The organism is Paenibacillus stellifer (assembly GCF_000758685.1).
Classification (GTDB): Bacteria; Bacillota; Bacilli; order Paenibacillales; family Paenibacillaceae; genus Paenibacillus_AQ; species Paenibacillus_AQ stellifer.
Genome location: NZ_CP009286.1, coordinates 952,496 through 1,183,181, shown reverse-complemented (window position 1 = coordinate 1,183,181; position 230,686 = coordinate 952,496). Strand labels below are relative to the sequence as shown.

201 protein-coding genes, 3 rRNA genes, 3 pseudogenes, 4 riboswitches and 1 other annotated feature (1 of these 212 only partly in view) are annotated in these 230,686 nt (G+C 52.8%); of the genes and pseudogenes, 54 read left to right on the top strand and 153 right to left on the bottom strand.

The window, feature by feature from the left end:
• Positions 1-144: 144 nt before the first annotated feature.
• Together PSTEL_RS27435 and PSTEL_RS05420 are read right to left on the bottom strand one after the other, a co-directional pair.
• Entirely contained in the window at positions 145-288 is a 144-nt protein-coding gene (locus tag PSTEL_RS27435) for a hypothetical protein (protein ID WP_156995793.1), read from the bottom strand.
• Positions 289-337: 49 nt separating this feature from the next.
• Complete coding sequence (locus PSTEL_RS05420; RefSeq protein ID WP_052098210.1) at positions 338-1,747, bottom strand: sensor histidine kinase; 1,410 nt, start codon at positions 1,745-1,747, stop codon at positions 338-340.
• Between the two features lie 273 nt (positions 1,748-2,020).
• Here PSTEL_RS05420 and PSTEL_RS05415 point away from each other — a divergent pair, with 273 nt between their 5' ends.
• The 3 genes from PSTEL_RS05415 to PSTEL_RS05405 all read left to right on the top strand — a co-directional run bounded on the left by PSTEL_RS05415 (position 2,021) and on the right by PSTEL_RS05405 (position 3,865).
• A complete protein-coding gene (locus tag PSTEL_RS05415) occupies positions 2,021-2,206 on the top strand; it encodes a hypothetical protein (protein WP_156995792.1) in 186 nt (61 codons plus the stop codon).
• A 19-nt stretch (positions 2,207-2,225) separates the two neighbouring features.
• Positions 2,226-2,828: a hypothetical protein gene (locus tag PSTEL_RS05410; protein ID WP_038693998.1), complete on the top strand. Its 603-nt coding sequence runs from the start codon at positions 2,226-2,228 to the stop codon at positions 2,826-2,828.
• A gap of 332 nt (positions 2,829-3,160) precedes the next feature.
• On the top strand, positions 3,161-3,865 hold the full coding sequence (locus PSTEL_RS05405; RefSeq protein WP_425415256.1) for a peptidylprolyl isomerase: 705 nt from the start codon (positions 3,161-3,163) through the stop codon (positions 3,863-3,865).
• Between the two features lie 139 nt (positions 3,866-4,004).
• On the opposite strand, the gene PSTEL_RS05400 is transcribed toward PSTEL_RS05405, so the two are convergent.
• From PSTEL_RS05400 to PSTEL_RS05375, 6 genes are all read right to left on the bottom strand, one after another.
• Entirely contained in the window at positions 4,005-5,105 is a 1,101-nt protein-coding gene (locus PSTEL_RS05400) for a Leu/Phe/Val dehydrogenase (RefSeq protein ID WP_038693996.1), read from the bottom strand.
• Positions 5,106-5,206: 101 nt separating this feature from the next.
• Positions 5,207-5,551: a hypothetical protein gene (locus tag PSTEL_RS05395; protein WP_052098209.1), complete on the bottom strand. Its 345-nt coding sequence runs from the start codon at positions 5,549-5,551 to the stop codon at positions 5,207-5,209.
• 29 nt (positions 5,552-5,580) lie between these two features.
• Positions 5,581-6,282 (bottom strand): pirin family protein, encoded by a 702-nt coding sequence (locus PSTEL_RS05390; RefSeq protein WP_038700185.1) that lies wholly within the window; start codon positions 6,280-6,282, stop codon positions 5,581-5,583.
• Between the two features lie 240 nt (positions 6,283-6,522).
• Positions 6,523-7,170, bottom strand: coding sequence for a nitroreductase family protein (locus PSTEL_RS05385; RefSeq protein WP_038693994.1), 648 nt, complete (start codon positions 7,168-7,170; stop codon positions 6,523-6,525).
• 165 nt (positions 7,171-7,335) lie between these two features.
• On the bottom strand, positions 7,336-7,770 hold the full coding sequence (locus tag PSTEL_RS05380) for an RrF2 family transcriptional regulator (RefSeq protein ID WP_038693993.1): 435 nt from the start codon (positions 7,768-7,770) through the stop codon (positions 7,336-7,338).
• Positions 7,771-7,996: 226 nt separating this feature from the next.
• The gene (locus PSTEL_RS05375) at positions 7,997-8,926 is read right to left on the bottom strand and encodes a manganese-dependent inorganic pyrophosphatase (RefSeq protein ID WP_038693991.1); all 930 of its coding nucleotides are present in this window, start codon (positions 8,924-8,926) and stop codon (positions 7,997-7,999) included.
• 186 nt (positions 8,927-9,112) lie between these two features.
• On the opposite strand from PSTEL_RS05375, the gene PSTEL_RS05370 reads away from it, so the two are divergent.
• Positions 9,113-10,084 (top strand): ring-cleaving dioxygenase, encoded by a 972-nt coding sequence (locus PSTEL_RS05370; RefSeq protein ID WP_038693989.1) that lies wholly within the window; start codon positions 9,113-9,115, stop codon positions 10,082-10,084.
• On the opposite strand, the gene PSTEL_RS05365 is transcribed toward PSTEL_RS05370, so the two are convergent.
• From PSTEL_RS05365 to PSTEL_RS05340, 6 genes are all read right to left on the bottom strand, one after another.
• Positions 10,081-10,788: a YjjG family noncanonical pyrimidine nucleotidase gene (locus tag PSTEL_RS05365; RefSeq protein WP_038693987.1), complete on the bottom strand. Its 708-nt coding sequence runs from the start codon at positions 10,786-10,788 to the stop codon at positions 10,081-10,083. The genes PSTEL_RS05370 and PSTEL_RS05365 overlap by 4 nt on opposite strands.
• A 278-nt stretch (positions 10,789-11,066) precedes the next feature.
• On the bottom strand, positions 11,067-11,615 hold the full coding sequence (locus PSTEL_RS05360) for a mismatch-specific DNA-glycosylase (RefSeq protein ID WP_038693985.1): 549 nt from the start codon (positions 11,613-11,615) through the stop codon (positions 11,067-11,069).
• A gap of 65 nt (positions 11,616-11,680) precedes the next feature.
• The gene (locus tag PSTEL_RS05355; RefSeq protein ID WP_038693983.1) at positions 11,681-13,696 is read right to left on the bottom strand and encodes a DUF6449 domain-containing protein; all 2,016 of its coding nucleotides are present in this window, start codon (positions 13,694-13,696) and stop codon (positions 11,681-11,683) included.
• Positions 13,671-14,573 (bottom strand): ABC transporter ATP-binding protein, encoded by a 903-nt coding sequence (locus PSTEL_RS05350; RefSeq protein WP_038693981.1) that lies wholly within the window; start codon positions 14,571-14,573, stop codon positions 13,671-13,673. Before PSTEL_RS05350 ends, PSTEL_RS05355 begins: the two co-directional genes overlap by 26 nt.
• Positions 14,566-14,955 (bottom strand): GntR family transcriptional regulator, encoded by a 390-nt coding sequence (locus tag PSTEL_RS05345; RefSeq protein WP_038700183.1) that lies wholly within the window; start codon positions 14,953-14,955, stop codon positions 14,566-14,568. The genes PSTEL_RS05350 and PSTEL_RS05345 overlap by 8 nt, the downstream gene beginning before the upstream one ends.
• A 389-nt stretch (positions 14,956-15,344) precedes the next feature.
• Positions 15,345-17,039, bottom strand: coding sequence for an MFS transporter (locus PSTEL_RS05340; protein WP_038693979.1), 1,695 nt, complete (start codon positions 17,037-17,039; stop codon positions 15,345-15,347).
• Between the two features lie 158 nt (positions 17,040-17,197).
• Here PSTEL_RS05340 and PSTEL_RS05335 point away from each other — a divergent pair, with 158 nt between their 5' ends.
• The gene (locus tag PSTEL_RS05335; RefSeq protein ID WP_038693978.1) at positions 17,198-17,830 is read left to right on the top strand and encodes a TetR/AcrR family transcriptional regulator; all 633 of its coding nucleotides are present in this window, start codon (positions 17,198-17,200) and stop codon (positions 17,828-17,830) included.
• A gap of 139 nt (positions 17,831-17,969) precedes the next feature.
• Here PSTEL_RS05335 and PSTEL_RS05330 read toward each other — a convergent pair whose 3' ends face one another.
• The gene (locus PSTEL_RS05330; protein ID WP_052098208.1) at positions 17,970-19,127 is read right to left on the bottom strand and encodes a polysaccharide deacetylase family protein; all 1,158 of its coding nucleotides are present in this window, start codon (positions 19,125-19,127) and stop codon (positions 17,970-17,972) included.
• A gap of 425 nt (positions 19,128-19,552) precedes the next feature.
• Between PSTEL_RS05330 and qoxA the strand changes: the two genes are divergently transcribed.
• The 5 genes from qoxA (at position 19,553) to PSTEL_RS27430 (ending at position 23,748) form a co-directional block, all read left to right on the top strand.
• Positions 19,553-20,572, top strand: a complete 1,020-nt coding sequence (gene qoxA / locus PSTEL_RS05325) for a cytochrome aa3 quinol oxidase subunit II (protein ID WP_038693975.1) — start codon at positions 19,553-19,555, stop codon at positions 20,570-20,572.
• 39 nt (positions 20,573-20,611) lie between these two features.
• Positions 20,612-22,561 (top strand): cytochrome aa3 quinol oxidase subunit I, encoded by a 1,950-nt coding sequence (qoxB, locus tag PSTEL_RS05320; RefSeq protein WP_038693973.1) that lies wholly within the window; start codon positions 20,612-20,614, stop codon positions 22,559-22,561.
• Positions 22,558-23,154 carry a cytochrome aa3 quinol oxidase subunit III gene (qoxC, locus tag PSTEL_RS05315; RefSeq protein ID WP_038693971.1) on the top strand — a complete coding sequence of 199 codons (597 nt, stop codon included), beginning with the start codon at positions 22,558-22,560 and terminating at the stop codon, positions 23,152-23,154. The genes qoxB and qoxC overlap by 4 nt, the downstream gene beginning before the upstream one ends.
• 1 nt (position 23,155) lies before the next feature.
• Positions 23,156-23,449 (top strand): cytochrome aa3 quinol oxidase subunit IV, encoded by a 294-nt coding sequence (gene qoxD / locus PSTEL_RS05310; RefSeq protein ID WP_038693970.1) that lies wholly within the window; start codon positions 23,156-23,158, stop codon positions 23,447-23,449.
• A 128-nt stretch (positions 23,450-23,577) separates the two neighbouring features.
• Positions 23,578-23,748, top strand: coding sequence for a hypothetical protein (locus PSTEL_RS27430; protein WP_156995791.1), 171 nt, complete (start codon positions 23,578-23,580; stop codon positions 23,746-23,748).
• Positions 23,749-23,815: 67 nt separating this feature from the next.
• Here PSTEL_RS27430 and PSTEL_RS05305 read toward each other — a convergent pair whose 3' ends face one another.
• From PSTEL_RS05305 to PSTEL_RS05235, 15 genes are all read right to left on the bottom strand, one after another.
• Complete coding sequence (locus PSTEL_RS05305; RefSeq protein WP_245625086.1) at positions 23,816-24,331, bottom strand: GNAT family N-acetyltransferase; 516 nt, start codon at positions 24,329-24,331, stop codon at positions 23,816-23,818.
• A gap of 30 nt (positions 24,332-24,361) precedes the next feature.
• Positions 24,362-25,360 carry a ketoacyl-ACP synthase III gene (locus tag PSTEL_RS05300; RefSeq protein WP_038693968.1) on the bottom strand — a complete coding sequence of 333 codons (999 nt, stop codon included), beginning with the start codon at positions 25,358-25,360 and terminating at the stop codon, positions 24,362-24,364.
• A 230-nt stretch (positions 25,361-25,590) separates the two neighbouring features.
• A complete protein-coding gene (locus PSTEL_RS05295) occupies positions 25,591-27,297 on the bottom strand; it encodes a methyl-accepting chemotaxis protein (protein ID WP_038693967.1) in 1,707 nt (568 codons plus the stop codon).
• Between the two features lie 197 nt (positions 27,298-27,494).
• Entirely contained in the window at positions 27,495-28,178 is a 684-nt protein-coding gene (locus PSTEL_RS05290; RefSeq protein ID WP_038693965.1) for an ECF transporter S component, read from the bottom strand.
• Complete coding sequence (locus PSTEL_RS05285; RefSeq protein ID WP_038693963.1) at positions 28,172-29,869, bottom strand: ABC transporter ATP-binding protein; 1,698 nt, start codon at positions 29,867-29,869, stop codon at positions 28,172-28,174. The genes PSTEL_RS05290 and PSTEL_RS05285 overlap by 7 nt, the downstream gene beginning before the upstream one ends.
• Positions 29,785-30,726 (bottom strand): energy-coupling factor transporter transmembrane component T, encoded by a 942-nt coding sequence (locus PSTEL_RS05280; RefSeq protein ID WP_052098207.1) that lies wholly within the window; start codon positions 30,724-30,726, stop codon positions 29,785-29,787. Before PSTEL_RS05280 ends, PSTEL_RS05285 begins: the two co-directional genes overlap by 85 nt.
• A complete protein-coding gene (locus tag PSTEL_RS05275) occupies positions 30,723-31,595 on the bottom strand; it encodes a DUF4430 domain-containing protein (RefSeq protein ID WP_052098206.1) in 873 nt (290 codons plus the stop codon). Before PSTEL_RS05275 ends, PSTEL_RS05280 begins: the two co-directional genes overlap by 4 nt.
• 196 nt (positions 31,596-31,791) lie before the next feature.
• Positions 31,792-33,918, bottom strand: coding sequence for an S-layer homology domain-containing protein (locus tag PSTEL_RS26040; protein WP_052098205.1), 2,127 nt, complete (start codon positions 33,916-33,918; stop codon positions 31,792-31,794).
• A 351-nt stretch (positions 33,919-34,269) separates the two neighbouring features.
• Positions 34,270-34,469: riboswitch (cobalamin riboswitch) on the bottom strand.
• A gap of 274 nt (positions 34,470-34,743) precedes the next feature.
• On the bottom strand, positions 34,744-37,827 hold the full coding sequence (locus PSTEL_RS05265; RefSeq protein ID WP_052098204.1) for a GAP1-N2 domain-containing protein: 3,084 nt from the start codon (positions 37,825-37,827) through the stop codon (positions 34,744-34,746).
• Positions 37,828-37,830: 3 nt separating this feature from the next.
• Positions 37,831-39,087 (bottom strand): TRAFAC clade GTPase domain-containing protein, encoded by a 1,257-nt coding sequence (locus PSTEL_RS05260; RefSeq protein ID WP_038693961.1) that lies wholly within the window; start codon positions 39,085-39,087, stop codon positions 37,831-37,833.
• Positions 39,088-39,251: 164 nt separating this feature from the next.
• On the bottom strand, positions 39,252-39,890 hold the full coding sequence (locus PSTEL_RS05255) for a hypothetical protein (protein ID WP_038693960.1): 639 nt from the start codon (positions 39,888-39,890) through the stop codon (positions 39,252-39,254).
• 122 nt (positions 39,891-40,012) lie between these two features.
• Positions 40,013-41,284 (bottom strand): vWA domain-containing protein, encoded by a 1,272-nt coding sequence (locus PSTEL_RS05250; RefSeq protein ID WP_038693958.1) that lies wholly within the window; start codon positions 41,282-41,284, stop codon positions 40,013-40,015.
• A 28-nt stretch (positions 41,285-41,312) separates the two neighbouring features.
• Positions 41,313-43,691 carry a transcription initiation factor TFIID gene (locus PSTEL_RS05245; RefSeq protein ID WP_038693956.1) on the bottom strand — a complete coding sequence of 793 codons (2,379 nt, stop codon included), beginning with the start codon at positions 43,689-43,691 and terminating at the stop codon, positions 41,313-41,315.
• Positions 43,692-43,695: 4 nt separating this feature from the next.
• Positions 43,696-47,085, bottom strand: a complete 3,390-nt coding sequence (locus PSTEL_RS05240; protein WP_038693954.1) for a tubulin-like doman-containing protein — start codon at positions 47,083-47,085, stop codon at positions 43,696-43,698.
• A gap of 145 nt (positions 47,086-47,230) precedes the next feature.
• Positions 47,231-49,096, bottom strand: coding sequence for a vWA domain-containing protein (locus tag PSTEL_RS05235; protein ID WP_084064723.1), 1,866 nt, complete (start codon positions 49,094-49,096; stop codon positions 47,231-47,233).
• A gap of 334 nt (positions 49,097-49,430) precedes the next feature.
• Here PSTEL_RS05235 and PSTEL_RS27425 point away from each other — a divergent pair, with 334 nt between their 5' ends.
• Both PSTEL_RS27425 and PSTEL_RS05230 read left to right on the top strand, forming a co-directional pair.
• Positions 49,431-49,583, top strand: coding sequence for a hypothetical protein (locus PSTEL_RS27425; protein WP_156995790.1), 153 nt, complete (start codon positions 49,431-49,433; stop codon positions 49,581-49,583).
• Complete coding sequence (locus PSTEL_RS05230; protein WP_038693953.1) at positions 49,576-50,520, top strand: hypothetical protein; 945 nt, start codon at positions 49,576-49,578, stop codon at positions 50,518-50,520. The genes PSTEL_RS27425 and PSTEL_RS05230 overlap by 8 nt, the downstream gene beginning before the upstream one ends.
• Before the next feature lie 164 nt (positions 50,521-50,684).
• Here PSTEL_RS05230 and PSTEL_RS26035 read toward each other — a convergent pair whose 3' ends face one another.
• The 3 genes from PSTEL_RS26035 to PSTEL_RS05215 form a co-directional block, all read right to left on the bottom strand.
• Positions 50,685-52,268 (bottom strand): ATP-binding protein, encoded by a 1,584-nt coding sequence (locus PSTEL_RS26035; protein ID WP_052098203.1) that lies wholly within the window; start codon positions 52,266-52,268, stop codon positions 50,685-50,687.
• A gap of 56 nt (positions 52,269-52,324) precedes the next feature.
• The gene (locus PSTEL_RS05220; protein WP_038693951.1) at positions 52,325-52,684 is read right to left on the bottom strand and encodes a hypothetical protein; all 360 of its coding nucleotides are present in this window, start codon (positions 52,682-52,684) and stop codon (positions 52,325-52,327) included.
• A gap of 167 nt (positions 52,685-52,851) precedes the next feature.
• Positions 52,852-53,559, bottom strand: a complete 708-nt coding sequence (locus PSTEL_RS05215) for a YceI family protein (RefSeq protein WP_245625085.1) — start codon at positions 53,557-53,559, stop codon at positions 52,852-52,854.
• Positions 53,560-53,789: 230 nt separating this feature from the next.
• Here PSTEL_RS05215 and PSTEL_RS05210 point away from each other — a divergent pair, with 230 nt between their 5' ends.
• From PSTEL_RS05210 to PSTEL_RS26025, 3 genes are read left to right on the top strand one after another with little or no spacing between them, the layout of a single operon-like run.
• The gene (locus tag PSTEL_RS05210; RefSeq protein WP_038700164.1) at positions 53,790-54,470 is read left to right on the top strand and encodes a response regulator transcription factor; all 681 of its coding nucleotides are present in this window, start codon (positions 53,790-53,792) and stop codon (positions 54,468-54,470) included.
• Positions 54,458-55,246, top strand: coding sequence for a HAMP domain-containing protein (locus tag PSTEL_RS26030; RefSeq protein ID WP_052098202.1), 789 nt, complete (start codon positions 54,458-54,460; stop codon positions 55,244-55,246). Before PSTEL_RS05210 ends, PSTEL_RS26030 begins: the two co-directional genes overlap by 13 nt.
• Positions 55,243-55,995: a sensor histidine kinase gene (locus tag PSTEL_RS26025; RefSeq protein ID WP_052098201.1), complete on the top strand. Its 753-nt coding sequence runs from the start codon at positions 55,243-55,245 to the stop codon at positions 55,993-55,995. The genes PSTEL_RS26030 and PSTEL_RS26025 overlap by 4 nt, the downstream gene beginning before the upstream one ends.
• 205 nt (positions 55,996-56,200) lie before the next feature.
• On the opposite strand, the pseudogene PSTEL_RS28905 reads toward PSTEL_RS26025, so the two are convergent.
• From PSTEL_RS28905 to PSTEL_RS05195, 3 genes and pseudogenes are all read right to left on the bottom strand, one after another.
• Positions 56,201-56,308 (bottom strand): annotated as a pseudogene (locus PSTEL_RS28905) (Gfo/Idh/MocA family protein); the annotation flags it as partial.
• A complete protein-coding gene (locus tag PSTEL_RS27850; RefSeq protein WP_281176779.1) occupies positions 56,298-56,495 on the bottom strand; it encodes a DUF1648 domain-containing protein in 198 nt (65 codons plus the stop codon). The pseudogene PSTEL_RS28905 and the gene PSTEL_RS27850, both read right to left, overlap by 11 nt.
• A gap of 23 nt (positions 56,496-56,518) precedes the next feature.
• Positions 56,519-56,920, bottom strand: coding sequence for a (deoxy)nucleoside triphosphate pyrophosphohydrolase (locus tag PSTEL_RS05195; protein ID WP_245625170.1), 402 nt, complete (start codon positions 56,918-56,920; stop codon positions 56,519-56,521).
• 354 nt (positions 56,921-57,274) lie between these two features.
• Between PSTEL_RS05195 and PSTEL_RS05190 the strand changes: the two genes are divergently transcribed.
• Both PSTEL_RS05190 and PSTEL_RS05185 read left to right on the top strand, forming a co-directional pair.
• Complete coding sequence (locus tag PSTEL_RS05190) at positions 57,275-57,772, top strand: hypothetical protein (protein WP_038693947.1); 498 nt, start codon at positions 57,275-57,277, stop codon at positions 57,770-57,772.
• A gap of 55 nt (positions 57,773-57,827) precedes the next feature.
• A complete protein-coding gene (locus PSTEL_RS05185; RefSeq protein ID WP_038693945.1) occupies positions 57,828-59,285 on the top strand; it encodes an amidase family protein in 1,458 nt (485 codons plus the stop codon).
• A 39-nt stretch (positions 59,286-59,324) separates the two neighbouring features.
• Here the strand turns inward: PSTEL_RS05185 and PSTEL_RS05180 are convergent, their stop codons facing one another.
• The 5 genes from PSTEL_RS05180 to PSTEL_RS05160 all read right to left on the bottom strand — a co-directional run bounded on the left by PSTEL_RS05180 (position 59,325) and on the right by PSTEL_RS05160 (position 66,456).
• Complete coding sequence (locus PSTEL_RS05180; protein ID WP_038693943.1) at positions 59,325-59,900, bottom strand: SLOG family protein; 576 nt, start codon at positions 59,898-59,900, stop codon at positions 59,325-59,327.
• Between the two features lie 300 nt (positions 59,901-60,200).
• Positions 60,201-60,317: ribosomal RNA gene (gene rrf / locus PSTEL_RS05175) — 5S ribosomal RNA — on the bottom strand.
• 74 nt (positions 60,318-60,391) lie between these two features.
• Positions 60,392-63,443 (bottom strand): 23S ribosomal RNA (locus tag PSTEL_RS05170).
• A gap of 322 nt (positions 63,444-63,765) precedes the next feature.
• A 16S ribosomal RNA gene (locus tag PSTEL_RS05165) occupies positions 63,766-65,320 on the bottom strand.
• Together the 16S, 23S and 5S rRNA genes form the textbook arrangement of a ribosomal RNA operon.
• Before the next feature lie 284 nt (positions 65,321-65,604).
• A complete protein-coding gene (locus PSTEL_RS05160) occupies positions 65,605-66,456 on the bottom strand; it encodes a gamma-glutamylcyclotransferase family protein (RefSeq protein ID WP_038693941.1) in 852 nt (283 codons plus the stop codon).
• Between the two features lie 89 nt (positions 66,457-66,545).
• On the opposite strand from PSTEL_RS05160, the gene PSTEL_RS26760 reads away from it, so the two are divergent.
• Positions 66,546-66,674 carry a DUF4023 family protein gene (locus PSTEL_RS26760; RefSeq protein WP_038693939.1) on the top strand — a complete coding sequence of 43 codons (129 nt, stop codon included), beginning with the start codon at positions 66,546-66,548 and terminating at the stop codon, positions 66,672-66,674.
• A 97-nt stretch (positions 66,675-66,771) separates the two neighbouring features.
• Here PSTEL_RS26760 and PSTEL_RS05150 read toward each other — a convergent pair whose 3' ends face one another.
• The 7 genes from PSTEL_RS05150 to htpG form a co-directional block, all read right to left on the bottom strand.
• Positions 66,772-67,242, bottom strand: a complete 471-nt coding sequence (locus PSTEL_RS05150; RefSeq protein WP_038693938.1) for a 2-thiouracil desulfurase family protein — start codon at positions 67,240-67,242, stop codon at positions 66,772-66,774.
• A gap of 47 nt (positions 67,243-67,289) precedes the next feature.
• On the bottom strand, positions 67,290-67,748 hold the full coding sequence (locus PSTEL_RS05145) for a HEAT repeat domain-containing protein (protein WP_245625084.1): 459 nt from the start codon (positions 67,746-67,748) through the stop codon (positions 67,290-67,292).
• Between the two features lie 151 nt (positions 67,749-67,899).
• Positions 67,900-68,232, bottom strand: a complete 333-nt coding sequence (locus tag PSTEL_RS05140) for a nucleotide pyrophosphohydrolase (RefSeq protein WP_038693936.1) — start codon at positions 68,230-68,232, stop codon at positions 67,900-67,902.
• A 236-nt stretch (positions 68,233-68,468) separates the two neighbouring features.
• Positions 68,469-69,581 carry an ABC transporter permease gene (locus PSTEL_RS05135; protein ID WP_038693934.1) on the bottom strand — a complete coding sequence of 371 codons (1,113 nt, stop codon included), beginning with the start codon at positions 69,579-69,581 and terminating at the stop codon, positions 68,469-68,471.
• Between the two features lie 3 nt (positions 69,582-69,584).
• Entirely contained in the window at positions 69,585-70,508 is a 924-nt protein-coding gene (locus PSTEL_RS05130) for an ABC transporter ATP-binding protein (protein WP_245625169.1), read from the bottom strand.
• Between the two features lie 366 nt (positions 70,509-70,874).
• Positions 70,875-72,101, bottom strand: a complete 1,227-nt coding sequence (locus PSTEL_RS05125; protein WP_052098200.1) for a nucleotidyltransferase domain-containing protein — start codon at positions 72,099-72,101, stop codon at positions 70,875-70,877.
• 229 nt (positions 72,102-72,330) lie between these two features.
• Complete coding sequence (gene htpG / locus PSTEL_RS05120) at positions 72,331-74,211, bottom strand: molecular chaperone HtpG (RefSeq protein WP_038693930.1); 1,881 nt, start codon at positions 74,209-74,211, stop codon at positions 72,331-72,333.
• A gap of 280 nt (positions 74,212-74,491) precedes the next feature.
• Between htpG and PSTEL_RS05115 the strand changes: the two genes are divergently transcribed.
• The 4 genes from PSTEL_RS05115 (at position 74,492) to PSTEL_RS05100 (ending at position 77,442) form a co-directional block, all read left to right on the top strand.
• Complete coding sequence (locus PSTEL_RS05115) at positions 74,492-74,788, top strand: lasso peptide biosynthesis PqqD family chaperone (RefSeq protein ID WP_038693928.1); 297 nt, start codon at positions 74,492-74,494, stop codon at positions 74,786-74,788.
• Position 74,789: 1 nt separating this feature from the next.
• Positions 74,790-75,245: a lasso peptide biosynthesis B2 protein gene (locus PSTEL_RS05110; protein ID WP_038693926.1), complete on the top strand. Its 456-nt coding sequence runs from the start codon at positions 74,790-74,792 to the stop codon at positions 75,243-75,245.
• A 42-nt stretch (positions 75,246-75,287) separates the two neighbouring features.
• Positions 75,288-75,617 carry a helix-turn-helix domain-containing protein gene (locus PSTEL_RS05105; protein WP_038693925.1) on the top strand — a complete coding sequence of 110 codons (330 nt, stop codon included), beginning with the start codon at positions 75,288-75,290 and terminating at the stop codon, positions 75,615-75,617.
• Positions 75,618-75,738: 121 nt separating this feature from the next.
• Entirely contained in the window at positions 75,739-77,442 is a 1,704-nt protein-coding gene (locus PSTEL_RS05100; protein WP_038693924.1) for an ABC transporter ATP-binding protein, read from the top strand.
• 169 nt (positions 77,443-77,611) lie between these two features.
• Here PSTEL_RS05100 and PSTEL_RS28675 read toward each other — a convergent pair whose 3' ends face one another.
• The 3 genes from PSTEL_RS28675 to PSTEL_RS05090 form a co-directional block, all read right to left on the bottom strand.
• On the bottom strand, positions 77,612-77,740 hold the full coding sequence (locus PSTEL_RS28675; protein ID WP_281176757.1) for a hypothetical protein: 129 nt from the start codon (positions 77,738-77,740) through the stop codon (positions 77,612-77,614).
• Between the two features lie 186 nt (positions 77,741-77,926).
• Positions 77,927-78,862, bottom strand: coding sequence for a hypothetical protein (locus PSTEL_RS05095; RefSeq protein ID WP_038693922.1), 936 nt, complete (start codon positions 78,860-78,862; stop codon positions 77,927-77,929).
• 10 nt (positions 78,863-78,872) lie between these two features.
• The gene (locus tag PSTEL_RS05090) at positions 78,873-80,855 is read right to left on the bottom strand and encodes an asparagine synthase-related protein (protein ID WP_038693921.1); all 1,983 of its coding nucleotides are present in this window, start codon (positions 80,853-80,855) and stop codon (positions 78,873-78,875) included.
• Positions 80,856-81,281: 426 nt separating this feature from the next.
• Between PSTEL_RS05090 and PSTEL_RS05085 the strand changes: the two genes are divergently transcribed.
• Complete coding sequence (locus PSTEL_RS05085) at positions 81,282-82,829, top strand: acetate--CoA ligase (RefSeq protein ID WP_052099142.1); 1,548 nt, start codon at positions 81,282-81,284, stop codon at positions 82,827-82,829.
• A gap of 439 nt (positions 82,830-83,268) precedes the next feature.
• On the opposite strand, the gene metG is transcribed toward PSTEL_RS05085, so the two are convergent.
• The 6 genes from metG to PSTEL_RS05055 all read right to left on the bottom strand — a co-directional run bounded on the left by metG (position 83,269) and on the right by PSTEL_RS05055 (position 89,723).
• The gene (gene metG / locus PSTEL_RS05080; protein WP_038693917.1) at positions 83,269-84,933 is read right to left on the bottom strand and encodes a methionine--tRNA ligase; all 1,665 of its coding nucleotides are present in this window, start codon (positions 84,931-84,933) and stop codon (positions 83,269-83,271) included.
• A 134-nt stretch (positions 84,934-85,067) separates the two neighbouring features.
• Positions 85,068-85,334: a binding site (T-box leader), on the bottom strand.
• A gap of 241 nt (positions 85,335-85,575) precedes the next feature.
• Entirely contained in the window at positions 85,576-86,715 is a 1,140-nt protein-coding gene (locus PSTEL_RS05075) for a S1C family serine protease (protein WP_052098199.1), read from the bottom strand.
• Between the two features lie 13 nt (positions 86,716-86,728).
• On the bottom strand, positions 86,729-87,985 hold the full coding sequence (locus tag PSTEL_RS05070) for an FxLYD domain-containing protein (protein ID WP_156995788.1): 1,257 nt from the start codon (positions 87,983-87,985) through the stop codon (positions 86,729-86,731).
• A 383-nt stretch (positions 87,986-88,368) separates the two neighbouring features.
• On the bottom strand, positions 88,369-89,022 hold the full coding sequence (locus tag PSTEL_RS05065) for a M48 family metallopeptidase (RefSeq protein ID WP_038693915.1): 654 nt from the start codon (positions 89,020-89,022) through the stop codon (positions 88,369-88,371).
• A gap of 159 nt (positions 89,023-89,181) precedes the next feature.
• On the bottom strand, positions 89,182-89,520 hold the full coding sequence (locus PSTEL_RS05060) for a hypothetical protein (protein ID WP_218917575.1): 339 nt from the start codon (positions 89,518-89,520) through the stop codon (positions 89,182-89,184).
• Entirely contained in the window at positions 89,517-89,723 is a 207-nt protein-coding gene (locus tag PSTEL_RS05055; protein ID WP_038693913.1) for a helix-turn-helix transcriptional regulator, read from the bottom strand. The genes PSTEL_RS05060 and PSTEL_RS05055 overlap by 4 nt, the downstream gene beginning before the upstream one ends.
• A gap of 211 nt (positions 89,724-89,934) precedes the next feature.
• On the opposite strand from PSTEL_RS05055, the gene PSTEL_RS05050 reads away from it, so the two are divergent.
• Positions 89,935-90,693 (top strand): GNAT family N-acetyltransferase, encoded by a 759-nt coding sequence (locus PSTEL_RS05050; RefSeq protein WP_038693912.1) that lies wholly within the window; start codon positions 89,935-89,937, stop codon positions 90,691-90,693.
• A 10-nt stretch (positions 90,694-90,703) separates the two neighbouring features.
• Here the strand turns inward: PSTEL_RS05050 and PSTEL_RS05045 are convergent, their stop codons facing one another.
• A complete protein-coding gene (locus tag PSTEL_RS05045; protein WP_169744539.1) occupies positions 90,704-91,156 on the bottom strand; it encodes a hypothetical protein in 453 nt (150 codons plus the stop codon).
• Positions 91,125-91,460 (bottom strand): hypothetical protein, encoded by a 336-nt coding sequence (locus PSTEL_RS05040; protein ID WP_169744538.1) that lies wholly within the window; start codon positions 91,458-91,460, stop codon positions 91,125-91,127. Before PSTEL_RS05040 ends, PSTEL_RS05045 begins: the two co-directional genes overlap by 32 nt.
• Here PSTEL_RS05040 and PSTEL_RS05030 point away from each other — a divergent pair.
• The 7 genes from PSTEL_RS05030 to PSTEL_RS04995 all read left to right on the top strand — a co-directional run bounded on the left by PSTEL_RS05030 (position 91,459) and on the right by PSTEL_RS04995 (position 104,752).
• Positions 91,459-92,609, top strand: a protein-coding gene (locus PSTEL_RS05030; protein ID WP_281176753.1) for an IS3 family transposase whose coding sequence is annotated in 2 segments (ribosomal slippage) — positions 91,459-91,714 and positions 91,714-92,609 — 1,152 coding nt in all. Because the reading frame shifts where the segments join, the coding sequence is not laid out codon by codon here. The two genes, PSTEL_RS05040 and PSTEL_RS05030, sit on opposite strands and share 2 nt — an antisense overlap.
• Before the next feature lie 102 nt (positions 92,610-92,711).
• A complete protein-coding gene (locus tag PSTEL_RS05025) occupies positions 92,712-93,032 on the top strand; it encodes a DUF1569 domain-containing protein (RefSeq protein ID WP_052098198.1) in 321 nt (106 codons plus the stop codon).
• A gap of 294 nt (positions 93,033-93,326) precedes the next feature.
• Positions 93,327-93,420, top strand: a riboswitch (cyclic di-GMP riboswitch).
• A gap of 46 nt (positions 93,421-93,466) precedes the next feature.
• On the top strand, positions 93,467-95,542 hold the full coding sequence (locus tag PSTEL_RS05020) for an S-layer homology domain-containing protein (protein ID WP_084064720.1): 2,076 nt from the start codon (positions 93,467-93,469) through the stop codon (positions 95,540-95,542).
• Between the two features lie 25 nt (positions 95,543-95,567).
• Positions 95,568-102,527, top strand: a complete 6,960-nt coding sequence (locus tag PSTEL_RS05015; protein WP_084064717.1) for a DUF6531 domain-containing protein — start codon at positions 95,568-95,570, stop codon at positions 102,525-102,527.
• A gap of 4 nt (positions 102,528-102,531) precedes the next feature.
• Positions 102,532-102,963, top strand: a complete 432-nt coding sequence (locus tag PSTEL_RS05010) for a hypothetical protein (RefSeq protein ID WP_038693906.1) — start codon at positions 102,532-102,534, stop codon at positions 102,961-102,963.
• 174 nt (positions 102,964-103,137) lie between these two features.
• Positions 103,138-103,431: an IS200/IS605 family transposase gene (locus PSTEL_RS05005; RefSeq protein WP_038693904.1), complete on the top strand. Its 294-nt coding sequence runs from the start codon at positions 103,138-103,140 to the stop codon at positions 103,429-103,431.
• Positions 103,432-103,601: 170 nt separating this feature from the next.
• A protein-coding gene (locus tag PSTEL_RS04995; protein WP_281176753.1) for an IS3 family transposase occupies positions 103,602-104,752 on the top strand; the annotation gives its coding sequence in 2 pieces (ribosomal slippage) (positions 103,602-103,857 and positions 103,857-104,752; 1,152 coding nt in all).
• Between the two features lie 24 nt (positions 104,753-104,776).
• On the opposite strand, the gene PSTEL_RS04990 is transcribed toward PSTEL_RS04995, so the two are convergent.
• The 8 genes from PSTEL_RS04990 to PSTEL_RS04950 form a co-directional block, all read right to left on the bottom strand.
• On the bottom strand, positions 104,777-105,610 hold the full coding sequence (locus tag PSTEL_RS04990; protein WP_038693902.1) for a DUF4179 domain-containing protein: 834 nt from the start codon (positions 105,608-105,610) through the stop codon (positions 104,777-104,779).
• Entirely contained in the window at positions 105,607-106,122 is a 516-nt protein-coding gene (locus tag PSTEL_RS04985; RefSeq protein ID WP_038693901.1) for a sigma-70 family RNA polymerase sigma factor, read from the bottom strand. Before PSTEL_RS04985 ends, PSTEL_RS04990 begins: the two co-directional genes overlap by 4 nt.
• 50 nt (positions 106,123-106,172) lie before the next feature.
• A protein-coding gene (locus tag PSTEL_RS04980; RefSeq protein ID WP_281176753.1) for an IS3 family transposase occupies positions 106,173-107,323 on the bottom strand; the annotation gives its coding sequence in 2 pieces (ribosomal slippage) (positions 106,173-107,068 and positions 107,068-107,323; 1,152 coding nt in all).
• Positions 107,324-107,390: 67 nt separating this feature from the next.
• Entirely contained in the window at positions 107,391-108,767 is a 1,377-nt protein-coding gene (locus PSTEL_RS04970; RefSeq protein WP_038693899.1) for an aldehyde dehydrogenase, read from the bottom strand.
• Positions 108,768-108,790: 23 nt separating this feature from the next.
• On the bottom strand, positions 108,791-109,093 hold the full coding sequence (locus PSTEL_RS04965) for an ArsR/SmtB family transcription factor (RefSeq protein ID WP_038693897.1): 303 nt from the start codon (positions 109,091-109,093) through the stop codon (positions 108,791-108,793).
• A gap of 131 nt (positions 109,094-109,224) precedes the next feature.
• A complete protein-coding gene (locus PSTEL_RS04960; RefSeq protein WP_038693896.1) occupies positions 109,225-109,683 on the bottom strand; it encodes a signal peptidase II in 459 nt (152 codons plus the stop codon).
• A 96-nt stretch (positions 109,684-109,779) separates the two neighbouring features.
• Complete coding sequence (locus PSTEL_RS04955; protein WP_038693894.1) at positions 109,780-110,592, bottom strand: alpha/beta fold hydrolase; 813 nt, start codon at positions 110,590-110,592, stop codon at positions 109,780-109,782.
• A gap of 117 nt (positions 110,593-110,709) precedes the next feature.
• Positions 110,710-111,645 (bottom strand): oxidoreductase, encoded by a 936-nt coding sequence (locus PSTEL_RS04950; protein WP_245625083.1) that lies wholly within the window; start codon positions 111,643-111,645, stop codon positions 110,710-110,712.
• Between the two features lie 119 nt (positions 111,646-111,764).
• Between PSTEL_RS04950 and PSTEL_RS04945 the strand changes: the two genes are divergently transcribed.
• The 3 genes from PSTEL_RS04945 to PSTEL_RS04935 all read left to right on the top strand — a co-directional run bounded on the left by PSTEL_RS04945 (position 111,765) and on the right by PSTEL_RS04935 (position 114,139).
• Entirely contained in the window at positions 111,765-112,175 is a 411-nt protein-coding gene (locus tag PSTEL_RS04945) for a MerR family transcriptional regulator (protein ID WP_038693891.1), read from the top strand.
• A 290-nt stretch (positions 112,176-112,465) separates the two neighbouring features.
• Positions 112,466-113,128, top strand: coding sequence for a TetR/AcrR family transcriptional regulator (locus PSTEL_RS04940; protein WP_038693888.1), 663 nt, complete (start codon positions 112,466-112,468; stop codon positions 113,126-113,128).
• Between the two features lie 99 nt (positions 113,129-113,227).
• Positions 113,228-114,139 (top strand): oxidoreductase, encoded by a 912-nt coding sequence (locus tag PSTEL_RS04935; RefSeq protein ID WP_038693887.1) that lies wholly within the window; start codon positions 113,228-113,230, stop codon positions 114,137-114,139.
• 215 nt (positions 114,140-114,354) lie between these two features.
• Here the strand turns inward: PSTEL_RS04935 and PSTEL_RS04930 are convergent, their stop codons facing one another.
• On the bottom strand, positions 114,355-116,406 hold the full coding sequence (locus tag PSTEL_RS04930) for an S-layer homology domain-containing protein (RefSeq protein ID WP_245625082.1): 2,052 nt from the start codon (positions 116,404-116,406) through the stop codon (positions 114,355-114,357).
• Between the two features lie 82 nt (positions 116,407-116,488).
• Here PSTEL_RS04930 and PSTEL_RS04925 point away from each other — a divergent pair, with 82 nt between their 5' ends.
• A complete protein-coding gene (locus PSTEL_RS04925; protein ID WP_038693885.1) occupies positions 116,489-117,985 on the top strand; it encodes an extracellular solute-binding protein in 1,497 nt (498 codons plus the stop codon).
• 144 nt (positions 117,986-118,129) lie between these two features.
• On the opposite strand, the gene PSTEL_RS04920 is transcribed toward PSTEL_RS04925, so the two are convergent.
• From PSTEL_RS04920 to PSTEL_RS04870, 11 genes are all read right to left on the bottom strand, one after another.
• Positions 118,130-118,414, bottom strand: coding sequence for a hypothetical protein (locus tag PSTEL_RS04920; RefSeq protein WP_169744537.1), 285 nt, complete (start codon positions 118,412-118,414; stop codon positions 118,130-118,132).
• Between the two features lie 186 nt (positions 118,415-118,600).
• Entirely contained in the window at positions 118,601-119,305 is a 705-nt protein-coding gene (locus PSTEL_RS04915; protein ID WP_038693881.1) for a DNA alkylation repair protein, read from the bottom strand.
• Positions 119,306-119,391: 86 nt separating this feature from the next.
• A complete protein-coding gene (locus PSTEL_RS04910; RefSeq protein WP_038693879.1) occupies positions 119,392-119,928 on the bottom strand; it encodes a VOC family protein in 537 nt (178 codons plus the stop codon).
• 18 nt (positions 119,929-119,946) lie between these two features.
• Positions 119,947-120,573, bottom strand: coding sequence for a type 1 glutamine amidotransferase family protein (locus PSTEL_RS04905; RefSeq protein ID WP_038693878.1), 627 nt, complete (start codon positions 120,571-120,573; stop codon positions 119,947-119,949).
• Between the two features lie 80 nt (positions 120,574-120,653).
• The gene (locus PSTEL_RS04900; protein ID WP_038693876.1) at positions 120,654-121,616 is read right to left on the bottom strand and encodes a helix-turn-helix transcriptional regulator; all 963 of its coding nucleotides are present in this window, start codon (positions 121,614-121,616) and stop codon (positions 120,654-120,656) included.
• Positions 121,617-121,669: 53 nt separating this feature from the next.
• Positions 121,670-122,419 carry a hypothetical protein gene (locus PSTEL_RS04895; RefSeq protein WP_156995783.1) on the bottom strand — a complete coding sequence of 250 codons (750 nt, stop codon included), beginning with the start codon at positions 122,417-122,419 and terminating at the stop codon, positions 121,670-121,672.
• A 400-nt stretch (positions 122,420-122,819) separates the two neighbouring features.
• Positions 122,820-123,692, bottom strand: a complete 873-nt coding sequence (locus PSTEL_RS04890) for an aminoglycoside 6-adenylyltransferase (protein WP_038693872.1) — start codon at positions 123,690-123,692, stop codon at positions 122,820-122,822.
• Between the two features lie 160 nt (positions 123,693-123,852).
• On the bottom strand, positions 123,853-124,542 hold the full coding sequence (locus tag PSTEL_RS04885) for an ABC transporter permease (protein WP_245625081.1): 690 nt from the start codon (positions 124,540-124,542) through the stop codon (positions 123,853-123,855).
• A gap of 127 nt (positions 124,543-124,669) precedes the next feature.
• Positions 124,670-125,470, bottom strand: a complete 801-nt coding sequence (locus tag PSTEL_RS04880) for an ABC transporter permease (RefSeq protein ID WP_038693868.1) — start codon at positions 125,468-125,470, stop codon at positions 124,670-124,672.
• Between the two features lie 4 nt (positions 125,471-125,474).
• Positions 125,475-126,491 carry an ABC transporter ATP-binding protein gene (locus tag PSTEL_RS04875; RefSeq protein WP_218917574.1) on the bottom strand — a complete coding sequence of 339 codons (1,017 nt, stop codon included), beginning with the start codon at positions 126,489-126,491 and terminating at the stop codon, positions 125,475-125,477.
• A gap of 294 nt (positions 126,492-126,785) precedes the next feature.
• Complete coding sequence (locus PSTEL_RS04870; RefSeq protein WP_038693866.1) at positions 126,786-127,436, bottom strand: pentapeptide repeat-containing protein; 651 nt, start codon at positions 127,434-127,436, stop codon at positions 126,786-126,788.
• A gap of 224 nt (positions 127,437-127,660) precedes the next feature.
• Between PSTEL_RS04870 and PSTEL_RS04865 the strand changes: the two genes are divergently transcribed.
• Complete coding sequence (locus PSTEL_RS04865; RefSeq protein WP_038693864.1) at positions 127,661-128,077, top strand: MerR family transcriptional regulator; 417 nt, start codon at positions 127,661-127,663, stop codon at positions 128,075-128,077.
• A 29-nt stretch (positions 128,078-128,106) separates the two neighbouring features.
• Complete coding sequence (locus PSTEL_RS04860) at positions 128,107-128,583, top strand: hypothetical protein (RefSeq protein WP_169744536.1); 477 nt, start codon at positions 128,107-128,109, stop codon at positions 128,581-128,583.
• A gap of 111 nt (positions 128,584-128,694) precedes the next feature.
• On the opposite strand, the gene PSTEL_RS28900 is transcribed toward PSTEL_RS04860, so the two are convergent.
• A complete protein-coding gene (locus tag PSTEL_RS28900) occupies positions 128,695-128,850 on the bottom strand; it encodes a DUF3885 domain-containing protein (protein ID WP_084064712.1) in 156 nt (51 codons plus the stop codon).
• A gap of 115 nt (positions 128,851-128,965) precedes the next feature.
• On the opposite strand from PSTEL_RS28900, the gene PSTEL_RS04855 reads away from it, so the two are divergent.
• Positions 128,966-129,160 (top strand): hypothetical protein, encoded by a 195-nt coding sequence (locus PSTEL_RS04855; protein ID WP_038693860.1) that lies wholly within the window; start codon positions 128,966-128,968, stop codon positions 129,158-129,160.
• 121 nt (positions 129,161-129,281) lie between these two features.
• On the opposite strand, the gene PSTEL_RS04850 is transcribed toward PSTEL_RS04855, so the two are convergent.
• The 3 genes from PSTEL_RS04850 to PSTEL_RS04840 all read right to left on the bottom strand — a co-directional run bounded on the left by PSTEL_RS04850 (position 129,282) and on the right by PSTEL_RS04840 (position 130,858).
• Positions 129,282-130,238 (bottom strand): helix-turn-helix transcriptional regulator, encoded by a 957-nt coding sequence (locus PSTEL_RS04850; protein ID WP_038693858.1) that lies wholly within the window; start codon positions 130,236-130,238, stop codon positions 129,282-129,284.
• An 87-nt stretch (positions 130,239-130,325) separates the two neighbouring features.
• The gene (locus tag PSTEL_RS04845) at positions 130,326-130,589 is read right to left on the bottom strand and encodes a hypothetical protein (protein WP_038693856.1); all 264 of its coding nucleotides are present in this window, start codon (positions 130,587-130,589) and stop codon (positions 130,326-130,328) included.
• Positions 130,590-130,600: 11 nt separating this feature from the next.
• Positions 130,601-130,858 (bottom strand): hypothetical protein, encoded by a 258-nt coding sequence (locus PSTEL_RS04840; RefSeq protein ID WP_038693855.1) that lies wholly within the window; start codon positions 130,856-130,858, stop codon positions 130,601-130,603.
• Positions 130,859-131,595: 737 nt separating this feature from the next.
• On the opposite strand from PSTEL_RS04840, the pseudogene PSTEL_RS26750 reads away from it, so the two are divergent.
• Positions 131,596-131,811: pseudogene (locus tag PSTEL_RS26750) on the top strand (tyrosine-type recombinase/integrase); the annotation flags it as partial.
• Positions 131,812-132,066: 255 nt separating this feature from the next.
• On the opposite strand, the gene PSTEL_RS04835 reads toward PSTEL_RS26750, so the two are convergent.
• Both PSTEL_RS04835 and PSTEL_RS04830 read right to left on the bottom strand, forming a co-directional pair.
• Complete coding sequence (locus tag PSTEL_RS04835; RefSeq protein WP_038693853.1) at positions 132,067-133,680, bottom strand: ABC transporter permease; 1,614 nt, start codon at positions 133,678-133,680, stop codon at positions 132,067-132,069.
• A 23-nt stretch (positions 133,681-133,703) separates the two neighbouring features.
• Positions 133,704-134,585, bottom strand: a complete 882-nt coding sequence (locus PSTEL_RS04830; RefSeq protein WP_038693851.1) for an ABC transporter ATP-binding protein — start codon at positions 134,583-134,585, stop codon at positions 133,704-133,706.
• Positions 134,586-134,905: 320 nt separating this feature from the next.
• Between PSTEL_RS04830 and PSTEL_RS04825 the strand changes: the two genes are divergently transcribed.
• Positions 134,906-135,523 carry a TetR/AcrR family transcriptional regulator gene (locus PSTEL_RS04825; protein ID WP_038693849.1) on the top strand — a complete coding sequence of 206 codons (618 nt, stop codon included), beginning with the start codon at positions 134,906-134,908 and terminating at the stop codon, positions 135,521-135,523.
• Positions 135,524-135,850: 327 nt separating this feature from the next.
• On the opposite strand, the gene PSTEL_RS04820 is transcribed toward PSTEL_RS04825, so the two are convergent.
• The 5 genes from PSTEL_RS04820 to PSTEL_RS26745 all read right to left on the bottom strand — a co-directional run bounded on the left by PSTEL_RS04820 (position 135,851) and on the right by PSTEL_RS26745 (position 139,225).
• Positions 135,851-137,341, bottom strand: a complete 1,491-nt coding sequence (locus PSTEL_RS04820; RefSeq protein ID WP_038693847.1) for a recombinase family protein — start codon at positions 137,339-137,341, stop codon at positions 135,851-135,853.
• A 2-nt stretch (positions 137,342-137,343) separates the two neighbouring features.
• Positions 137,344-137,499, bottom strand: coding sequence for a hypothetical protein (locus tag PSTEL_RS27415; protein WP_156995782.1), 156 nt, complete (start codon positions 137,497-137,499; stop codon positions 137,344-137,346).
• A gap of 980 nt (positions 137,500-138,479) precedes the next feature.
• Positions 138,480-138,668 (bottom strand): helix-turn-helix domain-containing protein, encoded by a 189-nt coding sequence (locus tag PSTEL_RS04815; protein ID WP_038693845.1) that lies wholly within the window; start codon positions 138,666-138,668, stop codon positions 138,480-138,482.
• A gap of 4 nt (positions 138,669-138,672) precedes the next feature.
• A complete protein-coding gene (locus PSTEL_RS04810) occupies positions 138,673-139,047 on the bottom strand; it encodes a hypothetical protein (RefSeq protein ID WP_038693843.1) in 375 nt (124 codons plus the stop codon).
• Entirely contained in the window at positions 139,031-139,225 is a 195-nt protein-coding gene (locus PSTEL_RS26745) for a helix-turn-helix domain-containing protein (protein ID WP_084064706.1), read from the bottom strand. The genes PSTEL_RS04810 and PSTEL_RS26745 overlap by 17 nt, the downstream gene beginning before the upstream one ends.
• A 491-nt stretch (positions 139,226-139,716) precedes the next feature.
• On the opposite strand from PSTEL_RS26745, the gene PSTEL_RS04805 reads away from it, so the two are divergent.
• Positions 139,717-140,361, top strand: coding sequence for a pentapeptide repeat-containing protein (locus PSTEL_RS04805; RefSeq protein WP_052098197.1), 645 nt, complete (start codon positions 139,717-139,719; stop codon positions 140,359-140,361).
• A gap of 447 nt (positions 140,362-140,808) precedes the next feature.
• On the opposite strand, the gene PSTEL_RS04800 is transcribed toward PSTEL_RS04805, so the two are convergent.
• The 13 genes and pseudogenes from PSTEL_RS04800 to PSTEL_RS04740 all read right to left on the bottom strand — a co-directional run bounded on the left by PSTEL_RS04800 (position 140,809) and on the right by PSTEL_RS04740 (position 155,732).
• Positions 140,809-141,498, bottom strand: coding sequence for a hypothetical protein (locus PSTEL_RS04800; RefSeq protein WP_038693841.1), 690 nt, complete (start codon positions 141,496-141,498; stop codon positions 140,809-140,811).
• Between the two features lie 4 nt (positions 141,499-141,502).
• Complete coding sequence (locus PSTEL_RS04795; RefSeq protein WP_052098196.1) at positions 141,503-141,916, bottom strand: hypothetical protein; 414 nt, start codon at positions 141,914-141,916, stop codon at positions 141,503-141,505.
• Positions 141,906-142,769: a ParA family protein gene (locus PSTEL_RS04790; RefSeq protein WP_038693840.1), complete on the bottom strand. Its 864-nt coding sequence runs from the start codon at positions 142,767-142,769 to the stop codon at positions 141,906-141,908. Before PSTEL_RS04790 ends, PSTEL_RS04795 begins: the two co-directional genes overlap by 11 nt.
• An 82-nt stretch (positions 142,770-142,851) precedes the next feature.
• Positions 142,852-144,720, bottom strand: a complete 1,869-nt coding sequence (locus tag PSTEL_RS04785; protein WP_084064704.1) for a recombinase family protein — start codon at positions 144,718-144,720, stop codon at positions 142,852-142,854.
• 71 nt (positions 144,721-144,791) lie between these two features.
• Entirely contained in the window at positions 144,792-144,938 is a 147-nt protein-coding gene (locus tag PSTEL_RS04780; RefSeq protein WP_038693838.1) for an SHOCT domain-containing protein, read from the bottom strand.
• Positions 144,939-145,673: 735 nt separating this feature from the next.
• Positions 145,674-147,611, bottom strand: coding sequence for a C40 family peptidase (locus PSTEL_RS28130; protein WP_052098195.1), 1,938 nt, complete (start codon positions 147,609-147,611; stop codon positions 145,674-145,676).
• 32 nt (positions 147,612-147,643) lie between these two features.
• Positions 147,644-148,048 carry a DUF6075 family protein gene (locus PSTEL_RS04770; protein WP_038693836.1) on the bottom strand — a complete coding sequence of 135 codons (405 nt, stop codon included), beginning with the start codon at positions 148,046-148,048 and terminating at the stop codon, positions 147,644-147,646.
• 124 nt (positions 148,049-148,172) lie between these two features.
• Positions 148,173-148,592, bottom strand: coding sequence for an RNA polymerase sigma factor (locus tag PSTEL_RS04765; RefSeq protein WP_038693834.1), 420 nt, complete (start codon positions 148,590-148,592; stop codon positions 148,173-148,175).
• A 743-nt stretch (positions 148,593-149,335) separates the two neighbouring features.
• Positions 149,336-149,425: riboswitch (cyclic di-GMP riboswitch) on the bottom strand.
• Between the two features lie 45 nt (positions 149,426-149,470).
• A pseudogene (locus PSTEL_RS28895) lies at positions 149,471-150,497 on the bottom strand (ISL3 family transposase); the annotation flags it as partial.
• Between the two features lie 100 nt (positions 150,498-150,597).
• Positions 150,598-150,686, bottom strand: a riboswitch (cyclic di-GMP riboswitch).
• Between the two features lie 704 nt (positions 150,687-151,390).
• Positions 151,391-152,737: a magnesium transporter gene (gene mgtE / locus PSTEL_RS04755; RefSeq protein WP_425415255.1), complete on the bottom strand. Its 1,347-nt coding sequence runs from the start codon at positions 152,735-152,737 to the stop codon at positions 151,391-151,393.
• Positions 152,738-153,396: 659 nt separating this feature from the next.
• Positions 153,397-154,077 (bottom strand): TerC family protein, encoded by a 681-nt coding sequence (locus PSTEL_RS04750; protein WP_038693831.1) that lies wholly within the window; start codon positions 154,075-154,077, stop codon positions 153,397-153,399.
• 183 nt (positions 154,078-154,260) lie between these two features.
• Positions 154,261-155,256, bottom strand: coding sequence for a sodium-dependent bicarbonate transport family permease (locus PSTEL_RS04745; RefSeq protein WP_038693829.1), 996 nt, complete (start codon positions 155,254-155,256; stop codon positions 154,261-154,263).
• A 113-nt stretch (positions 155,257-155,369) separates the two neighbouring features.
• Positions 155,370-155,732: a Na-translocating system protein MpsC family protein gene (locus PSTEL_RS04740; protein ID WP_084065378.1), complete on the bottom strand. Its 363-nt coding sequence runs from the start codon at positions 155,730-155,732 to the stop codon at positions 155,370-155,372.
• 473 nt (positions 155,733-156,205) lie between these two features.
• Between PSTEL_RS04740 and PSTEL_RS28660 the strand changes: the two genes are divergently transcribed.
• The 5 genes from PSTEL_RS28660 to PSTEL_RS04720 all read left to right on the top strand — a co-directional run bounded on the left by PSTEL_RS28660 (position 156,206) and on the right by PSTEL_RS04720 (position 160,584).
• Positions 156,206-156,331, top strand: coding sequence for a hypothetical protein (locus tag PSTEL_RS28660; RefSeq protein WP_281176754.1), 126 nt, complete (start codon positions 156,206-156,208; stop codon positions 156,329-156,331).
• Between the two features lie 12 nt (positions 156,332-156,343).
• A complete protein-coding gene (locus tag PSTEL_RS28330) occupies positions 156,344-156,649 on the top strand; it encodes a class I SAM-dependent methyltransferase (RefSeq protein WP_281176778.1) in 306 nt (101 codons plus the stop codon).
• A gap of 136 nt (positions 156,650-156,785) precedes the next feature.
• On the top strand, positions 156,786-157,859 hold the full coding sequence (locus tag PSTEL_RS04730; RefSeq protein ID WP_038693826.1) for an endospore germination permease: 1,074 nt from the start codon (positions 156,786-156,788) through the stop codon (positions 157,857-157,859).
• Complete coding sequence (locus tag PSTEL_RS04725) at positions 157,826-159,421, top strand: spore germination protein (RefSeq protein ID WP_245625080.1); 1,596 nt, start codon at positions 157,826-157,828, stop codon at positions 159,419-159,421. Before PSTEL_RS04730 ends, PSTEL_RS04725 begins: the two co-directional genes overlap by 34 nt.
• Positions 159,418-160,584 carry a Ger(x)C family spore germination protein gene (locus PSTEL_RS04720; RefSeq protein WP_038693824.1) on the top strand — a complete coding sequence of 389 codons (1,167 nt, stop codon included), beginning with the start codon at positions 159,418-159,420 and terminating at the stop codon, positions 160,582-160,584. Before PSTEL_RS04725 ends, PSTEL_RS04720 begins: the two co-directional genes overlap by 4 nt.
• Positions 160,585-160,672: 88 nt before the next feature.
• Here the strand turns inward: PSTEL_RS04720 and PSTEL_RS04715 are convergent, their stop codons facing one another.
• From PSTEL_RS04715 to PSTEL_RS04705, 3 genes are read right to left on the bottom strand one after another with little or no spacing between them, the layout of a single operon-like run.
• Positions 160,673-161,116: a chromate resistance protein ChrB domain-containing protein gene (locus tag PSTEL_RS04715; RefSeq protein ID WP_038693823.1), complete on the bottom strand. Its 444-nt coding sequence runs from the start codon at positions 161,114-161,116 to the stop codon at positions 160,673-160,675.
• Positions 161,117-161,118: 2 nt separating this feature from the next.
• Positions 161,119-161,544 carry a Chromate resistance protein ChrB gene (locus tag PSTEL_RS04710; RefSeq protein ID WP_038693821.1) on the bottom strand — a complete coding sequence of 142 codons (426 nt, stop codon included), beginning with the start codon at positions 161,542-161,544 and terminating at the stop codon, positions 161,119-161,121.
• Positions 161,545-161,553: 9 nt separating this feature from the next.
• Positions 161,554-162,753: a chromate transporter gene (locus PSTEL_RS04705; RefSeq protein ID WP_038693819.1), complete on the bottom strand. Its 1,200-nt coding sequence runs from the start codon at positions 162,751-162,753 to the stop codon at positions 161,554-161,556.
• A 416-nt stretch (positions 162,754-163,169) separates the two neighbouring features.
• On the opposite strand from PSTEL_RS04705, the gene PSTEL_RS04700 reads away from it, so the two are divergent.
• Entirely contained in the window at positions 163,170-163,760 is a 591-nt protein-coding gene (locus tag PSTEL_RS04700) for a cupin domain-containing protein (protein WP_038700137.1), read from the top strand.
• Positions 163,761-164,110: 350 nt separating this feature from the next.
• Here the strand turns inward: PSTEL_RS04700 and PSTEL_RS04695 are convergent, their stop codons facing one another.
• From PSTEL_RS04695 to PSTEL_RS04680, 4 genes are read right to left on the bottom strand one after another with little or no spacing between them, the layout of a single operon-like run.
• The gene (locus PSTEL_RS04695) at positions 164,111-166,441 is read right to left on the bottom strand and encodes a VirB4-like conjugal transfer ATPase, CD1110 family (RefSeq protein ID WP_038693817.1); all 2,331 of its coding nucleotides are present in this window, start codon (positions 166,439-166,441) and stop codon (positions 164,111-164,113) included.
• A complete protein-coding gene (locus tag PSTEL_RS04690; protein ID WP_038693815.1) occupies positions 166,434-166,799 on the bottom strand; it encodes a PrgI family protein in 366 nt (121 codons plus the stop codon). The genes PSTEL_RS04695 and PSTEL_RS04690 overlap by 8 nt, the downstream gene beginning before the upstream one ends.
• Before the next feature lie 48 nt (positions 166,800-166,847).
• Positions 166,848-167,183, bottom strand: coding sequence for a hypothetical protein (locus PSTEL_RS28325; protein WP_038693813.1), 336 nt, complete (start codon positions 167,181-167,183; stop codon positions 166,848-166,850).
• A 32-nt stretch (positions 167,184-167,215) separates the two neighbouring features.
• Positions 167,216-167,395: a hypothetical protein gene (locus PSTEL_RS04680; protein ID WP_038693811.1), complete on the bottom strand. Its 180-nt coding sequence runs from the start codon at positions 167,393-167,395 to the stop codon at positions 167,216-167,218.
• Positions 167,396-167,560: 165 nt separating this feature from the next.
• Between PSTEL_RS04680 and PSTEL_RS04675 the strand changes: the two genes are divergently transcribed.
• Positions 167,561-167,812 carry a helix-turn-helix domain-containing protein gene (locus tag PSTEL_RS04675; protein WP_038693809.1) on the top strand — a complete coding sequence of 84 codons (252 nt, stop codon included), beginning with the start codon at positions 167,561-167,563 and terminating at the stop codon, positions 167,810-167,812.
• A 42-nt stretch (positions 167,813-167,854) separates the two neighbouring features.
• Here PSTEL_RS04675 and PSTEL_RS04670 read toward each other — a convergent pair whose 3' ends face one another.
• From PSTEL_RS04670 to rlmD, 31 genes are all read right to left on the bottom strand, one after another.
• Positions 167,855-168,694 (bottom strand): VirB6/TrbL-like conjugal transfer protein, CD1112 family, encoded by an 840-nt coding sequence (locus tag PSTEL_RS04670; protein ID WP_038693807.1) that lies wholly within the window; start codon positions 168,692-168,694, stop codon positions 167,855-167,857.
• 65 nt (positions 168,695-168,759) lie between these two features.
• A complete protein-coding gene (locus PSTEL_RS04665) occupies positions 168,760-169,047 on the bottom strand; it encodes a glutamyl-tRNA amidotransferase (protein WP_235613163.1) in 288 nt (95 codons plus the stop codon).
• 17 nt (positions 169,048-169,064) lie between these two features.
• Positions 169,065-170,792 carry a VirD4-like conjugal transfer protein, CD1115 family gene (locus tag PSTEL_RS04660; RefSeq protein ID WP_245625079.1) on the bottom strand — a complete coding sequence of 576 codons (1,728 nt, stop codon included), beginning with the start codon at positions 170,790-170,792 and terminating at the stop codon, positions 169,065-169,067.
• Positions 170,793-170,820: 28 nt separating this feature from the next.
• A complete protein-coding gene (locus PSTEL_RS04655; RefSeq protein WP_038693802.1) occupies positions 170,821-171,012 on the bottom strand; it encodes a hypothetical protein in 192 nt (63 codons plus the stop codon).
• A 43-nt stretch (positions 171,013-171,055) separates the two neighbouring features.
• Positions 171,056-171,958 (bottom strand): hypothetical protein, encoded by a 903-nt coding sequence (locus tag PSTEL_RS04650; protein WP_038693800.1) that lies wholly within the window; start codon positions 171,956-171,958, stop codon positions 171,056-171,058.
• On the bottom strand, positions 171,955-172,914 hold the full coding sequence (locus tag PSTEL_RS04645; RefSeq protein WP_038693799.1) for a PcfB family protein: 960 nt from the start codon (positions 172,912-172,914) through the stop codon (positions 171,955-171,957). The genes PSTEL_RS04650 and PSTEL_RS04645 overlap by 4 nt, the downstream gene beginning before the upstream one ends.
• A complete protein-coding gene (locus tag PSTEL_RS04640) occupies positions 172,856-174,247 on the bottom strand; it encodes a relaxase/mobilization nuclease domain-containing protein (RefSeq protein WP_038693797.1) in 1,392 nt (463 codons plus the stop codon). Before PSTEL_RS04640 ends, PSTEL_RS04645 begins: the two co-directional genes overlap by 59 nt.
• Before the next feature lie 16 nt (positions 174,248-174,263).
• Positions 174,264-174,647 carry a plasmid mobilization protein gene (locus PSTEL_RS04635; RefSeq protein WP_245625078.1) on the bottom strand — a complete coding sequence of 128 codons (384 nt, stop codon included), beginning with the start codon at positions 174,645-174,647 and terminating at the stop codon, positions 174,264-174,266.
• Between the two features lie 320 nt (positions 174,648-174,967).
• Positions 174,968-177,571 (bottom strand): DEAD/DEAH box helicase, encoded by a 2,604-nt coding sequence (locus tag PSTEL_RS04630; RefSeq protein ID WP_038693796.1) that lies wholly within the window; start codon positions 177,569-177,571, stop codon positions 174,968-174,970.
• A 141-nt stretch (positions 177,572-177,712) separates the two neighbouring features.
• On the bottom strand, positions 177,713-178,663 hold the full coding sequence (locus tag PSTEL_RS04625) for a DUF3991 and TOPRIM domain-containing protein (RefSeq protein WP_038693794.1): 951 nt from the start codon (positions 178,661-178,663) through the stop codon (positions 177,713-177,715).
• Positions 178,664-178,762: 99 nt separating this feature from the next.
• Positions 178,763-179,050, bottom strand: coding sequence for a hypothetical protein (locus PSTEL_RS04620; protein WP_038693792.1), 288 nt, complete (start codon positions 179,048-179,050; stop codon positions 178,763-178,765).
• Between the two features lie 79 nt (positions 179,051-179,129).
• Entirely contained in the window at positions 179,130-186,359 is a 7,230-nt protein-coding gene (locus PSTEL_RS28890) for a DEAD/DEAH box helicase family protein (RefSeq protein WP_425415254.1), read from the bottom strand.
• Between the two features lie 4 nt (positions 186,360-186,363).
• On the bottom strand, positions 186,364-186,630 hold the full coding sequence (locus PSTEL_RS04610; protein ID WP_038693791.1) for a helix-turn-helix domain-containing protein: 267 nt from the start codon (positions 186,628-186,630) through the stop codon (positions 186,364-186,366).
• A 14-nt stretch (positions 186,631-186,644) separates the two neighbouring features.
• A complete protein-coding gene (locus PSTEL_RS04605; protein ID WP_052098194.1) occupies positions 186,645-187,127 on the bottom strand; it encodes a hypothetical protein in 483 nt (160 codons plus the stop codon).
• Between the two features lie 24 nt (positions 187,128-187,151).
• Positions 187,152-190,598: a DUF5704 domain-containing protein gene (locus PSTEL_RS04600; protein WP_038693789.1), complete on the bottom strand. Its 3,447-nt coding sequence runs from the start codon at positions 190,596-190,598 to the stop codon at positions 187,152-187,154.
• Between the two features lie 387 nt (positions 190,599-190,985).
• Positions 190,986-192,041, bottom strand: coding sequence for a copper amine oxidase N-terminal domain-containing protein (locus tag PSTEL_RS04595; RefSeq protein WP_245625077.1), 1,056 nt, complete (start codon positions 192,039-192,041; stop codon positions 190,986-190,988).
• A gap of 183 nt (positions 192,042-192,224) precedes the next feature.
• Positions 192,225-193,196, bottom strand: coding sequence for a DUF916 domain-containing protein (locus PSTEL_RS04590; RefSeq protein WP_038693785.1), 972 nt, complete (start codon positions 193,194-193,196; stop codon positions 192,225-192,227).
• Between the two features lie 69 nt (positions 193,197-193,265).
• Positions 193,266-194,249, bottom strand: coding sequence for a hypothetical protein (locus PSTEL_RS04585; RefSeq protein WP_038693784.1), 984 nt, complete (start codon positions 194,247-194,249; stop codon positions 193,266-193,268).
• Positions 194,236-194,784, bottom strand: a complete 549-nt coding sequence (locus PSTEL_RS04580) for a hypothetical protein (protein WP_038693782.1) — start codon at positions 194,782-194,784, stop codon at positions 194,236-194,238. Before PSTEL_RS04580 ends, PSTEL_RS04585 begins: the two co-directional genes overlap by 14 nt.
• Positions 194,781-195,173: a hypothetical protein gene (locus PSTEL_RS04575; protein WP_038693780.1), complete on the bottom strand. Its 393-nt coding sequence runs from the start codon at positions 195,171-195,173 to the stop codon at positions 194,781-194,783. Before PSTEL_RS04575 ends, PSTEL_RS04580 begins: the two co-directional genes overlap by 4 nt.
• Before the next feature lie 67 nt (positions 195,174-195,240).
• Positions 195,241-195,720 carry a hypothetical protein gene (locus PSTEL_RS04570; RefSeq protein WP_028598712.1) on the bottom strand — a complete coding sequence of 160 codons (480 nt, stop codon included), beginning with the start codon at positions 195,718-195,720 and terminating at the stop codon, positions 195,241-195,243.
• Positions 195,721-195,792: 72 nt separating this feature from the next.
• The gene (locus PSTEL_RS04565; protein WP_038693776.1) at positions 195,793-197,862 is read right to left on the bottom strand and encodes a hypothetical protein; all 2,070 of its coding nucleotides are present in this window, start codon (positions 197,860-197,862) and stop codon (positions 195,793-195,795) included.
• Positions 197,859-199,721 (bottom strand): Flp pilus assembly complex ATPase component TadA, encoded by a 1,863-nt coding sequence (locus PSTEL_RS04560; protein WP_038693774.1) that lies wholly within the window; start codon positions 199,719-199,721, stop codon positions 197,859-197,861. Before PSTEL_RS04560 ends, PSTEL_RS04565 begins: the two co-directional genes overlap by 4 nt.
• Positions 199,718-200,557, bottom strand: coding sequence for a CpaE/TadZ family protein (locus PSTEL_RS04555; RefSeq protein WP_038693772.1), 840 nt, complete (start codon positions 200,555-200,557; stop codon positions 199,718-199,720). Before PSTEL_RS04555 ends, PSTEL_RS04560 begins: the two co-directional genes overlap by 4 nt.
• Before the next feature lie 14 nt (positions 200,558-200,571).
• Complete coding sequence (locus PSTEL_RS04550) at positions 200,572-201,279, bottom strand: hypothetical protein (protein WP_038693770.1); 708 nt, start codon at positions 201,277-201,279, stop codon at positions 200,572-200,574.
• Positions 201,280-201,290: 11 nt separating this feature from the next.
• Positions 201,291-202,412 (bottom strand): SAF domain-containing protein, encoded by a 1,122-nt coding sequence (locus PSTEL_RS04545; RefSeq protein ID WP_038693769.1) that lies wholly within the window; start codon positions 202,410-202,412, stop codon positions 201,291-201,293.
• Positions 202,413-202,459: 47 nt separating this feature from the next.
• A complete protein-coding gene (locus tag PSTEL_RS04540; RefSeq protein WP_052098192.1) occupies positions 202,460-203,071 on the bottom strand; it encodes a hypothetical protein in 612 nt (203 codons plus the stop codon).
• 2 nt (positions 203,072-203,073) lie between these two features.
• A complete protein-coding gene (locus PSTEL_RS27400; protein WP_156995780.1) occupies positions 203,074-203,244 on the bottom strand; it encodes a hypothetical protein in 171 nt (56 codons plus the stop codon).
• A gap of 82 nt (positions 203,245-203,326) precedes the next feature.
• Positions 203,327-204,271 (bottom strand): ParB/RepB/Spo0J family partition protein, encoded by a 945-nt coding sequence (locus PSTEL_RS04535; RefSeq protein WP_038693767.1) that lies wholly within the window; start codon positions 204,269-204,271, stop codon positions 203,327-203,329.
• Entirely contained in the window at positions 204,219-205,046 is an 828-nt protein-coding gene (locus tag PSTEL_RS04530; protein ID WP_038693766.1) for a ParA family protein, read from the bottom strand. The genes PSTEL_RS04535 and PSTEL_RS04530 overlap by 53 nt, the downstream gene beginning before the upstream one ends.
• A gap of 283 nt (positions 205,047-205,329) precedes the next feature.
• The gene (gene rlmD / locus PSTEL_RS04525) at positions 205,330-206,973 is read right to left on the bottom strand and encodes a 23S rRNA (uracil(1939)-C(5))-methyltransferase RlmD (protein ID WP_038693764.1); all 1,644 of its coding nucleotides are present in this window, start codon (positions 206,971-206,973) and stop codon (positions 205,330-205,332) included.
• A 303-nt stretch (positions 206,974-207,276) separates the two neighbouring features.
• Between rlmD and PSTEL_RS04520 the strand changes: the two genes are divergently transcribed.
• Both PSTEL_RS04520 and PSTEL_RS04515 read left to right on the top strand, forming a co-directional pair.
• The gene (locus PSTEL_RS04520; RefSeq protein WP_038693762.1) at positions 207,277-207,930 is read left to right on the top strand and encodes an MtnX-like HAD-IB family phosphatase; all 654 of its coding nucleotides are present in this window, start codon (positions 207,277-207,279) and stop codon (positions 207,928-207,930) included.
• Positions 207,927-208,988, top strand: a complete 1,062-nt coding sequence (locus tag PSTEL_RS04515; protein ID WP_038693761.1) for an iron-containing alcohol dehydrogenase family protein — start codon at positions 207,927-207,929, stop codon at positions 208,986-208,988. The genes PSTEL_RS04520 and PSTEL_RS04515 overlap by 4 nt, the downstream gene beginning before the upstream one ends.
• A gap of 216 nt (positions 208,989-209,204) precedes the next feature.
• On the opposite strand, the gene PSTEL_RS04510 is transcribed toward PSTEL_RS04515, so the two are convergent.
• From PSTEL_RS04510 to PSTEL_RS04490, 5 genes are all read right to left on the bottom strand, one after another.
• Complete coding sequence (locus PSTEL_RS04510) at positions 209,205-209,777, bottom strand: YkvA family protein (protein ID WP_245625076.1); 573 nt, start codon at positions 209,775-209,777, stop codon at positions 209,205-209,207.
• A gap of 79 nt (positions 209,778-209,856) precedes the next feature.
• Positions 209,857-210,456: a class I SAM-dependent methyltransferase gene (locus PSTEL_RS04505; protein WP_052098191.1), complete on the bottom strand. Its 600-nt coding sequence runs from the start codon at positions 210,454-210,456 to the stop codon at positions 209,857-209,859.
• Between the two features lie 19 nt (positions 210,457-210,475).
• Complete coding sequence (locus tag PSTEL_RS04500) at positions 210,476-211,489, bottom strand: HD-GYP domain-containing protein (RefSeq protein WP_156995778.1); 1,014 nt, start codon at positions 211,487-211,489, stop codon at positions 210,476-210,478.
• 224 nt (positions 211,490-211,713) lie between these two features.
• Positions 211,714-213,906 carry an alpha-galactosidase gene (locus tag PSTEL_RS04495; RefSeq protein ID WP_038693759.1) on the bottom strand — a complete coding sequence of 731 codons (2,193 nt, stop codon included), beginning with the start codon at positions 213,904-213,906 and terminating at the stop codon, positions 211,714-211,716.
• A 3-nt stretch (positions 213,907-213,909) separates the two neighbouring features.
• Positions 213,910-214,953, bottom strand: coding sequence for a LacI family DNA-binding transcriptional regulator (locus PSTEL_RS04490; RefSeq protein ID WP_038693757.1), 1,044 nt, complete (start codon positions 214,951-214,953; stop codon positions 213,910-213,912).
• A 416-nt stretch (positions 214,954-215,369) separates the two neighbouring features.
• Between PSTEL_RS04490 and PSTEL_RS04485 the strand changes: the two genes are divergently transcribed.
• Complete coding sequence (locus PSTEL_RS04485; RefSeq protein WP_038693755.1) at positions 215,370-217,130, top strand: ABC transporter ATP-binding protein; 1,761 nt, start codon at positions 215,370-215,372, stop codon at positions 217,128-217,130.
• A 1-nt stretch (position 217,131) separates the two neighbouring features.
• Positions 217,132-218,955: an ABC transporter ATP-binding protein gene (locus PSTEL_RS04480; protein ID WP_052098190.1), complete on the top strand. Its 1,824-nt coding sequence runs from the start codon at positions 217,132-217,134 to the stop codon at positions 218,953-218,955.
• A 199-nt stretch (positions 218,956-219,154) separates the two neighbouring features.
• Here PSTEL_RS04480 and PSTEL_RS04475 read toward each other — a convergent pair whose 3' ends face one another.
• Positions 219,155-222,367 (bottom strand): S-layer homology domain-containing protein, encoded by a 3,213-nt coding sequence (locus tag PSTEL_RS04475; RefSeq protein WP_038693754.1) that lies wholly within the window; start codon positions 222,365-222,367, stop codon positions 219,155-219,157.
• Between the two features lie 237 nt (positions 222,368-222,604).
• Positions 222,605-222,847, bottom strand: coding sequence for a hypothetical protein (locus PSTEL_RS04470; RefSeq protein WP_038693752.1), 243 nt, complete (start codon positions 222,845-222,847; stop codon positions 222,605-222,607).
• A 126-nt stretch (positions 222,848-222,973) separates the two neighbouring features.
• Here PSTEL_RS04470 and PSTEL_RS26730 point away from each other — a divergent pair, with 126 nt between their 5' ends.
• Positions 222,974-223,090, top strand: coding sequence for a helix-turn-helix domain-containing protein (locus tag PSTEL_RS26730; RefSeq protein WP_425415274.1), 117 nt, complete (start codon positions 222,974-222,976; stop codon positions 223,088-223,090).
• Positions 223,091-223,259: 169 nt separating this feature from the next.
• Here PSTEL_RS26730 and PSTEL_RS04465 read toward each other — a convergent pair whose 3' ends face one another.
• On the bottom strand, positions 223,260-224,327 hold the full coding sequence (locus tag PSTEL_RS04465; protein ID WP_038693750.1) for a hypothetical protein: 1,068 nt from the start codon (positions 224,325-224,327) through the stop codon (positions 223,260-223,262).
• Positions 224,311-224,844 carry an RNA polymerase sigma factor gene (locus PSTEL_RS04460; protein ID WP_038693749.1) on the bottom strand — a complete coding sequence of 178 codons (534 nt, stop codon included), beginning with the start codon at positions 224,842-224,844 and terminating at the stop codon, positions 224,311-224,313. The genes PSTEL_RS04465 and PSTEL_RS04460 overlap by 17 nt, the downstream gene beginning before the upstream one ends.
• Positions 224,845-225,131: 287 nt before the next feature.
• Between PSTEL_RS04460 and PSTEL_RS04455 the strand changes: the two genes are divergently transcribed.
• A complete protein-coding gene (locus PSTEL_RS04455; RefSeq protein WP_038693747.1) occupies positions 225,132-226,160 on the top strand; it encodes a LacI family DNA-binding transcriptional regulator in 1,029 nt (342 codons plus the stop codon).
• 26 nt (positions 226,161-226,186) lie between these two features.
• Here PSTEL_RS04455 and PSTEL_RS04450 read toward each other — a convergent pair whose 3' ends face one another.
• The 3 genes from PSTEL_RS04450 to PSTEL_RS04440 form a co-directional block, all read right to left on the bottom strand.
• Positions 226,187-229,516, bottom strand: coding sequence for an alpha-amylase family glycosyl hydrolase (locus PSTEL_RS04450; protein WP_156995777.1), 3,330 nt, complete (start codon positions 229,514-229,516; stop codon positions 226,187-226,189).
• Between the two features lie 77 nt (positions 229,517-229,593).
• A complete protein-coding gene (locus PSTEL_RS04445) occupies positions 229,594-229,812 on the bottom strand; it encodes a hypothetical protein (protein ID WP_169744535.1) in 219 nt (72 codons plus the stop codon).
• Positions 229,813-230,128: 316 nt separating this feature from the next.
• Positions 230,129-230,686 carry the 3' end of a glycoside hydrolase family 3 protein gene (locus PSTEL_RS04440; protein ID WP_038693743.1) on the bottom strand. Its footprint extends 2,355 nt past the window's final position, so 558 of the gene's 2,913 nt are visible here — the last part of the coding sequence; its start codon lies beyond the right edge, outside the window — the gene reads right to left on this strand; it ends in the stop codon at positions 230,129-230,131.

Below are 230,686 nucleotides of genomic sequence, written 5' to 3'. Positions count from 1 at the left end.
CCGGTGATCCGGGCCGCTTCCGGCCGCTAAGGCCGCTATGTATGTTATACCCAAGATTGCAGGTGGGATAACAGTCCTATTGGACGAGATATGCCAATAGATTGAATAATAGACCTGAATTCAATCTTCTCCATGCCCCACTCCTTACTGTCGTCCCCGTTCTTCGCGGTAAGCAGCCAGCAGCTCTTCGTATTCCGGCCTTCGGACCAGGGTCCGCCCGTCGGGCGTCGCCGCCTTCTGACCCAGCCGGAGGTGAATCAGCATCTGGCCGAATGTGTACCATTCCATTTCCGTCCCTCTCTTCTTTAGTACTGTCGCTCCGAAAGACCTGCGGCGTTCAGCTTCTCACAGCCGGCAGCTTGATGATGGCTTCGGTTCCTTTCCCTTTGGTGCTCTGGAATTCAATGGACCCCTCCATCGCCTCGATAATACGGAAGGAGACCATAAGCCCAAGGCCCGTTCCTTTTGTTTTGTTGGAGAAATAGGGCTCTCCAAGCCTTGCCAGTTCGCTTGCCGTCATACCTTCTCCCTTGTCGCGGATGCTGACAATGACGAAATTCCCGGATTTCCAGGCGACAATGGTCACGAGTCCGCTATCCTTATGCGCTTCGATCCCGTTCTTGACCACATTGATAAAAGCCTGCTTGAGCTTGGGCGCGCTGACCTTCACATACAGCTCCTCCTCCAGATGCAGCTCGATTCTGCAGCCCTGCGTCTGGGCCAGCGGAAGAAGAATGCCGGCCACATGCCGAAGTTCGCCGCCGAGGTTCACACGGTCCACCTTATCCATCTCCGGCTTGGCGAAGGTAAGGAAATCATTGATGATATGCACCGCCCGGTCCAGCTCCGAGATGGCCAGCTGCAAATATTCCTTCTGCTTGCTGTCCGACCCGTCGCCGATAATCTGCAGGAAGCCCCGGGTAACCTGGAGCGGATTCCGGACCTCATGCGCAACCGAGGCGGCCAGCTCGCTGATGATTTCCATTTTCTCCGAACGCTGAAGATCGTTATTGAACTTCTCCAGCTCCTTGGAGTACTCCACCACCTGCTCGTGAGTCTTCGCAAATTGGCGCCCCAGTATGACGATTAGCGAGATCAGAAAGGCGACAAATCCCCATTTCCACCAGTACAAGTAATAGCGCTCGCCCGATGTATAGAAGATCAACAGTTCAATCAGTGCCGTCATTGCGAATGCCGCAAACCCCGAGGTGAAAATAATCGCTTCAACGTTGTGCCTCACAGCATAACGCACCGCAAGCGTCAACAGAAAGACAAATTGAAGCATCATTAATATTCCCGTGATATAGATCGTGAAAATATTATAGATTCCGTTCAGATGGTAGGAGGACAGGATGTTCAGCAGGCTCAGCGATATACACAAGAGTGAATATCCGATTTGAAATTTCCTCAGCTTGGTCACTAGCCTGTGGCGGCCGGAGCCGAACAGCTTCTCAAAATAGAAGGTGAAGGACGGTAGCAGCGTAAAGAGCGCCAAATCGAAGAAAATATCCTTCCATCGTTCCTTCTGGCCGACCAATAACGAGAAGTAAGGGGAGTAGTAAATGATCAGCACTCCGGACGACAGCATGATCAGCATCAGCAGAAATCCGCTGGCGAACAAGTTTTTCTTAAGAAACATCGCACAGATACCCAGAATAACGGCGGCAAAAATCAGCGATCCGCCGATCACAAGATCCATCAGTGCTTCATTCAAATAATAATTCAGCAACTCGTTGTTGCCGCTCACTTCAAATTCCTCCCCTTGGATATCCAGACGGCTTCCGGGCCAGGGTATGCCTGTCCTGCCGATTAAGCACATCATAATTCAGTATAGGTATAGGGCCATTGTCCCTTTGACAGTGTCGGTCGCTCTTCTCCCGTGGCATAGATCTTCCGGTACGGTGAAAGACTAGTTGGGAATACAGGAACCGGAGGCTGCATGGATTCGCTCGCCTTTGGGAGGGTATACATTAATATAAGCGTTATCTGTACGCTTGAAATACGGAAGGAGGAGCGCTTGATGAAAGACCCCCGGGTCAGGAACGATGCCGAGGACGAAGGCCTCATAACCGAACGCGATATCGATGACAAATTCGGCCTGTTCCGGGAGGGTTCCTTCCCGGATTCCCTGCCGGACGAAGATCAAATAGACGCGATACGCCATGCAATGCCCAAGGATAAACACGCCGGGACGGCGACACCTTGAGATAAGGAGCTGAATAATAATGGCTAACTTCAATAAAACGGAAGCCGACTTCGAGTATGAGCGTTATTCGAAGCTGCGCGACACCTCTCCGGAACAGGATATTCCCGCAGACGATATCCGTCTCGTCGGAACGGAGACGGCCCAGAGCCTGAGCGGGGAAGCATCCGGCAGCATGCGGACCCCCATCGAATCGGCCTTTGCCAGCCATGACCGGACGGGAAGCGGCGCACCCGATGAAATCGGCCTGTTCGCCCCGGATGATGAGGTTCTCGCGCTGGACCGCGAAATGGCGGAGGATGTCGGCTTAAGCGCTCCCGCCGCTGCCAGCTTGGCGTCTGATTCTCCCCTGGACGACGGGATACTGAAAGGGCCTGCCCCCGGAAGAGACGAGCTTTTAAGCTCGGATACTTCCTTCGCGGCCGCCGCGGCCGGGCTGACCCAGGGGACCCTGGATTACGCCGACGACGAAGCGGCATATGAGGATGGGACAGATCCTCTGCAGGATGTCCCGGACGCCGAGACAATCGCGCCGGGAAGCCCGGTTGACCCGTCCTCCCCTCCGATTGACGTTATGCCGGGCACGGATTTGCTCAATGGGTCAACAGGCGGGGAAGACGATTAGGGCGGGCCTCCCTGTTGCTTCCGCTTTCCTGAAGCGTATAAGCATTCCCCAGAACTAGGTTTAGCCGCCGGATACAGGTCCGGCGGCCTTTTTTTTTTGGAATAAAAGAATTTTAAGTTTCGGGTCGCGGCAAAGTATCCAGGCTTGGCTATCGAAGCTAAGGCCCACAGAGCGGGGCCATGATACCCAGTAACATCCTATTATTGTAAACCTGTTTAGAGTCTCTGCCAATCCCGATTCTTCATTTAATTTTACAAAGTTGAACCGGACAGGTTATGATGACTTCGATAGTACGATTATAACCAAAGATTTATAAGGAGAGAGATGAACAAGTGAAAACAACGCGTCCGACACGCACCCGATTATTTGCCATTTGGGCGTTTCTGGGACTGGCTCTGCTCGTGCTGATGGCAGGCTGCGGCAGCAAGCCCGAGGCTTCCGGCGGGGCGTCGGCTTCCCCTTCCCCGGCTTCCTCTGCAAAAGGCAGCAGTTCCGCAGATCAGCCTTCGGCGAGCGCCAGCCATCCCATCGTAACGTTCGAGATGCAGAATGGCGGCATCATCAAAGCCGAACTGTACCCCGAAGTCGCGCCCAATACGGTCAATAACTTCATATCCCTGATCAACAAGGGATTCTATGACGGCCTTATTTTCCACCGGGTGATCCCTGGCTTCATGATACAGGGCGGCGATCCGGAGGGGACAGGCACCGGGGGACCCGGATACAGCATTAAAGGCGAGTTCCTCGCCAACGGCTTCACCAATGATCTCAAGCATACGCGCGGCGTGCTGTCGATGGCCCGGGCGAATGATCCCGATTCCGCCGGCTCCCAATTCTTCATTATGACCGATGCGGCGGAGTCTCTTGATGGAAGCTACGCGGCATTCGGCAAGGTAACCGAGGGAATGGATGTCGTAGACGCCATCGCCGCGCTGGAGCGTGACAGTAACGACCGTCCCAAAGAGCCGCCTGTTATCAAAAAGGTGACGGTGGATACGCTGGGCGTGAGCTACCCCGAGCCCGTGAAGGTACAGTAGAAGGTTCAAAAGAAGTTTCAATAGAATCATCAAATTAAAAAAGCCTCCTGATTTCAATCCGGCACAGCCGGCAGTGAACAGGGGGCTTTTGGTGCTTGTTCAGCTTTCAACTTTGACGTGACATGATCCGGCGATGACTTTAGGGCCGCTTTCTGCTGATGATGTGATGGCCGTCGCGCAGGAAGGTGCTGCGGCTGTTCTTCAGCAGGGCGATCCGTTCCTCGGCCAGATGGTCGGCCGCCGCGTGCGGCGGAATGCCCTTCTGCCGGGAAATATCAAGCACACGCGTAATGTTGTCGTAAATTTTCGACACCTGCTTCAGCGCGCGCTCTTTGTTGTAGCCGTTCAGCTCGTCGGCAATGTTGATCACGCCGCCCGCGTTGATCACATAGTCCGGAGCATAGACGATGCCGCGTTCATAGAGCGCGTCGCCGTGGCGCGGCTCTTTGAGCTGGTTGTTGGCGGCGCCTGCGACGACTTTCGCCTTGATAAGCGGCAGCGTCTTGTCGTTAATGACCGCTCCGAGCGCACAGGGCGCATAAATATCGCATCCTACCGAAGCGATATCCTTCGGATCGACCGCCTTCGCTCCGTAAGCCTCTTCGGCCCGCTGTACCGCTTCCTTGTTGATATCGGTCACGATCAGTTTCGCGCCTTCTTCCTTTAAATAGCCGCACAGCGCGAAGGCTACGTTGCCGACACCTTGAACCGCGATGGTCCGCCCTTCGAGCGAATCGCTTCCGAAAGCCACCTTCGCCGCAGCCTTCATTCCGCGATATACGCCGAAGGCCGTAACTGGCGAGGGATTGCCCGAAGAACCGTACGACTGGGAGATCCCCGTCACATAATCGGTCTCCTGGTGGATGATATCCATATCGTCTTCCGTCGTGCCGACATCCTCCGCCGTAATATACCGTCCGCCGAGTCCCTGCACATATCGGCCAAAGGCGCGGAACATCGCTTCGTTCTTGTCTTTTCTAGGATCGCCGATGATGACGGTCTTGCCGCCTCCCAGGTTAAGCCCGGACACCGCATTCTTGTATGTCATGCCCTTGGCCAGACGAAGCGCGTCCACAATCGCTTCTTCCTCCGTGGCATATGTCCACATCCGGGTTCCGCCCAGAGCCGGCCCCAGCGTTGTATCGTGTATCGCGATAATGGCTTTCAGTCCGGACGCCCGGTCCTGGCAGAACACCAGCTCCTCGTAGTCAGCCTGTCCCATCGCCGTGAAAATATCCATATTCTCCAAATCTCCCGTCATCTAAAAATCCGGCATATCCATTTGGCAGCCATACCCAAATTAGTACACCGGAGCACAAAAGTCAAACGCCCGCCTGGAGCCTATTCCCAATACTGGTCGGGCCGGTATTCGATTTCCCGTTCAGCCGTGACGGTCAGACTGCCTGTGCTCTCGTCATATTCAACCGGGTTGTCTCCGACATAGTACCAATGCTTCACGACCGGCGCGCCTTCCGGCTCCTCGAACCGGAACACGTTAAGCTCGGACTTCAGCTCCAGCACCTGACGGCCCTGGTCCGGCGTTACGCCCCGGATGGTCAAGCGCGTCAGACCGCCGTTCTGCTCGAAGCTGTACGCCAGTCCGTACTCGCTGCTCAGCAGCGTCCGTCCCGTTACGGCATGCTTGACCAATACTCTCTCCTGCTGGCTCATCTTCTGTTCCTCCATTCAGACGGTTTCCTTATCAAGACGGCTGCTTATGGCAGATCAATCAGCATGATAAAAGCGGGCTCCTCCGCTTCAAGCCTGAGCTGCTCCTCGCCTGAAATCCGGGCGGAATCTCCATAGCGCAGTCTGGCTTCTCCTGCCGAGAGCGTTCCTTCTATAACATATACAAAAATACGCCGGTCCGGCCGCTGCCGAAAGATCTCGCTCTGGCCGGCGTGCAGGCGTCCCAGATAAATGGTCAAATCCTGTCCGATATCCACTGCGCTGCCTTCGCCGCCGTCCGGAGTGACCACCGGCAGCAGCGCGCCATCCAGCCTCTCCGCCGGGAATTTTCCCGCCCGGTAGGATGGCTCCTTGCCGCGAACTGCGGGCATGAACCAGAGCTGCAGCAGGCGCACCGGCTCGTCCTGTGAAGGGTTATGCTCGGTATGAATGACGCCCGTTCCGGCCGACATGCGCTGGATACCGCCGAAGGTGCTCTCCGCCACATTCCCGAGATTATCCTCATGACGGAGCACGCCGGACAGAATGATCGAGACGATCTCCATATCGCTGTGAGGATGGGCGCCGAACCCTCTCCCCGGGAAAATAGTATCGTCATTGCATACGCGCATCGGACCGAATGCGGTATTATCGGGATCGTAGTACTCGCCGAAAGAGAAAATATGGCTGCCTCTCAGCCATCCGTGATCGAACCGGTGGGCCGACTCGGCCGGGTATACCTGGATCATCGTCATCATCGCCTCCTGTTGATTGGTCTGGAATTTCTCGCTTATGGGCTGCGAACGGCCCAAGGCCGTTTCACACCGATTGTAGCACGCAGCGGAGTCCTGTTCCAAACCGGCGGGCGAAAGGCGGTCTTAACCGCTCGGGAAGTTCGCAGACGCTAATGAACCCCCGCCGGCCGGCGGGGGTTCATGATTAACCAGGCGCCGTTTGAGCGTCCGGGAATTATATACGATTCAGAGGAATCAGCCTTTGAATTCATTGTAGAAAGTCACGTCTGACAGCGGGAGCCGGGTGGTGCGCCGGCCTTCACCAGCGGCATAGCCCACGGCAATCAGCATGACGTTGACATAACGATCCGGAATCCGGAACAACTCACGGAAATCCTGCACATTGTATCCGCCCATGGGAACCGTATCATAGCCTCTCGCCTTGGCGGCAAGCATCAGCTGCATGGAGATCAGCCCGCCGTCCACCAGCGCGATGTCCTTTTGAATTTCCGGACCGAAGCTGGAATAAGCGTTCCAGCTGTTCTCCGTCATACGGTTGCGGATCTCCGTAGTGGCGTAGCCCGCTTCAACGGCGGAATCCCAGATTTGATCGACATTGCGATAGGCTTCGCGGTCGCCCAGAACAGCGATGACGGCGGAAGCGTCCACAACCTGCTGCTGGTTTTTCGCGATCGGCAGCAGCTGCTCCTTCAACGCCTGATCCGTGATCACGAGAAACCGCCACGGCTGCAGATTGGAGGAAGACGGCGCCAGAATGGCATCGCTGAGCAGCTCGTTGATCTCCTGCTCGGAGATTTTCCGGCTTGGGTCATAACTTCTCACCGAATGACGCTCATGAATAACTTCTTGAAAAGATGGAGCAACTTGAACTTGATTTTCCATTGGATTCAGCCTCCCGGGATTCCCTTATATTCTGTGTAGTTAATAACACAGTTAACAACAAAAAAAATCTTTCGCCAACCTATCGCCAAATCACAATGTTCAATTTCCAGTTACAGCCTTAACTGTTGCGTAATAAGCACAGTATAGGGCGCCAGAACACAGTTGTCAATATCCGGCCCTTGCCGCCATATCGGCAACCGTATATTTCTTCAGCACACCAAGAACGCTGCTGTCCACCTCATCCAGAATATCGCCGAAAGCCGTCTTCATCTGTCTGCCGAATTCGTTCGTGCATGCCGTTCCGCTGACCACTTCGTGCCGGGCTTCGCCCACTTCAAGCGCACGGTACACCTCTGCCAGGGTAAGCTGGTCAGCCGCCATGTTCAGCATGTAGCCGCCATCTCTTCCTTCCCGGGTCACCAGAATCGATTCTTTGGCCAGCTTGGCCAGAATACGGCGCAGAAGCGTAGGCTCGGAAGACATCAGCTTGGCGATTTCACAGCTCGGGCACGTTCCGCCTTCCTTGGTCAGCACTACCAGCGCTTGGAGAGCAAGACCGAAAGATTTGTACTGCAGGGAGCCTATATTGCGCTTTGTCATTTGAGTCTCCTCCCTTCCATCATTCCCTTCATTGTAACAACGGTTATCCTTGCAGGCAACAGCTGAAGTTCATAAATCCGTAGCCGCTCCAAGTCCCGTATATAAAAGAGCGCCGCCGCCATTTCAGACGGTGGCGCTCTTCTGCGCTTACAGGGACAAGCTCCTTCGGACCCTTCCGGCCCTTTGGAGAGTATCCCGGCTGCTTCCTTGTAGGATGCCGCTCTTCTTACTTGGACAACGTTTCGGTCAGCACCGGAACGATCTGCGATTTGCGGGAGACAACGCCCTTCAGAAGGGCCTTGTTGCCGTCCAGCTTCACATTGTAGGCCTGCTCCACAGCTCCGGCCGCGCTGCCCAGCGCGATGCCGACGGAATCGCTGTTCAGAATGTCCGTGATGACGAACAGGAACAGGTCGAGGCCCTTCTCGTCGATGATGCTCTGAAGAGCAGCTTCAACTTCAGCCTGGCGGGACAGAACGTCGTTCGTATCCACGGCATTGACCTGGGCGATTACGACTTTCTTGCCGCCCATCGAGAATTCCTTCGCATCCAGATTAAGCAGTGTATCGATGCTCTTGTCGAGCAGGGAAGCGCCGGCTTTCAGCATGTCCAGCCCGTATACATCGGTATTCACGCCTGCGATTTCGGCCAGTTCCTTGGCTGCAGCTACATCCTCTTCCGTGCAGGTCGGGGATTTGAACAGCAGGGAGTCGGAGACGATGGCGGACAGCATAAGCCCGGCAACCGGCTTGCTGATTTCCACGCCGTTCTCCTTGTACAGCTTCTTCAGAATCGTTGCTGTACAGCCTACCGGCTCGGCACGGTAGTAGAGCGGATGAGCCGTTTCGAAATTCGCGATCCGGTGGTGGTCGATGACTTCTACGACGCGCACTTGATCGATATCGCTTGCGCTCTGCTGGCGTTCGTTATGATCGACGAGAATAACCTGCTTGGCTTCGCCTGCCACTTGCTCAACCAGGCGGGGAGCTTCGACTCCGAAGTAGTCCAGCGCAAATTTCGTCTCGGCGCCAACTTCGCCAAGGCGAACAGCCTCCACGTCCCAGCCCAGCTCTTTCTTGAGTGCGGCATAGGCGATAGCGGAACAAATCGTATCGGTGTCGGGATTTTTGTGCCCAAAGATCAATGTTTTTTCCATTTCCAAGCTCCTTACTTTGGTTTTTGTTCATTTAATATATCACATAATGATAGGGACAGGCCACAATCCGTGGAGCCAAATGGCATCGTTCCGAAGTATGAAAAAGACTTGAATACTTTGTATGTTACTGTTAAAATTATAGTAACTTAAGTTTAGTTAAAAACAAACGATTTGGAGGCATACGCCATGGAACTGAAAGGACTGCACCACGTATCCGCATTAACGGCCAAGGCTCCCGAGAATTATAAATTCTACACCGAAGTGCTTGGACTCCGGCTGATTAAGAAGACAGTCAACCAGGATGATATTTCGGTCTATCACCTGTTCTACGGAGATGAACGGGGAAATCCCGGCACCGAGGTCACCTTCTTCGAAATCCCGAACGCGGGCCGCAACCGCGACGGCAACAACAGCATATCCGCCCTGTCTCTGCGCGTTCCGTCGGATGCGGCACTGGCCTATTGGAAGGAGCGGCTGACGCAATTTGGAACGGAACACGGCGATATTGAGGAGCGCGGCGGCCGCCTGACGCTGTTCTTCCGCGATCCCGAAGGCCAACGTTTCTTCCTGGTCTCGGACGAGCATAACCGGGGCGTCGCCGCCGGGCAGCCCTGGGAGAAGAGCCCCGTTCCCCATGAGTTTGCCATAACCGGCCTCGGCCCCGCCTACCTTACGGTGGAGAGCGCCGATCTGACGGCCACAGTGCTGGAGCAGCTGCTCGGCTTCCGCCGGAAGGGAACCTATCCTTCAACCACCTTGGGCCAGCCGGATGTCATCGTCTTCGAAACCGGTGAAGGCGGCTCCGGAGCGGAGGTGCATGTTGAGGAACGAAACGATCTGCCGGGTGAGCGTCTGGGCCGCGGCGGCGTTCATCATGTCGCCTTCCGTGTAGACAACGAGGAGGAACTGCGGCGCTGGGTCGAACGCGTCCGCACCGTCCGGCTGCCCAATTCCGGCTTCGTCGACCGGTACTATTTCCGTTCTCTGTACTTCCGGGAGCCGAACGGCATTCTGTTCGAGCTGGCAACGGACGGCCCGGGCTTTGCTACGGATGAGCCGTTCGAGAGTCTGGGCGAAGCGCTGGCCCTCCCTCCGTTCCTTGAGCCGAAGCGCAGCGAGATTGAGGGGATGCTGAAGCCGCTGGATACGCGGCACTAAGCCTGTCCGACCTCTCCGCTGACGATCGGAACCAGCTCTGACAGCGAGCGGATTTCATAAGTCGGAACAATGCCGAGATCGGCCGGCTGAAGCCGTACGTTGAACCAGCAGGTGTCGATCCCGTAGGCATTGCCCCCCTTGATGTCGGACGAAAGCGTATCTCCGATAATGAGCACTTTGGATTTGTCCTCGGGACCAAGCCCGAGCCGGTTAAAGGCATAATCGAATATGCCCGGCTCGGGCTTTTGGCTGCCCACTTCCTCCGAAATGATAATATGCGAGAATGCGTCGTGCAGCTGGGAGCCCCGGATTCGCGAATATTGAACCTCCTTGATCCCGTTCGTAATGACGGCAAGCGTACAATCCGGAAGTGCAGCGCACAGTTCCAATGCCCCTTCCATCAGAAAGGACGCTGCGCAGAGATGTTTTAAGTAAGAATCGCTAAAGGCCCCCGGGTCCAGCTTGTACCCGTGCTCCGCAAAGAGCCGGGCGAAGCGCTCCACACGCAGATCGGCCGACGAAACCAGACCAAGCTCCATGTCTTTCCAGAGTGCCTTGTTAATCCGCTGATACGTGGTCAAGCAGGCTTCAAAGCACTCGGGCTTGCCGAACTCCCGAAAAGCCTCCTGAAGCGCATAGCTCTCTCCCATTTTGTAATCAAACAGCGTATCGTCCGCATCGAACAACAGAACCTCATACTTCATTCATGAAACCCTCCCGGCTTGAATGGAAATAACAGCAGACCCGCCGGCAAGCATTGGACAGGCAATACCCGGCAGAGCGATATGATAAGTCATGATATCTTTGTACATTGTAGCTTTCATCCGGTGAACCGGCAATGAAGGATAGCCCTGAATGGAGCATTAACGGCAAAACGGTAAAAAACCTTCAGCCCGCACAAGATGCGGTCTGAAGGTTCTAATCTTTAAGAGCAGGCGCTTAACAGCAGGGGCTTATCCGGAGATTTGATCCGGCCAAAGTGCTATTCCTCCGCGAAACCTGCGGCTTCCTCATCCGGCTGCTCCTGAATTTCGCAGGCCAGGCGGCGGTAAATTCCGATGATTTCCTCCATCGGCATCCGCACCAGTCCGCTTGAGGACGGCGCGACGAACTCGCGGACACCATCCACCACAGGCGCTGCGCCGGTTTGGAATCCCCAGTCAGCCTGTCCCCGGCGGCTGAACTCCGTGTAGACGCCTTTTCCTACGAAGCAGGCGATCTTCGGCCTGAAGCGTTCCAGCTTCACGCGGAGTTCTTCCCTTCCCCGGTTGTACTCCTCGCGGGTAATTTCCTCCGCAGCCCGGGTTGGACGGGCGACAATATTGGTGAAGCCGTAGCCCAGCTTCAGCAGCTCCCCGTCTTCGGCGGCTTCGTACAGCCGCGGAGTCAGCCCGCTTTTTTCGAGGATGCGCCAGAAGTTATTTCGCGGGTTCGCGTAATGATGTCCCTCTTCTCCCGACTTCAGACTCGGATTGAATCCGATAAACACAATCTGCAGGCCAACATCCAGATGATCCTCTACCGGATTCATTTCGCTTCCTCCTTCGCCTCACATCGCCCGATTGTCTGCCCCGCGCCGAATTTCTTGTCATACGATCAGGACTGCTTCAAAATCCCGGGAGGCAGCTCGGTTTTATTAATGCGGAAATACTCACTGTTGCCATTTGTATATTTCACCTTAATTATACAGCTGTTCGTGGTCGGCCTAAAGGAACGCCGCACCTTCAGAAGCTCGCTTATCTGCGCCTTATCCGTGACGGTCACCGTCTGATCCAGTGATTCGGCCTCCGCAAGGTAGGACTCAGGATCATAATTCCGAACAATGTTCGGCGAAATCCGGGCCTGATCGGCAAGCTCGACGGAGACCACATCCTTCGCCTTGATCAGCACACGGTCCGCGTACCCCTTCTCTTCCAGCCATGTGCCGAGCACCCGGTAGGAAGGCCTCCAGTCATACCAGTAGAATGAATAATTGCGTCCGATTGATTCATCCGGAAAGACCTGTATGTTAGCCAGCGAAGCCCGGTCATCTCTCTGATAATCGTCAAAGCTCATATGCAGGATATCCTGCTTCAGCAGCTTTTTAAACTCGTCCATATCCTCATCGGCGATCGTTGCGGTATGCAGCCCTGAATTCAGTTCAATCCGGGAATTCGGCTGATCGAGCTGGTCCAGTACAAATTCCTTGCTCTTATAGTCCTTCGATTCCATAACCGCCTTCAGCTCTGGCTCAAGACCCGCAACAGGAACCGCATACTGTCTCGAGAGGCGCTTGCCGTCCTTCAACTCATACACAATCGTAAATGCGATACTCGAACGCTCATACCAGGCCTTAGACGGATCGTCTTTCGGCTTTGTCTGCACCACCGCCTCATGCAGCTTGCGGACGGCTGATATATAGCCCGAATCGGAGACAAACGGATCAACGTCGTCAAAAGGGCTGCGGGCCCGGTTCATGTCAGCTGCGTCATTCCGGGAATCAAAATACTCCCAGTAATGTCCCCCCGCGTAGACGCCCTTGATTTGGTCCGAGGATGGAATCCGGTTCTCAAACCCGGTTAAAGGCGATACCGGCACATACAGGAGCACGCCGATAACTGCGGCATATCCAGCAAGCCGGATGGGGAGATTTCGGCTCCAGATTTGCCAGGTTTTACGGATGACCATTTCCGCTGCCGTATAGCCGGCCAATGCGCCGAGAGCATATCCGGCAAGGGCCCATCCGATCTGGCCTGCGCGCATTTGCGCGAAGTAGGTGCCGGCAATCAGCATGGCGCAGAGCATGACACCGCCCTTGAACAGCGGATTGAAATAGGTGAACGCCATCGCCTGTCCGGATGTCTCCGATGAGCGCTTGCGGTACAGCACAAAGGACAGCGCGGCGAAGACAAGCGTTAATCCGGCGTACAGGGCGGTTTCTCCTCCCTGGAATGGCGAGCCGCTTACGTTCATCATATGGAGAAGAAGCGACCAGTTATCTACACTGCGAGTATTCGATAATGACAGGAAACCGTACAGGTATAGATTCAGGTGGAACAGCACCATCTGCGACAGCAGGGAAGGCAGAATAAGCAAAATATAGGCCACAATTCCCTGGAGAACCGTCTGTCCGATGCAAATGCCGACAAATGCGGTAAAGACGAACAGGAACAGCGTCAGCACACTGACGGTCAACCCCCACCACCAAACTTCGGAAGCCCCATACTGGAACGGGTTGTCGCTCCAGAGCGACAGAAGCCCCGCAATGAGCGCCGTCAGCCATACCGGAATCAGCAGCAGAGCCGCCCCGCTCGCCAAATGATTGGCAAGGAGATGGTCCCGGCGCAGCGGCAGGCTGTGGGCGGCGTCCGCCGCTCCCTTATTCTGGAGATACCGGAACAGAAGCAGACCTGCACCGACCGGCAGCGTAGCGGTGAACAGCATCGTCAGAGCCCCGTTCACCATAAACAGGCTGGTGATTTCCCGTGCCGGGTTATCGGGATTTGCGGTCAGCAGCATTTGCAGCGGCAGCGAGAACAGCAGCCCGAGCAAGTAGATGACTGAAATCCAGCTGTGCTGCTTCACATCCTGCCGGATAACGCCCCGGTTAAAGAAGTATCGGCGAGATGTCATAGCCGGCTCCCTCCATTTCGTAAATAAAGATTTCCTCAAGCGTTAACGGAAGCAGGTCCAGCACATAGGGCTGGTAAGCGGCAAAAGCCTGTCGGGTCCGGGCCTGCTCTCCTTTTACAATGTAGAGACAGACGCTCCCCCGTTTCTCCTGATGTAGGATCGTCAGCCTGGATGTGATCGCGCTCTCATGGCGCTCGTCCCGGAACGCGACCTGCACCTTATGCGTATCGCTCTTCAGTTCATCCAGCTCCTTCTCGATCAACAGCTCGCCGTTGTGCATGATGCCGACATGATCGCACAGATCCTCCAGCTCGCGCAGATTATGCGAGGATATAACGGCGGTCAGCCCGCGCTCCGCAACCTCTTGAAAAAGCACGTTCTTGACCAGTCTGCGCATCACCGGATCGAGACCGTCCAGCGGCTCATCCATGATCAGCACATCGGGCATGCAGCTCAGCGCAAGCCAGAACGCCGCCTGCTGGCGCATTCCTTTGGACATGCGGTTCAGCTTGCGCTTGACGTCCAGCGGGAACAGCTCCCCAAGCTCTCTGAAGCGATTGCCGTTCCAGCCCTCATAGACCGATTCGTAGAACCGGGCCATCTGATGAATTGTAGCCTGCGGAAAAAAATAAGGATAATCGGGCATAAACCACAGTCTGCGCTTGATATCCGGGTTCTCGTACACCGGCGCTCCATCCATCAGCACGGTTCCCGTGTCCGGCCGGTAAATGCCTGCAGCAGTCTTCAGCAGCGTCGTCTTGCCTGCGCCGTTCGAGCCGAGCAGTCCGAATATGCTCCCTTTATGTATGTTCAAAGTGACGCCGGCGACCGCCTGACGGTCCTGAAATCTTTTGCTGACTTCACGAATTTCAATCATCTCCGCTCTCCTCTCCTCTCTTCTCCGACGCTTCCCGGTACAGCTCCCCGATCTCCGCATCTGTAAAGCCCAGGTAGACGGCTTCCGCCATCAGGCGCAGCAGCTCGCCCCGCAGCTCGGCCCGCTTGATTGCAAGACTTCCCTGCTGTGCCGGGGAGACGAAGCTTCCTTTGCCCGGACGGGAGTAAGTATAGCCTTCCCGCTCCAGCTCCCGGTAAGCCTTCTGGATCGTATTCGGGTTGACGGTGAGCTGCGCCGACAGCGTCCGCACCGACGGCAGCTGCTCGTCGGGTCTCAGAATGCCGTACAGGATCATTTCCTTAATCTTGTCCGTGAGCTGCTCGTAAATTGGCTTCCGGCTGCGGATATCCAGCTCGAACACGGTCAATTCCCCCTTCCTCTCATCTGCAGGACCGTATCGGACCCGCGGAGCAAGTGTGTTAACTGTACTATATTAAATAATACAGTTGTCCGTCAAGAAAAAATCCCCGTCTGCGCAATCCTGCGCTTACGGGGATGGAATCCTACGATATAACTGGTGATCAATCGGGAGCAGCCGTGCGGCGCCCTTTGCCCGCCGCACGGCTGCTCACCGGCATGGCTGGTTCTGGTTGTTAGCCAACAGATCCTTACTGCCGGCTGCTGGAAAAGCCAATGCGCTGTGCTATATGCTTTATGCCTCATGCGCTGTGTTTCACGCTCTATGCTTCATGCTCTATGCTCCATGCTCCATGCTCTGTGCTCCATGCTTCATGCTATATGCTTCATGCTCTATGATATCTCGCTCTCTGCGGCGGGGTTGATCTCACGGCGGCCCCGGCGGTATGGCCGGTCGCTGATCAGCGCAAACGCGATGCCGGGAAGCAGCAGCAGCGAAGCGAAAGCGAAGGTGCGGCCGAAGCCTTGGACGGCCGCTTCCTTCAGCCCGGTCGAGACCCGGCCGGTGAGCTTCTCCGCATCCGCCGCCTGGGCGGGGATCGCCTGCTCCAGAGCGGCCCGCTGCGCAGGCGCAAGGCTGGCGGCAGCGCTTCGCAACTGCTTCTCGACCGCCTGCGCGGTCTGCCCCGGCGACGGAGCAGCGGAGGCATCCGCCGCGGCGGCGCCGGCGTCCTTCAGCGAAGCCAGCAGCGCCTCCTTCACAGGAGGAAGCAGAACGGTGTCCTCGCTGACGATCCGGACCGCGCTGGCCTGTGCCGGCTTCATCTCATCCGCAATATTCTGCTGCAGGAGAGTGACGACGATGGCAACGCCGAGCACGCTGCCCAGCGCCTTGGTCATATTCGTTACGCCGGAGGCGATGCCGACCTTGTCCTCCGGCACATTCCGGACTGCGGACGACATGACCGGCGCCATCGTCAGCCCTATGCCGAGCCCTGCGAAGGCAAGCCGCAGCAGAACGGCGCCTACCGGCGAATTCGCCTCAAGTCCGCTAAGCGAGTACGTGGCGCCGGCTATAACGGCCACACCCGCGGCGGCAAACCACCGGCTGCCGTACTTTCCGGACAGCGGGCCGCACAGCGCCGAGGTCAGCGTGGAGCCGATGGCCATCATCGACAGAATCAGTCCGGCCTTCAGCTCCGTCATTCCCATCATCCTCGTCAGGAAGAACGAGGTCAGCAGCGAAACGTTCATCAGTCCCGCTCCGACGATCAGCAGGGTAAGCGATGCACCATTGAACGACTTGATCTTCAGCAGCTCAAGCGGGAGCATTGGCTCCTTCCTTCTACGCTCGGCCAGCAGGAAGAACAGCAGGCTGAGCAGTCCGGCGGCGAACAGAATGAGGATGGCAGGCGAGGTCCAGCCCCAGTCCGATACCCGGATCAGTCCATATACGATACAGAACAGGCTGGCCGTAATCCAGAAGGTTCCCGCAAGGTCAATCCGCCGCCCGGCCGTTTCATCCTTCGATTCCCGGATGAACAGCGGCGTCAGAATGAGGCTCAGTACCCCGAGAGGCACATTGACGTAGAATATCCACTGCCACCCCAACTGGTCCATCAGCAGTCCGCCTAGCGCCGGTCCGCTGGCCGCAGCAAGCCCCGATACCGCGCCCCATATGCCGATGATCGCACCATGCATCTCCTTGGGAAACGTCGTCGTTGTGAGCGGAATCGTCACCGGCACAATGATCGCCCCGGCCAGCCCCTGGACAACCCGCAGCGCGATCAGAATACCGAGAGTCGGCGCAAATCCTGCAAGCAGTGAGGTTAGCGTGAATAGCGCGATGCCGATCATGAATACCTTGCGCCGCCCGAACTGGTCCGCCAGCCGGGACGCCGTCAGGATGAGTACGGCGAACGCCAGATTGTAGCCGTTCATCACCCAGGAAATGTCGCTGACATTTCCGCCGAAATAACGCGTCATCTCCGGCAGGGCGATATTGACGATTGTCGTGTCCAGCAGCGCCATAAAAAAACCGAGTATGATGGCGGTGAACGCCATCACTCTGGCTGTCTTCTCATTCATTTTCATAATCACTCCTCAAATAAATGTGAACTATAGTTCATGTTCTTGATTATATGAACCTTAGTTCATGTTTGTCAACGATAAATATGAACTTCAGTTCAACTTTTATTGACAGCGGTTGCTTCCATACTTAAAATCGAATCAAGGAGGGTTTGAACGTGAAGGACAGCGAAGAACTCATACAGGACAAGACGAGACAACCGCAGCAGGACCGCAGCATCCGCACCAAGGAAGCGATCGTGCAGGCGGCGTCCCGGCTTTTTTCGGAGAAGGGGTATCACGGAACCAATACGAAGCAGATTGCCGCTGCTGCAGGCGTATCCACCGGCAGCTTCTATTCCTACTATACGGATAAGCGCGCCGTCTTCATGGAAGTGCTGAAGATCAACGGCGAGGCTATTCATGCGCATGTTGATGAGACAGTCGCGAAGCTCAATCTTCATCATGCGGACAAACGGGAGATCATTTCCGGGTTGATCGACGCTCTCGTTAAGGCTCATGCTCCCTATATCACCTTCCACCGTGAGCTGTCAGCCATGACGGCATCGGACGTGGAAGTCCAGGAAATTATGGAGATTCAGTACGATCAGGCCAGACGCAAGACGCTGGAGGTGTTGAAGATGAGCGAGCCGGAGCTTCGCGTTCGCGATCTGGAGGCTGCGGCCGCCGTTATGTTCGAAGCGGTGAACAGCGCCGTTGACCGCATGGTTTTCTTCCGGAGCGGCATCGACCCGGAACGGATCAAAGCCGAGCTGACCGATATGCTGGTCATTTATGCTTTCGGGGAATAGGGCCCTTGCCGGAGCCATGCCGGTTACGGTCAGGCGGGTAGCTTATCCCCTCTCTCATTGGCGGTACACACAAAAAACGTTCCCGAACCGCATAGCGGCCGGGAACGTTTTTTGTGCTGCAAATTATTATACATCCAAATTATCGTACATCTTTCCAGAAGTTAACCGGGGTGAGATCGGATGTGATGATTTCGAATTGATACCCATGGGATTGGAGATAATCCAGTATACGAGGCAGAACGTTAGGAGTGGTCTTCTGATCATGCATCAGAATGACCGGCGCCGTTCCGCTCTTCTGGAGCTTAGTCAGCTGGTTGACCACCCCCCGGTAGATCGATCCGCTGTCGCTCTTGTACTTCCAGTCAAGGGAGTCGATGTTCCAGTCCCACAGACGGTAACCATCAGACAGCACCTTGTCGCGAAACGCGCTCGTGAAATAGGGCTTGCTGCCGTAAGGCGTCCGGATCAGCCGGGTCGTTACGCCCGCAGCCTTCTTCAGAGCAGCGTTGTCCTGATTCATTTCATTCAGAGCCGCTGCTGGCGAAGCATAGAACTTGTTCTTCACATGGCTCATGCCGTGAAGGCCGAGCCCATGATCGCCTGCGACCATGCGCTTAACCTGTGACGGATATTTCCCGATGTTCGGACCCAGCATGAAGAATGTTGCCTTCGCTCCATGCTTATCCAGAATATCGAGCAGCCTGCCTGTGTTGGCGGACGGTCCGTCGTCGAATGTCAGATAGACGGTCTTGGCTGTCGGCTTCGGGGTACTTGGCTTCGGAGTGCTCGGCTTCGGCTGCGCAGCACCTGCGGATGGCAGTGTCGGAGCTTTAGGCTTCAATTTATCCTGATACTTCGAAGCGAAAGCTTTGTCATCCAGCTTCTGAGAACCGTCCATCAGCCTAAGCACATACAATTCGGGCTTGTAGGATACGGAATACCCAAGCAGCGTCGCTGCTTTGAGCGGGACCATAAGACTGCCGCCGCGCACAAAGGTAGTCACCGCCATCTCCGTTCCGTTACCGGCGATCGCCTTGTTTCCTCCGGTGATCCTCAGACTGCCGGAATCTCCGGACAGCAGCAGATCTTGAGGCGTCCCCCCCAGCTTCAGCTTCAACTGCTCCGCCATCGACCGAAGCGGGATGTAGTAGGTGTTGTCCACGGCCGTTGCTTCCACATCGGTCAGCGTGTCATTGATCCCAAGCTTCAGACCCGTGCTCCCGACGGCCCAGGCGGAGGATGCCATTCCCAGCAGCAGCATACAAATAAGTGCGGTAATTCCAAACTTCCTGAACAATTTCGGCAAATCTCCTGTCTATGTAGTTTTGATCTCTCCTCCACCTACGATATCACAAATGAAAAGTGGTAAATTTGAGAGAATGTAACCGACAGGGCAAAATTTTGTTACTTTTCCGTATGAAAAAGCGATGGTCCTCCGGCTGATATTTGTGACAAAGTTAGCAACAATTTTAGAATTATGAACAAAATATGAACGATATAAAATTGCCGCAATATAGCGCTTTTCGAGTGATTTATATCATATTTTTATTGTTTTTGTGATACAATTTACACAGAATGTTAACACAACGTTCATTTTATTGGATTTATATAGGAATAAAAAGATAATTTGGTTTTTGCATTGTGTTTAAGGAATTTTTAATATAGATACAGGTTGATGTTTTCCGGTTAATTAGAACCAGTATTAAAGGAAAGGAGTTCATCATGAACAAAAAGGGGCCGTTATACGCATTGCTTTTCAGCCTTGTTCTGCTGCTTCCCGGATGCAGCTCGCTTACGGTGCTGAATCCGAAGGGGCCGGCGGCTAGAACGCTGTCCGACACGATCATCCTGTCCATCCTCACGATGCTCGGAGTCCTGGCTGTGGTCTACATCCTCTACATTATCATGTTAGTGAAGTATCGTGCAAAAAAGAGCAACGAAGGATACATTCCACCGCATGAGGAAGGAAATAAATGGCTGGAGACGCTCTGGATCGCCATCCCGGTCATTATCGTCGCATTCCTGTCGGTTGTAACCGTTAAAACGACGAACGCCGTGGAAAATGTGCCTGCGGATTACAAAGACCAGAAGCCGCTTGTCATTTATGCGTCAGCTTCGAACTGGAAATGGCATTTCAGCTATCCGGAGGAAGACATTGAGACCGTCAATTACGTCAACTTCCCCGTGAACCGTCCGGTAGAGTTCCGGCTCTATTCCTTCGGACCGATCGCGAGCTTCTGGATTCCGCAGCTTGGCGGACAGAAGTACGCCATGAGCGACATGGTCACTTACCTGAATCTCGCTGCTGACGTCCAGGGGGATTTCCTGGGAAGAAACACGAACTTCAGCGGTAAAGGCTACGCCCAAATGGAATTCACCGCCCGCTCCATGAGCAGCGATGATTACGACAAGTGGGTGAAGGATGTTAAGGGAACCGCTCAACCACTGACTGAAGACCGGTTCAAGACGCTGCTGGCAACCGCCCATGTCGGGCAGGAAACCTACTCGTCGAATCACCTGAGCTTCAGCCCGCCTCCTGGCGAGCACAGCGAGCATATGGACGGAGATCACAGTGGTATGGATATGGATAACGGCAGTATGGAGCATCAGGACAATAAGGATGTACATCCTTCTCCCGCTACAACCGAAGATTCCGAATTCGACAGCAGCCCGGCTCCCGTATTGAGTTCTCCACTGCCCAGCTCTCCAGTAGATGAGCAGACTCATCAGGATCACAACTAGCATTAGACTTACTCGAACAACCCGAAAGGAGTCCTCCCAATGAATTTTGATTTGGAGAAATTCAAGGTTCACGGCGAGCCCCTGATCTACGGTGCGATGGTCAGCATTGCACTCGCATCGATCGCGATCGTCGTCGGTTTAACCGTTACCAAAAGATGGGGCTGGCTATGGCGGGAATGGCTGACAACCGTTGACCATAAACGGATCGGCGTCATGTACATTCTGTCCGCCCTGCTCATGCTCTTCCGCGGAGGCGTCGACGCTCTGATGATGCGTCTGCAGACCGCCGCCCCAGATATGAAGTTTTTGGACGCCCAGCACTATAATGAGGTGTTTACGACTCATGGCCTTATTATGATTTTGTTCATGGCGATGCCTTTTATCATCGGCCTTATGAACGTTGTCATTCCGCTGCAGATCGGCGCCCGCGACGTGGCTTTCCCGCGTCTGAACGCGGTCAGCTTCTGGCTCTTCTTCTTCGGCGCGATGCTGCTGAACATTTCGTTCGTCATCGGCGGATCGCCTGACGCTGGCTGGTCGGCTTACTTCCCTTTGGCGAGCAATGAATTCAGCCCGACCGTCGGCAACAACTATTATGCCATCGCCCTGCAGATTGCCGGTATCGGTACGCTGATGACAGGCGTCAACTTCATCGTGACAATCCTGAAGATGCGCGCCCCTGGCATGACGCTGATGAAAATGCCGATGTTCACCTGGTCCATTCTCATCACCAGCGTAATCATCGTCTTCGCCTTCCCGGTTCTGACCGTTGCTCTGGCGCTGATGATGTTCGACAGGCTGTTCGGCTCCCAATTCTTCACAATGGCCAACGGCGGCATGGATATGCTGTGGGCGAACCTGTTCTGGGTATGGGGCCATCCGGAGGTCTACATCGTTATTCTGCCGGCCTTCGGTATATACAGTGAAATTATCGCAACCTTCTCGAAAAAGAACCTGTACGGCTACACCTCGATGGTTGCCAGTATGCTGCTCATCTCTCTCTTGTCCTTTGTCGTGTGGGCGCATCACTTCTACACGATGGGTCAAGGCGTTATGGTCAACGGCTTCTTCTCCATCACCACGATGGCGATCGCCGTGCCGACAGGGGTTAAGATATTCAACTGGCTCTTTACCTTGCGAAAAGGGCGAATCAGCTTCACGACGCCGATGCTGTACTCGCTTGCCTTTATCCCGATTTTTACAATCGGCGGTGTAACAGGCGTCATGCTGGCTATGGCCAGCGCCGATTATCAGTACCATAACACGATGTTCCTTGTAGCGCATTTCCACTACGTTCTGATTCCGGGCGCGGTGTTCGCCGTTATCGCCGGTTTCCACTACTGGTGGCCGAAGGTTTTCGGCTTCCGTCTGAACGAACGGATTGGCAGACATTCCTTCTGGTGGATCGTGGTATCCTTCAACGTCACCTTCTTCCCGCTGTTCATTCTCGGCCTGAAGGGCATGACGCGCCGGATGTACACGTATTCGCCGGAGACCGGCTTCGGTCCGCTTAACATGCTTTCTTTTGTCGGAGCGCTCGGCCTTGCCATCGGCTTTGTCCTTCTCGTCTACAATATTTACTGGAGCACACGCTATATGCCGCGCGACGAGAACGGAGATCCGTGGGGTGCCCGTACGCTCGAATGGGCGACGCACAGCCCGGTTCCGGAATACAACTTCGCGATTGAGCCAAAAGTCAGCACCCGCGATCCGTTCTGGGCAGCCAAGATCGACAAGAAGCCTTTGTTCGAAGGCCAGATTACGAAGATTCACATGCCGAACAACACCGGCAAACCGTTTGTACTCGGCGTCATCTTTTTCCTGGCCGGATTCTTCATGGTATTCAGCATGTGGATCCCGGCAATCGTTACCGGCGTGGCCATCCTGATTACACTGGCCGCCATGTCCTTTGAACAGGATCACGGCCGTTATATTTCCGCAGCCGAGGTCACGCGGACAGAACAGAAATTGGGGGGGAGAACGGTATGAAAGTAGACGCCTCCAAACCGCTTGAATACTCAACACATGAGAACAGCAACCGCATTTTCGGCTTCTGGGTGTTCCTGGGAGCGGAAATTGCGCTGTTCGCCACTCTCTTTACCGTATACTTCGTTCTGGTGAACCGCTTCGCGTCGGGACCGAACGGCGCCGAGCTGTTCGAGATCGGACCGGTGCTTATTGAGACGTTCTTGCTGCTCACCAGTTCCTTTACCATCGGCCTGGCCATCCACGCGATGCGCCACGGCTACAAGCGTGCCGTGATTGTGTTCTTCGCCATCACGCTGCTGATGGGTCTCGGCTTCCTGGGCATCGAAATCTCGGAATTCGTCACCTATGTGAACGAAGGCGCCACGCTGCAGACCAGCGCTTTCCTGTCCAGCCTGTTCGTGCTTCTCGGCACTCACGGCGCTCACGTAACCTTCGGCTTCCTGTGGGGAACCGGCATCTTGATTCAGATTTGGCGCAGAGGCCTCAACCCGGCTGTCGCCAACAAATCGTTTATCTTCTCGCTGTACTGGCACTATTTGGACGTTGTCTGGATCTTCATCTTCAGCTTCGTCTACCTGAAAGGACTGATGTAACATGTTGAAGACGTTGTTTCCCATTCGCCATGTGATAGGCTACATCGCCTCTTTGGTCCTTTCCGCCGCCGCGTTGGCCGTCATCTATGGCGATTTCTCCCATGGGACCAACATGGCGATTCTCATCATTACAGCGGTAATCCAGGCTTCCCTGCAGCTCTTCCTCTTCATGCATATCGGCGAATCCGCCGACACCAAGAAAGAGCTGTACATCAACATCGCGTACGCCTTGTTCGTTGGCCTGGTCACCATCTTCGGAACCATGTTCATCTTCGTATGGGGCTGGTACAAGTAAGGTGCAGCTTCATTTCTCAGCAACAAGCGTCCCTTCCGCTTCGGCGGGGGGACGCTTTTTTTGTGGAGCACCGGATAAACAGGCAACCGTCTCCCTATACTAAAGGAACATTACAGGAGGTGAATGGCATGCCCAAGAATAGCGCCGATCCCAAGAAGGACCGCTCAAATAACCGGGCCGACGTCAAGGACAGCCCGCATAACTACGACCATTTTACCGAGGAGCATCCGACGCTGAAAGGCAGCAAGTCAGCCGATTATCCGGCCAGCCTGAACGGCTTCCCGAAGAATGAAAGTTAGCTTCTGAGTTGAATGGCGGGCCGTCTTCCGGAGCGTGGTACCTTAAGGGAGCGGCTCCGCTCTAAGGCTATTGGCCAAGCTCAAGCACCATCAAATCCTCATCGTAGTAAATGCCGCCCGTCTTCAGCGCCTTCCGTTCCACTCCGTACACTTGAAAGCCGACCGACCGGTACAACCGGCGCGCTGGCTCATTGTCCGACACCACAGTTAGATTCAGGCGTTCCACGCCTTCGCAATCCTCCGCTCTTGTGATCAACTCCAGCAGCAGTGACTTGCCGATTCCATGTCCCCGAACCTCCGGTGAGGTGTACATGCCATACAGATTGGCTTTATGAGAAGTCTTGGTGCCGGGTTCCCGCACAAAGGTAACGATGGCGGCGAGCCGACTCTCTGCAAAAGCGCCCAGTACAAATTTCTCGGTGGATGGGGCGATTCGTTCTCTTACGGTATCCATGGAAAAAGCCGCTTCCCGCTCATAGGTCGAGCCGAAGGCCGCAGGGCTGAGAGTCAAAGCGCGCAGCCGCAATTCCTGATACGCTCCAGCATCCGATTCGTCAAGAACCCGGATATTCAGGTTATTCATTGTTGCCATGCCCCCTTTCGTTACTCCGCTTTACAAAGACCAGCGAATGACCGCTCCCGCGTAGACAAGGCCTCCTCCGAAGCCGAACAGCAGCAGCTTGTCATCCTGCTTAACGCGTCCGTCCTTGACGGCCAAATCCAGCGCAAGCGGTATGGACGCCGCCGACGTATTCCCGAAGAGCTCCAGACTCAGCAGCGTGCGTTCAAGCGGAAATCCGCTGCGCTCGCAGATGGATTCGATCATCCGCAGATTGGAGCTGTGCGGCACGAACCAGTCGATTCCGTCTACGGCTGTTCCCGCAGCTTCAGCAAGCCGCTTCGTTCCCGCCGTAACCGTCTGAACAGCCCAGCGGTATACCTCACGGCCGTTCTGATAGAAATATCCGGCCGGATCAAAATCGATTCCGTCGAGCGACTTCGCCAGCCCGGCGCGGCGGATGACCGTTCCGCCCGAGCCGTCCGAGCCGAGATCGCTGGCCAGTACGCAGGAGGCGTCCGGAGCAAGTGTCCGCTCCATCAGCACGGCCCCGGCACCGTCGCCGAACAGAATACAGGAAGAGCGGTCGGTATAGTCCGTAATTTTGCTCATGCTATCGCCGGCGGCCACCAGAATTTTGCGGAAGGCTCCGGAGCGGAGCAGGCCGTCTGCCATAACAAGCCCGTACACAAAGCCTGCGCAGGTCGCATTGAGGTCAACGGCGCCCGCCTTCTCGATCCCGAAATGGCGCTGAAGCAGGCAAGCTGTTCCCGGGAAGGGAAAATCGGGAGTATGAGTGCACATCAAAATCAGATCGGCGTCGGTCACATCCACTCCGAAGCGGTCAATCATATTTTGCACGGCGGCAGCGGCCATATGGCTCGTAAACTCCTGTTCTCCGGTAATCCGGCGTTCACGGATTCCGGTCCGTGTGACAATCCATTCATCATTGGTATCTACCATAGCCTCCAGATCGGCATTGGTCAATTTTCTCTCGGGTACATAGGTTCCGATTCCCGTAATGGCGGAGCCAAATGGACTAAATGCTTGCATGAGTTCTCCTCCTGTTCACGATTTGCCAAATCATCCTCAAAGATATTGATACTTGATATTAGTACCTGGTACTAATTCTAACAACCTCAATTTACACCGCTTATGAGGCTCTGTCAAGCTGCTAGTTCAAATGCAAAAAGCCTGCTGAAAACAGGTTTCAGCAGGCTTTTGTGAATTTCGATTTTTCTCCGGAATGAGATACCCCATGGGCCCCCGGAAGTACATGCAGTCTACAGCTTGAATTCCGAAAGCTCCTTCTGCAGTCCCTCGGCGACTGTCGCCACATAGCGGGCGGAACTGGACATCTCCTCCATGGCCGACATCTGTTCCTGGCTGGACGCGCTGACATCCTCGACGCCTGCCGCCCCTTTCTGGGTGACCTCATTTACCATGTTCATGACTTCGACCAGATCGCCGCATTCGCTGTACACATGGGAGACCGATTTGTTCATCTTCTCCATCTGGCGGATGGCATCCTCAATGGAGGCGACGATTTGAGCGAAGGCTTCCGCAATCTCGCGGCTTCCCTCCACACCTTCCGACGCCAGCCTTGCCCCGCCAGCCATCGACTCCACTGCTTCGCGGGTCTGCTGCTGGATCTGAGTAATGATGTCGGTAATATGCAGAGAGCTGTTGGCGGTCTCTTCGGACAGCTTGCGAATTTCTCCCGCCACGACAGCGAAGCCCCGGCCCGCTTCGCCCGCTCTGGCCGCCTCAATGGAGGCATTGAGCGAGAGCAGGCTTGTCTGTCCCGCGATACCGTTAATAGTCGTAATGATCTCGCTGATTTGATCGGACAGCCTCGCCAGTGAAACGATGGTGTCCTGCGACTGTATCATGCTCGTATTGATCTCGGTCATCTGCTCCGACACCCAGGCAACCTTCTCCGCCCCCCGGTCGGCAGAATTCGAAGCCAGCGCCATCAGCTCCGACATCTGCCCCGTACCTGTCTGGACCGAATCGATATCCTCCGCCATTGCCTGGACAGATGCGTTGGTCTCTGCGATGGCGTTCACCTGGACCTCAAAGCCCGTTGCAAGCTCGGAAGCGGTCGAAGCAATCAAATTGGATGCAAGCGACGTCTGTTCGGAGCTAGCGCTCATCTGCTCGGATGAGGCGGACAAGGTCTCGGCGCTCTCCGAAACGCTGTGAAGCATCCGGCGCAGACTCTCCATCATCGTATTGTAAGACTGGATAATCTGGCCGATTTCATCTCTCGACGAATACGACGACATAGCCGTAAGATCGCCCTTCTCCGCCCGGCTCATCAAGTTCCGCAGTTCAGCCAGCGGCTTGGTGATAAGCCCCAAGATGAGACGGGAGGCCGCCATGCTGATCAGCACATACACCGCGATCATAATGATATTGATGTTCCTCGCCCGTTCAGCCTGTGAGGAAGCAGCCTCATACGTATTCTCCGCAGCCTGCTGAAGCTGGCTGCCGATATCGTTCAGGAGACCGAACATTTTGTCATTCAGCGTGTTGAACTCGCCCGAGTACAGCTTGTAAGCCTGGGCATTCTGATTGGCCTTGCCGAATACGATAATCTGCTCCCGCTTGGCGCGGTATTCCGGCAGCAGAGATTCATATTCCTTCAGCTTCTGCGAGATGACCGCATTGTCCCAGCTGAGCTGCTTCAGCTTCTTGGTCACTTCGTCGTTGCCCGCTATCTTGGCTTCGATATCATTCGTAAGCTTATCATTGGTTGCCAGATCCTCGGTCAGCAGAAGCGCCAGTACATCGGACTTAATCATTTCATTGTTCAGACGAATCTGTGAAACCCACTGTGCAGGCAGCAAGTTATGCTGATATATATCCTTGGAACGGCCGGCCAGCTGTTGGCCTGTGAGCGTGCCCGATATTCCCACACTGAGCAGAGACAGCAGCACAATGATCGTGAGCAGCCACATTTTTGTTCTTAATTTTAAATTTTTCATAGTTTGCCTGATCCTCGCCTTCCCGGATGAACTTTTCTCCTTTCTTTTTTATCGGCGATTGAGACAGTTTAAATGAATGATACTAAAATTTGGATAATATCAGGAAATATAACACGATTTTTAAGGGAAGATTTGACATTCTCATCATCAAAAAAACCGGGAGAACCTCTCCCGGCTTGCACACTATGGCTCCCGTTTTAACGCAGCAGCCCGTATTTTTGGCGAAAACGCTCCAGCACCTTGATCCACCCTCCCGCCAAAATGGACAGGAAGATGACGTTCGATATCGCATGCGCCAAGTCAAAATAAAAACTCTGGGCATATACCGTCAGCACCAGCCCCCAGCTGAACGCATCCGGGAGCCCGATCAGGGTCCAGATATTCATAATCCAGCCGAACAGAAATCCCCATACAAAACCGAATGTCAAAAGTCCAAGGCGGCTTCTCATAAATCCGGTATTCCGCAGCCAGCCGGCGGTCAGCCCGACCATGCCCCAGGCGAACATCTGCCAAGGCGTCCAGGGTCCCTGTCCGAAATACAGATTGGAGACGAGTGCCGACACCGCCCCGATCACAAAGCCCGCCTCAGCTCCAAATACATAAGCGGATAAAATAACAATGGCCGATACCGGCTTGACGCTCGGCAGGGCGGCGAACGGAATGCGGCTTACAGCGGCGACTGCTGCGAGAACCGCAAGGAGAACCAGCTCGCGGGGCTCCAGCTTGCGGCGCTCCAGCCGAAGGAACAGCGGCAGCATGGCTGCGATTAGCAGCACGAAGCTGAGCAGGAGATAATGCCGGTCCTTCAGTGCAGAGGAGAGCGCCAGACCTCCGATGAACAGTCCCAGGCCGATCAGAAGCGGCAGGCGGAGCTTCACCATCGCGCCATCACATCCTCAACCGTCAGCGCTTCAGGCAGCCAGTCGCGCACGATCCGGCCAACGGCTGTCGTGTAGAAATAATTGGCGCCGAAAAAAGCGGACGGCGTTCCTTCCGCCGCTATACCGCCGTCAAACAGCATGGCACAGCGTGTGGCGCAGCGGGCCGCGAATTCGACATCATGCGTAACTATAGTAACATTCCGGCCCTCCAAGGCGAGAGCGCCCAGCAGCTCCGCCAGCTCCTCCTTGGCTGACGGGTCCAGCCCTTTGGTCGGCTCATCCAGCAGCAGAATATCCGGACGCAGCAGCAGCACCAGGGCAAGCGCAGTCCGCTGCTGCTCGCCCCCGCTAATATCCTGCGGATGGCTGTCCAGCACGCCGCCAAGCCCCAGCTTATCCGTCAAAGCACTGATTTCCCGTTCCCCCTCCGCCGCCGACAGACCCGCATAGCGGGCCATATGCACCAGCTCCTCCGCCACCGTATCGTGGCTGAAGTAGAGCAGCGGGTTCTGCGCCAGATAGCCCGCCGTCATGCCGCTCCCCGGCTTCAGACGTCCGCGCTGCGGCTTAAGCAGACCGGCCATTACTTGAAGCAGTGTCGATTTGCCGGCCCCGTTGCCGCCGAGAATTGCGGTGAGCTCGCTTCTGTATAGGGAGAAATCCAGCTTCCGCAGAACCTCAGGGCCGTCCTTCTCATAGCGGAACGAAATTCCCCGGCATTCGAGCAGCGGCTTCGAAGCAGTGATGCCCCTATCCGCACTTCCGGCCGCGCCATGAAGTGCGGCGGGTCCGGGCGAAGATAGGCTGATGGCCGAAGCCGCTTCCGGCTGGAGACGGCGGCTTACGGCGGCTTCGCCAAGCCAGCGTTTGCCTTCGCGGACGGTCAATGGAACCTGATCCGGCCGACGGTCGTCCGGCTCTGGAGACAGCGCCAGGAACAGGCGCGACGCCGACGGAAGGTACGGCTCCAGCCCCTTCCCTGCCTCCCGGCCGCTGGCAAGCACCAGCTCCCGGGGAGTGCCGCAGGCGGCAAGCCTGCCTTCCTCCATGACCAGAACCCGGTCTGCGAGCGGCATCGCCTCCTCCAGGCGGTGTTCGCTCAGGATAATCGTCATCGACAATTCCTCGTTCAGCCTCCGCAGCAGATGGATGAACTCCCGGGACGCCACAGGATCGAGCTGGGATGTCGGTTCATCGAGCAGCAGCAGCCGGGGGTGAAGCAGCAGCACGGAAGCAAGATTGACCAGCTGCTTCTGGCCGCCAGACAGCTCGTGAACCGGCTTATAGAGCAGCGGCTCCAGATTGAACAATCCGGCGAACTCCGCCAGTCTGCTGCGCATCACGGAAGGCGGCAGCCCCATATTTTCCATAGAGAAAGCCAGCTCCTGCCATACGGTCTCCATGACAATCTGCGCATCCGGATTCTGAAAGACCATGCCAATCTCGCCGGCGGCCGTCTCGGGCGGAAGCTCGCCAAGCTCCATCCCCCTGTACAGCACGGTTCCGCTCTTCTCCCCGACCGGTGCAAGCTCCCGTTTGAGATGCCGAAGGAGCGTCGTCTTCCCGCTGCCCGAAGGCCCGCAGAGAACGATGAACTCCCCTTCCTCTATTCCGAACGATATTCGGTCCAATGAAGGCCGGGACGCTTCGGGATAGCGGAACGAAAGCTCCTGCGCCCGGAGTATTTCCATAACCAGATCTCCTTCCCTTCCACCCACAGCGGAAGCATCGTAAATAAGCAAAAGGCGGCGTACATCCCCGCTTCGGCATATGTAAACATATGGGGACGCATCCGGGGATAGATCATGATATATCCGAATCCTTCGTACCAGCCCCACACAATGCCGGCAGCCGTGGCTCCCAGCACGATCAGAGCCGCCCGGTCCCGGCGCTCCAGCCGGTGAACCGAATAGGAGCTGCGGCGGCGTATTCCATAGCCGCGGGCTTTCATGGAGTCCGCAGTCTGCAGCGCCTCCTCCAGCGACCAGCTCAGGAGCGTCTTCAGCAGCGTCATGCCGCTTGACATGCGGGCGCGGAGGCTGCCTTTAGCCACAGTAATCCCCCGCGCTCCCTGAATAAGCGTGATCTTCGCAAGCCGCCGCTGAAAGAGCGGCACGAAGCGGAGCGTCATCAGCGCGAGCAGGGCGGTTGTGGGGGCCGCCGAGCCGAACAAATACAGGAAACGGTCCGGTGTCACCGTGTAGTTGTAAGACAGAAACAAAATAACCACCGACAGCAGCACAAGCATCATCATGAGCCCGTAGAGCACAGCCTCAAGCGTAATGGGCTGGTCCATAAAATAGAACAGAATGACGGCGCCCCGATGCGAGAACAGCGGATTGAGCAGCGCGGCAGGTACTGCGACGATCAGGACAAAGGGAAGACTCCGTACCAGCGTTCTCCCCTGCCCCTGTAGAACGAGCAGCCCGGTCAGAGCTGCGATTTCCGTAACCAGAAACAGCGGGTGGAAGAGCAGCAGCGTGAACGCCAGCAGACCGGCGTAGTAGACGATCGTCACCGCCGGGTGCATAGACCGGAAGCCGCTCATCTTGGAGCTCCCAGGTCTTTGCCCATATCCAGCGTGTACAGCCAGTCGAGCTTATCCCCCGGAGAGAGGCGGTACGCCCCTGCGCTTTCGCTCGGGAATTCACCGTTCACCCGGTACATCCAGCCGCTCTCCGCACCCCGGTCCTGCTCATACAGATTATCGATCCCCCGGACATAGCTGAAGGCCTTGGCTCCGCTGTACTCCATCTGGATTTTGCGGGCGCGGGTGGCCCGCTTCAGTACCTCCAGTGCCGTATCTCCCTCCTGCACATCGACTGCGGTCGGCGGCAGAATCGTTCCGGTCTGGTCGTCGCCTATGATCGACATGGTAACGGACGTCGCCTTGGGCGAGGGGGATGGCGCCGGAGCCTGGGACGGCTTGGCCGTGGCCGCCGGCTTCACGGTGCCGGCGGAAGCTTGCGCCGAGGCGGCGGGCTTCGCCGCCGCCGATGCCTTGGGCGCCGCGCTGCCGGCCGGCGCGCTCTTGCCCGGGCCGTCAGTTCCGGCCCGGAGGGATGCCGCCGGCGCTGTGCCTGCGGCGGCGGTTCCGACTCCCGGCTGCGCAGCGCCGGGAGCTGATGACGGCCGGGCGGTCGCCGCCCCGGCCGAGGCTTCTGCGGCCGCTGGCGTTCCGGCGGCCGCTGTCACGCCCGGCGAGGCATCCGCGCCGGGCACGGAGCCGGCTTCCGGCGAAGCGGAAGCCGGCTCCAATGCGCCGCCGATATCCTCGGCGGCGGCGGTCTGGGCGGCGGGCGGCGCACTGCCCGCCGGGGCCGCGCCGCGGTCCGAAGCGCAGCCGGACAGCAGGGCGGCGGACAGCAGCAGCACCGGGAGCAGTCTTGCACTGGCTTGACGGAACGTAATCCTCATCGTTGACCTGCACCTCCATTAAACGGGAAAGAACGGGGGCACTCTTGCCTCCCCCGTTCGATGTGGAATGTAATTGGCGCGCGGGCGCCGCCAAGGTTCCGGCGGCGATCCGCACCTTCGAATATTTGAATACTCCTGCTCGGAAGAGCGGGACTGCCCTGAGCTTAAAGTTTGACTTCTTGCTTAAGGTTAAGGCTTAAGGCAATCTGGAGGCTACAACAGCCGCCATTTCGCGCGTCACCAGACCCTGCGGATCAAAGGCCGAGCCGATGCCGGTCATGTAGCCTTTTTCCGTCATGGCGTTCACGGCGTTCAGCGCGTACGAACTGATTTTGCCGCTGTCGGTGAAAGTGGTCTTCGTCAAAGGAGACAGCTTGTAAGCCCGCGCAATCATGACCGCCATATCCTGGCGGGTAATGTACGCGTCCGGCTTGAAGGATGTCGTGGTTACGCCGCCGATCAGGCCGAGCGCTTTCGCTTTCACAACATAACCATAATACCACGAACCGGCCTTCACGTCGCTGAAGCTTGCGGTGCCGGAAGCTGACGGTTCATTGCCCGTAAGACGAAGCAGCAGGGCTGCGAACTGGGCGCGGGTGATCTTCGCCTTCGGAGCGAAGGTCGGCTTGCCGCTGCCTACGCCTTCCATCAGCTTGCTGTTATATACGGCATGTACGGATGCCACCGCCCAAGGCGAAATCTGCTTCTCGTCGGTGAAAATCGTCAGAGCGGTCACCTTCACGGAGCCCGTATACCGGACCACTGATGGTACTGCATTCTCCTTATAGCCCGTAATCTCCACCGTCTGGCTGCCTGGAGGCAGATCAGAGCCAAACGATGCGACGCCCTTGCCGTCGGTCACTGCCGTCTTCCCGCCGATGGAGACGGTAACGCCTGCTGCGCCCGCAGTTACGGGATTGCCGTCAAAGTCCCAGGCGAGACTGCTCACAGTGACTTGAAGCGGTGTGCCCTCCTTCGGTTCAGCCGGTTGATAGGTGACGGAATCCACCAGCTTCGTTACGCCATAATCCCCGTAGTAGAACACGAGATGATCGCCTGCCTGCAGCGTAAGCTGGTCAACCGCGTCATAGACGTTAAGCCACTTGCCTCCGCGCTGAATCGTGTACATCCATCCGTCATATCCGCCGAATCTTGCCGAACCCACACCGCCTATGCCGGCAACGAAGATGCCGAACGAGCTGGATTTCGTCTCAACGGCGAAGCCTTCGGCCTGGGCCAGCTTGTTCAACGCGTCCAGGGCAATGCCGCTATAGACCGTGCCGCCGCCGATGGAAGCTGTCGGTCCTTCTACGTCAACCCTTACCTGCACCTTCGGCTTTGCAGCCAGCGGGTTAGCGGTAAAGTCATACAGATTGCCGTTGCCTTTGGCATACAGGCCATATGCCGCGAGCGCTTCAAGCGCCTGCTCGGTCGCCAGCACATTGCTGCCGCCGCCCAGTGTGTGCGAGAAGCTGCCGTCCGCGAGACGGAAGCTCAGCAGGCGGCTGACCAGCGTCGCGCCGTTCTTGGTGAAATCGGCTCCGGCAGGGTCAATGCCATAGGCCGACAGTGCGATAACTGCCTGCGCTGCGCTCTCACTGCTCGCGCCATAGCCGCCGTTCGATGACTGCTGCTTGGACAGCCAGGCTACTGCCTTTTTACCAGCTGCGTCCACATCGGCTTGTCCTTTATAAGGCGACAGCGCGGTAAGCGCCATGGCCGTCATGTCGGGATCGCTTGCGCTTCCGGCAATCAGCGTGAAGCCGCCGTCACTGTTCTGGCTCTTCAGAATCCGCTGAACGAGCTTGTCTTTGGTCCACACCGCGCCGGCCGGGATGCTGTAATCCCCGGAGCCGAGAGCGATCAGGCTGAACACATAGCCGTTGAGCGTTCCCTTCAGTCCGGTGTTGCCGTATACCTTCTCAACCAGATTGACTCCGGCAAAAGAAGTCGGGTCCTGACCGGCCGCTTTAACCGCCAGCACCGTGCGCGCATAATCCGTTGCCGAGAACTTGGCGGCGCCAGTCTTAACCTGGCTTTCCAGAGACGTTACATAGGAAGCGGGGAGTTGATATCCCGCCTGCGCCAGTCCGATTGCCTGCCAATCGGAAGTTACGCCCTGGCTCAGCACATACTCGGCGGCCGAATAGACCGCCTCGGTTGCGCTGACAGAGCTGCTGGAAGCTGCCGCCGAAGCGGAGCTGCCGGATGCAGCAGCCGCTGCCGTGCCTGCTCCTGAGGAGAAAGATCCGCCAACCAGTGAAATAACTAACAATAATGCCATTCCGAGCGCGCTTGCTCTCGAATAAACTCTGTGCAGCATTGCCTCATCCTCTTTCCTGTAAAAATAGTCGGGAGTCGTTCATCAAGGATAATCGCGAAGTCCGCATCCTAAAGACGTCAAGCGTACATGGGAAATATCGGGCCGGTTACACGGTGAGGCTTGTAGGCCCTTCTATTCCCGGGAAAAAAAGACCACCCCCAAGAGGGAGCGGTCTTCTCATAGAGCCGGAAACGATGCAGCATCGATTCCGGATATCGGCCGGTTCTTCCGCGCAGATGCCCTCACCCCCCGAAGGACATCCGCTCCTGATCCGGGCGGAGCGGACCGCAATCTCTGTCCGCCGCCCGAATAACATACGCCGCGAAGCGAAGTCGTCTGGCGCTTCGCGCTGCCGTATGTGACAAAAAGGCAGGTCTCCTGGCTTATGCCTCACCGCTTCCCTCCGGCCTTCCCGCTCCATCAAGAGAGCAGTGGCCAGCTAACTCGGAGGGACGCTCCGCAATTACAGTGGCGGGACCGCGCCGGATTTCAACCGGCTTCCCTTTTAAGCGGGCCCGCAAGGGACCCGCACCTTTTTTAAGACGTATTCATTTTTAAACATCATTTATCATATCGGTAATTGTGAAGGTTGTCCATATCCTAAAGTCTTACAGTGCGAAGAATATGCCCGCGGCATCCCTCTATCGCAAAAATAACCCCGTATGACGGACCTCGCAGCTCGAAATAGAAGAATGTATAAGCTGAGCGCTTATCATGGTCTTCTATTTCCCGGTAAACGCATGGCGTCAGAAGACACCATAAGGCGTTTATCCTTGGGAGGCGAAGGCGCCGTGCAGGGTTATGGTATCACGGGGCAGTCTCCCGCTATTCCGCAGACGGCTCTGCGGTTTCGCCCGCAGATGGCGACGGTGAAGGCGACGCAGATGCCGCCAGCGGGTTGTCCATCAGGACGAGCGTGTAGTCCTCCGCCTTGATCGTGCTTCCGGCTGTCAGCGTCGGAGTTGAGGCGAGCGTCACGGTCACCTGGTAAGGCGCGACTGCGTTTCCCGCCGCGCCCTGGCCGCCGGCCGGAGCGGGCGAAGCCGTTCCGCCCGGCGACGCGGACGCCGCTGCCGCTCCGCTTGCAGCGGTAGCGCCATCCCCGGAAACAGCCGGGGATGCTGATGTACCATCTCCCCCGGCTGCGGGAGATGGTGAAGCGCCGCCCGCCGCGTTATCTGCGGCGGCTGCGCTGTTGTCCGCTCCCGCGCTTGACGCCGGGAGCGCGCTGCCTTCCGGCGCGGCCGTGCCGGATGCCGCGCCGGAGCCTGGCTCGCCGCTTGCGGCAGGCGAGCCGCCGGGCAGCGAGCAGCCGTGGGACAGGCTGCTCACCTTATAGATAACGGGCTCGCCCGCGCCCGTATCCACCGTGACTTCCGCCGGGTTGAACTGGCGGCAGTCATCCGCGCTCGCGAAGGCGAACAGCAGCGAGCGTCCGTCTTCGCCGCCGCCGAGATATACGGCGGCCGGGAGATAGGCCGGGGCCGACGGCATCGCGGCCCCGGTAGGCGCCGGCGAAGCGGCCGGCGCCGCTTCGTTGCCGGCGCCTCTCGTCAGCAGGAAGACGAGCAGCGTCGCGGCCAGCAGCACAATCACCGCCGTCCCGAGGAGAAAGGGAAAGCGGCGGGACGCCCATTTCCGGAGCGGCGGCGCCAATTGATTGCGGGCCTCCGTGTAGACTCCCTGCAGGGCGGGGCCTGCGGCGGCCAGCTCGTTTTTGCGGAAATCGCGGTTCTTGAACGCTTCACGGTCATGAGCCGCAAAATGCTTCAAAATCGCCCGCCGGTAGCCTGGATACAGCTTCTTGGACGAGACGGCGAACAGAGGCTTGTCCTGCGACCAGGCGAGGAAGCGGTACACGGTCTCCTTGTCGCCAGCCTTGCGCCGCACATGATCCAGCACGGATTCATATTCCAGCGGTCCGCCTTCGCGGTTCATGCTGTGATAGAAGGCGAGCGGAATCCGGGCAAACGGCTCCGCTCCCCGGCTCTCTTTCAGCCAGCGCTGCCCCAGGAGCTGTACATCGTCCAGCTCCTGCGGCGCGAGCTTCTCGAAAATCCCGGCATCCGGGTCTTCCTCGCCGAACCAGCGGTAAGCGGCCCGCAGCACATTCGCCTTCCGTCTGCTCTGAAGATCAAGCGGCGGGTCCCACTCGCCCATATCGAGCGAGTAGCGTACGAAAGTAAGCTCAAGCAGCTGCTCCTGCGTAATCTCCTCAAGCGACAGCCGGGTCAGCAGATAACGGTCAGCCGAAGCCGCCAGCTCCTTCATCAGTGCCAGCGCGTCCAGGCCGATGCCGGCTCCCCGGCGGCGGCTCTTCTCCGCCTGCTCGATATAGTCGTGGATCGCGGCCACCGCCAAGACGGAATCCTCTTCCCTCTCCAGCTTCTCGGGCAAATAATCCCGCAGCCCGTCCCGGAGCGCGGGCAGCCGGAGCGCTTCCGGCATGAACCGGTCCCAGTCTGCCACAAACTCCATCAAATCCGCGGTCTGTTCGGCAGAAGCCAGCCGGGCATCCACATACGGCTGGAACAGCAGGCGCGCGAATACCGGCGTACTGAGCAGCTTGCCGAAGAACGCGGCCGCCAGTTCGCTGCTGCCCTCCACTACCCGAAATGCCGCCGCCAGCGCGTCGTCCCGTCCGGCGTTTTGCGCGTTCAGCATGCCATTGATGAAATAATCGACGATGCGCGTCCGATAATTGTGGCCCTTCAGCGAGAAATAATCCCGGAAGCTCTCCAGCACAGCTGGCTCCGGTACGCCCTTCTGCCGGATCTCGTCGAACTCCCGGTCGAACCGTTCCAGGAACAGATCGTTAAGCCGGATTTTCGACTCCAACGCGCCTTCCCGTTCCAGATAGCTCAGCAGCCCGCCGAGCACGGCAGCCTTGTTCTCCCGGTACAGTCCCTCGTCACCCTGTTCGATCCGGTAGAACGCTGCCAGCTCGTTGTACGCCGCAAGCGACAGCTTCCGCTCGAAGCCTTCTCCCTGGAGCATCCCGTCCGCGAATGCACCGAAGTCATCCATGGCATCTCTGCCCCGGTGGAGCAGCTCCCACGCCAGATCGAGGAAAGGGCTAGGAGTATTGGGAGCCAGATCCGTATTTTGCGTCCGCCCGGCGGCCAGATCAAAGAGATAATCCTTCTCGATTTCCCGGTCGCCGGGACGCAGCGAGCCGGATTCCACGAAGGTCAGGTGGATGTACTTCCGGCTCTGCGGCTCCGCCGCGTATGTAAGCACGCCCAGTCTGCGCCGGAACTCGAACGGCAGCGCGCCCAGCAGCACCCATGTAAGGTCTGCCGCCGCCTTGGGCAGCCGCGCCACCGGCACGTTCAGCGTGACGTATATTTTCTTTTTGCCGGCTATGGACTGCATCGCGGAATGCAACAGGCTTTTGAATATATCCTCGCCAATGCCAAGCGTTCGCAGCACCTCTTCCGGACGGGGACGGGAACTTCTTGAAGCGGGAACGGCGGCCAGCTCCGGCAGCGCTTCTCCCGGCTCTCCGGAGAACCCCTCCGCAAACTCCGCGTCCAGATAATCACTGAATCGGGTGACGATTTCATCGGCCCGCGAAGAAGGAAGAACATAGTTATGCGTGAAAAAAGCGCTTCGCAGTCCCGTGAAATCCGCGGATTGAAACCGGCTCTGTCCCAGCACCGTCTCCCCGCTCTCCAAATGGAACAAATGCAGGGCTTGCGGGTACTGCGACTCGTCCTTCTCTCCCTTGGATGCAAGCTCCGCCGGAGCGTCGTAGAAGCAGAAGGGATGGAGAACTTTTTTGATAAAATTATTGTCGAGACCGCCTGACTTCGCCACCGTATCGAAGCCTTCCGTTGACCGGAAAATCCCGCTCCGCTGGCGCGTATACATCTGCTGCTGGACGGCCGTCTCCATTTGAATGCCCACCGTTTAATCGCCTCCCTCGATGAACTTCAGCTTATGCAGCAGCCACAGGAAAGGCTCGTCCACGCGGATCGGGCTGACGACGCCCTCGATCTTCTGATTCACCGGATTGCTGCCCAGTGCCGACACCGCGAAATAGGCCGTATCCGAAAAATACACGTCCATCGTATCCTTGAACGGACGGTCCACCTTGGCGAGAAACCGGCTGATTTCCCCGTCGATATTGTCCACTTCGCTGAGGTTCAGTGTGCCGCGGTGCACATAGTTGTTGAATACGTTGCTGTTCGCCTTGATATAGTCCCCGTCCTCGTCCTTCAGGGAATACAGCATATCGCTCTTGGTCAGCACGACCGCTGTGGGAATGTCGGTTCTGCTCTTCTCCTGATAGGCGATGAAATCGCCGAACAGCGTCAGCACCACATCGCGCGGCTCGTCGTATTGGGATACCCATTCACCTGGACGGTCGCCGATGTTGATGCGGATTTTATCCCGGATGGACCGGATCTGCAGCGGATCGACCATGAACAGAATGCCAGCCGAGTTCTTGATATGCTGCCCGTGCAGCCCGAGATAGTCCTGATCGACCATGCCTTCGCCCGCCACGTCGAAGAAGACGAGCGTCAGCGGCGGCTTCTCTTCATCCTTGAACACGAACTGGAAAATAAAAGGCTCCTGCATTTTCTCCTTCTGGGTGGAGGACAGCAGATCGCCCCGCTGGAACAGCGGATCTTCGTACAGAGAGCGGAATTTCTGGCTGATCTTGGCGTTCAGCGGCATGCAGGCGGCGTCGAAATGACCGGCCGTCGTGTGCTGGAGCGTGTGGATCAGCGAGGTCATATAGACGGATTTGCCGACCTGGGATGCGCCGATGATGGAAATGATGTTGCTCGGCACCTTGCCCGCCGTCACCGGCAGCTCGTTGTGGCAGTACGGGCAGAGCCGCTTGCGCGTCAGGACGCCGTAGCGGTCGGTCAGCCCGGTCAGCACGTTGTCGCTGTAGTGGTGGTATTCCTCAGGGATGTCGGCCGGCACCAGGATCGCTTCCAGATCGTCTACCGAATCGAGGCCGAAGCGCTCGCGGTACCGGTTCAGCGCGTCATCTTCGCCGAGCGCGTAGTCCTCGTCATCCTCCCGGCTGTGCGCCGCGCGGAAGACGGTCTGCGAGGGCTCGAATTTGCTGAAGCAGTAGGGACATACGATATCGTAGAACAGCGGCCGCTGCTGCGGCTGGCTCTTCTTCAGAAACCTGCTGAAAAATGACATGATTATTCCTCCTAAGAAGAAACGGCTGCGCCGTCCTATGGAGGACGGTACCCGTTTCTCGGAAAAATTCAGGGCCTATTTAAGCGTATAGCTTATAATCCATAACTTTAAGGATAACGCCCGGATGCGTCCTTTGACACCGGACAGCGGGCGTCCATCAACATTTAACGCACCGGCACCAGCTCGTAATAGCGGCCGTAGCGGGGGCCGTCGGTGAAGAAAATCCGGACGTAGTCATCCCGGCCGACCTCGATCGGCGGAAGCTCGTTGCGTCCCGGCGCGAAATCCTTCACGAACGGGAACAGCGTCCCGTCCTCCTTCGCGGCGGGATAGCCGCCGCGCTTCTTGACATAGCACAGCACATCCTTGCCGACGGGCACTTCGGCCGTTATCGTCATCCGGATGCTCTGCTCCTTGCGGAACAGGCCGCGCTTGCGGTCAATATCCACATAGATCCGGGCCTTGCCCGCGCTGACCGTAATCCGGTTGGCTCCGTCATCCTGCCGGACGAGCACTGTCTCTCCGTCCTCCGTATGACGGGCGAGCACGGTGTAGACCACCGGTCCGATCTCCTCGAGCCGGTCCTGAAAGCCCGAGCCCGCCTTGTACTCTTCCCGGGTGTACAGCTTCAGACCGGAGAGAGCGGCGGATTCCGCAGGATCTCCGCCTTCAGGGCTTTTGTGAATATATACGGCCTGGAGCCCTTCCGGCCAATGCCATCTCAGCATGCAGATCCGGTCCTCCACGCGGGAGGTAAGGCCTCCGATGGCGGGAAGACCTGGCGATTGCTCGATGTACCTCATCGCCGCCAAGCTCCTTTCCTTATTGTTGGGGCGCATTTAATGCGGTCTTGCCCCGGGCGCCCGGGCTAAACCCGGGCGCTCGGGCTAAACCCGGGCGCTCGGGCTAAACCCGGGCGCTCGGGCTAAAAGCCCTTGCTGCCCTTGCCTCCGCGTGACGGGAAGCCTCGCGTCGGGCGTGCCGGCTGCTGCGCGGCTCTGCTTCCCCGGCGGGTCAGGCGTCCTTCGCCGACTGGAACAACTCCGGTGAACAGAGCCATCACGCCGGCGAGCAGAAGCACAGCCAGCAGCCGGACCATAACGTCAAGCACCGCTTCCCCGCCAAGCCCGTATTCCAGAGTCAGGCCCGCAAGCAGGCCGGACACGAGGCCGCCGAGCCCGAAGCTCCGGGCCAAATGACGGTTGTCGAACAGGATGCCGAGCCCAAGGCCCAGCGCCCCGCCGATCAGAAGAAGCGAAATAATGCGAACGACTGCATAATAAGGGCTGTTCTGCGCGGCGTCCGTCCGCTCGGTCAGCAGCGTCCGGTCGCCGAGCCGGTCATAGATCTGCCGGAACACATCAGCCAGCCGGTCCGCGTCCGATACATCGTAATACTGTCCGCCCGTCACCGAAGCGATATCCTTCAGCAGGGTCGATCCGTCAGAACCGCTGAGACCCAGTCCGACCGTGTTCACGGCAACTCCCTGGTCCAAGTACGGCTGAAGCTCCGTGGCGGTATCCAGCTGGCTCACTCCGTCCGACAGCAGAATGACCATCGCTCCCCGGCCGGAGCCGCCGCCGCTCAGCACATCCAGCGCGGCCGTCAGCGCGCCGCTGAGGTTCGTTCCGCCTGTGGTCGTCTGAAGACCCTGAATGGCCTTCACGACCTGCTCCCGCTTATCCGTTCCCGACAGCGGGGTCAGCGGCTGCGCCACGGAAGCCTTGTCGCTGAACGTCAGCACTGCAACGCGATTGTCGTTGTCCATCCGTCCGACAAGCTCGCTTGCGGCTGCGTAGCGCCGGTTGTTCGGATCATTCGTTCCCATGCTGCCGGAATCGTCAATCACCATGACGATATCCTTGACCGGCCTCAGACCGCCGAAATTCAGCTCGTAGATAAATTCGGTCAGCACGCCGGCGCCGAGCACAATCGCCACAGTCAGCGGAAGCAGCTTCCACGATAACCCGAGATAGCGCTGCTTCCAGGAGAAGCCGTTAAGCCTCGGCGAGATAATCTCCGCCAGAAGGCAGCCAAGACCGACGCCCAGCGCCACAATGGCGAAGTACACGCCGATCGCGAGAATAGAAGGCCAATTCTCCAGCAGGCTGCCGAGCAGAGCCTCGCCGATGATCCAAGCAACTGCTCCGCCAATCAGACTGAACAACAAGAGTAGCAGATTCACCTTTCGCTGCATATCCATCCATCATCCTTTCGGCAGGCTTCTAGCGCAGAGCGGGAAGCGACGCTTCGTCCACACCGTGCAGCCCATAGCCGTTCTTCAAATACGTTTCATAATAAATCCTGCCGTTCCGGTAGTAGAGCAGGTCCTCCAGATGGAAGCCGCCCATCAGATTCAGCTTCTCCACCCCGCTGCGCCGCCGTTCGTGCACGAAGCCCAGCCGGTAGATGCGAGTCGTCTCGTCTGCGGACAGGGCGTAGCGCATAAACTCGGAGGCGCTGTCGCCGAAGAAGTATTTTTCCTCATGCCGATGCTCCTGGGTGTACTCAAACAGCCGGACATTGATGGACGCTTCCTCCTCCAGCAGACGGTACAGCCGCCGGAACAGCTCTTCCTTCGTAAGAACCTCACGGTTCTCATACGCCGCCGCGACATTCGCCCGCCGCAGCAGCTCCTCCTCAAAGGACAACGTGAAAAGCTCCTTCGTCAAAATCTCGCGTCCACACACCAAGGTCAGCCTGGACAGAACCTCCTCGGACCCCCGGTCCAGCAGTTCCGTCAGATCGCCCAGATAGCGTTCGCTCTGCAGCGCATCATGCCCGCGGCGTGTCTCAATGTCGCTGATCACCTCATCGGTCACGGCCCGGTAATACTCCATGATATTCCGGCCGACATCGCCCTCCGCACGGCCGATGCTGTCCAGCGCCGCCGCTTTCAGTTCTTCCTCCAGCCGCTCCATGGTGCGCAGCCGCCGGATGCTGGATTCATGCAGCGACTCCAGCGCGGCTTCGATCCGAAGGCAAAGGGCAAGCTCCGTCTCAAGCAGCAGCAGCTCGTATTTCAGGCCATAGCCTTCCGCAAAAAGATAATGAATCAAATTCCGGACCGTCCGTTTATCCATCAGCGGAACACGGGGGAACGGCAGCGACTCCACACGCTCGCCGAACAATCGGCTGATTTCTTCCCGCGATGAGGCGATCCCGGCTCTAAGGCCGGCCATATGCTGCCGCAGGCCGTGCAGAACGCTTCCGGCGTTCTCCTTATCGGCCGTCCATTCGGCCAGCTGAACGAACGTCACCCGCGGTCCGGCTACGTCTCCCGCCGCCAGCAGCGGCTTCCAATCCGTCAGCGGATTGACAGTCTCCAGCAGACGGGACGACGGCTCGGTGAAATTGCTGCGGAAATAAGCCTCCCCTCCAGAGCCGAAGAGCATATCCTCCGCCTCGCTCAGCGTCAGGCGCTTGAGCTCGCCGTAGGACGGGCGACCGTAGCTCATCAGCCCGGTCATCTCATTCAGCCCTTCCTTGTCCGGAAGGAGCCGCATTGCCGCTTCCCGCAGCCTGCCCGGCGTCAAGCCCATCAGCTCCATCCGCTCGCGCGGAGCGGGGCCGCTTCCCGTGAGCAGCTTCTCCCGGAAACGCTTGAACGTATGGTACAGCACTGCCAGCGCAATCTGCCGGTTCGGCCGCCGGACACCGGAGAAGCCGGCGGAAGCGTATCCCTGCCGGCCCGTGCTGCCCCTTATGCCGCTTTTGAACGCCATGTTGTTATAGCCGCCTTGATCCGGACCGGAATCGCCGGCAGGCCGCATGACGTTCTTCAGCAGACTGATGTGGGAAATAATCTCGTAGTTGTCCTGCATGCCGTTCACCGGCGAGGTTCCACGCTCGTTCTTGTCCGACAGCACGTAGACCAAATCGAACAGCGGCGATGGCCCATGCGATACCGGGATGGAAAGCCCGTCTTCGGTTACGAGCAGCGGGGCCTCCATTCTGTAGTCCGGCGCCTGCATGCCGTCCAGCTCGCGCAGGAAGGCGAGGCCCTCCGAGCTGGACAGCCCGTAGCTCTCGGCCTGCTCTCGCTCGCTGATCAGCGCGAACAGATCGGTCTGCACCGATTTGAACGACTGCCCGAGAATCGCCCGGGCGAGCAGCGCAATTTCCGGCAGCAGCACATTGCAGGGGTCGTCGACCCGGGTGACGACGGATAGATGGACGACATCGAAGGACGAATACATCCGGCCGAAATCGGCCATGCTTCCCGTCAGGCGGCGGAGCGAGGTGTTCATCTCCGCCAGATAGCGGCTGTCCCCGTGGAATGCCCGGTACAAATCCCGGCGCACGGTCTTCGGGTCCAGGCCCGATACCGCCGGAAGGGTCAGGGTCCGGAGAGATTCTCCAAACCCTTCTTCCGGTCTTCCACCGCCTTCGGGCGCGGCGTAAATGCCGAGCACGCCGCCGGCGTTATCCCATTTGCGGCGGCAGCTCTCAAGCACGGGCAGAACGGCGGAGGCGCATTTATCCCCGACGAAGAGGAACAGAGCCGGGTAGTGGATGCTGCTGCGGCCGTCTCCCAAATCCTGCAGCCTCTCCTCCCGGGCGGCATATTCCTCCGCGAACGATAAGGCCTGCGAATGTATCATAGGCTTACTTCAGCTTTCTGCGGATGCTGCCGAGCTTGCCAGTCATCGCTTTATAGAAGGCATACATGTCGTCGCCGTCCGCATGCTCGACCTTCTCGTATTCCAGGGCATCGCGCGATTCAAGGAAGCTGACGTACAGGCTCTCCAGCCTGTAGAGCAGCGGCGAGACATCCTCAGCCGAGGTCATCTCACCCGCGCGCCGCGCCGCCTTGCGCAGCAGAAGGCTGCGGCTCTTCTCATCCAGCCCGCGGAAGTGGCGGTACACCGCATACTCCACATAGTTCCGTTCCTTCATGAGGTTGGCGAACGGCTCCCAGGACTCCTCTTCTTCATCCTTGTCGTAGACATACAGGGCACCCTTCTTCACAATGGTGTCCGTATAGAGGGCCTCAAGGAACTGATCCATCCACTTCTCTTCATCCAGGAACCGGCCGAGCACCGTGTCCAGCTCTGCGGCCTTGGCGGCCAGCGCTTCGTATTTCGCCAGCTCTTCCCGCACTCTGGCGGTGAGAAGCGGCGTGCGGATCAGGTTCTCCTGAGCCAGCTCCCGGTTGATGCTGCCGAAAATATCCTTCGACTCCTCGCGCTCCAGCCCGTTCTCCCGAAGCCGGCGCAGCTCGTCGGCCGCCTTCTTCACCTCGCCCAGATTCGGACGCGGCGATTCCAGTTGAAGATCGAAGCTCTTCAGGAACGATTCGAGATCGAACGGCTTGGTGAATACGACCGTATAGCGGTTGCTTGTATTCTCGTCCAGACCTTTTTCCACAATGACCCCGGTTTCCAGCGCTTTAGCAAACTCGCTGCGCACTCTTGCGTTATACTCACGGACGCGCGCGTTGCTGTACGTATCGCCCCAGGACTGCTCCGGAATCGGCGAAGGCAGATAAGTCCAGTTGTTCTTGTCCGTCATCACAAGATGGCGTCCGATGCCTTCCTTATCCAGAATTGTACGCTCATAGTTCTCCTCATAGACGCGGAGCGGCGTATAGACGAACAGCGGCACGCCGTTGCGCGTGTTCAGCCAGAAAATCCGGTTCTTGACCTCGCTCTCCTTGACGGTGAACTGGGATTTGCCGAGGGCGTTGTTCTGATAGTTGCGAATGCCCTTCAGGATGCCGGGCGCCTTGACCGGAACGGATACGAAGCCCCAGGACGGGAAGTGCAGACTGCCCGAGCTGTTGCTGAGATGGAAGACCGGAACGGCTTCCTCGTCGAGCTTGCCGGCGATCGTGCGCTCCACGAGCTTGTCGAGCGGCTCTTCACTGCCGTACTTCATGACCAGGAACTCCTCCATCGACCGGGTAATAAGATCCCCGAATTTGTCGCTCAGGAATTCCGAAATGGAGCGGACGATGTCGATCTCCTGCTCCCTCACCCAGCGGCTGGAATTGCGCAGCATTTCCCGGGCGAAGTCGCGAATCAGGTCATCGCCGTCTTTTTGATCCATAATCTTCGAAATCGTCTTGGAGATATCCGGCACGCTGACGATGTTCCAGTAATACGTCTTGTTGCCCTTATGGTCGGTCTGCTCTTCGCTGCTTGTCAGAATGTCTCCGTTCTTCTCAAAAATAGAGCTCAGCGCGTTCAGAATCTCCGTGAATACGCCGTAAATCCGGCTGTTCTCCTCGTTCAGCAGCTCGAACAGATCCTCGTAGAATTCGATCATGCGCTCGGTGCGCTCCGTATCGGCGTGGAGCCAGTACTCATTGATTTTGGCTTCGATGTAGGCGTTCTTCTTCTTCTCCTTGGAGACAAAAGCGCTCCGCGCGTCGCCCAGCTTATCCTCCGCCGCTTCGCGCGCCGTTTCGATATCACGCGGCAGACGGAGCAAATTCTCGCGCAGCGCTTCGATATACGACTGGATCAATTTCAGGAGGCAGAAGCCTTTTTCCGTAAAAATCAGCCGCGATACGTAGAACGGACCTTGCTCGGGATGCAGGAACGTCCGCTCCATCTCCTCGCCGAAGCGGCCAACGATATCGCCGGGCAGCTGCTTGCTTACCTTGATGTACTCCTCGCGCACACGGGCCAGGAAATTCTGCTCCAGCTCGGTGTCCATATCGACCACCTGTTGCTTGATGACATTGCCGTGGCTCAGGCGTTCGCTGTTCTCATAACCCGGCAGCGGCTCCGGAACGCGGGCCTCGAACGTCTTGATGACGCTCTCCAGGTCGATGCCGAGCTTGCGCGCCAGCTTCTCGATATCCTCCTGGCCGGGGGCCTGGTGGAACATTTTGTCCATTTTGTCGAAGAGGCGATACGCCAGATAGGTCGTCATTTCCTCGATCGGCAGCACGGCGGACGATGCCCCGATAATGTTGTATTCGTAGTTGGCGGGATAGCTCTTGTGCATCTGCGCAATGTTCGTGCGGATGTTGCTGATATAATCGTGGATCGCGAATTCCTCTCCCGACTGCTTCTCCTCGCTCGCCATGAAGTTCGTAATATTCTCTGCCGTCACATTCATGCAGTAATCGTAGGCGCTCTCCAGCAGCTTGCCTTCCGTGTTCGTCGCCGAGATCAGATGGCACAGGTTGAACGGAGGCAGCGGCGAATTGACCGTGAGAATGTTGCCGTACTGCTGGCGGAACCGCTCGCCCCGGCTGTCCACGTTCATCCAGTAATCCAGCTCTTTCAGCGCCGCATAGCCGTTCTTGCGGATGTATTCGCGGGTATGCTCGCTGAGACTCTTGTTGGAGAGGTTGACGTCAGGCGTGAACAAATAGCCGAGCGTGCTGACCCGGTCGATGCCGGCAGAGCCGTAATCGCGCTCGATGATGCCGCGGACAATATAGGCGATGTCCAGAAAAGCGCCGCTGCCCGTGCCGCCCGACAGACCTGTCAGCAGGAAGACCATCAGCTTCTTGTTCGTGCCTACGCTCAGCGTCTTGATCTTCTTATCGATCGCGCCGACAACCTGATTGATCTTCGTGAACAGCAGCAGCCGTCCCGCCTGGCGCACGCCGGCGGCGCCGTTCATGCCGTCCGTAATGCTGAGCTCCGGCGACAGCCAATCGGTAATGTAGGGATCGAGGATGCTGCGGTTCTGCAGCAGGCCGCCGATTTCCGCGTTGGCCAGCAGCACGAATTCGTTCTGCGGATCAAGGCCGATGCCTTTGTAACGCTTGCCGCGGTCCTGCTCGTTCGTCTCAAAAGCCAGGAACTCAACGTTGTCCGGCTTGTCGCGTTTTTTCTTCGAGATCGGGTCTTCCGGCAGCTTGAACCTGCGGTTAATCTGATATTTAAGACGGAGAAGCGCGTCGATCCCGGTACCGCCCAGACCGATAATAAGTATCGGATTGTCGATAGTGTCGACCCTGATTTTGTCGCTGACAATGCCTCCTCCGAGTGATACGTCGAGCTGTTGGATATGTTCTCTTACGACCGGTTTCATGTTCTCAACTCCTAAAAGTTTTACGGTGAGTAGACTTCATTGCTTATGCTTCAGTAAAACTGGCTTCGGAAGCATACACTAAGTTTTGCGATGATTAAGCTTCTTGAATGAACTCCAGCAAAACTGGCTTCGAAAGCATACGCTCCTACACCAGATATTCCAGCAAAATCGTTTTGTCCACGCTGCGCAGCGGCACCGAAATCCGGTCCCCGCTCTTCAGCTCCAGCCCCCGGGAGGCGTCGGCCGCACGGCCCGACTTCTCGACCGCGATGTCGCTGCCCCGAAGCACCAGTCTGTCGCCCGCGCCGGGCGTGAAGACCAGCTTCTCCGACTCCTTAAGTTCAGGGGCCAGCTGAAGCAGCTGGTGCAGATTGAATTTACCCCGGAAGCCGTTCAGCTTCTTGTACTGCGGGTACGTCTTCTCTCCCGTGTTGGCGTCGAGCACTTCAACAACAAGCTGGCCGACAAAGCCCTTGTTCGCTTTCTTCAGGAACATCCAGACAGCCGCAGCGACTGCCAGAATCAGAATCGCCGCCGCAATCAGCACGATCTTCGTCCAACTGAGGCCGCCGCCCGTTCCGGCTTGTTCCAGCGGTGCCTGACTCGCACTTGGCGCCGGTGTACCGGAACCGCCGGCCTTGACCTCCACCGCATTGCTCTCCCTGTAGAAGCTGCTCTCTTCGGCCCGCACCTTTACTTGATAATTATGATTGTCCTTGACTTCAAAATTCCCTTTGAATTCGCCGCCGCTGTTATCCAGCGGAAGCTCCTCGGTCTTCCCGGTGTCCAGGTCGGTTGCAAGCAGCACGGCCTTCATCTGTCCGTACAGCTCCTGCTCCGTTACCTGCGTCCCGTTGCTGAACAAATGTGCCGAGACCGGAATCGTGTCGCCCTTCTTGTATGTCTTGGAAGGAATAGCCTCCAGCTGCAAATCGAGATCGTAGTTAAAAATCAGATTGATGTCAATCTTATCCTTCGGAACGCCCTTGACCTGCAGCTTCCAGTCTCCTTCCTGCGGTGACAGCAGCTTCAGCAGGCTGTAGGTCGACGATTTTGACAAAAGGACATTGTTCGACGGGATCGCTACCTCCTTGCCCGAAGGATCGGTCAGCTTCGCCGTAACCGGCTGCGAGGAGATAATGGAAATGTTGGCCTCCAGCACGCTGGCGTTCGGTACATTTACCGTGACCTCCTGATAGGCGCCGTTCGCGGTAATGGACTGCACCGGAACAACCTTAAGCTTCAGATGGTCGGCGAAAATCTCGCTCAGAATCTGCGGAAGATCATCCGCCGAATCCGTCACGAACGCTTTGCCGCCCGTTTCGGTGGACAGGGCAGACAGGCTGTTCTTGTTCAGCTTGCCGTCCGCGTTCAGCCCGATTGTGTAGATCGGGTAGCCGTTCTTCTTCGCGGTTTGCACCGCTGCATCCAGTTCCTGGCTGGACTGGCTCTCGGTGCGCCCAGTTGATTCATTGAAGTCGTTATTGCCGTCCGCCAGCAGTACGATCATCGGCTCATGGCTCGGATCGCTGCCGTTCTGGAGCACTTTCACCGCTTCGTCCACGCCAACGGCGATATCCGTATAGGGACCCTTGTCGAGTCCGTCGATGAAATTCTTCAAATCCTGCTTGTCCGAAGCCGAATTGATGGTCAGGAGCGCCTTCTCGCGCTGAACTTTGTCGGTATAGGCGACGACACCGACCTTGTCTCCCTTCGTTGAGAGCATGTCGATGAACATCTTCATCGCCTCGTCCGCGATGCCGCCCGGATCGCTCTTCTTCATCGAATTGCTGACATCCAGGACGAGAACGGCATCGATCTGCGACGAAGCTCCGGCGGAAGCGGCCGATCCCGAGCCTGCCGCATAGGCGGAAGGCACAGCTGCCGGAACCAGAAGCACGAGAACGGCCAGCAGCGGAACCAGCACCCGTCCCAGCAATGTCAGAAATCTTCTATTAGTGTGAATGGAACGCACTTCAATTCCCTTGGTGTGAACCTCATTACAACGCATGACATGACTCCTCTTGTGATTGGATTAGCGGCATGAGGGCCTATTCTAATTTCTGTCAATAGCATGCCATTATGATATAATTAAACCCTGTAAACTTCAACTTAAGGAACGCTGAGCAGCATACGCCAAGCTTCCTCCCCCGGAGCGGGATTCCTTCTGCGAGGCGGGATTCCTTCTGCGAGGCGGGTTTCCATCTACAAAGGGAGATTTCTTTGGAAGAAACAGGATACCTGGCCTAAGCGGACTTAGGGCGCTTCATACTGCGATGTTCCCGGTTCTGGGGACCGCCGAGCGCTTCCCGAACAAGTAGAATCTTTTCAGAAAGGATCATTCCATGATTTCATACGTGATACTCGCCGCTGCGTTTCTTTATACATGCATCCATATTCTCCGGCTCTTTATCCGGGGACGCCGACCGCTGTCCAAAGAGGAGATCGACGAGAAGCTGCTGGCCACGCTGAACGGAGGCGACCGGACCCATGGCTAAGAAGAAACCGGCCGTACTGCGCCCATTCCGCCGGCCGCTCCATTCCTTCGACCGGCTGCGCGTCTGTACCCGCTGCGGAACCTACACCGCGCTTCCCGGAGACCGCTGCGGACACTGCGGCCGCTCCGCTCTGGCCCTGGTGGAAGCCCGGGCCGCGGCCCTTGTCGGCCGCCGCATGATGTACACCAGGCTGCTCGTCGCGCTCCTGGCACTGGCCGCGGCCTATTTCGCCGCGGATACGCTGCAGCTATCGCTCAGCCTGGCAGCCGGCGTCATTCTGCTGCTGGCGCTCTCCGCCGCCCAGCGCAGGGCAAGACCGGCCGAGAATGTGCGCCGCCTGGACGAGCTGTTCCGCCGGAATATCGACCGGATCAGGGAAGGCCTGGAGCTTAACCGGCAGGAGGCCGTCTCCGTTCTTCGCGAGAACGATACGCTGGCCTACGAGAAGCTGCGCGAAATCGCCGTGCTGCTGCGCGGCGACCGCGTGGCGAGACAGCGCATCGCCCTGCTGCATGGCTTCCGCCTGCGCAAGGACATGGATCTGGAAATGGAGAGTCTGCTTCTGAAGGATTTCGAGCCTCTGCTCGCCGAGTATATCGGCGAAGTCGCCCGGCTGCGGCGGGAGCTGATCAAGGACCGCACCTTCCGGTACGTGATCAGATACGAAGCGCAAATAGCGGAAATGAAGGAGGGCGCGGCGATCCTCGCGCTGGTCGCCGGAGCGGCCGTACGGCTCAAACGCTACGCCCTGTTGTATTCCGGCTTCATCGGCCGTTACGTCCACCTGCTGCCGCGCGACCGCTTCCTCAGACTGCATCAGCTGATTTCATCCAATCCTCACGAGGCGTGGAACGGACTGGATGCTAAAGTCATGCATATTGCGGATGCCAAGTACCGCTGGGACCCTGAGCTCGGGAGCAGCATCTCCGATACCTAATTAAAGCCCGCTTCTATATGACGTACGTTTCGCGGCGAATCCTGCAGGTAATTGTGAACTTTTTGGGACCGGAAGCTTGTTACCGGAGATTTAAATGCTGTGAACTTCGATCTGAGAGAATGGGTGGAACGATTCTATGTATAATGGGCAGGCCATGCTTGAGTTTAGATGAGATTGACCCTGAACCGGACAAAAAACGTCGTCCCTTCCGGTCCCGTAACAACGTCGATCTTGGCGCCATGCTTGTCCGCCACATTAAAGCAGACGGCCAGCCCCAGCCCCGATCCGCCGTCCTTGGTCGTATAAAAAGGCTTCCAGATATGCTCGATCTGGTCGGCGGGAATTCCCTTTCCGCTGTCCTCGACTGCCAGAACGACGAATTCGTCCTCCGTATAAGTACGAATGACAAGCTTCCCGTCCGGCGGCATCGCTTCCAGCCCGTTGCGGACCATGTTCAGCATCAGCTGGCGGATCAGCTTCTCGTCGATGAACAGCAGCGGGATTTCGCCGAGCTCGGCGATTACCGACTTCCCTCCAACCGTCGCATCCGCCTGGATCAGCGGAAGAATTTTGCCGATAAGCGAATTCAGCTGGGCATACCTCATATCCAGCCTTTGATTTTTGGCAAGTCCGAGAAACTCGGAAATAATGGAATTCGCGCGGTCCAGCTCCTCGATCATCACATCGATGTAAGCGGAACTTCCAATATCCTTCTTCTGCATTAACTGCAGAAATCCCCGGACGGTCGTAAGCGGATTTCTCACCTCATGGCCGATTCCGGCCGCCATTTCCCCGATCAGATGAAGCTGGTCCAGCCGCACCATCTCTTTCTCATACTCTTTATGTTCGGTTAGGTCGCTAAAGACAGTCAGCATGCAGGGCTTCTGATTCAGTTCAAGCGTGACGGCGTGGCACAGGCAGATTTTGGGCCTTCCATAGGCGGTCAACAGCGCGATTTCTACATTACCGCCCTGCTGGAGCGATTGCAGCGACCCCTCCAGAATCCGCATGAACAGCGATCCCGGCTCGCTGCGCTGCGGCCAGTAGCATTCCTCCAGCTCTTCGCTTCCGATCTCCAGCAGGGACAACAACGCCTCGTTCGAAGCGACAATCTTCTGATCCACCAGCGATATGACAAGCACCGGACTCGGGATGACGGCAAAGATTGAGGCCAACTGCTCCTCCGAATGCCTGAGCTCCCTGTTCTTCTGGGCCAGCTCATGGTTCTTGGTCTTTAGCGCCGAAATCAGCGTAATGCGTTCCAGCACGATCGACACCTGGCTGACGATGGTGTGTATAATATCCAGCTCCAGATCGGAGAAGGCCGTCCGCTTGCGGGAGCCGAACGATAGTGTACCCACCAGTTTGCCGTACGAGATAAGGGGATACGCAACATAGGCCTGCAGGCCGAAGCGCTTGATCATAGCGAACCGGGAGTCAGAAGAATGGGCGACATCCGTAACGATAATCCGGGTCATCTTCTGGGCTGCGCCGCCGCAGATCCCTTCGCCAAGATGAATCCATTCAATCAGCGGATACTCCTCATCGGGAATCCCATGGTAGTTTATCAAATGAAGACGTGACGTGTCCTCGTCAAAAATGTAATTCAGGTAAATATCGAGATCCAGATAGGCTGAGAGCTTTTGGAACAGATTGTCCAGCAGCTTCTGAGGGTCCTCGTTCAAAATCAGCTCCTGCGCAGCCTCCGACAAGACCATGAGCTTAAACCGGCTTTCTTCCTTATCCAACTTGACTCCTTCTTCCGCTTAAAAATAACTCGGGCCGCTCTGTACGACCGCTCTATTCATTTATTTCGTCCCGTTATCGTTCGGAGAAGCGCGCCTACCGCATTCCCGGCCAGTGAGATCAGACCGTAAGCCGCGGCATAGAGTAGGCCGGTTGCGTTCCCGTAGAACACCGTGTACACCGCCAGCACGAACAACAGTGCCGGAAGCAGCGCTGGCAGCGGAGTGAAGCCGCAGCGGAAGCCCAGCTCAGCCGACAGCAGAAGCACGGCCAGCGGGCAGACAATCAGCAGCAGAGTAACCAGAGCGCCCAGATCGCTCATCGTCCCGGTGAGATTCCGGAGCAACGGCGGCATTGCGTAGAACAGTACGGCATATACGGCGGAATGACCCGCCAGTCGTTTATATAAAGGGGTCACATGGCTCCTCTCCCATAATTAAACTATTTTCCAATCCCCATCATAACCTGCTCCAAGAACAAATCCAATATAAAAAAAACGGCCTCTTTCTCAGCAGAAAGGAGGCCGTTATAAGAAGTTTTGGTATTCTGCTCGAACTGTAGCGAAAAAGTCGGAAATCTGTCTGCTTAGGATTTCGTTAGTACTAATTCGAGACGGACCTCGAATTCATTTTCCGTCTCAAGCACCACGTTATGCGGGTTGGTCATGCCGAAGTCGGAGAAGGTCACCTGCGTCGTTCCGGAGAGCAGCAGCTGTCCACCACTGTATGCCGCTTCGCTCTTGAACACAACTTCCTTCGAGATGCCTTTTACAGTCAAATTCCCCTTGATTTCAACCGGTACGGAAGTACCCTCCGTCCACTCCTTCGGAAGTTCCGAGAACGAAGCAGCGGTAAATGTTGACTCAGGATAAGTGCCAATGGCCAGGAAATCATCACTCTTCACATGCTCGTCCCTCTGTCCGTTCCCGGAATCGAGTGCGCTCATATCCACCTTGCCCTCGCCCTTCATGGCGGAAGGGTCGTTCAGATCCACCGTCCAGCTTCCCGTTACGGCGTCATCGACGAAGTTGACCGTTTCCCGTGAGGTCGTCACCGACCAATAGACTTTGGAAGCATCCGCGATCGTCCACTGGCCATTGAGCTGGTCCTCGCCTGCGGCCGCTCCTGTGGCGGACGTCGTACCGCCCCCTGCTGAAGGCGACGCGCTCTGCGATGGAATGACGGACTCAATCTCCACGTTGTTGCCGAGCGAGCGCTCCATAATCATGTAGCCGATGATAACCGCCACCACGGCGATTCCGGCAATCCACCATATCCATTTTCTTGTTTTCAATGTTGGTTCCTCCATTTCCATTTGTCTTCCAGATCTCTTCATAGGCCATTCTATCAGGCTAATATGTCGGGAAGAAGTCAAAGCGGAGGCAGGGTTCCTGTGGTACACTACCTGTATGGCATGTCTACAATTTAAGCATTCCAAAATTTATATTTCAAAGGCCAACCGTCTGCGCTTCTTTCCGATCCCGGACGTTGCCTTTTACTAGAAGGAGGCTCCAGGCTATGAATATGAAACCGATTCTGATTGTCGAAGATGAAGAGGCTATTTCCAGAGTACTGGCGGCCTATCTCAAAAAAGCGGGCTTCAACGTCAATCGTGCAGCCGACGGCGTGGCGGCGGTGGAGTCCTTTGCGCTTTCTCCGCCCTCTCTCGTGCTGCTGGATGTCATGCTTCCGGGAGCTGGCGGCTTTGAGCTGCTGGAACATATCCGCAGCAGAAGCAGCTGCCCCGTCATCATGCTGACTGCAAGGGACGGCATTGACGACCGGCTTGCGGGGCTGGACGGCGGGGCCGACGACTATATGACCAAGCCTTTTGTGCCGGAGGAGGTCGTCGCCCGCGTCAAAGCTGTACTGCGGCGTCCTTCCGTATGGTCGGACGGCAGCCGAAAGCGCCACTTCGGCAGCCTGCTCATCGACTATACGTCAGGCCGGATTTTCCTTAGCGGCGTAGAGGTCAGCCTCTCTCCCCGCGACCAGTCTCTGCTTCTCTTCCTTGCCGAGCATCCAAACCGGATGTTCACCCGGGAGCAGCTGATCGAGCAGGTCTGGGGAATGGATTACGATGGCAGCGACCGGGCCGTAGACCTATCGGTCAAGCGGCTGCGGCAGGCGCTGTTAGGATGGCCGGCAGATGAGGGCGAAATCCGAACGCTGCGGGGAACGGGGTATCAGCTATGCTCCAGCTAAAGCGCATGAAGCTTCGCAGCGCGGAGCGCCGGACCTCCATCCTGACCTATTGGACGGTCCGCTATCTGATCCTTATCAGCGTCGGTCTGGTGGCCGCTGCGCTGCTGACCTTCTGGTGGATTCGCCAGGAGGCGACCTCGAACCGGCTGCAGACCGCCGGACTGCTCGCTCAGGAAATTGCCGATCAGGTGAATGACAGCGGCGTCCTGGCGGTTCCCCCGAATCTCGGGCCGCTGATCGAGGACCGCAAACGGTTCTTCAACCTGACCAATGATATGTGCGTCATCGTTACAGGCAAGGATGGCGGGCTCCTGTATTCGTCCCCTTCAATGGACGAACAGCGGATGCGGCAGGAGCTGAATGAGGACCTGACCGATGCCCGAAGTCCGGAATTCAAAGCGGCTTCCGCTCCGGTATCTTCCGGAGGGAAGCTTCTAGGCAAGGTGTTCGTCCTTCAGTCCAAGAAGTCGCTGTCCTACATTCCCAGGGAGGAGGTCATCTTCTTCTCCGTCCTGCTGCTTGCTCTGATCGGCCTAAGCTGGCTGACGATCTATCTGCTGTCCCGCAAGCTGGCCCGCCCGATCCAGCGGGTGGCCGCCGCCGCTTCCGAGATCAGCCTCGGCCGCTACGACGTTACGCTGAATGCGGAGGCGAAGGAAAGGGGAATCCATGAGCTGCTCGGCTCCTTCCGCGAAATGGCGGGCCGGCTTCATCAATTGGAGCATTCCCGCAGTCTCATGCTGGCCGGTGTATCCATGAGCTTAAGACGCCGGTGACCTCGATCAAGGGATTGGTCCACGCCGTCCGTGAGAAGGTTGTTGAGGCGGACGAAGCCGAGGAATTTCTGGACATCGCGCTGCTGGAGGCGGAGCGGCTACAGCGGATGGTCGCGGACCTGCTCGATTACAACGCGCTTGCAGCCGGCATGGTCGGTGTCCGCCATGAGCGGCTGGAAGCCTCGCGCCTGCTGTCCGAAATTATGTACCAATGGATGCTGACGAAGCATGAAGACATGGAAGAACCGGAGCTCGTTCTTCCCGCTGCGCCGGTCTATCTGTCCGGCGATCCCCTTCGCATTCAGCAGATAGTGACCAATCTGCTGAACAACAGCCTGCAGGCGAAGCGCAGGGAGGCTCCGCTGCGGCTGTCCGTCCGGCTGACAGCCCGGGACGGACAGGCCGAAATCGCCCTCGCGGACAACGGCGAGGGCATTCCCGAAGACCGGCGCGGCAGGGTATTCGAGCCTTTCTTCCGCAGCAGCGAGCGCCAGACAACCGCCATGCGCGGCCTTGGGCTCGGGCTGACCTTCAGCCGTCTGCTGGCCGAGGCTATGCACGGCTCGCTGGAGCTGTCCGAGCATCCCCAGGACTTCGGCTGCACCATCATGCTCAAGCTGCCGCTCTGGGACATGCCGGTCCAGGCCGCTGCCGCCGCCAAGCCTAAGAGCGCCCAGCTCAAGGGCGCTCTGCCGGGCCTGGCGGCACAGGAACCTCTCCGGCAGACGACCTTGAGGCAGACGACCTGACCAGGTACGCCGGTCCAGGTTCGCCGGTCCATGGAGCAGTGAGCTTTCTCCGGGCCGGGGAAAGCACCGGGATGTTCAGGGAATCAATCACCAATTATCCTGGTGGGCAGTGCAGGCTAAAATCCATCATTGTCGAAACAACAAAGGCGTCCCCGCCGGCTGCAAACTGCGCAGCTCCGCCGAGGACGCCTATGTCCATTTATGCTTATTTCTCTCCGGGATATTTCAATCCCCATTCAGAGCGGATCTTATCCAGCAGCTTCATGATCTCGATGGATTCGTCCAGCGGCATTACCGGGCTCTCAGTCAGCCCAGCAGATCAGCAGCATCAAGGCTAGTCCAACCTCGCCCAACCCGGCGAGCAACAGCGGCTCGAAGCCCCATTTTCCGGTAAAACGGTCCGCCGTCCCTCCAGTGAAATGAATGGGAACCTGACTCGGCATTTTCGGGAACAACACAGCATAGACAATAACGGGAATGAGGCCGATGGCAGCGCTCACTGCCACGATTAATCTTCCTTTCCTCAACAGCTGCTTTCCTCCCCTGCGCGAGACTCCAGGACCAACTTCCGGACAAACGGAACATCTGCCGCCGCAAAAGGATAGGCCTCCAGCCGGCCCGCCTCCTCCCAACGGAAATCGTCATGATCAGTCAGGCGGATGACTCCGCCGACGTAGCGTGCCTTCCACGCCGTGAGCCGGATATGCAGGGCTCCGTAAGCGTGCTCATTTTCCCCGAAAAAAGCGTATGGCTCCACCTCGATGTCCATCTCCTCAACCAGCTCACGCCGTAGACAATCGCAGATGTTCTCCCCCTCTTCAAGCTTGCCGCCGGGGAATTCCCACATTCCCGCCTGTGCCTTCCCTTCTCGCCGGCGGGCGATCAGAATCCGTCCCTCTGCATTATATATCACGGCCGCAGCCACATGAATCAATGTCGTCACCTCCGGACCTACGGGCTGTTTATGAGAAATATAACGTTCCCATTCTCGAAAGGCAAGCGGCTGTCCGCCGAAAGAGCAGCGGCTGTATCCGGGGCATGCTATAATCAGACGAGGAGAAACGGAGGGTTCGTCCTTCTGCGAGGAAGCCTATCCGTACCGGGCGTTAACCTTGCCGTTGCTTTACATCGAAGATGCCCGGTCTGCCTGATCCAACCGTTCCTGACGAACCGTGCTGGATTTTCTGGTTCCATTTACAGGCCCAGATTTTCTCACTCAAGTTTTCTCACCCAAGTTTTCTTATCCAGGTTTCCCTATCCAACTTACCGGAGGCTGATTATGCTTACTTTTGAACAAAAAATTCAAATTCTGGACTCTTATCCGCAGCTTGAGCGCAAAAATGTCTCGCTCGGCAGAGTCAATTACCACTTCGAAGGAAGTCTTCATGAGAAAAAGACCGTCGCTTATCATCTCCATCCGAACGGCAACGGTTATGTATATGGCGGCTTGCTTCAGGGTTATGATGTCGACGCCAAGGGCTTCGTCAATATCCGGGAATTCACGGAGGTTGAACTTCGCGGTCTGGTGGACGCCTCGATCGCTTCGCTCTCCGAGCCCGCTCCCGAAGCTCCGGCTCCCTCGCGCAAGAAGGCTAAACGGCTCCCGGCCGAGAGTGAATGGGTTAATGCCAAGGGAGAGAAGCTTGTTCTTCGGGCTGAAGACGATCTCTGGTATCTCTACTCCGGACTGAGCCTGGAGATGGCGTTCGATACACCGGACGAAGCTAAGGAATATTTGGCCGAGGAGGGCTTCTCACCGGCAGTTCCCGGCGTATAATTATTATAGAAGAAAACGATTACAAAAGTGTAACCAGGAAGGATGCGTGCCGCCCATGTCATTTGACATTGTGGATGCAACAATCGACGATCTTCAAAAGGCCATGAACGCCGGCGGGCTTACTTCACGCGAACTGGTGCTGACCTATCTTGAGCGGATTGCCGAGCATGACAAGAACGGCTTGACCGTCAACTCCGTGATCGAAATCAATCCCGACGCGCTGTTCCTCGCGGAAGCGATGGACCAGGAGCGCAAGCTTCTCGGTGCCCGCGGTCCTCTTCACGGAATTCCGGTCCTTCTCAAGGACAACATCAATACGGGAGACCGTATGCATACAAGTGCCGGCTCGCTGGCGCTTGCGGATTCGTATGCCGGAGAGGATGCATTCATCGTAGCCCGGCTCCGCGAAGCCGGAGCGGTCATTCTTGGGAAGGCGAACATGACGGAGTTCGCCAATTTCATGACCTCCGGGATGCCCTCCGGCTACAGTTCACGCGGCGGACAGACCCTGAATCCCTACAACGTCCTGATGCCGACGGGGGGTTCAAGTGCCGGCTCCGCCGTGGCGGTAGCCTGCAATTTTTGTACCGTGTCTGTCGGTACGGAAACGTCCGGCTCCATCCTGAATCCCTCAAGCCTCGGCTCCATCGTCGGCATTAAGCCGACAGTCGGCCTCCTTAGCCGATCAGGGATTCTGCCGCTCTCCTCCTCCCAGGATACAGCCGGGCCTATGGCGAGAACGGTCCGCGACGCTGCCCTGCTGTTGAATGCCATGCTCGGCCTCGACGATTCCGATGCCGCGATGGGCGCCGGGGCCGGCAGAAAGTACGGCGATTATACCGCCTTTCTCGACGAGAACGGGCTGAAGGGCGCCCGCATCGGCGTTCCCCGCGACTATTACTTCGAGGAAGTCGGGGAAGCACGGACGGAGATCTTCAATGCCGCCGTCCGCCTTATGAAAGAGCGCGGTGCCGTCATAGTGGACCCGGCCGACATTCCCACAGCGCGGGAGATCCGTTATTCGTCCGTACTGCTGAACGAATTCAAGACCGCGCTGAACGGCTACCTGGCCAAGCTCGGCCCGGGCGCGCCCATGCGCACTTTGAAGGATATTATCCGCTTCAACGACGCCCACCCGATGGAGACGCTCCGCTACGGCCAGTCCACTCTGCTCGACGCCGAATACCGGACATCGGGGGCCTTAACGGAGCCGCAGTATTTGCGCGACCGGGCCCTCGATCTGAAGCTGTGCAAGGAGGAAGGTATCGACGCCGTCATGCGGGAGCACCGCCTGGACGCGCTGCTGTTCCCTGCCGACTTCGGCTCACGCATCTCCGCCCGCGCAGGCTATCCGTCGGTCATCGTGCCCGCCGGCTACACCTCTGAGAACGAGCCGCTCGGTGTCACATTCTGCGGCCCTGCCTACAGCGAGCCTACACTCATCCGGCTGGCCTACGCCTACGAGCGGCATTCGAGGGCCCGCCGGGCGCCATCGCTGCGCAGCCTGATCTAAGCACCGCCCTGTCCCGGACAGGGCTTTTTCGTTGTCCAGTTACTCCGGTTGCTGGGAATCATAGTCTGCCATCTGCCGCTCCTCGTCCGCCATGCTCTGGATATCCTCCATTGTGACGATCAGGAGCGCATAGCCCGACTCCTCATGCAGCTTGAGCGCTTCTTCCTTGATGTATTTCGGGCTTCCCTGCGCCGCCTCCTCGTCATAGACGAGCAGGATGCCGTCGCTTTTGCGCATGAGAAGCTCATCTCTGGCCCTGAATTGCCAGCTTCCCTCGAAAGGACGCTTGCTGATCGAGCCGTAATAATCCGCTCTGGCTACAATCCGGCGGAATTCCTCTTGCTTCTCTTCCTTCCAGCGGCTCTCCGGCTCAGCATGGGCGGCAATGATGCCCAGCCTAAGCTCCGGATAGAGAGCTTTCAGTTCAAGCGCCGTCTCGCATGCCCATAGATCAACGCCGTACTGTCCGGGCGTAATGATCCACTCCAGCCCTTCATCCAACAGCGGCGTGATTCGGGCGGCCAGCGCTTTTTTAATATAAGGAATGCCGGGATGCTTGCTGCTGAAAATGCCGATCTCATGTGCCCGGTAGCCTGTAACGAGCAAGGTCTTCACTGCTGTTCCTCCTCCTTCCGTTAATCAGATGTTCATCAGGCTGATGTCCGCCTAATCCGCGCTGTAATCCGCGCCTTCACACTCGCTTAAATTATTTAAAATCAAACCATGTAGACAGCACGCTGCCGGTGCTTTCGGTTTCCGATTTTCCCGTCATTTCCGCTAAGCTTCTTTGCTCTTCTCATTGACGCACTTTATCTATTATAGCGCAAATATGTAGTCCGGACGGCTTTCTTCGGTCGTTTCTTGAAGTGTCCGAATACAAAAAACCACTGCTGAATACTCAGCAGTGGTTCATGTGCTTGGCAGCGTCCTACTCTCCCAGGACCCTTCGGTCCAAGTACCATCGGCGCTGGAGGGCTTAACGGTCGTGTTCGGGATGGGTACGCGTGGAACCCCTCCGCCATCGCCACCAAACGGGCATTTGCGGTACAAATGCATATTCAGGCTTGATCACCTGAAAACTGGATCGAAACGAATCTTGCGTTCTTTTGGATAAGCCCTCGACCGATTAGTACTGGTCAGCTCCATGCATTGCTGCACTTCCACCCCCAGCCTATCAACCTTGTCGTCTTCAAGGGGTCTTACGTATTGGGAAATCTCATCTTGAGGGGGGCTTCACGCTTAGATGCTTTCAGCGCTTATCCCGTCCGTACATAGCTACCCAGCCGTGCTCCTGGCGGAACAACTGGTGCACCAGCGGTACGTCCATCCCGGTCCTCTCGTACTAAGGACAGCTCCTCTCAAATTTCCTGCGCCCACGACAGATAGGGACCGAACTGTCTCACGACGTTCTGAACCCAGCTCGCGTACCGCTTTAATGGGCGAACAGCCCAACCCTTGGGACCTACTTCAGCCCCAGGATGCGATGAGCCGACATCGAGGTGCCAAACCTCCCCGTCGATGTGGACTCTTGGGGGAGATAAGCCTGTTATCCCCAGGGTAGCTTTTATCCGTTGAGCGATGGCCCTTCCATGCGGTACCACCGGATCACTAAGCCCGACTTTCGTCCCTGCTCGACTTGTGGGTCTCGCAGTCAAGCTCCCTTCTGCCTTTGCACTCTTCGAATGATTTCCAACCATTCTGAGGGAACCTTGGGACGCCTCCGTTACGCTTTAGGAGGCGACCGCCCCAGTCAAACTGCCCGCCTGACACGGTCCCCGTACCGGATTACGGTACCAGGTTAGAACCTAGATACGATCAGGGTGGTATCCCAACGTCGCCTCCACCGAAGCTGGCGCTCCGGCTTCCAAGGCTCCCACCTATCCTGTACAGATCGTACCCAAGTTCAATATCAAGCTGCAGTAAAGCTCCATGGGGTCTTTCCGTCTTGTCGCGGGTAACCTGCATCTTCACAGGTATTAAAATTTCACCGGATCTCTCGTTGAGACAGCGCCCAAGTCGTTACGCCATTCGTGCGGGTCAGAATTTACCTGACAAGGAATTTCGCTACCTTAGGACCGTTATAGTTACGGCCGCCGTTTACTGGGGCTTCGGTTCACAGCTTCGGGTTACCCCTAACCGCTCCCCTTAACCTTCCAGCACCGGGCAGGCGTCAGCCCGTATACTTCGCCTTGCGGCTTCGCACAGACCTGTGTTTTTGCTAAACAGTCGCTTGGGCCTTTTCACTGCGGCCCCCTCGGGCTATTCACCCTACCGAGGCACCCCTTCTCCCGAAGTTACGGGGTCATTTTGCCGAGTTCCTTAACGAGAGTTCTTCCGCGCGCCTTAGAATTCTCTTCTCGCCTACCTGTGTCGGTTTGCGGTACGGGCACCTTCTCCTGGCTAGAGGCTTTTCTTGGCAGTGTGAGATCATGACCTTCGCTACTGTAAGTTTCGCTCCCCATCACAGCCCAGCCTTATGGTGTACGGATTTGCCTATACACCAGCCTCGCTGCTTGGACGGACATCCATCAGTCCGCGTCACTACCCTCCTGCGTCCCCCCATTGCTCATAACGGATTATGGTGGTACAGGAATATCAACCTGTTGTCCTTCGACTACGCCTTTCGGCCTCGCCTTAGGTCCCGACTGACCCTGAGCGGACGAGCCTTCCTCAGGAAACCTTGGGCTTTCGGCGGATCAGATTCTCACTGATCTTTTCGTTACTCATACCGGCATTCTCACTTGTATGAAGTCCAGCTGTCCTCTCGGTCAACCTTCAATCCGCATACAACGCTCCCCTACCCCTGGATCGACTTCACTCCTGCCTCGAAGCCTTGTGTTTATCCCCTGGGAACCATTTGGCCTCAAGCCTGGATAACCGGCTCTTCGGCAAATATGTTCTTGTGATAAACACCGCCTCAAAGAAGCAGTGAAGTCGATCCAAGCCATAGCTTCGGTGGTGTGTTTAGCCCCGTTACATTTTCGGCGCAGAGTCACTCGACCAGTGAGCTATTACGCACTCTTTAAATGGTGGCTGCTTCTAAGCCAACATCCTGGTTGTCTGTGCAACTCCACATCCTTTCCCACTTAACACACACTTGGGGACCTTAGCTGATGGTCTGGGCTGTTTCCCTTTTGACAATGGATCTTAGCACTCACTGTCTGACTCCCGGTTAATCAGTCTATGGCATTCGGAGTTTGACTGAGCTTGGTAACCCTTGCGGGCCCCGCACCCAATCAGTGCTCTACCTCCACGACTGTCATTTCCGAGGCTAGCCCTAAAGCTATTTCGGGGAGAACCAGCTATCTCCGAGTTCGATTGGAATTTCTCCGCTACCCCCACCTCATCCCCGAACTTTTCAACGTTCGTGGGTTCGGGCCTCCAGTGCGTGTTACCGCACCTTCACCCTGGACAGGGGTAGATCACACGGTTTCGGGTCTACGTCCACGTACTCAAGTCGCCCTATTCAGACTCGCTTTCGCTGCGGCTCCGGCTCCTCGCCTTAACCTTGCACGTTAAACGTAACTCGCCGGTTCATTCTACAAAAGGCACGCCATCACCCCTAAAATGGGCTCTGACTTCTTGTAAGCACACGGTTTCAGGTACTCTTTCACTCCCCTTCCGGGGTGCTTTTCACCTTTCCCTCACGGTACTGTTTCACTATCGGTCGCCAGGGAGTATTTAGCCTTGGCAGATGGTCCTGCCGGATTCATACGGGGTTTCACGTGCCCCGCACTACTCGGGATCCGTCTCGGAGGGAACAGACTTTCAACTACAGGGCTTTTACCTTATCCGGCGGGCCTTTCCAGACCTCTTCGTCTACCCTGTTCCTTTGTAACTCCATGTGAGACGTCCCACAACCCCAGGGAGCAAGCTCCCTGGTTTAGGCTGTTCCGCGTTCGCTCGCCGCTACTGACGGAATCACTCTTGTTTTCTCTTCCTCAGGGTACTTAGATGTTTCAGTTCCCCTGGTCTGCCTCTTCATTGCCTATGTATTCAGCAATGAGTGACTGTGCATTACCACAGCCGGGTTTCCCCATTCGGACACCCCCGGATCAACGCTTGCTTACAGCTCCCCGAGGCGTTTTCGTTGTTCGCCACGTCCTTCTTCGGCTCCTGGCGCCTAGGCATCCTCCGTGTGCTCTTACTAGCTTAACCAACGCTCCGGCGTTTGGCTGTTTCTGCTCCGCTTGGTGGAACCTCTTCTCCGCCGCTTACGCTGCTTCGAACACCGTTTCCATCCAAATTCGCTCCAACATCCAAACCCCTTCGCTCTAAGCATCACTTACTTCAACTTGCTAGACACAAGTTTCAGCTAAAAGATGTTCTAAAACGCAATTTTCGTTTCGGTATCCAGTTTTCAAGGATCAAGGTTCTTGCTGTTGAGAGCTTGAACTCTCAAAACTGACCAACGAGTGAGCAAGTTGGAAGCTAAGCTTCCGATTTGAATGTTTCCGCTACGGGAAACGATTCTCCATAGAAAGGAGGTGATCCAGCCGCACCTTCCGATACGGCTACCTTGTTACGACTTCACCCCAATCATCTACCCCACCTTCGGCGGCTGGCTCCCTTACGGGTTACCCCACCGACTTCGGGTGTTGTAAACTCTCGTGGTGTGACGGGCGGTGTGTACAAGACCCGGGAACGTATTCACCGCGGCATGCTGATCCGCGATTACTAGCAATTCCGACTTCATGCAGGCGAGTTGCAGCCTGCAATCCGAACTGAGACCGGCTTTATAAGATTGGCTCCACCTCGCGGTTTCGCTTCCCGTTGTACCGGCCATTGTAGTACGTGTGTAGCCCAGGTCATAAGGGGCATGATGATTTGACGTCATCCCCACCTTCCTCCGGTTTGTCACCGGCAGTCACTCTAGAGTGCCCAGCCTGACCTGCTGGCAACTAAAGTCAAGGGTTGCGCTCGTTGCGGGACTTAACCCAACATCTCACGACACGAGCTGACGACAACCATGCACCACCTGTCTCCCCTGTCCCGAAGGCCTACGCTATCTCTAACGTATTCAGGGGGATGTCAAGACCTGGTAAGGTTCTTCGCGTTGCTTCGAATTAAACCACATACTCCACTGCTTGTGCGGGTCCCCGTCAATTCCTTTGAGTTTCAGTCTTGCGACCGTACTCCCCAGGCGGAGTGCTTACTGTGTTAACTTCGGCACCAAGGGTATCGAAACCCCTAACACCTAGCACTCATCGTTTACGGCGTGGACTACCAGGGTATCTAATCCTGTTTGCTCCCCACGCTTTCGCGCCTCAGCGTCAGTTACAGCCCAGAAAGTCGCCTTCGCCACTGGTGTTCCTCCACATCTCTACGCATTTCACCGCTACACGTGGAATTCCACTTTCCTCTTCTGCACTCAAGCCATCCAGTTTCCGATGCGACCACAGGTTGAGCCCATGGTTTAAACACCAGACTTAAATCGCCGCCTGCGCGCGCTTTACGCCCAATAATTCCGGACAACGCTTGCCCCCTACGTATTACCGCGGCTGCTGGCACGTAGTTAGCCGGGGCTTTCTTCTCAGGTACCGTCACTTCTCTAGCAGTTACTCTAGAGAACGTTCTTCCCTGGCAACAGAGCTTTACGATCCGAAAACCTTCATCACTCACGCGGCGTTGCTCCGTCAGGCTTTCGCCCATTGCGGAAGATTCCCTACTGCTGCCTCCCGTAGGAGTCTGGGCCGTGTCTCAGTCCCAGTGTGGCCGTTCACCCTCTCAGGTCGGCTACGCATCGTCGCCTTGGTGAGCCGTTACCCCACCAACTAGCTAATGCGCCGCAGGCCCATCCCTCAGTAACAGATTGCTCCGTCTTTCATCCTTCCTTCAGGCGAAGAAAGGAATTATCCGGTATTAGCTACCGTTTCCGGTAGTTATCCCAGTCTGAAGGGCAGGTTGCCTACGTGTTACTCACCCGTCCGCCGCTAAGTTAATCCGGAGCAAGCTCCTTCATAACTCCGCTCGACTTGCATGTATTAGGCACGCCGCCAGCGTTCGTCCTGAGCCAGGATCAAACTCTCCATTAATGAAAAGCTGATTTGCTCATTTTGAATCTGACGAGAATTAAATTCTCTTTAAATACTCACTCGTTGTTCAGTTTTCAAAGATCAAGCTTCATAAGACTTTCATCGTCGCTTATCTTTCGCATCAGCAACTTTTATATCTTACCACAACCAAGTGATTCATGCAAGCTTTTTTATTTCTTTTTTTGAATCAGCAGCTCGTATTTCTTGGCCGGAATAAGAATATAACATATCATCCTAGCAGATAGCAAGAATTTTTTTAGAAGAGTAAAAAGATCAGCAGTTATTCAATCCAGACAATAACCGAACTCCTTGAAGAAATGTTCTGTAAGCCTCGCATAGTACTCGGCGCTGACCTTATGCCGGGCTCCTCGGAGGATTTCTTTCATATAATGAGCCGGAGGCGCCGTTTCTTCCTTTTTATCCACCACAACAAAGCACACCGCATCGACGATGCTGTCATCCATCCGTACAGGCACAACTGCAGGGCGATAGATCCCTTCCTCTACACCCTCTCTTTGGTATAAATATCCTTCCAGACACTCTTCGGGGATACGGTACAGTATGCCTTCGACGCTCCCTCCCGTCTCAACGATATCGGCCCGGCTGCCATCCGCCAACGGGAGTGTAAACTGCAGGCTAAAACCAGGCAGCACAGCCGCGCCTTCCACAGGCCGAAACCAGCCGGCGACTCCAGCCGCTTCAATGCGCTCCGTATCCATACAGCTTCCATAGGCAAAGTAATACAGTTCCTTTTCCTTCCTCAGCCTGTACAGCTTCCAGTCTCCGCCGGAAATAAGTGGATAAATATGATCCCGCCTGTACACGTAGATCCAAGCCGGAATCTGCCCAAGATCGGTCTGAACCTGTGTCCGGACCCGCTCGTACTCGTTGTTGTCCGCATCAGGACCATAATAATCCTCCAATTCATCCAGAGCGGCGAGGACGTCATCCGTCACTTCATATACTTCACCGGCAACTGATCCGCTGCTAACCTCCACCAGTGCAGGATATCCAAGCCCCGTATCGACGATGATGCCCTCCACCCGGGCCAGCATGGCGACAGGACGGCTGTTCTCAAGCAGGTGGTGATATCTCTCCCCTTGACGCAGCGTTCCATATACAAAGACAAGCTCCATTTCTTCCCCTCTCCTCTCATTTCACATACATAGTTACAAATCCATCGGGTTACATTAAGCTTAACTTTTGCCCGAAAAGGAGGCCCATCATGGACAGCACCGGACAATATGTGAAAAAGCTGAATGAGAACCAGGAAAAAGCCGAGAAGAACAGAGCTCGCGCCAAAGGCAGTCCCGGCACCAAAACCCAGAACAAGCAGCACAGCACCAATAAATAGAACAACGCCCATCCATAAAAAATAGGCAAAAACGCCCCCTTTGACAAGGCAGGGCGCTTTTGTGCTTGAACTTGTTGTTGTTTACAGCCAAGGCTTATTACAACCAGGAATCATACGCTCCCGATGCAAGCTCGTTCTCCGAAATAACGGTATAGCCCTCCCGTCTAAGAAGAGCCGCCGTCACGCCGTCACCGGAAACCTTCGTTCCCTCGAAGCGTCCGTTATAAATCATGCTGCTGCCGCAGGAAGGACTGTTCTCCTTCAGCACAATCAGCTTGGCGCCGTGCATGTGGGCTATCTCCAGCGCTCGATAAGCGCCGCTGACAAACGCCTCCGTCACATCATGTCCGGAACGGTCGATGACCTTGGCGTTGCCTTCGAGCACATCTTCCCCGGTCCCTCCTACAATCTCGGCAGGTTCGCGGGGAGTCGGGCAGCCGCCGAACACCTCCGGACAGACGAGCACCGCCTTCTGGTCACGGGCCAGCTTCCGGATTCGCTCAACGATATTATGCGAGCCGTCATAGCGGCATTCCACACCGGCCAGGCAAGAGCTGACGATGATCACGCAGGTACCCTCCTTTGGCCGAAAGCGCGGCAGACCGTTTCCTTGTCCTATTTGACCGAAGACCACTTGCTCTCCAGCCACTTGTCGAAATCGTCGCCTTTAACGCCTTCATAGGTGTCATAGATGTCGATTCTCATCTTCTTCAGCTTCTCCTTGAACTCCTCGTAGGAGTGGTCACGGGGAAGGCTCTTCTTGATCCGGAGCAAAATTTTGGATAAACCCTTGAACAGCTCGGGCTTGTCCTTCGAAGGGGCCTGCACCTGCTCGCCGAACGCAAGCAGCTTGCGGTATGCAGCTTCCTGTACGGTGTAGACCGGATCGCTCTCAGCCAGACGCGTCAGGATGTCGATCACCTGCTTGTGAGGATGCTTGCCCAGTTCCTCCACGGCAGACAGGCGCGCGCGCCAATCGGCGGATCGTCCTGCGGCTTTTTTGAGTTCGGCATAATTCTCCGGAAGTCCATCTTCGGCCCCGGTCTGTTCCACTTTGGATTCTTCAGTATTCAAACGGCAAAATTCCCTTCTGTTATCGGCTTGTGATAGGGATATTGTAGCGCAAGCGGCAGGGTGAACTCAATGTCCGGGAAAATCCCTATGCTTTTCAAGGCTTTCAGCCGCCGTACAATCGCCGCTGTGTGATATGGAATATCTAAACCCACTACTCGGCTTCGTTATACTTCCGGGACGATCCTTTAAACCTGTCAACCGGATACTTGGCCTCATTCTTCTCGATTTTGTTCAGAATCATCTGCTCAATGGGGATGCCCAGATTATCGGCCAGCAGTACTGCATATATCATAACGTCCGCCAATTCATCCTCGATGTTCGTCATATTTTTGGCAATCGCCTCGTCGCTGGTCTTCCATTGAAAATTCTCCAGCAGTTCAGCCGCTTCAAGCATCAGGGAAATCGCGAGGTCCTTCGGGTTGTGAAATTGTTTCCAGTCTCTCTCATCACGAAATTGAATAATTTTCTCGATTGTTTGGTTCATAACAAATCCTCCCAAATCTTAATGCTGCTGCACTTATTATAAAGCAATTCACAGCTGACAAGGGCGGCTTGCACAAGAAAAAAAGCACATCCCCAAGGAAGTGCCTTTGATCACTTATTTCGTAAAAAGCGTTATTGGACGCTTATCCTTTCTGACATTCAGCACATGGTTCACGGACTCAATAGTAATGTCCATGTCATAATGGCGTCCAGACAGGACGCCATTGGGTTGCAGCTCTAGCGTACCTCAATCTTGCCCTTCCGGTAGAACATGGCGCCCACCGCGAAGGCCACGGCACCCCAGAGGGCGAGAATTCCGATGCCGCTCCAGAAATCAGGGCTGGTAATGCCCGAGCCGTACACCATGCCGTCCCGCATGCCCTCAACGAAGTAGGTCAGCGGAATAAAGCGGGTCACCGGCTTAAGCCAATCCGGCAGACTGCTGGTGGCGAAGAAGACGCCGCTGATGAACATCATCAGGAAGCTCGTCAAGTTCGCGACGCCCATATAGGATTCGATCGATTTGCTGAAGGAGGAGATCAGATAGCCGATTGCATTGAACGCCAGAACGCCGATGAAGAAGGCGATGATGAGCACCGGGATGTTGATATCGAGACTGGCGCCAAAGCCGTACACACCGATCACCGTCAGCAGCACGATCTGCACAAAACTGAGAACGAAGCGTACCAGCATCCCTCCCATCCCGTACAGCCCCATCCGCAGAGGCGTCATACGCAGGCGCTTCAGCAGGCCGGATCTGCGGATCTCAACCATATCCACCATGCCGAACAATCCGGCCTGGGCCACCGAAAGAGCGATCATTCCCGTCAGCAGAAAATCGGCGCTCCCAAGCTCCCGGTCCGCGCTCGTGACAGAAGAGGTCTGCAGATGATAGGCCGGTTCCACCCCGGCTGCTTTAAAGCTGGCGCTTGTCGTATATTGGTCCAGGATGCCGCGGATCGCCTGAGTCGTCGCACTGCTTGCGTTCTCGGCGTTCACGACCAGCTTGATGTCTCCGGTCCCGCTCTCCGGAAGAATGATGGCCGCGTCAATATCTTTCTTTTTCACCCATTCATCGGCCTGATTAGCGCTTACCGGGGCATCGGATTTCCACTCGAAGACCGGGATTTGCTTAAGTCCGGCAGCCAAAGATTCTCCGGCGCTCCCCGCCGGATTTACCAGAGCGACCTTGGCTTTGAAATCATCGCTGCTTCCGGCCCCAAAGATCACCATGAACAGTACCATCAGAATGACTGGAAAGAACAAATTCCAGAACCAGACGGCCTTCTCGCGGAACATCGTTTTGAGCTGGGCGACGAACAGCTTCCACAACTGTGTGCCTGTGCTCATCGGTCAGTCCCTCCATTCCTTGCCCGTGAAGGCGATGAATACGTCCTCCAGGCTCATTTCCCGAATCGATACATGCTGGGTCCGGAAGCCTTGCTCCTTCGTGAAGCCAAGCAATATGTACAGCGCCTGTTCCGGCTCCGGCGACCACAGGGTCAGCTTCTCACCTTCCCGCTCCAACCGAAGAATCTCCGGCACTCCCCGAAGTGCTTCCTCTGTCCGGGCAGCGGCGTCCGCGCCCTCCAGAAAGCTGAGGCGTACCTCCCGCTCCCGGGTAAGCCGTCCGATCAGCGCCTCCGGGGTGTCGAGCGTAACGACCCGGCCGGCATCCACAATGCAGACGCGGTCGCTAAGCTTCTCCGCTTCCTCCATATAATGGGTCGTCAGAATAACGGTCTTCCCGATCTCCTTCAGCTGGAGCACGATGTCCCAAATATTCCGCCGGGCCTGAGGGTCCAGTCCGGTTGTCGGCTCGTCCAGAAAAATGATCTCCGGATCGTTGATCATCGCTAGACCGATCGCCAGCCGCTGCCGCTGACCGCCGGACATTGACTTAACCCGCTTGTTCCGGTGCTCGGTCAGATTGATCATGCCGAGCACCTCTTCAACCGGCTTGCTGCGCGGATAGAAGGACGCGAACAGATCCAGGTTCTCCTCAGCGGTCAGCAGATCGAACAGCGCGCTCGACTGCGGCTGTACGCCGATCTTCGTCTTGATTTCGCCTGCATTCCGGCTCCAGGACAACCCCGAAACGGTTATTGTTCCCGAATCGGGCGGCAGAAGGCCTTCGATCATTTCCAACGTCGTCGTTTTGCCCGCTCCGTTCGGACCGATAATGGTGAAGACCTCCCCCCGGTTCACCATGAAGCTGATGTCTTCAACCGCACGCACTTCACCGAACGCCTTCTTTAATTGATTGACTTCAAGCACCGTCAAACGGTATCCCTCCCAAGCTCCGTTTCTCTTGACACAGGTCCATTATATGCCAGGGGTCGCCGGAACAGGGACGGTCCTTGAACCGATTTTGCCCTAGGTCCCGGGATGTAGGTGACAGATGTCTGGAGAGGCCATGATGGAAGGAAACGCGAAATGAACGGGATCGCTTAATATGCGAATCGCGCGATGAGCGGAAACACGCAGGAAAGTCCGGTTCGGCCGGGGAGTGGAAGAAATACGAAGAAGTCCGTTCTGGCCGGAGAATCGGCTGAAATACGAAGAAGTCCGTTCTGGCCGGAGAATCGGCCAGAGCGGACCTTCAAGTGAAGCGCCGGAGCCGACTGGACGGTGGACTTCGCTTCATACCGTATGCTTCTTGGGCTGCTGCTCGCTGCCGGCCGGAGCTTCTTCCTGCCGCTCAGTTGCCTTCCTCCATACCCACAGGAACGGACGAAGAGGGAAATACAGGAAGTACAGACCCTTGGGCAGCGGAAGGGTCTTGGCATCGGCGGCATATGGATGCAGAAAGCCGAGAGCGTAGATCACCCGCTGCTTAAAGGGCAGGATGGCGGGCTGGTAACGCTTGTAATGCCTATCTACGCCAGGCGGAAGCGGCGGGTGATGGAGATTGACGGTCCGCACGATATAGAACATGGCTAGGTTCGCGAGCCTTGCCGCCTTAGGCCGCTGCGTCAGGACCGTGAAGCCGGCAGCCACCGGAGCGTTCAGCGGCCCGGCCGCAAGAATCAGCGTCTGGCCTCCCACGTCGCTGTAATCATAACGCTGGAGCAGCCGGACTATCCGGTCGGCGTCAGGTTCGCGAAGCAGCATCTGCCTGATGTCGAGCAGCCATCTCAGCCTTGACCAGCCATGTCTCGCTCCGTGCGCCGCCAAATACAGGAACAGATCCTCATCGCCAAGAAAGTGGATATTCTGCCCCAGCAAAGCGCTCGTTCTCCTACGCTCCCACAGCTCGTCGAAGCCCGGTTCTTGGTAAGGCGCCGGATTCATCCGCCAATGGATCTCGGCCGTGATCTTCCGCTCGGGATGGTTGAAGGTCGTATGATGCTGCCTCCATTTCCAGTCCCCCAGAATCGATTCGAACTCTTCTTCCTTGACGTAGCCCTGTGCGACCAGCAGCGCCTCCGCCTTCTCCAGCCCAGTGATCGGCACAACGAAATCAAGGTCCCGTGAAGTGCGCAGCGAGAGGTCGCCGTAGAGCTCCTGGGCCAGAACGGGGCCTTTCAGGAAGAGCGCACGGATATCCGCCGCCGCCAGTTCGTCCGCCAGCTTCCTCATCTCCGCGCAAAGCTTAAGCATCTGAACGGTGTTGCGCCGGTATTCCGCCTGCAGCACCTGAACAGCTTCGGGCGGAACCCCCGGTCCGAGGAGGCTCATTCTCGGGTAAATATACGGAAACACCCGGTGATGCACGGCAAGCTGGATAAATACCTTCCAGTCAATGCCTGCCAACATCTCCGGCTCCCCCACCTTATCTTCGGATGCCGCGTCCGATTGCAGCAGCTTCAGAAGAAGCTTCAGTTCCTCGGATAGTTCCTCCTGATTCAAGGCGTAACGCTCAGTCATGGGCTCTCTCCTTCATCGGGTGCAGCATATTCTACAGGTCCTTCTCAAACAATGATTACCCGTATGCCTCAAGTTTGAAGAGAGCGTACCACCGGACTCCGATTTTTGTCAATTGCTTACATTCACGGTTAAGGATAACGACGGAGAAGTTAATCAATATCAATTCCTACATATATCAAATATCAAAAAATCCCGCCCCGGCGATATGCCGGAAGCGGGATGCACTCTTTTACACCATAATCTTGCAGATATCATTCGTGAACTCGACAGGATCGCCGACCGGCAGCCCTTCGATCAGCAGCGCCTGGTTGAACAGCAGATTCGTGTACAGCGCGAGCTTCTCCTTGTCGGTCTCCGCCGCATTCTTAAGCGAATGGAAGACATCGTGATTCACGTTGATTTCCAGTACCTTGTCGGCCTGGACGTCGCCGCCGTTCGGCATCGCGCGCAGCGTCTTCTCCATCTCGATCGACAGATCGCCCTCTGCAGACAGACATACCGGATGGGACTTCAGACGCTTGGACGCCTTGACGCTCTTGACCTTGCCGCCAAGAATATCCTTCATCGACTCGAACAAACCCTTGTTCTCGTTGTCCGCGTTCTCCGCTTCCTTCGTCTCTTCGTCCAGGTCGATGCCGAGATCGCCGCCGGAAACGGAACGGAATTCCTTATCCTTGTAGCTCATCAGCATCTTGATTGCGAATTCGTCGATATCGTCGGTGAAGTACAGAATCTCATAGCCCTTGTCGGCGACAAGCTCCGTCTGCGGCAGCTTCTCGATCCGTTCGATGGATTCGCCGGAAGCATAATAAATATACTTCTGGTCCTCCGGCATTCCGGAGACGTACTCGTCCAGGCTGACCAGCTTCTTCTCCTTCGAGGAGTGGAACAGCAGCAGATCCTGGAGCGTATCCTTGTCCGCACCGTAATTGTTGTACACACCGAACTTCAGACCGCGTCCAAACGCCTGGTAGAACGTTTCGTACTTCTCACGCTCGTCCTTCAGCAACGTCTGCAGCGCGCCCTTGATCTTGTTCTTGATGTTCTTGGCGATCAGGCTCAGCTGGCGGTCATGCTGAAGCAGCTCGCGGGAAATGTTCAGCGACAGGTCCTCGGAATCGACCATACCCTTGACGAAGCTGAAATAGTCAGGCAGCAGATCACCGCATTTGTTCATGATCAGGACGCCGTTCGAGTACAGCTCCAGGCCTTTCTCGTATTCCTTCGTATAGTAGTCGAAAGGCGTATTCTCGGGAATGAACAAAATCGCGTTGTAGACGACAGCACCGTCAGCGCTGATATGAATATGCTTCAGAGGCTTATCGAAGCCGTACCGCTTCTCCTGGTAGAAGTTCTCGTAATCTTCATCTGTAAGCTCACTCTTGTTCTTGCGCCAGATCGGAACCATACTGTTGACGGTCTGCTCTTCCTTAACCTCTTCGTATTCGTTCTCGGCTCCTTCCTTCGGCTTGCTCCGTGTGACATCCATCTTGATCGGATAGCGGATGAAGTCGGAGTATTTCTTGACGATCGTGCGCAGACGGTATTCCTCCAGGAATTCGTCGTAGCTGTCATCTTCCGTATTGGCTTTGATTTTGAGGATAATGTCGGTGCCTATAGCATCCTTCTCCGCAGCCTCGATCGAGTAGCCGTCGGCTCCTTCGGACTCCCACTTGAAGGCGGTGTCGCTGCCGAGCGCGCGGCTGATGACGGTTACCGTATCCGCTACCATGAAGGCGGAGTAGAAGCCTACGCCGAACTGGCCGATAATGTTGTGGCCGTCCTTCGCCTCGTTCTCCTTCTTGAAGGCAAGCGAGCCGCTCTTGGCGATCACGCCGAGATTGTTCTCCAGCTCTTCCTGAGTCATGCCGATGCCCGTATCGGTTAAAGTCAGGGTCCGGTTCTCCTTATCGGCGGTGATTCTAATGAAGTAATCCTCTTTGTTAAACGTCAGCGAATCGTCGGTCAGCGCCTTGTAATAGATCTTGTCGATGGCGTCGCTGGAATTGGAAATCAGTTCGCGCAGGAAAATTTCACGCTGGGTGTAGATGGAATTGATCATCATCTCCAGCAGCCGTTTGGATTCGGCCTGAAATTGTTTCTTGGCCATGATTAGTCTCCTTCCCAATCAATCTTTCATTTTCGTATATCGCATATAATTAGCACTCATCATCACTGAGTGCTAATCCCTACTTTTATATACCATATCTGGATTTCCAGGTCAATATCCCAAAGTCGAATGCCGTGAGTGTCCTTGGGCGGTTGACAATCATTTTTCAGAATGTTAATTTATACTTATCATTGTTGTTCTTTATTAAGAACATATGTTGCTCCGCGGTTTTTGCCCGGTTGCAGGATTTCCTATCCCTAGATAAGGAGTGGATTAACGAATGAAGACCAAGAGTTTATCCATGGACACTGTCCTGGTACAATGCGAGGGCAATATCGTCAGCGATATGGACGGGGAGAAGGTCATGCTGAGCATCGAACGGGGCAAATATTTCAACCTGGGACAGGTTGGAGGCGATATTTGGGAGCTGATCGGAACCCCGCGTTCCGTCAAGGAAATCGTCGAGGAGCTCCGCAAGAGCTACGAAATCGACCTCGAAATTTGCGAACAGGACGTCATTCCTTTTCTGCAGAATCTGCTGCAGGAAGATTTGATACGCATATCCGGAGATAAATAACATGGTCAGAAAAATCAGACGTCTGGCCGGCCTCGACAGGACGACGCTTCGCTTCTATATAGAAGCTTTTGTTCTGCTCGGCTGGGCGCGCACCCTGCTCTACTACAAGTTCTCCAGAGTAGCTCCTCAGCTCGGCAGACGCGGAGAGGAGACGGCGATGCAGGCCGATCCGCAGCATCTCGCCTTCCTGAATCACATTGCAAATTCCATCAATACGATCAGCAGATATACGCCGTGGCAGAGCAAATGTCTGGTCAGAGCCATCGCCGGTATGAAAATGCTGGAGCGTCGCGGAATCGACAGCACACTCTATCTGGGAACGGGCAAAGATGAGAACGGAATGCTGATTGCGCATGCCTGGCTGCGCAGCGGCCCCTATTATATTTCCGGCGCTGAAGTCATGGACCGTTTCGTTACGGTCGACAAATTCGCCAAATCCGCTTTGAATAACCGGTAAGCGCCAAGCCGCATGCTTGTCCGGTTGCGACGGAGGTTAGCCATGATCGGTAAAAAGATTCAACAGCTTCGCAAGAAGAAAAACTACTCCCTGACCGAGCTGTCCGAACGGGCCGGAGTAGCCAAATCGTACCTGAGCTCGATCGAACGGGGCATCCAGCAGAACCCCTCCATTCAATTTCTGGAGAAGGTCGGAGCCGTCCTCGGCATTCCGGTGGAGGAGTTCCTCCAGCCGGAGCAGCGCAGGGGAAGCGCGGAGCAGACGGACCAGGAATGGGACGAACTCGTTCAGGAAGCGATGCGATCGGGAATCAGCAAGCGGGAGTTCCGCGATTTCCTGGAGTACAACAAATGGAAGATGGAACGGCGCTGAGCTTGATGCTCCCCGTCTCCTGCCGCATTAGAATCGGACATCCAAAGCCGCATCTTTACGCAGGTTCGCCTCTAAAGACGGCTTTATTTTTGTATTCATTTACAGATCGGAGTCGACCCGGATGAACAAGTTGAAGACCCTCTTCAATACCGAAGTGATAGCCTGGCTTAAACTGTGCATGAAGGGAAAATGGAGCGCGCTCACCGTCATCATTCTGCTGAACGTCATTCTGTCGCTGGGCGGCGCTGCCCAGGCCATCGTCTCCAAGCAGGTCATCGATCATGCGGTGAATGACAGTCTGAAGCAGAGCGCGATGTACGCCGTCTCTTTTGCCCTGATCATGATCGCCCAGCTCGTGCTGTCCTCCCTCCTCACGCTGCGGACTGTTAAGCTGAAGGAGGCCATGAACAACGATCTTCAACGGAACTTCATGGACCGTCTGTACAAGACGGAATGGAAGGCGGTAGGACGGTACCACAGCGGCGATCTGCTGACCCATCTCACCAGCGACGTTGCCAGCGTAACCGATGGGCTGATCGCCACGCTCCCCGGCATACTCTCGCTTGTCGTCCAGTTCGCCACGGCGTTTCTGACCCTTCTGTATTTTGACAAAACACTGGCGCTCTTCGCCTTCCTGCTCGGTCCCGTCTCGGTTGTGATCAGCTGGTTCATCGGAAGGAAGCTGAAGAAGATGCAGCATCAGATTCAGGCCGCGGAGAGCCGTTACCGTTCGCTGCTGCATGAGTGCATCCAGAACTTTCTGATCGTCAAAACCTTTGAGCATGAAGACGACAGCCTGCAAAAAGTCCGGGGCGCCCAGCAGAACCGGCTGTTCTGGGTGCTGAAGCGCACCCGCTTCAACGTCGCCGCCGATCTGACGATGGGTACCGGCTACCGGCTCGGGTTCTTTCTCGCCTTCATCTGGGGAGCCTATCGTATCTCCACCGGAGCGGCCAGCTTCGGCATGTTCACCGCCTTCCTCCAGCTGGTGGGGCAAATTCAGGGGCCGCTGGAGGGGCTGGCACGCTCCTTCCCGATCCTGATCGCCATGGTGACCTCGGCCGAGCGTCTGATCGTCTTCCAGCAGCTGACTCCGGAGAACAAGAAGGCCATTCCTCCCATGCCTGCGGACCGGGTTACCGGACTGCGGCTGGATCATGTCGCCTATAGCTATGAGCCAGGCAAGCCGATTCTGACCGATGCCTCCCTGACCATCCAGCCCGGCGAGCTGATCGCCCTGATCGGAACGTCCGGCGAGGGCAAGACGACGCTGCTGCGCCTGCTGCTCGCGCTGATCAAGCCGAGTCACGGCGACATTTCCCTTACCGCATTAGGCCGGGAGCGCATCGCGCTGTCAGCCGATACCCGGCCGTATTTCTCCTATGTGCCCCAGGGGAACACGCTGTTCTCCGGCACAATCGCGGATAATCTGAAGATAGGCCATCCCTCCGCCACCGAGAAGGAGATGAACGACGCGCTGGAGGCCGCCTGCGCCCGGAGCTTCGTAGAGAAGCTGCCCGAAGGCCTCCATACCGTGATCGGCGAGCATGGCTCCGGGCTGTCCGAAGGCCAGGCCCAGCGCATCGCCATCGCCCGCGCGCTGCTGCGGCCCGCGCCGATTCTGCTGCTGGACGAAGCCACCTCGGCGCTCGATATGGACACGGAGTGGGCGGTTCTCCAGAACATACGAAGCTTCCAGCCGCGCCGCACCTGCATCGCCATCACCCATCGGCTGTCTGTCTTCGACGTATGCGACCACATTTACAGATTGTCCGAAGGCAGACTGTACCGGGAGCAGAAGGAGCTGGCTGTCCGCAGCGAGTAGGCAGGGGCCGCAGCCCGGGCAGCATACGGTCCATTCGGCTCTCCGCACATGAAACAGGCCGGGCACTTCGGCGCCGCTCCCGAAGGAACAGCGCCGAAGTGCCCGGCCTGCCGCATTTCAAAGCCCCGGGCGAACCGCCGGGGCTTCTGTCCGTTGAATGAATCTGATCTTAGGAGAAGGAATACCAGGTATGCTTACCGTCGCTGTAGCTTGCATCCGGAACAGCTTTCAATTGAGTTCCGTATTCCGTTCCGCTAACCTTCAATTCTTTCAATTCCGGCTTTTCCCAAACTTTCATGTATTCCACCTCCTGATAATATAAAACATTGACCATCGCCCTTATTCTATGCGTTGAGTGTGGGCAATATTTGTAAACTACAATACACGATTTTTTGGAAGAAATCAAGAAGTTCGATCGTTATAAAGAACAGTTTCTCTCTAAATCTGTCTTTTCTGTTTCTTTTTGTTACTTTCTATTATCGTGTCAAACCCGGATTTCGTTCAGCCTTTGAGTCATGGCCTGTATTTGCTCGTCAACCGAGAAACCGTGCTCCGGACGCTCAAGATGAAATACAGGAAGCTGCGCGCCGAGCCGTGAGCAGCGCATGAAATGCTCCTGACGCTTGCCCATGAATTCGATCAGCTCCGGCCGGTAGACATTGCGCATGATGGTCATCAGCTTGCCCGGCCCCCTCACCTCCGAGATCATTACTTCATTACCCGGAGAGGCCGTCAGTTCAAACAGGGCAGCCAGCTTTTGGGGAGATCGGATGAAGCCGCCTTCCATCGGAACATGGTACTTATCCCGGATTCCGGGAATCCGGGTGAAATCCCCGACGCCGCCGAAGATCCGCTCCGCCGTATCCCGCCACAGCTTCTGGCGGGGAAAAGCCGGGAGAATCCGGAAAGCGCCGTCCGCATCTTCCCGCAGCGCCGCCACATCGTCGGCGAGAAAGGCGCTGCCCCGTTTGTTCAGAGCGGCGGCCAGCGTTGACTTGCCCGCTCCCGAGCAGCCCGTAATAATGATATGCCGGCCCCCCAGCTCCAGAGCACTGCCATGAATGGGGAGCAGTCCCCGCTGCATGAGCAGCGCGCCCATGCAGGTTCCCAGAATGAACAGCGTATGGGCCTCCGGCTCGCAAGCATCGCTTGGCTCCGCGATGATCTCCCGTCCTCCCCTTACCAGAAAGCAGCCGATATCCTGCACGCGAAAGGCGAAGCCGTCCTCGCCGACCATAATATAGGCATGGGAATTCTCCGGGCCGGGAATCTGGACGGGAACCTTCCCTTCCCTGATCCATACGTCCGGTACTCCATCCGCCGGCAGCAGCCCTTCCAGGGGAAAGGCGGAAGCGATGTTGCATCCGAAGGCTTTATAATGAAATTCCAGGTTCTGAACATCCGAATTGCGGTCGTGCATGTCTACCACCTCAGCTGGGAATGTAGTGTTTCGTATGCCGGGAAATGCGCTCCCGCTTATAACTGTCGACAAATCGGGCGAAGATCACAGCAGTCAGAATATAGGCCACCCGGTCCTCATCCACTTTCGCCACATCCCGGCTGACTTCATCCAGAAGCTCTCTCAACTGCTCTGTCTCCAGATAGCGCTCGCTGTCCTCCCTGTCCAGAATCTTGCGGGCTTCCGCCAGCAAACTCGGCCATTCCGGAACGAGCCGATGAATCCAGTCGGCGCTCTGAAGGCCCTTCTTGATGATATTCAGGCGGATCGGATCGGGCAATATGCCCTTCATAGCCCGGCGTAGCAAATATCTCTCCTGGCCATGGCGCACGAACTGCCCGGACGGGATCGCCATGCAGAATTCGAAGACGCGCCGGTCCCTGGACGGGTCACGGATCGTAATGCCGTTCGCGAGTGAGAGCTTCGTCTCCACTGCGCCGATATGCACAAGCGGCAGCGGACTCGTTCTGGATTTCAAATCCTCCCGGTAATCGGGATAACGCTGAACCGGCACATTGGTGCCGATGGCATCCAAACGGCTCTCTACCTTCCACTTGCGGGCCAGCGAGCGATTGACCGGCACGCCCCGGAATCGGTCGTAGCCGCGAAGCTCCCTGCGGCTGCGCCACAGCTTCAATCGGTAGGGAGTTACGACCGGAATCGCGCTTTTGAATACTTTGGAGATCGGCTCGTTCACAAGCCGGCTGAAGCCCAGCAGCTCCCTGACGGCCGAGAATGCCCTGCCCCTTTTCCACAATGTCATTAAATGAACAGCGAAATTCCCGTAAGAGATCGTGTTGTTCCCGCTCTGCCCGTTCAGCATCACCGTACAGTTCCGCTCCGCGGCCAGCTTCAGGAAGGAATGATACCAGGTCATGTTCCGGAAAATTTTATAGGGCTGCTCGAAAATGCGGATCAGCTCGTCAATGTCGGTTGTACAGTTCTTCTCCGCGAAGCTGCTGTACGTAATCTCCACATTGGGATAAGCCTCGGCGATCAAATCCACCTCCGGCGCTTCGTTATAGACCCGCATCCGAGGAGGCTTCTTGTCAAAATCCGGCACAGGGACGGAGGTGAAGCCATGCAGCTTCCTGCCCTGCGCCTCAAGCAGGGGGGCCGCAACACAGGCGATGGAGCCGGAATCCATTCCGCCGCTGAGGAAGATGCCCGTCTCGCCAGCGCTGCGCAGGCGGCAGGCTACCGCCTCCTTGAAGATCCGGTTGAAGGCCTCTTCGTACTCTTCATCCGAGGCAAAACGGACCGGCTTGATGTCCTTCAGCGGGTCCCAATATCGGTTCTTCAGGAATTCCCCCGCCCGGACAACGGCCGTGTGCGCGGGCGGAAGCTGGTAAATGTCCCGATACACGGTTTCTTCAGGGTCCGTCTCATGCTGAATGCCTTCGATCGACAGAAAATCCGCGATCCACTTCTCGTTCAGCTCCGCCTCCTCGCCGCGCAGCGCAACCAAGGGCTTCTCCACCGTGCAAAAAGCGAAATAATCCGCGCCTTGAGTATAATAGAGGGTTCTTGAGCCCATGGCATCGCGGACCAGAAACAACTCCCTCCGTTCCTTGTCCCACACGGCAAAAGCGTAGTCCCCGATCAAATGGTTCGGGCAGGCATGTCCCCATTTCTCATACGCTTTCAGAATAAGAGTGCCGTCGGTGACAACCTGCGTCTCATCCAGCCCCAATTGCTCCAGCAGTTCGGCGCGGTTGTCGATAATGGCGTCGGCCGCAAGCACCAGACTGCCACTTTCGTTCTCTCCCGGCAGTTCTTCCAGCTTCGATTCGGGCGTATGATGGAAAACGCCGCAGCCCAGATGAACGGACCCGTCGGTCCATTCGCCCGTTCCCTGAAACGAATAAATTTTCAGTTGCCCGAACAACGCGGGGCCGGCCGAAACAGCCTTCCGGTCGCCTCCAAAAACGCATATCCCGCTGATTGCACCCATCTGCCCTTTCTCCTCTCTTTTCCCCGATGCATGCTAGGTTGCTAGATCCCAGGTGGTTAGGTGGATCAAAAGGCAAAATTCCTGCGTCTATCCTGGATTAACAGCGACCCGGCAGGGGCAGCGTTATGGATGCCTCGAATATTAGTCAAAGCCAAGTTCAGAGCCCCCCTATGTATTTCATTCTTGTCGGCTGCCTATGGCAGTATGTATGTCTAATTTACCATTTTTGCCGTGCTTAATAAAGAACGGTTTCCACCCGCTTCCAAATATGCCGTCCTCTTCTGTAAAAAGGATTGGAATCTTTTATGGTTTTAGAATCAGGTACTAAGAGTTCGTGCTATAATAGGGGAGCAATACGAATAGCTTGTGTATAGGAGATGGATCAAGTTGGGTAAAGAGCAATGGATCGCGCCGGAGCGCTACAATATGACGTCGGAGATGGAACGCCATCCCGCCGGGAAGCTTGCGCTGAAATGGTTAAGCGATAAAGGCGAATACGAGGAAATCACGTACGGAGAGCTGCTGAAGCTTGCAGGCCGCCTTGCAGGCGGCCTTGCCGAGCTGGGGCTGCGCCAGGGCGACCGGGTGCTCGTCATGGTCCCCCGCCGCATCATCGCCTATGTTATATATCTGGCCTGCCTGAAGCTCGGGCTGGTCATCATCCCGTCCTCGGAGATGCTGCGGGCGAAGGACTTGTCCTACCGTCTCCGCCATTCTGAGGCGCGGGCCGTCATCTGCTGGTCCGAGGTAACCGGCGAGGTCAACAAGATTGCTGAGGATCTGCCCGCGCTGGATTACCGCCTGTCCGTCACTCCGGACGATGGCGAGGCGGAAGCCGGCTGGACATCGCTGCAGTCGCTGATGGAAGGCCGGGACAGCTCCTATCCGACCGCCGACACCGGCCGGGACGACATGGCGATTCTGGCTTACACTTCGGGTACGACCGGCAATCCGAAAGCGGTGGTGCATACACACGGCTGGGGGTACGCACATCTGCGCATCACCTCGATGTGGCTTGATATCCGGGAGGAGGATACGGTCTGGGCGACCGCCGCTCCCGGCTGGCAGAAATGGATCTGGAGCCCGTTCCTGTCCGTGCTCGGCCACGGCGCTACCGGCTTCGTCTACCACGGCTCCTTCCATCCGCACCGCTATCTGCAGCTCATTCAGGACCAGAATATCCACGTCCTGTGCTGTACGCCGACCGAATACCGCCTGATGGCGAAGATCGACGGACTCGGCCGCTATGACCTGTCCCGCCTCCGCTCCGCCGTCTCTGCCGGCGAGCCGCTGAATCAGGAGGTCATCCATGAATTCCAGCGCATGTTCAGCCTGACGATCCGCGACGGCTACGGCCAGACGGAGAGCACGCTGCTCATCGGCACGCTGAAGGATGCCGAAATCCGGCTCGGCTCGATGGGCAAAGCAACCGCCGAGGGCATGATCGAGGTCGTGGATGAGAACGGCGTTCCGCTTCCTCCGGGAGAGGTAGGCGACATCGCCGTCCATGTGAACATGCCGGCGCTGTTCCAGACCTACTACAAGGACCCGGAGCGCAAGGCGGCTGCAGTACACGGCGAGTATTTCATTACCGGCGACCGGGCCGAGAAGGATGAGGACGGCTATTTCTGGTTCGAAGGCCGCGGCGACGATATCATCATCAGCTCGGGCTATACGATCGGCCCGTTCGAGGTGGAAGAAGCGCTGATGAAGCATCCGCTGGTCAAGGAATGCGCCGTCGTCGCCAGCCCCGATGAAATCCGGGGCCATGTGGTCAAGGCCTTCATCGTGCTGAAGGATGGCTGCGAAGGCACACCGGAATTGGCCAAGGAACTCCAGGCCCATACGAAGGAGATTACCGCACCGTATAAGTATCCGCGCAGAATCGAGTTCATCTCCGATCTCCCCAAGACAAGCTCCGGCAAAATCCGCCGGGTCGAGCTGCGGGAACGCGAACGGGCGGCCAAACGATAAGATCAGGGCGCTCAATTGATCTGCGCTGAGAGAGATTGAAGGTTGAAAGACCCCTGCCCGCTTGCATGCGGTGCAGGGGTCTTTTGCTTTTGGCGACGCCTAGCAATCGGAGGTGTAGCCCGGGCGGCTGGGCGCCGGGTAGTTGCGCGCTTCGCGTCAGCTGCCGGATAGACAGCCGGGCAGCCGGTGCAGCCCGGACGGCTGGGCGCCGGGCAAGATGCGCGCCTCGCGTCGGCCGCCTGATAGCGGCCGGGCAGCCGGTGTGCCACGCGGCTGGGCGCAGGGCTAGTTGCGCGCCTCGCGTCAGCTGCCGGATAGCCGGCTGGCCAGCTGGTGTAGCCCGGGCGGCTGGGCGCCGGGCAAGATGCGCGCCTCGCGTCAGCTGCCGGATAGCCGGCTGGTGCGTCCGGCCACCTCGCTTAGTTGCTCTATCCGCCTGTCACTCCTGACGCTCTGCGGCCGCCGCCTGATCGTTCAACCGTTCCCGCTCCTCCTCAATCACCCCGGGATCGATCCGCTCGAAGAGCAGCCGCAGCTCTGTAATTTCGCGCCCCGCAGGCACGAGTTCAAGCTGCCAGCTCGGAGCCCCAAGCGCCAGGAAGCGGCGGATTTGGCCGCAGGCGAACGGAATGAACGGCTCCAGCAGGTTAGCGAAATTGGCGATAATCTGGACACATTCGTACAGAATGGCGCCGCACGCCGCACGGTCTTCCTTCAGCACAGCCCATGGCTGCTGCTCATCAAAAAAGTGATTGCCTTCCCTCACCACGGCAAAAATACGCTCCAGCGCCCGTTTGAAATGGCCGTCTTCGATCAGTGTTCCCGCCTCCGTATACAGCCGCTCCAGGCGAAGCCTCCATTCGTCTCCAAGCTTTCCCGCCGGCACACGCCCTTCGAATGATCGGTTCAGAAACGCGAGCGTCCGGTTAACGAAATTGCCGAATGCCCCCAGCAGCTCGCCGTTATGGCTGTAAATGAATTCCCGCCAGGAGAAATCCGTATCCCGCTTCTCCGGCCCGTTCGCCAGCAGGAAATAGCGGATGGAGTCCGGATCATACCGGCTTAGCAGATCGGGCACCCACACGGCCCAGTTCCGGCTCGTGGAGAACTTCTGGCCCTCCAGCGTCAAATACTCGCAGGATATGATCCGGTCGGGCAGATGATAGCCCCCTCCGGAGCCTAACAGAATCGCCGGCCAGATCAGCGTGTGAAACGGGATATTATCTTTCCCGTGGACATAGTAGGCGGTGATCGGCTCGCCCCCGTCCCGCCAGAAGGCCTCCCAGTCCCCGCCCTTCTCCGCAGCCCATTGCCGGCTTGCCGACAAATAACCAATGACGGCATCCAGCCAGACATAAATCTTCTTGTCCCGGAATCCCGGAACCGGAACGTCCACTCCCCAATCCAAATCCCGCGTCGCTGCCCGGTCCTGCAAGCCTTCCTTCAAATAACGGGAAGTCAGCTTGACCGCATTGTCTCCCCAGTTCCCGGAGCGCCCTTCTGAATAGGCCTTCAGATCCTGCTGCAGCGAGGACAGCTCCAGATACAAATGCTCAGCCGGCCGCTCCGCCGGGGGATTCCCGCAAATTTTGCAGATCCGGTCCAGCAGATCGGCGGGATCGAGCAGCGCCGAGCAGGCATCGCATTGATCGCCTCGGGCGCGGCTTCCGCAGAAGGGACAGATGCCCTCCACATAACGGTCGGGCAGAAACCTGCGGTCGGTCTCGCAGTAGGTCTGCGTGACTGTCTTCCTGTACAGCCTGCCTTCCTTATGCAGGCCGAGGAACAGCTCCTGTACGACCTGATGATGGAACGCCTGATCGGTCCGGGTGTACAGATCGTAGGTGAATCCCAGCCGGTCGAAGCAATCCGCGAACTCCCGGTGATAGCGGTCCGCGATTACTCCCGGAGTTACGCCCTCCTTCATTGCCTGGACGGCGACCGGTGTGCCGTGGCAGTCGCTGCCGGACACATACAGCACCTCCTCGCCTTTGGCCCGGTAATAGCGCGCAAGCACATCGCCGGGCAGCACGCTGGCCAGCCTCCCGAGGTGCAGCGAGCCGTTGGCATACGGCCAGGCGCCTCCGATGAATATTTTGCCCATGTTCATTCATCCTTCCCATGTATGATTCCCTGGCTACACCAAAGCCAAATCCCCCGGCCAAGCGGCGGGACTTGCTTAGAAGCGAATTCCGGCACTGAGCGAACTCCCCCGAACGCAAAAAAGCCCTCATCCCACAAAGGGACGAGAGCTTAAGCTCACGCGGTACCACCCAATTTCATTTCCGCCTTGCGGCGGTCACCTCTTCAGGTACGGCGAAAATTATCGCTTATACCCTAGCACGTTAACGGGTGCGGGTTCCGGCGCAGCCTACGGCCCTTGAAAAGGCTTCGGTGCGCAGCTCAGAGACCATGTTCCCAAGACTCTTCTTCTCCCCTTCTCAGCTCCCGGGGCTCTCTGTCGGAAGATATCCGCTTGGTACTCTTTCTCTTCAAAGCTTTTGGCATATGTCAGGTTACGGGCATTATATGTCCATCTCTTCATCAGCGCAACCTCTTACATCACGCCCCTAAATCACGCTGCCTTAAATACGCCGATCACACTGCCTTAAATACACCGATCACGCCGCCTTCACCGGATTCGGCTTTTCCGGATTCGCCTTTTCCGACGGTCCTCCCGGAGCGTGCCTCACACGCATGAGGATCAACAACGCCGGCCGGGCTGCTCCGAACTAACGAATGGCTGCTACTTGATCTTTTCACCCTTGCCGTGCAGAATTTTCAGTTCTCCGTTCTCATACCCGACCGAATAATTCATGCTGTAAGACTGATACACGGTGCCACTGTCCTTCCGCTCTTCGGCTGTAATATCGACAGTCACCTGAGCGCCATCCTCCAGCTTCTTCAGCGACAAGGTTCCCAGCGTGATGTAACCCGTCTTCAGATAACCGCTGCGGAAATCCTCGTAGCTGATCTTGCCCTGCCACTCGCTGCCCAGCAGTGAATAAGCGGAGACATAGTCGCCCGTGTTCAGACTCTCGTAAAAATAAGCCACGATATCACGCTCATCCGCGTACCCGTCTCCGCCGTCATCGTCCTCGCCTCCGGCACTCACGTCCGGCAGCTTGGACATAGGCTGGGCGGACCATTCCCGCGCCTGGGCGATGATGCTGGAAATCGGGATGCTGAAGCCGATGCCCGACTCTTCCGTAGCGGCGGCGGAGTTGATGCCCAGCACCTCGCCCGTCTCTGCGTTCACCAGCGGTCCCCCGCTGTTGCCGTGGGTAATCGGAGCCGAAATCTGGTACAGATTGCTGTAGGTGTAAGGATCAATATCGAAGCTCCGGTTCAGGCCGCTGATGATTCCCGTCGTCACCGTGTTCTCCAGTCCAAGCGGACTGCCGAGCGCCAAAATCTCGTCACCGGCCTCCGCTTTATAGCCTTCCGCCAGCGGCAGCGGCTCCAGTTCCTTAAGCTCCGGAACCCGGACAACCGCCACATCCGTCTCCGTTCCGATGCCGATGACCTGGCCCTTGTATTCCTTATGATTCAGCGTCCGCACAGTCACCTCCCGGGAGCCGGACACGACATGGGCGTTGGTGAGCAGGTCGCCCTGCTTGTTGTAGAGGAAGCCCGAGCCCAGTCCATCCCCGCTCTCAATCGTGACCACCCGTTTCTGGCTGTCTTCAATAATGGCCTTGCGTGTCTTCGGGGCCGCAGCTTTCACAGCCCCCTTATCGTCCTGCGCAGAAGTCTTGGCTGCGGCAAGCAGCGGCTGTCCGTCCAGGCTGGACTCGGCGGATTGATGGATCAGATAGGCGCCAGCCGTACCCGATCCCAGAATAATCAGGCATGCGGCTGCGCTGATCCATGTTCCCTTGCTCATCTCTCATGCCCTCCTATTCCAGATACCAGGTGGCATTAGCGACCGATACCGTGGCCTGGTCGTACACCCCGTAGTAATATGTCGAGAAACTGCCCGATTCTCCCGGCTCCAGCCGGAACGGCGAGACATCGGCGTAAGTTTCTCCGAGATACGCGCCCGAGCTGTCGTAAATGGAGAGATTGACGCTGATCGAATAGATCGCCCGGGTCGCCTTATTGGTGGCCGTTCCGCTGATCATCAGATCGCCGTATTCATCCAGAACCGCCTGAAGCCCGGTCACATCGACAGCGGCCGTCCGGTTCTTCATGTCCTCCTCCGCTGCCTGCTGCTGGGCAAGCTGAATGCGCTCTGCTTCGGCCTTCTCGAACTCGCGCTTGGCTTCCTCGACCTGCTTCCGGTACGCGGTCAGCTTCTCATTGTCCGCGTCATAGGAGAGGCCCGTGTCGACCTCCTCCAGCGCTCCAGCGAAATCCTTCTTCCGCAGCTTCTGCTCGGCCGCCGAATAGCTGATCGAGGCGATTTTGCCGATAATCTGCTTCTTCACCGCAGCCGCCTCCGTTCCGGACAGCCCTTTCAGCGTATCCAGCTTCGCGGCCAGTGCGTCGACCGTGCTCAGCTTGTCCAGCTCGCTCTTGATTTTGAGCACGGTCAGCAGCACCTGATCTGCCGCCAGCTCCTTCTTGAGCGGCGCGAAGAGCGGCTCCTCCCGCTTGCCGATCAGCCCTTCTACCGCGTTCAGCTCCTTCTCGCCTTCGCTCAGCTTCTTCGCCTTAAGAAGTCCGGCGGCGCTGTCCAGCCGGGTCTGAAGCTGGGCGGCCTTCGCCGCAAGCTCCAGGTCCCGGGCCAGCGCGGCATAGCCCGGCCGCGCATTCCCGGCGCGATCCAGGAGCGAGACGGCGGAGTCATACTTGCCCGCCAGCGCCTCCGTCTTGGCCTGCTGCTGCAGCGCCAGCACCTCCAGGTTCACCGATTGCTCATGCTGATGCAGCAGCGTGAGCCCAAGAGCCGTACATCCCGCCAGCAGAAGCGGAATCACCCACTGGAATACCCGCCCGGCTCCGCGCTTCTTGACGGGAGCCTGCTCCCTTGGGGAGCGCGCGCCCCCCGCCTCCGGGCGAATGAACGACGATCCCGGTTTCCGGACTGCTTCCGCTCCCGCAGCGACCTCCAGCACAGCCTGACGAACCTCCTCCGTCAACAGCCTGGCGCCGCATTTCCCGCATACCTTCTGTTCCGGGGCACATTTCTCCCCGCACTGATGACAATACACCTTGCTCCCCCCAGAGTCCCTTGATGCTGCTACTCGAACTTGCAGCCGATTATATGGATGCCGCCGGAAGACCCGGATCAGCCTTGCGATCCGGGTCTTCCGGCATGTTATTTTTCACTATACCATATTGTGGGTCCCGTTGAGTCCGCCTGCCTGGAAAAAAATCAGCTCAACCCAAGCCGTATCTCCCTTTCAGCCGCATATCAAGACGCTCTCTCAGCCCGGTTAGCCATTCAGGCTCATGCTCCCAGACTTCGGCGGCGGCTCTTCGCACACGGGCATAGTTCGCATGATCTCCCTTTCGCCGATTTGACTGCGTTATTCCAGGGCGTACTTGCTCTGTGTATATGCGGACATCAGAACGCTGCGTCGATCCGCAGAGCTTACATCGTCATAGCGCCTCCGAACCTTGCCAGATACGCTTCCTTCTCCTTATAGTCGGGCATGACGCCGCCCACCCGTCTCCAGAACGAACGGTCGTGATTCATATGGAGCAGGTGGCACAGCTCATGGACGATGACATAATCGATCACCTGCGGCGGAGCCATGGCCAGCAAATAGTTGAAGGTCAGCTTCTTGTCCGAGCTGCAGCTGCCCCATTTGGTGCGGGATTCGACGATTTCGACCGACTTCGGCTTCACCTTCAACTGCTTCTGGTACGCGCCAATCCGTTCCTCGACAACCTTCCGGCAGCTGGCAAAATAAAACCGCTTCAGCCGTACCCTCAGCTCCTCCTCTGTTCCTTCATCCGTACCGATCAGCTCGCGCAGACTGCAAGGTCTGCCGAGGTACAGAAACTTTCCCTCTTCGGTATACTCCTTGGCCTTGAACAAATCCTTGGCCTTCTCCAGCTGATCCAGCTTCTCCGCAATATAGGAGGCATGTCTGCCGACAGCCTCCAGAATCGTCTCCTCTTCGGTATTCTTCGGCGCTTTTACCGTAATGAAGCCGGTGGAGTCGATATGAAGCAGAATTTTTCGGCCTTTGCCGTACTGGACGTGGAATTCAATGATTCGATCCCCGATGTTGATTTTCATAATGTCCTCCCCTGGGAATCCCCCATCGGCTTATCTGAATGTACACATCTGTGTTAAAAATGCGCTAATTACATTTCACGTTCGTATTTGACGCGGCAGAAGACACCATATCCCACGACGAACAGATAAGAAGCTGTCAGCAGCAGAATCTCCGCCAGATCAGTACCCATTAACGCAAAAAGCAAGCAGCAAAGCGCCGAACACGTATATCATCACATCATAGGCTTTGGCCTTCGCCCGGTTTCCAACTGCAATGTTGCGTTCATCCTTCTCTGCGATCTCGATTTCCCTCTGCAGATCCGGCCGGTTCTTAAGCGACCGCTTACGCAGGATCTCCCCCATCCCGTGTCCAAACATGCCGCTGCCGATACCGACCAGCACATAGGGAAGCGCCTGCGCGGCATCCGGCAGCAAATCAATCTTCACCGCAACCAGCCCCGAGGCAAGCAGGATAATCCCCAAAATAGCCGCTCCGAACGAATAAGCGCGTTTGCTCATCTCGATTCTTCCTCCTCGTAAATAAATATCTCCTCAATGCTCATGCCGAAATATTTGGCGATTTTGAAGGCAAGCAGGATGGACGGATTGTATCTGCCGTTCTCCAGAGACCCTATAGTCTGCCTGGACACTTCCAGCGCGGACGCCAGCTCCTCCTGCTTAATTCCCTTCTCTTTGCGAATTTGCTCCAGCCTGTTCTTCAAAAGCTCCCTCCTCACATGGAAAGTATCCTTTCCACGATTCCATCATACCACGTTCCCCCTCAATGTAAAGCCTACTTTCCATTTCGTTCATCAAATAGACGCTTATATCCTGCTTTAGTCATCCTTCTCGTTGTATGTATACGATCAAATGAATTGTATTTTTATTAATAATATCGTATTATTATTCAAAAAAAAGTGGCGGTGATTATCCTTGGATTACCGATTTATTGAAGAATTATCTCTGAACAACTGGCCTTCCCTCTCAACCCTTCTATACGACAACTGGGTGCTGCGCTTCGCGGACGGTTACACCAAGCGGGCCAACTCCATCAATCCGATTCACCCTTCCACCCAGGATTTGAGTTCCAAGATCAAAGAGTGCGAAAGCCTCTACTTCTCGAACCGGCTGCCCGCCATTTACAAAATAACGCCTTTTGTCCACCCTGCCAATCTGGATGACATTCTGGCAGATCAAGGCTATTCCCTGATTGATCACACAAGCGTCCGGACCTTGAATCTGGATCAAATCCGCGAACCCGCTGGGAACGCTTCGGCCCAAATTTATGAGCGCCCCACCGCCGAATGGCTGGAAGCTTTTTGCCGGATTAATGAGGTTCCTGACAAGTACATTAACGTGATGAAACGGATGTTAGGCAATATCCGGACGAGAACGGGGTTCATATCGCTGAATTGCGGGGAACAAGCTGTCGCCTGCGGTCTTGGGGTGCTTGAGAGAGGTTACATCGGGCTGTATGATATCGTGACGGATGCCAGCTTTCGAAATCGGGGCTTCGGCGAGCAGATGCTCTTGCATTTGCTGAAATGGGGAAAAGATAACGGAGCCGCGCACAGCTATCTGGCCGTGGTTCTGAACAATGCGCCGGCGCTGCGGCTCTACTCCAAAGTCGGGTTCTCCGAAGTTTATACATACTGGTATCGAGTCAAGGAGCTTCCGCAAGCATTGGGCTGACGACGGGGATTCAGATGTTGAGATAGCTCTTAGGCGTTATGTATTGTCTAATCGATGCTCTATTGATCGGATAGATGATATCCCATTTGTTTAGGTCGAAGTCTTTCTCAGACAAATAGTTGTTAGGGCTATCTCCAGATACCCTGACGGGAAGGTCCTTCACTATATGCGGATTAATAGTTACTTCAGCAATCCATCCTGTATCAACCACATATTTAGACTCTGTTACACAGATGTATTTGCCGGTCTCTACATTTTGCTGTACGTTTTCGAGCTTAACCGCAAACTTAATAGGAATGAAATTTAATAGAATGGGAGTAAGTACAACAAATAGCGTGAACACACCAAGCAATATTGCTATTCGCTTCAACCCCGGACTTCCCCCATTTTCTTCATCCTCAGCTTCACTACTTAAGCGAATTGCGGCAGAATTATTTTTCGACTTCAAAGTAAACCAGCTCATTTCTGACATCGAAATAAAACTTCCCAATGTAATCAGAAGACTTCACATATTCATTGAACTCTTCATTAAATGCCCAAGAATGCTCTTTTCCCTCATCTGTATCTAATTGCATTGATGGATTTAGCGTTACATCGCGCCAAGCATAAGAGTCCTTGAATTTCTCAGCGACACCAGGCTCCAGATACACAAATCCTTTCATCCAGTAAGAGGAAGGGCCAAAACTATTTGCTGTTAGGCTAAAAAGTAGACATGGAGAACCGAGAATCGGGTAGAATGAACATAACCAAATTCGAGGTGCTAACATGACGAAAAAATACGATAAAGAATTTAAACTGCAAACGATTCAGATGATCCAAGAAGAGGGTAAGCCGGTGGCACAGGTCGCTCGCGAGTTGGGGATCAGCGACAACACCTTGTACCGCTGGATGGCGGAATACAAACAAGACGGTGCACAGGCTTTTCCAGGCAGTGGGCAACTGAAAGCTGACGACAAGGCAATGAGAGACCTCCAAAAGCGTATCCGTGATCTGGAGGAGGAGAACGACATCTTAAAAAAGGCGATGCACTACTTCGCCAAAGACCGGCGCTGATCTATGCCTTCATCCACGATCATCGCTTCAAGTGCCGAGTCTCGAAGATGTGCGAAGCCTTTGAAGTGTCCCGAAGCGGCTATTACAAATGGACGAAACGAAAAGTCAGCAAGCGTGAAAAACGACGGCGCAAGCTGGAGCGGCATATCCGCCGTATCTTTCTGGAATCCCGCCGGTTATATGGAAGTCCCAAAATCGCTAAAATGCTTCATAAGCAAGGCGTACCCGTGTCGGAGAAATTAGTCGCCCGAATCATGAAGGAACTGGGATTGCGCTCCCGTACGGTGAAGAAATACAAGGCCACGACGAATTCGAAGCACAACTTGCCTGTTCATGAGAACGTGTTGAACCGTCAGTTTAGGCCGTCCGCTCCAAATGAGGCCTGGGTGGCTGACATTACGTACATTCCAACGAATGAAGGCTGGCTCTATCTGGCAAGTATAATGGATTTGTACAGCCGTAAAATCATTGGGTTTCACATGGACGAGCGGATGACCAAAGAACTGGTGTTAACGGCACTGGATCGAGCCTACAGCCAGCAACAACCATGCGGAGAGGTCCTGCATCACTCCGACCGTGGCAGCCAGTATGCTTCCCACGACTACCAGGAACGACTGCGCACCTACAAGATGAACGGCAGTATGAGCCGAAAAGGGAACTGCTACGATAATGCTTGTATCGAATCGTTCCACAGTGTGCTGAAGAAAGAACTCGTGTACTTGGAAAAATTCACAACACGCAAGCAAGCCAAGAAACGCATTTTTGAATACATTACCTGCTTCTACAATGGAAAACGAATCCATTCAGCGATTGGGTATTTTACACCCAATGAATACGAACGTATGTACCGAAATGCTGTGTGATTTTCTCGATTCTGCGTGTCTACTCTATTGACAGAGGTACAGAAGTGGGTTAGAAAAATAATGCGATAACGCCGCGCCGCGGCAGTTAGGAGGATTCTACTTATGAGCAAGGTGGCATTTACTTCATTGCAAGATGTGAATAAAGAGCTGCTGAACATGTACGAATATGACGTCATTCAGACCAAGCAATGGCCGGTGTATGAAATTCTGGCGCATTGCGCGCAGACTATCGAATATTCCATGACCGGTTATCCGCAAATGAAGCCCAAAGTGGTGAGAAATACAATCGGACGCGTGGTGATCAAGCGATTTTTGAAGCAGGGGTTTATGAAGCATGATCTGACGGCCCATGTTCCGGATAGCGTCTCTGCACAGCTACCGATCTCTGGTACAAGAACGCATTTTCTGAATAATGGGTTGTAACGCTCGGCCTGTGTAGTCCCCCCTTGTGGGGGATTTCTTTTTTATGCGCAAAATCAGACGCTGTCCTGCATGGCATTTCAAGCATTTCAGATGCCGGATACCGCGTCCATAGGATTCATTTGCATAGGTAGTTGTACAGAAGCATCTCTGAATTGCCTTTGGCATCCAACAGGATACCCCTGTTCCGGGAATATCTAGTATTTATTAATTAAACAGGATATTAATCCGATATTAAGGATAAGAGTCCTATACATACGACAGTTGAATACAGGCATTAAGGACCAATAACCAAGTACCGAACCAAGGCAAATCCGTACGAAAGTCGGAGACGCAAAGCCACGGGTCTACTTCATCCCCTGCGGGATGTTAGGACAGCCGGGCCGCTCAAGGGCTTGTTTTTTTGTGCAATTAAACAGCAGCGGGGGGAGAAACGAATGCATTTCAGAAGGAGAATGAAATTCCCGCAGATCGGCCGTCTGCTGCTGGCAGCAGTATGTGCGCTGGGCAGCGTATCTGCGGGCGGAACGATCACGGGGACAGCGGTTGCCGCCGGAGCCGATCCGGGAAGGACGGATTACAGCGTGTCCGGAGAGCGGGTCATCTGGATGGAGCCCGATTCCGCCGGAGTGAAGCAGGTGCATGCGCTGGACCGCAACAGCGGGGCGAGCCTGACGCTTACGACCAATTCATCGGCCAAGGACGCGCCGGCTGTTGGAGGCCTGGTTGTCGTGTGGGCTGACAAGGGGAACGAGCAGGACAGCTCTTTGAACTGGGATATTTACAGTTTCGATCTGGAGAAGGGCACCCGCACCAAGCTCAACAAGCAGCCCGGACAGTACGGCAACCCGACGACTGACGGGGTGGGCGTTGTCTGGTATGAACGCAGCAATTACGGCAGCATGATGTATCACGATCTGGCTTCGGGAGTCGAGGCGGATTTGGGCGAGGGCCGATTCCCAGAGCTGGCGGACGGCAAGGTCGTGTATAAAAATGCGCGTGACGGCGGGCTTAGCCTGCTCGATTTAAGCAGCGGAGTTACACGTCCTTTAATTAGTCTGGGCGGTGCCAACTATGTGGACTGGTTCGTTTTTAACGGCAGCCATGTTCTTCTTAAGCAAAAGAACGGGTCATCGCAGAGCAAATTCGTGCTTCTGTCCATCAATGATCTGACGGCCGAGCCAGTCGATCTTACCGAGATGAAGGCGGCCGGAGCGCAGTATGCGTTCATGTCCATCGGAGATGGAGAGGCGGTATTTCAGGACGAATCCGGCGGCGCCTCCGTCTTGAAGCAGGTGAATCTCTCAACCTATCAGGTCACGACGCTTCCTGCGCTGCCTGCGGGGTCGAAGCTGATCGGCATCAGCGGGAACAAGCTGCTCTACAGCACAAGCGATAACTCTATCGAAGCAATTGCGCTGGAAGGGACTGGTACAGATCCGGGGACGGGGACCGGTACAAATTCGGGGACGGGGACCGGTACGAATTCGGGAACCGGTTCGAGTGCCGGAGGAAGCGCGCCGGTTGTAACCGGGGCCAAGGATAGCCAGACGATCGGAGCCGCAGGCGGAACGCTGACCGCAGCGGACGGCTGGGCACGGCTGGAGATTTCGGCAGGAACCTTCCCGGATAATACGGCTGTGAGTCTGGCGCAAGCGGAGCTAGAGTCGCAGAAGCCGGTGGATCAGGACGGCAGGAAGCTGCAGAAGGCCGGCTCGATCTGGCAGGTACAGGCGGGCGCTCCATTCCAGCTGCCGGCGCTGCTCGCGATCCGTTACCCGAAGGAAGAGCCTTGGACATCGAGCCGGGAGAAGCTCGGGATTTATCAGTATGACTCCACAGCAGGGGTGTGGACTTACATTGGCGGTGTAACAGCGGCGGAAGAAGATTATGTCCGGGCCAAGATTACGGCTTCCGGATTGTATGCGGTCATGCTGCGCGATGTCGAGTTCCCGGATATGGCGAACCATTGGGCGCGGCAGGAGGTCGAGGTACTGGCGGCCAGAGGAATAGTGAACGGCATGAACGGAGTCAGCTATGCGCCTAAGGGCACGCTCACTCGCGCCCAGTTCACGAAGCTGCTGGCAGCGGCGCTTCAATTGAAGCTGCTCCGGCCGGATGCTCCGACATTCCGCGATGTCTCGTCCGCGAACTGGTCCTATGGCTGGGTGGAAGCGGCAGCCTCCGCAGGAATCGTTACCGGTGACGCCGGATTGTTCCGGGGTGATGATCCGCTGACGCGTGAGCAGATGATGACCATGCTGATGCGGGCCATCACAGCCTCTTACGGATCAGCGAAGGTCACTTCGGACGCGAAGAAGGTTGAGACCGAACTCGCGGCCTTCAAGGACAGCGGCAGCATTAGCTCCTGGGCGCGCGAATCGGTAGCCGGAGCGGTAGAACTGAAGCTGGTACAAGGTTCGAATCAGATGCTGCATCCCGCTCAATCCTCGACGCGGGCCGAAGCCGCAGTTCTGATCTACAAGCTGCTGGCGCAACTGAAACTACTGTAATCCATTCATGGAAGGAGAACTATAAATGAATCTTCGAGCGTTGACAAGGAGACGGCGCCGCGGCGGCCTGAAAGCGAATATTTGTCTTATGCTGGCGGTTATGCTGCTCGTTTCGTATATTCCTGTTTTTCCGGGAGCGAACCTGTTCGTATCCCCGACTTATGCCGCTACCAATATGCGGATTGAACCGAGTGAGATTAATCCGGAGGCCGGGGAGACGGCCAAGATTATTTTCAGCTTCAATGCAGCGGATGACGGACAGACCGAGCATGAGGTGAAGATCAATCTCTGTACTCCACAGAGAGATGGATCGGCCCCGCTGCTCGGACCGCTCATTACAAGCGGGGTCTACCAGACGAAATCGGGAGACGACTATCTCGTTCATGAATATGAATGGGATGGCAAAATCAATGGTGTGCCGCTGGAGGAAGGACGATACAACGTATGTATCTCCCCGGTCGATTATAACGGTGTCGGAGTCTATTACGGCCAAATCGCCAGCTTCGAAATTGTCGGCAGCGATGAATTGACTCCTCCCAAGGCGCTTCAGATCAAGCCTGCAGCTTCGGGACAGTCAATCGTCTCAGGAACCGCCAAGCCGGGAGAGACGTTGGAAGTTGAAGTCTATTATCCATCCACAGGCGAAGAGAGCCTGTATTCCGGCATCACGGCCAACAGTGAAGGCCAGTGGACGAAGCAGCTCAGCATTACGGCGGGACAGACAGCTCAGATTACGGCGAGAATCAAGAAGGACAGCCGATTCTCGGGATACTCCGAGCCGCTCACGTTGCTTCGGATTCCGCTGCCTGCCTTTCCCGTAACCTGGGAGGCGCTCGCGGCCTATTATTACAAGCTGGATTCGGCCAGCCTGGCACAGGAGAAGGCCGAAGAGCTTGCCGTATTGAATCAGTCCGCAGCATCCTCGGGAACGGTCAGCGGCCTGACCTCCCTCTTGCTGACGAATCCGCAGACAAGCGGGAGTATTGCCAGCGCCGACCTGCCGCAATTTACGGAAGCGGCCCTTCAGGACCGGCTGAGGATCGTCAATCCATCCGGCCAGGCGCCGGTTGATCCGGCGCGGGGCGACTTTGTCTACTCCACCGATTCGATCACTTTGCAGGCGCTGATGCCGCTTCAGTTCGGGTTGAACTATTTGAGCCGCGATCCCTATACGGGCGTGAATGGGCTTGGCTGGCATCATAGCTATGAATGGAAGCTGACCCCGATCAATGACGGGAAGGTAGAGATTATGAGCCCGGACGGCTCACGCTTCGAATATGTGCCCTTGTCCGGCGGGCGTTATCTGACTCCGCGCGGCACGGACTGGACATTAACCGCTCCGTCATCCGGAGCCTATACCTTGACGAACCCGCAGGGAGACAAATACCAGTTCAACGCGGCGGGCTATCTGCAATCCATTACGGATCTGAACGGGAACCAGATCTCGCTTGCTTACCAGGGAACCAAGCTGGAGGCTGTCCAGACGATCGGCGCTTCCCTGAGCTTGAGCTATGACGGCGCAGGCAAGCTGACATCTGTCCGAGATTCCGCAGACCGCAGCATGACTTTTCATTACGATTCGGCGGGAGACATGACTTCGATCAAGGATGTCGACGGCGCTGAGACCGGACTTGCTTATGATGACAGCCATCATCTGCTTGGCGTGACGGATGCCAAGGGAACGGCGACCATGAGCGTAACCTATGATGCGAAGCAGCGCGTAACCGGAATAACCGACTTCTACGGCGCGGAGAGCTCCTCCAGCTATGAGGGCCGTGTGGCCCCTGTTGTCCGGGGAGAAGAGGACGAAGATGTCGGGACGGGGATTTACCCGGACCGGGGACGGGACCTGCCGGATTCGGAGGAAGTGATTCTGTCCGGCACGATGCACAATCTGGCTCACGCGCCGGCTTACCGGCAGGTGGCGGGTCTGCAGCCGGTCATTGGCGATTATCTCTCAAGCAGCATCTCCGAGATTGAAGGGAAGCAAAATCTCTTCGCCGCTTCCGCAGTATCGGTCGGCGGCGACATTGCCGCCATACAGAACGCGATATCATCCAGCGGGTCATCGCCTGTCGTCGTCAGAGCGGGCCAACTGAATGTTGAAGACAGTGTTACATTCGGTTCACCAAGCAAGCCGGCAGTTCTGATTGTTGACGGAATGAACACCAACCGCGACATTACGGTGCGCGTGTACGGTAATCTCATCCTCAAGAACGGACTGAACGCCAACACCAAACTGGCGCTCGATGTACAGAAGGTCGGAGGATCTTACGGCAATCTGTGGTCCGGCGGAGCCATTCATCTGAACAATGATTCTTCCGTAACCGTCGGGGATACGCTGCAGAGCGGCACTCTGACGTACAACAGCGGAAGTCTGACCATTGATGCGAAGCGGGTTCTGCTCGCGGGAGACCTGAATATCAACACCCGGGTTGAGATGAACATCGCACAGGAAATGGTCGTGGGCGGCATTGTCTCCAACAATCAGACCGCCAATCTGAACATTACCGGAGGCGACTTGTTCGTTCGGGATAATGTCAGCGTCAATAATAACCTGAATGTGCAGACGGGCGGATTGTTCGCCATTGGCGGAGATATGACTCCGAATCAGACGCCGGTCGTTCATACAGGCGTCGGGTCCGGCAAGACCATTCTCATCTATTCAGAGAACGGCACGGTTTCCGGGAACGCCGGATTGGCCCGCGCCGCAGGGCTGGCTTCTTCCATAACAACCACATCGAACAAGACGGTATGGACGAACGCGCTCAATCAGAGCACCACCTATGTGTGGAACAATAACTTCCAGGTCGCGCAGCGCCTGGCTGCCAACGGCTCAACCGTCAAATACAGCTATGACAACAGCGACCGCCTCATCGGCGTTACAGACGGCAACGGCAACAAGAGCAAGCAGGCGTATGACGAGCGGGGCAATGTGATCCAGAGCACCGATGGGAACGGGTACTCCACGCTTGCCCGCTATAATACGCTGAACCGTCCGGCCCTTGAGGTGGATGAACGGGGCAATCGCAGCTCCTATGAATACGACGCCGCCGGCAATCTGGCCAGCAGCACGGATGCCTTGGGCAACACAGTGACCATTGCAAGAGACAATAAAGGGGTTCCGGTCTCCGTAACCGATGCCGAAGGCCATGTCACGGCATACACCAATGATGCGGCAGGCTTCGCCCGCGAGATCAAGGACCCGAGCGGCTACACGACGGTCATTGACCGCGATTCGCTGCACCGGACGGTGAAGGTTGCCGACGTTGAAGGCGAGCTTCAGCAAATCCAATATGACGCGAAGGACCGCGCCGTGGCCGTCACCGATGCTTTGGGCCAGACCCGCAGCTCCTTCTATGATGCCAATGGCAATCTGGAGGAGCAGACGGATGAAGCCGGAGTGAAGACCACTCATTCCTATCAGGTCTACCGCCTGACCGGCACAGAGGACGCGCTGAATAACAGCACTGGCAGCACCTATGACGCGCTTGGCAACATTACCGAAGCCCGGGATGAATCCGGGGGAATAACCTCGTACAAGTACGACAATGTGGGACAGCTCAAGGAAGTTACCGATCCGGAGGGACAGAAGACCTCTTACACCTACGACGCCAACGGTAACATGCTCACCCAGACAGACAGCGAAGGCAATGTGACCACCTATACCTATAGCAAGCGCAACGAGCTGCTCAGCGTGACCGACCCGCTCGGCGCGAAGACACGGTACCGCTACGATGCAGCGGGCAACAAGATCAAAGAGACCGATGCGCTTGGCAACAGCACCTGGTACGACTATAATGCGCTCGGTCAAATGGTCTCGGTGACCGATGCGCTTGGCGCAGTGACCACGTATGAATATGACAAGAACGGCAATCAGATCGCAACCGAGGATGCCAACCATTCCGTCTGGAAGACGAAGTACGACAGCCGTGGACTGGAGATCGGAACGATCAATCCGCTGAACGAAGAGACCACCGTTACCCGCAATGCGCGCGGGCTGATGACGGAATCCACGGACGCAGAGGGACAGAAGACTTTTTACGAATATGATGCATTGGGACGCAATACGCTGGTGCGCAACGCCCTGGGGTATGAAACCTCATATGTCTATGACGCCAAGGGGAATTTGAAAAAAGTCACAGACCCGAACCATCACGAGACTTCCTTCAACTATGATGTGCTGGGCCGGTTGACGGGTGTGGATGATGCGGCAGGCAGCTCCACCCACTACTCCTATGATGCCACCGGCAATTTGCTGGACAAGACCAACGCTCTGGGAGCCGTGACCTCTTACAAGTACGATGCTTCGGACCGGGTCATCGAGTCGGTGAATCCGCTGCTTGAGAAGACCCGTATGTCCTATGACGAGAACGGCAATCTGCTGCAGGTCGTTGAGCCGGATAACAACACAACCGATTACGCCTATGATGCGGCTAACCAACTGAAGCAGACGAAGTATGGGGACGGAAGTACCGTCAAGTATGAATACGATCTGGCGGGACGCCGGATCAAGATGACAGACGGTACCGGCGAGACGCGGTATACGTATGACGCCCTGAATCGGCCGACATCGGTCATTGATCCGCGCGGCAATAATGTGCGCTATGAATGGACCGTAACGGGACAGCGCAGCCGGGTCATCTACCCGGACAATACGACCGTCAGCTATTCGTATGACGCAATGGACCGGATCACGCAGGTGACGGACACGCAGAACCAGACGACCAACTACCGCTATGATGCCAATGGCCGTCTGATCGAGAAGCAGCTGCCGAATGGAGGGCTGAGCAGCTATACGTATGACGGAGTCGGCCAACTGCTGGAGCTGAAGCATCAGTCGCCGGGCGGCAGCCTGCTGGAGCAGCTGACTTACGTCTACGATCCGGCAGGGAACAAGACTCGCACCGAACGCCAGGAATACGGCAGCGATGAAGACAATCCATCCGGAACACAGCGTCCTGCGGACATCTCGGATTATGCCTATGATGCGCTCAATCAACTGACTCAGGTGCAGAAGCAGAACGGCTCGAAGACCGTCTACTCCTATGACGTCGCCGGCAACCGCCTGGGCAAAGAGGTGACGGATGGAGGCATTACCGCCTCGGAGCAGTATACCTATGATGCGGCGAACAAGCTGGTCCATTTTGAAAAAGGCAGCGACTACAAGGACTACACGTATGACCTTCGCGGCAATCTGCTGAAAGTCACCGGCATAGACAGCGAAGCGGCGCTGCGTTCGTTCACAGCCGGTGCAAGCGCGTTGAAGACGACCGTGCCGGGAACGGTCTATGGAGATGAATCTGGTACGGGTACGGATGGTACAGATCCGCTGGCCTTCAGTCTGCCGGATGAGGATCTGCTGACCGGTGCAACAGAGGATGTGTACGGAGCGGATGGTAACGGAACGGATGCCACGCTTGCCCCGGAAGCGAGAGTCGCGGCACTGACGGCAGGTCCGCAGGTGCTGGAGAGCAACGAGTGGAGTGCGTCGAACCGCCTGATCCAGAGCACCAACACGTTCGGCGATGTGACCACCTATCAATATGATGGAGACGGCAACCGTGTCAGCATGCGGACCACCGTAGGAGACGATACGATCCCGAATGCGTATCCGTCCGGCAACCCAGCTGGAACGCGAGATGGCTGGGAGTCGCAGTACAAGAAGCGTCAACTGGACATCTATTTTACCAATGACATCACTTTGAGCAATCCGCAGCCCCTGATGGCCACAGGAGATACCGGCCAGAGCTGGAAGCAGTCGTATGTGTACGGCGCAGGAGAAGAGCGGATCAGCATGACCTACCGGGTCAGCGGCGATGCGAGCAACGACTGGGAGCCGACAGAAGGCGCCAGCGGAGCGCACGCGGACGGCACAACGAAGACGCTCTACTACCTGAGCGATGCACTGGGAAGCGTCATAGGCCTGGAAGGCCAGGACGGCAGCGTATCGGCGCGGTACCGCTACGATGAATTCGGCGTAGCCGAGAATCCGGAGAAATTCGACCTGAACTGGTCCGGCCCGGACAACCTGTTCGGCTACACCAGCCTGGGGTATGATTACTACAGCGGCTACTCCTACGCGCAGGCGCGTGATTTTGACTCGAGTGTCGGGCGGTTTATTAGTGAGGATACGTATGAGGGGGAAATGGAAGATCCGCTGAGTCTGAACCTTTATACGTATGTGCGTAATAATCCGTTGATTTATACGGACCCCACGGGACATACTTCAGATGCGAATGGAGCAACTGGAGGCGACCCGTTTGCATTCACTAATCTATCTACTACAAAGTCAGTAGATCGAATTATCGCAGCACGTTCTTTAGGGACTGCGGCTCAAAAGAAGCTCTTAAAAGAACTTTTAAAAGGAACTAACGGTACGCAGACTGGATTTTTTAATACAGATTCTGCTGGTATGACTCGCAATCAGTTTGAGTACTTATTTTGGTTAGCGATGATTGATGATAGTTCGAAGGCAGGACAAGTAAAGTGGGCGCTTTCTCAACTGGATAATTATTATCTGTATGGGGAGGGTGATTGGTGGTCAGCCGCAGCACCAGAAATGGTAATGGGGATGGCAAGTGGAGGTATAGGTGGTCGTGCAGGTAAGGGGAGAGGTGCCCCAGTAATTACTAATGGAAAGATTACTATCAAATCTGCTAGGGCAAACCCAAACCACTTTAACGATATGTCAGTTGATGAAGTTGCACAAATGCTACAAGGACAAGGTTATGATCTTACTGTTCAACCTTCAACTAAATCACGTTCAGGAGCAGTAATAATTAAAATAAATAACACAGGAGGTGAAAGAAATATTACCCAAGTACAAGTATCACCAGGTGGAGGTAGACATGGGGAAAGTCCATATGTAAAGATTAGTACTAGTAACCAAGGAACTATCAAGATTGTTGACGGTAAATCAAAGAATTATCTTTATCAAGGAAAAGAGAGAGAGACTACGACTATTATTTTTACTGAGAGGTGATAAGATGGTTAATCTCGATGCCCCCATACTTCCATGGGTGGGAATGGGGGGGATAAATCTCTACAGTCACATAAGTGACAGTTACCCCTTATTAGCAAGCGAAGGTGTAAAAGCATATCTTCTAGGTAAATTTTTGATTAGATATGAAATAAATGATTCAGTTGATCTATGGTTCAACTTAATCAATGGTAAACTGTTCAAGATAACGGCATTGAGTAAATATGTGGGGACACTTTTTGGGAAAATTAGAATCGGGATGCACATTAACGAAGTCTTAAGTATTGAACCAAGTTTTGAATATGATGATTTTGAGGAAGTTTACTGCAGCAGTAAAGGTATATACATCGAGACTGACCCTGTTAGTGATACTGTCCTATGGATATCGGTTTTTGTAAAAGAGAGTGAAAAACAAGACTTTGAAAATGGAAACTGGTAATAATCCTAAACCGCATCAGCTTTTGGCTGTTGCGGTTTCTTTTTGTCAAAAGAAAACCATACGCTATGCGTATGGTTCGGGAGAGCTTTCAGCGATGTATCAAAAAAATTCCTCCCAGTGTTACAATAAATTTGGTTCGCCAACCGAATTTATCGCACAATAGGAGGAATACAGATGTCATCTGATGTGAACAGTTTAGCACATACAAAATGGAATTGTAAGTATCACATCGTGTTTGCCCCAAAGTACAGACGCCAGGTGATTTATGGAAAGTTGAAGCAAGATATCGGAAAAATATTGCGACAATTATGCGAAAGAAAGACGGTAGGAAGAAACAAGAAAGTGATTGAAGAATATATCCGCAATCAATTGCAGGAAGATATCGTCGCGGAACAAATAACGATGGAGGAATACATCGATCCGTTTACAGGAGAAGAAACCAAAGATAGACGAAAGAAGAAGAACTAGAAGAACCCCTTTAGGGGTAGCCGAAAAAGTAGTGCGGTTGGCGAATCACTCAACGCCCTTTTAGGGCTCCTTTCGTTGCTCAGCCAGCTGTCTATGCTGTTAGGCTAAAAAGTAGACATGGAGAACCGAGAATCGGGTAGAATGAACATAACCAAATTCGAGGTGCTAACATGACGAAAAAATACGATAAAGAATTTAAACTGCAAACGATTCAGATGATCCAAGAAGAGGGTAAGCCGGTGGCACAGGTCGCTCGCGAGTTGGGGATCAGCGACAACACCTTGTACCGCTGGATGGCGGAATACAAACAAGACGGTGCACAGGCTTTTCCAGGCAGTGGGCAACTGAAAGCTGACGACAAGGCAATGAGAGACCTCCAAAAGCGTATCCGTGATCTGGAGGAGGAGAACGACATCTTAAAAAAGGCGATGCACTACTTCGCCAAAGACCGGCGCTGATCTATGCCTTCATCCACGATCATCGCTTCAAGTGCCGAGTCTCGAAGATGTGCGAAGCCTTTGAAGTGTCCCGAAGCGGCTATTACAAATGGACGAAACGAAAAGTCAGCAAGCGTGAAAAACGACGGCGCAAGCTGGAGCGGCATATCCGCCGTATCTTTCTGGAATCCCGCCGGTTATATGGAAGTCCCAAAATCGCTAAAATGCTTCATAAGCAAGGCGTACCCGTGTCGGAGAAATTAGTCGCCCGAATCATGAAGGAACTGGGATTGCGCTCCCGTACGGTGAAGAAATACAAGGCCACGACGAATTCGAAGCACAACTTGCCTGTTCATGAGAACGTGTTGAACCGTCAGTTTAGGCCGTCCGCTCCAAATGAGGCCTGGGTGGCTGACATTACGTACATTCCAACGAATGAAGGCTGGCTCTATCTGGCAAGTATAATGGATTTGTACAGCCGTAAAATCATTGGGTTTCACATGGACGAGCGGATGACCAAAGAACTGGTGTTAACGGCACTGGATCGAGCCTACAGCCAGCAACAACCATGCGGAGAGGTCCTGCATCACTCCGACCGTGGCAGCCAGTATGCTTCCCACGACTACCAGGAACGACTGCGCACCTACAAGATGAACGGCAGTATGAGCCGAAAAGGGAACTGCTACGATAATGCTTGTATCGAATCGTTCCACAGTGTGCTGAAGAAAGAACTCGTGTACTTGGAAAAATTCACAACACGCAAGCAAGCCAAGAAACGCATTTTTGAATACATTACCTGCTTCTACAATGGAAAACGAATCCATTCAGCGATTGGGTATTTTACACCCAATGAATACGAACGTATGTACCGAAATGCTGTGTGATTTTCTCGATTCTGCGTGTCTACTCTATTGACAGAGGTACACTACATAAAATTCGCCGTTATAAGACTCATGTTTTGAAATCTCGTTGAGCTTGTTCTTGGCCTCGTCAACCGTATCATATTCACCAATGACTGCGATAAATTTACCGGAGGCTGTTTTTATAAATGAGATGTCCTCTTCAGGATATTGCTCTTCGAGCATACCCATTTCCTCTCCTGGTACCATTTCTCCCGTCCGAATAGAAAATACCTCATGAGGCGGCGCCGATTCGTCGGTTGGAGTAAGCTTCAGTTCAAGATATCCAGGATCTTTATATTCAGATATGGAATGTTTTACACCATCTTTCAGTTCAACAACGAAACGCATGGCCGAGTCATCCAAAATAATATTTCGATAAACATCCTTCACCATGGGAAGGGTAAGCAGGTCTTTTTCGATCGTGTCATAATCAAATTGGCGGGTGCCATTGAACGTAAAGATTAGGCGGTTAGGTGCACTTTTCTGCTCAACTGTATAGAAAGGTACATTGGCAGCGGGCTCATTCCCGGAACTAAAATGAATTTTAAGTGTATTCTCCGCTGCTTCCGTACCAACACTCGCGCCGTCTGTTATCTCGCCCCCTTCGCCAAATTGCAGGACCTGAACAATCTTCCCGAAGACAGGTATTTTGGACATGGCATTTGCTACACTCGGGATGTTAACGACGAAGAGAAGCACGACACATGCTGCAATAACAGATGCGAAGCGCATTACCCGAAGCGAGTGCTTGCGAGCGGTTGCTCTCTTCTGAGCATGATGAATGACGCTGGCAAGCTCGTCAGGAACTTTTATCTTATCGTAACGATCTTTTCCCATCATACGTGTTCAACCTCTCCCTCAAGCAAATCATTTTTAAGTTTTTTAACAATCCGATAAAGTCTGGTCTTGACCGTATTTTCCGACAGAGAGAGAACCTGTGCCATTTCCTTAAAGGAAAGACTCACAAAGAATTTCAAAATAATATAGGTTCTCTCTTCCGGCGCGAGTCGGTCCAGCGCATCATACAAATCCATTTTTTCTTCCAGGGTTGCTCCCTGCCCGGGAGCAGCAAGCTCTTTGCCCTGGTCCTCGATATAGGTCATCCGCTTGTTGCGGCGCAAATGATCGATAGCTGTGTTAATCACAATACGCGACATCCAGGTATCAAAATAGGTCATGGACTGCATCCTGCCATAAGCGAGGTAACCTTTGTAAGTAGCTTCGGATACGATGTCTAGCGCTTCTTGCTCATTTTTCACATAGCAGAAGGCGAGGCGATATAGCTTATCCCGGATGACTCCGAGCTTTTCGCTGAACTGCGCTTCTTTTAATTTTTTGCTGTGAAGTCGCATTACTCTTCGTGTACCTCTGTCAATAGAGTAGACACGCAGAATCGAGAAAATCACACAGCATTTCGGTACATACGTTCGTATTCATTGGGTGTAAAATACCCAATCGCTGAATGGATTCGTTTTCCATTGTAGAAGCAGGTAATGTATTCAAAAATGCGTTTCTTGGCTTGCTTGCGTGTTGTGAATTTTTCCAAGTACACGAGTTCTTTCTTCAGCACACTGTGGAACGATTCGATACAAGCATTATCGTAGCAGTTCCCTTTTCGGCTCATACTGCCGTTCATCTTGTAGGTGCGCAGTCGTTCCTGGTAGTCGTGGGAAGCATACTGGCTGCCACGGTCGGAGTGATGCAGGACCTCTCCGCATGGTTGTTGCTGGCTGTAGGCTCGATCCAGTGCCGTTAACACCAGTTCTTTGGTCATCCGCTCGTCCATGTGAAACCCAATGATTTTACGGCTGTACAAATCCATTATACTTGCCAGATAGAGCCAGCCTTCATTCGTTGGAATGTACGTAATGTCAGCCACCCAGGCCTCATTTGGAGCGGACGGCCTAAACTGACGGTTCAACACGTTCTCATGAACAGGCAAGTTGTGCTTCGAATTCGTCGTGGCCTTGTATTTCTTCACCGTACGGGAGCGCAATCCCAGTTCCTTCATGATTCGGGCGACTAATTTCTCCGACACGGGTACGCCTTGCTTATGAAGCATTTTAGCGATTTTGGGACTTCCATATAACCGGCGGGATTCCAGAAAGATACGGCGGATATGCCGCTCCAGCTTGCGCCGTCGTTTTTCACGCTTGCTGACTTTTCGTTTCGTCCATTTGTAATAGCCGCTTCGGGACACTTCAAAGGCTTCGCACATCTTCGAGACTCGGCACTTGAAGCGATGATCGTGGATGAAGGCATAGATCAGCGCCGGTCTTTGGCGAAGTAGTGCATCGCCTTTTTTAAGATGTCGTTCTCCTCCTCCAGATCACGGATACGCTTTTGGAGGTCTCTCATTGCCTTGTCGTCAGCTTTCAGTTGCCCACTGCCTGGAAAAGCCTGTGCACCGTCTTGTTTGTATTCCGCCATCCAGCGGTACAAGGTGTTGTCGCTGATCCCCAACTCGCGAGCGACCTGTGCCACCGGCTTACCCTCTTCTTGGATCATCTGAATCGTTTGCAGTTTAAATTCTTTATCGTATTTTTTCGTCATGTTAGCACCTCGAATTTGGTTATGTTCATTCTACCCGATTCTCGGTTCTCCATGTCTACTTTTTAGCCTAACAGCACTTCACCTTGTCCCGATAGGGCGGAAATAAGAAAGAAATGTCCATTCTGGTGCTCTTGGTCATCACACTCTTCGTATGGGAGAACTGGTCGAAGCTGAATTTCCCATGGTAGGCGCCGATCCCGGCGTGGCCGACTCCCCCGAAGGGCAGATGGTGATTGGCAACATGGCTGATCGTATCGTTCACACAGCCTCCGCCGAACGGTACGCGGGCAAGCACTTCCTCTTGGACATGGCGCTGTTCGCTGAACAGGTATAACGCAAGCGGCTTCGGGCGGCTGTTCACCGTCTCAATAACTTCCTCCAGTTGGCTGTAGCCCATGATCGGCAAAATCGGTCCGAAAATTTCGTCCTGCATGGCAGCGTCACTCCAGGAAACCGTGTCAAGCAGCGTCGGCTCGATGTACAGCTCCTCTCTGATCTTCTTGCCGCCGAACAGCACATGCTCCTGGTCACTTTCCAAAATGGAGGCGAGCCGGTCGAACTGGCGTTCATTGACGATCCGGCCAAAATCCCCGCTCTGCCGCGCATCCGGTCCGTAGAAGCTTGTAAGAGCCGTCTTCATCTTCTCGATTAGCTCCGCTCGGATATCCTCATGCGCCAGTACATAATCCGGGGCTATGCATGTCTGGCCAGCGTTCATCATCTTTCCCCAAATAATCCTCTTGGCTGCAACCCCGATATTCGCAGTCTTGTCCACAATGGCAGGACTCTTCCCTCCAAGCTCAAGGGTGACGGGAACGAGGTTCCGCGCCGCGGCTTCCATGACGATTTTGCCGACAGGCACGCTTCCTGTGAAAAAGATGTAATCGAACGGGGCGTTAATCAGCGCCGAGGTTGTCTCCTTCTCTCCTTCGATCACCCGAATGTAAGTCTCATCAAAGGTGTCCCGGATCAGCTTCCTGACGGCGGCGGCAACCGTGGGCGTATTCTCGGAAGGCTTCAGGATCACGCTGTTCCCTGCCGCAATGGCGCCGATCAGAGGCTCAATCAGCAATTGGAACGGATAATTAAACGGTCCGATAATGAGGACAGTTCCATAAGGCTCTTTATACATGCGGCTTGTCGAGGGCACATGATAGAACGGGGTTTTTACCTTTTGCGGTTTCACCCATCGCTTCAAGTTACTTCTCATGTACCTTATGCTGTCCAGCGTATAGCCGATCTCCGTCGAGTAGGCTTCGAATTCATTTTTGTGCAGATCCTCATATAAAGCCGACAGCAATTGCTGCTCATTCCTTCTGATCGCATCCGCCAGCTTCCCAAGCTGCTCCAGCCGGAAGTTTACATCCCGTGTATAGCCAGTGTTGAATTTCTTGCGATGCTCTTGCAGAATTTGATCAACCTGTTCAGATGTCCACTGCTCCATTCATCATTCTCCTTCCCGTATTTCTATAGACAATCCCGCTCCAGCGCGGCTAACAGTCTCCTTAACAAGTCAACCGAGTCCTGCATCGACAAAAAATAATAGCGCAGCGTGCCCAGTTGTTCGACACCCACGACTCCCGCATTCTTAAGCAGCTTCAAATGATGAGAAACCGCAGGCCGCGACAGTGGCAGTTGTTCCGTTATTTCATTCACCGTCATCTTGCCGTTCTCGGAGAGCAGCAGCAGAATATCCTGACGATTCGGATCGCTTAATACTTGAAGAACCGGAAGGCTTTCACGAAAAATCTCCAGTGCCTGCTTCCCCATGTGGGCAATCACCTTCTCTTCTCTTGTGTGATCAAATGTTTAAACATTTAAACCAATGACTTATAGAAATCATACACCTTTCTTGACCGGCAATCAAGTTCAGGAAGAGAAAAGCACAGAAAGAGAGAAGCTCAGGAAGTGCAGCTCCTCGCTTTTTTCCGCTTCAGCGGGCATATAATCAAATGATGAATAAAGATGAACAGCACGCCCAAAGTAATCGCATGATCCGCCAAATTGGAAATGCCTCTGCCGAAATCCAGGAAATCCGTTACCCAGCCGAAAAAGCTGCGATCGATCGCATTGCCGATAGCGCCGCCGACAAACAACGCCACACCGCCCTTCAGCATTATACCGTTCAGCATGCCTTTATGCAGATAGTAAATGGCCCAGATGACGACCAGAATGGCCGGGATAATGAAGAGTCTTCCGTACCCTTCAAAGCTGCTTCCCATTGCGCCTGAGTTGCGGAAATACGTCAGCTGAAACCCTTCCCACATCGGAATGGATTGTCCTACTTCCATATGGAATCGAACCCACAGCTTGGCGGCCTGATCAAGCAGGACGACGAATATCACAATGATGTAGAACATTAGGCTCACCTCGGATGCTTGTTTTTATTTCAGTTACGTGACCCTGCCTCGGTGATGGCCGCAAAATAATAGAATAATATCCTATACCCTATAATGCTATTCCTGCAATTCCTGCTGCAAGATTTCATAGAATATGTCCTTAGCCATTTGTTCTTTCCAAGGGGTGTGCCCGCAGTTCTGCAATTTCATATATTTCAGGTTCCCGATGACCGAACGGAGCGGCTCTATAACCCCTTCAGCCGGATGCGGATCATAATCACCGTGGATCACGGTTACTGGACATGAAATCCGCGGTCCAAACTTCAATAATTCACCACTGCTTCTTAATAGGGCGGCTTCGCTCCATACACTCTGAAAGGCCGCAACATCGACCTGAACATCCTCATTGGCATCCGGCAAAATAGGTGCATATGAGTCTGCCTGCGACATCAGCTTGCCATACTGCATCAGAACGTCATTTCGGGCTGGGCCTTCTTCGGCCAATTGCTGCTCAAGCGCCTCAACCTGCTTTTTCTCATGATCGTTTAATCGGGATAGCCGGGTCTTCATTATTTCGGCAGCATAGGAGGCTTCAAATGGACCGCTGCTAACGAGGATGATTTTTCTGACAAGACGGGGATATTCAGCGGCAAAAATATAACTTAACCACGCTCCCCACGAGTATCCGACCAGCACGACCGGCCCGGTGCTATGTTCCACGGTTCCATGATCCACGGTACTATGATCCTCTATGTCTCCCTTTAGCTCCTCCAGCAGGCCAGACAGGCTGCGCTTGCTTTGCAGCTGCTCGGCTACTCCCATCGAGTCGCCTAACCGCCGGGCAACGGGAGACATTTCACCCGGGGCGCCGGGACCGCCATGTACAAGGAAGACCTGGTGCGGCGGGGTTCCATACAATCTTGCAGACATCTATACGCTCCCTTTCCGAAGCATTCGGGTTATTGGGTATTTCATAACATAACGGTAGCAAATGCCGCAAACCATTTCAAGATAAATGAAAATGTGGCTGCTGAAACAAAAAACACGCTAGACAAATTTCACTTGAGTCAACCTTTCAGATTCTTCCCAAAGCTTAGAAGCACCCTTAACATCAGTGGCCTGCGGCGCAATTTTAGCTACCGTTGGATACCCTCTCATCTCATTCATTCTGGAAGGCCCGTAATAGGTGCCTTTTGTTGCTTCTTTAGCTGTCGCGGCATAGAGTGACGGCCATGCTCCATGGGCTGCCGGTTGGAAAAGAATCGGTCCAAACACACGCCGAACGATACCCGCCGGGCTGTTTTTCCCCGATCCATTGGGGATTAATTCCGTCCTTGAGATTCCCGGATGTGCAGCCATACTGCATATTCCCCAGCCTGCAGCATCACTTCGCCGTTGCAGTTCAAGCGAGAACATCAGACAAGCGAGCTTTGACTGGGCATAGGCAGCCATTGGTTTGTATTGGTGCTCCGATTGTAAATCATCGAAATGGATTACTCCGGAACGATGAGCTATACTGCTCAAAGTGACTACCCGAGGCTTGTTTGCTTTTAGCAGAAGGGAGAGCAATTGTCCTGTTAATGCAAAATGTCCAAGATAATTTGTACCCATCTGCAGTTCAAATCCATCTTTTGTAACCCTGCGTTGAGGCGGATTCATGATCGCGGCATTGTTAATCAAGATATCCAAGCTTTTGCGTTGCGCCCTCATCCGTTCACCAAATGCTGTAACCGATTCAAGATCCGCCAGGTCAAGTTTTTCAAAACGTATATTCCCAGCAGGAATTAGCTTGTTGATCTTCTTTATAGCCTCTTCTCCCTTATCCTTGTTTCGACCAGCCATAATAACCTCGGCTCCTGCGCGAGTCATCTCCAATGCTGTTTCATATCCAATTCCGCCAGTTCCTGTAATAACAACCGAGACGCCTTTTTGTGAGGGAATATCAAGTGCGGTCCAATCACGCTTCATATTTTCTGCCATCATCAATGCTCCTTATCATGTGATTTGTGTAAACTTGGATTGTACTTTATACTCATGGTAGCACTTAGAGTTCTATCTAAGTCAAATGTGCTTGCCCATCTTAATTTAAGGAGATTTTGGCCATGTATACCATTAATGAAGTTGCAACAGCATGCAACGTTTCTGCGCATACTATCCGCTTTTATGATAAAGAAGGACTTCTGCCCTTTGTCACTCGAAATAGCACCAGAAACCGGCAGTTTAGTGAAGCCGATCTGGAAATGATGAAGCTGATCTGCTGCCTTAAAAACTCCGGGATGCAAGTCAAGGAAATTAAGCAATATATCGATTTATGCATGCAAGGGGAAGAAACCGCTCAAGCAAGGAGAGAGTTGATGGTTGACCATCGTAAGGCAATCCTCAAGCAGATTGATGATTACAAAAAGAATTTGAATATTGTTGATTTAAAAATCGCCTTCTATGATTCTTATCTCGCTGCTCCACAGGCTGGTTATGATCCGATAAAATTCATGATGGATAATAAAAAATCATAATTGCCAAACAAAGAAAGAAGCAGGAAAACACTTAGAGTTATGTCCAAGTGTTTTCCTGCTTCTTTTTTAAGAAATGGATACAGCAGCCAAAATTCCGCCTTATTTGTGATACACTTTTTTCATGCATAAAATAAATATCAATACTAAAAATACAATCCCCTGAGCCCTCCCTCCGTAAAAATCACGCATGAAGGCAAACCGACCACTAGAGAAAACAGATTATCTATTCCATCACTGCCAAGCGGCAGATATGCTATATTTTATATAACTATTACTTGCGAGGTGGTCCAATGGACTGGAAAAGAGCACGGTCAACGGAGCAAATCGAATCCAGAAAGCAAGAGATTCTGGACGTAGCCTATAGGCTGTTCGAAGAAACCGAATACGACCACATTACATTAAATGGTATTTCTAGAGAGCTTCAGATTAGCAAGCCCAGCATCTACAGGTATTTTAGCAGCCGTGAAGAAATTTTTCTGGACATATATGGTCAAGAGTACGAACACTTCACCAAGCAACTAATTGAAGCGTTAATGGAATTGAGGAGTGATCCGCTGCCGACAGAAGTGAGCCTTATATGGGTGAGAATATACCGCAATCACCCCAAGCTACTAAAGCTGATGCCGTATCTCGGGATTGCTCTAGAAAAGAATAGTTCGGAATCCTCCTTGAGAAGCTTCAAGGCGGCGAACATCGGCTTACAGGAACAGCTTGCAAAACAACTCACGGTCCTCTACCCGATTTTGACGATACAGGACGGCTTTTATATCCAATACTATGTTTTCCTTATTGCTTCTTCACTATGGACCTTATCCAATCCGACGGAACCGTTGCAGAAGATATTAGGCGACTACCAGCATTTAAACATCGACTACAGCTTCAACTACGTTCTGACCCAAGGAATAGAAGCCCACATAAATGATTCTCTTCAAAAAAAACAGAAGGATGCCTAAAATTTTTGGTGCATCCATTTTTATGTTTTACAAGTTACCAGTGGTATGTTATTTTTATTGTACCATCGGTAACTTATTTTCAGGGGGAGGAGAATTACTATGAATCATCCTAAATGGAGCAAAGAACAGATCAAGGATCTGCATCATGCTGTTGTGATCATTACCGGAGGTAACTCGGGGCTTGGGTTGGAGCAAGCGAAAGTACTTGCCAGCAAAGGTGCAGCCGTAATATTAGCGGTAAGAGATACCGAGCGGGGTCATGCCGCTGCACTCGAAATACGCAACGCAACTCCTGAATCAACTGTAGCAACCATGAAGTTGGACCTCGCAGACTTGGAATCTGTCAGAACCTTCAGCAGCATGTTTCAGGAGAAATACAGTCGGCTCGATATTCTGATCAATAATGCAGGGGTGATGATGCCGCCGCACAGCTTGACCAAAGATGGGTTTGAATCGCAATTCGGCGTGAACCATCTGGGCCATTTTGCCCTAACGGGGCTGCTCCTGCCGTTAATCCAAAAGACTGAATACGCCAGGGTTGTGACTGTAAGCAGTCTGGCGAATGTATGGAAGGGTGCTAATATATTTTTTCAGGATCTGCAATGGAACACCCATTACGATAAACAACAGGCTTATTCCCAGAGCAAGCTTGCCAATATTCTATTCGCCTATGAGCTGGATAGACGATGGAAGGCTGAGGGGGTTCATAATCTATCATTATGTGCGCACCCCGGCTGGTCGGTGACGAATCTGCAGAATCATCTGAATGGGGTGATGAAGCGAATCACTCATTTCATGTCGCAGCCGGCAGAAATGGGCGCCCTACCGATACTAAGAGCCGCCACCGACCCTACTGTACACGGCGGAGAATACTTCGGACCCTCCGGCAAAAGTCAGCGCAAAGGCGACCCGGTACAAGTGGAATCCAGCGGCCTTGCACATGATCGCCTGCTCGCGGAGCGTTTATGGCAAGTGTCTGAGGAATTAACCGGGGTCACCTATCCTGTATGAAGGAGATTTATCATAAACCTTGAAAAGCTCCTATAGCAGAAACTTGCCCCTACTTATGATACGGTTCACCGCGCTGCTTTTGCACCGGGGCACCTGAATTAAAAAAGGCGAAATGGCCCTCCGCTAACGAAGAACCATTTCGCCCTTATGCTCAATATGAAAGACTCCGCCCTAAAGATGAGCCCCACACTGATGTTCAATCGCTCAATTCGCTCTTACAATCCTGCGATTAACTCCTTGACCTGGCTGTCGCTCTCCAGAGCACGGATAATGAGCGTCACGGCTTCAGCGCGGGTCGCCTTATTCTGGGGAGCGAATGCAGAGGAAGATACCCCTTGAATCAGCTTGGCCGACGATGCCTGCTTGATCGCATCCGCAGACCAGTACCCGCTGCCCACATCGGTGAAGCCGGCTGGTGCGCCCTCCGAAATCACGCCAAGATTCAACACGCGTCCGATAATCGCCACCATCTCGGCACGGGAGATTGCCGCATTCGGCTTAAAGCTGCCGTCGCCATAGCCGGACAGAACCCCCTTGTCCGCCAGTGCGCCTATATAACCGGCGGCCCAGTTCGAGCGTGTATCCTGGAATGCAGCCGAACCGGCGCTTTCGGTCAGGCCGAAGGCACGGGCGATCATGGCTGCAAATTCCGCTCTGGTAACAGGCGCATCCGGACGGAACGTACCGTCCTTATAGCCGTCGACAATCCGCAGCTTCACGGCTGCCGCAATCATACTGCCGCCCCAATGACTGGCGGTATCGCTGAACGTTCTGTTCACGTTCTTCGTTGCGGCAATCGAGTCGCTGACCGTCTTCAGAACCGTTTCCCGGCTGACTACATTCGATTGGAACGGATTCACTCCGGCCGCCGGCTCTTGCTGGCCCTGCTGTTCGGTTGGAGCCGCTAAAGTCGCAGCCGTAGGAGTCGTGCTGCCGCTTGATGTTCCGCCTGTGGAAGAGCTCGAACCGCTTGAATTACTTGAACCGCCTGTGTTTGAATTGCCGCCAGTGCTTGTCGTGTCGGTGATGGACAGTACGATCTGATTGTTCTGATAGATCACCTGGGTGCTGTACTTGCTCGGCAGCCCGTCAACCTGGACAGAGGCGAACGCCCCGCTCAGCTGATTGGCGCCATAGGTCACAAGCGGAAGCAGACCGGTGCCGGGCACATAGTTATTGGCAAAATTCACATGCAGCTTCCCGTTCGGATTCACAGCGCCTTTAATTTCAAGCACGTCATTGGCGCCGGTAAGGTTAAGCTCCAGCGTTCCGCTCGGAGACTGCGTGAAGCTGCCGCCAATGGTCATTTTGCCATACACATTCTCTACTACGGAGCCGCCGGTATTCACCACATCGCCGCTTCCGAAAGCTGTTGCCGAGTCGCCTTCAAGTGTGCCGCCGCCCACCGCGGTGCCGCCGGAATACGTGTTGCTGCCCTGGAGCTTCAGGGTGCCGGTGCCTTCCTTCGTCAGCTTGCCGGTGCCGGAGATGTCGTTCCGCCAGCGGTCCGACGCGTTAAAGCCGCCTTTGCCGGCATCCATCGTCACCGTTACATCGCTGCCAAATGCGCCATAGCCGTCCGCTGCGGCAAACAGATTCAGCCGTCCCCATCCTTCCGGGTCATCCAGCAGCGGGTAGCCGGACGGAAGCCCGGTCGTAGCCAGAACCGCACGGCGCTGTTCGGCGCTCAAATACGGCTGCCGGGTCTCCAGCAGAACTTCGGCGCCCTTAGGGACAGCCATAGGCTTAGCCGTAGAATTGATCTGCGGGAATCCGTAAGTCAGCCGCTGGACATATTGCGCTTTATTCTTTTGATAATCGCTGAAACGGTCTTCCGCCGTACCGGTCTGCTTCAGCAGGACATCATGGGCCTGGTTATATGCGTCCTGCTTAAGCTGTGCGTTATCCGGATCAGCCAGGGTTGCTGCGGCCAGAGCGGTTGCCATGACCCGTCCGCCCATGACATCAAGAGGCGAATGCATACCGGCTACGATCCGGTTGTTCCCCATTTCCGAAGCCCGGGTCAGCAGCTCCTGGAAGCGTTCGGGCACTGCATAGGCAAGAGACAGCGCAGCGAGATACGAAGCATTCGTATGTCCGCTCGGGAAGCCGCCGTCCGTCTCAGGAGTAGTGCTGATTGCAGGAACCAGAGCAGGCACAATAACAGAGGTATCCAGCCAGCGGAACGGACGCATATAGTTGTAATAATTTTTGGCCGGAGTCGTTGAGGCATAGTTGCCCCGGACTTTTCCGATCAGGTCCACCATTTTGCCCAGCTCGGAATTCGAATCGCCGCCTTTGTTCTCGCCATTGCCATCGTTGTACTTGACTGTGGTGGCGTCAGCCGGAATGCTGGTGATTGTCGTGTATCATCAGAACCTGCCAGTGCCGGAGGATGCGGTGATGGTGCGGTATTTGGAGGATAAGTTTAACGTTGACCTTAACGTCTGGAATCTGGAGAACAATAAATATGAATCGCTTCTGGACCTGAAGCTGGCGCAGGGAGTCATCCCCGATCTGTTCCGGGTCAGACAGCCGCAGGATCTTCTGAAATATCAACAGCAGGGCCTGCTATCCGAAGTTCCCGAGGACATGCTGAATAAGTACGCCCCCCATATTATGGCAGCCATTAGAGAGAACGAGCCCGCCTATGTGGATTACGGCAAAATCGACGTGAAGTACTACGGCATTCCGGTTGTCAATCCCACCAATATTTATCGCATTCCGGTCGTCTATCGGATGGACTGGCTGGATAAGCTCGGTCTTCAAGTGCCGCAGACGCTGGCCGATTTTGAAAAAGTCATCTACGCCTTCGCCAATGATGATCCCGACGGCAACGGCATCAAAGATACGTATGGCTTATCTCTTGAAGGAATGAATGTTGTCTTCGGCGCATTCGGGCAGATCGTCTTCGACGACCAGCTCTACTTCGGGATGAAGGACGAGAATCTGGTTATCGGCGCGCTGCAGCCGGAAATGAAGAAAGCTCTGCAATATCTTCGCAAGTGGTACCGGGATGGGGTCATCGATCCGGAGTTCGTTACCGGGGAGAATAAAGGCGGGTACAAGCATTTGTCCCATTCCTTTATAAATGGAAGAATCGGTATGACCTCCATGGGCAATTATTATCACTGGATTCAGGATGGGGATTACACTGCATGGACTTACGATAGCACTAGGAAGAGCAAAGAGACTCCGGTAGAGGCCACCTTTAATGTGAAGGAATTAACCGCCAAGAATCCGGACGCCCGGGTTGAGTTCGGACGGCCTTTCGCCGGACCAGAGGGACTGCGAGGCTCCAAAGCCTATGATATGCTGATGAGCTTCACTGCGATCGGCGCGAACGCCGCCAAAGAGCCGGGCAAGCTGGAGACGATCCTGCAGATCCTTGATTACGTTAGCGCCAATCCTAACCTGGATGAAGAAGCTTCCATGAAGTACGGGGTTCAGGGGAAGCACTGGATATGGGCGGAGCCGTCGAAGAAGGATGTTATCCTGCTGCCTCCTTATGACAAAATGTTCAGCTATCCGGATACAATCGGCGCGGATCTCGGCATGACCGTGCCCTTGATGCCTGAAGAACGCAGAGAGCAGTGGGCATCGACTCTGGGGCTCGACCGGGACGGCATCTACAATGCCCTGGAGGTCGCGACTCCCTCTCTGGTCAAGAATGGACCCGAGCTCGTCAAGCTGAGAGACAAAGCCTATATCGCCTTCATCACCGGCGAGCAGCCTTTGGAGAAGTTCGACGATTTCGTCAAGGAGTTTATGGCCACCGGCGGAACTGAGGTGCTGCAGGAAGCCAATGAGTGGTATCGGCAGCACACAGCTACGTCCGCTAAATGATTTCTAATGCGGCCTAGTCTCGCCTCGCCTCTCAGGCATGTAAGCTATGTTTTAGCTGTTGGTATATACGACAAACGATACGGTAGTCCCGCGGCCCGGACTCGCGATCTTAATTCCAACGCGTCCACCGGCTTCATCTCATAATCATTCGCACCTGCTCGAAATCCGTTCTCGATGTCTTCGGGCTGGCTTCTGGAAATAACGTCCGAACCAGACGGATGCCAGGCAGCCCGTCGATACAATGAGATCGAACGGATAATAGACGGTTTTGATTCCCGTTATCAAGAAGATGCCCCACCACATGAAGTTGCTCGCGAACGCGACAAGGGACAGGAGCAATAACAAATTATCCTGAAGCTGCTTCACGGACGAACGAACTATCGTCACCATCGTTACGACAACAGAAGTCCCGGTTATCAGCACATACAAGGGCAGAATCGTTAAGGGCCAATATAAAACACTTGGAATAACTGGAACAATCAATGTTCAGGTAATCGAAAAAGATCGCCTCTATCATCCTGCCCGCTTGGCAAGGATAATGGCGATCTTCTTATGTTCAGGCATCAAGTCATGCGGCACTGGCATACATTCGGCGCACCGTCTTCAATCAAACTTTTAACACCTTACATGTTTGCGTTTGAACCCAAGCTGCCCTCTATCAACGGCCTTTCGAATATTATCGGACGCATTCAGGAAACTGCTTTTCTTCCCTCCCTGGATTTCTACCGGGCCTACTGTCTTGGCGGTCTCGACCGCCTTATCATGGAGCGGCAAATAGGATACCGCAACTGTATATATAAAATTATTCATCGCATACTTCGTCCGTTCGGGAGACTCATGAATCGTTCGTTCTGCAAGTTCAAGCATATCGGCTATTTTGCTTAAGGAGAATTCATTGTCCGGGCGATTCCCCAGAAGCCAGCAATAACAGCTCCAGCCGGCTGACATCCGCAGCTCTTCGCCGCTTGCGATCCATTTATCGGCAACTTCTTGGGCAATATCGGTCTCTGACAAAGTTACGGCAACCACAAAATCGGACAGCATATAAAAATAGGCCGCATCTATCCATCGCTCGAAATCCGCTTCGGTCATAGCCTCCGGATCTGCAATTACACCTGCAAAATACATAGCGTCATAGTTTCCCGTGCGGTATAGCTGCTCAGCCAACAGCTGATCTTTCTTGATCCTCTTGGCGATGGGCTTCATTTGACCGGTAGCCACGCCAAAGAGTGGTTCATGGGCGCCGTTGGAGATGTAAATTTTCTTGGTCCGTTCCTTGCTGAGAGCCTCAAGCTCCTGCATGACCATTTCCAGATTCATAGCTGATCACTCCTTCTTCTGCCTTCATGCTGTTATTATTTTAACATGATTATTTGCAAGACATACAGAAGTCGAAGGAATTCAGCTTACTGTGATTGTTCCGCCGCGCTTAAACCCTTGGCCCACTCTCTTACTCTCTGACTGCTTTCTTCTTCCGATAAATCCTCAACCCGGGTCATTAATGACCATCTCACTCCAAAAGGGTCCAAAATACTTGCGTATCTATCACCTGACACAAAGTTGCTAACCGGCTCTCTCACTTTTGCCCCTCTTGCCACTGCATTTTCAAATACCTGATCAACATTCTCAACGTAAATAGCCAAAGAATAACAGGCATTGTCCTCAGTCGGCGGCAAGACCAATTTATACGACGGATTCGCTGCTCCCAGCTGCAAAATGCCATTTCCGAAATCCAATTCAGCATGAACAATGATTGGATTGCCGCTATCATCAACAAATTCAGTAATATCCCTAACTCTTGCATTAAAAACAGCCTTATAGAATTCTATTGCTTCAGCAGGATTCTTCAATACGATGAATGGAGTTATCGTTGTAAATCCGTTAGGCATTCCATTCCTTGTATACTTACCCGTCACTGCTGTATATTTATTGCTTTCGGTCATCTTGATCTCTCCTTGTCTTCATTGGATTGAATTTATCAGCTCATTGAAATATTGAGGCTCTTGAGTTTTATTCAGATTAAACCAGGCGCTTAATGTTTGTGGCGTAAATACGTCCAAAGCCTCCAAGACATGCCGAGCAAATTCCAAAGGAGCAACTCCGGAAGCCGTTACCAGCTTTCCATCCGTTACAGCAGATTCCTTCTTGTAGTACCTTTCTCCGTTATAAGCAGGACATATCTTTTTAAGATAATCCAGGTCATTGCTTGTATGCCATCTTGAATCCAGCAATCCGTTCTGGGCAAGCGCTATTGTTGCTCCGCAAATGGCCGCCACCAGAATATTATCCTTTAAACACTGCTCTACCGTTCTCAATACAGGCTCATGCATCGCCTCCCCCCACGTATTTCCACCCGGCAGGATCAAGGCATCTCCGTTCTCAAAGCTGCACTCACGCAGTTCAATATCCGGTAATAGAGTCAAACCTCCCATTGTAGTAATAGGGATCTTTTCAATTCCCACGGTAACTATTTGGGATGGTGGCAATCCTTTCTTGTACCATCTTCCGGAGTTCAGTTCAGCGGTTAAATAACCCACTTCCCAGTCTGCCATCGTATCGAACACATAGAGATATCCAGTATGATTCATTCGCTTAGCCTCCAACATTGGGATTGATACTTGTTCCTATTATAAAAAAGCTTCACTGACAACTACGGTCAGTGAAGCGATCAAACTTGATAATATTCCATTAATTCCGCCGCCAAAGAAACAAGCTTCTTCTTCATGCTCTGCGGTTCAATGACTTGAATGGCCTTTCCGTAGGATAAGAGGAAATAAGGCACATAAGCATGAACGGCTCTTACGTCGAGTAAAAATACGGCCTGATTGGTCGTCCTCTCTTTCAGATGATGGCCTAAATACCAATGAATGCACAAATCGTCCAAAGCCTCTGATCGGCCATTGATAATTAATGAAGTCAGCTCATCCTTGCTTGCCGGTTCAGGCAAAAGACTCTGCAAAAAAAACGCCCTGGCGGAAAAGGCTTCCGGCCGTTTAAACCTCATTTCCAACCGCCTTATCTGTAATATTCGTTCAGCCCGAAAGCTTCTGATTTCATTCCGCAGATGGCAAAATCCAACCGTATACCATTTATTGTTCCAATACAGCATGCCATACGCATCAACTACTCTTGGCCCGGATCGCTCTGCATGGCTTGCGTGGTATTCAATCTCGACAGAGCATTCGTTAGCCACAGCCCACTCCAGTTCTTCCAATGTAGTCTTAACAGAAGGGGCAATATCACGGTTGATCACTTCGAAACCGGCTAAATGGCGATTGAGCGTGTCTTCCTGCTCCCGGTTGGAATACATTTTTAATTTTTCAGTTGCTCTGTTTAATGCCTCGCTAAAAGGATAGCCTGCTTCTTCTGCAAATACAGCAGCATGAAGAAGCGCTTTTTGCTCCTCAACATCAAAAAACAAAGGCGCACTGATAAAATGATGCAATAAGCTGTACCCGCCATTATGGCCTGCATCGGATATGATCGGCACCCCGCTGGAACAAAGTGCGTCGATATACCGATATACCGTCCTTATATTGATTTCCAGCTTTTCAGCGATCTCTTTGGCGGTCACCTTTGCGCCTGAATTCAGCATCCACAGGATAGCCAGCATATTATCGTTTTTGGGCATATGTCCCCCTTCTCAATCCTTCCGCACGATCATGGGGAGGAGCAGGTTAACTATTAATTCCCTATAGCATATTCCAGAATCTCTTCCCTGACATTCTTGGGTAATTCATATCGATCATACCTCAAGGCGTGCGGGTTGATCTCAACCTTTCTGCCCGCATCTGCCTCTTTTTTCACAAAGTATGCCACCGCATCCAATGGATTCGACGACTCCTTTAACAGCGAAGCCTTCAATGCTTCCAATAATTGATCCTGATTGACGTTCTGGAACTGCAGCAGTCCAGTAGTGCTTCTACATTGTGCCTCATAATTACTGTAATGACCGATGACTTCCCAGCCGGACCATTTGGATTGAAGCTCATAAGAGATGTTCGGAATATCATTGGCATGCCAAAACTCTAATCTTCTCGCGGGGATATCAATATGGAAGCCTCCCACAGGGAAATCCGCAGACCATTCATCCAGGGAAATATTTCTGTACCCATAGGATTTATCAATCTTGTCAATCAAATCAGATCCATACATTAGGTAAACGTCAATTCCTCCATATAACGGAAACAGCAGCAAATCATTTTGAGAGAACTTCACGCTTGCCACCGTGTTAACCAAGTCTCTCTCTTCCGGAGGTGCTAAACTTGCATCTTTTAGATCATCATCGAAGCCTGTTAGTACTTTCTCTTTAGGGTAACCGACATATGCCGCCAAATCAGCTATCCCTTCATAAGCCCATTGGATGTCCCATCCATACCAAATCAAGTACTGCTCCGCCCTCTGCCCAGACATCATCCAGCCATCCTGATTCATCAACTTTAGTCTGCATCTCGATAAATTTAAGGGCATACTGTTCTCCCCAGAATAAATCGGTAGGCAGCGTATTCGCACACCAATGGCTGTAATACAACTCGTACGATTTATTTCTAACGATAATTAAATTCGCTCGCTGTCCGATATTCCCACTCCCTTTGGAATGTTCATTCTGGTCCTGCTGAGTTACCTCTGAAGGAAATAGACCGCCCTGGACAAGCATAAATAACGGTCTATTTCTCAAGGGCTGCCATATAAGCCGCCGCTCTTAAAAAGCGGCTATTGCTCGGAGAGCCGCGTGTTAGCGCACGGCTCTCCGAGCATTGTACACTGTTTCTGCGCTCATTTTACCACATTACAGCAGGCCAGGTCGTCATTAGCCCCTCAGAAATGTTATACGTTAAGCGCTCACATTCCAGCCGGAATCCGGACTCGTATCGTCCTCGGACAGCCGCCGTCCGAAATAAGCCATCACCTGCCGGGGAACGGATTCCGGATAGGCAATGCCCAGCTCCCGGCAAATATCCACCGGATCCTCATGGAACAGCACCATCGCCTTGCGGATAGCAGCTTCCAGCTCCCCGTACTCCGCAGGGACGAAATACGCCTTCAGATGCTCCTGCTTCTCCTCCGGCACACAATGCTTCACTCTGCTCTCCCACGCGCCCCAATCCAGATTGTCATACCGGCTCAAGAGCAAATCCACATGGGCATGGAACAGCACATCCACATTTTTGATCAGCTTGAACAAGTCACGCCGATTGAAGTACTTGATCAGCATTTCCGTATGAAACCAGTATGTATCCATAGCCCTTACAGCATCGGGAATATTGTTGTCCGGGCGGTAGCCCCGGCTGAGAAACTCCCCCACCTCTCCCGTTCTGTCGAAAATAATATGATCCCTGGTACAGCCTTTGCAGTGCTGCCTGCACATCCAGGCCTCCGGATAACCGGCATTAATGATGAAAAAATCAAATTGGTGCAGATTTTCTCCCAGTCGCATAATGCTGCAGTAATTTTTGAAATGGGCGTCGTTAAAGCTCTCTCCCCAGAATACCAGCAGCTCGTCGGCAGCAGCCGCCAGCACCTTGGGCACATCTGCCGCAAATGCTTCGAAATCCCGGTCCTCCACCAGAAACACGGGATCAAAATCCGAGTATCCGTCCTCCCCTCCCCTGGTGGCCGAACCGTAATGCCAGCCGCCCTTGCAGCGCTCATCGCGCTTCAGTATGTCTACAACTTTACCGAACGCAGATACCAGATCCTTATGCATAAGCACTCTTCCCTTCCCGGAATATAGGGTCATCGTACTGCATTTTTCCGGGAAAGTATTGCTCGATCCTGACAGTTTATGACAAAAAAACGATCTTCTCAGCCCTTTCTATAAGTCGTTGAACCGTCCCTGTTATCCCCCCTTTGCCGCCTTCCGGACCTTAATTACCTGCGCTTTCGTATCTTTTGAGACCATAATTAAAAATCGTTGCAGCTCCGACTGCGCAATATACAGTAACCAGAGGTGTCATCAGCCCCCAGTATTTAAAAGCCTCCTTATCAAAAAGATAGGCTGCGGGATAGAAGCTTACGAACGCAAACGGGACTACAAACGTGACAACCCCTTGAATCACCGCACTGTAAATGGAAATGGGATACTTCGCGAACTCGCCAATGCTATGGATCATAAAAGGAAACGAGCTTCCGGGATTTTGGGTCCAGAATACAGACGAATTGGAAGCCAGCTTAATGGATGATCTGATGACAATGGCCGAAACCAGCATGACGATCGCCATTATGACTTTTGACACCGACCAGTGCATGGAGATATGGCCGACGGCCTGTATAAGAATAACCGATCCTATCAGAATGTTGCCGATTCCGTTTACGCCGATTCGTGAAGAGAGTATTTGCAGAATTGGAGACAAGGGCCGGACCAGATAATTATCCAACAGCCCTTTATTCACCAGGGAATTCATCAGCCAGCTTCCTTCAAACAGGAAAGAGGATATGCCTTCCGAAAAATAGACCATAGCATACACCGCAATTACTTCCCAAAATCCCCAGCCGTTAATATCCGGAACTCTTTGATAGAGAACCCAGAGAAATACAAGACCCAGCAAGTGTGTCATTGCGGATGAGAAGATCATAATCAACATATCCAGCCGATATTCCATTAACGCTATCAAATTCGCTTTCATAAATCTGAAATACAGCGATATATATTTGACCGACTTGGTAATTATCTTCATACCCGCCTTACCCTCCATAGATCGTGATTTGCCGAACCGCTCTGCTCCAGATCGCCCTGCCCGCAAGCCATAGCAACACCGCCCAAATGAACTGCACAGCGATTTCCTGGACGGCTGCTTGCCCGTTAATCCGATTCAGAAATATGGTAGCGGGAACGAACACAATCCCTCTGAATGGCAGATACGCAGTTAGGGTCTCCAGCCACTTCGGAAATAAGGACAGCGGAACGAGCGCCCCCGACAGCAGATTGGTTATGGCGGCCCGTACCCAGGCAACTCCATATGGATTGGATGTCCAGAAGCAGAATAAGCCCGCAATATATATGATGCCGAATTTAGTCCAGGCGGAGATCAGCAGGCTTGATACAAATAATAGCCAGGTGGCAAGATTCGTGGGGGAAGTGATGCCTTCAAAAATAATAATGATGACGGAAGCCACTAAAGTGCCCAATATACTTTCAAAAATACTTGCTCCAACGGTTTCGGCCAGGCGGGCTTTCTGGAAGTCCAACGGTTTTAGCAAATCCATAGCCACGCTGCCGTCCAGTATTTTCTGGGAGATCGCCATCTCCGAATACCAGGACAACAAAGAGTTGGTAATGAACATAATGAGCAGATAGGACTTCATTTCGTCCCAAGAATACCCTCCTATTTCACTATGCTTGGAGTAAATGGCGTTCCAGATATAGAACTGGGAGATGACGAGCACGAAACCGCCCATCATGCTGATAATGAACGTTCCCCGGTAGGCCATAGCGTTCTTAAGGGATACCTTGCCAATAATCAGATACTTTCTGTTCGATTTCATACGATTATCCTCTGAAGGTTAGAATTACTTCATAAATCTGTCTGATTACAAGCTCAATGCTTGGCTCATCAATATGGATATCGACAATCTCATTTCGCTTCGTCACGAAGTCGATAATATCGCCCGCTGAATAATAAAAACGATTAAACCGAACGGAGAAGCCGCTTCCTTCACTTGGAATATGCAGGACTGCCCCCGGAAATTGAGCGGCTAGCTCTTCTTCTCCTACATGCAGAGGAGCCCGGACTTCAAAATGAATCGTCCTTTCCTGGGCAAAAGCATCCTTTACCGCCTGCAATTCGCCGTCAAAGATAACCCGGCCCCGGTCAATAATCAGAAGTCTTTTGCAAATATCCTCAATATCCTCCATATCATGCGTGGTCAATAAAATGGTTGTGCCGCTCTCTCTATTAACTTCTCTGATAAACTGGCGAATTCGCGCCTTAACCGAAACGTCCAAACCAATGGTCGGTTCATCCAGGTACAGCACCTTGGGGTTATGCAATAACGAAGCGGCCAAATCGGCTCGCATCCTCTGCCCAAGGGATATTTTTCTCGCCGGAAGATGCAGGAACTCTCCCAAATGAAGAATATCTTCAAAGAGCTCCATACGTTTCTTGTATTCCCGGTCGGGGATTTCATATATTTCCTTAAGCAGGGTTAGGGATTCCAGCACCGGCAAGTCCCACCACAGCTGTGTTCTTTGCCCGAAGACCGCACCGATATTCCTGGCGTTCTCGATCCGGTTCTTATAGGGAATGACTCCATCCACAAGGACCTGTCCGCCGGTCGGTACGAGAATGCCTGTCAGCATTTTGATGGTTGTCGATTTACCAGCCCCATTCGGTCCCACATAGGCGACTGACTCTCCTCGTTCAATGGAGAAGCTAATGCGATCCACTGCCGTCTTCTTCTCATACTCGGGATTCAGCAAATGGCGAATCGAGCCGGTCAAACCCGGTTTTTTAACCGCATGACGAAACTCTTTGGTCAGGTTGTCCGCGACTATTAAGGATGCCAATTATCCGTCCTCCTAACTTATTGCCGTGAACAGCAAAATTCTTCTGTAACTCAGGAACAGGTTTAACTGCTTGATCCAGTACGCATCGATTCTATTCTTATAGAGCTTTCGGCGAGACGAAAAAGAGGCGGTCTGCACTGTTACATGCAGTCCGCCTCCACATTCATGGTCAGCTCCAATCTCAAATCAGATTGGGTAATATATCAATATAATAACAGTATTTTCCTTGTTGTCAATCTTTGTTAGAGAAATATTAACATTTATGTGAGTAAGCGACTTCTCCAGGAAGCAGGTTTATTCGTTCAGAATAAGACCAAACATACTTACAAATATGTAGGCTTGCTCACGAGAAATAATGCAACCTTTCAAATCCTCCACTCCTACGCCTAATCCATTGAAATCACAATCACTTAAATCAATTCCTTCTAATTTTGTACCCGACAGTTGAGCCAAATCAATTTTAGAACGGTATAGTTCAAACTTTTGTAATTTAGAAAAACTAAAATCTGACTTGCACAAAGAACTATCTTGAATGATAACTTGTTTTATACTTGAAGATCTGAATGTTGCATAATCGGCTATACAACTATCAAATAGAACATTTCTCAGAGTCACACCTGCTAAATTAATGCCAACCATTTTGCATCCTTCAAACTTTGTTCTGTGGATAATGGCTTCACCAAAATCGACATTAGATAAATCGCATTTTTCAAATATCACATCTGTAAGTTCAACCTTTGTTAATGATGTTTCTGTAAAAGTTACATTTTTAAAAATGATTTTATCAAATGCAACTTTATTAGCCACTTGATTGTCAATCACACAGTTTTTAAACATTTTCATTTCTAAAAAATCATTGGACTGCAGCATATCGAGTTGCATGTGCACAGGTAGTTCCTCTGGAAATATTTTAGGCGATTCTATTTTCAACATTTTTTTACTCATATGCGTAATACCCTTCTCCTTTTCCCTAGAGTTAAAATTGCTTTCGACTAGAACATTAGTTCTTATTATATAGTATGATTATGACCACTTCTACTTTGGAAGCAAAACATACCACAGTATTCAGTCTGAGCAACAACCCCTTGCCAAACGAATATCATTACAGTAAACTGTAAACAATACAGCAAAGTGTAACACATACAGTCGAGTGTAATTGGAGGTGTGCCATGAATAGCTATACTGCCAAACAAATAGCTGAAATTCTGCAGCAAGATGACCCGCGCATGAATCTGCGAACGGTAAGGTACTACACTCAAATTGGTATGGTACCGCCTCTTGAATTAGTGGGTAACAAAAGGGTTTACACAGATAACCACATCCATTACTTTCGTGCAATTATTACCTTATCAAGAACCGGAGAAACATTGGCTTCCATTCAGGAAACATTGAAAAAACTTTCCCTGGAGGACATCGAAAAAGTAAGTCAGCAATTAACATTGTATGAACCTAGCCGAATTATAGAAAACGAAACTCTAAAGATAACGGATGATGTCATTATTACGATTAGCCCTCGAATTTCTGCAGAGTTAAAACAAAGAGTTATTGATTCCGTAGCTGAAGTACTAAGGGGTGAAAATGAGTAATGCTTGACATTAAGTTAGCCAAGTCAAAGATGGAGAACGAAGAAGGAATGAATCATTTATGGATTCAGCTGCTTCAAGATGAGAAAACTCAACCCCAAAAGTCGGAAATCCAAATACGACTACCAAAAGGAATCTACCGCTCGAATAACCTCAATGGTTTTGTAGAGAATGAACGAGAACATATTGTAGTTGATGCCCCCGACCAAGATGTAATCGTAGAAATCTTCACCCAAGATGCCATTCAATGCGGCGAAATGACAATCGTAGTAAGCTTACTGACAGCCGAGACCACGGTAAGCCAAGAAATTTCGATTCAAATAGTCGAAGAAGATGAAATGGACAGGGTTGAGATTGACGAACAAGTTGTCGAACGAATCAAAGAGTTAAGGAATACCGCTCCACCCTATGATGCAGGAACAGATATTATATCAATTCGACCAAGGATACTGGAGAAAAGGGATAATGAATTTTCGTACTTAGAGAAGAAATATCGTGTTGACTACTGAAGTTGGATTGGGGGTGAAGTGGGTCTGAATGTTCCCCGATGTTACGATTCGAGCAGTTACCGTTGTTCCACACAATAATTGAGATGGCCAGCAGTGTTCACCTAAATCAATTTAATTAAATATTGAGTCGATTCTCTCTCGGTCGTAATTCAGTATCCACTCATTTCGTTTCAAATAAAGTTCTTTTAGCGCTTCCTTGGAATTGGATACAATATCTAATCCCCGACTATCGTAAAAATGAAAAATTGTATTTCTGGAAACTCCCAACGATCGACCTCGTCATCATAATTTCGAAGATTTTTACAGCTAAGACTACGGATAACTTTTTGATTCTTCAATGCATGCGTTTTAAATAGTTACATTCGATTACCTGGACAGAGTGATGGATCCTTCCAATCGCATTTACCGGTTGAATGACCGCGAGGATGCTTTTGTCATTGTAGATCTGGAGAAGCCCCAATACGTATATAACAGCACGGATCTCTCCACTGCCTTCTTTAGGGCGCTGATTACGCGAAGAGACGGTATCTATCCGCTGGCGTATCTGCTGAGGCCGCAGTTCTTTTTTCTATCCTAGCCAGGGCAAAAAAAGAACCAGGAAGCTGATAGCTCCCTGGTAGATTTGGACCCATTATTCGCCGCTGTATTTGATCCCGGTAATCGGGTCACCCTTCATCCCTGAATAGGTATGCTTTGACTCATGACCAGCTATACATGCCTGCCCACTGACTCAGCTTCTGCTTCATCTGTTCCCTTACCGCTTGGGGCTCCAGAATTTCGGCGTCCGGTCCGTACTGCTGCACCCACTTCAGGAACTCCTTCTCGTTATTAATCGTTACTTCAAAGATAAGGCTTCCGTCCTTCTCGTCCACCATCCGGGGATGCACGAACAATTCTTCCTCTCTGATGTACCTTGCCACTTCCGGGCCGAAACGGACGACAAAGCGGGTATTCTTCTCTCCCCGGTCGATGGACCAGGTATTCTTGAGATACTGCTTGATGTTGAAGTCGCCCTTGTCAAAGGTCTCGCCCGTTATGCTCACCTGCTGGAACCGGCTAATGCGGAACGTACGGATTGCTTGCTTAAGGTGGCAGTAGCCGATTAAATAGAAGCGCTGGTCACGCGGGACCAGATAGTATGGGTCGATCCTGCGCTCCGTCGTTTCGTTCCGATACTGGGTATGGTAAATCGCTTGTATGGTCTTATGATCGAGAATCGCCTGAATCACCGGCTGCAAATAATTCGGACTCTCCGGCCGGTAGGCCGGCGTACCCATCTGAATAATATCCGCGATGTTCTCCACAATGCTGTTCTGCCTAGATTTCTCGCGGTAATGGGTCGCCATCACCTTATCATAGGCGGTTTCAAATTCCTTCGGCAGCTTGTCCTTGTCGATCACGGAGGGGAGCAGAGAGAAGACAGTTTCTTCCTGTTCGGAGAAATTCAGCGGGTACAGAAAAAACTTCCCCATAAACCGGTAGCCTGTCCCCCGGCCCTCATTGGTGATCGGGGCAAACAGGCTGATCGCGTCCAGGTCCCGGTATATGGTTCTTACGGCTACTTCGCATTTCAGGGCGAGGTCCGAAGCCGAGATGCCCGGATGTGCCTGAATCGCATTGACAATTTTGAAAATGCGTATGACCTTGTCAATCATGTCCTTAATCCCCTTGTCTTGGCAGTTATATTTTACCTAATTCGACTGCCAGGGGGTAAATCCTTCCATCCTTTATGATGATGAAAATTAGAAGTCGTAAAAACGAAAGGTTTGTTCCAAGTAATCCCCTACCGCCGTGCTCAGCATTTCACCCCAGCCGCTAAATCCGGTGCTTCCGGAGATAAAGCGGTCCAGTGCCTCTCCTTCGTAATCCGCCACGTCATCCAGCTTCTTGATCACAAACCCACCGGAAGCCATGAAATCAATCAGGTTATCGTAAGCCGTATGTTTCTTCATGAACGCTGGAGTCATGATGGACTTCCAGTTTATCGAAGCTTTCCGTCTGTCCAAGATCATCCCTCCTAACGCTTCCGCTTCATCTGTCTGTACTTCTGCTCATGCAGCTGCTTTCGTGTGATGCTGTTATATTCAAAGTTCTTCAGCTGGCTATACAGCCGCTCAGACTCCTGGCGGAGAACCTCGTCATCCGTATGGATCGCGGCGGTCAACAGGCGGTCGGCCTGCTGTTTCAGCATCTGTTTTCCGAGAGGGACATACAGGTACACTTTTCCCGCGCCTCCAGTCGGCAGATAGGGACGGTTCCAGGCATGTGAGAACATCACCGGATGCTAATTCATACTTCATTTCTCCTTTGGCTGCTTGATAGGAATACTGTACCAAAGGCAAAGGAATGCAGAGTGTCAGTGAACATGTGTTTGGGCTATCATGGTTCAAAATTCCGTGAAAACAAATGTTCGCTGACTAGTTATTGACCGTTCGTTTTTTTACCTTTATATAAAACCCAAGAAGGAGATGTGAATTTGCTTAATGTTCTTATTGTTTTTGTGATGGATCAGACTACATTGAATTACATATTGATAACAATTAGTGTATTAGGGTGTATATTCGGGTTAGCTTTACATATAAGATGGCTTAAGCGCCATTGATTATGAAGTGTTTATCGTCACTTAACATTACCGCCCTGGTGCCTCAGCGATAAACATTAGCTTCGTCGCTATAGTGGGTGCCTGATGACTGCTTAGTAGAGAAATAGTCAATACTGCCAAGTAAGAACATTACTAGGGCGGCAGACGATCAGGCTTTCAGCGTCGCTGTTAAGATCATTGACCCGCTCGGGCACATCGGCAGGGCTTCAGCCAATGTCCCGCCTCTCTCTTAACACAACAATCCGGGGCTGGTTGGATGAAAACGGGGATCGATAGTTCTTCAAAACATGGCCTGTCTGGCTCAAAACCGAGATTAATGGCACAGTATTACCCACAGGTGTCTATAGCTTGCTCTTTGGTAATATTGATTCTATACCGCTCCTTGAGACAGCAGCTTCTACCAGAATTTCCGGTTCCATGATCTACGACATACTTCAGCAACGCTGCTAATTAACCAAGGCGTTCATGCGAAGATTATCTCGGAGCGGCTCGGTCACGGCGACATAACAACGACGATGAACATTCACGGCCATGCCCCCCGTTCCGCTGACCAGGCAGCAGCCGACATTCTGGAACAACTGTTTGCTCCGCGCAAAGAGAAGCACGACAAAAAGACACTCGGTTGAATCGCTGGAGCGTCTTTTCTTAATGTCGAATTATCACCATTTATTGGCGCTTATTTAGCTTTTTTACACCAGATTCACAGCAATGTCCGAAATCCACCGCTGTTACTATCAATTTCGGCAAGCTGTATTATCACCAAACCCCTTGATATATAAGGAAATCTCAGACTGTATCAATCCCCCACCAACAACACACAGCACTCCACATGTGTGGAGTCGGCAGCGTCAACACATAAAAACTACAAAACAATTTCTACTTTAAGCTCCTTCAACCATATCCCTTTTGCGATATCCAATAGAGCCAAATACCATCAAGGCAATGCTAAGCACTGTCATAGTAATAAAGGTTGCTCCATCAAACTTATCTATTGGCATCCGTGGAATCCAACTTTGAACGGCTGTTTTTGAAAACCATTCCGGCAAATCTAAAATTCCGCCAAAGTAGTTTAAAGCAAAAGAATAGCCAAGATAAGCATAAATAGCTTTACCCAGTTTTGGTGCCCAACCTAAAGCCAAAGCTGCAAGTCCGGTAAAGAACAACACAGAAGGCAGGAAGTTATAGCCCGCGGCGAAGAAGTCTCCCATATTCATAGATGAGCTGTCACCCATTGCGGAGATTGCTGTACCGCCAAGTCCGCCTGAAGCCAGCAATACTCCAACGACTCCAGCAGCAATTGCCAAAATGACACTCGTCCAATAGAGCTGGGTCCGAGTCACTTTTGTAGAATAAAGCTGGCTCAAATGCAGGCGCAATTCTTCCGAGAAAAGTTTATTAACGATAGCAATGGGCAAAATGGAAACCAAGCCGATCATGACCATCATGATGGTCCCCGTGAACGATTCTTCGATTGAAACCCCTGCTATCGTAAACATTTGACTCATCATTTCATTGCTTCCAAGGAAGGTCTGCATATCTCCATAAATCGAACCATAGGCTGCTCCCATGATTACGAAAGCAATCAACCAGCTAATCATTATGCCTTTGTTAAGCTTGATAAACAAGCCAGGTACGGACAACAATGATTTTTTCGCTGCCTCACGCCCTTCTCTTTCTGGTAAATAACCAGCCCCCATATCCCGACCGCCCTCAAGGGCAAAAGCAATGATCACCACAATAACACTGAAGGCTACGGCCAAAATCAGGGGAACCCAATTATTTTCAGTAAATGGATAAGTCAGATAGGTCCAACTCATAGGATTGATCATTGAGAAATCAACATTCGATACATCCGTACCAGCACGGACAATGTATAGTAAACCTACAATTCCCAGCGATGAACCCGTTGCACCGGATGAAGTTGGCATAATTTGCGCCATGACTAATGCAATCACAGCTCCCAAAATACCAGCTAACCCGATTGATGCGCCAAACAGGAATGATCCTTCGGCCGAAATCGTATCTACACCAAAGCTAGTCATAACCCCGCCAATAAAAAGCGCCATTAAAATATTGATAAGCACTACTTCGGCAATCACAGCAAACGAATTGGCTTGACGACCTACTTGAAAGGAGCGCACCAGTTCAGTAAGCCCTTGATCTTCTTCTTTACGAGTATGGCTCACAACATGCAAAGCAGCTATAATCATCGCAAACAAACCACAGAATAACAACATTTCGTGCGCATACATTGCACCCAAAGTATAATCAGCTGCGGTGTCAACCGGTGTCGGCCCTACCATTGAGATCATTGCGGGATTTTGCAAGGTCTCATACATCCCCAGCAAACCTTGCCCCTTGCCGATTTCTTCAAAAGCTGGAACATAAGCAGCTGAAAATAAACCCAGACCTAAAATCCAGATCATTATTTTTTTCCAATCACGTTTCAGATACTGCACAAATAGTACATTCCAACGTGCAAATTTTTCTTTCATCGCATTTTCCTCCGTTCCAACTCTTAGACTTCATAATGCCGCATGAATAAGTCTTCAAGCGTTGGCGGTACAGATTCAAACTTCTTAACACCCAATTTTGCCGCTTCGGTCAAAATATCATTGATATATTCATTATCCGCAGAGAATGTCGCTTGATTGTCCTTTTGTTTGAAATCATGGACACCGTTAACAGATGCCATCCTAACCACATCGCCTTCAGTTACCAAAGTAACAGTAGAACGTGTTAAGTGACGTAATTCATCCAATGTCCCGGTTTCAACGACTTTTCCTTGACGAATGATAACCACCTTATCTGCTAAACGTTCCACTTCACTCAAAATATGAGAAGATAGTAAGATCGCTTTCCCTGCATGCTTAATTTTTTCAACTTCATCTTGAAAGACAGCTTCCATTAATGGGTCAAGGCCAGAAGTCGGTTCATCGAAAATATACAAATCGGAGTCAACGGACAAAGCCGCAATCAAGCCGACCTTTTGCCGATTTCCTTTTGAATAGCCTTTGGCCTTCTTCTTAGGATCCAATTCAAAACGTTTAATCAAATAGTCACGTTTATTCTTGTCTCCGCCGCCATGTAATTTAATAAACAGATCAATAATTTCGCCACCTGTTAAGCTGCCCCAAAGAGCCACATCCCCTGGAACATAAGAAATTCGCTTATGAATCTCAAGGCTGTCCTTCCATACATCCTTGCCAAAGATTTTCACGTCCCCGGCATCACGATTGATAATTCCCAGCAAAGTACGAATCGTTGTTGACTTACCAGCGCCATTTGGCCCAATAAAGCCCACAACCTCCCCAGCATTTACTGTGAATGTCACATCATGCAGTGCTTTAAATTTCCCGAACTTTTTTTGCAAGCCTTGCACATTTACAATTTTATCCATAGCACTAAAACTCCCTTTAAACAGTTTTAGTAACGTGCTTTCCAGTTTAAAGCAAAGTTAATCCCGGATAAAATACGAACCGTTAACTATATTGAAGTTCACATTTTTCGAATATAAGCTTTGTTTTAAACCAAAGTTCATTTACAGTTTCAGTTATATACCTTTTCATTAGCTTAGTCAATTTAAAAATCGTTAGTTTTGAACTATCATACGCTTGATAACCCATAACTAGTGCTATATAATTAATATGAAAGAAAAATATGAACTAAACAACCCAATAATATTTTTTATTCACTTAATATAGAAGGCAGGAACGATAAATGAATGGTTTTGAAAAGCGGACTCAGGAGAAGAAAAATCAAGTATTAGAAGCAACTTTTAACTTGATGAATACAGAGGCCGGTATTGAGAAATTAACAATGGATGAGATTGCTGAACACTCCAATGTAGGAAAAACAACGATTTTCAAATATTTCGGGAGTAAAGAAAATCTTATCCACGAGGTTTTTAAGTATTTTCTGAATAAAATGGGGGATACTGCCCGAGATATCATGGCCGAAAATAAACCCTTTGAAGAAACCCTTATCGCAATGAGTCAGAACAAGATTCAATATCTGGATAAAATCAAAAAAGAGTTTTATTTAGACCTGATGGATTTTTTCACCAAGAAGGGTGATGATGGCTTATCTTTGATGATGCAGCAATACGCTAAGGAAAGCTTTAATATTATGCTGGATTTATTCCATCGCGGACGTAAAGAAGGCAAGGTTGATCTGAAATATTCAGATGAATTTCTTTTGATTTATTTCCAAGCCTTAGTTGAAGGGATTTCCAGCCCACACATCTACTCAAAGATTATCCCTTATACCGCCCAATGGACAGAATTGCTGATTAAAGGTATTGCGCCAAGTCCGCAGTCTGGTTCAGCCCATAAATAAGACAAACCGCCAATCCAGTGATGTCACTGTGTATTGGCGGTCAGTTATAGTTTTTATAAAATATTAGAACCAACGACAGGTTCACTCCATCAAAAATTGCTTTTTTCCGATTGTTGGTCCCCCTGAGAACACATGAGATACGCTTAAAAGCTGGAGGAAATCCCGAAAATCGGCTCTGCGCAACACATGGTACACCGTGCTCCATTTAACGATTTGATGGTTTTATCACGGATTTAATCGATTTTTAACTCGGCTTTATTTGTTGGCTACAACTCCTCACCAACACCGCTACGCTTTCCACATGGCTGGAGTGTCGGTCACTGTATATTAAGCCGTAAGAAAAGCGGTGGGAGTGAACTTGTAATGAATGTTCACCGAGCCATCCGCTTGAACTTCAATCTTATCAACCAAACGATGTACCATTTCAAAAGTCAGTTCTTCTAACTTCATGAACTGTTTAAGTTCCTTCTTTAATCTAACGATACTTTCTCCTGCGCTATTACCTACCTGTAGAGATTGAAAGGCTTTTAACTGGCCTTGAAGATTAAAAAGTTCTGCATTGCCACTCTCCGTTGCTGCCTTATAATCGGTCTCATTAATCGTACCGCTTGCCAACAGTCTGATTAACCCTGTCTTTTGTTCCTTCAGTTTTTCAATGCGCCTTTGTAAAGCAAGTAGTTGCTTCTCTGCTTTCTTTCTTGCTTGTAGAGTCTTCGCCTCTAGCCGCCCCATTACTTCATTTTCATTGAGAGTTTCAGCCATGTTACGAATATCTGTTAGGATTACGCCTTTGAGTTCTTTTTCCTTAACGCTATGCTGACTGCAAACATGCTTTCCATGCTTGTAATAGTTTCCACATACATAGCCCTTACGATAATGGACATACCATAAAGCCTTTCCACAATCGGCACAGTATAAGTAGTTTGTAAAAAGGTGCTTCTTAGCCTTGGGTTTTTCTTTTTGCTGCTTTCGTGCTTCCATGTACTGCTGTACGGCTTCGAAGTCTTCTCTAGTGATAATAGCACTGTGAGCGTCTTCAGTAATAATTTGCTTATCTTTTGGTATTTCTTCACGTACTTTTGATGTAACGCTTACTGTTGTCTGCCGCCCTTGAACTAAGTCGCCAACATAATGCGGGTTAGTTAGAATTTTTTTAATTGACGTTCCATGCCAGTACAGCCCTGCATTTTTCTTACCGATAACTTGGGCAGGCGTTGGGCAACCTTCACGGGTTAAAGTACGTGCTATTGCATCAAAACCCTTGCCTTCTAGGTACATTCGAAATATCCGTTTTACATTATTCGGTGTCTCGTCCTCAGCAATAACAAGTTTACCGCTATTCAGTCTGTAACCATATGGCGGTACTGAGCCTTTAAACTCGCCTTTTTTTGCCTTGCTGCTAAGTGCCGCTTTAATTCTTGTGGATGTGCGCTGTGATTCCTGTTCATATATCCAAGCGTACAATCCAAACATTTCATTTCTTCGCTCAAGTGTGTTAATGGCATTGTCCAGCGTGACGATATGAACGCTGTTATCTGTAGCCATATCCCGAATTTGGTAAGACAGTGCCCCATTACGAGCAAGCCGTGAAAGTTCTTTAGCAACAATAACATCAAACTTTCGAGCCTTAGCATCCTGTATCAATCGTTGCAGGTGTTCTCTCTTACCAGTTGTCCCACTCTCAACATCGACATAGAAATCAAAAACATCCCACCCTCTATCTTCTAGATACTGGTAGAATAAACTTCTCTGATTTTCTAATGACAATTTTTGTTCGTCTTTGTCTGTCGAAACTCGTATATATACTGCGCATCTCATAGTTACGCAACCCCTTCACTATGAGATGTATTGGCGTTACAATCATTATACTTTAAGTCGTCCTGTTGTTCCATAATTCTGTCAATCTCAGCGTCAATCAACGGCATTAGTAGACTTATAAATTGCTCTTCTCCATTAAAGCTTCTTTCTACTTTCATTATTATCATCTCCCTTACTCTAAATAGTCGCTCCATGTAGCGGAAAAGGTGCGGACTAAAAAGGAAGGTTGTAGGGGAGGGTGAATAATTTTACCGAACAGTTCTGTATATTAGGAAGGATTCAAAAGAAGTGCAACTTACTACTAAACCATCAGTCAGTCCAATTACATCATCATTGACCCACTAACTTTACACAAGGTAACAAGAAGAACTAATAAGGCGAGCGAAGCGAAGCCTATGGGGAAGGCCGAGCAAAGCGAGGACTTTCACATCAATGTATACTCTATTTAATTTTATTTTGGTGGGGTAGCCTCCGCTTCGCTTCGTTCTACTCCCACGGGCTTCGCTTTGCTCGCCCTCTTCTTTAGCACTATAACTTATAGTTAGAGTGCAAGACTTTAAAACTCCCCCCCCACAGAGGAAAAGAGTAAAAGGAAGCATAGCTCAAGGCTTCCTACATGACATCTGACGTGCTCAGGTACGGCTTTACCACGTTTATATTAAATATAAGTCTGTCATGACTCCCTCGCCTTACGGCGACCGTGACGGGGCTACTAAAAAGTAGAATCTGAGGGTGAGTTACTAACTCATATAAATAACTAACCATCTAACGGGGCTACATCGGCTGGTGAAAGCCGAGCCAGTATTTTTACGTGTTCTCCTGTAACCACGGTCAACCCGATATGAAGTTTCAATCTCATTATAAACATTATCTTGATTTATATACCTACTACTATGTACCCCGCCAAACAACTCGACGGGTCAACTCTACCGATATTTCACCCTACTAAAGTCTTCCAACGTCTCGCAATCAAAAAATTTCAATAAATCATCTTCATGAATTCGGTAAGCGTAGAGCGAGTGCAAACCATCACTAGAAGTCTTGTAGCAAGGTATTTTTTCGAAGTCACAATATCGTTTAACTTGCTGCGGGCTACATTCAATGGAGCGGGCTACACGTTCACAAGTCCATATTTTCATTATTTCCACCCCCACTCTTGCGAACGTCTGTAGAAGAATTGAAGTTCTGACTCAGGGATACGAATTGTTGTTCCTGCCAATTGTACGGCAAATAATTTCCCTTCATTAATCCACTTACGCACGGTCTTATCTTCAACATTAAACATCTCTGTAATCTCATTTACTGTATAGTGTCTGCTATCTATCATTGTGTCACGCTCCTAGTATATAGTTTCTAACGCTTTCTGCATCGACTTTGTAAATACTGCTTTCCATTTGTGCTTTCAGCTTTCCCGCCTGTATCAAACTGTGTACCGCCGCTTCAGTACGCAGTCCTAACTTAGTCATTGTCTCTTGAACAGAAAGGCTTTTAAAACGCTTTAGAAAGGGCTTTAGCGCTTCTTGATGGGCTATCCCGCTTCTAGCAGCGTACTTATTAAGACTGCTCATGATTATTCGGGTCTTGCCGTTCTCAGATTTGCCTTGCTCCAAGTATCCGTATTGGCTGAGTCGTAAAACCTCCTGTTCGGACTTGCCTAGCTTTATAGCGGCTTCAGTGAGTGAGATAGCCTTACTGTTGATAATCATTGACTCTACCTCCCGACGCATCTTCAAAAATAAACTTCCTAAGTGCCACTTGCGGGATTCTGATAACTCGCCCGACTTTTACGGACGGGATAGAGCCATTCGAAATCAGACGGTGCAGAGTTCGATAGGAAATCCGCAACAGGTCTTTAGCTTCTTGCATTGTTAACAGTTGTTCCACCTCATCCAACTCCTTTCAATTTGTGTCTACATACAATATAAGGATTTCTGTCATCGGCTGAACAAGAAGGGCGTAAAGAACTACAACCGTACATAATAAGTCCGACGAAGTATGAGACTAATCTTTTGCACTTTGAAAGACGGTGGCAAAGGAAAGCTAAGGAAAAACGGACTTGTTACGATGGTATCTAGGAATAACAAGTCAATTGGGCCAGATAACACTTGTGAAGAGTAGGGTACTTTTTACAGCATTTCATTTGATATAGTTAGGTGTACTAGCAATCTTCATGTTAATACTAGAACCATCACGATTCCTATCTCACCCCGCAGATGTGGTGCGACTTCTTTGTGCGTACAAAAGATTATTTAAAATGTTCGGACGGGTGGAACAAGACTTAACTTTAGGGAAAGTATAATAGCCTTTTCGCTAGGCACTGGGTAGGGGTATAATGAACATCAGAGGATATTCCCTATGTGAATGGAGGGGAGTAAGTGGCAGAAACATCAACTAAATCGAAGTTGAATACATTTTATGGTCAAAAAATGAACCGGAAGTTTAACCACAAGTATTTATGTAAGAGCAGGTCTTTTCGGGCAGTATTCAGAGAAAGTGAATTTAATCATGTTAATTTTAGAGGTGCAATAATTACTTCAAGCAGTTTTAAAAAATGTAAATTTAACGGAGTAGAGTTTCTTGGTACGAACCTAAAGAGGTGTAATTTTGAGGGAGCACATTTCAAGAACACCATTTTTGTTGGGGCTTTATTAGAAGGTTGTAAATTCAAGAATGCTACTTTTGAAAATGTTATTTTTGTTAATATGAACTTTGAAAATGTAAAATTCTTGAATTTAAGTAACCCTCAAATTAAAATATTAAAAGAATATCCTAAAATTGTGGCAAGTGTTGACTTGCAAACAATTCTTGATGACCTAATTGGTAATCGCTTTATATCAACCTATAAAGTTTTGCATACAAGCACTAAAAAAATCAATCATCTAAACTTGAAAATATTGTTAGAAACATTTTCGGAAGAGAACCTAATAAAAGGTTTGGAGATTCTTAAGGTGAAAAACACCAAGGATATTTATACTGTCAGTTCTCTTATAAATTATTTGAAACGAGAACTATGCGTATGATATATTTTTATTGTCCGGCCTCAGCAATCGGAAGATTGTTAAGCTAATGTCAATAGCGGACAGGACGTAATAGCTGGCATTCGGGAGGTGGTGTCTATGGTAGGAGACGTAGCAACTGTAACAGGTTTTACTGCTTTGGTTATAGTGAAGCTTATCAATTACTTATGCACTAACTTCCGATTGTTTGAGGTAGATATCTGAATATAGCTAACAAGCACCCTTCTTCTGAGGATGGGTGCTTTTTGTTTTACTAAGTAAGTATACTAAACAAATGAGCCTAGATAAGAAGTATAATCAAAAGAAGCTCAAGCTCAACTACCTCCTATCGTACAGTTATAAAAAATAAGCGGAACTTCACCCGCCCTATTACTGTCCGCTACTATATCTTATCTATTAGCATTTCCAGACCAATGTGAGAACTATCATTTTTAACTTATTACTTTAAAATTAGATACCTGAGGAATATAAAGAATCACTAAATTTTTTGTATCTTTTTGAGGATAAGTTATGAATCAATCTTAGATTTTCAGAAGATGAGAATTGGCTTTGTGTTATTCTAAAAGCACTACATATTAAAACATAATAATTATTCAATAGTGTAATTAATTCGTCAACAATGCCTGTGAGATAATTATTTTTAGTGGTGATAATATTCTCAATAAAGTCTAGTTCTTTTGAGTCAACGTCTTCCTTATCATGAATATAATTAGAATACCGACTATATAAAGAGAACAAAATATTGAGAGCATTCTGATTCATGCTTGTTTTCATTAATTCTTCTTTCATAATTCTAAACTTAGTTTTTTTTATAGTTTCAACGTCTAGAGAATTATTTATTGAATATAAGAATTTGAGAAGACTCTCTGTTATCAATCGAATATTAGAATAAATTGCTTGAGCTTCATTCAACGGGTATGTTACAAGGAGTTTATTAAAGTTCTTTCTATAGTACACTAGAAATTCAATTGATCCACCTTGACTAGTTATATGCTTCTCAAGTATAGATGTAACAACAGAATTTTCATGTACTCTAGAAAAAAGCACACCTAAAACATCTTCATTTCCCAGTAATAAAGTGTTAGGGAAATATTTTTTTGTAAAGTCGATATAACGTTGCTTTTCTTGATTTACTCTCATAAGTTCAGTCTCTATTTCTTGAGTATTTTTTCAAGATCTCCTCAATGTAATTGTTGGTACTGTTTTTTTCATTCCGTTGTTTTGTCTCCTTGTTCTGAACTTCTTCAGTGTCTTCTGTTTTCCTAATTAGCATATTTTCTAAGATATTCATATACATCTCCAGCATACTTTCATCTAAGTTTTCAACAGTTCTAAGTACCCTTGCTAAGATTAATGTACGACTTTTAAATACATATTCTTTGAACTCTATATTTAAACTAGATAAAAATGAAACAATTTCTGAGTTGTTTTTAAACACGTTTTTGGATAAAAGTAGCGATGTTAAAATAGAAAAAAGTTCAAATCTTATTAGCTCGGGATTCTTTATCTTTCTCAAGCCTTCTATCTTCTTATAAATTATTTCTTCATTACCTTTCACTCAACCTCACCACTCTTTCCTCAAATTCCATACATATACTTCTAACATCATCTAGTAGGAGGCTATCATCTCTGTCAACTATAAAGGTTGAGAGTTTACCAGTAGCTAACCTATCTATTTTTCGAAATTCATTTGTAAAGAAATAAATATCTTTACTTGCAAAACTGCTTTTAATAGACTCAATATTACGCCTAAATCCTTGAATTGATGTTCCCCCAACCATAGTAAAAATTACACCTAAATTTGTAATTGGCTTATGTTCGAAGAATATTCTATAGCCTTTTTTCAACTCCCGCACAACTCGTTCTAATAAATCTAATCCCAATACGGAATATGCGTCTGGCTTAACAGGAACAAAATAATAATCCGAACTTAATAAAGCTGAGACTGTATAAAACGAATAGGTCGGAGGGCAATCAATAAATATGTAATCGTACTTTTCTTTAAGTTTGTTTTCCATAATAAAATTTAACAGTTTTTGTTCCGCAGCGCCTGTTGAGGTTTCTCTCTCCATAAAAACAGTGTCTAGGTCTCCAGGGAGTAGATGCAATGTGTCAGTTAGTTTAATAATCACTTCGTCGAGAGTAGATTGCCTAGTAACTGAACTTGAAAAAACCTTGCTAATTGAAGGTAGCTTATCTTTCTCAAAAAGAGAATCATCTATTTGCATAATGTTATACTTCTCAAAAAAAGATTGTGTACAGTTAGATTGAGGGTCAATATCTATCACCAATATTTTATTATTGTCTTTATTAAACTCAGATAGAAAAAGCGCCATCTCTTTACAAAGAGTTGTTTTACCAACTCCCCCCTTCATATTTAGAAACGAGATAACTGAACCCCTTTTATCCATGAAAATAGCCTCTTTCTCTTATTTATTTGAACTTACAAATACGAATACTTAACTTTTTCGACAAGTTCCTAGCATTCTCCTACTAGTTCTTCGAATACACGCGAGAAATTCCTAAACTGTAAGCTGTCTTTATTAAAATAAAACTAAAAAGAAGCGGAATTACCCGCTTCTTTACATATATCATACGCCAATACATCTCATCTATTAGTCTTTTCTTACCAACAGTGAACAGCACTCCACATGTATCGTTCTCGGAATAGGAACACAATCCACTCCCTTCATTTTTCTGCAACTTCTTTTGAGATTGATTGCGCGTTTTTCCTTGAACGCTGTTATGAAAACCGGTTTTGTATACGAAGGTCAGCTTGTACGGATTAGGCTTCTCTGGATCGGTGTCCGTACCGATGATAATTTTATCAACAATGCTTTCAAATACGTTGCGATCAAAGGATGGCAGGAGCTCGTTCGTGCGAAGCACTTTGCGAAAATGCTCCAGTCGCTTGCCCAAGTCAATTTCTTCTTGTTCGGATTGCTCCAACTGCGCTTTTTCTTCGAGCAATGCAGTAAGCGACGTATCCAGTTCCGCATACTTCTGCTCGTAAGTTGCCTGGTCGATTTTTTCATCCAGACACAAATCGATCAGCTTGCACCGTTTTTGTTCCAATGCCTGAATGTCGCCGATCAATTTGTTCAGCCGTCTTTGACTGTTCTGTTCGCTGAACACGGACTCCATCCTTTTAATCAGCTCATCAATAATGTCCGTATGATTGCGGCATGCCAATTTGTACGATTCCACAAAAGCGTCCTCGATCATTTTCTCATCCAATCCCTTGCTGTGAGGACAGAGCTTCTTTCCCTTTTTTGTAGAGGTAACGCACTGCCAAACCGTCTTTTCGTGTGGAGTTCCGCTATGCCAACTCCGCCGCGAGAAATTACTTTTACAAAACGCACATTCCAGCATGCTGCTGAATGCAAATTTCCTGCTGTATTTGTCACGTTTGCCTTTCATACCGCGACGGCGATTCTCGCCCCTTCTATGCAGGATAGTCTGCGCCCTCTCAAAGACTTCTTCGCTGACAATCGGCTCGTGATGATTTTTGACATAAAACTGATCTTCCTCGCCATAATTCTCAAGTCTTCTCTTGGAAATCGGATCGACGGTAAAGGTCTTTCCCTGCAACAAGTCGCCTTTGTATTTCTCATTTTTGATGATACCAAGAATGCTCGTATCTTGCCATTCGATTCTTCCGTTTTTGGTTTTACGGCCTGCCTCGGTTAACTCCTTAGCAATAACGTAAGCACCCATTCCATCAACGTAACGCTGAAAAATATAGCGGACAAGCTCCGCTTCTTCTTGGTTGATGGAAATCTTCTTCGTGCTCGGATCGTAATCGTACCCCAAACAGCTTTGGAAGCCGACCAACTCGCCGCGCTTCATTTTCATCTTCAAGCCTTTCTTGACGTTGGCGGAGATATTCTCGACTTCTTGTTGCGCTACGGAACTCAAGATGACAAGCAACAGCTCACCATCCATCGTCAGCGTATTGATATTCTCGTCTTCAAAAAATACAGCGACGCTCTTTTCCTTCAACATGCGGACGTACTTCAAGGTGTCGAGCGTGTTTCTGGCAAATCGGGAGATGGACTTCGTAATGACCATGTCGATCTTTCCGTCCATGCAATCATTAATCATACGCTGAAAATCCTCGCGCTTCGTCACCTGTGTGCCGGTAATCGCTTCGTCCGCATACATGTCAACCAGCACCCAGTCGCTACGCTTGTTTACGAGTTCTGTATAATAGACAACCTGCGACTTGTAGCTGTTCAACTGCTCCTCTGAGTCGGTACTTACGCGGGCATACGGAGCAACGCGAAGAATGTCCGATGATTTTCCGCCCTTCCGATCAGTTATTTTCCGGCTTGCTTTAATCACTTCCACTTCAAGAGCCATAGATTCGTCCTCCATTCTTATTAACCCGCCATCAGTATAATAAGAGCTGGGCGGACCGACAAATCTGCAAATTAAGAAGTCAGGTCCGAAATGATGCCGTATTCTCGCATGGTTTTGCTCTTGATCTGATTGAATTCGCTTTCGGTAATCAATGAGAGCGCCAACAACTGTTTCATCATCGCAATTTGCATGCTGTACCGGATCAGCTTTTGGTTCATAACTAGCCTCCCGATCATTCTGACATGCCGAAAAGCAGAGATGCGCACCGCAGCGCATCTCCGTTTCCGCCTCTGTTTTGGTTGCGTATCTGAAAATCTTATCCGGCGGACGGTGGTTGTCCGTCCTCATAGGCTTCAAGCCTCTTCCAGGATCGCTGCAAGTCGCCCCCATTGCGATGAACTGTGGCTGGACGGAAGTATCATTATCCCTCCGCATGGGTCTTCGCCCTAAATGGCACCGCCATTTATTTATTGCATGGGCAAAATCGCTCGCATTCCGCCGGTTCTGCTAACAAGGCATGCAAAAACAAGAACCGGCAAAATGGTCATGGCGCTCCTGCAACGCGGCTATCCTTCATGGCCATGCGGGGAACGTACCGGATAAGATTGTATTTGGTTGTCAAAGAGCGATGAGGGCGATCAATTTGTCCCTCTACTATCCGCTACATTTTCGGGGTAAAATCGGACTCTGGTTTGCAAGATTTCGAGAAAAATATTTTCCGGGACGGAAAGCGAGGGATTGGTAGGGGGGCGATAAAACAAAAAGACGGTGCAGGAAAATTCCCTGATCACCGCTTTTTGTCAACTCCCAATGCAATTTTGAATTAATTAAATTGACGGTGAAACCCTACCCTGCGGAACAGATGCGAGTGTATCCGTTTCACAGCGGTAGGGTATTGGGGGAATGTTACGAAGGCGTGCATAGAACCTGTGTAGTATGCAAATGGGCAGCGTTCACTTCTCACTCGCTAGTTGCGGTCTGCCAAACAGCACTTGCTTGTCCGCATCGAACAAAGTGCGGTACACCACTTGCCCCCGACTGGAGGAAGCGTCCACCACTTTTCCGTCGCCTGCGTAAATCCCGACGTGCGTTATATCCATAAATCTACCGTTGCGCTCATAGCTCCAAAATACAAGGTCACCCGGAATCAAATCCGCCGCGCTTACGGCCAGGTCATTCTCAACGCAGAATCTGGCCTGTTCCGCTGCGGTTCGTGGCTGCTCGATGCCAAGCTGCCGATAAACCCATTGAACGAGATAGCTGCAATCCGTAAAGTTGTCCTGACCGGCTTTCGGTTGGCTGTACGGATCGCCTAGACGAGTCAGCGCCAATTTGACGGCTTCACTGCCCAGTTCGCCTTCGAGCAAATGCTGTTGAACCAATTCAAGCTGCTCCGGCGTTAAGCCACTATCCGCTTCTTTGCCGAGTATTGCGAACATCATCGGTCGGAACTCTGCGGACAGCATTTCCTTCATCAAATCCATCTGCTCGTTTGTAAAATGGTATGCTTCTGCTTGTCGCTCCGCAGTTCTACTATTGACGGTAATATGCAAAATGCGCTCATAGGTTGTCGTCGTCTCTTTGCTGGAGCTTCCGTCCTCATGCTGAACCGTAACCATTTCCGTATGTTCAATCGTTTCAACATGGGATTCCACCTGATTTATCTCCCAGAATACCTCATGGATGATACCAATTCTTGTTGCATCAAGCGTAACTACATCCATTCCGTTTTCTGTATCCATTACCGTCTTCACCGCAAAGACGGCTATAATGTCCGCCCAATTATCGATTCGCGTGTTGTCTGCACTATCAGTATAATGGATCTCCACCCGGTCTACGTTTCCAGCTGACTGCTGGATTTCTTCCAGCTTTGACTCAAATTCAGCGTCCATCTCCTGAACGATTCGAGAAAGCGGCTTTACATCAGCATCCGTATTTTCGCCGGATACGAAAATACCAAATGGAGAGGAAATGACGGCGGCTATCGCCATCACTATGCACAGCAATACAATCACTGTACTGCTGATCCCCAAAAGCGCCGTCAATCCTTTGACAAGCATCGCGGCGGCTTTTACAACCATTTTAATGATACGAAGATTCAGTCTCGCGGCAGCTTGCGCCCTTTGAAGGGTGCGGCGAGTTGTCATCGCCATTTGCGCAGCCCGCTTTGCTGTCTCTACGGCGTTCATTTTCGGTTCCGCGCGATCCGCTTTTTGAGCCTGTCCCAGCCGCTGCCCCGTTTTGATAAACGGCGACAATGTTTTGAACGTTCGTTCTTTTCGCTTGATCGTTTGACCTGCTATTTCAGATACGAGCGCATTACGACGAGGCGCACGTACATTTGCTGTATGCGACGGCGCGGCGGCGCGTGTCTTTTTCCTGGCTGGTTTAACGTCCCGTTTCGAAACCAGGTCGAGAATCCTGTCCTTGCGAGAACGATGCGAAAGCCGGGCATTGGCCCGGCTCCGAATAAAGCGTTGTTTTCCTGATCGTTGATCTGAACGCAAGAGATATTTGCCATCAATCGGCTTATAAAGACGAAGCCTGCGTGCTTGCCGCGATGTGGGCGTAACCGAAGGCTCAGGATTCGTGTCAACGGGGGTGTTTCCTGAGACAGTATCTCCAATCGGTAATGTCTGCTTTTTTTGAATGTGTCGAATCAATCTACTGCTGACACTCATGCTCATTCCCATTTGAGTTCGCACCATTTTCTTCATGGTCGATTCGGAGCGGTGCTGTGCATATGCTACGGGAGTTTGAGCATGTGCTTTGTCATGATCTGCCTGCCGCTTAGCGCGAACGCTTGAACGCTTCACGCGCTCCATCACTTTGGGGAGCTTGTCCAACTGTTTGATGTCCCTTGCCACAGTACTCATTTTGATTTTCTTCATTATCCGACTTCACTCCCGTCAAAAGCAGTCAATTAGCGAATTTGCTCCGTCCGCCGTTTCAAAATCTGATCATGACTGCGGCATTCCGGATAACGAAGGTGGATCGCTTCAAAAAAATAAGGGGTGTAACCGCATGCAAACAACTCGTTAGGAGCGGAATAGCGTTCCGCGCCTTCTTCCGTCCAGCCGTTCCAAAGATTAAAGGCAAGTCGGCTCACGCGAATGGAACTGCTCGTCTGCCAAGAGGCCGCGAGACCTTCGGGCTTAATGCCCCCCTGAGAAAAATCGAACAAATCGCGGATATGCTTGCGGGTTTCTTGGGAAATGCCAAGCGTATAGAAAAGTGCACGGTGGTAGCTGTCGCTGCATTCCCTTTCATTTAACATCTGATAGTAGAAGCATTCGTGCTCTGCAGCGTAAAATCGACCAGGATTCATCCTTACATGCCCCTCTCATGGAAAATGAGCGGCTGGCAACAACCAGACCAGCCGCCGTCGGAACAAGTCCCTCTACCTATCTGTTCATTTCTCATTCAAAATCGTACCCTCGAACGAACCGCGATCACATGTTTTTGAGAGTTCGCTCCATTTGCTTCAAGCTACGCTCAATCGACTTGCGAACCGCCCGCTCATTCACCTGCTCCGCCTCGGCAATCGCCACCTTGCTCATACCCAAGAAGAAGTGAGCGTAGATGCGCCTGAACGATTTTTCCGGCAACTCACACATAGCCGCATAAAGCTGCTGATTCGTCAGCTTGCGCTCGTAATATTCCTCTGGGGAAATTGAGAAGAAAAGGGCATCATGCTCGATCCCGTCGTTACAATCCAGCGAGTAGTACGCCCGATGGCGATACGTGCGTAGTCTATATGCATTTTCATTCAGATCAAACCGGCGGATTTCCTGCGCCACTTCTTCATCGAGATCGACCCACACGTCCGTGTTCAAAAAGGGATACATATCCCGTAAATTCATCCGTTTCATTCTCGTCCCTCCGTTCTGGTTTGTTGGCAAACCAAAACAGAGGGAGGAGAGCGGCAGCCGACGCTTCCTAATAAACGCTGGCGTACAGCTTCAAGAGAACCAAAAAAGACTTTGCCGCAGAGCATAGCAGTGCTCAATCGCGGCAAAGTCCCAAAGTAAATTGCGTTGTTGAATTGTTCGTAGCCACACCAATAAACGACCGATCAATCGTTCGTAATCGTATATATCATACGACAAAGGATGCTGCATACCGATGCCCTCCTCACAGGGCAACACCTTTCGTGAGGAACATCATCTGGTTGTTTTGGTGTTGTCACTCGTCAGTTCGTTGTTAGCTCAAATAAAACGCTCCTTTAATTTCAGGGTTTTGCAGGTCATCATCACGTTCATCTAACAAATGAGAAAATTGCTCTGGTGTCAGCGGCTCGTAGAATAGATAGCCTTGCACGACATCGCAGTTCCAACGGTTAAGCTATTCAAGCTGTTTCTTCGTTTCTACGCCTTCCGCCACAACGGACAAGCCAAAGCGTATGTAGCAAACTGAGAGAGGAATAGCTTGTTCCGAAATCGTCCAGTGAAATTCAGAAGCCCATGTTTTTCATGATGATCAAATTGTCCTGCACCTTCTGAAAATCCTGAATGGCGATACTTTCTGTCATTTCCAACGTCAACGTGAATCTCCCATCCTAATTGAATGACAAAAAGGACACCACCCTATAACGGCAGTGTCCAATTTCTGTCGATAGGGTAACCCGGCGATCATCGCATGTTATCATACATTAGATCCGTGGCTTTGCGTCCCTGTCTTTCGAGCAGGTTTGCCTTTTTCCATATTTATTTTAGAATTCTGGCTCAACCTAAAAATCAGTGTTTGAAAGTTAGCCCAGCATCCTATGACGGTTACATTCAATAAGAATACCAGCTTTATAGCGATTGCGGTTTCGAGTGAAATAGTGGCGGCGCCGAAAAGCTTTAATGCGATTATGACGACCTTCTACAGTCGCATTCGTCCACCGGCATTGATGATAATTCGTGATTTCCTCTTTCCAGTTACGCATGGTTGTAAGGGTGTTTCGAACAGCGGGATGATCAATTAGATCGCCCTGCGCGCACCAACGTTCAAATCCCAGTTTGGCAATGTTAAAGCTCGGCGAACAGTCGTACCAGGTCGTAAACGCTTCTTTCCATTCCCATACGCTGCGAAGTAACGGAGCGTAGTTCAGCAACACTTCCAGCCGCTTTCTACTTTCCGCACCGAGCGATTCCATAGGCGGATTAAGCAAGCGATGGTTAGCTTTCAAGTGGGCTTTCGCCCGCGGGGATAATGTCCGCTGCACGGATTTCCGTACTTCCTGTACGCTTTCGATCACATAACCGTGAACATGAAATCGGATCTGCGATGCGAATCGCATTTGGAAAACATTCGCTGATCCAAGTATGGTAAGCCTGAGCCAAATCCATGACCACCGCTTTGGGCTGAAGCATCAGGAAGTCCGGATGCCCCCTGGCATATGTCCGCAGGTCATCCAGCTTGCGGCCGGGCAGCAGGTCCAGCATCGTCTCGCCCTTGAGGTTGTGAATGCCGGTATTGTAGGTATGCCCTTTCTTGATGGCGAAGTCATCGACACCCAGAACCAATTCTGACATTTCTCCCGCCTCGTTCCACACTTGTTCGTAAATCCTCTCCGACACTTTAGGAACCGCTTCGTTATGGATATACTGCACCGTACTCGCGGGTGCTTGCTGGATACGCGCACTGTGCGCTGCCGTAGAACCAAGCGCGTGTTCAACCGTAGCTGCACGGAAGAACGCGCTGTACTGCTGCTTGGTCCCAGCAAAATCATAAGCCCATACGAATCCAGCGTCGCAGCGTTTGCAATACATGCGAATGGTTGGTAGATGCAGATTTTTGTAATTGAAATGCAGGACTGACCTCCTATTCTTCGACATCTAGCAAAACAAAAAGACACATCCCCCAAGAGGTAGTGTCTCGCTGCGAAAACATTAGGGTAACCCGGCGATCATCGCATTAATAATGCTTTAGACCCGTAGCTTTGCGTCCCTGTCTTTCGATCAGGTTTGCCATTTTTCCTATTTGTTTGCCGTTTGTGTATAGGAGTATTGTATCACATCGCTCATCGAAATGACAAATAATGGACACCCAGTATGACGGGACGAGTTGGCGGTTGTGGTCGACGTATGGGGCAAGCGGAAAAAGTATACTCCAATCTTTGCAGCCCTGCGCTTTTTAACGGAGAAGTACCCGGCCCCCCATTTTTTCTATTTGTCCGGAACGGTTTGCGAATTTGTTTGCATCGTATGCGGTTTTTGAGGATTGGATCAGGAAGATTCTCCTGTTTGTGGTGCCGCGGCAGTCTGCTGAACCTCCGGATTGCGGAAATTCCAAGCCAAACTGCCTCGCGCCGAATCCTTCAAGGCGGTATTCGACGATTCTCCCGGTTATAAAAGTAGACCACAGGATTATAACAGTTCCTGTGGTCTACTTCTTATTTCAGCAAGGAGAGGAGACTGTATCCCCAATGAATATTATACTGCAGAAGTTGTTGTATAGGGTTACGTAGCGATCCCATAATTTCAGGCGGTATTTTTCTATTTCATTACTTCGCTCTATGATATTGGACGTTGCAGCAAATGGAAACAATCTTCAATTGCCAAGAGATGGAAGTTGAAATGTGTCTCTAATAACTTGGATTCCTCATCTGTCGGAGAATTGAAGTCAACCCAGTACCGGGATGGTTCATTTTTTTCACCCGATTCTCGTTCATTAATGCATTCACCTACATCAAATGGGAAATAAACAGGGAGGCAATGCTGAAATATACCGTTAGCGAAAAGATATCATTTAATGTCGTAATCAACGGGCCGGAAGCGACAGCCGGATCGACCTTAAAATAATAGAGCAGCAAGGGAATGACCGTCCCGGCCACGGTGCCGATGACCAGCGTCGCAAACAAAGTGCTGCCGACCACCAATCCAAGCATGGGATCTGCTTGCCAGATCGAAGCCACAATGGTGATTAATGCACCGCAAACGATACCGATAATTAGGCCTACTCCCAGTTCACGGAAGATTAGGCGAATGGCGCTTTTGAGGTTTTTCCCGCTGGACGCCATCCCGCGAACCACGACCACAAGCGACTGGGTCCCCGTATTTCCCGTCATTCCTGCGATCATCGGCATAAAATAAGTCAGCGCCACCACTTGGGTTAGCGTGTCCTCAAAGCCGCTGAGGATACTGCCCGTCAAGACTCCAAGCCCTAACAATAAAATAAGCCAGGGCAACCGGCGGAGGGCAGCCGTGAACGGCCTTGTATTCCAATCGATGGTTTTTCCCGAGGCCGATAATTTGGCGATGTCTTCATTGGCTTCTTCGATGATGACATCCAACACATCGTCAACCGTAACGATCCCGACCAGGCGATGCTGTCCGTCCACAACCGGGACGGCAATAAAATCATACTGTTGGATAACCTGGGCCACTTTCTCCTGGTCCATGTCGACCGGAACGGAGATGACGCGGGTAAACATTATGTCTTCGATCTTATCGGTTGCGTCCGCCATTATCAAATCGCGATAAGAGACAACCCCCACCAGCTTTTTATCTTCATCGAGCACATAAAGGTAGTAAATATTTTCGGCGATTTCCGCAAACAATTTGAGCTTGTCCACTGCTACCCTGACCGCATAGGTTTGCCGGATCCAAACATACCGGTTCGTCATGATCCCCCCCGCGGTGTCAGGGGGATACCGCATGAGATCCTTCACGCTGTTCGACTCTTCGGTTCGCATGGCCGCCAAGAACTCTTCAATCTTGCCGGCGGATAATTGGTTCAGCAAATCCGCCAAATCGTCATTCTCCATTAAATCCATGATATTGGATGATTGCTGGACGCCAAGCTTGTGCAAAATATCAATTTGCATCGGAGGATCAAGTTCTTGAAGGAGAATGGCAACTTGTTTGGGCTGCAGCATCCCGAGAAATTTAAGGCGATGTTTGTCGGGCAGGGTGATATACAATGTCGCTATATCGTAAGGCTGCAATTCTGCGACAATCTTTTGAAGCTCCTCCCGTTTTTGTTCTTTTACGCATTTGATGGCGGAAAGCAGAATTTGTTCTTGTGACATCGTATGCAACATGGCCTCGCACCTCCATTTCCATTCTACCCCTCAAGGCCCTTAATAATCCAGGTACCACATAATGTTTGGATCATTGAGGCTTGGAATACTTATATTATATTTTTTATCACTTTCAAGTCTTTTGTAACAGCAATTGATCGCAGCAATTCAAAGCCACCTTTTTGGAGAAATCCAGATCAAGGCTATATAACATTTCCTGTTCGCTATCGTCATTTGGAGAGGGAACGTGGGCAACCCGTCCTGAATACGATAAGTTGGTACAGTCACCATTTTCTGCCCATTTCCCTCTTGCCCTTGGGCGCTTGGGTACGCCGCCGGCGCGATGGAAGATGAGCATGAGCCCCTGACAGAGGCACGAACGCCGTTCAGAATGCCGTCGCATTCGCCGAAGTCGGCTTGCCTCAATGGTCGCTATGTACGGACGAGCTTGAAGGCTCGCTGCTCTATGGACGGCGCCTTTGGGGGAAAGTCCTCCTGCTCCATGTACTTGCCCACCGTCTTCGGATCCATGCCCACCTCTCCTTGGCGATTTGGTACGGACCCACCTGTTCTCGGCTATGGTGCGATGATGCTTTTTCCAAGCTTGGTTCGGCAGTGCTTTTTTGTGCCGGAAACTTACTACAGATGTCCTTGAAACAACAATGAGCCTATACTTTTTCAGATTGCATTTTTTTGTTTTTTAATTTTATTCTCCCTAATAATAAAACACCAATTACAATAACGAAACTCAGTCCCCACTGCATCCATGGATTTACTGCAAAAAATTCCTTTATAATCGGCTCATCGACAATCATCTTCGATGCAGTCCAAGCCAATACACCCGAACCGATGTAAATAATAATCGGGAAACGTTCAACCCACTTTATTATGAGGGTGCTTCCCCAAACAATTATTGGAACACTAATCAGTAATCCTGCTACAACCAAAATAAAGTTACCGTGCGCTGCCCCCGCTACGGCAAGTACATTATCCATTCCCATTACCGTATCTGCAATGACAATTGTCTTTATTGCCGACAACAAATTGCCAGCGGATTTTACATCATGTTTCTTCTCTTCCACAAGAAGTTTATAGGCTATCCAAATCAGAAGCACTCCGCCAATCAGGAGGAGGCCAGGAATTTTTAGCAACCAGACGGCAATCAAAGTTAGCAGCGAACGAATCGCTATTGCCCCGAAAGTTCCCCAAAAAACAACTTTTTTTTGTAAGTCTCTAGGCAGATTCCTTGCAGATAAGCCTATAACAATCGCATTATCGCCAGCTAAAACCAGATCGATAATGACAATGGCCAATAATGCCGTCCAAAATTCCGGAGTAAAGAAATCCATTTTCCGCCAACTCCTTTTAAGATATACTTGCCAACCAACAAATGACCTTCATTTAAAATTTGCGACCTTGAGAATCGCGTGCTTTCCTCCGTTGCTCGCTGCTACTTAACGTTTGCCAATGACACCTACCTTATTCAGTATGCCTGCACCATATGACGTTGACAAAAATGGATTTGATCCCGCTTAGTTCATCCATTGAGCAAGATAAAAATATAAGGGTATCCCGGCAATTAAATTGAAAGGAAACGTAACTCCAAGGGATAGTCCCAAATAAATGGACGGATTGGCTTCCGGTACGGAGCCTCTCATCGCCGCAGGCGCGGCTATATACGATGAACTCCCGGCCAAAACTCCCATGAGTGTGGCGCTTCCGACGGACAACCCGATATGCGAACCTGCCAAAACTCCTAAGCTTCCCCACATAATGGGCATCATGACAGCGAATAGAAACAGCCTGACTCCCTGTTTTCCTATTTCCGGAAGACGGCGTCCGGCAATTATGCCCATGTTCAACAAAAAAAGCATTAAAATACCGGGGTATAAATCAACAAAAAGGGACTCGATCAGCGGTTGGCCTGATTCCCCAACGACCAAACCGATGAGCAAACTACCGAGCAGAAGGAACACACTCTTTCCGAGGAGACCTTCCTTCAAGACTGATTTATCGAACAGAGATTTGATGGTATACAAGGACAATGCCTTTTGTGACGTGTTTCTCTCCGCAATTCTCAAGAGCATTAACGAAACAATGATAGCAGGGCTCTCCATGATGACGACGAGCGCGCTCATGAATCCGTCATACCCGATACTTTTCTCTTCCAAAAACGCAAGGGCCGCCCCAAAAGTCACAATGCTGACGGAGCCGTATGTAGCTGCCAGGGCGACAGAATTTTTTAAATCCATTTTCATAAATCTGCTTGACAAAATCAACAGTGTTACAACAGGAATGAGTATCCCAAGCATGACTCCCCCCATAATGGGGCGCACCAATACCGCCAACGAGTAATGCGACAATTCCATTCCCCCTTTGACGCCGATGGCAATGAGCAAATAGATGCTGAGGGCTTCGCTTAGATCGTTTGGAAATTTCAAATCGGTCTTGAAAAATGCGGCGGTCAGCCCCAATACGAAAAAAAGTACAATTGGGGACAATAAATTCCCGACAACGATATCGAACATGATGCAAATTCAACTCCTCGCAAAAAAATAACCGGTAACTTCAGGGTGTCCTGAATTACCGGCTTATCTTCAACGGATCCTCTCGGATCTTTCGATTCATCTGCCAATACGCATTATCCAATTAATTTATTCTCCAGATTATCGGAGAGCACGAACACCATTACTCTTTCCCCCGTACGCGTGCTGATATCGGTGTGGAAGCTGACGACTTGTTCCCCCGTCAACTCAAGGATCATCTTTCCAAGCTGTTCTCTTCCCGATTCCACCAAATCTGCCCTGATGCGCTTCACAGACAGCATACCCTCCGATGTCCCGGCCAATTTTTGTTCAGCGGGAGTTAATATCCCTTTAAGTCCCACAATAATCATATTGCGCATGATGTCCGTTTTGACCAATACCGACCCCCGTCCCAAATATTCCTTCTCCCATTGCGTTAAAATTCTGCTTATCTTGTCTTCCAATTCCCCTTTTGACATGGAACGGAGCATTCCAATCCCTCCAATAAAAAACGGTACTTCATATGGGCGAATGTGATCCCAATGAACATACCGATTTATCTTCAACTTATTTAGCAAAATGAAATTACTTTTTCATCCTGTCATTGCACATAACAGCATGCGAAAGCAACGAGTCGGCAAAATTGTTTGAAGATCGTTCATTTTATGATTGAACCTTACATTTAGTATACATAACTCCGTTCCTCTCTGTCAATGGCAATTCATTTTTTTGTATTTTTTCCGATTCGAATGGTAAAACTATTCTCGATTGACTTCTTAGAGGAAAGACGGTGATCTCCTTTAACACTTTATTTTCGCCCCGGTTTTATCATTGGTTTGTACGTCCGAAATGGTTTACCAAAATATATATCCACGATCGCGTTCAATCCCGGTTTCGATTTAACGGAAAAGCGGTAGCGGACTTTGGTTCGGGTACGGGAGCCAACTGTTCGATGTTTCAGCCGAACCAGTATCGCGGATTTGACCCGGACGCCAAACGGATTGATTATGCGAAGCGTCTGTTTCCGAACCATACGTTCCATGTTCTGGCAAACAACAAGCTGCCCGTCGAAAATTAGTCTGTCGATTACATTCTCATCATCGCTGTACTGCATCATATTTCGTCTGATGAAATTGGAAATTACATGAAGGAATTTAAGCGAATTTTAAAACCGGACGGAACCATTATCGTGATGGAACCCTGCATATGCAAGAACAAACCGGTATCCAATTGGTTTATGAATTTGTATGACAATGGGAACTATATCCGTAATGAAGTCGGATACCTTCAATTGTTTCGAGACAATGGATATCACACCCAAGTCATCGACCGATTTCGAAAATGTTTCTTGTATCATGAGTTGTTTTTCTCGGCAAGTCTCAAATCCATAACATAAGCTAGAGCGGTAATTTGTCAACTGCTGATTCGAAGGATTTGATATTTATCAGGCGCATCGGGCATGATCATGATCGCGTTTATTCCGACGATTTCATGGACAAAATGTCAGGCGATGATCGGGAGGTGACGATTAAATGCAAAATAATATTTCTGCGTTGCAAGGTTACTCCATTCTTTTACTTTCGATCGGCCTTCTCAATCATGTGATCTTGATTCCCATATTGTTGGACGCAGCGGGAAGAGATGCTGTAGTCTCCGTTGGGATGGTATTGGCATTGTTGCCTGTTTGGGGGGCGTGCCTAGTCTATATCATGAAACACAAGGGTCAACAGCCGTTCCGTGATTGGTTGCAGCACCATTTCGGCAAAGGCTTATCCGTCATTATCCTTGCGGCAGTCAGCATCTACATATGGCTGCAGGGTTACGTTTCCCTCTTTAATTTCAATGTATGGACCCATTCGACCTATATGCCGCATACACCCAGATACGTGCTTGCTCTTCTCGCATTAGCCTGCTGTTTCTTTCTTGCAACCAGGGGCCTTAGTTCCATCGCGATTACGTCGGGTATTTTGCTGCCATTTGTGGTGATTCTCGGAGTATTTGTTATGACCTTCAACTTCAAGCATAAAGACTACAGTCTGGTTCTCCCCCTCCTTGCCGATGGATTCGCTCCCGTTTGGCGGGGCAGCCTATATGCGGCGAGCGGAATTTTCGAGCTTGTGCTTCTTCTTTTTTTTCAACATCGTCTGATCCATCGCCCTTCATTCGCCGGCGTGCTGTTCATGATTTTTTCGCTCGCCGGATTGACAATAGGCCCTTTAATGGGAGCGATTTCGATTTATGGGGCAGAGGAAGCTGCTTTACAGAGATATCCGGCATTTGAACAGTGGCGTGTTCTCGAACTGGGAAAGTACATAGAGCATTTGGATGTTTTTGCAATCTATCAGTGGGTATCCGGAGAATTCATTCGCCTTTCGCTTTCCCTCTTCATCATTGCGGATGTGTGGAAACCGAAAAACAGAACGCCGCTTCTGCTGCTTGCGACCGGAACTCTGCTTATTGCCATTTTGGCGCCGATAAGCGACGTGCGGTTTTTGCAATTTCTAAAAACGATGTATTTCCCATCCACCTTCGTCCTGGTGATCGGACTCACCTTCTTGTTTGCGGGAAAAACATGGATTTCAAGATGGAGGATGAGGGGATCATGAAGAACTGGTTGATGCAATGGTTCCGAAAGCGGTCTTATCCATCTGCTTCGTTGCCTGCGGAACAGCGAATCGGGCATTCCAACGATGCTTGCGCGAATGACCTGGGCTTGACCGAACAGGAGATCACCGGTTTATTTCAACATTCCGCCGATGTCAAATCTGTTTCTTGCCTGTGTGACAGGCAGAATCCGAACTCCTCTGTTTTATTGCTTTATTGCGAGGGGTTGACGGATCCAATGGAATGGAAAGACATCGTTCTGCCGCGTTTAAGGCGGCTCTTTAGAACAACAGGCTTCAATGGCGACTCCATGACCCGCAATGATGAGCTGCCGCTAGAGAAGGTAACGGGCGACGGGCTGATGTTGAGACGGCAAATCGTACAGCATGTGCTGGATGGAAAACTCATTATTTTTACGCCTGTTCAACAGTGCGTGTATGCATGGGATATGGCCAAAGTGCCTCAGCGAAAACCGGAAGAATCCAGTATCGAGGTGTCGGTCAAAGGTCCTAAAGACGGTTTTGTGGAAGAGATTGCGACCAATGTCGCTTTAATTCGCAAGCGCATGAGAACAGGCTCCTTATGTTATGAACAGGTAACGGTCGGACAGCGCACGCAAACCCGAATCGGATTGCTTTATTTGCAAGATGTTGCGAACGCGGCGCTGGTTGACAATCTTCGAACGAAACTGCAGGGTATCAAATATGACGGGATATGCAGCGCCGGGCAGCTGCAAGAAATGCTATCGACTCCGAAATCCATATTCCCGATGATGGCCTATACAGGACGGCCCGATTTCGCCGTGGCCTCGCTGCTGAGCGGTCGTTGCGTCGTTCTGACGGAGGGTACGCCCAGCGCCCTGATTGCGCCGGCCGACGTCTTCTTACTGTTGAAGACCGCGGAAGATATCCATTATCCCGCGCTGAGCGTTGCTGTAGCAAGTGGGCTCAGAATCGTCGGGCTTTTGATAGCTCTGTTATTGCCCGCGCTATGGACTGCGCTGCTAAGCTTTCACATCGAACAAATACCTGTGTTGCTATTGGCTACCATTGCGGTGCAGCGGCTGGGCCTCCCATTCTCTGTCGCTCAAGAAATGTTTCTGACGCTGATTTTCCTGGAAGCTTTTCGTGAGGCGGGAGCGCGGTTGCCTGCTTCGTTAGGACAAACGATGACTGTCGTAGGAGGATTGATTATTGGCGACGCCGCGATTCGGGCAGGGTTTATGTCGCCCAGTGTTCTGGTTATTGGCGCTGTTACCCATGTATTCGGCTCTATGGTGCCAAATCATTCGTTGAATGCTACGGTCAGTATACTGCGATTTGGCATTTTCTTTGTTTCTGCCGCCTTCGGTTTATACGGTTTTTTTTGCGGAGTGGTATTGCTGCTTTCCTATCTTTCCACCCTGCAGTCTTTCGGATTGCCTTATTTATCTCCTTTGTCGCCGCTGGACAGGGCAGACTTGCCTCACGCCCTGTTCAATCTACCATGGGCTTGGCGGCGGAAACGTCCGAATACCGTGAATACGCAAGATTCAACCCGGAAAGCAGAGGAGGACTCATCATGAAGGCGATTTTAATCTTGGTCGCGGGAGCGAGCTTGCTTCTGACGACAGGATGCTGGGGCTCGTTAGAAATCCAAACGATCCATTATGTTACGGCTATTGGAGCCGACTACAAGGATGGAGAGTTTGTTCTTTATGCTCAGATGTTAGACTTTTCGGATGCAGCCAAATTGGAAGGGCAGGCAAAAACAAAAAAACCAACCGTATATGTGGGGAAAGCGGCGGGGAAAAGCGCTTGGGATGCGGCCAACAAACTGCAAGCTTCAGCTCAACAACAGCTTTTTTGGGAACAGGTATCGACGATCATTGTTACCGAAAATGTATTGAAGGCAGACAAACATCTGGAATTTCTGGAGTTTACGAATCGCTATAAAGAAATACGGTACAATACATGGATATTCAGCACAAAAGAAAATATCGAAGATATCTTCAAAGCCCAAACCTTTTTCAAATTTTCTCCGCTTTACACCCTGTTGCATGAACCGAAAGAACAGTATCGCCAAAACTCCTCGATTTCCCCCGTCCGCTTGTATCAATTTATACGTTCATTAAAAGATAAGGCCAGGTCAAGTTATTTGCCGTCATTGACATTTAACGCCGCTTTTTGGAGAGAGAACGGTAAAAACATGAAGCTTTTGGAAATTGATGGCGCGGATCTGTTCCAAACGAAACGATGGAACGGCTGGATCAGTCGAACCGATCTGACGGGCTGGCAATGGGTGAATCCAAAGACGCAAAGCTATCCCGTCGCTTTATTGGCCGACGATGATATATCGGCCGTCATGCTGTTTAAAAAACCGCGCATCCATATTCGACCTCAGGCGAAATGGGACAAAGCCTATTTTGACATGACGATTACATTGGACGCGTATCTTGTCGAACTGCGCGAAGCCATGACGGAAAATGAGTTGATGGAACGATATACAAAACTTTTGGAAGGTCAAATCCTTCATGTTTTTCGCGAAGGTATCCGCATCCATACCGACGTGTTGAACCTGGGAGATACCCTGTATCGATCCAATCCGCGTGTATGGCAACAGATGGCCGATGACCATTCATTCGTTCTTCATAATGACGCAATTCGTCATTTGAAAATCAATATTCATTTCAATGATACGGGCGAATATAAGTTTGTGCCGCAAAAACAAAAAGATGAGGATAAATAACCAGAAGTCAGCGGCAGCACATGGAGCGTTTTACCAGGACGCAGAGACAAAGGCTAGGCTTCGATCATAACCTCGTTGTCATGCCGGCTTATACGCGGCTTCTCCCGGGCGCTGGAAGATCTTCAACAGCCAGTTGTACATAGAGGGCCTCGCAGATCATATATCCTTTCTCTAACGCCTCATGATCATTGTCACTTGTCATCCTTAATCCCTGGCATATTGCATCTAATCCGGCAGCAATCGGCTCTAGCATGATCTCTTGGAGTGTATCTGCTTCGTCGACAATTCGGGAGAGTCGGTGCAAGACCGGATCTTTCAAACCAAACGAATGCAGCAACGTATGAAAGCTGCAATGGCCACGGTAATGACTGTATGGGGTGCCGGGAATATCAAACCCTTCAGCATCTTGCGGAAGTTGGTCGGAACCCGCAGGAACGAAGAGAAATTGAGCATTTTCATCAATAAACCGCCTGATCAGCCAAGCGCAGGCCATACGGTCGACACCAACATTTTCCCATGTTACCCATTTCATACTTAACCACCTCGTACCTGCAGTAGTAATTCACGAACCTGCTTGCCTGCCTCGGATTGAAAAAAATCTTGTTGTACTGCGTGCTGATACATTCGCGATAAAACGGCAAAATCCGCTCCCGGCTTTGATAATTCCTCTAAAATACCCTTGTAAGTTTCATCCGCTTGCTCTTTAAACTGATGGATCAGTGATTCTTCTTGTCCAAATAAGAGAGTATCGGCCTTCCAAACTTGGGCTTCGCCTTTTAGCTCCATGATTTCCGCCGCAAGCCATTGAAGATGTTCCATTGTCTTAGGGGTTGCTGGAAGAATCCAGACAGCATCATGCCATAAAACAGCGCCCAATCGTTTTAACTTTCGCCATATATACACACGGCTGGATGTAGGTTTTGACGGAATCTTATAAATTAGCAGCACCCATTGCTTCATCCGATCACCTCAATGCATAAGTGGATACACGATTAAACCAAGAATCGCCGCGCCTAGGACAATGACCGGTTCGGATACCTTTTTCACCCGCCATAAAAGGAGTAACGCTGCCACAGCGAAAAATAATGTGGGAATGTCTACAATAGAACGTTTGCCAAGTACGATGACAGCACCCGTAATGGCCCCAGTCGCTGCTGCCGTTACGCCGGTGACAAAATGGGCGATTCCCGGTCGTTTTCCGTATTTTTTGAAAAATGGAGCCGGGATGATCGTCAGCAAGTACGCCGGAAGGAACGTTGCTAGCGCGGCGATAGACGCGCCTGAGAAACCTGCAATGAGATAACCGATAAAACCCGTCGTAATGACAACCGGTCCCGGGGTGATCATGGCCACAGCCACCGCATCAAGGAACTGATTATCGGTAAGCCATTGATGCTCCTTCACGACACCGGAATACAAGAACGGCACGATCGCCAGTCCACTGCCGAATACGAATGCACCCGCCTTCGCAAAGAAGAAGAGTATATTCCATAGCGTGCTCGAGTCCGATGCCACGGCTGCTGCGGCGACTTGACCAACCGGATCTGATGCTAAGGCTGCAATGGATGCGTTCGTTTTGTTGACCCATTTCGGAGGCGATTTTATGAACCAATAGAGCAACCCGGCACCGATGAACATGAGAATCTCTTCCGATTCCGTCCAAACCGTGTATGCGGCCACAATAACAAAGATCGCCCACAACAGCTTATCCTTGCCGACTGACTTGTTCGTAAGTTTATACGCACTAAAAGCAATAATCCCAATGACGCTGGAGCCTACCGCATAAAATACAGCCTGCATCCAGGCCAATCCCCCAAAAGCCTGATACGCCCAGCCAAGAGCGACAACCATCAGAAAAGACGGCAGCACAAACGCGAGCCCGACCAAAGTCGCACCTAATACCCCGTAATGAACGTACCCAAGATAAAACCCGAGTTGTGCGGCCAGAGGACCGGGAGCAAGCTGTGAAAGAGCGAGTCCATCTTTATAATCATTGTTCGATATCCATTTTCGCCTTTCAACGAGATCGCGAAACATATACCCGACGAGCGCAACCGGTCCGCCAAAACCGATGGTTCCCAGCTTCAGAAAATACAATACCAACTGCCAAAGCGTATACGGGGTTGTTTCCTCTTGTGGTACTCCTTTCTCCAAAGACGATTCTGACATGAAGTTTGCCTCCCCGCATCAATGTAACAATGGTTACATTGTACATGGAAAAGCGTGTTTGAGCAATAGTTTCTTGGATATTTAGGGTTTGCTGAGCGCTCGAATACTCGCAAAAAAACCGCATAGAAACAATGGATTTGAGCTCATCCTGTCGAATTCATTTGTATGCTTTTCCACCACGCTTGTTGTGAGCGAAAGCTTTGTGTGGAAGGAAGACGAGGCGGCAACCCATAACGTCTTCCTTTTATTTTCGCTTTCGCCATTCATTGTCTCCTGTCACCGTCCAATCTTGGTAAGAACAACCCGCTCGTTCCCCGACAGGGAAACTGAGCGGCAACAACAAAGTACATTCCCCCTAGGTCAAGGTACCGCCTCCTAGAACTAGGCATACGATGGAGTACTTAATTATGGAGGGAATGAAAAAGATGAATGCTTTACCTTTGCCTCAAGCCTTCGTAAGCCCATCGTATCCTTATTACCCTTGGCAACCCTATCAGCCTTATCGATTTCACACATATTACGTTATGGGTTACCCGCCATTGTATCCGTCCTACTATAGCTATGAGCGGTTTGGTTCGTTGCATGGTCAGGTAATTAAGGACCACGGAAGAGAGCCGTTTGTAGTCAACATCGATCAAGTAACGAAACAGAACAACACGTACCGTACCGCTTTGTGGACAGGGGAACATTTCCAAGTCACCGTGATGAGCATTCCAGTTGGGGGAGACATAGGTTTAGAGGTACATCCTGCTACGGACCAATTCATTCGAATCGAAGAGGGGCAAGCACTCGTTCAAATGGGGGATTCCAAAGATAGTTTAGATTTCGTAGCAACTGCTTTTGATGATTATGCAATTATGATCCCTGCCGGAAAGTGGCATAATCTAACTAATACCGGAGATAAGTCGTTAAAAGTTTACGTCATTTATGCGCCCCCGGAGCATCCGTTTGGTACCATTCATGCAGCGAAAGCGGACGCAATGGCGTCCCATGATCATCTACGTTAGTAATTAAGCTGTCGACGCAGATGGTTTATTGTCCTTCCTAGCGTCGATCAACACTATGTGCTGAGATCCGTGTAAACCTAATTCATTCAGTGTCGACACACCAACACGAGCCGCGTCAATCTATTTACCGCGCTAATCTTAGGTTTAGTGAGGTAAAGAAAGTTGGGTTGAAAAAGTCAAGGTTTGATGTTACTGGTCAAAGATTAGTGCGGTAATTTTATCACAGAAACCCTTATACATCAAGGGCTGAGGCCCACTCAGCGTGACGTTCCTCCTATTGCTGACGGAGAAAAAGGTTTAGTGCAGAAGCGGCTGATCTTGTTGCAGCAATCAGCCTCCTTCTGCTGTGATTACTCCCCAGGCTTCGTTGTCATTAAGCTATACAATTTTGTGTGTGGCGGAAACTTGTCAGTAAATGGCACAAGGGAACTGCCGACCTTCATCAGACCATTCCCGGCGTCAACATTAGTGATATAGGAGAGTTGCGGGTCGGAAATATTGAGAAGCTCTGCAAGTTCCATCCGGTCGGTGCTGGCCTGATTCAGCATGACAATAAATTCACTATTCGCAAGCATGGTGCGGGCCGTATGACTTTGCAGCAGGTCGTCCACATTTTGTGTAATCCCCGTACAAAAAGCGCCATATTTTCGGACTCGCTTCCAGAGCGTGAACAGAAAGTTGGCGCTGTATTCATGTTGAAACAATAGATAAATTTCGTCGATGAAAATGAACGTATTTTTGCCTCTCGCACGATTTTGCGAAATCCGATTCAGGATGTTATCCAGTACCACCAGCATGCCCATCGGAAGAAGCTGTTTGCCAAGATCAAGAATATCGTAGCAAATGAGCCGATTATGAACATTGACGTTAGTCGGCTTGGCGAACGTATTCAAACTGCCAGAGGTAAACAGTTCGATGGCTAGCGCGATGTCCTGCGACTCCGGTTCTGCTTGCTTGAGCAGTTCCGCGCGAAAATCCTGCAATGTCGGCGGCTGTCCCTTATAGTTGCTCTGCAAATACTTGCGGTACACAGCAGCGGTACAGCGGTCGATGAGCGACTTCTCCTTGGCTCCAAGCTGATGTCCTCCGATCAACTGCTCGCACAACGATAGGACGAATTCCGATTTAAGAATGATTGGATTGGCTCCGTCGCCATAATCCCGGTTCATATCCATCGCATTGATATGGTTCGGCGAAGTCGCTGAGATATGAATCGTCTCGCCGCCCAGCGCATTCACCAGCGCCGAATACTCGCGTTCCGGATCGATCAGGATGATGTCGTCATCGCTCGCCAGTATCTGGTTGACGATTTCTCGCTTCGCGGTGAAGCTCTTGCCGGAACCGGATACGCCAAGGATAAAACTATTTCCGTTCAGCAGTTGCTTTCGATTGGCGACGATCATATTTTTGCTGATGACGTTTTGCCCGTAATAAATGCCGTCTGGATGCATGATCTCCTGCGCCCGAAACGGGATAAAGACAGCCGTACTTTCGGTCGTGAGCGTCCGCAAAGCATGAACCTTTCGCAACCCATACGGCAGCACCGTATTCAGACCTTCCATTTGCTGATAAGAGAGCGTGGAAAACTGGCACAAATGCTTGCGGGCCGTAGTGAGCAATGTCTCCGTATCGCTATCGAGTTGTTCTTTACTGTCCGCGACATGCACCATCGTAAGTAGTCCGAACATCATCCGCTGGTCGCGCGTGGTCAGGTCGCTGAGAAATTCTTTGCTCTCTTTGCGCTGCTGCTCCATGTCGTAAGGGACGACAGCAGAAAAGTTGTTGTTGCGATTTTGCCGCCGCTGCCAATTTGTAATGTTCGTCTCCACGCCGAGCAGGCGGTTTTCCACCTCGCGGACAGCTTCATCAGTCGGGATCGGGATGACATCAAGCGACAGCAGCAAGTTGCGGTTCAAGTCGCACAGTTCGGCTACCATGCTGTCCTTGATGTAGCTGGCGTAATCGCGGAGAAAGATGACCCGACCGTAGTAATGGCCCATCCGAAAATGATCTTTTGCAAACTCGAACGTGTCCGGGCAAATATAATCTTTGAAGTCGTGCCCTTTGCGCATCATCTCCTGCATGTCAAATCGAAAATCGGCTTCCTCGCCAATCCGAAAGAAGTCATGCAGAATACGCAGGCGGTCAGTCGCATCAAGTTCGGTACATTTCGAACCGAGACGGGAGAAATGCGCAGTCAACTCCGTGCCGACCCGCGCGAAGTAATGGCGGGCTTCATCCACGTTCTTTTTAAAGACGGAAATGGTGATGTATTTCTCTTGAATCGTTCCATTGGTGTTGCCGCCTGTCGCTTTGCCCAGTAACATATCGTTGTACTCTTGCCGATACGCATCCAGCTCGTCGTGCTGGAGCGGAATGAAAACAGAACGTTCCACATCTGCCTGATTAAGCCGACGATTGTGAATCGTAATCTTCGTCGTCGCGCCGCTGTCAAACGAATTGAGCAGTTCGGAGTAGGAGAGGAACATCGTCTCCTTGTCCTCTCGCGATGCGACAGCGTAGTTGATGTCCGCGAAACGGAACGACTTCGAGAATTTGTTACCGACAGCAAAAATCCCGTCCAGCCAGATGACGCGAATCGGGATCGCTTGTTGCACGCTTTTCGGGATAACGAATCGTTCCTTGTCCTGCTTCATGGTGCGCTTGAGCGTCTTAATCATTGCGCTTCATCCTTTCTTGCTCGTGCTTGTGCAGTCTTCCTTTCAGCGCTTCGTAGTACATGTTGGTCGAGCGGAAAACGAGCCGCCTTGGCATCAGGAACTCCGACTTCACATATGCCCACAATAGTTGCTCCGCCGTCATACCGTGATAGCGGATAAATCCGAGCGCGGCACAAGGGGCCGCTCCCAAAATGCACATCCAACTGAGCGTTTCCAGCCCGAAATGACTGCGCAGCCCGAAGTACAGTCCAATCGCCGCGGCGACCGCCAGAACAGAAAAAAAGAACTGCCGCAAGGACAGTCCGAAGAACAAGCTTTCCGTATAGTCCCGGATTTCCCGGTTAATTTTCACTTCCATTTAACCACATCCTCCGTTTGAGGTGTTCCGATTCGGCTGCCGCTTGTCTTAGCCCTCCGATTTGCATGATGCCGACTTTTTCGATGTTGAGAGCGATTCATCGGCGGGAAGAGGATCGGTCAGCAGCGCCATGACCAGTTGCGCGCCATCCCGCATGCCTTGCAAATACATGCGTTCATTTTCCATCGCCCGTGTTAAATGAGCCTTGTCCTCCCATTCCAGAAACACCGGGTGGGGCATGTTGCCGCTACAATCGACCATCGCTTGATTAGCCCTACTCTCTTCCTTGCGATACATGTTCAGTTCGGGGTCTCTTTCAAGTTGAGCCGCGACATGATCCAATCTCCGCTGAATCGCTTGTTGAAACCAAGACGGGAATACCATCGCCTTCTTCCTCCTTCGCCTCTGCGTTATCGCTAATGCTGCCCGCGTCCAGCGTTCTTTTCATGCAGTCGGACGATCAATTGATCGATCGTTCGGCTTTGCGCCTGAACCGCCTCATTTTCAGCCAGAGGGATTCCTTTTTCTAACGATTCGATCCCAAGTTCGTTTAATCTTCGGCGTTCCGCTTCCAATTGCGCCAGTAATCGATTCATCGGTTAGCCCTCCATGTCTGCGTGGAGTGGTGTCTTACGATGACTGACAAGTTGAATGCCCTCCATTTTAATGCGAAAATCGGTTTATTTTATTTTAATTCGAGTTTCGCATTAAAACAACGATGCACTCACGTACAATTTGGCTTGTAAGGTGGGTGCATGTCCATGAAGCATCGTAAAGAACCGCCGGGCGACAAAAATATAATCGGAACCCGTGTCGTCGCCCTTCGCAAAGCGAAGAAGATGAAACAGAAAGAATTTCTCGCCAGATTGCAAACGGTGGGGCTCGATATCAGCCCGACCAGTCTGTCACGGCTGGAAGGGCAATACCGACTTGTCCAAGATTACGAAGTCGTGGCGATCGCCAAAGCGCTGGACGTGTCTGTGCGAGAACTGCTGGGCGAAGCGTCGGAATAAGCCAATCAACGAATGAAGAAGATGCGCGAAGGTGTTGCGGCGTTACAGTCCCATCATTTCGCGCACGATGCGATCCGCCATTTTCACCGTACCGACGAGAACGAGCATGTTGAAAATGAGTTCCCCGATATAGGTCCATACCATTGTGACCGCACCTGCCCCCTCATCGACAGCCGGGGGAGCGGTGGCGAAGGCGGAGTAGATGATGCACGCCAGTACAATAATCGCGCCTTCCAGACAAGCTGCCGCGTATCCTTTCAGGAACGACTTGCCGATGTTTTGGCTTGGCTCCCCCGCGAATGCGGACAGCGGAACGGGGGCAATTGCCGTATATAAATAGATACGGAAAAAGCGCCCATACACCGAAAGGATCATCACAAAGGATAGTACTGTAATGAACAGACTACCAAGAATGGTGACGATCCACAGCGGAATGCTTTGCCAGAAGCCAACGTCTTCAATCGCTTGCGCAATCGTATCCGGCAAGGCCATTGCCTCTGACGTTCCGAACCCGGAACGTCCCATCATCGTCGAGATGATCCCCTGTACAATCGTAAATAGAGCCATCATCAACTCCAGCCCATAGGTTACGACCGCTTTCGCTAGCACAAAGCGGATAAACAGCTTTACGGCCATCTCCGGCTTTTTCACTTCCGCAAAACTGCCGGTCATCTTCACAACGCCAATCACAAAAAACAAGACCAAAAGCGCCAGTCCCGTAGCTTGCAGCGCACCGTGAATATCGATAATCACACGCCATACGCCGCCGCCCTTGAAATCCACTGGCGATTGGGTAACAAGGTGCCAGATTTCATTCATCTTATCGTTCCAGGTATCCAAGGCATTTTCGAGATTGTCGATAACCCAACTGTTTTTTGCCATATTCTCACCCCTTCCGTAAACGGGGAACAGACGAATCGTCCGCCCCCTTATGCAAAGCTTCAAGCTCATCCGGCAATCAGGGTAAGAATTTCCTTCGTAAACGTAATAATGACCCCTCCAGCGAGCGTCAGAAACCCGTTTGCACGCTGGGACGGGTCATGAGACTTTAGCGACAACCCAATCTGAACAATGCCAAAACCGAGAATAATCATGCCGATCGCACGGATTAAACCGAATATGAAGGTGGATAGGTTGTTGATTGTCGTCATCGGATCGCCCTCTGCATAAGCGGTAGAGATGAATACGGTTCCCGTTAAGATCAGCATGACGTACAGGGCCAGCAGCCGTTTCATTTTGAATTTCAAGTTCATCATTCCCCTCGTAAAAATAGCGCCTCCACTTCTTCTTCCGACAGAAGCTCGTAATCCCCGTTTTCATGGAGGAACACGGATCGCCAATCCAGAGCCTGTTCCGTTCCGCCATGCTGGTAGGGAAGACCGTTGCCATCTGTCGTGAGCGAGACGTGGGGATGCCTTAGCAAATCATATTTGTCGTCCTGGACTGGACGTTCGCCACGGATAAAGAGCAGGGCATAGCGGTTATCCAGCAACCTCACCTCATCAGGCGTGAGCAATTCACGGCCTGACTGCTGGTAATTGATCGAATAACTGCCGCTTCGCCCCTTGCTCTGGCCGTAGGTATTGGTGTCAATCGTTTCCTTGCCGAGCAACTCGGAGACGTATTTGTGGGTGGACTGTTCGTTGCCGCCCAAGTACAAAAATTCATCGCAGTTGCCCACAATCGATTCCCATGCGTCCTTGTACAGCGCCTTGAGCTGCGCTAAATTTTGCAAAATGATGGAGACGGAAATTTCCCGGCTGCGCATCGTGGAGAGCAGCTTATCAAATTCGTCGGGAAGCGCCACATTGGCGAACTCGTCCATGACAAAGTGAACATGAATCGGGAGACGTCCGCCATGCCGATAGTCCGCCTCGTACATCAGGCATTGAAAAAGCTGCGTATACAGCATGCCGACAATGAAGTTGAAACTACTGTCGTTATCGGGAATGACGGCAAACATCGCTGTCTTCCTCTCACCCATAACAGGCAGTTCCATTTCGTCGAACATGCTCATCCCCGCAATCGAATGCAAGTTGAACTTCTCCAACCGAACGCCGAGGCCAATTAAAATGGACTTGGCCGTCTTGCCCGCCGCCAGCTTGAAAATGTTGTACTGCTTGACGGCCAAATGCTCCGGGTCGCGCATGGCCAGCCTTTCAAACAACTCGTCGAGCGGGCTTTGGTACGTTTCGTCCTCCTCCCGCACCTCCGCAGCAGCAATCATTTCCATGACCATTGGGAAATTTTGCTCCTCGGGCGGCGCTTCATATAGAAGGTACAGCACAAGCGCTTCCAGCAAAGCTGTCTCGGAACGCTCCCAAAAGGGGTCGTTTGTATTACTGCCCTTCGGTGTCGTATTGCGAATTAGATTGGTGACCAGTTTGAGAACGTCCTTGTCGTCTTGCAAATAGGCAAAGGGATTGTAGCCATGCGAACGGTGCGGATTGATTAGGTCCAGCACCTTGATATCGTAGCCTTTGGACTTGAGCAGATGCCCGGTATCGCGCAAAATCTCGCCCTTGGGATCGAGCACGACAAAGGACGTATGCGCCTGCATCACGTTCGGCTTGGCGTAAAACCGCGTTTTGCCGGACCCGGAGCCGCCCACGACGAGAACGTTCAGGTTTCGGCGGTGCTTGCGGCCGTCCAAGCCGATGCGAACCTGCTGTGTCAATATTTTGTTTTGCTCCGGCTGTTTGCTTCGGTATTTTGAATGAATCTGTCTGGCTTTGCCCCATCGCGCGCTGCCGTGCTCTTCGCGCCGCCGATAGTTGCGCGGCGACGCCAAATAGATGCCGACCGAAACGGCGTAAATGAGCGTAAACAGCAACAAGCTTCGTGGCGTATCATCGGCCCATTGAATCTGAAAGGGATGATAGATCGCTTCGCTGAGATACAGCAGAAGTACGGGTAATCCCTTGGACAAAGCAGGAGCGGCAAGCAGCGCCGCCCATACGACCGGAATATAAAAAACCACAAAGAGTAAAAGATTACTCCTTGCGGTTTCAGCGCGCCGCATGATGACTCCGGCGCTTTATCTTTCGATATGGGGCGTCAATCGCTTTCAGCAGTAAATCGTCAACAGGATCGGTCGACCGCTGCTTGCCGATCAAATCGTTGCGCAGCGCATTCAAGGCGTTGATGACAATGCCATGCTCGTAATGATCCATGCTCAGAATACGTTCTTCCTCTTTCATCGTCCTTCCTCCCAAGAAAAAATGAAGGTAGCTCCATGCGCCATTAACGGGCCGAATCGCTTCGACTCGGTTGCTGCTGCCGCTGCTGGGCCAGCATACGGTGCATACGACGGGAAATGTCGTGCGCCGCATCCTTCATCACCGTCAGCTCGGCGCGGATTTGCTGCGGCTCCATATCCTTGAGCCGTTCGGACACCCGGCCAAAGCGAAAGGAAGCCGTCTCGACGCCAAACTTTTTGCTAAGCATATACGCGGCGCAGTAAGCTTGAAAGTTAGTATCAGAACGGCTGTAGTTGTTATGGCCGCGATCGATTTCCGCATGCACCAGTTCCTGTGCGAGTGCTCGAAAAATATCACCGGCCCCAAGTCCACGGCGTATCACGATGTTTCGCGTATCCGGCTGATAAAGCGCATGTACTTCCGCAGGCAGGGCATCTCCAATCGTAATCGGCACAGGTGAGCGGTCCATCAACGCCTTTATGCGTGTGCGATCATCCGGGTAGATTGGCGGCTCCTTTTTCTGCGCGGTTGTTTGCGCAACGTCGAACATCTTCTTGGGGTTGTAGCTGATCGCGGTACTCCCATCTTCCCGCTTGTATTCCTCACCTGGCTCCATGATGTAAAAGCCGGTTTCCTTGCGACGGATATAGACGCCTTGTTCCTTCCAGCTATCAAAATCGGCAATGCGGGTGGCATCCGGGCGCTGCACCAGAATAAGCAGCGCATTAGCGACGCTGTAGAGATCAAAACGGCTTTGTACGTCCAGATAATGCTGAAATTGTTCGCCGTTTTGCGCAATGGCGGCTGTGGTAGCGTCAATCGTCTCATACGTCCACTGCCGCAGTTCTTGCTTTTTTTGCGCCCACGCTTCTTTGTCGAACGGCTGCTCACGCTGAGCGGAGGTAGTAGTGACTTGAGGCTGGAATAACTCGTCCAGTTCGCTCATTTCGATTTCCCTCGCTTTCGACTCCCTGTCGTCGGGACGGACGCTTTACTGCTGGACGCCGCCTTCCCGCGATCTCTGCGCTTAGGCAACGGCGGCTCCTGCTCCCGTTGCCGCCGTCTTGTCTCTGCTGCCCGGTTTTCCTCCCGAATTTCACGCAGCAATTGGCGGACGGACACTTTTTCCTTTGGCTTTTCGGGGTTAATCGTAACCTTTTCGTATGCCGCGCTGCGCCCGGAGGTAGGCGCGGACGGAGAGGACTGTTCCGTTGTCCTCTCCTCCTGTGTCGGCGGGAGGGGAAGCGGACGATCCGGTTCCGTTCGCTCGGCCTCCCGCTCCTCGACCGCCGGATGATCGGTTCCCTGCTGCTCGTTTACCGGAGGAACCCCCTCCGGCGGTTCGGGCTTTCCCAGCAGTTCGTCCAAAAAATCTTCGTTCACTGCCCCCTCGTTTGATGCCGGAGATTCGCTGGTCCCACCCTCGGGCCCTGCCAAGACTTGCTCCAGCTCTTGCACCGCCCCTTTACTCTCGTCCGACTGCTTCTCGCTGCGGGACTTCACAATCTCCTGCTTGATACTGGCCGTATCTACGGTCGCCAGCTTGAAGCGCTCAACGATCCGGTTGATCTTGGACGCATCCTCGGCCCGCACCATTACGTCGCACAGCCCGTCCACATTTTTCTTGTCACGCAGCGCGCAATAGAGGACACCATACCGCTTAGCTTCTTTGCAAAAAGTCGGCAAGTCTTCATTTCGTACTGCAAACACCTTCAGTTCCTTGCCGCTGCGCAGCAAGCTTTCCAGACGAATGCGGCCTCTTGTTCGCTTTTGCCCTTGCAGGGCGGCGAACAAATAAACGGCCAGATGCTTCGCGCCTTCGCCGGAAATTTTCGCCATGACTTCAATGCCACGGAGACTCATGCTGACGACCTGATCGGCCGCCTCGGTTCCGCTGCTCATGGACATTTGCCTCCCTTCGTGTCGATTGGTCTTCCTCGTTACGTTGCAGCTTGTTTACCAGTTCGTCGGATCGGGCAAGAATGCCCGTACAAAGCCTCACCTCCTTTCGGAGCTTCGCAAGCTGACGGGAAAGCTCGGCGATTTGCGATTTATACGACTCGATTTGCTCGGGATGTTGGCAGCGGCGAAGCCGGTTGTACAGTATTTTGCGGGAGCCGTATCCTTGTTTCAACTCCGCTTGCAGCCCAGCATGATAAGCTGTCAATTGCGCCGTACTGGAAATGCGATGGCGACATAACAGCTTGGTTTGCTCCGTGATGGCCGTCAGGTGTCGCAAGTCTTCACGCAATAAAAAAGACGTCCGTTTGAGGGACACGCGGGAACGGGGTAGAATACCCATCTTGAATAAGTAACGCAGATACAAGGCTTGCAGACCACTAAATCTACGTCCGATGTGTAGGGTGCTGCGAACGATGACGGCTCGCCTGCGCCGCGGCAACGGCACTGGTGGCTGACGCTGCGGTAACTGGTTTTGCAGAATGCGTTGCTTTATCGCATGCTCCGTGTATTCGTCGCCAAGACTGCGCAATCGAACAAACCGCTCTTTGCCCGGCGGGCGTACAGCCAAATGCTTTACGGTCGACTTCATTTCATAACCCTGCTTTTGAAGGATCGCGAAGAATTGCGTCATCGTCATGGCAGCGACGATAGCGGCGTCGATGTCCTCGCGAATCAAGCCGCGCCAGGTCGGCTTGTTTTCCTGTTCCGCTCGCCACTCGCCATAATGCTTGGTCTTGCCCGGTTCCGGCTGCTCGATCACCGATAAGGCATGCTCCCGGCACAGTCGATCGGATGTTTGCCGCATAAGAGCGTAAGAGGCTTTGTTATCGTAGTAGCGCTTACCGTCCAGAAACGACACCGCATTAAGTACGAAATGATTGTGCAAATGCTCCTTGTCCAAATGGGTCGATACAATGACCTCAAAGCGCTCTCCCCATAGCTCCCGCGCCAGCTTGACGCCAATGGCATGCGCCATTTCCGGCGTCGTTTCGCCCGGTGCAAACGCCTGATACCCGTGAAAAGCCACAATGCCATCGGTCTTTTGAAATTGTCGTTTGGTTCGCTGCATTTGCTCATAAGCGGTAAGAGGATCGCAATTGATCCCGCTCACGTAAAGCTGCCTTTCCGTTTTGGCATCCGCGCTGGTATAGGCGAGCACCTGCTGCAAACCCTCATTCTCGACGCGCCTTTCATCAGTCTTTTCAGGATTAGTCGCGTAATCCAGCACGCGCTTGAGGCGGTCGGTAACGTCCCATATTGCGGTTGTCGCCATGTGTGCTGTGTCCCCTTCACGGTGGATGTACGTTAGGATTTCCTTGCGGCTCGGTTCTTGGTTCCGGTGCTGTCACGGCCTGCTGAATCTGCTGGACAGCGCGGCGCAAGTGGTCTGCTTCCTGCTGAAATGCTGTTCGATCCAGATGACCGGTCGCATGGGCCTTCGCGGCCAATTGATTAAGGTTATTGCCAATAGCGTGCAGCTCACGCATCAGCGCGAAATAGTCCGGTGGCGGCATCGCCTTCGGGACATAGCCATTAATCAGAGATCGAATATAACCTTCCTGTGAAAGTCCGGATTTTTTCGCACTCGCTTGGAGTCTTGCGTTTTCATCATTGTTCACCCATACCTGAATGCGAACCGCTCGTCTTCTCATCATTTTCACTTCTTTCTTCAAAAGAAATGGCCCGAATGAAAATGCAAAATGGCTTCTGCCGTTTCTGAAAAATACCGGTCATTGTTGGAACCTATATTCTTGATAAAACAGCGTGTTGTTGAGGTAGGGGTATTAGGGGCTTGCCCCTAACAAGCGAATTTGGGAGACCAAATTCAGTGCTTGCTGCAACACGAGACATTCGTCTCGCGTCGCCCTGAAAGGCACCTGCCGGGAATAAAGAGGAGACCCCTGAAAACAAAAAAAGACGCCGATTCACTCAGCGCCTTTCATAGTCCGTTTTCATCTTAACAATACACCGACGTCATAATGACTAGTTACGATCATTGTGATTTTAATTTTGTAAGGGGAGATGCCGCAAGAAGTTTCTGGATAGAGGTAGGATCAAGTCCTGCATCTCGGTAAGCATGCATTGCTTTCACCCTCCAATTCTCATTCCCCACACCAGTAAAATCAAGACGTAAAGTACGTAATACCTGAGCGGCTTTGTGCGCCCATTGAACGAAATCTGATTGATTCCAGTAAGCGATATCCTGGGCGATATTCAGAGCACTGGCTTCTACAGTAACTGAAGGAGTGATGATAACACGAACATATGTCGTACTCGCTGAAAGCCCCTCAACTTTGCGTGAAATCCACGTAGGATGGTCGTTCGCCTGTCGAACTTTGTATGCAGGAATAGGTTTTGTTCCGTCCGTTTCTGTGTAGTCTTCAGCCGCTAAACAAAAATTATTACCTGCTATCCACCAAGGGTCAGGCGCTGTCCTTTCGTCAGAGTTTCCTGCGAGATATCCGAGTAATTTCCCTAAATCTTCATGTGCACGTTCAAAAAGATTGCCATCGGTGTTATTGCTAATTCCTTCAAGTATATTCTTAACTCGCTTTTCAAACTTTGCATCACTGGTCGTTCCCATAGTAGTTAGTTCCATTTCTAATCTCTCGATTATAAATGGAAGATAAGGATCGTCTACGATTTGTTGCCCAGAAGCTGATTCGGATTCCACCAAGTTTCTTAACCAAGTAACCGATAATGTACACGCCGCAGCTTGTTGAAAACGTTGACGAGAAATGGATGAATAATCGTTAGTGTTTAGATTCAATGTTCCAGCAAGCCATGCAGCACTACCTGCAAGATAATACCAGAATCCACGATAACCTTTGAGTTCATCCCCACTTAGCAAGCTCGCAACTCTATTCGCTTTCTCAAGAGCACCAACATAATTACCTGCCCAGATTGCCTGCTGGTAATCAAGTTCAAACGTTACCGCATCTTCCAGTACCTTCATAAGAGGATCTGGCGTTTGATTGGCATCATTACGTCTCGCAATAATTTCTTTATCTGCATTGCGCCATTCCGGACTGCTCTGATTTAGAAAGTATCGATACAACTCAACAAATTCATCCACTGATTGAGTCTGTTTGGATTCCTCATTTCCAAATGTTAGTTCAGCTTGAAGCTCGGGATGGTAGAGCCTTAGGTTTTCTTTCTGTAATAAGCGATCCTGCAAATCATCCCCTAAAATACATACTGCGGAGTAATCGGTAGCGCTTCTTGTGCAACGGCCTATGGCTTGCACAACTCTCGTACGAACTCGATCCTGTAAGAGGATACTTGCTACCATTCTGGTTTCCAGAAACCTTTCTTGCAGATTAGCTGCCGTGGGCAATCCTAACATAATTTCAAGCCTACATTCATCACCTGCTAGGTTTATGCCGTCATAGCGATTTGCCAAAATAGCAACAGCATTTTCATCACCGATAAAACCTGCCTTTGTTTTTTCTATATCCTCTGCTTGGTATACGTTTTTGTTTGTATGATTAGCAAAAAATTCGATCCAGTTATTGGCTGTTTGATCATCGGGTACTAGCAATAATGTTCGTGGTGATTCATGAGCCAACTTGACTGCCACAAGGCTACTTTCTTCCTCTTTTAATGCAGTTCCAGGAAAAAAGAACAATCTACGTCCAACACTATGTTTCTCCCATCCTTCGGGTGCTTTAATACGCTCAATTTTTCTTCGTCCTGTGATACGTTCAAGTTCACCGCCAAGTCCCAGTGTCGCAGACATATAGAGACGCTGTTTTGCCATCGAAAAAGGACGATGTGTTTCAGATGGCGGAATTATCGGGCGAATTAATATGCCACTCCAGTTGAGATAAACATGACATGATTTAAGGTGATCTCTGATAACACTCCAAGTGTACATGAGATCCCTAATACCTGAAGTGAATTGGTCCAGAAACGGTATTATTTTATTAATTCGCTCAACAAAATAAGGAGTAGGGAGCTTTTCCACCCATGATCGATCTGAAGGTGAAGGAGAGTCCGTGGTCATCCGTTGGTACTGCTCTTGTGGGAGACCATCTTTAATAATCTCTAGTAATTGTCTATACACAGCTTCATGATTGAATCGAGAAATGGATAATGACCAGTACTTCACTAGGTAATTTTCTGAAGCATGCGCATCATCAAGAATGATGAACTGTGGATTATGGAAAAAAGGATTCGTATTAAATAGGCTACTGTACGTTGTAACCGCAATTGCTTCACCATCGTTGTATTTGGATTTGTCGCTAGGCAAGTAATCTTTTTGTGATCCTGTAAACGCAATTGGATGAATATCGTATTTATGCTTGGCTTCCTCAACAACTTGGTGCACAAGCTGCCGTGTGGGACACAGAAATACAACTCGTTCTTGCCGTGTAATGCGCCGGTATTCTCCGGCGAGTAGGCCGACCAAAGTTTTCCCACTTCCTGTTGGGAGTTCCATAGCAATGTCGGGGGATTCTAACTTTTCGTTATAAACGCGTAATACGTCAGCCTGATGGGCTAATAGACCTTCGACTTTTCGATTTCGTAGATCATAAAAAAGAGACTCCGGACTCTTTATTTCAGAATGTCCTTGATACCTTGATTTGAACCCCATAGTACAAACCCCTTTTCCGGAAATTTATACTGTTAATTATATACAAAAAGAGCTTTCTATGAACAGCAAATACTAGCTAGAGTTCCAAATAAGATATTACCTTCGAAAACGATCAGATTCATCATTTAGAAAGCTCGATTATTACCTAGAACGGTATTTGTTTTGGCGAAGAAAGCCCATTAACTCTTCGTTTACATCCTTACCATTCTTGGGAGGTTTATCATAAATAGAAAGTACTGAAGAAAGTTGATGGTGAATCGTTGTCGCCGCCAACCGCCCCGGTTCATCATTGTCCAAATGCAGTATTAGTTGATTCACCTGCGGAAAGCTCCGCAAGTATTGTACTAGAGCGGCAGGCGGAATACTTTGCGCTTCAACTGCTTTAGGCCTATAAATGCCAGCCAGTGATAGGTTATGCGTCTGCCGCCAATCGCGGCCAGCGAGATGCTCCGGCGTGCAGTAAGATAACAGATCAATGGCGCTCTCAAACAGGTGCAACTCCGTACTGTATTCCATAGCCGGAATCGCAAACGAATACCGCTTGTCGCTGCCAGTGGCCTCCCCCATATAGCGGGTGCTCGTCGTACCGCGTATCGCCGCATATCGTGGAGTCCCATGTTGATCAAAGCCGACGAATACCACGTTGTGGTAGCGGCGGCTTTCATACAGTCGTCCTGTTTTGAGACAAAAATCTATTACATCGCGAGAAATGCCGCGTTTGGAGAGATAAGCGACGACGCGATTCGAAGTCTCATACGGTTCGGGAAGCTCCAGCCGCGTATTTGAACCATCCTGCTGGATGGCAGGAGTAGTTGGAGCCATGTGAACGGGTGGATTACCGCCAATTTGCAGCACCGCATCGGGAAATGACATGCCTCTTACTTTAATAAGGTAGTCTAGCGCAGAACGTCCTCCGATCCCCCTCGACCACCAGAACCATTTACCGTTGGAGATTTTAAGGCTGTCGTGGGTTCGGGTCGAATAGGCATTGCGCGAGCACCGCACCAGTTCGTATGGCTCGAAGCATTGCAAATAGGTGAGCAGGTCCAATTGCTTTGCACGTTCGATTTGTTCCTTGCTTACGTAGCTCATTGACGTAGTTCCTTTCAGAAAATGTAATAAGAAACGACATATTTACAAGTTGCTTCTCTTAATCGCAAGGCTGATTTTCTTTCATCCTGCCGCACTTGTTCATCGTGCCTTACCCTTCTTTTTGGGATACAGATAAGCTCTTCTTTCCCTCAACTCTGTAGCGCCTTTCTTTTTCATGAATGCGTCTAACTCGCTTTCATAGACTTGACTGGTCACCCCGTTCGAATCACGGATGTAATAATACGAGTCGCCAAATCCGTTCTTCCCTTTGGATATCAATTCCAATGCTGGCACGGTTTCTCCCTCCTCGGTCGGATCGGTTCCGTAACAAATAGGCGGTAGAATCGGGCAAAAGCATCCGCCGCCGCTTGGGATGGCATACAACATGTGCGTTCCTCCAGAAATGCGAAAAGGACCCCAAAGCTGGAGTCCGTTTCGTCCTTTGATTTATACCTTTCCATTGCCGTTATCGCTCTCGATCCGCAACCCGCCGTTCGGGTGCTTCCGGTTCCTCATCCGACACGCTGTCCACGGCCTCGTTTTCCCGTTTGTCCATGTTCAGCAGCACATTTAGCTCCGCGAGCCGCGCGGACTTCGTTTGCAGTTCCTGTTCTTGCTTGAACGGTGCCTCGATCTGCTCCTTCGCCGTTACCATCTGTTGCTTGAGTGTTGCGAGCTGGTCACGGCAATAGGCGAGCTTATTCGGCAAATCCGACAATGTATTGTTTATTCGACTCATATTGCCGCCTGCATCCGGTCCTAACGTAATCGTATGGCCCAATACTCCACGCAGCGTCACCTTGTATTCCTTTGCAAAGCTATCAAAAGATAGCCATAAAGAAAAGCCCATGTAACTGCCTGCTTCCTGCTGATCGGGAGAGGTCATACCCTTGCAGGCTTCCAGCAGGGCAGCGCCCGCCGCAGCACGTTCCGAGTACGTGTAGTCTTTGATGGTCATACCAGGAAAACGGGAATCGTCGCTGCAAGCCTTTTCCGACGCTTTGGCGCGCATGAACAAGGCTACGTCCTGCTCATACCCAGCAATACGTTCCTCCGTAGACTTGAATTGCTGCGGCAGCATTTTGAGCAACCGATCCTCCAGCGCATAACGCTGGCTCAAGTGGTTGGCTTTAAGCAGCTTGAGTTTGGATACCTGAATGTCGAGATCCATTTTTTCCTTGATGTACGGATTTCCAGTCGCAAGCGCTTTAACCTCGGCATAGGACAAAGCCGTTTCATCAATGTCCTCGGCAGACCGAACCGGCGATTTACTGGTCATGATCTGAGAGATAAACCGTTGCTTGTTTTCGAGCGTTTGATATAGGTAAGCGTCAAACGTGTTCTCTGTGACATAGCGGAAGATGTGAACCTCGCTGTTCTGGTTGCCTTGCCGAATAATTCGCCCGCTGCGCTGCTCCAAGTCACGCGGACGCCACGGACAGTCGAGGTCATGAAGCGCGATCAACTTGGTCTGAACATTCGTTCCCGCGCCCATCTTAAACGTCGATCCGAGCAATATGCGAATCTGTCCCGTTCGAACCTTGGCAAACAGTTCTTTCTTCTTCACTTCTGTGTTGGCGTCGTGAATGAAGGCGATCTCCTCTGCCGGAACGCCTTTCTCTGTCAGTTTGCGTCTCAGCTCGTCATACACATTAAAGGTGCCATCCTGCTTAGGGATAGAAAGGTCGCAAAAGACCAACTGCGCGAGCCGCTGCTCCTGACTGTCGGCCCATTGCCGAAAGACGTTATCCGCGCAGGCGCTCACCTTACTGCCTTCGTCATCGGGTAGCATGGCGTTTGCAAGACGCTGATCGAGGGCCAGCTTGCGTCCGTCGTTGGTGATCTTGAGCATGTTGTCTTCATGTGGCTCTACTCGCTTCGCTCGCACCTGTTCGGCGCGGCTGGCGAGATCCGCGACCATCTCACGCTGAAAATCGCTCGGCGGCACAGCGACGTTGTGGAAGTGGGCTTTGGGAACCGGAAGCTGGAGCATATCCGCTGTCTGAATGTCCGCCACTTCCTTAAAGACGTTCATCAGCTCCGGCAAATTATAAAAACGGGCAAACCGCGTTTTCGCGCGATAGCCCGTTCCTTCCGGTGCCAGCTCAATTGCCGTGACCGTCTCTCCAAATGTTGAAGCCCATGAATCAAAGTGCTGCAAGCCTTGCCCGCGGAGCCGCTCGTATTGCAAGTAGCGCTGCATCGTGTACATTTCGGTGATGGAGTTGGAGATCGGCGTACCCGTGGCAAAAATAATGCCCCGTCCTTCGGTCAATTCATCCAAATAGCGGCACTTGGCAAACATGTCCGATGACTTTTGCGCTTCGGTTTGCGACAACCCGGCGACATTGCGCATTTTCGTATAAAGGAACAGATTTTTATACGAGTCTGCTTCGTCGACGAATAATCGATCTATGCCAAGTTCCTCGAAGGTGACCACATCATCCTTACGGCTCGTGTCGCTCAACTTCTCCAGCTTGACCTGCAGCGTCTTCTTTGTCCGCTCAAGCTGCTTGATGGCGTACCGCTCGCCCTTGGCTTCCTTAAGCTCGCGGATGCCGCTTGTGATCTCGGAGATTTGCTCGTAAAGCTGCTGCCGCTGGCCCTCCGCCGAGATCGGAATTTTTTCAAATTGCGAGTGGCCGATAATAATCGCGTCGTAATCGCCGGTGGCAATCCGTGCGCAGAACGTCTTCCGGTTCTTCGTTTCAAAATCCTTCTTGGTGGCGACCAGTACGTTTGCGGACGGATAAAGCTGCAAAAATTCCGCCGCCCATTGCTCGGTCAGATGATTAGGAACAACCAGCATGCTTTTGTTGCACAGACCCAAATGCTTGCTTTCCATGGCCGCTGCGGTCATCGCAAAGGTTTTGCCCGCGCCGACGCAATGGGCGAACAGGGAATTGCCGCCATAGAGCGTTCGGGCAACCGCATTGACCTGATGCTGCCGCAACCGGATTTCCGGGTTCATCCCGGCGAAGCGAATATGACTTCCATCATATTCGCGCGGACGGATGGAATTGAATCGATCATTGTACAGTCGCGTGAGCCGCTCCCGGCGCTGCGGATCTTGCCATATCCAGTCCCGAAACGCTTCCTTCATGGCTTCCTGCTTTTGCTGTGCGATAGCCGTTTCCTGCTTGTTCAGCACCCGTTTTTCTACGCCGTTTTCAACAGCCGTATCGAATATTCGAACATCCCGCAGATTCAGTGTATCTTCGAGAATTTTGTACGCATTGATGCGATTCGTACCGTAGGTGACATTTGCCTTAATATTGTTACTGCGATCATCGCTTTTGCCTTTGACGTTCCAGGCTGCTGTGTAACCGGAATACATCACGTTGATGGAGGTTTGGTACATATACGGCGTATCTACCAGTTCGAAAATGAATGCCCGAATGACTTCCGGCGGCAGCCAGGTTGCGCCCAGTCGTACATCAATCTCGGAAGCGTCCAAGTCCTTCGGCTGCACGGCTTCCAGCGCTCTAACATTTTCAGCGTACCGCTCGGCGTCATAAGCAGCAAACTGTTTGGCAGCGCGCAGCTTTTCACGCACATTGCCCGATAGATACGCATCCGCTGTTTCGTATATCGGTTGTCCTTCTTCGTCCATATTTTCAGGATTCGGGAAGATCACGCCGCGAAGCTCCTGTACAAGCAGTTCCTGCGCGAGTCCGGTCAACTCTACCATATACGGCAGATCGACGCGAGCTTTCGTACCGATGGAAACCGCCAGCACCTCCGAAGCCGTATCCACCTGTTTTATGTTGGCGCGTTGCCGAATGGTACGCTTCGTGAACATATCCGCCTTGCGCAGCAACTGTCCTTCCTCATCTATGACTTCCAACGAACAGAGAAGGAAGTACGAGCTGTCATCCGAAAAGGCAAGGCTATTAGCGCGACTGTTAATCAGGCCGTATTGCGCTGTGAACAATTCATATTGCGTATCCAGCTTGCGCTGCTGCTCCCTTATCGCTTCGTCGCTGTAATCCTCGGTCTGGTATTCGATCAGTTCGCGCACCGTGTCCCGAAGCTGAATCATGCCCTTGATACGGCCTGCCGCAGTTGCTGATGTTTCAACCAGTCGCATCCGGCTGTTTTCCCGAAAATAGATGCGTCCTTCGACCAGTGCAAAGCTGAAATTACGAACGGACGGGTCGGCAGGCAGGGAGACCTCTTCCTCCTCCGGCTGTTCCTCCCGTTCCAACTCGACCCACTCCGCATGGATGTTCGCCAGTGCCTCACGCAACAGCTCGTCCAAAGGAGCGTCCGGGTAGGGCCAGCAGGTCGTTTCCTGTTGATTGCCGTACATCCGGTCATCAAAGGCCATCGTACCAAGCACCATTTCGGGGCGGGCTGCAAAGTAGCTATTCACCGGCACATCCTCTGCCGTAACGCCGAGCGAAAGCCATTCCTCGGTTTGCTCGCTGACAGCCACCATCCGGTCCCGTTTTTGCAAAAACAAAATGTCGGCGGTCACTTCGGTTCCGGCATTCGCCAGGAACGCATTGTTAGGCAGACGCACCGCGCCGAGCAGCGCGGCCCGTTCCGCGATGTATTTTCGGACGGTTGGGTTTTGTTTGTCCATCGTCCCTTTCGACGTAATGAAGGCGACAATTCCACCTGGACGAACCTTATCCAGCGTCTTCGCAAAAAAGTAGTCGTGAATCAGAAACTTGTGCTTATCGTATTTTTTGTCGGCCACGCCGTAGCTGCCGAACGGCACGTTGCCAACCACGAGGTCAAAAAAGCTGTCCGGCAAGCTGGTCTGCTCGTAGCCGCTGACAGCAATCGATACTTGCGGATAAAGCTGCCGCGCGATGCGCCCGGTGATGCTGTCCAACTCCACGCCAAACAGCCGAGCGTCCTGAAATGACTCCGGCATTAGACCGAAAAAATTGCCGATGCCGCAAGACGGCTCCAAAATATTACCGCTGCGGAAGCCCATCCTCTCCAGGCATTCGTACATCGCCTTGATGACGGTCGGAGATGTATAATGTGCATTCAGCGTGGAGGCGCGGGCGGACGCATATTCCTCCGAGTCCAGTAAATCCCGAAGCTCCGCATATTCCGCTCCCCATTGCGGATTCCCATCATCAAACGCTTGCGGAATCCCGCCCCAGCCTACATAACGGGCAAGCACAGCCTGCTCGTCCGCAGCCGCCTGACGGTTATCCTTCTCCAATTGCCTGAGCAGCCGGATCGCTTCCACGTTCCACTTGTACTTGGTTTTCGCGCCACCATGTCCCAATTCGTTGTCCGTGATCCGATAGTTACTGGTAGGGGTCGATTCACGCCGAAGCTCGGGGATATCGGAAGGAGGAGAGGGAGCCAATCCCTCACCTTCATCAAGTGCCGCTTGCTCCGATTCGTCCACCAGTTCCGTATCCCATTCCGCGTGTTCCGAATCCGATTCCTGATGGCCGGAAATCAGATGATCGTTCAGTGGATTCTCGCGCAGCATGCGCTCGAAATCCCGGCGATTCATTTCTTGCATGAATAACGGAAATTGAACGTCCTGCAGCACAACCTTTCGCGGCTCCAGTTGCGCGATTTCGTATTCGTCCGCACCGATAAAGACTTTGCTGCCCTCGGCATACCCATAGTGCGCTCGAACCCGGTTGGGCATTTGCTGTGATTCATCCGGCTGCAATTCCGATAGCGGCAGATTGTGTTCCGTCTTTTCCGCCGCGCGCTGCCTGCGCTGCTCCTCCCGCTGCTCGGCATAGGCAGGCAATCGTTCTTCTTCCTGACGGTTCAGATAGCGGCCCGCCGCCAGCAGCTCGCCAATGCGCTTTTGCACCTTGATCCACGGCAACACAACCCGAATATCCGGGTTCATAATGGAACCGCGTGTCAGCGTAATCCCCTTGCTATCGTGATTTTCATGAATATCTGTGCCGATCAGGGCAGGTAGGCGTCCGCCTGTGCCATATTCCCGTTTTAGAAAATCAGCGTTCTCCTGCGCCGATAACGACTGTTGGAAAAATAGCGCGATGCGAAGTTTTCCGCTCTCAAAACCACTTCCACCTTGCAGAACAGCGTCGATGGCCGCTTGAGGAAGTGAAAAAGCGGAGGATTTTTCGTCCTCCGCTTGCTTCATCCATAAGGTCTGTTGCTGAATAGAAGGCACCGATGTACGAGCAGGATCAAACTCGTTAAGGATCATCATGCTGGCGATATTCCCGGCAATCACCGACCAATCGTAAAAGCTCTGCGCCGTCCGCTGCTCCGCCGCTCCCGTCCAAAGATGCAGTACGTTTGCATACGGCTCAAAACCGGCCTTTATGTCATCATCTAGCGTTAACTCCGTAATTCCCGGAGGGAACAGACTGCGTATATACAGCGTCCGTTCCCGATCTTCCTTATGCACGTCGAAAAAGGCTTCGATAGCCGCCTTGCTCTCGGAAAGCGGCGCGGCGCGAAGCATGTCGTTGATGATCGCCCGGTCATGAAAAAACGGAAGACTCCTGTCTTCCGTCGATCGGTCATACCATTTTAGTGATAGATCAGTTCCGTGAGAATCAGTTCCTCGACCTGTTGTTTCAGGCTGTTCATGTGACTCGTCCAGCCCATCGGGTCGGTCGCCTTGTCCGGGGCCGGGTGCTGCCGAATCAGTTCCTGCATCGTCAGGTCGATCTGCTCCCGCGCTGTCCGGTCGATGTCCGCCAAATGCCGGGTCAGTTGCTCCGACAGCATCAGGTGGGCGTAGGTTCCTTTCCGCTGCTCCTTCAGAAACGTCTTGCGCAACATCCCATATTTCCTGATGCTCATCGGTTCGGCCAACGTCAGGTCGGGCAGCAGGTAATCCCCGCTCGGCGTGTAGGTCAGTTCCATGCTCCATCATCCTTTCACGTGTTTTAGCTTCATTGTGCGGCAAGGATGCTGGCCTTGCAACGGTACGGCTCGCATGACGCTCTTTTTTTCGCTGCTCATCGCGGCGCATCGCCCGAACGGTGGATTCAATCTCGCGCAACATCGTTTCCGCTACGTCGCTGATCGCCGCGCCCAAATGTGACAGCGCAGGGAGTGTATTGAAATAGCCGACGCCCGACAGGTCGTCAACGCTGATGTAATGGGAGGGTTCCAGACCGCAACGTGTCAGCGCCATAAAGGCGACCGCGTGTTGAGCGGCTTCCTTGAATAGCAGTTCCACATGCGGCTCATCCAGTTCTTCCAGCAGGCTGTTGTCGCGTTCGGCCAGCAGCATCCGCACGTAATCGGCGCTATGGTCCTCCACCGCGTTTCGGGCAGCGGACAACAGCGTGTCAACCAGTTCCATGCCTGGCCCTCGTTCACTACCAAACGCATTTTCCAGCGTTTCGATGACGGCCTCCGTGTCCGGTTCCTCCATGCGCCATAGGGAGATGGGTTGTTGGCTTCGGCTCTGCGTGTCCAACACATCGAAGACATGACGCAGCCCCAAATGACTGCCCCGATCCTCGATTAGCGCGATGCCTTTTGCGCCGCGTTTTACCCAACGGTTCAACCGCTTGTTCCATATTTCAATTGTAGCACAGGCCGTAGCATCGGGGCGCTGCGCGTAGATCAAAAGTTGATCCTGAAACGGATACTTGTAGTTCCAGGCCGCCGTCCGCAGAAAATCGGCCCAGCGCTCGGGATCATCCGAAACCGCGTGGGCCGTACCGGCGGCAAGCTCGGCCATTCGCTGCAACTTGGCTGTCAAAGGTCGCACCTCCTCATACGAAGGTAATGTGGTTCGTCAGACGAATGCCTTCCTCGGAATATCGGGGGGTGAGCCGGATAAGTCCGTTTTGCTGAAGCCGATGCAGATTGCGACGGACAGCAGAAGCGGAAAGACCCACCTCTGCCGCAAGCCGTCTGGATGAAAGCAATACCGTGCCGTTTCGTCCGCCAGCGCGATCCAGCAAATAGCTGTACAGCAGCTTCGCCGCAGGCGGAACCGATACGCCGGCCAGCAGCCGGTAACGGGCCAGATCATTCATAAAAGTGCGTCCTCCTATCGTTCCGGCTCCTGCTTTTTCTTTGGCGCGGCGGGAGTTGAGGGCTGCTGTCGATGCTGCTCGGTCAGGCGCTCGGGGCGGGCATAGCAATAAACGTAAAAGTTATAATCTCCGGCAAAGGGAAAGCAGCGCAAATAGTAACGATGTTCCTGTGTTTGCATGCAGAAACCATACACATCCGTACTCCGACTGCCTTGAATACGCGCCTCCGAGTGTTGACTACAAAATCTGAGCATATCTTTGCGGCTTTTCAGCACACCTTGATCCCCAATGGCTTGCATGACTTTTCCCAGTTCCGCTTCAAAATCCGGCGTCTGTAATGGAGAGTTCCGGCTGAACCAGCTCATCCAAAATTCTTCGCCTGAACGACCAAAATCGCCGCGAAGATGGCCAATGCAGCCACGTTGTACATTCTCCTCCGCAGAACCGGAATAAAATAGCGCCGCATCCTCGGGTGCGGCGCTTCGCAGCTTCTCCATCTCTATTCCTCCCGGCTGGTGAATTTAATGCGTTCCTCCCGTTCCGAAATCATCGTAACTGGACAAGTCGGCATGATAAAACACAACGTCCCCGTCTAGCAAAGAGAACATCCCCCCGTAAGGATCGACAAAACTGCGCTGAAAACCTTCCATCTGCCACTGGTTGTCCAGCGGCGCATTTTTATACTGCAAATGCGGGTGAGCAATGTCCTTATTGCGAATGGTTTCGATGTTAAAATTGACTACAATATAGCCGTCACGCAGGAAGATCGGCGCATTGTCGTCCAGCCGGTGGGTACGTCCGTACTCGGCCAGATTGATGCCTGCTGGCATTGCATAGGGAGCAGCCGGAAGGCTATACTCACCAAACCAGCGCTGCACCGAGGCATTGGCCCGCGCAGTATCAATGCCAGACGGCACCTGCATGCTGCCGATAAACGTCCGAAGCTGCGAAGGAAGCAGCATGCCGTCGTAGCCACCGACGTAAATCCGCTTGTGCGCCGCGTCCTTCAAAGCCCGCTGTACATACGACGTCTGAGTGCCAGAGGAACCATTCAGCTTCCACAGTGAACTGGCCGTGTTGGTTAGCTCCTGCTGCGACACATTGCGCAGGCGGGTGTCGAGCGTCACCAACCGCTGCTCGGTATCTTCTGTGGAGCCGATCCGAATAAACCGCTTGTTTCCCGAATGATAGTACAAGTCCACCTGTTGCCGGTTTTTGCTCTGCTTGTCAACGAAGTAAAAAGTCGGCGTAATCTTCACGCCATCGCCCGCGCTGAACATGTTGCCAAGCGTTTTGACCTCAAATTTGAAGTGATAGCCTGTTTTTACGACAACATTTTTCTTTCCGCTCTCTGGGTGACTGCCGGGCCGAATCGGCAGCACGTAAGGGGCCGTATTGCCGCGCGCCGCTCCGTCGATCCCTTTTGTGCCAACCCAATAGCTATTTCCGGTCGGCGTCGCACTGCCTGCCGCCGTTCTGAACACCTTTTCCCACTGGTAGTCGGCAATATCGGTAATTCGGAAGTCGAACAGACGGCCAATAACCTCAACCGCCACAACTTGCGTCGCCACATGATTAGTTAAGTCCAAATTGGCATTACTTTGTGATGTGAATGAAACCGGACTGTTTTCGGCAAACGTGCGGAACAGTACATCATAATTTCCCTCATCTACCCAAACGGGCATGTAAAAAGTGGTTGTAAGCTGGCCGACAGGAATCGAAGTCCAGGTGTCCTTCGGAATCAACGTTCCGTGGTCAGCCTTGTATACATCGAATGGGAACCTTACCTGCTTGTCTCGCACATATTTGGCATAGTCCCGATTGCCGTAGCCGGTAATGTCCCGGTGCGGCCCGCTGGTAGGAATCGTCACGGTAAAGGGGCGATCCAGAATAAGCGCCGAACGATCGGCTGTCGGCACCGTTTTCTGATTGTGCGCCTGATCGTCGGCTACAGACGCCAGATTGACGACGGGGGTATGCACCGTCACCAAATTGATGCCGTTGATTGGGAAGCTTTGGTTCGACCCGCCTCCGATGCCCTTGACCAGCGTATAATAAATCGTCCCCGCGCTTGGCTGGCTCCCCTTGTTCGTTTTAGTCGCATCGATGACAAATCCCGAACCAAATAAAACATCCTGACCGATCATGGGAGATGCAGGAATCGTCCCCGGAGCAGGAGCCGTTTCCTCCACCGTCCGATTGTCCATGATCGTTTGTCCATTAAAGACGACCGTGTCGTTCTTGACCTTGATTTTCCCGACCGCATTTTCAGCCTCTGACTTCCAGTTCTCGCTTGGAACCGAAGGTCTACTGGAGCCGCCGTAAACCGTTTGACCGGAAAGCACAACGTTGCGATACACCGGGTCCGTAATATGGGACGAGACCGCTGCATCATGGGTGGCGGAAACAGACGGTGCGGAATACCCGTTTGCTTGCAGCGTCACCGAACCGGAGGGCAGGGCATAGTTGGCGACTGTCGCCTTCTGTAAGCCGTACACTTCCAAACGGTCTGCCAGCCAATAGCTGTACTTTCGTTCCACACTGTAGCTTTGGGTGACCGTTTGCGTGTCGGATCGGGATACCGGAACCGTGGTCGAATGACCTTCGCTATCCGGCGGGCCGGGAACATATTCCGTCCAGCTCAGCGTATAGGTGCGGCTGACTGTAATCGGATACGATTTCGAGCCTTTCACTTCTGTGAACGTGTTGCGATACAAATACGCTTTGGCGCTCGCGTTAACATAAAGGCTTTCTGAGGTCGGTATTCCCTTCAAAACGTCAAAGCGTTCTGCGCCGCGAGAATCCGCCTTTATGATCGCCGATGCCGTGGCATCCATCGCCTCGACTTGCTGGCTCGTGCCAGGTAACGAGGTATCGCCGCCGTCATTGTCGCCTTTGCGTACGGTGTGATCCGAGGTGGAATCTCCGCTGTTACCATTAGCATCTTTTACGACGACCGTGATTTTGACGGTAATACTGGAGCCGGATGTGAATGGAATTTTGATCGGCAGCGATTTACTTGCCGTCAGCCCGCTGAGTGAGCCGGACTTATCGCTAGGCGTAACGAATGTTGCGTTCTCTATTTTTGTGATCTCATACGTTTTGAGCGGCACGGGTGACTTCGCTTCAAATACAAAATTTCCATTCACCGTGGTAACTGAAGCCTCGACGTTATCTGGCGCGTCGATACGGGAAGTCACGGTAATCGGAGAGGGGATTTTATAGATGCCGACGAAGTTGGAGCCGCCAGAGCCAACCAAGATGGAGCGTTCGAGTAGCTTCGCGTCGCCTTTTTCTTGTATGAATAGCTTCTCATCCGGCTCCTTATTGTTTGTGATATACGTGCGAACAATTTCATATGTCTGGCCGCCAGATGTGAGCTGCGGATCAAACGTATAGTTCGCTTCCTCTCCAGTCTCGTAGACGCCTTTGTCGACTTCCTTGAGTTTCGTGCCATCCTCCTTCTGATAGATCGCCTTTACCGGGTTATTTTCAGCGTATTCGGCAATAGCCTCCGTTCCACCAAGCGCCACCGTGAAGCTTCGCGTTCGCACCTTCGGATTCGTATCCGGATTTTCCTGCAACCAGCTTTTCTGCGTTAGGTCCTTCTTCGGCGATAGGTAGGAGCGGACAATACTGTACGTCTTCCCGTTATCCTCTATCGTCGCAGGAAACTCGTGGTTGATCGTCTCGCCGACTTTGTAGTCGCCCTTATGGAACGTGACCTCAGGCTGCTTGAGGATCGTTCCTCCCACGGTTTTCGCAACGACATCGACAGGAAAATTCGCGCTCCGATAGGGGACATGAATCCCAAAGTAATCATCGAGATCATCCGGGTGCGCCCAAGGTTCAGCGTTCTTGATTCCTTCTAACGTGTAAAATGGGCCCTTGCGCACGTTTCCATTGCCATCGACGGATACCATAATTGCGTACAAGTACAGGTCGTCGTTGTCCAAGATGTCTCCCATGCCTGCTTGCCACATGCCGTCCGTTACTAAATCTTCACTGACTTCATAGTAGGTTGTGACCGGCTCTCCGGGAATTGGGGGGTTCGGATTTTGCGCGACTTGACGCACCTGTTGATTGACAAATGATGCGTGACTGCCGTTACGTGGATCACTACACTGTTTGGATGATGTATTCGTGCAGAGTTGGTCACGACGCACCGTCCAACCTACCGTTCTGTAGCGGATGGACGAGGTTGCTGCTGTGCTAGTGATTTCAAATTTGATCTTACCCTCATCTACCCGGACAGCCGGTGTCGCAGCATTCGTAAGAAACGGAAAGCACGACAATAAAAAAGAGCATGCCAGCAGCATGCTCAACGTGATTCGTATGAATTTATGTTTGCGCATCTAGTTCGAGTCCGCCTTTCTAATGATATGATTGCGGAACAAACTTGCATTCGGATCAACCTTCAACGTACTTCCCCAATCGCCGCCTACATTAGTGGATAGAGAAATATCGGCGTAGCCTTCGTACCAAACACCTTTCTCAAACGTTTGTTTATTCGGGAACCACTCATCGTAAAGCAAGTCATTGCTTGCCTTGTACGAGACGAATTTAATCCTGAACTTGGATCGCACAAAGTTGTTGCCAAACCCATCTTTATAAATCATGGATGGCTCGGGATCAAGATAGCCTTCCATCTGGATTTGGTTCTCTCTGACCCATTCTGCGTAGCGGCGAATATGTTTCAGTTCGGCATCAGAGTTTTGCATTTTGGTAGCAAAAACCGCCTGCGCCCAAGCGTCATCAATCGTGTTGTAATTTACATTCAGCCAAAGCGCACCGAATGCTTTCAGTCTTCCCATCCAAATATCCACGTTCTTCTTGTTGAATTCCGGCTTCGTCGAGTAGAGGACGGATGAAACTTTGCTGTCTTTTGGATGCGAAAATGGATAGCCCATCTCGTACATTTCGTTCGGAACATCCGCAAGAATGTATGGATAATCGCTCGCATTATTCGGTAAGTCGGTCGTGCGAATCAAGCGCCCCCATTGGTCGGTCTGCGCCGCGCTATCTTCGCTGGTCTTGATAAACACGGTGTCTGTCGGATTGTCCCAATCCACCTTCGCACCCAACACCTCGCTTACGAAACGGAGCGGCACAAACGTTCGACCGCCGCTCAGGATGGCTTTCGTATCCAAAGTGACCGCTTTGCCATCTACCTGCACAACATTTTGGTCAATCGTCAGAACGATAGATTGATCGTCTCTCATAATCGGAACCGTCTGTGTTTTCGATTCCCAGCCGACTTTCGCTCCGAGCGATTCGGCGACAAAGCGTACCGGGACGAGCGTTCGCCCGTTCTCATCAATAAACGCCTGCGCGTCGGGAAACCAGATTTTTTTGCCGTCCATGACGACGCTGACAAAGGTTGGCGGTTTACTGGCTGCGCTTGCAGTCAAACTGAATATACTTCCGAAAAGTGTCACAATGAGGAGGGATACTAACCTTCTTTTCAAATGCCTCACTCCCTAAAGAAAATATGCGAAACTGGAAAAACTTGCTGTTGCCTACATCATAGTGCCGATTCTGTTGCCTGTCCACTGTCCGGCAGCCTCTCCTCTGCAGGAACCAGGAGCCGCTCGTTACTCCGTGCGCGAAGCCCTTCTTCTTATAACAACAACGACGATGACAAGAATCAGCAGCAAGCCCCCGTAGACGCAGGATGGGCGCAATCCAAATGAACCTTCATGAAGCGGAGAAACGTCCCCAGTAGCCTGAGTCACGGTTCCAGATGGCATAGTCCGACCGTCCGTTACTTCAAAAGGGAAATCCTTCTGTTCTGTGCGGTCACCCAGCATTGTCTTTACTTCCGCCATGTAAGAACCGGGAGAAAGCGGCCAGTTTAGCTCCGCCATGTACTGTGCGACCGTGCCTGCATAAATGGAATCAACCGTAGATTTCCTTTCAAACAAAAGCTCGCTGGTATCGTCCTGCCGTTTGAGTTGCACCTCGATCTCCGGTTCGGACAAGCTATCGCCTTCATTGACCAGCAAAATCGTCAGGCTCGCTTTTCCGTTCTCCAGCGTGTATACGGCTGCGTGCGGGACAGCCTCAGGAGGCTTCGCTTCGACCATCTTGTAGTTGAGGATGACCTGCAACCCGATTTTACGCGTCGCCGATTCCCTCATACTTTGATCGTAGACGCCGATGACGGACACGTACTGGCCCGGCTCCACACTTTCAGGTATCTGCATTTTCATTGTAAAGCTTTGCGTCTCGCCAGCCTTGAGGGTTATACTGCGATCCGGCGCCCTGTACCATGCAGCCGAACCGGTATCGGGATCGCTCGGTAAAGTAAAATCCTTACCGCCGCCCAATGCGGGCATGGCATCGGCCGCATAGAGCAGCGCTGTTATTTCCTCATCAGTGGGATTCGTGACGTGAACCGTGTACTCGCGCTTATCGCCGGGTACTATATCCTCGACATAAGCGCTGAGCTCCGGGTTGATCCGGTCGGAATCCCCACTGATGACCAGTTGCTGTCCGTCCATAGGGTTTGTAAATCCGGCGGCTATCCAAAAAACGATTGCCGCCAGCAACAGTCGAATCCACATGATTGATGAACTCCTTTGCTACTATTCCGCTTGCCATCGCTCACATGAGCGAATAGGCAAACATTCCTGCTAGATGGCCGAGCCGGGGCAAGGGAGGGGCATATATCCCTTGCGCGCGGCTGCTTGCTCGCTGGCAAACGTTTCTTCGGCCTGATAGGTGTAACCGCAGGAACTGCGAAAGTACACCTTCATACTACCTTTCCCGGCCCCGATGATCGTTGGACGTTTCACGATGCGGCTCCCGCCAAGCGCATAGTTGTTGTACACCTTTGCTCCCATCGGGATACCTTGTACAAAAGCCAAAACGCCCACATCATCCACCGTATTGTGCCAGTCCTCATCGGAGATCAGAGGCAGGGTGAACGTGTAGGAAAGGCCATTTCGAGAGACCGTTTCGTTATATCGATTGATCCGGTAGGCCAACTCGTCCTGGATCGCCCGGACAATCGTGCTTCGTCGCACCTGCTCGAAGAGCGCAGCATCCTGCAAAAGCGGAATCGTCGTTTGCTGCCGGATGTCCTGCCGCAAGCCCTCATGCCAGCCTCGGCTGGCCGCATCGTAAGCGAGTACCTGCTGGTCGAGTGTAAAGGAAAGGCTGTTGCCCGCCGAATCGGCATACGCATAAGGCTTCTTCGTTCCCCAAGCCGGTTTCATGACGGTTTTCCCGTCAGTCCCCGTCCATTCTTGCTCGGAATAGACGTAAAAGCCGTCGTACCCGACGATCACGATAGCCGGAATGTAGCGATGCAGAACATCTTGCGACACCGAATCATCCGCAGTGCCGAAGCCCGCGTCCAGCGTCCGGTAGAACGCCGCCAGCGCTTCTTCCTTGTTCAGCGCGACATGTTTGGCCGAGGCATATTGCGCTTCCTGCTGCTGGCTTGCGTTAACGACGAGCAACCTCGCGGCATCGTCTACCGCCGCATCCAGCGCAGCGTCGTATCTCAACTCCGTCAGCATCGTCCGTCGAAGGGTATCCGTCTCATTCCGATTGACGATCGCGAAGGGGAGAAACAACAGCGCGCCGACGATGGCCCATTCAATCCATTTCATTGCGCACCACCCCGCCATACGGAATCACGATTTTTTCATTTGGACTGATGGTATTATTCAGAAAATCGAAGAACAGCGTGCCTGCCGTTCGGTTCGTATTGCGCACAATCACCGAGAAGCTGTCGCCTGAGCGCATCCTGTAACGACGGCTTGGGTGATCCTTTGCAGTCTGATTGTCCGGGAACAGCACCGGAAGGATCTGCGCATTGAAAAACGCATCGTACTGCACTTCGTAACTGCCCATAAAGGTTTCAGGCCGTGTCGGATCGCCGTAAACCGGTACGTACTTCTTGCTGTCATGTTCCATCTGAACGTTGAAGCTATTGCCGGTCGCCGCAAGTGCGCTCACGAAATCGTTGTACATCGTTGGCGTGATGCCGCCTTTGTCCCGAACCGCATCGACAAAGGCTGTCGTCGCGCGCAAGGCGACCAACTCCGAAATATCGTCCTGCTGGTCAAAGGCGGCAGAGAGCGGGTAGAGATAGAGCAGCAGAATAGCGATCAATACGGCGAAAATTTTGATCAAACTGTTCATGGCAGGCTCCTTAGTGTCAGGCGCTGCAAGTGACCGGAAGCGTCCCGTTCATAGGCGGGCTGATATCGCCCCTTCAGACGTATGCCTACGGACGAAAGCTGCTCCCGTTCCAGCGGCGGCGCGAATCGAATGCCGTCTACCACCATTTCCGCATCTCCTTCATCTAGGCGAGCGATAGCTTGCAGCACTTCCGCACCGGATACCGAACCGTCGCCCGAGAGCGGTACAGCGATTTGCTGCAAGTTGCGCTCCTGCGATTGGCCGGTTACATAGGCGAGCGAATTGAGTGAGGCACAGGTCTGAAACAAAATCAGACCGCTTCCTGCGGCCATGAGGAAAACGAGCAAGGCTGCGCTCATCTCCAGCATCGTTCTTGGCGCATAGTTCATGCGTTACACCTCCTTCATGACGAAAGCGTCCAACCTGGGCCGGACGCTTTCGTAACTTCATCCGACCTTATTGCTGCCGGAAGATGATGCCGCGAATGACATTGCTGCTGTCCAGCACCAGCGTGCTGCGGAACTTGCCGCTTGGATTAACGTAGTTGATGTCCGCTTCGTCTACGGTCTGGCTAATCTGGCCGGGTGCGGCTCCGACGATTGCGCCGTAGGTGACGCTATCCAGAGGCACACCGGTATTGACAACCTTGCCGTACCACTGACCGGTCGGGTTTTTGCCGGTAACGATCTGGATGCCAAATTGGTCCTGATCGCGGAACTTGCGAAGCGCGTTGACAACCTGACTGCCCGAAAGCGTCGTATTGTCATACACCGTAAACGCCGTTTGTGAAAGCTCCGTCTGGATATTGCTGAAATTGCTTTGAGCCGCCTTGGTCGAATCCTGGGCGGAAATAAACAGCACGACAGCCAGTGTAATGAGTGCGATGGCAAGGAAGATTCCTGCTGCCATGACAAGTGCCTTCTGCGCATTGGACATGTACAATTCTCTCCTTTGATTGGGGGGATAAAAAAACGCCTTCCCGCTGATGAAGGAAAGCGTCTGTATGGGTTACTGGATGCGTTGAAGCTGATCGTAGTACACGGACATCTGATGCAGGCTGACGACGACAAGCGGAATGACCAAATACCCGAATATCAGCGCCATCAAGGGGGCAAACCCGATCCAGCGGCTCCAGCCTGCCTTTTGTTCGATTAACTGTTCATACTCCTGCTTGCGCTGCTCCCGCGCAAACCCCTGCTCTGCTTCGAGATCGTCAAATGCCTGCCGGATCGTCAAATGCTGCGAAGCCATTTCCAGCTTTTCCACGATCCGAACAAAAGGCAGAAACGGTGCATCTTCTTTGAGCTGCGCAAGTGCCTGCTCCTCACCCTGTTCAAAGTGAAGCAGGCAGGCTTGCAGTGGCTCCTTGAAGACCTGCGCGAACTGCTCCATCCATAGCAGAAGCTGTTCAACCGACATCCGTTCCATCTCGGCGAGCATGGCAATCACGGCCTGCAACTGATCCACCTCGTGTTTCATCTCCATCTGCCGCATACGCCGCTGGAACTGTCGAATACCAACTGGCAGCATGTACCCGCCCCATCCTGCGGCGAAAGCCAAAAACGCTTCCCACCACGCCAGAAAAGGCTTATTCAGCTTCTCCAGCTTGCCCAGGATGCGCCGCGCCGCCTCTCGAAGCTGATCCTCCTTGATCTGTGAAGCCGGGTCCTTGCGCAGCAGGCTGATGACGCTATTTTCGCTTCGCGGCCTCACCTCCTTTAATTGATCGAGCATCCTTCGATCCAGCGCGGCAGCTTCCCGCGCCTTCGTATCCTCCTCCGGGGACAACTGCCCGAATAGTGTTCCGGGCTTCACCGGTGCATACAGCACCTGATGCCGCTCCGCTGCATGCAAGGACACGAACAAGCCCAGCACCGTTAAAATGGATGCGAACCCGGCCACGATCCGTTGCACGTAAAACCATTCGAGACGTAAGGGAGAGGCTGTATCCTTGAGCAGCCGGGTTATCCGTTCCGCTTCTCGCGAGCCGGGAACCGGCCCCAGTCGGTGGGCCAGCCAGCGCATCCACGGCCAGCCATAGACCCGTTGCTCCCATCTTTTTCGGCTGGTGGGCCTTGCGGTCGCATCCAGCTCCGACAGGTTGCGCAGCAGCACGTAGCATAGCCACACGACGACAAGTAGACAGAGTTTGACGGCCCAACCGAAAGCGCTGGCGTAGAACGTGTCCATTGCCGGAAAAAAGTGGCTGGCCCAGGCTTCAATCGGACGGGTAAACAGCAGCGGCAGCAGCGCGATAACGGTCAGCCCCTGTAATAAGAAGCTGAGACGCTCGCGACGCAGCAATTCCAGATTCAGTTCGATGGACAGCTTTTCCAGTCCCTTGAGGTAGACCGAACCGCTTTCCGTTTGCTGATCGCCATGCTCTTTGATGAGATACGACAATCCCGCAAAGCCCTGCAAATAGCGATTCGGGGCATGCTCCACATATTGCGCCAGTTTATCTTCGGCGTCGCTGTCCGTCAGCATGTCGTACAGTTCTTGCCCGTGCAGTGCCATTTCATACGGCGCGCTGTCAGCCGATTCATAGACGGCTTCATCCACCATCCCGTGACGATGGTAATGATGTCTTACATCCCCAAGAAACAAACGAAGTTGTCGCAGCAGCCGCATTTCGAGCCGATAAACACCCATATCCGAGAGGATGCCGTGGCCGACCCAAAGACCCATGCCGAGCATCGCCAGCGTGAAAGGGTCGCGCACCGCCAAAACAAGCGGAATCGCGGCCAAAAACAGGACAAGCCACATTATGAGTGCCGATTTCATCACCTCAAGCCGCAGCTTCCATTCGTCCCCGAGCCGCAGAATGACCAATCGCCTGCGAAGGTGCTGCAAGTACATCCTTAAAACCGGCATCTGCTCGCAAACGCTGTATAGCTGCTGCATGAAACTGTAAACCGCCTGCTTGCGAGGCGCTTGCCCCGGCTTACGTAGCGCTTCGTAGCGCCGGACTGCCTCCACCTCCGAATCACGCCGGGACAGCCACAGGAAGGCCGCGACAGCGGCAAGAAAGAGCACAGTTGCGATGCCGAGCAGAGGGGAGAGCCATTCCCGCATCATGTCTCATCCCCCCAATGGGATGCCAGAAACGCATCAAAGACAGCCTGATCGGGGCCGCTCAAGTATTCCGTAATCTCGCAGCGACTTTGCTCGGACAGGGGATGAACGGCAACGTAACGACCGTCGCGGTATTCGACGAGATTTCGGGCGGTGTACAGCGGGCGATCCGTCGAGCGGCGAAAGTATTCGAGCGTCGTTTCCATAAAGGCTGCCATTCGTTCGTCCTTTGTCATTTTCCCGCGAAAGGCTTCCGGGTACGCCGTCTCCTGCGGCACTGGGACGCATTCCGTAATGCGCTCGATATATCGCCGTCCGTCCAGGTCGCGGCGGAGGTGAATATCGAAGTTGACGACGCTGACGACCTGCTGCTCCGCCACACGCTCGTTCGTAAACACCTTTGTTTTCAACAAGGAATTGCGGAGAGACAGCACTAGGTCACGGAAGGTTTTGGCGTGATGCGTGAACAAGGTGAATAATGACGCCACCTGTGCCATCTGAACCATCCAAGCGGCGACCGGATCGGTCGCTACCTCGCCCAAAATATTGACAGAGCCGTCCGTCTTCTTCTGGATGTCCAGCCCCTGTTGACCGGAAATCGTCTCGGTTTCGCGCAGGCTGACGATGTTGCGTTCTGGATAAATTTTGCGCAATTGAAGCTCAAAGCTCATTTCCTGTACCCGGATGGGCAGCACTTCTGGAATATGGCGAACCATCGCCATAAGAAGCGTTGTTTTGCCGCTGCCCTGCGCACCGGTAATCGCGGTGATCCGCGCACCCGATACCAAGTAACGAATGAGGCCAATCGGCAATTCCGCGCCTTCGTCCTGAATCAACTGCTCCAGCGTCGCGCTTTGCACGTCGAATTTGCGCACAAAAAAAGCCCACGATTCACTGAATCGGGGGCGCAGCACGACGACGCGGGAGCCGTCTGCCATTTCATTGACCTTAAATCCGTTCGCCTCGGACAACTGGCCGGGAAAATTGTGCTTGTAGATGATCTGGCAAACGCGTCGCAGTTCCTGCTCGGAGCCGAAGGACAAGAAGCTCAGGTGGATGGACTTCCCCTTGTAAAACAGCCATATGCTGTCATGCGAACGGGGCAGCGACTGAAGCTGTGCGTCCTCCTCCAGCGACCATTCGCCCTCCCACATGAGCGGCGGCAGACCAGATACGCCCCCGGATACGCCGTCCACACGCATGTCGCGCAGCTCGTCCACGACACTGAATCCCTTGTAATGCTGATAAATCCGCTGGACGACAAGCTGGAGCTTATCGTCCGTCGTCAAACGCGGCGCTTCACGGGCGAAGACGCTACGAATATCCTCCGACGTAATCCGGTACGTTTCAAGGTGGCCTTCCTCGTTTCGTCTTTGCCGATCCCATTCATAGGTTTGAACGAGCCGGTCGAGCGCATGAAGCCCGGCTTCCTTTTTATATGTGTAAATCAGAATATCAAACTGGTCTTGCGCGGAGAGGGACTCCGGCTGATGAAAGGGCAGCAGGAGGTTCAAATGCGCATCGTCCAGTTCATAGCGCTGCGCGAGCAGGTCGGCAATGATCTCCTTGACGTATTCCTTGTCCCGCAGATCACCGGAGGTGCAGCCCCGCAGCGCCTTTTTCAGCTCCGCCCGTTTGCTTTTTCGGCGGCGGTATTCTTCCTCCGACAAACCGAAGTCGGCCAGGTTGCTGCTGGTTAACTCGTGTAGCGTTGCTTTTACGAAAGTGGTCATCGCTTCCAGCGTATATACCGATGTGTCGTCCGTCCGTTCCGGCAATCGTCGGCTCAGGCGCAAATAAAGGAAGAAGATTGAAAGCAACAAGAGCGCGATCAGGATGAAGGCATTGAGCATAGCCGTCATAGCGTGTCGCCCTCCTTCCCGCCGAAAAGGGACTGCCTTGTGCCTGCGCTGTCGATCACAGCCTGCGCCAATCGTCGCACCTGCTGCACGAACAGGTGGTTCTCATGACCGCTTGCTATCTTTCTGTTGCGAAACCAGAAAGGATTCGCTTCGCCATGCTGTGCCGCATCCATCCAGCCTGTATTATGTGCAACAGGGTACAAGGTCGGTCCTATACGGAATTGACGCATGAGATTTTTAGAAGTGAGCGTCGAATAAGGGTCGTACTGTCCGAACACGAGCAGCGTTCTTCGGCCTTGCAGCATCGCTGCTTCTGCCGATTGAAAAAATCGCTCAAGAAGGAGGCGGTTTTGCGGCAGGCAGACGACCCATACGTCGGCCTGCTGCCGCAGCATTTCGTCCCAAGCCGACCCGCTGCCGCTCCCCCCATCCAACAGCACTACATCGTAAGCGCGGCGGGCAACCGCAAGCAGCGGTGTGAGCCATTCTTTTGCCGTTTCGATAAAGATATCCTCTTGCTTGATGGAGCCGGGCAAAATATCCAGGCGATCCCGCAGCAACGGATGGGCATAGTCACGCAGCATGACAGGCTCCAGCTTGCGGTTTTTCAGCAGACGCAAGAGCGCATCAATTCCCGTGTCCGGGGTATGCATGTCCTCTCTTCCGGCAGGTCGATAATAGGCTCGTTCGACAGCAGCATAGCTGCTCTGCAAATGCCCGAGCAGCAGCAATCGCGCCGAATATTCCAAACCCATGCACGTCGCCGCGGCGAGCAGATTGGTCGTTGTCCCGGCCTGACCGGAAACAGGACTCCAAAATACAACGGTAGCTCCCATAAACGTTCTCCTTTCTACCACACCCGCACCCGTTTACGGGCGATTGCCCAGGCTCGTCGCGCTGTCTTGCGGTCGCAATCGCCAAGCTGCTCGAGCATCGTCAGCAGCATCTCGCGAAACGCCCCGGTCAGCCCGCGAAGGTCGATGCGGCCGTGGTGTTGATTGTTCAAATCGACGGCTGCATCGCGTTCGTCCAAAGGGAAGCGAAACACCGTATCCTCCAACTGGATATGCCGCAACCGCTTTTCGGCTCGCCAAGCTGCCAGCTTTCCCGGTATGTCAGGGGAGATCAACTCGAAAAACGAGACAGGCTCTTCCGTATTCTGTAAGCCGAGACGAATCATCAGTTCCTCGTTTTTCTCCAGCGATAACCGCCTTCCATCCCAGCACCACACCCGCTTATCAAACTGGGACAGGTTGTGGTGGAAAACAAATTCCGTATGGTCAGTGTCCACCAGCATGATGTCGTATGCCGGTGCCGTCCCTACCTGTGCCAAACCTCGTTCAAGCTGTTCGGGAGTGAGATAGCCGTAGGCCACATCCATACCTTCATAATCCTGAACGGCGCTATTGGCATAGGCGTGCGGCAGATAACCCCGAATCGACTGCGTGACGGTTGAATCCACCAACAGCACTTTATTCCCCAACGCCACAAGCAAGCGGCCAAGCACCAACAAAGCATGCGTCTTGTCCGCTACGCCGATAAAAACAATTTTTTTCATATCCGCACTCCTCATTGATTGAAGATATTTTCCCACTTATCTTCGCTTGCCGGAGGCGCTTCGGTTGCAGGAGGCATACCCGATGGCTGCGACGGCGAAACGGCAGGAGGGGGCTTCTGTTGATTTTTCGAAGATTGCGTAGCTGCTGCACCAGCAGCATCACTCACGCTAGGCTGCGGACCATTCGTCGAAACTGCTGATTCTCCAGACTGCGGTGTGCCTACTGGCTGTGTTCCGCTCATGGCATTGCCCTGCCGCGTCGTCATCCGTTCGTTTTGCAACTGCTGCTGCACGGTTACACTACCGCTAGTGACGCGAAGTTTGTCCGAGTCGCTGACCGCCTTCAAATTGCCATCCAGCGTTTGACGCAACGCGCGGGCAAGTTCGATTTTTGCGGTTTCGAGCAGATTGGGATCGACTGCCATCAGGTTCAATACCTTCTGATTGGCCGGATAGTTGACCACAGCCGCTTCCTGTAAGCCCGGCTCGATGTACGGGAGGGCATACAACCGCGCTCCCTGCAAGTACGCATCAATAATTGCGCTGGACGTTTGGAGGATGTCCATCTCATTCAGTTCCAGCCACACAACCGTACCGGACAACTCCTGTACCTTCTTTTTAGATAAGAGAACAAAGTCCTCGCCGGTTGGAAAGCCGATGCGAACGTCTATATATTGGTTAGGCTTGAGATTAGAGGGAAGCTGAATGACCTGAAACTCCTGTATGCGCAAATCCTTCGGAATGGGCTGTCCTTCGTACAATAAAGAGGAAAGTAGCGGCGTTCCTGATGCAAGCTCGATCTTGGCGTTTTTGCCGATGATGCTTTCCCGGTCGGTGATGACGCCCGGCGGAACCAAACTGACGGGCATCGGAACAGCCTTGAGGTCATCCGCTTTGAGCGAGACGCCTGCCGGTATTGTTTTTGCAGTCGTCCAGACATTTCGGCTGTTTTGCTGCTCCTCCTTTTTCAATTGCTGAATCTGCCGCTCATACTCCTCTTTCATCTGTTGCTGCTTTTGCTGCTGATCGGTGTGCCGCATCAGCATATACAAGGCCGCTGCTACCAGAAGCGCCACGCTGATTGCGATGGCTCCCATGATGAGCGTCTTGCGGTGTCGATACGTCCATGACATCGTTCACGATCTCCTTTCATTTATATAGAAGATACCTTGCGCTTCTCTTAACGCGCTTCGCCTCGCGGACGCGGCTTTGATGGGGCTTGCTCCGCTTGTCGTTGTGCCAGCTTCTCGGCCGCCCATGTGGGCGTATGCTCCGGCTTCAGGAACCCCATCAGGTCTTCCCGGTTATAGCGGTATTCATCGCCGGAATAGAGGGTTTCCGCATAGATCGCCCGCCCACGTGAGTTCCCGGAGGCACCGAAGCCTCCCGTTACCCAAATCAACTGATGGTCTGCCGTGCGAAATTCCGGCCGCAACCAATCCAAACGGGTCACAACAATTCTGCCGCCGAGATCATCGTCACTTTTGATGGGCAGGCATTGGTCGGGTTGAATGGGAGGCATCGGCTCCGTGATCGTAGCGCGCTCGGTCTGGAGTTTCTCGATTTCCCATTGCAATAGCTTGGTAAATTCCTGCATTGCGACCAGGTAATCCGCATATCCTTCTGCACCGTAATACTGATCGATGCCAAACAAATTATTCTGCGAGCAGTAGCAAACCAAATAGGGCTTTTCGGTATTCGTGATGTCGATGCCTAAAACAACCTCCACCCTGCCAATGGGTAGCGCTTGATAGACTTCGTAGTCACCGGCCATTCGTTTCTCTTGCTCCATCGTCAGCCCTCCCGGTTCTTTTTGCGGTCATGTTTCTTGTGCCAGCCTTCGGCTTCCTGAGCCTGCTTGCGCAGTTGTGCTTCTTCCTCCTCGGATGGCCTACTACGCGCAAAACCCGGCTTTTCTTTCATTAGACGTTCATACTGACGCCGTTTTCCTTTCGTAAAGTCCATTGATGATCTCCTCCCCGAAAATAGGCATAAAAAAGCTCTCCGTCAGGGGAGAGGGCGCATGAACAGGGCGGCAACGGGGGAATTACCGTTCGTGCTCCCTCTGCCGCCTTTTGTACCAGCTTTCCAGCAGTTGCACGATTAGGTCTTCCTTTTGTTTTTCCGAGAAATCTCGTGGGAAAAAGCGGTCGATTCGTTCTCGCTGAATACTCATTTTTTCTTTCTGATTCGGCTTTTCCTCCGTCAGTATGGTGTAAATGACATCTGTATTCAGCCTGCCTTCTTGACTCATCTTTTTCATACGCTGAGCCTGAGCAAGTGAAGGCGTGCAGTCCTCGGCCTGCATGGTCTCGAATAGGGCTAGCTGTTCTTTCTCGGCCAAGTAAGATAACTCAACAGCAGGATTAAAGGCAATCCGTTTGTCGTCTACCATTTCGAGAATGTGAGGAGTGAGTTCGGTTAGGCGAACGTATCTAAATATTTGGTTTTTGCTTTCGCCCATCTGTTCTGCTAATATCTCGCTTGATTTCTTTGCAGCAGACTTGTTCCCAACTTGGGAACGAGTTAAATCTGTTCGTTGTCCTTGTCTGTTCATAGCTTCCAATTTCATTTTGTAGGCAAAAGCTTTTTCACTCGGAGAAATATACTCCCGTTGCAAGTTGCTATCCACCATGATGATAGTCGCCTGATCGTCATCCAACTCGCGAACGAGACATGGAATTGTCTCCATACCAGCCAATTCACTTGCCTTCTTTCGACGATGGCCGGATACCATTTCGTATCCACCGCCTACCTTTGGCCGAACTAAGCCGGGAACAAGGACACCATACAGCTTGACACTATCCGCCATTTCTAACATCGCTTCATCCGCCCTTACCTTAAAGGGATGACCGGGAAATTCACTAATTTCAGCCAATGGAATATCCATCACCTTTTCCCGTTGCGAATCGTTGCGGCTTTCCTCTGTCGAGAATAAATCATCGACTTTGGTCAGCTTTATGCTGGCGAGCCGATCTTCTTTCGCTGCCAATATCCTGCACCTCCTTCGTAAGTGCAGCGTAGGCTTTAGCAACCTGTCCGTTCGGATCGTGGGCATAAATGCTTTTACCCTTGGCGCTTGTTTCCGCCGCGCGGATGGACAGGGGGATTTCTGTATTGAATACACGCAGCTTATCCCCATAATCCCGACGCAAAACGAAAGAAATGTCTTTGGCGAAATTGGTTCGGCTGTCTACCATCGTGAGCAGCACACCATCCACAGCCAGCTTCGGATTAATTTGACGCCGAACGCGGGCAACCGTCTGCAAAAGCTGCGTCATGCCTTTGGCGGGCAGGTAGTGCGCCTGTACCGGGATAATGACGCTATCCGCCGCTGCCAATGCGTTGATCGTCATCATGCCCAAGCTCGGCATACAGTCGATCAGGATATAATTGTAAACAGCTTTGACGGAATCGATGTACGAACGCATAATCGTTTCCCTGCTCATCGTATTGACGAGCGCCACTTCGACTGCCGATAACTCGATGTTTCCCGGCATCAGGTCGATACCTTCATGATGATGCAGAATACCTTCCCTCGGTTCATACGGCTCCTCTGTCATGCCTTTCACCAGCATCGTAGCCAATGAAACGGATAGACTGTCCGGTTCATGGAAGCCCAGCGAATCCGTTAGGTTCCCTTGCGCATCCGCGTCCAGCAGCAGAACCTTCTTGCCTTCCGCCGCCAAGCCAATGCCGAGGTTGACCGCTGTTGTCGTTTTGCCGACGCCACCTTTCTGATTCGCGAGAGCGATTACTTTGCCCATCCAACAATTCTCCCTTCACGCAAAAAAGCCGACTGCGCTGAACATTCAATAGTCCAGACAATCGGCTTTTTGAAAAGTATCTATATAAAAAGAGAACGCCCCAATTTTTGGACGCTCTCTTGGATATTCACAAAATTCAATTAAAAGTCATCAGATGTGTCCACCCATTTCAAATCCAACACAATAGAAACTTCGATTTTATCTTTCAATATCTTACTTCTAAAGTCGTTTTCCTCAATTTTAAATGACGAATACTTCGCAGAATACTGATAATTCAGGACTTCTAGGTATCGACCCGACATATTCCTACCACGCACTCCACATGACTCGTCTGCGGGAACATGTCCACCGGCTGCACCCATTGAATCTGGTAGCCGCCATCCAGCAGCACCTTGCAGTCCTTTGCCAGCGTCGACGGATTGCAGGAGACGTAGACGAACTTCTCCGGCTTGACGCGAAGCACCGCTTCGAGGAAGCGGGCGTCGAGACCCGTCCGCGGCGGGTCGGCGACGATGACGTCCGGCGTCAGGCCGGACTTCGCCCAGCGGGGCAGCAGTTCCTCGGCTGCGCCGGTGTGGAAGCTCGCGTTAGCGCGGCCGTTGCGGATCGCGTTCTGCTTCGCGTCCTCCACCGCCTCCGGGATCGACTCGATCCCGCGTACCTCCCGCGCATATGGCGCGAGCCACAGCCCGATCGTCCCCGTCCCGCAGTACGCGTCGACGACGGTCTCCCGTCCGGTCAGCCCGGCGGCGGTCCGGACTGATTCATACAGCTTCACCGTCTGTAACGGGTTCAGCTGAAAGAACGCCCGGGGCGAGAGCGAGAAATGGAGGTCGCCAAGCGACTCCTCCATCGTATCCTCGCCCCATAGCGTAATTGTCCGCTCTCCGAAGATGAGCGGAGTCTTCCTGGGATTGACGTTCAGCGCAATCCCGGTGACACCCGGCAGCGCCAGGCGAAGGCGCTGCACCAGGTCGTCCTGGCGGGGCAGCCGTGACCCTGCGGAGATCAGGGTCACCTGCAGATGCCCGGACTGGAAGCCGTGCCGGACAACGATCGTCCGCACGCCGTCCTTCGCGCCGTTCTCCTTGTGGAGCGGAATCTCCAGTTCCTCCAGCACGGACTTGACCTGCTCAACGGCGCGGTTGACCTCGGGATGCTGGATGGGACAGCCGCTGATGTCAACGATATCATGGCTTCCCGCCTCATACAGCCCGGCGATCACTTCCCTGCCCTGCCGCTTCAGCTGAAGCTGGGCTTTGTTGCGGTAATCCCACGGATGCTCCATGCCGAGCATCGGCTTAATCTTCACATCCGCCAGTTCGGCATAACGGGCAAACGCCTCCCGCACCAGCTCCGTCTTCGCCCGGAGCTGCCCCTCGTACGAGATATGCTGAATCTGGCAGCCGCCGCAGCTTCCGAACACCGGGCACGGCGGCTCGATCCGGTCCGGCGACCGCTTCTCGACCTCGGTCAGCTGCGCCTTGATGAATTTCGGCTGCGTCTCGGTGACCTCGGCCTTCACAACCTCGTCCGGCAGCGCGCCGTCAATGAACACGGCCTTGCGCCGGTAGTAGCCGATGCCTTCGCCGTTAATGCCGAGCCGCTTGATCGTCACGACGATCCGGTCGCCTGACCGCAGCTCCTCGGCATTCCCGTGCGACGCGGCCTTCGGCCTGCCCGCAGGCTTGCCTCCGAATCGGCCTCCGGCAGCGTGACCCTTGCGGCGGTCCGCCTCTTGCGGAGCAGCCAGAAGCCCGCCGGGCCGATCCCCCCGGTCCTTCGGAGCGCGGACAGTCCCCGCCGCCGTGTCATTCCCCCGGCGGATCTCTTCTCGTCCGCCGCTTCGCCCCGCGCTGCCTTTCACGCCGCGCTGTGAACCTTTATAAGTTGCATTCCCTTTACCGGGTCTTTTCTGCTCGTTCATACCTGTTTCTCCATTCTTCTCGCTTGTTCGTGTCCACTATATCATGACGCCCCATGGAAAGCCATTCGTAAAAATAGGGCAGCATCGTCCGAAAAAAAATCCGGAGGAACGGCAGCAGAATCGCATTTCGCCTCGATCAGCAGGACAATGCAGGCAAGCGATCCGGTAGCCGGGAGCTTAACTATGTACAGGAGCGTCATGCTGCCTGCCTCCTTTGATACAGATGCATGGAAGTACCCTTATAATTAAGAAAAGTATGGTAATCTTAAATATAATAAACACTGATTCCGGAGGTTATCAAACATGAAGCCATTCGCTTTTCTCTCCGACTTTGACGGTACGCTGTCCGAGCGGGATTTTTACCACTTGATGATCGACAAGTTTTTCCCTGAATGGGGACATCAATTTTACCGGGACTGGAAGAAGACCAAGAAGATCGATGTGGAGTTTCTCAATACGATATTTGGCAGGCTTAATCTTACGGAAGAGCAGCTATTGGAGGAAATCCGCAATATTCCCCTTACTCCGGGGGCGATTGATTTTATTCATGAGGTGCAGGCGCATGGGGGCGATTTCTTCATTGTAAGCGCGGGGACGTCATGGTACATCGAACGGTTGATGAAGGCGCTGGATCTCCCCAATGTAACGGTCATATCCATGCCGGCCGTGCATGAGAACGGCGTGCTGCGGATCGTGCCTGACACCGCGAACCCTTTTTACTCGGAGATTTTCGGATTGGATAAGCGCAAGGTGCTTGAAGACATCCGCCAGCGCTATCGGACGGTATTATTCGCCGGAGACAGTGAACCGGACCTGGAGGCGGGCAAGGCTGCGGACATCGTATTTGCGCGCGGCGAGCTGCGAGAGCTGCTTACGCGAGACGGAGTCCATCATGTGCCGGTTAATAATTATCATGAAATATCGGACTACCTGAAAGAGCAGGGGTGGCCCGAATGAAGCATTCCAACGAAATCGCCATCCCCGCGCTTCTGGAGGTCGACGACCAGGTACTTTCCCGCTTCGGTGCACTGATCGGCAAGGCTGGCATCTCACGCGTCGTACTCTTCTTCGGCGATGGTATTCGCCATCTGTGCGAGCCGCAGATTATGGAATCGCTGAAGGAACAGCCCCGGCTTGAAGTGCTGGACAACCGCGATGTATTAGACAACAGTCTGGAGAGTATTACCAGTACGGCCTTCAGTCTTCCGGCTCATACAGAAGCCGTTGTCGGGATCGGGGGAGGCAAAGCGCTGGACATTGCCAAATATACCGCTTTTCTGAACGGCCTGCCGTTCATCAGTGTGCCAACCTCCGTCGCTCACGACGGGTTCGCCAGCTCCGGCTGCTCCTTATATGTCCAGGACCGTCGCACCTCGGTTCCTGCCCGGATGCCATATGGCATTCTGGTCGACCTGGAGCTGATTCGAAGTTCACCGGTTCAGTTCTTGTACAGCGGACTAGGCGATATTGTCTCGAAAATTCCGGCAGTCATCGACTGGAGGTTCGAGGAATCCCACGGGCTTACCCGGGTGAACGACTTCGCGGTAATGATGGCCAAGAAATCGGTGAACAGCATTGTACGGATGCCCTATACGGATATTCGCGAATTCTTCTTCATCAAAGAAATTGTGGACTCCCTTATGCTGTCCGGGATTGCTATGGAGATCGCCGGAAGCAGCGCGCCCGCAAGCGGAAGCGAGCATCTGATCTCCCATGCCCTTGACCAGCTCGTGGAGAAGCCGCAGCTTCACGGCATCCAGGTAGGCGTGGCCGCATATCTGATGTGCCTTGTGCAGGAGCATCGGGTGGAGCGGGTCCGCAAGTTCTTGACCGGGACCGGATTCTTCGATTTCGTGGCGACTCTGGGGATGAAACGGGAGGATTTTGAACAGGCGATTGAGCTGGCTCCATCCATCAAGCCATCCCGCCGGACTTATCTGCATCTGCCGGAAATGCGCGACAAGGCGCTGCGCCTGCTTCGAAGCGATGAGACGCTGCAGCGCATTTTATCCTGAGTCCTGACTCATGAGCCAGCATCATAGCCGCTGAAGGGCGGCAATACGAAAAACAGCCGGGCAAGCCTATCGCTTGTCCGGCTGCTGCTATGTTGTGTAAATTAACGAAGCTTTTGAAATCCGACCCCGCACAGGGCCTTACCAGATCGCCACGGGACAGATGCCAGGCAAGTACCTAGTGCCTTCTTTATCGGTTCAAAATTTATAGAAGAGTCGTCAGTTCTCCAGCCACGCCCGGGCCTGTTCGCGGTGCAAGTCAGTCACATGGACGCTGATGCTCCGGTAAGCCGCCCAGAAAGCAGCTGCATCGTCCGTGTAGCCTAAGACCGGGATCAAATCGGGAATGGCGTCGATCGGCAGCACCAGGTAGGCAAGCGCTCCGATCGCCGTGAGCTTCGCGGTAAGCGGCGTGTTCTTGTCCATGGCGCAGTAGTACATGGCGACAGCTTCTTTGATAAAAGGCAGCCTGGCCGCGTGCTTTTTCGCCTTGCCCAGGAAGCCCTTCCTCACATACTCTTCCTGCTTGTCGCTTCCTCCGAGCCTGGACAGCCACTTGCCGGTATCGGGCAGCGTTCTGCCCGGTCCATCCGCGCCTACGCCGGCGGCAACTGCCGCGGAAGTGTGAACCGCTTCCTGCTTAGTCGCAGAGACCGAAACAGGCTCCTGAGCGGGCGGCTGTTCCTCGCCAAGGAGGCTGTGCCCGCAATGGCCGCACGAGGCCTCATCAATACGGTCCATATCCACATGATTTAATTGTCCGCAATGGGGACATTCCAGTGTTTTGATCATGGCGTAATAGATGCTCCTTTCCCAAAAGGCTTGAGGCTCCTGTATCCGGGAGCACATGGCTGCCGGAAAAAAGCGCTCACTAACTATCACCCGGAATCGGCGCCGCTGATTCGCAAGCCTTCTGGAACAGGACCGAATAATATGTGTCTTCCCAATCGTCCGAACGCAAGACCGTTAAGCCCCCCCATTCCAGATAACGAATCATGGTCTCGGGATAAATTCGGTGCCCCGGCCGCCCGTCGCTTCTTGGATGGAGCCATTCCACAACAAGCCCTTTGCCTCCCGGCTTCAGCACCCGGCGTATCTCTTCGATAGCTTCTTCCGGCGACTCCATAATATGCAGCAGCAGCGAGGCCACCGCCAAATCGGCAACACCGTCATCTAGCGGCAGCTTCTCCGCCGGACCCTTTAAAACCTGAACATTGGACAGGCCACGGCCAGCCGCACGCTGTGACAATACTTCCAGCATGAAGGCCGAGACGTCCACCGCATATACCGTTCCCATCGTCATGGCAGCGGCGGGAAACGAGAAATAACCTCCGCCTGCGCCAATATCCACAACCGTACCGTTCAGACCGAGGCCTGACAGCTCAAGGAGTTGCCGCGGAGGAAGCCCTTTCAGACGTTCTTCCGTCTCCAGCCTATTAAGCCCTTCGCGTTCCGCCTGATTATCGTCCATGAAGCTTGTTCACCACCGATTAACCGAGAACTTTTTCAATATGTAAATGTCTCTCCTTGGTCAAATCAACCAGCTTGCCGTCAATCCGGACCAGCGGACGCAAATCTTCCCTTTGATTGATATGTAGAACTTCCGCTTCTCGTCCATCCGTCAGCAGAATTCTTCTTCCTTTTAAAGTATGTATATAATTATTCATAAACAGATTTACGAGCTGCGGATTCAAATCCCCGAATGCTCCGTCCCGCATGAGAGTCACAACCCGGTAAAACGGCATGGCAGGATGATATGGACGCTCCGAAGAAATGGCGTGGAACACGTCGGCCACCGCCACGATTTCGCTGAAATGATCGATCTCGCCGCCTTTGAGTCCAAGCGGATATCCGCTGCCGTCCGAACGCTCATGATGCTGCAATGCGACCAGCATAACACGCGGACTCAGACCTACCGTCTCCTTCAGCATTTCATAGCCGTAGATGGTATGCTTCTTCATTTCGGCGAATTCCGCCTTGGTAAGCTTGCCGGGCTTGAGCAGAATCTCCTCAGGTATGCGGACTTTTCCGATGTCATGCAGTGTAGCTGCAAGAGACAAAAGCGAGAGATCGGCCTCCTCCAGCTTGAGCCACTGGCCAATCAGTGTGGATAGTACGCCGACTCCGATATTATGCTTATGGGTGTACTCATCCTTCGCTTTGACCGACTCGAACAGCTCGAACAGATCGGGATGCTGAGATACTTGTCTGACAGCGGGAATAAGCTCGTTCTTGATCTCCATGAGAGGCAGCTTGCGGCCAAACCGAAGGCGGCTGAACAGTTCCTGGGAGTAACCGACGGCATCTTTAAGCAGGGTTACGGGGGATTCAAGCCGTGCTTCCTCCAGTGACATTACAACGATGTCGATGGGGTCGATATTATGCAGTTCAAGAAGTTTGATAGCGTCCTGATTCAGGACGGAATGGGCGGGAATAAGCACAACACCTTGCCGGTTCATTATGTCGTACTTCGCTTTTTTGCCCATGTAGGCATTATAGGACATCTTGATCATCTCCGTTTTCAGGGACGCAATCATTTCCAGAAGATAACTTTCTACCTATATATCGGTTGCGAAAAGCAAGATGTTTAGATCAAATTTCAAGAATTCCATGAGTCTGACGGCTTATGTAAACGCAGAGGGAATCTGAAGAACGCCAAAAGGGCCGTTCCGCAGATTTTACCGCGAACAGCCCTCCCTTATGCTTATTGATTATCGATGCTCTTCACTTACTCCGTTGCGGTAAAATGCCATACACAGCTGTGGAAATCGCGTTCGGCTTCCGCCGGGATGCTCAGTCCCGCATAGGCAAGCTCGTCTCCGCCGTAGACTTCGTCTGTTCCCGTAAGCCGGTACTTCTTCGTCACATCGACGCCGTCAAGCTTCAGGATCTTCAGCGGCGCGGACGGCTCGGCGAGCACGTTGAAGTAGAACGCGGCAATCTCCTTTTTGTCCCGGTCTGCGAACAGCCAGGCGGCATCACTGCCTTCAAATGGACTGCGCAGCCGGTAGAAATCACCGAACTGAACAAGCCGCCGGATACCCTTGTATTCCACTACCTGCCGCTTGACGATCTCCTTCTCTTCCTCGGTCAGCTTCGTGAGATCCAGTTCATAACCGAGGTTGCCGGACATCGCTACGGCCCCGCGCATCTCCATGGATGTAATCCGGTGAACCTGATGATTCGGAACGGCCGACACATGGGCACCCATCGACGAGATCGGATAGACCAGGCTGGTGCCGTACTGGATTTTCAGGCGGGCTACCGCATCGGTGTTATCGCTCGTCCAAGTCTGAGGCATGTAGTACAGAATTCCCGGATCGAAGCGCCCGCCCCCGCCGGAGCAGCTCTCGAACAGCACCTTCGGGAAGGCCGAAGTGATATCGTCCATCACCTTATACAGCCCCAGCATATAACGGTGCGCCGTCTCCCGCTGCCGGTCCGCCGGCAGAGCAGCAGAGCCAATCTCTGTCATATGGCGGTTCATGTCCCATTTCACATACGAGACCGGAACGATGCGTAGAATGTCGCAGACTCTCTTCGTGATTTCCTCGCATACCTCTTTTCGCGAAAAATCGAGAATAAGCTGGTTCCGGCTCTCCGAACGCCGGCGCCCTGGTACATGCAGACACCAGTCGGGATGTTCGCGGTACAGATCGCTGTCCACCGATATCATCTCCGGCTCGAACCAGAGGCCGAACGACAGGCCCAGCTCATTGATGCCGCTCGCCAGACTATCAAGGCCCTCCGGCAGCTTGCTGCGGTCCACGAACCAGTCGCCGAGCGAGGTTTTGTCGTCATTGCGATGTCCGAACCAGCCGTCGTCGAGTACAAACAGCTCAATGCCGAGCTCCTGTCCGACGCGCGCGATGTCCAGAATTTTCTCCGCATTGAAGTTGAAGTAGGTTGCCTCCCAGTTGTTCACGAGAATTGGACGCTCTCTGTCGCGGTGATAACCTCTGGCCAACCGGTTTCTGTACAGCGAATGGAAGGTCCTCGACATGCCGCCCAGCCCTTCGGACGAATAGACCATAACCGCTTCAGGCGTCTGGAAAGTCTCTCCCGGTTCCAGCTTCCAGCTGAAATCAAACGGGTTAATGCCGACTGTTACCCGCGTATTATTGAACTGGTCAACCTCGGCCTGCGCCAGAAAATTCCCGCTGTACACAAGATTGAAGGCATACACCTCGCCCGAGGTTTCGCCCGCACCTGCACGGAGTAGGGCAATAAACGGATTATGCTGGTGGCTGCTGGCACCCCTTGAACTATCCACGGACTGAAGGCCGTGCCGGAGCGGGTTTCTCTCGATATGTCTCTCCTTGGCATGTGCGCCGTATAGATGAAGGAAATCGAAATCCGAGTCCCGAAAATCCACGCAGACGCTGTGCGCCTGAAGCAGCTTCAGAACTTCACTACCCTTGTTCTCGAACCGGACCGAGCGCGTGATGGCATTGTAGGCTTCAAACACCGTGTAGCTCAGCACCACCTGCAACCCGCTCAGTGAATCCTCCATGACGATTTCGAGCGTCTCCGCTTCATCTTCCTCTTCGATGTAGGTGGCCGGCAAGCCTTCGAGAGGCTTCTTGCCCCGGCTGATCGTATGGGACAGATAACGCAGATCGGTTACGGTCGTTCCATTCTCAAGCTGAACCTGGTAGGCAGGCTTGTGGTAATCGGTGCTGCCGTACTGCGGATATTCCTGGGGCAGTGTATCGAGAGAAAAAGTGACCTCCCCCTTGTACGGATTACCCGAGAACGCACGGTCGAGCAGCTCTAGCCGGTTGGAGTGGCGGTATTCGCCGATTCTCCGTCCCCAATAACTGTGAGTCAGGAAACCGTCCCTGACAATTTCCATCACATAGCTGGTGTCTTTGGCTTTCAGGTGAAACAATCTTGTCTCCGGATCAAAATGAATACCCATTGGCTATTGACCTCCTTTATTGTAAACCCGGCCGGCGCTTTCGCGGATCATCAGCTCTGACGGGAGAATAACCTTCATCGGAAGCGTCCGTCCGTTACGTAGCCGGTCAACGAGCAGCTTAACCGCCGTCCGCCCCATTTCCTCCGTATGCACCTTGACGGTGGACAGCGGAGGATTCAGGAAAGCCGCCGAGTCGATATCGTCAAAGCTGAACATCGCCATATCGTCCGGCACACGGATTCCGGCCTCCTGAAGAGCCTTCATGGCGCCGATCGCCATCGGATCGCTGGCCATCACCACCGCCGTCGGCGACGATCCCTGATCGATCAGCTGCCTCATCAGACGATAGCCGCTCATCGGGCTGAAGTCTCCGAGCAGTACAAGGTCCGGATCAAAGAGCCCTTTGTCCCTCATGACCTGCTCATAGGTCCGGACACGGGTCTCCTCTTTCGGCATCAAGCGTCCGTTCCCGGCGTGGATGCTCTGGATCAGCCTCTCGCCGCCGATATAGGCGATCACTGTATGCCCTGCTTCGAGCAGCGTGTCCATCATCCGGCGGGTAGCGCTCTCGAAATCGGTAATCACGACATCGAAGCCCTCTTCCGCCGGCTGGTAATCGGCGAAGATGATATGATCATTGCCGAACAGACTTCGCAGTTCCCCGCTGTTGACGTCACCGAGCACGATAAGGCCGTCCAGACCCTCCATCGCTGATGCGGTAAACCGGCTTCTGCCTGTATAGAAGACCGACTCGATCTTGACCGCATACTGGTCGCACACACTCTCTACACCCCTGCGAATGGACATAAAATAAGGATCGGCCGCTTCATCATTCGTCAGCACGAGACCCGCCCGAATTATCTCCTTGTCCGGAGCGGACTTCGGCTTCTTCCGCTTACCGTGGACATAATTCAGCTCGCTGGCGACATCCAGCACCCGCTGCCTGGTCTCGCCCGAGACGGACAGCGACGGGTCGTTATTCAGGATTCTCGATACCGTCGCGGTCGACACGTTCGCCAGCTCGGCAACATCCTTGATTCTTGTCATCTCGGCATCGCTCCATTTTTACTGTATATTTTACTTAATAATTAGTAAATTCAATTGGTTATAATATAACAAAGAAACCGCTTTCTATCAATCCGTAGTTCTGATATCCTTCTGGTTGAAACGTGCCCACTTCCATTATATCGCTTAAGATCAGGTGCTTTTCCTGAGTGTTGATTGGTCAAAAGGTTAGTTGCGCAGATAGTAATGTACTAGTAATGAATTAGTTATGTTTACTAGTTATGTTATTGACAACTAATGATCATGACCGAAAGCCTTGACTGCCTCGAACCCCCCCAAATCAACAAAGATCAAAAAACGCCAAAAAGCTATCGCGATTCCGTAAAAACTTTGGTCATCGCTTTTAAATCCTTGTGATATAATCACTTGGAAACCATACAGAAGCAGGTGATAATTTCATGTTTCAACTGAAGTGGCTGTGGAAGAACCTCGAGAAAGACCGCGCCCGCTACATTCTGGCGCTCTGTCTCTCGGTCGTGTGTTCTTCACTAACCATCGCGACTCCCTATTTCAGCCAGCGCATCGTCGATACGTTCATAGCCGGAGACCATGCGGCGCAGAACCTGTCTCAGGAGAAGGGCCTGCTGATCACGCTCTGCCTGGCCATGATCGGCTTCTCGCTGCTGCGCACGGGCCTGTCCTATTTTACAACGATGCAGTATGAGCACTCCTCACAGAACATGCTGTACCGTATCCGCGTATTCTTGTACAACAAAATCCAGGAGCAGGATATGCACTATTACGACCATAACCGGACAGGCGACCTTATGACCAAAATGACCGGCGACCTCGATATGGTCCGGCACACCATGGCGTGGATCTTCAAGACGATTATTGAATCGCTGACGATCTTTCTGGCGGCCATGGTTTATTTTTTCACCATTGATGTCAAGCTGACGCTGTGGATGCTCATTCTGTCGCCGCCGGTCTTCGTGGTGAGCTTCCTGTTCGCGAGACGCGTCCGCCCGATGTATATCGATCTGCGGGAGCGGCTGTCCCAGCTGAACACGACTACCCAGGAGAACATTTCAGGCAACCGGGTCGTTAAGGCTTTTGCCCGCGAGGCGTATGAGATTGAGAAATTCACCGACAAGAATATCAATTTCTTGAAGGCGAACAAGACCGCCGCGCTCGTCTGGCTCGACTACTTTCCCTATCTCGAAACCCTGGCGCAGGCCTTCAACGTGATTCTGATGATAGCAGGCGGGCTGTATGTCATGAATGGACGGATTACTTTCGGAGAGTACGCCGCCTTCTCCTCACTGATCTGGGGACTCTCCAACCCGATGCGCAACATCGGCATCATTATCAACGACATCCAGCGCTTCTTCGCAAGCTTGTCCAAAATCGTTGAAATCTACTATGCCCGTCCCGGCATTGTCAATGAGCATCAGGCCACCGACAAGCGCCGCTTTGAAGGGACCATCGAGTTTGAGAATGTCAGCTTCAAATACGACACCAAGACGGTGCTGGATCAGGTCAGCTTTAAAATCCGTCCGGGTGAAACCGTTGCCATCATGGGCTCTACCGGGTCCGGTAAAACAACGCTCGTCAACCTCATTCCCCGCTTCTATGACGTGACGGAAGGCCGGGTGCTGGTTGACGGAACGGATGTGCGGAACCTGGAGCTCGACGAGCTCCGCGGCAACATCGGCGTGGCCACCCAGGATGTGCTGCTGTTCTCCGACACGGTGGATGGCAACATCGCCTACGGCGATCCCGAGCTGTCGGAGGAGGAGACGGTGAATTACGCCCGGCTCGCCGCGGCGCATGATTTCATCACCCGGATGCCGGAGGGCTATGACACCATTGTCGGAGAGCGGGGCGTCGGCCTCTCCGGCGGGCAGAAGCAGCGCATCGCCCTGGCGCGCGCGCTGGCGGTGCGCCGGCCGATCCTGATTCTCGACGACACAACCTCCGCCGTTGACCTGGAGACTGAAGAGCATATTCAGAACAGCCTGCGCAGCCTGGACTATCCCTGCACGAAGATCATTATCGCGCAGCGCGTATCCACAACGGCGGAGGCGGACCGCATCCTCATCTTCGAGGGCGGCCAGCTGATCGAGGAAGGCACCCATGCCGAGCTTCTGGCGAAGCGCGGCTACTATTACGAAGTATTCATGCTGCAGAACGAAGGCATTGGAAGGCAGGTGGGCTAATATGGCACGCAACAAATTCGATATCGACGAGGATCTGGAATCCCCGTTCGATATCCGACACTTTCGGCGGGCGCTTGTATACATCAAGCGGCAGCAGAAGCCGATGATCGTCGCGTTCGTACTGAGCGCGCTGTCCGCCGGCATCGCGCTGTCGGCGCCCCTGATCATGCAGCATGTCGTCGATGTGACCATTCCCGCCAAGGCGGCTCTGCCGCTGGTGCTGTGGTCGGCGCTCATGCTGGCAACCATCGTCGTCAGCGTCATTCTGGCGACGATCCGCTCGCGCATTATGACGAGCGTCGGGCAGGATATTATTTTTGACATACGGACCGATCTGTTCAAGCATCTGCAGGAGCTGCCGTTCAAATATTACGATGACCGCCCGCAGGGTAAAATTCTGATCCGCGTCGTGAACTACGTCAACTCGGTCTCGGATGTGCTCTCCAACGGCATTATCAACTTTATTCTCGAAATCGTGAACCTGATCTTTATCGCCGCCTTCATGTTTGCCGTCGACGTCCGGCTCTCGCTTGTCATTCTCGCGGGCCTTCCCGTCTTCCTCGCCATCATGCTGATGATCAAGACCCGGCAGCGGCGTGCCTGGCAGGCAGTATCCAACAAGAGCTCCAATCTGAACGCTTATCTGCAGGAGAGCATCAGCGGCATCCGCGTAACCCAAATCTTCTCCCGCGAGCAGCGCAACGAAGGCATCTTCACGCGGCTGGCCGAAAATTTCCGCAAGGAATGGATGCGCGCCCTGCGCTACAATACGCTAATTCCGTTCACGGTCGACAATCTGTCCACCCTGGTTACCGCGTCGATCTTTCTGGTCGGTCTGCTGGCGCTCAATCCGGCGGACGTGACCTTCGGTGTCATTCTGGCAATGAGCAGCTATGCGGCCCGGTTCTGGCAGCCGATTCTGAACCTGTCGAACCTGTACAACAGCTTCATCAATGCCGTCGCCTATCTGGAACGCATCTTCGAGACGCTGGATGAGCCGGTTACCGTCAGCGACGTTCCGGACGCCAAGCCGCTTCCGCCCGTTCAGGGAGACGTCACCTTCGACGATGTGACCTTTGCCTATGATCCGGGAATCAACATTCTGGAAAATCTCTCCTTCGACGTTAAGGCGGGCGAGAGCATCGCGCTTGTCGGTCCGACCGGCGCGGGCAAGACCACGGTCGTCAACCTGATCTCGCGGTTCTACAACCTGACCGGCGGACAGATTACGGTTGACGGCCACGATATTTCGCAGGTAACGCTGGAGTCGCTCCGCAGCCAGATGGGGATTATGCTGCAGGATAGCTTCATTTTCTCCGGCACCATTCTGGACAACATCCGCTACGGCAAGCTGGACGCCACGGAAGATGAGATCATCACCGCTGCCAAGACGGTGTGTGCCGACGAATTCATCAAGGAATTCGAGCAGGGCTACATGACGGAGGTCAACGAGCGCGGCTCGAAGCTGTCACAGGGACAGCGCCAGTTGATCTCGTTCGCGCGGACGCTGCTGGCCGATCCGCGCATCCTCATTCTGGATGAAGCAACATCCTCGATCGACGCCAAGACCGAGCGTCTGCTCCAGCAGGGACTGAACGAGCTGCTGAAGGGCCGGACTTCGTTCATCATCGCGCACCGGCTGTCGACGGTGAAGAACTGCGACCGGATTATGTATGTCTCGAACAAGGGCATTGCGGAATACGGCACCCATGATGAATTGATGGCGAAGCGCGGCTTGTACTACCGGCTGTATACGGCCCAGAAGATGGAAGCCGATCCTTCATCGGCTGCTGTATCCCTTCCGGCGCAGCAGGCCGGACACTGATACGGCACCCGATTGCGGACAGCTTCAGGTCCAAGGCAAGATTGCAAGGCAACATCACAAGAGAGCATCATATGAAAGCATCACAAGAAAACATCTCTTGAGAATATCTACTTGGAAACATCTCTTGGAAAAAGAAGAGGACCAGCAGTCTCCCGCCGGTCCTCTTCTTCTGTTATCTGTTCATGGAGTCACGTCTCGCTTAAGGGGTATGCTGCCCGAAATACTGCGTCGTTCCGGTCGCATAACTGTTCCATTCCCCCGTCTGATCGAAGGCTGAAGATCCCGCCCGGATGCCGGATTTGCGGATAATCGTACCGCCATTCGGCATGAACTGGGTGATGCCGTTCGGATCGCCGAGCACATCGATCGTTACGCCGTTCTTTTTCAATACAAAGCCGGTTGTCACCATCGTACTGCTCTGAAGCAAATCCATCTCATCGTTATAGTACACGGTATTGGTGATATCGAAATAATCGGAAAACATCGAGTCAATGAAAATATAAGGCATTCCTTTATAGAACGGTACGATGCTCTGGCTCCATACTTTCGGTGTATGCGTAGAGACATTATACTGGTGAATTTCCAGTGAATAGCCCGTTACCGGCTGCGACGTGTCTCCAACCGGGTTAAAGAACAGCTCAAGCGCGTTGCGGCTATTGTCCAGGGACATATACTGCGAGAAATATAAATCGGCCGTCCCCTGCGGATCAGCGGCAACCTGAATGACAGCCGCCGTTCCATTCGCTCCGATCACCCAGTACGTCAGCATGCTGCTTCCGTCCCAGGTCCAGGTCTTGCCGCTTAGCGTCGCTGGTCCGGTAAAGGTTGAGTCCGGCGTACCGCTGTATACCGTAAAGGATGTTTGGCCCGGGAACAAGGCAGACAGGTCATAGGTGACAGGGCTGGCAACCCCCTGCTTCGTATGAATCTCCACCTTCCCGCTTGGCGCAAGCGGCGCGTTCCGCACTGCAAAGCTATAGGTCCCGGTCCCTCCGCGTCCATCGTAAGCCGTGATGGTCACCTGGCTGCTTCCGGCCACGGTTCCCGGAGTAAGGGTAAGCAAACTGCCGGAGATGCTGGCGCTCGCAATGTCCGCCGACTGCACGGCTGCGGTGAACGTCAGATTGTCGCCGTCCGCATCCTCGAACAATTGGCTCAGATCATAGGTGCGCGGATTGGTGACCCCGGAGGTCAGCACCTGTTCGTAAATCACGCTGACAGCTGCTGGTGCCTGATTCGGTGCAGGCGGATTGCCGCCTGCCGCAACATTGACCTGGAAGAAAGCTGTCCCTTCTCCTCCTCGGCCATCCAAAGCCTTGACCTGAATGGTTGCTGTACCGGCTGCCAGAGCCTGAACCGCCGCTGTGCCGCCATTGATCGAAACGGTGGCGACACTCGGATCGGAGGATACCGCCTCAAAGGTCAGCGGATCGCCGTCCGGGTCGCTGAACACCGGGAACAGGTCAACCGAATACACCGCATCCCCGACGGTAAGTGCTGCATCTGCCGGAGCCTGAATGATGACCGGGTTCAGGTTCGGCGCGGGCGTAACCGTGAGCAGGAAGGTCTGGCTGGCACTGCCGCCCCGACCGTCGGATGCCGTGAACGTAATGTTCGCGCTGCCCACATTTGCCGGAGTCACGGTCAAGATGGTTCCATTCACAGAGACGGCTGCCACATTGCTCGCGGAAGAGACAGCCGTGTAGGTCAAGCTGTCGCCGTCCGGGTCCCAGAAAGCACTCGCAAGATCGATGGTCCGGGCTCCATCGGTCAAGCGAATCGCAAGCGTCGCAATGCTATCGATGGCTACCGGATCATGATTCGCAGGCGTTGGGATCGGAGTCGGAATAGGCGTTGGTATTATTGGTGTTGGTATTGGAATTATTGGTGTTGGCATTGGTATCGGCGTTGGCGTCGGTTCTGGTGTTGGCGTAGGTGTTGGTTCCGGCGTCGGCGTTGGTGTCGGCTCGGCGACCGGAGTTGGCGTCGGTGTCGGTTCTGGTGTTGGCGTAGGTGTTGGTTCCGGCGTCGGCGTTGGTGTCGGCTCGGCGACCGGAGTTGGCGTCGGCTCGACAACAGGAGTTGGTGCCGGTTCAAGTGTCGGCTCAGCGGATGGCCCAGTTACAGCGGTTGCCGTCTCTTGAGGAACCGGCGTCGCAGCGGCCCGGTTGTCGAAGCCGCCAAGAACGTTCTGAATCCGGCCCTGGACCTGGCTCCAGTTCGCGATAATCTGCGTCAAATCCACGCCCGCCGGCAGTTCCAGAGTGCCCACCTGCATATTGGGATCAAGCGTGAGTCTCGTCTGCGGATTGGTTACCGCCAGCACATCGAACTTCCCGCTTCCCTTCAATTCCACCGCCTGGCCGCCGTCCACAACGAGACGCTTCAGTTGCGCATCGACCACCACACTGGTCACCCCTTGGCCGATCGTCAATTGGTCCAAAGAGCCGCCCTTGACCGTAACTCCGCTGGCGGAAATCTCCAGGGCTCCCGCATAGGAGGTCCCGCCCGTATTAAGCACGGTCCCGTTCTTCACGATTTCCAGATTAGTCAGATCGCCGATGTTCCGGTTGGCCGATTTGAAGGTCAAGACGGCTCCTTCCAGCGCATCCGCATTCTGCCCGCCTAACAACTCCTTAAGCTTGCCTGTCGCCAGATAGGGGATGCCGTCGATCGTAATTACATCGCCGTCCACCTGTGTGATGACAGCCATACGATCCTGCTTCTGGAAAATGTTCAGCAAAAATCCCGCAATATCCTCACGCAGAACCGGATTCTTCGGATTCAATTCCTCATTCGGTGTGTCGATCAAGTTCAATCGCAGAGCCGTAGACACCGCATCCGCCGCCCAGGAGGACACCTGCTTCATATCCTGGACGGGAGGCACCGCGCCGCCCCGCGCGCCGACTCCGTTAACGGCCCGAACAAATACAGCCGCCAGTTCCTCGCGTGATACGGAATCATTCGGAGCGAAAGAACCGCCGCTTCGGCCCGTCATCAGACCGGCGCGGTAGACGGCCTCAACCGCCGAAGCTCCCCAGCCCGCAGCCGGCACATCGGAGAAGGACGAAGCCTTGGCATCCGAAAGCGGAAGCCCGAGCGCCCTCACGAGCAAGGCCGCCAGTTCCTGTCGGGTCAGAGCATCGAGCGGGCGGAACTGCCCCGAGGAATCGCCGGTAAGCAGTCCCTGCTGCTTGGCTTCATTAATGGCGCTCTGCTTGGCGCTTGAAGCCTTGGCCAGATCGGCAAAACTAGAAAGGTCAACGCCAGTGGGAACGGCTGTTATTATCGAATCCGCTGCGGCATATGTAAGGCCCGGAAGTGAACCGGCCAGCAGCGTACCGGCCAGGAACGAAGCCTGTAGGCGGCGGCTTGATGATTTTTTACTTTTATATCGCTTCTGTCTACCCATGCATTGCCTTCTTTCAAGTGGAATTATCACATAATATCGGAATAACTCCGGTCATTTGTGAGAATTTGTCGAAAATTTTTAGTTATTAGGAAGCAGATTTTTGCTCCGTTTGACCTATAACCGTCTATATGTAATTGGCACAGCTCAAAAGAAACTTACAGCGGCACACGAAAAGACGCCGGTAACCAGACCGGCGTCACTAATTCAGCATGGGCATTCGCCCGATTTCATGCTTCTTTATTCAATTAATCCTTCTTCCTGTTCATCAATGTCCCCATACACCAGCCCTCTTGTGCCGGTGGCGACATAGATGCGCCCGAACACCCGGGGGTCGCCCGAAATGGAGCGGATATCTCCATACTGGTGGCGGTCGTCATTGATGCGTATCCAGTTCACGCCGCCATCATGCGAACGGTAGAAGCCGTATTCACCTTGGATCGTCCCGCTGGTGAACAGGGTTTTGAGCCCGCTTCCCTCCATAGGTTTGTCTCCCTGGGAATGTCCGTCAGCGCCCAATCGTTCGGGTCCATTGCCGCTTCCTTCGTCATGAGGACACGCAGGGAGTTCTCGCCCCAGGGCTCGATCTAGAACGTCTCGGCGCCCGACCTGCTCAAAATCGCCGAAATCGCACGAATGGTGGGCTTTAACAATATCAGCTACTTCAATCGGGAATTTATCAAAGCGATCGGCTGCTCGCCGCGGCGGTACAGGCTGGAGGGTTAAGCAGCCCCACAAAGTGGAGCGTAGGTTCAAAGCGGCCTCGGGTATTTGAGCGGAAAGCCAGAGGTTATACTTAACCAGCATATAAAAAGACGCCCCTGCGCCCGAGGATTATCCCCCGGGGCAAGCAGCGCCCGCTCGTTAACAAGTCAATCCGATCATTCCCCCACGCCTATTGCGCGTTCAGGTGGATACCGAGAATCCCGCCGGTCTCAAAGTCACCGAGAATCACCGAGAAGCTCGGCTTTCCGGTGCTTACCAGCACATACCCGCCCCAGCTTCTTCCGCCATATACTTTATAGCCCGTAATATCCGTGCCAAAAATAGCCTGAATCAGCGGCCTCGATACCGTTACCGCTTCGTCTGCCGACTTGATGTGGTGCTGGTACTGCTCCGAGAAATACTGCACCTCATAGATTTGATGCGTGACCGCTCCAAGAATGACGGAATATTTCTGCTCTTCATTGGCAAGTTTCCACATGTCCTCCCGTTTATCCGAGTATTTCTGGACTGTGGTAAAGGATAGAGTCTGACCCCCCGCCAGAGGTGAGAGGGCCTGCTCTGCGGCAGATACAAGCTCCCGGTCCATGTCTTCCGGATTGAAGTTCAGGGAGTAACCGTTCACCTGGTTCGACGGATCAACACTCACATAATGGTAGTCTTCAGTCTGGAAGTATAGACTTGTGCCATACGTATTGCGGAACAGGTTAACGGTTTGAAAGCGAAGCGGCAGCTTCGTCTGCTGCAGCTCAGCGCGCGCCGTCTCCTCGAAGGGCTTGTATAGCTCCGGCAGATCGCCGGTCTTCACCGTAACCGAGGTAGTACGCACTTTGGTCGTGTTTGGCGTAAACGTTACAATCGCCTCGCGGTTCTCAGTCCGCACAATCCAGTAATCCGATTCACGCTCCATTACGTCAAAACGAAATTTACGCTCTACGCCGAGCGATTGCACAGCCTTCCTTGCAGCCGTTACATACTCGGGGTCGACAGCGGACATCTTGCCCTTCGGCTCCAGCAGGGAGCCCAGCGGCTTCACCCCGATCAATGCGGCGAATACGAGACAGGTGATAAGTACGGTCACCGTCCATCCCAAATGTGTCCCGCGCCGATGCGCTTTCTCGACTCGCGGCTGCTGCCCCCGTATTTTCTCCAGAATCATCTCGCTGCGTTCGTCGGTAAGTCTCTGCTCCGGAAAGCTTCGCAGTTCGTTCAAGACGATCTGTTCATCGAATGACGGCATCCCGAATCACCTCCGATCCCGAAATCTTCCTTTTGTGCTGAACCGCCTTCATCGCTCTATGCATCGTCACATTCACCTTGGACTCGCTCCATCCGAGCACCTCCGCCGTCTCCTTGCTGGACAGCCCCTTGATGCCGCGCAGGATCAGGACATCCCGATAGGATCGCTTAAGCCGGTTGATGAGGTCGTAGAGCATACGCTTGTCCTCGCTGAGTTCCAATGATTCTTCCGGAGTGCGGTCCCGCGACACCATATGCTGAAGAACCGTGTCCGGCAGCCATCCGATCAGCCTTGCCCTGCGTCTGTCGTCAATCGCCGCATTCCGGGCAATGGACAGGAGCCAGGTTTTGGGGTTCTCAACCTCCGTATGCCGGATGGCCTTAAGCGCGCGGATGAACGTCTCCTGCACGAGATCGTCCAGATCCGTTCTCCCTGTATAGTAGACGAGGAAGCGATATACATCATTGCTGTAGGCCCGAAACCATTGTTCAATCCGGGAGCCTGGATGATCAACCAATCTTGTGCACCTCCTTCACGCATTATAGACGAAGAGGCTGCCGGAGACCTTACACTTTTTCAGAAAAAAACAGAGCAGAACCGAGAAAGGTTCCCAAGTTCCCGTGTTCATGCGAACCAGCCTTCATTCCGGAGCGGAGCAGCCAGCTTGATCTCTCTTGGGGAGGATTCACACTGTGAATGTTCGTAGTCGTTCCAAACCGGATATGTTATATTGGTGTATAAGGTATTATTTTCCCTATTAGCGAAAGCGGTTTCCCTACTTACCTATTACTGAGAGGGTGGCTCATGAAGGTTACGATACAAGATATCGCCAAGGCGGCCAATGTTGCAAAATCCACCGTATCCAAAGTGCTGAACGATTCCCCCAGGATTTCCGATGAGACGAAGGCGAGAGTCCGGGAAATCATGAAGCAGATGAATTACACGCCAAGCAGCATCGCGACCCGTCTCGCGAAGCGAAAGAGTCATAATATCGGGATACTATTCGACATCTCCAAGGAGAACGAGAATACGAACCCCTTCTTCTATAACATCATAGTCGGAATCGAGAGCGTCATCAGCCCGTTAAAATATGAATTAACGATCGCTAATTTGCAGCAGGAAGCTACGGAACTTAGCGTCATCGACCGGCTCGTCCGAAGCGGACGCATCGACGGACTGATTACGAACAGCATCATTCTGAACGATGAGATGATCGAGACCTTGAACAGCCTCGACTTCCCGTTCGTATCGATGGGTGAATACCTTTCAACGCCGGTATCGTGGATCGACTATGACAATGCCGAAGGGGGCCGTATGCTCACCGGCCATCTGCTTGCGGAAGGCTACTCAGATGTCGCGTTCATCGGAGGCGAACGAGGGGAGGATATCTTCTCGAAGCGTCATCAAGGCTACAGGCAGACGCTTCTGGAAGCGGGAATCGGGTATCGGGAGGACCGGACGATTAACGGCGTAGCGGACGAGAATCTCGGCTATCAGTCGGCGCTTGAGCTGCTGCAAAGTCATCATCCGCCGGATTCGTTCGTATGCATGAACAACTACGTCGCGTTTGGGGCGCTCAAAGCGGCTCAACAGTTAGGCGTTGCCATACCTGGACAGCTCGGAATCGCGACGTTCGACGACTACCCGTTCTCACCGTATACGCATCCGCCGCTAACGAGCCTCTTCATCGACACATTTGAACTCGGCGCTACGGCTGCGCGGACGCTGATCGAGCGAATAGATAAGCCCGATCTGCCGTCTTCATCTCTGCTTCTTCACTCCAAACTGATCGTACGCGAATCAACTCTCAATAAGAAAGCCGGACTGGAGTAACGCTCCAGTCCGGCTTTCTCACTTCCTTATAGATCCTTCCAACGAGCGACCGTAATCTGGACGGTCTGCGGACCGCCGGACGGCGTCAGTGTCCGGTTCGAGATGTCCGCTCCGCTGGACGTCGATTCCACACTCGTCCACGAGCCTCTCGTGAATTTGTATGTTACTGCCGTTCCCGCCGGCAAGTTCAGCGTAATGCTGTACACGCCGTCGCTGCCTTTGGTCAGCTGGTAGGCGCTATCTGCCGCGTTCCAGCTGTTGAAGCTGCCTGAGATATACACCGGACCGCTGGCCGGCGTATTCGATGGCACCGTCACCCGGAACGTCACGCTGTCAGATTGCGGCTCTCCACTGTACAGGTTGCCGTTCACCAAGCTGGATGCACCGGTTCCAAAGTGATAGTTGTTGCTGCCGTTGTTATCCCATGTACCGCTGCCGTTGTTGAACGCCGCAGTCAGACCGGTCGCCGTGCCGAGTTGAATCGTAGCAACGCTGTAACCGGAGTACGAGGACGAGTTCATCTGGACGCCCGGCGATGTCGTCCAGGTCGAAGCTCCGTCCAGCTTGTAATAAATGTACTTCGAGGCGAACGAATCATTCTTGTAATAGATCGTTGCCGTACTGCCAGCCGAAGTCGTGGCTGTTGCCGCTCCACTCGCCGCGGATAGGTTACCCGCTGCATCGTACGCCTTCACTGTGTAAGTGTAGGTCGTACTCGCAGCCAAGCCCGTATCCGTGTAGCTCGTTGTAGCCGTAGTTCCAACCTTGGTGCCGTCGCGGTACACTTCATAGCCGGTCACCGCCACGTTGTCCGTCGACGCGGTCCATGTGATCGTTGCAGACGAAGCTGAAGACGATGTCGCGGTTACGCCCTGAGGTACGCTTGGTGCAGTCGTATCAACGTTCGGCTTGCCTGACACGATGCTGCCTGTCGGCGTGTAGGTCCATGTGCCGACTCCGAACAGGTAGTTGCTGCCGTTATTGCTGTCCCATGTACCGCTGCCGTTGTTGAAGCATGCTTCAAGCTGTGTTGCTGTGCCAATGTTGATCGTGATCTTGTTGTATCCGGTATATTCCGAAGCCGGAATCGGCACGCCCGGAGCAGTCGTCCATGTTCCTCCTGCCGGACGATAGTGAATATATGGCGTCGTGTAACCTTGCTTGTAGTAGATCGTTACATTATTGCCAGCCGCTGTCGTGGCCAAAGCCGCCGCGCTAAATGCCGACAGATTGCCAGCTGCGTCGTAAGCTTTTACCGTGTACGAGTATGACGTACTCGCCGCAAGCCCCGTATCCGTATACGAAGTCGTAGCGGTCGTGCCGACCTTGACGCCATCCCGGTACACTTCATAGCCCGTCACCCCAACATTGTCTGTCGACGCGCTCCATGTGACCGTTGCTGATGAAGATGAAGACGATGTCGCGGTTACATTCTGCGGCACGCTCGGTGCTTCCGTATCCGGGGTCAAAGTGGTCCCCGTTGCCGCCGGTGAACTCGCCGCAGATTTGTTCCCCGCCGCATCGTAAGCCTTCACCGTATAGGAATAAGTGGTACTTGCCGCAAGATTGCTGTCCGTATACGAGGTGCTGCTCGTTGTGCCTACAAGCGTACCGTCGCGATACACTTCATAACCGGTGACCGCGACGTTGTCCGTCGATGCCGTCCAGTTCACCTTCAAGCTGGAAGCGCTAAGTGCAGTTACTGCAACATTCGCCGGCACGGATGGAGCTGTCGTGTCCGCCAATGCCTTCGCATAGATTTTAGCCGCATTTGCTCCGACGCTTACCGTAATTTGCTTGCCTGTTGTGCCTCCGGAAGCAACGGTTACCGTATCCGAAGGGTTCAGCTGGTTCACGAGAACCGTACCCACCGGCAGCGTGCTCTCCGTGCGAAGCGGGATCGTGACCGTCTGCGTACCGCTGGAAGCATTGCTGAACACCGAGATGACTTCCTGTCCGGTATTCGTTCCGCTGTCCACCCGGCGGGAGAACGCGTACAGGTTCTGTGCCGACCACATCTCACGCTGGGTTCCTTTGCGCAGAGCCTCGTAGTTTTTGCGAATTTGATTCAGCTTGGCTACGTATTGATAGGTGTCCGTATTCTCATTGAAGTAGTTCTGAACGACGTTGCCGTTCGCGTCACGCTTAACCATTGACCAGCGGTTCCAGGTATCAGCGATGCCGCCGCTGATGATGGAGCCGTTGCCGTTGCCTTTATTCTGCTCCGTACCCTGGAAGACTACCGGCACACCGCGAACCGTGAAAATGAAGGTCAGGGCGTTCTGCAGTTTAGCTACGCTTCCACCCGCTTCGGTCAGGAACCGGTTGCGGTCATGGTTGTCGATGAATGTGACCATATGGTTGGCATTGCCGTTATAGTATGAGTCCAAAGCCAGTGTGCTCTTGATGTTCGAATCGAATGATTGACCATAAGCGAAGCTGTTCAGAACGGAGAAGAACAGCGGGAAGTCAAGCATACCCCATTCCTTGTTCGCGCCAACCCAGCGCGAGACGAATTCCGCGTTGCCGTCGAAGTTCTCCCCGAATGTGTTCACGCCGAGCAGGTTTTGCAGATCGCCGATGTCGGTCGGCTTCATCAGCTTGGCCGCATCGACGCGGGCGCCATCGGCTCCCGTGTAGTCGAACCAGCCCTTGATCGAACTGAAGATTGCAGATTTCGCCGCAGGTACGTCGAAGTCGATATCGTCGAGTCCGGCCAAGTCGTGATTTTCCATATAATCCTGAGCCCACTGCGTGTAGTTGCCGTCAACTAGAGACCAGTTAATGTCCCCGTTGTGGTGGTACCAGGCCGGGTTGTTGAACGGTGCGGCCGGCTGCAGGCTGGAGATATCGTAGTAAGCTTGGGTTCCCAGCATGTAATCGCCGATATGATTGGGAACAACATCAATGACGACTTTGATGCCGAGCGCATGCGCACTGTCTACAAGCTCCTTCAGCTTCTCCTTCGTGCCGAAGTAAGGATTCGCTGCGTTCGGGTCCTTCACGTTATACCCGTGATAGGCCGTGTTGCGGCCAGTGCCGTTGTTATCGCGGTTCGTCACCTGCGGTTCAGCGACAGGCGAGATCCAGATCGCTGTATAACCCATGTCGTGGATGTAGGGAAGTTTGTCGATAACTCCTTGCCAGTCTCCGCCTTTCATATAACGGAAATCTTCCTCGGAGTCCTCAGTGTACCGGATGGCGGAGCCAGTCGCATTGTTCGACGGATCGCCGTCGTAGAACCGGTCGACCATAATCTGGTAGATCGTGTCGTTCTCATCTACAGTGCCGATACTTGCCGCTTGCACCTGCTTCGGCGGAATGATGAAGACATTCATGATGATTGACAGAAACATAACAGCACTAAGGATTTGCGGTAACCAACGCTTGCGAATCATCAATTCAATTCCTCCTCATTTTTATTTTGAAGCGCTTACATTAAGTCGCCTTCTTTACTGCCGCCTGGCCTTTTTCCTATGCCCGTCCTCCTTGCTGCTGCTTGTCCCCCTTTCGCCCCTGGTTTCTTACGAACCTGATCTTCTGTCTGCCCGTCTTCTCCGGCTTGCCTGCTGAAGATCGTGACCGTGCCGCCAGCATTCAGTACCTTCCGAATTCCGAAAATGAACTGCCCCAAGGGAAACCGGTTTTCCAACAAGAAAATATCATGCTTTGAAAACCTTGTCAATATATGGGTGAAAAAATATTTTTACAGAACAGATCTGTCTTATGAAGGAATGTGGGGCTGCTCCCTTAATGGAGTTGTGACTCTATATTCCCCTAGCTTAATTGATATTGTTCTGCCTAAGCGCAGAGAAACCGAGACAATTGCTGGACCCTGCCCGGGCAGCTCGGCTCTTCGATAATTCGAAAAGCCGCTTCCGGCGATCACCGGAAGCGGCTTGCAGGTCTGGCTTATTGCGATAGAGCCATTATGACTTTTAGGACAGGACAAGCAAAGTTCAACCGTATCAAGCGAACTGCAAACGGCTGATCGAAGCGGTACCGGCTACTACGAGATACACGTTCTGCCGCCCGTTTACGCCGCTCAGCTCGCAGGTGTAGTCGTGCCACTCCTGGGCGCCGCCGGCTTTCAGAGCCGTCTGTCCCGCGAGCGGACCTTCCGGAGACCCCAGCCGGACCTCGATCACGGCATCCGCCGTGCTTGCCGCCCGGACCTGCAGAGTGCCTGCGCCGTCTTCGAATTCCGCATCCGCGAAGCCGATCCAGCCGCTCCGGTCCTTCACTTCAACCGCGCTGCCGCCTTCGGCGCATTCTCCGATCAGCATGCCTTCATAGTTGTCGTAATTAATCGCCTTGGTCGTCTGCTTCAGGTCGCGCGGCGGAATGATCTCGCCATCAACATCCAGCGCGGCCGCAAGCGGCAGATTCTCCGAGGAGGCGCCAGCCATGATCGTGTACAGGCCGTTCTCGATGCAGTAGCGCTCCCGGGTCACGTCCCACATCGCCAGCTGTGCCAGCGGAATCGTGAACGCTACATCCGCCGACTCGCCCGGCTCCAGCAGCAC

Bases quoted from the DNA above. Each gene is read 5' to 3' on its own strand.
- PSTEL_RS27435 (WP_156995793.1), bottom strand. From the start codon at position 288: ATGGAATGGTACACATTCGGCCAGATGCTGATTCACCTCCGGCTGGGT.
- PSTEL_RS05415 (WP_156995792.1), top strand. From the start codon at position 2,021: ATGAAAGACCCCCGGGTCAGGAACGATGCCGAGGACGAAGGCCTCATA.
- PSTEL_RS05410 (WP_038693998.1), top strand. From the start codon at position 2,226: ATGGCTAACTTCAATAAAACGGAAGCCGACTTCGAGTATGAGCGTTAT.
- PSTEL_RS05400 (WP_038693996.1), bottom strand. From the start codon at position 5,105: ATGGATATTTTCACGGCGATGGGACAGGCTGACTACGAGGAGCTGGTG.
- PSTEL_RS05395 (WP_052098209.1), bottom strand. From the start codon at position 5,551: ATGGAGGAACAGAAGATGAGCCAGCAGGAGAGAGTATTGGTCAAGCAT.
- PSTEL_RS05390 (WP_038700185.1), bottom strand. From the start codon at position 6,282: ATGATCCAGGTATACCCGGCCGAGTCGGCCCACCGGTTCGATCACGGA.
- PSTEL_RS05385 (WP_038693994.1), bottom strand. From the start codon at position 7,170: ATGGAAAATCAAGTTCAAGTTGCTCCATCTTTTCAAGAAGTTATTCAT.
- PSTEL_RS05380 (WP_038693993.1), bottom strand. From the start codon at position 7,770: ATGACAAAGCGCAATATAGGCTCCCTGCAGTACAAATCTTTCGGTCTT.
- PSTEL_RS05375 (WP_038693991.1), bottom strand. From the start codon at position 8,926: ATGGAAAAAACATTGATCTTTGGGCACAAAAATCCCGACACCGATACG.
- PSTEL_RS05370 (WP_038693989.1), top strand. From the start codon at position 9,113: ATGGAACTGAAAGGACTGCACCACGTATCCGCATTAACGGCCAAGGCT.
- PSTEL_RS05365 (WP_038693987.1), bottom strand. From the start codon at position 10,788: ATGAAGTATGAGGTTCTGTTGTTCGATGCGGACGATACGCTGTTTGAT.
- PSTEL_RS05360 (WP_038693985.1), bottom strand. From the start codon at position 11,615: ATGAATCCGGTAGAGGATCATCTGGATGTTGGCCTGCAGATTGTGTTT.
- PSTEL_RS05355 (WP_038693983.1), bottom strand. From the start codon at position 13,696: ATGACATCTCGCCGATACTTCTTTAACCGGGGCGTTATCCGGCAGGAT.
- PSTEL_RS05350 (WP_038693981.1), bottom strand. From the start codon at position 14,573: ATGATTGAAATTCGTGAAGTCAGCAAAAGATTTCAGGACCGTCAGGCG.
- PSTEL_RS05340 (WP_038693979.1), bottom strand. From the start codon at position 17,039: ATGAATGAGAAGACAGCCAGAGTGATGGCGTTCACCGCCATCATACTC.
- qoxA (WP_038693975.1), top strand. From the start codon at position 19,553: ATGAACAAAAAGGGGCCGTTATACGCATTGCTTTTCAGCCTTGTTCTG.
- qoxB (WP_038693973.1), top strand. From the start codon at position 20,612: ATGAATTTTGATTTGGAGAAATTCAAGGTTCACGGCGAGCCCCTGATC.
- qoxC (WP_038693971.1), top strand. From the start codon at position 22,558: ATGAAAGTAGACGCCTCCAAACCGCTTGAATACTCAACACATGAGAAC.
- qoxD (WP_038693970.1), top strand. From the start codon at position 23,156: ATGTTGAAGACGTTGTTTCCCATTCGCCATGTGATAGGCTACATCGCC.
- PSTEL_RS27430 (WP_156995791.1), top strand. From the start codon at position 23,578: ATGCCCAAGAATAGCGCCGATCCCAAGAAGGACCGCTCAAATAACCGG.
- PSTEL_RS05305 (WP_245625086.1), bottom strand. From the start codon at position 24,331: ATGAATAACCTGAATATCCGGGTTCTTGACGAATCGGATGCTGGAGCG.
- PSTEL_RS05300 (WP_038693968.1), bottom strand. From the start codon at position 25,360: ATGCAAGCATTTAGTCCATTTGGCTCCGCCATTACGGGAATCGGAACC.
- PSTEL_RS05295 (WP_038693967.1), bottom strand. From the start codon at position 27,297: ATGAAAAATTTAAAATTAAGAACAAAAATGTGGCTGCTCACGATCATT.
- PSTEL_RS05290 (WP_038693965.1), bottom strand. From the start codon at position 28,178: ATGGTGAAGCTCCGCCTGCCGCTTCTGATCGGCCTGGGACTGTTCATC.
- PSTEL_RS05285 (WP_038693963.1), bottom strand. From the start codon at position 29,869: ATGGAAATACTCCGGGCGCAGGAGCTTTCGTTCCGCTATCCCGAAGCG.
- PSTEL_RS05280 (WP_052098207.1), bottom strand. From the start codon at position 30,726: ATGAGCGGCTTCCGGTCTATGCACCCGGCGGTGACGATCGTCTACTAC.
- PSTEL_RS05275 (WP_052098206.1), bottom strand. From the start codon at position 31,595: ATGAGGATTACGTTCCGTCAAGCCAGTGCAAGACTGCTCCCGGTGCTG.
- PSTEL_RS26040 (WP_052098205.1), bottom strand. From the start codon at position 33,918: ATGCTGCACAGAGTTTATTCGAGAGCAAGCGCGCTCGGAATGGCATTA.
- PSTEL_RS05260 (WP_038693961.1), bottom strand. From the start codon at position 39,087: ATGTCATTTTTCAGCAGGTTTCTGAAGAAGAGCCAGCCGCAGCAGCGG.
- PSTEL_RS05255 (WP_038693960.1), bottom strand. From the start codon at position 39,890: ATGAGGTACATCGAGCAATCGCCAGGTCTTCCCGCCATCGGAGGCCTT.
- PSTEL_RS05250 (WP_038693958.1), bottom strand. From the start codon at position 41,284: ATGCAGCGAAAGGTGAATCTGCTACTCTTGTTGTTCAGTCTGATTGGC.
- PSTEL_RS05245 (WP_038693956.1), bottom strand. From the start codon at position 43,691: ATGATACATTCGCAGGCCTTATCGTTCGCGGAGGAATATGCCGCCCGG.
- PSTEL_RS05240 (WP_038693954.1), bottom strand. From the start codon at position 47,085: ATGAAACCGGTCGTAAGAGAACATATCCAACAGCTCGACGTATCACTC.
- PSTEL_RS05235 (WP_084064723.1), bottom strand. From the start codon at position 49,096: ATGCGTTGTAATGAGGTTCACACCAAGGGAATTGAAGTGCGTTCCATT.
- PSTEL_RS27425 (WP_156995790.1), top strand. From the start codon at position 49,431: ATGATTTCATACGTGATACTCGCCGCTGCGTTTCTTTATACATGCATC.
- PSTEL_RS05230 (WP_038693953.1), top strand. From the start codon at position 49,576: ATGGCTAAGAAGAAACCGGCCGTACTGCGCCCATTCCGCCGGCCGCTC.
- PSTEL_RS05210 (WP_038700164.1), top strand. From the start codon at position 53,790: ATGAAACCGATTCTGATTGTCGAAGATGAAGAGGCTATTTCCAGAGTA.
- PSTEL_RS26030 (WP_052098202.1), top strand. From the start codon at position 54,458: ATGCTCCAGCTAAAGCGCATGAAGCTTCGCAGCGCGGAGCGCCGGACC.
- PSTEL_RS05190 (WP_038693947.1), top strand. From the start codon at position 57,275: ATGCTTACTTTTGAACAAAAAATTCAAATTCTGGACTCTTATCCGCAG.
- PSTEL_RS05185 (WP_038693945.1), top strand. From the start codon at position 57,828: ATGTCATTTGACATTGTGGATGCAACAATCGACGATCTTCAAAAGGCC.
- PSTEL_RS05160 (WP_038693941.1), bottom strand. From the start codon at position 66,456: ATGGAGCTTGTCTTTGTATATGGAACGCTGCGTCAAGGGGAGAGATAT.
- PSTEL_RS26760 (WP_038693939.1), top strand. From the start codon at position 66,546: ATGGACAGCACCGGACAATATGTGAAAAAGCTGAATGAGAACCAGGAA.
- PSTEL_RS05140 (WP_038693936.1), bottom strand. From the start codon at position 68,232: ATGAACCAAACAATCGAGAAAATTATTCAATTTCGTGATGAGAGAGAC.
- PSTEL_RS05135 (WP_038693934.1), bottom strand. From the start codon at position 69,581: ATGAGCACAGGCACACAGTTGTGGAAGCTGTTCGTCGCCCAGCTCAAA.
- PSTEL_RS05125 (WP_052098200.1), bottom strand. From the start codon at position 72,101: ATGACTGAGCGTTACGCCTTGAATCAGGAGGAACTATCCGAGGAACTG.
- htpG (WP_038693930.1), bottom strand. From the start codon at position 74,211: ATGGCCAAGAAACAATTTCAGGCCGAATCCAAACGGCTGCTGGAGATG.
- PSTEL_RS05115 (WP_038693928.1), top strand. From the start codon at position 74,492: ATGAAGACCAAGAGTTTATCCATGGACACTGTCCTGGTACAATGCGAG.
- PSTEL_RS05110 (WP_038693926.1), top strand. From the start codon at position 74,790: ATGGTCAGAAAAATCAGACGTCTGGCCGGCCTCGACAGGACGACGCTT.
- PSTEL_RS05105 (WP_038693925.1), top strand. From the start codon at position 75,288: ATGATCGGTAAAAAGATTCAACAGCTTCGCAAGAAGAAAAACTACTCC.
- PSTEL_RS05100 (WP_038693924.1), top strand. From the start codon at position 75,739: ATGAACAAGTTGAAGACCCTCTTCAATACCGAAGTGATAGCCTGGCTT.
- PSTEL_RS28675 (WP_281176757.1), bottom strand. From the start codon at position 77,740: ATGAAAGTTTGGGAAAAGCCGGAATTGAAAGAATTGAAGGTTAGCGGA.
- PSTEL_RS05095 (WP_038693922.1), bottom strand. From the start codon at position 78,862: ATGCACGACCGCAATTCGGATGTTCAGAACCTGGAATTTCATTATAAA.
- PSTEL_RS05090 (WP_038693921.1), bottom strand. From the start codon at position 80,855: ATGGGTGCAATCAGCGGGATATGCGTTTTTGGAGGCGACCGGAAGGCT.
- PSTEL_RS05085 (WP_052099142.1), top strand. From the start codon at position 81,282: ATGACGTCGGAGATGGAACGCCATCCCGCCGGGAAGCTTGCGCTGAAA.
- metG (WP_038693917.1), bottom strand. From the start codon at position 84,933: ATGGGCAAAATATTCATCGGAGGCGCCTGGCCGTATGCCAACGGCTCG.
- PSTEL_RS05075 (WP_052098199.1), bottom strand. From the start codon at position 86,715: ATGAGCAAGGGAACATGGATCAGCGCAGCCGCATGCCTGATTATTCTG.
- PSTEL_RS05065 (WP_038693915.1), bottom strand. From the start codon at position 89,022: ATGAAAATCAACATCGGGGATCGAATCATTGAATTCCACGTCCAGTAC.
- PSTEL_RS05060 (WP_218917575.1), bottom strand. From the start codon at position 89,520: ATGAGCAAACGCGCTTATTCGTTCGGAGCGGCTATTTTGGGGATTATC.
- PSTEL_RS05045 (WP_169744539.1), bottom strand. From the start codon at position 91,156: ATGAGCTGGTTTACTTTGAAGTCGAAAAATAATTCTGCCGCAATTCGC.
- PSTEL_RS05040 (WP_169744538.1), bottom strand. From the start codon at position 91,460: ATGTTAGCACCTCGAATTTGGTTATGTTCATTCTACCCGATTCTCGGT.
- PSTEL_RS05025 (WP_052098198.1), top strand. From the start codon at position 92,712: ATGAGCAAGGTGGCATTTACTTCATTGCAAGATGTGAATAAAGAGCTG.
- PSTEL_RS05020 (WP_084064720.1), top strand. From the start codon at position 93,467: ATGCATTTCAGAAGGAGAATGAAATTCCCGCAGATCGGCCGTCTGCTG.
- PSTEL_RS05015 (WP_084064717.1), top strand. From the start codon at position 95,568: ATGAATCTTCGAGCGTTGACAAGGAGACGGCGCCGCGGCGGCCTGAAA.
- PSTEL_RS05010 (WP_038693906.1), top strand. From the start codon at position 102,532: ATGGTTAATCTCGATGCCCCCATACTTCCATGGGTGGGAATGGGGGGG.
- PSTEL_RS05005 (WP_038693904.1), top strand. From the start codon at position 103,138: ATGTCATCTGATGTGAACAGTTTAGCACATACAAAATGGAATTGTAAG.
- PSTEL_RS04990 (WP_038693902.1), bottom strand. From the start codon at position 105,610: ATGATGGGAAAAGATCGTTACGATAAGATAAAAGTTCCTGACGAGCTT.
- PSTEL_RS04985 (WP_038693901.1), bottom strand. From the start codon at position 106,122: ATGCGACTTCACAGCAAAAAATTAAAAGAAGCGCAGTTCAGCGAAAAG.
- PSTEL_RS04970 (WP_038693899.1), bottom strand. From the start codon at position 108,767: ATGGAGCAGTGGACATCTGAACAGGTTGATCAAATTCTGCAAGAGCAT.
- PSTEL_RS04965 (WP_038693897.1), bottom strand. From the start codon at position 109,093: ATGGGGAAGCAGGCACTGGAGATTTTTCGTGAAAGCCTTCCGGTTCTT.
- PSTEL_RS04960 (WP_038693896.1), bottom strand. From the start codon at position 109,683: ATGTTCTACATCATTGTGATATTCGTCGTCCTGCTTGATCAGGCCGCC.
- PSTEL_RS04955 (WP_038693894.1), bottom strand. From the start codon at position 110,592: ATGTCTGCAAGATTGTATGGAACCCCGCCGCACCAGGTCTTCCTTGTA.
- PSTEL_RS04950 (WP_245625083.1), bottom strand. From the start codon at position 111,645: ATGATGGCAGAAAATATGAAGCGTGATTGGACCGCACTTGATATTCCC.
- PSTEL_RS04945 (WP_038693891.1), top strand. From the start codon at position 111,765: ATGTATACCATTAATGAAGTTGCAACAGCATGCAACGTTTCTGCGCAT.
- PSTEL_RS04940 (WP_038693888.1), top strand. From the start codon at position 112,466: ATGGACTGGAAAAGAGCACGGTCAACGGAGCAAATCGAATCCAGAAAG.
- PSTEL_RS04935 (WP_038693887.1), top strand. From the start codon at position 113,228: ATGAATCATCCTAAATGGAGCAAAGAACAGATCAAGGATCTGCATCAT.
- PSTEL_RS04930 (WP_245625082.1), bottom strand. From the start codon at position 116,406: ATGGTGGACCTGATCGGAAAAGTCCGGGGCAACTATGCCTCAACGACT.
- PSTEL_RS04925 (WP_038693885.1), top strand. From the start codon at position 116,489: ATGCTGGTGATTGTCGTGTATCATCAGAACCTGCCAGTGCCGGAGGAT.
- PSTEL_RS04915 (WP_038693881.1), bottom strand. From the start codon at position 119,305: ATGAATCTGGAAATGGTCATGCAGGAGCTTGAGGCTCTCAGCAAGGAA.
- PSTEL_RS04910 (WP_038693879.1), bottom strand. From the start codon at position 119,928: ATGACCGAAAGCAATAAATATACAGCAGTGACGGGTAAGTATACAAGG.
- PSTEL_RS04905 (WP_038693878.1), bottom strand. From the start codon at position 120,573: ATGAATCATACTGGATATCTCTATGTGTTCGATACGATGGCAGACTGG.
- PSTEL_RS04900 (WP_038693876.1), bottom strand. From the start codon at position 121,616: ATGCCCAAAAACGATAATATGCTGGCTATCCTGTGGATGCTGAATTCA.
- PSTEL_RS04895 (WP_156995783.1), bottom strand. From the start codon at position 122,419: ATGAATCAGGATGGCTGGATGATGTCTGGGCAGAGGGCGGAGCAGTAC.
- PSTEL_RS04890 (WP_038693872.1), bottom strand. From the start codon at position 123,692: ATGCATAAGGATCTGGTATCTGCGTTCGGTAAAGTTGTAGACATACTG.
- PSTEL_RS04885 (WP_245625081.1), bottom strand. From the start codon at position 124,542: ATGACACACTTGCTGGGTCTTGTATTTCTCTGGGTTCTCTATCAAAGA.
- PSTEL_RS04880 (WP_038693868.1), bottom strand. From the start codon at position 125,470: ATGAAATCGAACAGAAAGTATCTGATTATTGGCAAGGTATCCCTTAAG.
- PSTEL_RS04870 (WP_038693866.1), bottom strand. From the start codon at position 127,436: ATGAGTAAAAAAATGTTGAAAATAGAATCGCCTAAAATATTTCCAGAG.
- PSTEL_RS04865 (WP_038693864.1), top strand. From the start codon at position 127,661: ATGAATAGCTATACTGCCAAACAAATAGCTGAAATTCTGCAGCAAGAT.
- PSTEL_RS04860 (WP_169744536.1), top strand. From the start codon at position 128,107: ATGGAGAACGAAGAAGGAATGAATCATTTATGGATTCAGCTGCTTCAA.
- PSTEL_RS04855 (WP_038693860.1), top strand. From the start codon at position 128,966: ATGGATCCTTCCAATCGCATTTACCGGTTGAATGACCGCGAGGATGCT.
- PSTEL_RS04850 (WP_038693858.1), bottom strand. From the start codon at position 130,238: ATGATTGACAAGGTCATACGCATTTTCAAAATTGTCAATGCGATTCAG.
- PSTEL_RS04840 (WP_038693855.1), bottom strand. From the start codon at position 130,858: ATGTTCTCACATGCCTGGAACCGTCCCTATCTGCCGACTGGAGGCGCG.
- PSTEL_RS04835 (WP_038693853.1), bottom strand. From the start codon at position 133,680: ATGAAAGAAAAATTTGCACGTTGGAATGTACTATTTGTGCAGTATCTG.
- PSTEL_RS04830 (WP_038693851.1), bottom strand. From the start codon at position 134,585: ATGGATAAAATTGTAAATGTGCAAGGCTTGCAAAAAAAGTTCGGGAAA.
- PSTEL_RS04825 (WP_038693849.1), top strand. From the start codon at position 134,906: ATGAATGGTTTTGAAAAGCGGACTCAGGAGAAGAAAAATCAAGTATTA.
- PSTEL_RS04820 (WP_038693847.1), bottom strand. From the start codon at position 137,341: ATGAGATGCGCAGTATATATACGAGTTTCGACAGACAAAGACGAACAA.
- PSTEL_RS27415 (WP_156995782.1), bottom strand. From the start codon at position 137,499: ATGAAAGTAGAAAGAAGCTTTAATGGAGAAGAGCAATTTATAAGTCTA.
- PSTEL_RS04815 (WP_038693845.1), bottom strand. From the start codon at position 138,668: ATGATAGATAGCAGACACTATACAGTAAATGAGATTACAGAGATGTTT.
- PSTEL_RS04810 (WP_038693843.1), bottom strand. From the start codon at position 139,047: ATGATTATCAACAGTAAGGCTATCTCACTCACTGAAGCCGCTATAAAG.
- PSTEL_RS04800 (WP_038693841.1), bottom strand. From the start codon at position 141,498: ATGAGAGTAAATCAAGAAAAGCAACGTTATATCGACTTTACAAAAAAA.
- PSTEL_RS04790 (WP_038693840.1), bottom strand. From the start codon at position 142,769: ATGGATAAAAGGGGTTCAGTTATCTCGTTTCTAAATATGAAGGGGGGA.
- PSTEL_RS04785 (WP_084064704.1), bottom strand. From the start codon at position 144,720: ATGGCTCTTGAAGTGGAAGTGATTAAAGCAAGCCGGAAAATAACTGAT.
- PSTEL_RS04780 (WP_038693838.1), bottom strand. From the start codon at position 144,938: ATGAACCAAAAGCTGATCCGGTACAGCATGCAAATTGCGATGATGAAA.
- PSTEL_RS28130 (WP_052098195.1), bottom strand. From the start codon at position 147,611: ATGAAGAAAATCAAAATGAGTACTGTGGCAAGGGACATCAAACAGTTG.
- PSTEL_RS04770 (WP_038693836.1), bottom strand. From the start codon at position 148,048: ATGAATCCTGGTCGATTTTACGCTGCAGAGCACGAATGCTTCTACTAT.
- PSTEL_RS04765 (WP_038693834.1), bottom strand. From the start codon at position 148,592: ATGAAACGGATGAATTTACGGGATATGTATCCCTTTTTGAACACGGAC.
- mgtE (WP_425415255.1), bottom strand. From the start codon at position 152,737: ATGTCACAAGAACAAATTCTGCTTTCCGCCATCAAATGCGTAAAAGAA.
- PSTEL_RS04750 (WP_038693831.1), bottom strand. From the start codon at position 154,077: ATGGATTTCTTTACTCCGGAATTTTGGACGGCATTATTGGCCATTGTC.
- PSTEL_RS04745 (WP_038693829.1), bottom strand. From the start codon at position 155,256: ATGTTCGATATCGTTGTCGGGAATTTATTGTCCCCAATTGTACTTTTT.
- PSTEL_RS04740 (WP_084065378.1), bottom strand. From the start codon at position 155,732: ATGTCAAAAGGGGAATTGGAAGACAAGATAAGCAGAATTTTAACGCAA.
- PSTEL_RS28660 (WP_281176754.1), top strand. From the start codon at position 156,206: ATGTTTCAGCCGAACCAGTATCGCGGATTTGACCCGGACGCCAAACGG.
- PSTEL_RS04730 (WP_038693826.1), top strand. From the start codon at position 156,786: ATGCAAAATAATATTTCTGCGTTGCAAGGTTACTCCATTCTTTTACTT.
- PSTEL_RS04725 (WP_245625080.1), top strand. From the start codon at position 157,826: ATGGATTTCAAGATGGAGGATGAGGGGATCATGAAGAACTGGTTGATG.
- PSTEL_RS04720 (WP_038693824.1), top strand. From the start codon at position 159,418: ATGAAGGCGATTTTAATCTTGGTCGCGGGAGCGAGCTTGCTTCTGACG.
- PSTEL_RS04715 (WP_038693823.1), bottom strand. From the start codon at position 161,116: ATGAAATGGGTAACATGGGAAAATGTTGGTGTCGACCGTATGGCCTGC.
- PSTEL_RS04710 (WP_038693821.1), bottom strand. From the start codon at position 161,544: ATGAAGCAATGGGTGCTGCTAATTTATAAGATTCCGTCAAAACCTACA.
- PSTEL_RS04705 (WP_038693819.1), bottom strand. From the start codon at position 162,753: ATGTCAGAATCGTCTTTGGAGAAAGGAGTACCACAAGAGGAAACAACC.
- PSTEL_RS04700 (WP_038700137.1), top strand. From the start codon at position 163,170: ATGAAAAAGATGAATGCTTTACCTTTGCCTCAAGCCTTCGTAAGCCCA.
- PSTEL_RS04695 (WP_038693817.1), bottom strand. From the start codon at position 166,441: ATGATTAAGACGCTCAAGCGCACCATGAAGCAGGACAAGGAACGATTC.
- PSTEL_RS04690 (WP_038693815.1), bottom strand. From the start codon at position 166,799: ATGGAAGTGAAAATTAACCGGGAAATCCGGGACTATACGGAAAGCTTG.
- PSTEL_RS28325 (WP_038693813.1), bottom strand. From the start codon at position 167,183: ATGGTATTCCCGTCTTGGTTTCAACAAGCGATTCAGCGGAGATTGGAT.
- PSTEL_RS04680 (WP_038693811.1), bottom strand. From the start codon at position 167,395: ATGAATCGATTACTGGCGCAATTGGAAGCGGAACGCCGAAGATTAAAC.
- PSTEL_RS04675 (WP_038693809.1), top strand. From the start codon at position 167,561: ATGAAGCATCGTAAAGAACCGCCGGGCGACAAAAATATAATCGGAACC.
- PSTEL_RS04670 (WP_038693807.1), bottom strand. From the start codon at position 168,694: ATGGCAAAAAACAGTTGGGTTATCGACAATCTCGAAAATGCCTTGGAT.
- PSTEL_RS04665 (WP_235613163.1), bottom strand. From the start codon at position 169,047: ATGAAACGGCTGCTGGCCCTGTACGTCATGCTGATCTTAACGGGAACC.
- PSTEL_RS04655 (WP_038693802.1), bottom strand. From the start codon at position 171,012: ATGAAAGAGGAAGAACGTATTCTGAGCATGGATCATTACGAGCATGGC.
- PSTEL_RS04650 (WP_038693800.1), bottom strand. From the start codon at position 171,958: ATGAGCGAACTGGACGAGTTATTCCAGCCTCAAGTCACTACTACCTCC.
- PSTEL_RS04645 (WP_038693799.1), bottom strand. From the start codon at position 172,914: ATGAGCAGCGGAACCGAGGCGGCCGATCAGGTCGTCAGCATGAGTCTC.
- PSTEL_RS04640 (WP_038693797.1), bottom strand. From the start codon at position 174,247: ATGGCGACAACCGCAATATGGGACGTTACCGACCGCCTCAAGCGCGTG.
- PSTEL_RS04630 (WP_038693796.1), bottom strand. From the start codon at position 177,571: ATGGGGTTCAAATCAAGGTATCAAGGACATTCTGAAATAAAGAGTCCG.
- PSTEL_RS04625 (WP_038693794.1), bottom strand. From the start codon at position 178,663: ATGAGCTACGTAAGCAAGGAACAAATCGAACGTGCAAAGCAATTGGAC.
- PSTEL_RS04620 (WP_038693792.1), bottom strand. From the start codon at position 179,050: ATGTTGTATGCCATCCCAAGCGGCGGCGGATGCTTTTGCCCGATTCTA.
- PSTEL_RS04610 (WP_038693791.1), bottom strand. From the start codon at position 186,630: ATGAATGATCTGGCCCGTTACCGGCTGCTGGCCGGCGTATCGGTTCCG.
- PSTEL_RS04605 (WP_052098194.1), bottom strand. From the start codon at position 187,127: ATGGAGAAGCTGCGAAGCGCCGCACCCGAGGATGCGGCGCTATTTTAT.
- PSTEL_RS04600 (WP_038693789.1), bottom strand. From the start codon at position 190,598: ATGGGAGACATCTTGGACAACGACGACCTGTACTTGTACGCAATTATG.
- PSTEL_RS04590 (WP_038693785.1), bottom strand. From the start codon at position 193,196: ATGTGGATTCGACTGTTGCTGGCGGCAATCGTTTTTTGGATAGCCGCC.
- PSTEL_RS04585 (WP_038693784.1), bottom strand. From the start codon at position 194,249: ATGAAATGGATTGAATGGGCCATCGTCGGCGCGCTGTTGTTTCTCCCC.
- PSTEL_RS04580 (WP_038693782.1), bottom strand. From the start codon at position 194,784: ATGAACAGTTTGATCAAAATTTTCGCCGTATTGATCGCTATTCTGCTG.
- PSTEL_RS04575 (WP_038693780.1), bottom strand. From the start codon at position 195,173: ATGAACTATGCGCCAAGAACGATGCTGGAGATGAGCGCAGCCTTGCTC.
- PSTEL_RS04570 (WP_028598712.1), bottom strand. From the start codon at position 195,720: ATGTCCAATGCGCAGAAGGCACTTGTCATGGCAGCAGGAATCTTCCTT.
- PSTEL_RS04565 (WP_038693776.1), bottom strand. From the start codon at position 197,862: ATGATGCGGGAATGGCTCTCCCCTCTGCTCGGCATCGCAACTGTGCTC.
- PSTEL_RS04560 (WP_038693774.1), bottom strand. From the start codon at position 199,721: ATGACGGCTATGCTCAATGCCTTCATCCTGATCGCGCTCTTGTTGCTT.
- PSTEL_RS04555 (WP_038693772.1), bottom strand. From the start codon at position 200,557: ATGGGAGCTACCGTTGTATTTTGGAGTCCTGTTTCCGGTCAGGCCGGG.
- PSTEL_RS04550 (WP_038693770.1), bottom strand. From the start codon at position 201,279: ATGAAAAAAATTGTTTTTATCGGCGTAGCGGACAAGACGCATGCTTTG.
- PSTEL_RS04545 (WP_038693769.1), bottom strand. From the start codon at position 202,412: ATGTCATGGACGTATCGACACCGCAAGACGCTCATCATGGGAGCCATC.
- PSTEL_RS04540 (WP_052098192.1), bottom strand. From the start codon at position 203,071: ATGGAGCAAGAGAAACGAATGGCCGGTGACTACGAAGTCTATCAAGCG.
- PSTEL_RS27400 (WP_156995780.1), bottom strand. From the start codon at position 203,244: ATGGACTTTACGAAAGGAAAACGGCGTCAGTATGAACGTCTAATGAAA.
- PSTEL_RS04530 (WP_038693766.1), bottom strand. From the start codon at position 205,046: ATGGGCAAAGTAATCGCTCTCGCGAATCAGAAAGGTGGCGTCGGCAAA.
- rlmD (WP_038693764.1), bottom strand. From the start codon at position 206,973: ATGAACGAGCAGAAAAGACCCGGTAAAGGGAATGCAACTTATAAAGGT.
- PSTEL_RS04520 (WP_038693762.1), top strand. From the start codon at position 207,277: ATGAAGCCATTCGCTTTTCTCTCCGACTTTGACGGTACGCTGTCCGAG.
- PSTEL_RS04515 (WP_038693761.1), top strand. From the start codon at position 207,927: ATGAAGCATTCCAACGAAATCGCCATCCCCGCGCTTCTGGAGGTCGAC.
- PSTEL_RS04510 (WP_245625076.1), bottom strand. From the start codon at position 209,777: ATGATCAAAACACTGGAATGTCCCCATTGCGGACAATTAAATCATGTG.
- PSTEL_RS04505 (WP_052098191.1), bottom strand. From the start codon at position 210,456: ATGGACGATAATCAGGCGGAACGCGAAGGGCTTAATAGGCTGGAGACG.
- PSTEL_RS04500 (WP_156995778.1), bottom strand. From the start codon at position 211,489: ATGTCCTATAATGCCTACATGGGCAAAAAAGCGAAGTACGACATAATG.
- PSTEL_RS04495 (WP_038693759.1), bottom strand. From the start codon at position 213,906: ATGGGTATTCATTTTGATCCGGAGACAAGATTGTTTCACCTGAAAGCC.
- PSTEL_RS04490 (WP_038693757.1), bottom strand. From the start codon at position 214,953: ATGACAAGAATCAAGGATGTTGCCGAGCTGGCGAACGTGTCGACCGCG.
- PSTEL_RS04485 (WP_038693755.1), top strand. From the start codon at position 215,370: ATGTTTCAACTGAAGTGGCTGTGGAAGAACCTCGAGAAAGACCGCGCC.
- PSTEL_RS04480 (WP_052098190.1), top strand. From the start codon at position 217,132: ATGGCACGCAACAAATTCGATATCGACGAGGATCTGGAATCCCCGTTC.
- PSTEL_RS04475 (WP_038693754.1), bottom strand. From the start codon at position 222,367: ATGGGTAGACAGAAGCGATATAAAAGTAAAAAATCATCAAGCCGCCGC.
- PSTEL_RS04470 (WP_038693752.1), bottom strand. From the start codon at position 222,847: ATGGAGGGAAGCGGGCTCAAAACCCTGTTCACCAGCGGGACGATCCAA.
- PSTEL_RS04465 (WP_038693750.1), bottom strand. From the start codon at position 224,327: ATGCCGTCATTCGATGAACAGATCGTCTTGAACGAACTGCGAAGCTTT.
- PSTEL_RS04455 (WP_038693747.1), top strand. From the start codon at position 225,132: ATGAAGGTTACGATACAAGATATCGCCAAGGCGGCCAATGTTGCAAAA.
- PSTEL_RS04450 (WP_156995777.1), bottom strand. From the start codon at position 229,516: ATGTTTCTGTCAATCATCATGAATGTCTTCATCATTCCGCCGAAGCAG.